The following is a 230,686-nucleotide window of genomic DNA, read 5'->3' on the forward strand; positions in this document are numbered from 1 at the left end:
GAAGCGCTGTCCGCTGCCATCGCCCAGCTGGCCGGTGGCAGGCGCAAGCTCGGCATCGACAACGTGCTTGGCGGCCCTCCGAAGTTCGTTTCGGCACAAGGGCTGCAACTGATCGACACCCACACGACCGCGGCATTTTTCCGCGACGCCCGCGCGGTCAAGAACCCGCTTGAGATAAGCCTTCTACGCAGCGCCTCGGCACTGACCGAAGTCGCTCTCGGCCACGCACTGCGCGACGCCAAGGCGGGCATGACGGAATGCGAGCTTGCCGCCAGAATATCCTCCGAGATGATCGCGCAAAGCGGCTTGCCAGGCTTCGTGGTCGTGACGTCGGGAGAACGCAGCGCGCTTGCCGATTCCTATCCGACCCGGCGGCGGATCGCCGCCGGCGACATCGTCCGCATCGATGTCGGCGCCACTTTCGGCGGCTACTGGTCCGACACCGCGCGAACCGCCTTTGTCGGCGAGCCGGGCAAGGATGTGCTTTCGGCTTTTGCGGCGACCTCGATGGGCCACCGCAAGGCCTCTGCCATGGTCGCGCCAGGGGTGACCACCGATGCGCTGTTTGATGAGGCCGTGACAGCCGTCCGCCAGGCCGGGCTGCCACAATACCAGCGTCACCATGTCGGGCATGGTCTCGGCATCGAGAGCCATGAATACCCGACAATCGCAGCCTCAAATCCCGTCGCGCTGCGGGAAGGCATGGTGGTCAATATCGAGGCACCCTACTACCGCCCCGGCTGGGGCGGCATGATGAGCGAGGACACCTTCCTGGTGACCGCCACCGGCGCGGAGGCGCTCACCAGTCTCGAACGCGAATTGCTGGTCATCCCTGCGTAGGATTCGACCCTAGCCTGCCAAGAACGAGGTGGGTCGCTTCGACGAAGCGATCGATCTCTTCAAGGCTGTTCGACAGGCCAGGCGAGACATGGATGCCCTTCAGCGAAGGGTCTTCATCCATTGCAAACGACAGCACGTTGATCTTGAATTCGTCGAGCAGCGCCTTGGCGAACTGCGCGTGATCGATGCCGTCGAGTACGAATGCGCCAAAGCCGGTGCCCGGTTCGGCCTCGATGTCGGTCAGCATCGTGACCTTCTCATGCCTGCTCAGCGGAATCATCCAGCGATTGCGCATATAGCGCAGCCGCGCGGCCTTTTCTTGCTGACCGATCTGAAGGTTGAATGCCAACGCATCGGGAATTGATGCTGGCAACGCCTTGAACACCGACCCGACCTCCTCGAACTTCTCGATGGAGTTTGCCGGTTTGTTCGACCAGCTTGCCCACATCGGCCAAACGTCGGCTATCTTGTCGCGCCGGACATAAAGGAAGCCAGTGCCGCGCGGGCCGTACATCCATTTGTGAAGGCAGGTCGCGAACGCATCGCAGCCAAGTTCATCAAGGCGAAAGCAGATATGCCCGGCCGAATGGGCGCCATCGACGAAGCTGAATATTCCCTTGGCGCGCGCCAGTTCGGCCAGCGGCCTTACAGGCAGAACCTGGCCGGTGCGTACGACGACATGGGGAAATGTGATTAGCCGCGTCCGTTCGGTGATGGCGTTCGAAAAGGCTTCGACGAACTCATCATCACTGCCGCGACCGAAGGGCAGATCGACGAGCTTGAGCACGATGCCGTCGCGTTCGACACGCTGGCGCAAGATCGCAAGATTTGAATCGTAGCAGAATTTCGTCGCAATGACTTCGTCGCCGGCTTTCAGCGTCACACCGTTCAAGACTGTGGCGATACCTTCCATGGCGTTGCGCGTCAGGGCGATTTCGTCGGCGCCGCCGCCGAAATAGTCGGCCAGCATCTGCCTGATCGTCAGCGAGGAGCCGCTTTCCTTGAGGTCGCGAAACGGCTCGTATTCATCGAGCTCGTAAGACAGCGACAGGTCGACGAGCGACTTGACCCGGTCACGCACTTCGAGCGGCGACGAGCCGCGCCGGGTGTTGACCAACTGGGTGTGGGTGTACATCGGCTCCATGGTCTTGCGCACCGCGCCCCAGAACTCTTCGTTGTCGGGCGCATTCTTCAGCGAGCTCGCATGAGCTGTGCCACTGTTCAAAAACATCCTAGATGCCTCCGTCGTTCGGACTGAATCTGTGTCGGTGTTGTTGCCAGCACTTAGGCTGACAATTGCTGTGGCAGGCGTTGCGGCTCGGGCCGACGCACGACCTCGGTCGTCCTGATCTGATCGGCGATGATGCATGCCGCACCATGGCCAGGACCAACCCACACCGTCGGTGGCTCGGCTGCAGCGCATGCCTCCATCGCGCTTGGGCAGCGAGTTCGAAACCGGCAGCCGGATGGCGGATTGGTCGGGCTCGGAATGTCCCCCAGCAGTGCCGGAACCTCGCGCGTTGCCTCGATGCGCGGATCGGCACTGGGGATCGAGGCAAGCAGCGCACGGGTATAGGGATGGGTCGGTCTTTCGTAGACATCGAGCGAGGTCCCCTGCTCGACGATCTTTCCGAGATACATCACATAGACCCGCGACGCGGCCTGGCGGACGAGCGCCAGGTCATGAGCGATGAAAAGGCAGGCGACGCCAAGATCCTTCTGCAGGCTCAGGAACAGGTTCATAACCTGCGAGCGGATCGACAGGTCGAGCGCGCTGACCGGTTCGTCGCAGATCAGCACGCGTGGCTCCACTGCAAGCGAGCGGGCGATTGCAACGCGCTGGCGTTGACCGCCGGACAGTTCGCGTGGATAGCGTTCCGCCACCGTGTCGGGCAGTCCGACCTGATCGAGCAACTCGTGAACCCGCCGGCGCTGCCGGGCCCTGTCGTGAACCCCGATGATCACCAGCGCTTCGGTTATCGCCTCGCCGATCGTTTGCCGATCGTTGAGCGATGCATAAGGATCCTGAAACACATACTGGACCGCTCGTCGGGTCTCGCGCAGCTGGCGCCCGCCAAGGCCGCTCAGATCGACATCGTCGAGCAGGATGCGGCCGCTTTGCGGACGTTCGAGCCCGACGATCGAGCGCCCCAGCGTCGACTTTCCGCAACCGGATTCGCCGACAAGACCAACGATTTCGCCAGGACGGAGTTCGATGCTGACGCCATCGACCGCCTTGATCCATTTGCCGCGTTCGACGCTCTTGAACCGCGTCACCAGGTTTTCGACGCGCAGGACTGATTTAGTGCTGGACATACGCGCCCTCGTTGATCTGTTTGTTGATGATCGGGCAAGCTGCTGCGACCAGCGGTTGGACCGTCGACACCAGCGCCGGGCGCCTGACGTGACAGCTTTCGATTGCCGCATGGCAACGGGGCGCAAAGGCGCATCCCCGGATCGGCGCGCCCAGGATCGGCGGCGCGCCAGGCAGTCCGCGAAACAACGAGCCGGGCGCATCGTCGGCTCGCGGAATGGCATCGATCAGGCCCATCGTGTAGGGATGGCGCGGTTCGACCAGAACATCGCCAACGGGCCCGTATTCGGCGACCCGGCCGGCATACATGACGGCGACACGCGAAGCGATGCCGGCGACCACGCCCATATCATGGGTGATCAGCACGATGGCCATGTTCAGCCGCTTCTGCAGGTCCTTCAGCAAGGCGATGATCTGCGCCTGCACGGTGACGTCGAGGGCGGTGGTCGGCTCGTCGGCGATCAACAGCTTCGGCTCGGCGGCAACGGCAATGGCGATCATCACGCGCTGGCGAAGGCCACCGGAAAGCTCGTGGGGGTATTGCTTCAGCCGCGCATCAGGGTCCGACATCCGCACCAGCTTGAGCAGGTCGAGTGCCCTGCTTTCAGCCTGGCTCGAACTCAAGCCCATATGCAGTTCGGTCACCTCGGCGATCTGTCTGCCGATGGTGCGAGCGGGGTTCAATGCGCTCATCGGATCCTGGAAGATCGTGCCGATCGAACCGCCGCGCAGCTTTCGCAAGGCAGGTTCGGCGATGCCGACCAGCTCGATGTCGTTGAACAGGATCGAACCACTCATGTCGACGTTGACGCCCGTCGGCATCAGGCCGAGCGGAGCAAAGTTCAACACCGTCTTGCCGCTGCCGCTCTCGCCGACGATGGCGAGTGTTTCGCCAGCGGCGACAGAGTAGCTGACGCCGTCGACCGGCCGGATGACCGAGCGCTGGGTGAACAGATCAACGGAGAGATCCGAAACCCTCAGAATATCCATCGAAGCCATCCGGTTATGCCTTCTTCCATGCAGCTGCCGTGATCCGCCTCTGGCGAAGGGTCTTGCGTGAAAGCGGGGTGGGTACCCGGTTCAGCGCAATGGACTCGCCGAGCAGATTGAAGCCGATCACGGCCAAGGTGAGCGCCAGTCCTGGGAGGATGACCTGACGCGGCGAAGACTCGAGATAGGGGAGTGCATCGACGAGCATCTGGCCCCATTCCGGCGTTGGCGGCTGGATGCCCAGCCCAAGGAAGCTCAGTGTTGCGATCGCCAGGGCGACAGCTCCCGCATCCGCTGTCGCATAGACCAGCACGGCACCCAGCGTTGCGGGCAGCAAGTGATGGAAATAGATCCGGGCAGGACTCGCGCCGAGCACCCGCAGGGACTCGATATGCGGCCTGTTCATGACGTTGACCGCAACCGCCCGGCTGATGCGCGCGCTGCCCGGCCACCAGGCGAGTGCCAAAGCAAGGATCATGTTCCAGTAGCCAGTGCCGAAGATGCCGATGACGGCGAGCGCCACGATAAGGCTGGGCATCGCCAGCCCGACATCGACGATGCGCATCAGGCCTTCTTCGACCCAGCCGCGACGATAGCCCGCGACAGTGCCGATGGTGACGCCAACCGAAAGTGCCAGCACCAGAACCAGGGTCATGCCGACAACGGAAGTTCGCGCCGACAGGATCAGGCGGCTGAGTGTGTCGCGGCCGACATGGTCGGTACCCAGCCAGTGAGCCAAGGATGGGCCCATATGAGCCTGGAGCAGGTTCTGGGCATTCGGATCATGTGGCGTCAGCCAGGGCGCAAAGACGCCGAGAAAGAGAAAGGTGCCGACCGCCCAGAGTGCCAGCCTGGGTAGGCTTGAGGTGTAGGACAGGAATTCGCGAAGAAATTTCATGGTCAGCTTCCCTGACGCCGAAGTTTGGGATCGGTGAACATCATCCCGATGTCGACGAGGAGGTTGAGGAGGATGAAGAACGATATGAAGACCAGCAGGCACGCCTGAACGACCATGAAGTCGCGAAACAGAACGCCCGACAAGAACAGGTCAGCCACGCCCTTGAGAGCGAACAGCGGCTCCACCACAACCGCGCCGACCACCATCGCTCCAGTCTGGGCGCCAAGCGCGTTGATGTAGGTCGGCGCGATGTTGGGCAGGGCATGGCGGACAAGGATCGTCCGCCGCGTCAGGCCCTTGGCCACCGCCGTCAGTGCAAAGGGCCGCGACATAGCTTCTTCGAGGCCGACACGCACAACCCGGCTGAGCACGGCGGCAGGCAACAGTCCGATCGTCATCCAGGGCAGGATCCAGCTCGAAAGTCCCTCCGAGCCGAAGGTCGGCAACAGCCGAAGCTGTACCGCCAATCCGTAGATCAGAAGCGCGCCGACGAAGAACGATGGCATCGAGGCGCCAAGCAGGGCGACGGTGCGCGTGGCGACATCGGCGAACCGTCCCGGCCAAAGCGCACCAGCAAAACCGAGTACGAAGCTGAACAGCATCGCAAAGGTCGCGCCGCCGGCCACAAGCGTTGCGGTGATCGGCAGGCGGCTGGACAAAGCCGGTCCGATGTCCTCGCCCGTCTTGTAGGAAATGCCGAGATTTCCCTGCAAGGCACCGGTGAGCCAGTGCGAGTAGCGGGTTACGATCGGTTCGTTGAGCCCCAGTTCCAGCTCGATCTTGTGGATGTCGGCAAAGGTGGCCTTGGGCGTACGAAGTTCCGCGATCAGGACCGCAATGTTACCGGGCGCCGATACCACCAAGGTGAAGCAGAGCAGCGTCGCCAGCACCAAAAGGACAAGCGAGTTGCGAAGGCGGCGCGAGACGAGTGTCAGCATCGGATCCGCCCTTACGCGCCCAAGGTGATGTTCTTGTAGGGAAGATCGTATTCCGTCGACGGCGGCGTGAAGCCCTGGACCCGCGGAGCATGTGCCCAGATGATCGGCGCGTAGAACAGCGGAGAAATCGCGACCTCGTTGTAGAGCCAGTCATAGATGGCCTGCGTCGCGCCCTCCACGTCGGCTTCCGAAGCCGATGCGGCGGCCAGGACCAGCGGGTCGAGGTTTGCCGGATCGAGGAACAGCTTGCCGTCGACGCCATTGTTGAACGTCGACAAGAACAGGCCGACCAGCGTTCCGAACGGCTCGTAGGGCGCGCCCAAAGTGTAGAACAGCGCCATGTCGTATTTTCGTGCCGGGATGTCACTGTGGCGCGAGGCATGGTCGACCGAGCGTATCGTCAGTTCGATGCCGATCTCGCCGAGCTGCGACTGCAGGATCTCACCGAGCGAACGCGAGCCTGCCATCTGTTCCTCGGAGACCACCAGCTCGAGCGACAGCTTTTTGCCGTCCTTTTCGCGGATCCCCTCACCGCTCCAGCCTGCCGCCTCGAGCTGCGCCTTGGCCGCCTCTACGTCGCGCTTGGCAACATCGAAGCGCTTGCCGGAATGCGGAACATTGGCGGGAAACAGGCTGCCCGCCGGCTCGGCCAGGCTTTGGTAAAGCACCTGCCCGATTGCCGCCCTGTCGAAGCCGATGTTGATCGCCTTGCGTACACGCACATCTTTCAGTGCTTCGTTCCGGTCGGGATTGTAGGCCAGCACGATCGTTGTCGTTCCGGTCTCGACGGTGACCGGGATGCCGGCACTTTCCAGCGCCTTGGCCTCGGTGGCCTTGATGGGAGCCAGGTAGTCGCCGCCGGCCAGATCGATCTCACCTGCCCTAAGCGCTGCCATGCGGCTGCGCGAATCTGGCAGGACCTTCAGCTCGACATGCTCGAATGTCGGCAGATCGCCCCAATAGCCATCAAACCGCTTGAAGGTGCTTTCGCTATTCGACGCCGTTTCCTGGATCCATGGCCCGGTTCCGACAGGCGCCTGATAATTGCCATCCTTGTCGACCGATTTCGGGCTGAGGAAGCGCGATGGCCGGACATAGGAGAATTCGTAGAGCAAACCGAGCACCGGCTCCTTGAACTGCAGCTCGACGGTGTGCGAATCCACGATCTTGTGGCCGGAGTAGAGCCGCGATGAATTCATCCAGTTGTTGGCAGGCTTGCCGATCCAACGATCCAGATTCCACATCATGGCATCGGCATTCCAGGGCGTGCCGTCCTGGAAGGTGACATTTTGCCGAAGCTTGACGCGGAGCAGCTTGCCGTTGTCCTCGACCGCCCACTCGGTCGCGAGGGCCGGTTCGATCTGGCCATTCTTGCCGTAGCGCATGAGCGGCTCGAACATCAGGTCCTGCACGGCCCACAGGCCGATATACTTGTGCGGGTCGAGATTTCCGGCCGGCTTGGCGATCGCAACGATCAGATCGCCATGCGCCTTGGCCTCCTGGGCGTAGGCTGCAATGCTCGACGAGAGACCGCCGAATATGGCCGGCGCAACCGCCAGGCCCTTGAGAAAAGTGCGTCTTGATGCGGTCATCCAAGTTCCCCTTGTGACATTTGTGGTGGTGTCGCTGCCCGGCTTGCGATGGCGCGCAAGGAGGAGACACTCTTTTGTCTAGACAATAAAAACGTAACCCGTTTCTTTTGTCTATGCAATAAGATTCTTAAGCCCGCAGACGCCAGCTATGCCGGCGCGCGGCTGCCCCGGCGCAGGTGTTTTTCGGCATGGGATAAGGATGTCGGTGCTACGCGGCATAGACCCGCGCTTGGCGGAAACGGCGCATTTGGCTGTCGCACCATCGCCACGGCTCAAGGCCGGGGCAATGGCCGGGTCGGGTTCAGCGCCTGCGAATGCTTGGCTTCACCGACAGCGGCACCCCAGTTTGACGCTGTCGGTGCTGGATCTGAACCTATCCAGTCGGTCATTGGCCGATTGACGGCGACAGCCGCTCACAGCGATGCGGGCATTCTGCGCGCCGCGTCAAAAATACCCCATCTGCCGTATTTTTCCGAGCCGGCTACACACAACCCCTGCCGCTTGGCGAGGCCGTCGCGGAGTGCGGCGGCCTGCGCCGTTGTCCCGCCGCGAGGCGCGGTGACGGCTGCTACCGGGCACCTTGCCACGCACATCCTCAGCCGCAGATTGGCCGGCTTCCGAACGGCATAGACCTGACGAACAGCGAATGAGTATCGGTGCCTGAAGCCGCTCGCTCAAACACCCGGGGTGTTGGACGGGTCAGAGCGGATTTGCCCTCACCATCTGAGCTTTTCCACGATCGGCGGAATCTGAACCGTTTTCACCTCAGTTGCGCCGGAATCGATGATCTCGAAGACTGCATCAAGCATTGTCGGAACATCCTGGCGAACCATTTCGATGTGATCGCCAAGCATTGCCACGAAGGGATCCCAGTCGAAGCAACCGAGCAGCGGCATGCGGTCGGCGTATTGGCCTGACTCACGAAGCCAGCGCATGACCCCTTCGAGCGAAATCGTCGAGTTCACGAACATGCAACGTGGCAAGGTACCGACGATTTCGGCCAGGCGTTTCATGGCTTGCTCGGACTTCTCTGGCGCGTAACCGCAGGTCAGGATGAGCCTTTCATCGACCTCGATACCTGCTTCGGCATGGGCCGTGCGGAAGCCTCGCACGCGCTCGGACGTGTTGTGATCGGTTCCGCGCCCTCCGACAAACAGCAGCGGGGTCTTTTCGCCGAATTTCCTTTCGCTGTTGCCAAGCACCCGCCGCGTCAGCTCGAGCGCGCCGCCGTAATTGTCCGAGATCACCGAAGGCGCCCGTGAACCCGGCAGGTCGAGGTTCACGGTACGGACACCAGCAGCCGAGCACAGATCGACGATCCTGTCTGGATCAGTCGCACCGGTGGCGATCAGGCAGTCGACCTGATAGGACAACATCGCACGTGCCGCCTCGATTTCCAGCGCCGGATCGCGGCGGGTACAGGTGACGATCGGAAACAATCCCCGGTCGCGCGCCATCGCCTCGAACCGCTCGACGATCGAGCCGAAGTAGCGGTTGTCGTATTTCGGCACGATCATGCCGATAATCTTCGAGCGCTCTCGGCGCAGCACGCTTGCCTGCATGTTCAGCGCGTAGCCCTGCTCCTCGGCAAGCGTCGTGATCTTCTGTGCAAGCTGACTGCTGATGCGCCGCTTCTTCCAGTTCCCGTTCAAAACAGCACTCACAGCACTAGCCGACGTGCCGGCCAGCTCCGCGAGATCGTAGATCGTCGTTCTTTTTGTCTGGGTGCTGCGCTTCACGAATAAGTCTCCACTTCCGAGCCACCTTGACATCAACGGCGATAAGGGGCAATTCTGCTTCATCGATTGAGCAATCTTGCACAATCGATGAAGTTGCCAGCAAAGCTAAGCTGACTCGGGGAGGAGTCGGATCAGAAACCAGGACAAGCGACGCGACAGCGCAAGCTGCAGCGCTCGATTTCGTGCGCCACCACGGCAAATGGCGCAGCGCGGCCTGAACTCTGACAACCCGTCCGGAAGCCTCGGCTCGCGGGCCCAAATCATTGGTGGAGGAAACTTATGAAGACGCTTACTTACTTGCTTGCCACGACCGGCCTGGCCGTGACGCTCGGCAGCGCTGCGATGGCGCAGGAAGCTGCCACCGTTGCGTTTCTGATGCCGGACCAGGCCTCGACCCGCTACGAACAACATGACTACCCCGGCTTCAAGGCCGAGATGGCAAAGCTTTGTCCGGGCTGCACGGTCATCTACCAGAACGCCAATGCTGATGTTGCGCTGCAACAGCAGCAATTCAATTCGGTGATCGCCCAGGGCGCCAAGGTCGTCGTCCTTGATCCGGTCGATTCCGCGGCGGCCGCGGCATTGGTCGAGATCGCCCACTCCCAGGACGTCAAGGTCATCGCTTATGACCGCCCGATCCCCAGCAAGCCGGCGGACTACTACGTCTCCTTCGACAATGAAGGTATTGGCCGCGCCATCGCGCAGTCGCTTGTCGACCACCTGAAGGCATCCGGCGTTCCGGATGGCGCTGGCGTGCTCCAGATCAACGGTTCGCCGACAGACGCTGCCGCCGGCCTCATTCGCGACGGCATCGATTCCGCCCTCGACGCGTCGCCCTACAAGACACTTGCCGAATTCGACACGCCGGACTGGGCGCCGCCGAAGGCTCAGGAATGGGCTGCCGGCCAGATCACCCGCTTCGGCGACCAGATCAAGGGCATCGTTGCCGCCAACGATGGCACGGGCGGCGGTGCGATCGCGGCGTTGAAGGCAGCCGGCGTCAAGCCGGTCCCGCCGGTCACCGGCAACGACGCGACGATCGCTGCCCTGCAGCTGATCATTTCGGGCGACCAGTACAACACGATCTCGAAGCCTTCTGAAATCGTGGCGGCCGCCGCCGCCAATGTCGCCGTGAAACTACTCAAGGGCGAAACGCCGGAAGCGCCCAACAAGCTCTACGATACGCCCTCGCAGCTCTTCGTCCCGGCCGTCGTCACGGCCGAAAATATCAAGGCGGAGATTTTCGACAAGGGCATCAACAAGCCCGAAGAAGTCTGCACCGGCGAGTATGTTGAAGGTTGCCGCAAACTCGGCATCATCAACTGACGCTGCAAACTCGTGCCCGGCCGCGCTTGTCGTGGCCGGGTGCCTTTCGGTCGAGAGGTCAAGGCCATGACAGCTGACATCAAGAACATGCCCGCCAAGGGCGAACCCGTGCTGCGACTGCGCGGCATCTCCAAGAATTTTGGCGCCGTATCCGCGCTCACAGACATCGACCTCGACATCAACGCCGGCGAAGTCGTGGCTCTGGTGGGCGACAACGGCGCGGGCAAGTCGACGCTCGTCAAGATCCTCGCCGGCGTGCACCAGCCGACGTCAGGCACCATAGAATTCTGCGGACAAGGGGTTTCGCTCGACAGTCCCGGCACGGCACTTGGCCTCGGCATTGCGACAGTGTTCCAGGACCTGGCCTTGTGCGAAAACCTTGATGTCGTGGCCAATTTGTTTCTCGGCCACGAGATGTCGCCCTGGGCGCTTGACGAGGTCACCATGGAAGTGCGCGCCTGGAGGCTCCTGCGCGAACTCGCCGCGCGCATTCCCTCCGTTCGCGAGCCCATCGCGTCCCTGTCGGGTGGCCAGCGCCAGACGGTGGCTATCGCGCGCTCGCTTCTGCTCAATCCCAAGGTCATCATGCTCGACGAGCCGACGGCAGCGCTTGGCGTCGCACAGACGGCCGAAGTGCTCAACCTGATCGAACGCGTCCGCGAGCGCGGCCTCGGTGTCATCATCATCAGCCACAACATGGAAGATGTGCGCGCCGTAGCGGACCGCATCGTCGTGCTGCGGCTTGGACGGAACAACGGGGTGTTCTTGCCGGACGCTTCCAGCCAGGAACTCGTCGCCGCAATTACCGGCGCAACGGAAAATTCCGTCTCCAGACGTCTCGACCGCAAGGCCGGCCTGGTCAACGAAGCAAGCGAGGGGGCCGCATGAGCCAGAACATTTCAGACAAGCTCGCCCAAAGCGGGCAGAAACTCGACCGCAGCGATGAACGCGTGCGCCGCGACGAGGGTATCTCCGGCATGCTGCGCGGCTTCGCCGACCGCGTGCGTTCTGGCGACCTCGGCATGCTACCGGTCGCGGTCGGCCTGATTGTTATTTCGGTCGTCTTTTCGGCTCTCAACCCGATTTTCCTTGCGCCCAACAATTTGGTGAACCTGCTGTTTGATTGCGCCACCGTCGGCGTCATTTCGCTTGGCATCATCTGCGTGCTGGTGCTCGGCGAAATCGACCTCTCGGTCGGCTCGATGAGCGGCCTGGCCTCCGCAATGGTGGGCGTGCTGTGGGTCAATATGGGCTGGCCCGTCGCCGGAGCGATCATCGCAGCCCTTGTCGTGGGTGCTTGCGTCGGCATGCTCTACGCCACCCTCTACAACCGCCTCGGGATGCCAAGCTTCATCGCGACGCTCGCCGGACTTTTGGCGCTGCTCGGCCTGCAGCTCTACATCCTCGGCCCGACCGGCTCGATCAACCTTCCCTATGCCTCGTCGCTCGTTCGCTTCGGCCAGATCCTGATCATGCCGGACTGGCTTTCGCACGGGCTGGCGCTGCTGCCGGGGCTGGTGATGATCGCCAAGGGCATACGCACGATGCGCCAGCGCCAGGCCGCCAACCTGTCGGCCCAGCCGCTCGGCACGCTGATCCTGAAGGCCGTCGTGCTGACCGTCGCGCTCGAACTGGCGGTCTTCTACCTCAACCTCGGCCGCGGCGTGCCGTGGATGTTCGCGCTCTTCGTTGGTCTCGCCGTCATCCTCAACTACGCGCTGACGCGCACCCAGTGGGGTCGCTCGATGTTTGCCGTCGGCGGCAACAAGGAAGCGGCCCGTCGCTCGGGCATCAATGTGCGCCGGATCTACATGAGCGCCTTCGTGCTCTGCTCCACGCTGGCAGCGTTGGGCGGCGTGCTTTCGGCTGCACGGCTTGCCTCGTCAAGCCAGCAGGCCGGCACGGGCGACGTCAACCTCAACGCGATCGCGGCAGCCGTCATCGGCGGCACCAGCCTCTTCGGTGGACGTGGCAGCGCCTATTCGGCCCTGCTCGGGATCATCGTCATCCAGGCGATTTCGAATGGCCTGACACTTTTGAACCTCAGCTCGTCGCTTCGCTACATGATCACCGGCGGCGTCCTGGCAATCGCGGTCATCGTCGACTCTCTGGCACGGCGCTCTCGCGTCAGCCACGGCCGCGCCTGAACCACATATCGGAACGGAGTATTCAAAAATGGCAGATCTCATGAAGGGCAAAGTCGCCGCCATCACTGGCGCTGCCTCCGGCATCGGGCTTGCATGCGCACAAACGCTTCTGGCCGAAGGCGCCAGGGTCGTTCTCGTCGACCGCGCACAGGACAGGCTGGAGCAGCTCTGCAAGCAATTGGGCCCGAACGCCCTGCCGCTTGTCGTCGACCTGCTCAAGCCGGCCGAAGTGTCCGGCATGCTGCCGCGGATCCTCGAGCTTGCCGGCAGACTGGATATCTTCCACGCCAATGCCGGCGCCTATATTGGCGGCCCGGTTGCCGAGGGCGACCCGGATGCCTGGGACCGGATGCTCAACCTCAACATCAACGCCGCCTTCCGCTCCGTCCATGCGGTGCTGCCCTACATGATCGAGCAGAAATCCGGCGACATCCTGTTCACCAGTTCGATCGCCGGTGTCGTTCCGGTCGTCTGGGAGCCGATCTACACCGCCTCGAAATTCGCCGTTCAGGCCTTCGTCCACAGCACCCGGCGCCAGGTGGCCCAGCATGGGGTTCGTGTCGGCGCGGTGCTACCCGGCCCGGTGGTGACAGCGCTCCTCGACGACTGGCCGAAGGAAAAGATGCAAGAGGCTCTGGCCAATGGCAGCCTGATGCAGCCGAAGGAAGTGGCCGATGCTGTGCTCTTCATGCTGACGCGCCCGCGCAACGTCACGATCCGTGACCTGGTGATCCTGCCAAACAGTGTCGATCTTTGAGCATGGCCGACGGCTTTTCGTTCGCTTCGCCGACCCAGTTCTGATTGCAGGCGGTAGACCATGACCAACACTTCCTCCGCACGCCCCATCGGCGGCGAACGCTACCTTATTGGCGTCGATGTCGGGACCGGCAGCGCAAGAGCTGGCCTGTTCGACCTCACAGGCAACATGCTTGCTTCGGCCAAGCGCAATATCACCCTCCATCGCGAGGCCGGTTCGATCGTCGAACAGTCGAGCACGGAAATCTGGGCGGCCGTCTGCGCCTCGGTTCGCGAGGCGGTCTCCAGGGCCGGTATCGATCCCCATGCTGTCGCCAGCGTGGGATTCGACGCGACCTGCTCGCTCGTTGTCCTCGGCAAGGATGGCATCTCGCTGCCGGTGGGACCGTCGGAGGATCCGCAGCGCGACATCATCGTGTGGATGGACCACCGCGCCGTCGACCAGGCGGAACGGATCAATGCGCAGGGCCACGATGTCTTGCGCTATGTCGGCGGTCGCATCTCCCCGGAAATGGAGACGCCGAAGCTGCTCTGGTTGCGGGAAAACCGCCCCGATGTCTTCGACGCGGCGTGGCAATTCTTCGATCTTGCCGACTTCCTCACCTGGCGCGCAACGGGGGACCTTGCGCGCTCGACCTGCACGGTTACGTGCAAGTGGACCTACCTGGCGCATGAGAAGCGCTGGGACCCGAGCTACTTCCGCCAGATCGGCCTCGGCATGCTTGCGGACGAAGACTTCTCCCGCATTGGCCAGAACGTCGTCGACCCGGGCTCGTCAGTCGGAAACGGTCTGAGCGAGCGTGCGGCCAACGAGCTTGGCTTGCCTTTGGGCACACCTGTGGGCGCAGGCATGATCGATGCGCATGCAGGCGGCATTGGAACAGTGGGCGTGGACGGCCCCCTGGAGTGCAATCTCGGATACGTCTTCGGCACCTCGTCCTGCACGATGACCTCGACTGTGGAACCGGTGTTCGTACCCGGTGTCTGGGGACCCTATTATTCGGCGATGGTCTCAGGCATGTGGCTGAACGAAGGTGGCCAGTCTGCTGCCGGAGCTGCGATCGAACAACTCCTGTCTTTCCATCCTGCCGCCGGCGAAGCACAGGAACTGGCAAAGACCCGGGGCCTCTCGCTTCCCGCTCTGCTTGCCGAGCTTGCTGCGCACAAGGTTGGAAATCTCTCCCAGGCGGTAGAACTGGCCGGTGGCCTTCATGTTGTCCCGGAATTCCTCGGCAACCGTGCGCCCTTTGCCGATCCGCATGCCCGCGCTGTCGTCGCCGGGCTTGGCATGGAGGGTGACATCGACAATCTCGTCTCGCTCTACATCGCGGGACTATGTGGCATCGGTTATGGACTGCGTCAGATCATTGACGTGCAGGCGTCATCCGGCGCGCCGATCGAAAAGATCGTCATCAGCGGAGGTGCTGGTCAACTCGACCTTGTCCGCCAACTCCTTGCCGACACGACTGGAAAGCCGGTTCTGGCAACGCGCTCAGAAGAGCCGGTACTTTTGGGAGCCGCCATTCTCGGGAGCGTGGCTGCCGGGGTCTTCGCTGACATCCGTGCTGCGATGGCCAGTCTTTCGCGTACTGACAGCACCTATGCCCCTTCCGATGGGAAGATGGCGGAGCAGCATGGCCAAAGATACGCCGCCTTCCAGAAACTGCAGGCAATTGCGCGGGAGATCCGTTAGCGCCTGGTCGCTGCCACGAGTTTGTCAGTCCCCGAACTGGCGGCAATCATCCACAGATGCCCGTCAGGATCGGCAAATGTGGCTTGGTATCCCCATCGGCTCGCTAACATGGATGCGCCGGCATCGACGCCGCGTTGAACAACCGCGGCATTCTATTTTGACCGTTTTGTCGAGACATTGGCATATCCCGCCACTTCCTCGTGATGGAGCTCAGTGGGGCGCTTGAGCACGAACTGGTTGTCGGCGACGATGTAGTTGTCGGCATGCAGCCGCGCGATCAGCTGATAGATCTCGGGCCGGACGTAACGGCCACGCTCGTCGAGGCATTCGTCGCGGACATACATCTGCACGACCTCGCCGATGACGATGGTGCGGCGTCCATAGTCGAGGATCTGCGACACCTTGCACTCCATGGCACAGGGCGATTCCTCAATGCGGGGTGCCGCGACCTTGACCGACGGCGTGCTGGTCAAGCCGGCAAACTCGATCTCGTCGACGTCGCTGGGGAAATTGATACCGGTAACGATCATCTCGTTGGCGATCGCCATGTCGACCATGTGGACGACGAACTCGCCTGAGCGCCTGATGTTGGCGACGGTGTCCTTGGCGGTGCCGTCGGGCCGCGTCTGCATGCCCAAAATGAGCAGCGGCTGCTCGTGCGAGAAGACGTTGAAGAAACTCATCGGCGCGGCATTGTTGCAGCCATGCTCGTCGATGGTGGTGACGAGTGCGATCGGCCGCGGCCCGACAAAGTTGGTGAGCAGCCGGTAGCGGTCGGTTTCGGGCAGCTCGGCGAAATCGAAATCCACGGTCAGCTCCGCTGGGCCAAACAGGCAGTGCGCTCACGCGCATTGGCTGGAAACAGTTTGGCCGGCGCATAGCCAGAGAGCTTGCCCAGGTAAGGTTTGGGCAGCGGATATGCCAGATCGCCAACCTTGGACGTGCGCAGTCGCATGCCCACGATTGCCTCGGCAAACTTGATTGCCGCGGCCACGCCATCGATGACAGGCACGTGCAGCCGCTCTTCGAGGTACTTCGCCAAATCCGCCATGCCAGCACAGCCAAGCACGATCGCTTCCGCGCGATCGTCGCGAAGCGCTTCCTCGCACTCACCCAGGACGATGGCGCGGGCGCTCGACCCCGGCTTTTCAAGCTCCAGCACCGGCACGTCGGTGGCCCTGACCCGACGGCAGTGATTTTGCATGCCGTAGTTGCGGACCAGCTGTTCCGATATCACGCGCGTGCGCTCAAGCGTCGTCACGATCGAGAAACTGGAGGCGACAAATGTCGCCGCATGCATGGCGGCCTCGGCAATCCCCAGCACGGGAGCACCCGTAATCTCGCGCGCGGCGAGAAGTCCCGGATCGCCGAAGCAGCCGATCACATAGGCATCGGCAGCACTACCTTCGAGTATCTCATCGATGGTGCCCAGGACACTCAAAGCTTCATCATAGTGCCCTTCGATCGATGCCGCGCCCGAGCGAGACGTGGCAAGAACAATGTCAGTACCAGGGGCTGCGACCGCACGAGCCGCTTCGCCCATAAGCTCGGTCATCGATGCAGTGGTATTGGGATTTATCAGCTTAATTCGCATTTATTTCCTCCACTAAAGTATACAAAACTGTGCACGATATGGATTCATCTCTACCTGAGAGCGTTCGCTTCCGAATTCACTTTTGGGCCCGAGTCCCGCTCTATTCGGGCACGGCAACACGCATGAATTCAACCGGGTTCAGGCCAATTATTGCCACCAGCCTGGAGGCCGCCGCCCTCCAGGCTCCATTCGGCTCACTTCAGTGACGAGATCGCGCCGCCCCTCCATCAAACCTGTGATGCGACCTTCATACCCGCGAAACTTCCTTACAAAAAATACGATATTGACGAAACATTGTATACATGTCTAGAATGATATGTCTATACAAGTGAGCGTTTATTTCCGCATGGGAAGATCGAAAGCGCCGCCACGATGCGGCCCGCGTGTTTGCCAAGGATCTCCACCGCGGCAAGCGATCAGCTCTCTGGAGGCGGAGGCTGCGGCAACACGCGTTGATGCCTTGGCCTCCTGATCCAGTCGCAAAGAAACGCCTGGTTTTCCGCGGCGCGCTACCACTCCCGGCGCGCCGCGTGTTCCCAACTCCAGGCGTCTGCCGGCAGTGCGTTCGAGGTTCCCCATCTCGGTAAACGCACTGCCGGCTCGCATGTCAGTCGAGGTCTCCGCATCCGCAATAATGGCGTGCTCCACGTTGGTGCAACAAGGATAGGCAGCAAGGCCAAACGCCACGGGTGGGAGCTCCCGTGGCGCTTTTCTTGTCGGAGGCTTTGGCCTCCTAATACGACTTCAGCACGGCAGTCACACGATCTCCTTCGTCGTTCAAAATGATCGACACCTTCTCGCCGGCCTGGAGCGGGGGCAAGGCAACGTCGCGCGGCACCGTGTAGCTTCTGCCGTTCTCGAGCGTGATGACACGTACGTCGTGGTTGTATTTGGCAACAACGCCGTCAAAGGAGGATGCGAATGCTGCGCCGGCAACGAAAACGAGAGGTGCAACAATGAGGAGGATGTTCTTCATTCTAGGTGTGCCTTCTATTTTTGAACAATGGAGGGCCCTACCCGGCATCTCTGGATGCCGGGACTGTCCCCACCAGTGCTTTTCGTAAAGATCTGACTTCGGTCTGATGACCGGTTAGGTGGGCCTGCAGACTGGCCGCAAGCCATGTTCGATGATCAGTAGAGCATTTCCGTCTCCTGCCTGGTTGGCGGCTTTTCGAGCCGTTTTTGCAGGCTGCGCTTTCCCGCTACTGGAAAGTCAAGCGTGGCAATGGACAGCTGTGGCCGTTGGCTCTGCCGGCAGCGACCTCGTCATTTCTAGTGGTGCGACGCGTACCGGTGGCGGGGTGCACGTTTGGCAGAAACTCCCTGCAAATCAGCAAGTAAGCAGCCTCAGCGCTCGGGCAATTGATCGTCCGTCGTGAGGATGCAAACGCAGTTGATTCCTTGCCGATCAGAGGTTTGCTGCGGCGACCTATGCAAATTGGCCGCAGCACCAGAAGTCGGTTGACCTTCCAGTCACTGCAATCACTACCGTCGCCAAAATCATCAAGCGGTGTCGTCGGAGACGTCACGCATTCTGACGACGAGGTAGAACAAATGACGCGTAGATCCAGGATATTTCTCTTCACTTTGGCGGCTGCAGGCGGCGGTGCATTGTTGCTCTATCTCAATGGTGTGCCTGTCGTTGTCAGCCAGGCGCTGAGCTCGGGCGAAACGAGCAAGACCGCTCCCATGACCCCGCCACTGCCGCAGGTTCCGGTCGCCGAAGTCATCACGCGGGTGATCGCGCGATCTTCCGAGTTTACTGGCGTCGTAGCAGCCGCCAAGACGGTAGAGCTGCGGCCGCGTGTCGGCGGCATGCTTGAATCCGTCAGCGTGCCGGAAGGCGGCCTCGTTGAACGAGGCCAGCTGCTCTTCCAGATCGACCCTCGCCCATATGAGGTCGCGCTCCAGAATGCTGAAGCGCGGCTTCAACGGGCCAGGGTTCTGCTCTCGCAGGCCGAGACCGATCTCGATCGATCACAGCGGCTGCTCCCGACCGGAGCTATCCCCGGCAAGACCTATGACGACGACGCGGCCGGGAAGCAGGAGCGGCAAGCGCAGGTGCTGGAGGCAAAGGCCGCAAGTGCTGCAGCCAGGCTCGACCTTTCTTATTCTCGCGTGACCGCCCCGATCGCCGGACGCGTCGACAGGGTGCTTGTGACGGAAGGAAACCTGGTCACCGGAGCGTCCGGAGCCACAGCGACATTGCTCACCACGATCGTGTCGGTCGATCCTGTACATGTCTATTTCGACATCGATGAAGCGGCCTATCTGAGCTTTCTGAAACAGACACGTCCCGAGGCCATCGGCGGCAAAGGCGCCTCGTTGCCGGTGAATGTGGGGCTCGCCACCGAGAGCGGCTACCCGCATTCAGGCACCCTGGACTTCCTGGGAAATCGTATCGATCGAAGCACCGGGACGATCCGCGCCCGAGCTGTGCTGGCCAACCCCGACGGCCGGCTGACGCCAGGCCTGTTCGCGCGGGTGAAACTTGCAACGAGCGCACCGGCAGAGACGGTTCTTATCGATGATCAGGCGGTCGGGACCGATCAGGGACGCCGCTACGTTCTGGTGCTGGGTGCCGGCGACATGGTCCAATACCGGCCGGTCGAACTGGGCGCGATGAACGATGGACTGCGCGTCGTTGCAAGCGGTCTCAACGCTGGTGACACGATCATCATCAAGGGGCTCGTCCGACCCGGCATGCAGGTTAGCCCGAACCGGATCGCAATGGCACCCGACCAGCGCTCCGTCGACGGCGTTGCCAATGGCAACACGCAGGAAGCACGTCGATGAACCTGCCCCGCTTTTTCATCAATCGCCCGATCTTTGCGATCGTCCTCTCCGCCCTGATGCTGATTGCCGGCGCAATAGCGCTGTTTCGACTCTCGTTGAGCGAATATCCGTCGGTCACCCCGCCGACGGTGCAGGTGGCCGCTAGTTATCCCGGTGCCAACCCGCAGGTGATCGCCGAGACGGTGGCCTCCCCGCTCGAACAATCGATCAATGGCGTCGAGGGCATGCTCTACATGAGCTCACAGGCTGCGACTGACGGCAGGATGACACTCACCGTCACCTTTGCCCAGGGCACGGATCCTGACATGGCCCAGATCCAGGTGCAGAACCGCGTGTCGCGCGCCCTGCCACGCCTGCCGGAAGAAGTTCAACGCATCGGCGTTGTCACCCAAAAAACGTCCCCCGACATCCTGATGGTGGTGCACCTTGTATCGCCCGACAAACGCTACGACCCACTCTACATTTCCAACTTTGCCAGTCTCCAAATTCGCGACACGCTCGCCCGCCTGCCAGGGGTCGGCGACGTCATCGTATGGGGTGCAGGCGAATACGCCATGCGCGTCTGGCTGGATCCCGCCAAAGTTGCAGCACGCGGACTGACCGCCGCGGATGTCGTCGCCGCCATCCGCGAACAAAACCTCCAGGTCGCCGCCGGATCGGTGGGGCAACAGCCATCGCAGGCAGCGAGCTATGAAGTCACGGTCAGTACACTGGGTCGACTGTCCAGTGAGGAACAATTCGGCGAAATCGTCATCAAGACAGGCGATGACGGGCAGATCGTGCGCCTGCGCGATGTTGCGCGGATTGGTCTTGGCGCTGATGGCTATGCGTTGCGCAGCCTGCTCGACGGCGAGCCTGCCGTCGCGATGCAGATCATTCAACGCCCCGGTGCAAATGCGCTTGACGTCTCGAACGCCGTGCGCGCTGAGATGGAGCAGTTGCAGCAAGGTTTTCCGGAGGGTCTGGAATACCGGATTGCCTACGATCCAACCGTCTTCGTGCGAGCGTCCCTGGCCGCCGTCGTGGCAACGTTGCTCGAGGCGATCGTTCTCGTCGTCATCGTCGTCGTCCTGTTCCTGCAGACGTGGCGTGCGTCCATCATTCCGCTGGTTGCCGTGCCCATATCGCTCGTCGGCACGCTTGCGGTGATGTATCTGCTGGGTTTCTCGCTCAATACCTTGTCGTTGTTCGGCCTGGTTCTTTCGATCGGCATTGTGGTCGACGACGCCATCGTTGTCGTCGAAAACGTCGAACGGCACATCGGTCTTGGCGAAACGCCGAAGGAAGCGGCCCGCAAGGCGATGGATGAGGTGACAGCACCGATCATCGCGATCACGTCCGTGCTTGCCGCCGTGTTCATTCCGTCCGCCTTCCTGTCGGGCCTTCAGGGCGAATTCTACCGTCAGTTCGCAGTCACCATTGCAATCTCGACGGTTCTTTCAGCGGTCAACTCCCTGACGCTTTCGCCAGCGCTGGCGGGCGTTCTGTTGAAGCCACACCACGCCGGGTCAAACCGCGACTGGCTCACCCGAGGCATCGATTTTGCGTTCGGCCGGTTCTTCCGTCTGTTCAATCGCTTCTTCGACAGGGCATCGAACGCCTATGTCGGCGCGACACGTCGCGCTATCCGCATAAGCGGCGTGATCCTGGTGCTCTACGCAGGACTTGTTGCTATGACCTGGATGGGCCTGCAGAGCATCCCGACCGGTTTCGTGCCCGCGCAGGACAAGTACTATCTCGTCGGCATTGCCCAGTTGCCATCGGGAGCGTCGCTCGACCGGACAGAGGCCGTCGTCAAGGAGATGTCCAGGATAGCGCTGGCGGAACCGGGCGTGGAAAGCGTCGTGGCCTTTCCGGGACTGTCCGTGAACGGCTTCGTCAATCTGCCAAATGCAGCCGTCGTCTTCGCCATGCTCGATCCATTCGATCAGCGCAAGGATCCCTCGCTTGCGGCCAATGCGATCGCGGGGCGGCTGATGGCCAAGTACAGCCAGATCCCAGACGGCTTCGTCGGCATTTTCCCGCCGCCGCCGGTGCCGGGCCTCGGCACCATGGGTGGCTTCAAGCTCCAGATCGAGGATCGCTCCGGCGCGGGGCTAGAGGCCCTTGCCAAGGCGCAGGCCGAGGTCATGGCAAAGGCCTCGCAAGCGCCGGAACTTGCCGGCATGATGGCGAGCTTCCAGGTCAACGCACCGCAGGTTCAGCTCGATCTCGATCGGGTCAAGGCCAAGGCACAAGGCGTTCCGTTGACGGCGATCTTCGAGACCTTGCAGGTCAATCTGGGCTCCTTGTATGCAAACGACTTCAACCGCTTTGGCCGTACCTATCGCGTGATCGTCCAGGCGGATGCGCCATTCCGCGCGCAAGTGGACGACATCGCTCGCCTGAAGGTTCGCAATGCCGCAGGCGAGATGGTTCCCCTCGCCGCCCTTGCAACCGTCACTACCAGTTCAGGGCCAGACCGGGTGATGCACTACAATGGCTACCCCTCGGTCGACCTCACAGGAGGTCCAGCACCTGGCTATTCGTCCGGTCAGGCGACAGCGGCAATCGAGCGGATCGTGCGTGAGACGCTGCCAGCCGGCATGACGTTCGAGTGGACCGATCTGACCTTCCAGGAAAAGCAGGCCGGGAACACGGCCGTGATCGTGTTCCCGCTCGCGGTATTGCTGGCATTCCTGATCCTGGCGGCGCAGTACAACAGCTGGTCTCTGCCCTTCACGGTCCTGCTCATCGCGCCATTGGCATTGCTGTCGGCGATCGTCGGCGTCTGGCTCTCAAACGGGGACAACAACATCTTCATCCAGATCGCGTTTGTGGTGCTGGTCGGTCTTGCCGCCAAGAACGCCATCCTGATCGTCGAGTTTGCTCATGAAGAGGAGAAGAAGGGCCAGGATCCGCTTGCCGCGGTGCTCGAAGCCGCACGCTTGCGTCTGAGGCCGATCCTGATGACATCACTGGCATTCATTGCCGGTGTCGTGCCACTGGTCTTTGCGACCGGAGCCGGTGCAGAGATGCGCCATGTCATGGGCATCGCCGTGTTCTCCGGCATGCTTGGCGTGACATTCTTCGGGCTGATCCTGACGCCAGTCTTCTACGTCGTCATCCGGCGGCTGGTACTGCGACGTGAGCGCAACATCGCGGCAAGGATGGCCGTCTCCGAAAATGATCTTGTTCACTAGACGTTTCGCCACGGCATTGGCGTACCTCTCACCGGGCAAGTGGTCTTGACGTCAAGTGATCGGGTCTGGCCCACGCATGTGCGTGGGCCAGACCCATCCCAACGGTCATCACCCCGCAGGCTGGGCTAGTCTCTCGCTGACCAGTGTTGTCCAGTAGCGAAGGCCATGGACGATGGCGGCGTCGTTGAAATCATAGGCGGGATTGTGAAGCCCGGCGGAGTTGCCATTGCCCAGCCAGATGATCGCGCCTGGCCGCTTTTCGAGCATGTAGGAGAAATCCTCAGCGCCCATCGTGCACTGGCAATTGCCATTGACCTTTTCCGCTCCGGCGACATCGGAGGCGACTGCTATCGCAGCCTTCGTCATCTCGGGATCATTGACGGTGACCGGGTAGCCGGGGCGCCAGTCGATCTCTGCCTGGGCTTCGAAAAGACGCGCGGTGTTGGCGACGATGTCCCTGAAACGCTGCTCGACGGCCTTCCGCGTTTTGGATCGATCGTCCTGATCGTGCCGCCGACGACTGCCGTTTCCGGAATGACGTTCAGCGCAGCGGCGCTACCGCCGGCGAGATAGGTGACCGACACGACGACAGGGTCGAAGGGATCGACGTTGCGCGAGGCGATCGACTGGAGCGCCGTCACCAGATGTGCGCTGATCAGAATGGGGTCGCGCGATTCATGCGGCGAAGCAGCATGGGAGCCCTTGCCATTCAGTGTGACCACGAAGCGGTCGGCAGCTGCCAGCATCGGACCCGGCCGAATGGCAAAGGAGCCGACAGGCAGGCCCGGCTCGTTGTGCATGCCGAAGACCTCCTCGATGCCGAAGCGCTCGAGCAGCCCCTCCTCGAGCATGACGCGCCCGCCAGCGCCACCTTCTTCGGCCGGTTGGAAGATGAGCACGGCCGTGCCGGCAAAATCCCGGGTCGAGGCAAGGTGACGTGCAGCACCGAGCAACATCGCCGTGTGGCCGTCATGACCGCAGGCATGCATCTTGCCCGGGTTCCTTGAAGCATGGGCCAGGTTGGTCTGTTCGGCGATCGGCAGCGCATCCATGTCGGCGCGCAGGCCGATGGTGCGGCCCGCGCCCAGTTTTCCCTTCACCACCGCGACGACGCCCGACTTGGCAATGCCGGTGACGACCTCGTCGCAGCCGAACGACTTCAGCTTGTCGGCGACGAAGGCCGACGTCGCCGGCAGATCGAACAGGAGCTCGGGATTCTGGTGGAGGTGGCGGCGCCACTGCCCGGCTTCTTCGGCAATCGTCTCGATCGTCTGTACTGACATCATTTCCTCTTTCAGGCGGCTCAATCTGGAGTGTCGACGCCTATGGGCCACTCGACCCGCGCCTCCGTTCACATCTTCGAGGCCTAGGACGAAACGCTTGCCTTCACAAGACGCCAGTGCCACTGACGGGCCAAAGCCACGAAAGACGGTTCGCCATGCCTGTAATTGAACAGATTGCCCAGTTCGCCGACGATCTCACCGCGATACGCCAGGATTTTCACCAGCATCCCGAACTCGGCTTCGAGGAGCATCGCACCTCGCAGCGCGTGGCGGATTTGCTTGCGAGTTGGGGCGTCGCCGTCGAGCGCGGCATCGGCGGCACCGGCCTTGTGGGCGTCATCGACGGTGCACGGCCGGGGCGCAGCATCGGCTTGCGCGCCGACATGGATGCCCTGCCGATGGATGAACTGACCAACCTGCCCTACGCCTCGAAGAATCCCGGCGTGTTCCATGGCTGCGGCCATGACGGGCACACCACCATGCTGCTCGGTGCTGCGCGCTACCTCGCCGGCAATCGCGATTTCTCCGGTCGTGCCGTGCTGATCTTCCAGCCGGCGGAGGAAGGTCTCGGCGGCGCGAGAGCCATGCTGCGCGACGGCCTGTTCGACCGTTTCCCCTGCGACGAACTCTATGGAATGCACAATTCGCCCTACCAGGGGCATTCCCAGCTGACGATCCGGCCTGGCAAGGCACAGGCCGGGGCGAGCTTCTTCGACATCACGCTGCATGGCCGCGGCAGCCACGGGGCGATGCCCCAGGCCAGCCGCGATCCGATCACCATCGGCTCCGGCCTGGTCAAGGAGATGCAGGAGATCGTCTCGCGCAACATGGACCCGACGCATCCCGCCGTCGTTTCGGTCACCCAGTTCCATGCCGGATCCGCCTACAACGTCATTCCGGAAACGGCGGTCCTTCGCGGCACCTTCCGCTACTTCGACGAAGCCGACGGCGTGATGATCGAAGACCGCATCCGCAAGCTCTGCGCCGGCTTTGCGCTTGCCCATGAAATCGAGATCGTGGCCGATATCCGCAACATCTTCGACGTGCTTTCGAACGATCCAGGACGGGTCGACAACCTCATCGAGGTGGCGCAGGAGATCGTCGGCGACAAGGCGCAGCCGAACGCAGAACTGACCATGGGATCGGAGGACATGGCCGATCTCCTGCGCGTGGTTCCGGGGCGCTTTCTTCAATCTGGGGCATGGCGGAACCGTTCCGCTGCACAATTCCGGATTCATTTTCGACGACACGATCCTGCCCGTCGGCGCCAGCCTGCTGGCCCGGCTCGTCGAGGTGCGCGGCGCCGCCTGAGCGCGGCCGCGCCAACAAAATCAAATTCTTGATCTGAGGACTTCGCTCGATCCCGGCGTCACTGCCGGGACGGGCGAAGCATTGCCTCTTGCCATCCCGATGCTGCCTGCCCGGCGGCATCGGGAAGTCGGCTCATTTTTTAGCTTGACCGAATGAACAGACGAGAGCATTAGTTGCATAAAGTGGAACTGAAGTTCCATTTAATGGAACGACTCGGAGGAGCAATGTCGGTCCTGAACAATGCCGCGGATGTGCTGAGGTGCTTCGGCAACGACTGTCCCGACCTCACGGTTTCGGACGTCGTGAGACTGCTCGGCATGCCCAAAGCCAATGCGTCGCGCCTGTTGAAGGCGATGCGCGAGGCGAACATGCTGGAGACGATCGGCGACAGCCACCGGCATCGCCCGGGCCGGCTGATGCTCGACCTTGCCGCGGCCTACCGTCGTTCCTCGCTGCTGATCGGCCGCGCCAGTGAAGTGGTCGCCGAAGCCAGCGCCACCTTTGGCCATACCGGCTACATCTCCGTGCGCGACGGCAAGGAAGTGACCGCTGTGGCCGACTTCCAGGGCACCAACGCATTGCGCGTCGTCAGCAACATCGGCCGGCGGCTGCCCGCCCATCTCAGCGCGACCGGCCGGTCGCTGCTGGCGCGGCTAGGCGAGGAAGCAGTCCATGCGCTCTACACCGGACACAGCGCCCTGGCCGATCTGACCGAGCAGCTGTCGAAAGTACGGCACCAGGGCTTCGCCTATTCGAGCCAGGAGGCGACACCTGGCGTGGACGCCATCGCGATATCGGTCGCCGACCCTCGCACCGACGAAGCCGTCAGCCTCTGCATCGTTTACCCCCACGCACTCGTGGACACCAAAGGCCGCGACGAGATGATCGCTGCCCTCGCCAAAGGGGCGGCCCGCATTGCCGAGGACCTGGGCGACAGCGCCTTCGTCGCCCCCCGGATTTGAAGAAAAGGACATCATGTAATGAGTGATCTGCCCAACCGCTGGCGCGTCGGGTTCGACATTGGTGGAACCTTCACCGACTTCGTGCTCTATGACAGCCAGAACCATTCCGTCACGCTGCACAAGCGACTGACCACGCCGCACGATCCGTCCCAGGCAGCGCTGCTTGGCCTGCAGGAACTGCTGGATCTGCAGAGCATCAAGCATAGCGACGTCGGCGAGATCGTCCACGGCACGACGCTGGTCACCAATGCGGTCATCGAGCGCAAGGGCGCGCCTGTCGGCCTGATCACGACGCGCGGCTTCCGCGACCTGCTCGAAATGGGCACCGAGCAACGCTACGACATCTATGACCTGTTCGTATCGTTCCCCGACCCGATGGTCAGCCGCGACCTGCGTCTCGAGGTCGACGAGCGCATGACGGCCGCAGGCAATGTGGAAACCGCTCTTGACGAGGCACAGGTCCTGCTGGCGGCAAAGGCGCTGGTCGCGCAGGGCTGCGAGGCGATGGCCATCGCCTTCATCCATTCCTATGCCAATTCAGCGCATGAGCGCCGCGCCGCCGACATCATCCGCGCCGCGTTCCCTGAGCTGTCGATCTCGATTTCAAGCGAGGTCGTGGCCGAAATGGGCGAATACCAGCGCACGGTCACCACCTGCGCCAACGCCTTCGTGCAGCCCTTGATGCACCGCTACCTGACCAAGCTTGAGACGTCGCTGCGCGGTGCGGGTTTCGCCGGCGCGCTTCGGCTCATGCATTCGGCCGGTGGCCTGATGTCGCTGGAGACCGCACGCGACTTCCCGATCCGGCTGCTGGAAAGCGGCCCGGCGGGCGGCGGTCTCGCCACCGCGCTGTTCGGCAAGGCGGCCGGATTGTCCGACGTCATTTCCTTCGACATGGGCGGCACCACCGCCAAGGCCTGCATGATCGAGGACGGCCGCGCCGAGATCTCGCCTATGATGGAGGCCGCGCGCGTCCACCGCTTCGTCAAGGGCTCCGGCCTGCCGATCAAGGCCCCTGTCATCGAGATGATCGAGATCGGCGCCGGCGGCGGTTCGATTGCCGCCATCGACGACGTCGGCCTGCTGAAGGTCGGCCCTCATTCCGCGAGCTCCGATCCGGGCCCGGCCTGCTACGGCATGGGCGGCAAGCAGCCGACGGTCACCGACGCCAACCTCACGCTTGGCTACTACGATCCCAACTTCTTCCTCGGCGGCCGCATGAAGCTCGACCTCGAGGCCGCCCGTGCAGCCATTGCACGCGTGGCGGAACCGCTGGATCTGACGATCGAGCAAGCGGCACTCGGCATCCACAAGGTGGTTGTCGAAAGCATGGCCTCGGCCGCGCGCGTGCATCTGGTCGAGCGCGGCAAGGATCCGCGCGAATACTCCATGGTCGGTTTCGGCGGCGCCGGTCCCGCCCATGCCGTCGACGTGGCGCGCGCCATGGGCATCAGCTCCGTCTTGATCCCGCCTGCATCGGGCGCGGCATCGGCGCTCGGTTTCCTTGCAGCGCCGCTGTCCTTCGAAGGCGTGCGGTCGCTGCGTGTCGAGCTGAAATCAGGCTTTGACGCTCAAGCCGTCAATGGCGTGCTGACGGACCTCGAAAACGAGGGCCGTCACCAGCTGTCGCGCTCGGACATCGCTGCAGCGGATACTGTGGTCGAGCGCAGCGCCGACATGCGCCTTGTCGGCCAGATGCATGACATCAGCGTGCCGCTTCCCGCCACCACACTCAGCGAGGCCGACCTGCCGGCCATTCGCGAGGCCTTCGTCCGCGCCTATTCAGCCCGTTATGCCGAGCCCTTCGAGGGCGCGCGCTTCGAATCCGTCAACTTCCGCGTTCGCGTCGCCGGTCCGACGCCGCAGCTTTCACTCACCGGTGCCACCGGTGGCGGCGATACGGCAGCCCGGATCAAGGGACACCGCGTCTGCTGGTTTGACGAAGGCAAGTTCGAGACGGCGGTCTACGACCGCTACGCGCTGCGCAGCGGCGACACCATTCCCGGTCCTGCGATCATCGAGGAGCGCGAGTCCACCACCGTCGTCGGCCCATCCGACAGCGTGACGATCGACGCCGGCCAGAACCTCTGCGTGCAGGTCGGCGCGCTCAAGGCCGCCGATGCGTTCGTCACTGACGACATGACGCGGGCCGAGGCCGTGGCGCGGATCAAGGGCGACCCGATCGGCCTTGAGATCATGTGGTCGCGCCTCGTCAATGTCGTCGAGGAGATGTGGCTTACCGTCTGCCGGACCGCCTTCTCGCTCGTCATCGCCGAGGCGCAGGACTTTGCCTGCGAACTGCTCGACAAGGACGGCGAGACGCTGGCCCACAGCCCACGCGCCATGCCGGTCTTCAACCTGACGCTTCCCCGCGCGGTCAAGGCGCTGCTGGCGCGTTACCCGGCCGAGACGCTCAAGCCCGGCGACGTTCTGATCACCAACGATCCGTGGCTCTGCGCCGGCCATCTGTTCGACATCGCCATCGTCACGCCGGCCTTCCGCAATGGCAAGCTGGTGGGCCTGATGGGCACTGTCGGTCATGTCTCCGATATCGGCGGCACCAAGGATTCGCTCCATGCCCGCGAGATCTACGAGGAGGGCCTGCAGATCCCGCCGATGAAGATCTTCGAGGAGGGCAAGCCGAACGAAACGCTGATCCAGCTCATCCGCCAGAACGTCCGCAACGGCGAGCAGGTCCTGGGCGACATCTTCTCCTTCGTCGCAGCCAACAAGCTCGGCGCGGAGCGGCTCGATGCCTTCATGCATGACTATGGCATGCATGACCTGGGCGCGCTGGCCGAAGTCGTGCAGGGCTTGTCCGAAAAGGCGATGCGCGACGCGATCCGGGCGCTGCCCGATGGCGAGTACCGCTCGGTCATCACCAACAACCCGCTGGGCGAAACGATCAGCTACCCGGTCCTGGTCAAGGTGGAAGGCGACAGCATATCAGTCGATTTTGCCGGTGCCCCGCCGCAGCTGCCGCAGGGCGGCCTCAACTCGACGCTGAACTACACGGCAGCGCATGCGACCTACCCGCTGAAGTGCATGCTGACGCCAGCGGTTCGCGGCAATGCCGGCTGCTATCGCCCGTTCACGGTGACCGCGCCCGAGGGCTCGATCCTGAACCCGACCTATCCGGCCGCGGTGAACCTGCGTACCCGCACCGGCTGGTATCTTGCGCCGAACATCTTCGCAGCACTCGCATCGGCCTCGCCCGACATGGTCCAGTCCTTCACCGGACTTGCCGTCGCAGCGAATGTCTATGGCCAGACCAAGGATGGGCAGTTCTATTCCGACATGCTCTTCTGCGGCGGCGGCCAGGGTGGCTCCGAGCGCGGCGACGGCCACTCCTCGCTGCTCTGGCCAACGTCTGCGGCCAACACCTCCATCGAATTGATGGAAAGCAGGGTGCCCGTGCTGGTGCTGGAGAAGGCGTTCCGGGCTGACAGCGGCGGTGCCGGCAAGACGCGTGGCGGGCTTGGCCAGGTCATTCGCTTCCGCAAGCGCGACGAGGACGGGCTGGAGATGCTCGTCTCCGTCTACCCCGAGGGCGTCGACAACCCGATCGACGGTCTGTTCGGCGGCAAGGCCGGCGGCGGGGCTCGTGGACGCGTGTTGTCCACCGACGGTCGCGTGCTGCGCGATTGTGGAACGGGCGAGCTCGTTTCGCTGCACCGCACCGACCAGGTGGTGGAACTCGTCCTGGCCGGCGGCTCCGGTTACGGCAATTCCGCCGAGCGTGACCACGCTGCGATTTCCCGCGATCTCGCACTCGGCTTCGTGACGCCGGACCACGTGGCGCTCAACTACCGCAAGGAACCGGGAACACCTGGAACCGTGGCGCCGCAAGAGAACGTGGCCTGGGCGTGAGCCCCTCCGAGACCCGGCGGCGCCGGCCAACTGGCGCCGCCCCATTTGCAATGACGACCAGACATCCGACAGGAGCAATGCAATGACCTCTGACCAGTTCAACATCTCGCGGCGCGGCCTGCTGGCCCTGGCCGGCGTGGGCCTCGCCACATCAGTTTTCCCGCGTCAGCTCTTCGCCCAGTCGGGCGGCGTCCTGATCATCGCCGCCGGCCAGGACATCCCCAATTTCGACCCGCATACCGCGACGGGCTATTCGGCCTCGTTCTTCATGCGCAACGTCTATGACCCGCTCGTGCGGATTTCGGGCAACCCGCCTGTGCCCGCACCTGGTATCGCCGAGAGCTGGACCGTCAGCGCCGACGGCACGGAGTACACATTCGTCCTGAACAAGGCCGCCAAGTTCCACTCCGGCAATGCCGTCACCGCCGACGACGTCGTCTACTCCTTCGCCCGCGCGCTGAAGCTCGCCAAGGGCAACTCCTGGATGATCCGCGACATCGTCACCGCCGAAGGCGTGACGGCGGTCGACGCCGGCACGGTCAAGTTCAAACTCGCGACGCCCTTCGCGCCGTTCCTGCAGGTGCTGCCGTGGATCTTCGTCGTCGAGAAGGCGGTGGTCGAGGCCAATCTCGGTAGCGACTCCGGCGAAACCTATCTCATGACCAATGCGGCAGGCTCGGGTCCGTTCGCCGTCGCCCGTTTCGAGGTCGGCACGCTCTACCAGCTGGCCCGCGCGCCCGAAGCGTGGCAGGCCGGCGGCGGCAACCTCGAAGGCGTGATCTGGCAGATCGTGCGTGAAACCGCCACGCAGCGGCTGATGATCCAGCGCGGCGAGGCGCATATCGCCACCGACCTCACCAGCGAGGACATGGACGCCCTGAAGGATGCCCCCGGCGTCGTCAGCGTCATCGAGCCGGAATACCGCACCTTCTCGATAAAGATGAACACGCAGCACGGCCCTTGCGCCGACATCAACCTGCGCAAGGCGATCTCTTATGCCACGAACTACAAGGCGATCCTCGACGCTGCAGGTTATGCCGATCCGATGAATGGCCCGCTGCCCAAGGGCATCCTTGGCTTCAACCCCGATCTCGTCGCCTATGGCACCGACCTCGCCAAGGCGAAGGAATACATGGCGAAGTCGGCAAAGCCGGAAGGCGGCTTCAAGCTCAAGATGTACCACGTCTCAGGTCTTGAGCAGCAGCGCCGCTGGGCGCTCATCATGCTCGACAGCCTCAAGCAGCTCAATATCGAGCTCGAGATCGTGCCGATGAACTGGCCCGACATGGTGAGCGCCTGCAAGTCGCCCGAAACCTTCCCGGACCTGTTCCCCGTCTACCAGACGGCGAACTACGGCGACCCTGACAACATCGCCTATGCGGCCTACCATTCGTCGCGCAATGGCGCCTGGCAGAACGCCGTCTACAAGAACCCGGAAGTCGACGCCCTGATCGAAGCCGGCCGCAAGGAGATCGATCCGGCCAAGCGCATCGCGATCTATGGCGACTTCCAGAAGAAGGTTGTCGAGGACGCACCTGACATCTTCGGTGTGCTTGAGCGCCGCAAGCTTGCAATGCGTGACAACGTGAAGGACTACCACTTCACGCCAGTCGCCTCCAACGCGATCGAGGCCTGGGGCCTGTCGCTCGGCTAAGTCGAACATTTGGCGGGTCTTCGGGCCCGCCAAAGCTCCAACAGAGGACATCGGCAATGCTGCATTTCATCCTGCGGCGGCTCCTGCTGCTCATACCGGTTATCGTCGGACTGACGATCATCATGTTCGCCATCGCTCGCCTTCTGCCGGGCGATCCGGTGGCGCTCGCCGCAGGTCCGAACGCAACGCAAGCCGAAATCGCAGCGCTGGCCGTGGAATACGGGTTGGATCAGCCTATCTGGGTGCAGTACGGCACCTATGTCTCCGGCCTGGTCCATGGCGATCTCGGCACGTCGCTGCTGACCCGCCGCCCCGTCGCTGCCGATATCAAGGCCTATCTGCCCGCGACCCTCGAACTCGTCTTCGCGGCGATGTTCATCGCGGTCGCCGTCGGCATCCCCCTTGGCCTCATCACCGCCGTGTGGCGCAACCGCTGGCCTGACTATCTCGCCCAGGTCGGCGCCATCGGCGCGATTTCCATGCCGCGCTTCTTTCTCGGCCTGCTTCTGCAGCTCTGCTTTGCCATGTGGCTGATGTGGCTGCCGCTCGGCGGCCGCCTGCCAATCGTCGTTATCCCGCCGCGCTTCGTCACCGGCTTCCTGACCATCGATTCTCTGATCGCCGGCAACTGGAATGCCTTCTTCATGTCGCTCCGCCATCTGGCATTGCCTGCCATCGCCATGTCGCTGTCCCCGCTCGCCACGATCATGCGCATGATGCGTGCCTCGACGATCGAGGTGATGCAGCAGGACTATGTGATGACCGCGCGTGCGCTCGGCCTGCCCTCTCGCAAGATCATCACCAAATATGTTGCCCGCAACGCCATCTCGGCGACGCTGACAGTGATCGGCCTCTACTTCGGCTGGCTGCTCGGCGGCACGGTGCTGGTCGAAACCGTGTTCGACTGGCCGGGTCTCGGTCTCTATGCCACCAAGGCCATCGTATCGCAGGACATGATGCCGGTGATCGGCGTCGCACTGGTCATTGGCCTGCTCTTCGTCTTCGCCAACCTCGTCATCGACCTGCTCTACGGCGTCATCAACCCCAAGGTCCGCTATTCATGACCACGACCGAGCACAACACTGCGGACGATTTTGTCACGCCGCGCCGCGACAGGCTGCGCCGCGCCTTCTTCCGCTTTTCGCAGAGCAAGCTGTCGATGCTCGGGGCGGTCATTGTCGCGGTGGTGATCTTCTTCACTGTCTTTGGCACTGCGCTCGCCCCCTACCCCAATCACGTTGCCGGCGGCGTCGACACCGCCGCGCGCTTCATCCCCCCGTCGGCGGCCCATCCATTCGGCACCAACGAGCTCGGCCAGGACGTGCTTTCACTCGTCATGGCCGGCACCACCGTTTCGGTACTCGCCGGCTTCGGCGTCGTGCTCATCGGATCTGTCATCGGCACGCTGGTCGGCGCCATTGCCGGCTTCGCCCGCGGCTGGGTTGACGAGGTGCTGATGCGGTTGACCGATCTCACGCTGACCATTCCCGGTTTGATCCTTGCCATGGCGATTGCCGCAGCCCTAGGCTCGGGCTTCGGCAACATGGTCATCGCCATTGCCCTGTCATGGTGGCCCGGCTATGCACGGCTCGTGCGCGGCGAGGTGCTGGCGGCGCGCGAGGAGGTCTATGTGACCGCCGCGCGTGCGCTCGGCGCTACGCCGAAACGTATCCTCTTCCGCCATATCCTGCCCAACGTCGTCTCGCCGATCATCGTCAAGATGTCGCTCGACATGGGCTTTGCCATTCTCACCGTGGCGGGCCTCGGCTTCATCGGCATCGGCGTCCGTCCGCCAACGCCGGAATGGGGCACGCTGCTTTCGGTGTCGCGTTCCTACATGCCCGACTATTGGTGGACGGCAATGGCGCCTGGCATGGCGATGTTCCTTGCGGTGTTCGGCTTCAACCTTCTGGGTGACGGCCTGCGTGACATCCTCGATCCGAAAGCGAGGCGCTGAGATGACTGCCCCTCTCCTTTCAATCCGCGACCTGCACCTGAGGATGTCGAGCTTCGACGGCCGGGCGCATGTCCTCAACGGCATCAATCTCACCGTGAACCGGGGTGAGATCTGGGGCCTTGTCGGCGAAAGCGGCTGCGGCAAGTCGCTGACTGGCCTGTCGGTCTCGCGCCTGCAGCCAACGCCGCCGGCGCACTACACGGCGGGCGAGATCCTGCTCGAAGGCCAGGACCTTCTCAAGCTCAGCCCGGCTCAGATGCAGCGCCTGCGCGGCAAGCGTATCGGCATGATCTTCCAGGACCCGACGACCAACCTCAATCCGGCCTTCCGCATCGGCGAACAACTCGTCGACGTGGCGCTGGCTGCCGCTGACCGCGATCCTGATGTGATCGGCTGTTCGCCCAATGCCGGCCGGCGCGAACGTCGAAAAGCCGCGCGCAAGCTGGCCGGCGAGATGCTGGCCCGTGTCGGCATCCCCAACGCACTGGCGCGGCTCGACGACTACCCGCATCAGTTCTCCGGCGGCATGCGCCAGCGCGTGCTGATCGCCATGGCGCTGATCGGCCGCCCCGACCTTCTCATCGCCGACGAGCCGACGACAGCGCTCGACGTGTCGGTCCAGGCCCAGATCCTCGAGCTCATCAAAAACAGCGTCAAGGACTTCGACATGGGTGTCGTGCTGATCACCCACAATCTGGGTGTCGTCGCCCAGACATGCAGCCATGTCGCGGTCATGTATGCGGGAAACATCGTCGAAAGCGGCCCGGTCGCAGCCGTGATCGGCAAACCCGTCCATCCTTACACGCGCGCGTTGATGTCGGCGATCCCGACCCGGGAAACCAGGCGCGGTGAGTTGCGCGGCCTGGCCGGTTCCGTGCCCAACCTCATCACGCCGCCGCCAGGCTGCCGCTTCGCCCCGCGTTGCCAGTTTGCCCTGCCGGCCTGCACCGCTGCCATGCCGGCAGCAGTGCCGGTTGGCGACAGCCATGCCGCCGCCTGCATTCGCGTGAATGAAATGGAAGCACTCGTCCATGACTGAGATCATGCTAGAGATCGACAATGTCTCGAAAATCTACCCGGGGCGTCGCGGCATCTTCGGGACATCGCCAGAAGTCCAGGCGCTGAAAAACGTGTCGCTCAGCGTGCGCAAGGGCGAGAGCTTCGGCCTCGTCGGCGAAAGCGGCTCGGGCAAGACCACCCTCACCCGCTCCATCCTGCATCTGGAAACCCCGACCTCGGGCAACATCCGTGTGCAGGGCCAGGATCTGGGCAAGCTTTCCGACGCCGAGCTGCGGCGGCTGCGCGCCCGTGTCCAGATCGTCTTCCAGGATCCTTACGCGTCTCTCAACCCGCGCATGTCGGTCTACGACATCGTCACCGAGCCCCTGGTGATCCATCACGAAACCTTGGGCCTGACAAATAGACAACGCAGCGACCGCGCCGCCGAGCTGCTTTCGCTGGTCGGCATGGGCCCGCAGCACCTCCACCGCTATCCGCACGAATTCTCCGGCGGCCAGCGCCAGCGCATCTGCATCGCGCGCGCCCTTGCCTCGGGCCCGGAACTGCTGCTTCTGGACGAGCCGACCTCGGCGCTCGACGTCTCGGTGCAGGCGCAGGTTCTCAACCTGCTGTGCGAGCTGCAGGATCGCCTCGGCCTGACCTATTTCTTCATCAGCCACGATCTGGCGGTGGTGCGTTATCTCTGCGACCGGGTGGCCCTGATCAACCGCGGCGAGATCGTCGAACAGGGCGATTGCGCTGAGATTTTCGACGCTCCGAAAAGCGATTATGCCCGCATGCTGATCGGCGCGATGCCCGAGGTGAAAGTACCGGCAGATAGCTCTCGCAGCGGCTAGATCAAGCCACTTCGGCGGCCTTGAAACGTTCTCGAACAGCCGCGGCCAACGCTTCCGCCGTGGTCGGCGTGATCGGGCGGACGGTGCGGGGCTGGCCGCATTAAGACTATGTACGATGACATCTGGCAGAACTTGTGTGGCTTCAGGCCCAGCTCCATTCCGCCAAACACCCTGTGGGACTGTCAGCTTCCGGCCCTCTTGATTGCAGACACTGGGTCGGCGTGGCCTGTTCGCGTCAGGTATGAGACAACCATCTATGTGCTGGTCGTTTGCTATTTGGAATCCACGACGCCTGCCAGCGGCGGCGCCATCGAAAGATGGTCCCGTAGTAGTTTCCACCCCGCACAGCGGTTGACAGATGACCTATATGACAACGCCAGTCAGTCGCTTCGGCTTGAAAAGCCGGTCTCACAGAAGCTGATGATGTCATCTATGAGAGCGCTGTTGCTGACGTGATTCTGGATTTCCTCGAGGCCGGGCATGCGACGGGCATTCGGATCGAGGTCCGCAACGATGTGCAGGATGGCGCCGCGGATATATTCGTAGCGTAGCGCGATCTGCACCTCGCTTAGGCGGGGCGTCACCCGCTGCAGCATTTGTCGAGATAGGCGATGGAGTTCGTCGAACTGCTCGGCGAAGATTTCATTGGTCAGGCTTCGAGGCAATGCCTTGGTTTGCAGCATCAGCCGGATCGCCGCGCGCCCGCCGCGCTCGTCGAGGCTGAGTTCGACAAGCGGCCCCACGATCGCGCGCAGCACAGTACGCAAGGTTGGCTGCGGGTCTTCCTCACACGCCCTCATTGCCCCCAGCCGCGCCGCGTTCAGCGGGCCGAGGCATTGTTCGAGCGTCAGGCGCAGCAATTCGTCTTTGGAGCGGAAGTGATAGTTGACTGCAGCGATGTTTGCCCCGGCCACCCGGGTGACCTCCCGCAGCGTGGCCGCATCGAACCCACGATCGGCGAACACGTAGGTAGCCGCACGCAGCAATGCGCGGCGCGTGTCGCGGTCGTCGTGCCGGTCGGTTCTTTCGTCTGCCGTCTCCATCCAACCCTCATAGCTGAAAGCCGGTTCGCGCGCTTCTCCCGCCGGCATCAAATCTGAGGATATGTTCCAGCGGAGCGTCGGCCGCCGCGAAGCCCGGTGCCGAGTGCGGAGCTGTAGCCACCAATCAGCGCGCCAGCCGGTAGCCGTAGGTCCTGTCGAGTTCGAGTTCGCGGACGATACGGATGCCATCTTCAAGCAACTTGGGATCAGCTGCCCGGAGTGGCTTGCGCAGCGGTCCTGCCGGCAAGCCGACCGCCGCCATGAGCGACTTCATCGAAACGGGATTAACGGCCGCATAGGCGAAGTGCAGCATCGGCAAGTTGCGCAGCCAGGCTGACCGGCAGGCGAATGCGTCTTCGCCTGATACCCATGGCTTGGAGATGACTGCCATCTCGCGCGGGATAATGTTGCCCGTCATGTTTGCGGTACCATGGCCGCCCAGCGCCATGGTGGGGATCACCAGGCCGAGATTCGGCGAGCAGCAGCACATGACGGAGATGTCGAGTTCGGCCCGGCAGACCTGCGCCACCTGGCCGACGCGCGTGGTCGATTCCTTGAGCACGACCATGTTGCGGTGAGCTGCGATGCGCTGGATATCGGTCCAGTGCAGGTCCGTCTTCACGCGCGGGGGATTGTTGTAGAACCCGATCGGGAAGTCGACCGCATCGCAGACTTCCAGAACATACTCGACGATGGATTCATTGTCGGCGCAGATATAGGAAGGCGCCGCAATGATGGCGCCGTCGCCGCCTTCGTTCTTGGCATAGCGCACCAAGTCGATTGTGCCCTGGGTGTTGGAGCCCGTGCAGCCGAAATAGAGGAGCATGTCGCCGCGCGGCATCTTTGCCGTTTCGGTGATGATCGTGCGCCGCTCTTCCGGAGTCAGCATCGAGACTTCCCCGGTCGAACCCATGATCAGTATCGCCTTTGTATGGTTTTGCCGGTGAAAATCGAGCAGGCTGCTAAACCCAGCTAGATCAACAGAGCCGTCGGAGTTCATCGGCGTGATCAGCGCCACGAACGACCCATTTGGTTTGTTATGCACGACACCCTCCAGCGTTCAGGACAGCCAGCCAAGCCATGGCGAATATCTATTTGAATTGTAGGTTTCAAACATATGTTTGAAACCTTGGGGGCGCGTTGTCAATGGCGCGGGCGTTTCGCGCGTTCGCGCATCACCTGCCATCTCGGCTCTGACGCAAAGCTGCATATTGCCTGGGGCAATAGCGGCATCCGCTTTTGGAGATGAACGACACCGAGGGAAAGACTGGGATAGGGCGCGTGGCCACGCTCGGGTTTGGGGCTGGTCTTTAGGTGGCCTGTCGATGGCCGATGCTGGGTGCAGATCCAGCTGCCCTTGATTGCACAGGTCAGAGCTTGACGGAACAGGATAGCCACACGCGGTGCCTGCATTCAGGGACCGCTATCTTGATCTGAACGGCAGAAGAGCGGCAGCTGCCGTTGCACGCCAGCGGCAAGAGGATCCGACAGCTGTTGCTAGCAATGCCTCGCAACGGGCTGATCGAATCCCCTGCTGCGGCTCAGCCTTTTGCCGTCCGTTTCTTCTTTTCCGGATCGTCGAAGGTCAGCGTGTGGGCGATGGCATTGGCCTTCAAGGTCTTGCCGCGTACCTCAAGTTTCACACCTTGCTTGGCGTAAGGCACATCAAGACGGGCAATCGCCATCGAACGTTTGGTCAGCTTCGAATAAGACGGGCAGGTGATGACACCGACCTTCTTGCCGTCGGCCCAGACCTCATCGCCGAGATCAGCCATCTGATCGCCTTCGATCAGCATGCCGAAGATCTTGAAGCGCTCGTTGCCCTTCTGGCGGTAATGCTCCTCGGCACCCCTAAAGCCGGTCTTGCCAGGCGAAACCGTGAAGTCGAGGCCGAGTTCCCACAAGCTGTCCCCGGCCGGCTGACCGGGAAGCGGGTACATCTGCGAGTTGTCATACGGGAAAAACAGCAAATAGCTTTCGACCCGCAGAAGATCGAGCGTGCTGAAGCAGCAAGGAATGATCCCCATGTCCTTGCCCTCGGACAGGATGCTGTCCCAGACAAGGCGTGCATCCTGGCCGCGCACGAAGATCTCGTAGCCGCGTTCGCCGGTGTAGCCCGTGCGCGAGATCGTCACTGGAGCGCCAAACAGCGTGGTGTGGACGTGGTGGAAATAGTTGAGGTCGCGAATGCCCGGCACGTGCTTGGCCAGGAAATCGACTGCCACCGGCCCCTGCAGCGAAAGGTCGTGCAGGTCGTCGTCGAACAGCACAGCACAATTGCGACCCGCCGCCTGCTTGACGATCTCCTCATGCGCGGTGCCGGTGCCAGAGACCAGCATCCACGCATTGGGCCCGTTGCGGTAGATCACGCAATCGTCGATCAGATGGCCGCGCTCGTTGAGCATGGCGGCATAAACCGAACGGCCCGGTTGGATTTTTGCGACACTACGGGTCGTGACGTACTCAATAACCGCGATCGCGTGCGGTCCAATCAAGTGCATCTTGCGCAAGCCCGATACGTCCATCAGGCCGGCCTTGGTGCGGATCGCCACATGCTGATCGAACGGGTCGGCGTCGTAGGTCCAGGCGGTGCCCATGCCGCTCCAATCCTCGAGATTGGAACCCAGTGCGCGGTGGCGGTCGCCGAGGGCGGTAAAGCGCCAGCTTAAGGTCATTGTATCCTCCGGTAATTTTGGCAAACAGGTTCGTGCCGGCGCGGCAGAAGCCCACCAGGAACATTTTCGTCGCTCCCCATAAGCAGGGTCAGCGACGGATTTTCAGGGATATTTGCGGAAGCGATGGGCCTGAGCGCCCTCCAACGCTCAGGCCAGGCGGAGTACGGCTGCGCCGTTTTCCGCCGATCACCTTGTTTGGCAGATCAGCCAGCCAGGCCAGCAGCCAGCGCAATGCCCGCTGCGGCAATGCCTCCACCGCCCACCTTGAGCGCTGTGCGCCAAGACAGGCGCGCAACGAAGGTTGCGAGCGAAAAGCCCATCGCGTGCAGGACCACGGTCGAAGCGACAAAGCCCAGCCCATAGAGGAATGCATTGCTGGCGATGGGCAGTTCCTGACCATGGGCAAAACCATGCAGGCCGCCAAAGAAAATGGTCATCGCAAAAGCCGCGCCGAAAGGCACCCGGCTGCCCAGGGCGACGATCGCGCCCAGCAGCACCACCGACCCGGCAATACCCAGTTCGACGAAGGGAAGCGACAGCCCGGTCATTCCAAACACCGCACCAGCGATCATTCCGATGACGAAGCCGAGCGGCAGCCAACGGAACACCGGCTCGTTGTCGGCATTCTGCCCGGCCCAGATGCCGACCCCGGCCATAGCAAGGATATGGTCGAGCCCGGAAAGCGGGTGAGATAGACCCGCTCCGAGGCCGCCGGCCTCGGGCAGAAAATGCGCGTAGCTCGGCATCGTCGACGCGACATAAGCAACAGCAACTGCTGCAGCGAACCGCGTCATCTTTGTTGTGTTCGTTGTCGTGTTCACCATCAACTCCTGTGGCTGGCCGCAGCCGGCCTTATCCAAGTGGTTGTCTGTTACTCTGCGGCGACCAGGTCGGTGCGGCGCAGGTTGGCGTCGATCACGTCGCCATTTTGTGCCGCCAACGACGCCATCAACCGCATGATGACGCAGGCCGCGAGCCGTGCCGCCGTACCGCTGATATCGAAGATCGGGCAAAGCTCGGTGAGGTCGATGACGCTGACACTGCCTCGCTTGGCGATCATGTCGGCGATGCGCATCATCTCCCGGGACTCGATGCCGCCTGGTTCCGTCGAGGTGACGCCAGGTGCTGCGGACGAATCCATGACGTTGAAATTGAAGCTGAGATACTGCGCGTCGGTATCGCCCCAGACCCGCTCGATCGAGCGCTCGACCAACGGGTAGATGCCCCCGTCGAACAGGTCAAACATCGAGTCGAACTGAAGCCCCTTCTCCTTCGAAAGGTCGATATGGTCCTTGGGGTTCATGGCGTTGCGGGCGCCCAAATGCGCGACATTCTTGATATCGAGATTGGGCAGCTCGGTGATGCGAGCCATCGCGCAAGGGGCGAGATTGCGCTCCCCGGCCCAGCTGTCGGCCATGTCGAGCTGGGCACTGAAATGCATGTAGCCCATCTTCTTTTGCGCCCCGATATGGTCGGAAAGCGCGCGCGCCGCGGCGATCGAAATCGAGCGGTCGCCACCGCAGATGATTGGCGTGAGGCCAGATTTCAGCACTTCGCGGACTGCACGATAGATGCGTTCGTGCGCCACTTCGGGGCTGACCTTGGGCATGGAAACGTCGCCGCAATCGACAGCTGTGCCGTGCAAGTCGACATTGTATTCGAACCAGTAGGAGAAGTACTCCTGCGAAACGAGGCGGAATTCGCGCGGGCCGTCCTCCGAGCCGGGCTTGCCGACATTGCCCTCGTCGAACGGCACGCCGACAAAGGCATATTTGGCGCCGCAGGCCCTCAGGGCGTCGGCGTTCAGCGGCACATGAGCCGAACGCAGGAACGTGATCAGGCCGGGTGCCCGGTAGTTGTCTCCGGCGTCACCGCCAAGTGGTGAGAATAGATGGGCATAGGATTTTGCTGGGTTCATGACTGGATCTCCTCCCTGAGAATTCTTACGGTTGCTTGCCCTGCTGGCGCAGGGTCTGGGCACGCGAGCCGAGATAGTGGTAGATCATGTTGACCGTCATCTTGGCGCTGATCTGGCTTGAGTCGAAGTACGGGCAGAGCTCGACGACATCGAGAATGTCGCAGCCGTGCCGACCGGCAATGCGCGCGAACTGGATCGCCTCCCGCCCCTTCAGGCCGTAGCATTCAGGCGAGGTCGAGCCGGGCATGCAGCTCATGTCGATCGAGTCCGTATCCCAGGTGAAGTAGAGCGTATCGGCGTCCTTCTTCACCCGTTCGAAGATCTCGTTGGCGCACACTTCCAGTCCGCGCTCGATCATCTCGGGCATGGTGACGACACGAATCTCGTTGTCGACGTAGAAGTCCCACCAGTCTTTGGGATTAAGTCCGTTGCGCGAGCCCATATGCGCCATGTTCCTGGCGTTGCAGTTGGGCAGGTCGAGTGCCCGCGGCGCGCCGGAGCAGTTGGTGATCAGGTTGCCTGCCCAGTCGGGTCCGGCATCGAGGTGGCTATCGACGTGCAGATAACCCATCTTGCCGCTGCCGGTGAACCGCGACAGTGCCTTGGCTCCAGGGATCGGCAGGGAATGGTCGCCGCCGAACAGGATTACCTTGGCGCCACCTTCGAGGCATTCGGTGACGTAGTCGGTGGTGTATTCCTGCGACTTGATGTTGTTGCCCGGCACTGTCGGCACATCGCCACAGTCGACGACACGGAAGAAGCTCAACAGGTCGACGTCGTATTCGAACATATAGGGGAAATATTGCGTCGTCGCTTCACGCAGCCCCGAGGCACCTTGCGAGGCACCGGCGCGCACGATCTGGCCCTGGTCCCACGGTACTGCCAGAAAGCAGATCTTTGCGCCCATTTCGCGGATCTTGTGACGATCCGGCGGGCAATAGGGCGCACCCATGAAGGTGGCGAGCCCCCTGGATTTGAACGAGCCGTTATGCAGCTTCGGAGAGTAGATGTGATCATGCTCGCCGAACTGCTCGGCGGGGCCACGATGTTGATGTGGCGTGAATTGCCACTTGGCTATGTCTGCTTTTCGATCAAGCATGCTGTTCCTCCCAACAGGTGTAACTACTCAAGTGTTTTGCCCAACCGGGGCCAACGCCGGATGTGGAGCTTCTTCCTCAAGCTCGATGTGGGTCAGTTCCATCTCGCGCCCGCTCAGCACCTTCCGCGAAGGCCTCCCGCAGTCGGGGCAACGAAGATTGGAGAGAGAGAGCGGCGACCGCGCCTCGGCGCAGTGCTCGCAGAATATGGTCAGCGGCACTTCCTCGATGTGCAGCTTGGCGCCTTCACAGAGCGTGCCGCGGGTTGCCGGGCCGAAGCAGAAATAGAGCGAGCGGGCGATGCCGCACATGACGCCGAGACGCACATGCATTCCGGTAACCCGGGCGTGGCCGTTCCGTGACGCGTGATCGCTGGCGAGATCGATCAGGCTCGAGGCGATCGTGAGTTCGTGCATGGCGCCACCTCACACGTGGAGCGTGTTGCGGATGGATTCCACCCGTGCCTGCAAATCTCGCGCCAGGTCCTGCAGCTGCTGCTGGCGGGCGCGGACGATCCAGTCGAGCCATTCCGTCATGCCCGTGCCATTGCGCGCCGAGACGACGATGCTTTCGATTGCCGGGTTGATTTCACGAGCGCGGACAATACAGGCCTCGATGTCGAAATCGCAGTAAGGCGCCAGGTCCGACTTCGAGATGACCAGAAGGTCGGCCGCAGCGAACGCCTCCGGATACTTGACCGGCTTGTCATCGCCTTCGGTCACCGACAAGATGACCACCTTGTGCGCTTCGCCAAGATCGAAGCCGGCTGGGCACGCCAGATTGCCGACATTTTCGATGAACAGAACACCGCCCTGCTCCAGTGAAAGCGATGCAAGCGCACGCTGGATCATGTCGGCGTCAAGATGGCAGCCCTTGCCAGTGTTGATCTGCACGGCCTGCGTATCTGTGGCGCGAATGCGATCGGCGTCGTTCGACGTCTCCTGATCGCCCTCGATTACCCAGGTTGGGAAGTTGCCCTTCAAGCGTTGCAGCGTTTCGACCAGCAAGGTGGTCTTGCCCGCACCGGGGCTGGCAATCAGGTTGAGCGCAAGCACACCATGCGCGCAGAGTTCGTCGCGGACGTCGTCGGCAAACATGCCGTTCTTGGCCAGGATCTCCTGCTCGATTTGTACCAGCCGCTTCTGGCTCATTCCCGGCACATGGGTCTTGGCGACATCCTTGCCGAAATGCAGATCGCCAGCGCCGGCAATGTAATGCTGGTGCTCATGGTCGTCGCGATGAAGGCCATGGCTGTGATCGTCGCCGTGGTGATGGTGCCCGGCGTCGTGGTCGTGATGATGCCCGTCACCGTGATGGTGATGGTCGCCATCGTGATGGTGAGGGGCATGCAGGTGCATGTGGTTGCCGCCCCCCGCTTCACCATCGCCTTTGCCATCAATGCGAATGTTCTCAGGCCCGCAGCCGCATACCTGGCACATGGCTATCTCCCGATCTTGGTTGTGGAAGGGCTTTTGGCCGAAGGATCGCCGGCGTAGTGCAGCAGTCCCCAGACCACCTCCTTGAGGTACCGCATCGCCGCAGGGATCGGCGCGCCATGCGGCATGAAACTGCCGAAATAGATGCCGTCGATGTTGCGCGAGATGAAAGCCGCCATCTCATCAGGGTCCGGGCAGGCAAACATGCCGACCTCAACGCCCTTGCGGATGCAATCGGCGAGAACCCTCTTCTCGGACTCGTAGAAGTCCTCGACGAAGCTATCGATGAACTTGGGACCTGCGTCCTTGGCGCCTCCGGCATTGACGAACATGATGCGCACGAGGCTGCGCAGCGTCTCCGACATCTCGACATTGAGGTCGAGATAGGCGCTCAGCAGTTCGGCCGGGCTCTCATGTCGCGCGACGACCTCGCCATAGTTGGTCATCAGTCGATCAAGCGCGTGAAGCACGGAGGACTGGTAGAGCGAGTCCTTGTTCTTGAAGTAATAATAGATAAGCGAATGAGCCACACCAAGCTTCTTGGCGATAAGCGGAATTGTTACACTCTCATAATCTTCTTCGGCAAAGCATTCGAGCGCTGCCTCCAGCAAGGACTCTGCCCGGATGCCAGGATTGCGGTAAAGGCGACTTTTGGCCCGTTTGACCGATTTCACGCGATCTTCAAGATGAATGAGAGCGGCGGATTCCATCGATGACTTCCTGACTTTGAGCATTGCCGGAAAAGCTCGACGCGACTGCGTCGGTTCAGCACCTGAAGCAAGTCCAGGCTGCCGCTTCAGATGTCGAGGGCACTGGGTATTGACTGCACTTCCGAGCTTGACGCTACGTAGCTTTGACATTGCTGTCAATACGCATTTGCACCCATTCATCGGCTCCGCACGAAAACGACTCCTGCCGCACGCGGTCGTCAGTCACCTCGTCTGGAGCGGCGGAAAAGCCTAAACATGTCAACTAACTACCAGTAATTGCACATTTTTTCTGCTGATCTCAGTACTTCATCGAACCGCCTGACTGTGATCGATGGCACATCGCTTTCCTTCGATTACATGCAAATTCGCTAATGTTTTTACATGCCTGTCAGGAAAATGTTTGACACTGCAATCAAACTGCCGCAACGTAAACGGCGTGATGGGTGGTGGCTCAAACAAGACAGGAGGCGCGCCACCCATCCGACGGAACTTGGGGTCGATCAGACAGGAGAACCCCGCTTGCGAGCCGCCCAGCCCCAAACGAATGGATCGACTGGGCGCGCCCACTCGCCCTGCATGGGTGCTGCGGCGATTCCGGACTGCCAGGAAAACAAGACGATGCCGAACCGGGACTTTGGAGGACAATCAACGCCCGGATAGGTGTTCATTTAATCTTTGGAGGAGGATGAAATGACTATCGCTTCAGAAAATCCAGACAATGAAATGCGTCGGGAACTAAACCGGCGACTGAATATCGTTGCGGATCCGAGCTATGGGGATCCGGCGCGTGCGGATATTTCGGGTCGGGATCTCGGAATCTGGTTTGCGACGACGGCAGCCATCTTGATTGTGGCGATCGCGATGTGGGGCGGAGGCAACTGATGGCCGCCGCACCGAAATTCACCGGCGCGAGTGCTGCCTTCGGCACGCTCCCCGTGCTCAAGGAAGAACGGGAACTCGGCTTCCTCGATCATTCCTGGATCAATATCGGCCTTGCCATCGCCACATGGGCGTTCCTGCTCGGTGGCAGCACGGCCCTTGTCGTCGGAGCCCGCGACGGGATCTACGCCATCATCATCGGCAACGTCATCGGCGTTTCGATCATGGCCGTCAGCGTCTGCATCTCGACCGGGAAGTTCGGCATCGAGCAATTCACGCTGATGCGAAGCGTCTTCGGGCCTGTCGGCATCTTGATCCTGGTCGGATTTTTCCTTGCCATCTACGGCGTCGGCTGGTCGGCAATCCTGTCGATCATGTTCGGACGGGCCATCAGCGGTGTCATGAACCAAGTCGGCGGCACGCACATAGGCGAAAACGATCTCGGCGTGACGTTCCTTGCCATCCTGGCAATCACGATCTCATGGCTGCTGCTTTGGAAGGGCCCAACTGCCGTCAAGTGGCTCAACCGCTTTGTCGGCCCGGGCAAGCTCATCCTCTGCTTCGGTATCCTGTTTCTCATCTTCAGCCACAAGAGCTGGAGCGACATTGCCAACGCCGCGCCTCTTGCGCCGTTTGATGACAAGCGGATCAACTTCATGATCGCTGTCGAGTTCAATCTCGCGGCTGGTTTTGGCTGGTGGCCAGTGTTGGGCAACATTTCACGCTTCACGCGTACGCCCCGTGCAGCACTTTGGCCCAATCTGATTGGCATCTTTGCTGCTGCCGTTCTCGGTGAACTGGTCGGGTTGTTTGCCGCACTCAGCCTCGGATCGCATGACCCGACCGCGTGGATGATCCCGCTCGGCGGAGCCTTTGTCGGCGTGACCGCGCTGCTGTTCGTGGGACTGGCAAACATCACTGCCATCGTCAGCATCTTCTATGGCATGTGTCTGGCGATGAGGCAGGCCGGCGGACGCTACTTCGAAGCCCTGCCCTGGGGCGTCCTGACCGGCGCATTGTTTGTTCCAGTGATCGTGATCGCCTTCTTTCCGGGCCAGATCTACGACAACTTCTTCAAGTTCCTCGCCTGGACCGCACTCGGATTTGCACCGCTCTCCGGCGTGACGGCGATGGACTATCTGGTTCTGCGGCGAGGTCGCATCAAGCAGTGCGACGTCTTCAACGACGGCGCCGATTCCGACTACGCCTTCTGGCGCGGCATCAATCCGGCTTCGTTCCTGGCCTTGGCAGGCGGCGGCCTCGTCTACTACGCGTTGTTCGATCCTCAGTCGCTTGCCGCACATGGTCCATTCGTCTGGATCAGTGCGTCCGTTCCTGCCTGTCTTGTGGCAGCAATCCTTCACTACGTCCTGACCAAGACGATGGTGATGCCGGCAAGGCGCGGTGGATATTGATCTCGGGCCTCGGGTGGTCCGTTCACGCAGCGGATCACCCACCTCAGGCACCCCCGAGCACCAATCGATGCAGATGCCAAAGTGAAGAGAGCCAGGGAACCATTGCTGCATACCGCAATCGGTCGGGAGGTTCGCGCCTTTCGAACCAGGCACGGTATGAAGGTGAGCGACCTAGCCGCAGCCACGAACCTGTCGGTTGGAATGCTCTCCAAGATTGAGAACGGGGACATTTCGCCCTCTCTGACCACACTGCAGGCGATTTCGCGCGGCTTGGCTGTGCCAATTACCTGGCTGGTCAGCCGCTTCGAATCCGAACGCACTGCCGTCTTCGTCAAAGCCGGCAGCGACGTTGCCCCCAACAGCAGCGTCGCCAGGCAGCAATGCAAGTCCCTTGGCCACAAAGACGTCAACGCCAATGGACTTGTTGTCGAGCCCCATATGATCTCCCTCACCTGCAAGACAGACGTCTTTCCAGCAGTCAGCCATCAAGGCACGATTTTCCTTTACCTGCTGCAAGGCGAAATCGCGTACCGTCACGGGGCTAGTGTCTATCGAATGACGCCTGGGGATAGCCTGTTCTTCGACGCCGCGATCCAACATGGTGCGGACGAACTGGCCCAACTGCCCGTCCGCTGCTTGTCCATCTTGACCCGTCGTCAAGACAGATAATGCGAATAGCCGATCGCATCAGGCCGATGTTCTTGCAATCGCCGAACAGCTTTCAATCCAGCTCCGTGTTGCATCAGGCTGCACATAAGCGGATCGCGAGAGTGCCTTGAACGCCATTTCGCGCGTGAGGATTCCAACGGGTACCCCGCTGTCCATGACGACGATGGCCTCCTGGTCTGCCAAAAGGGGAAAGCTCTGGCCAAGGGTGACCGTCGCATCGATGGATGCGGCACATTTCGCCCGATCCGGTTCGCAGGAGGTGAGCACGCGCAACTCGGCGCCATGCGCGACGATCACAGCAGGATGCTGGCGCAACAATGTTACCGCCCGGTCACCAGCGGCTTCTGCGTGTGTCAGTACCGGAACCTTGGCAAAGGCATCGTGCGTGTAGAGGGCGCGCGACAGATCGACCTTGCGGGCGAAACGCTCGACATAGTCGTCAGCCGGGCGGAACAGTATCTCTTCTCCGGTGCCGACCTGGCGCAGTTCTCCGTCTTTCAGTATGGCGATGCGGTCGCCGAGATGAAGCGCTTCGTCGAGATCGTGGGTGATGAAGATGATGGTCTTCTTCAGCCGCGCCTGAATATCCTTCAGCTGTTCCTGCATGTCGCTCTTGATCAGGGGATCCAGCGCGCTGAACGCCTCATCCATCAAAAGCACGTCCGCTTCCGTCGAGAGTGCGCGAGCCAGGCCGACGCGCTGCTGCATGCCGCCTGAGAGCTGCCTGGGAAAGCGGTTCTCGAAGCCCTTGAGCCCGACGAGTTCGAGTTGCTCCATGCCGCGCGCACGGGCCTCACGACGCTCCACGCCTTGCAGCGTCAGGCCGCAAATCGCGTTCTCCAAAACGGTCAGGTGCGGCAACAGGCCGACACGCTGGAACACCATCGAAACGCTGTTGCGACGGAATGCCAAAAGCTCCCTTGCGCTCATCTCCAGGATGTTGCGGCCGTCGACGACGATGCGTCCGGCGGTCGGCTCGATCAGCCGGTTGAAATGGCGGATCAACGTCGATTTTCCCGAGCCCGAAAGCCCCATGATGACAAAGGTCTCGCCGCGGTGGATCGAAAAATCGATACCCTTAAGGCCGACGATGCAGCCGGTATTGCGCAGAACCTCCGCCTTTCCAGCGCCGGCCTGAAGTGCGGCCATCGCATCATCCGCTCGGTTCCCGAAGATCTTGTAGACCTTGTCGACCTGAATTTTCACATCCAAAGCGGTCACCGCCCTACTCTCCATTGTCGAGATGTTTCTGAGCACGGCGTCCGTAGGCCTGAGCGATGCGGTCGAAGATCACGGCCAGAAAGACGATGGCGATGCCGGCAACCAGGCCTCGGCTCACTTCCAGCCGCTGAATCCCCTGCAGTACCTGGTAGCCGAGTCCGCCCGCGCCGATCATCGAGGCAATGACCACCATCGACAGCGCCATCATCGTCGTCTGGTTGATGCCGGCCATGATCGTCGGCAGCGCCAAGGGGATCTGGACCCTCATCAGCTTCTGGCCAGGGGTCGCGCCGAAGGCGACAATCGCCTCAACCACCTCACCGTCGACCTGACGGATGCCGAGATCGGTCAGCCGGATCACTGGCGGTATGGCAAAGAACACGGTTGCGAGGATGGCGGGGATCTTGCCGGGTCCGAACAGCATGACGAAGGGAATGAGATAAACGAAGATCGGCAGCGTCTGCATGATGTTGAGCAGCGGCAAAGCAATCGATCGCAACCAGTCGGAGCGCGCCATCAGGATGCCAAGCGGTATGCCTGCTACAACGGCGACAACGGTGGCGGCGAGCATTAGCGCGACCGTCGCCATGGCATCGTTCCACAGGCCTACAGCACCGATGAAGAACAGCATGACGATCGCGCTGCCGGTCATCCTCAGATTGCGTGAGGCCGAGTAGGTCAACAGGGCGATGCCGGCGATCGTGACATACCAGGGCAGCCATTGCAGGAACGCCTCCATGGCGCCCAAAAGCTTGAGCAGTGGCCCGAGCAACCGCTCGAGCGTGTCGCCGTAGTTGGCAACGACCCAGCTGAAGCCGTCATCGATCGCAAAGCGAAGCCCGCGTGTGTCGATGAGTTCGGGAAAATTGTCTGCCACGGCGTGACCCTTTCAAAGGTTGGCGACCCGCTACCTACCGCTCTCGCGGTGGCGGCCGGTTGCCGACGTTCCGCGCAAAAGCGCGTCAGGCATTCGTATGCGAAGGGTGGCGGCCGCGTCTGGGGAAGATACGCGACCGCCAGGCTGCGATCAGAGCGCAGCTTTCACCTTTTCGGCGACATCGGCCGGGACCCATTTGGTCCAGATCGCCTCGTAGTTCTTGAAGAAATACGTGGCGACCTCCTCGGGCGACGCCTTGTTGTCGTCGCCCCAGGCCAGCACGTCGCTGATCTCGACGTTCGGCACCTGCATCTTCGACAAGAACTCCGCAACAGCCGGCGCCCTGTCCTTGAGGCTGGTCGTGGCCGCGACCGCAACTTCGCCGACGGCCCAGCCGGTCAGTTCCGGCTTCTCGCACTTGGCATCGGTGAGGCAGGTGAACTTGGCCGGATCATAGGCCGGCATGCCGAGAACCTTGAGCTTGTATTTGCCGATCACCTCGGTCGGGCCCCAGTACCAGCCAATGAAGGGCTTCTTGCGCGACACCTGCCTGGCGATCATCGCCTTGAGGTTCGCGCCCGAACCGGTCGGATACACCTCGTAGGTCGCTTCCAGGTCGAGCGCCTTGACCAGATTGTTGGTGATGATCTCGCAGCCCCAACCGGGCGGGCATGCATAGAAGCGGCCCTTGCCGGGGTTCGACGGGTCCTCGAATACCTGCCAGTTGTCCTTGAGATCGCTGACGGAACGGATTTCCGGATGCGCCTCGGCGATGTAGTCAGGGATCCACCAGCCTTCCTGGCCGCCGCTGGCAAAGATGTCGCCCGCCTTGTAGACGGTACCCTTCGCCAGCATCTGGTCCCAGGTCGACTTGACGGTGGAGACCCAGAGCTCTGGTGCGATGTCAGGCTCTCCCTTGGCCAGCATGGACGATGCGGTCGGAACCGTGTCACCAGGCACGATCTGGACATTGCAGCCATAGCCTTCGGCAAGGATTGCCTTGGTGACGTAGGCGAGCGTTCCGGCGGACAGCCAGGTCATTTCGGCGACCGTGATCGGATCCTTCGTCCCGCATTCCGTAGCCTCGGCGGCATTGCCGCCGAGAACCATGCAGGCAAGGCAAACTCCCGCAAGAATGGATGTCTTGAGCTTCATCGCAGTTCCCTTTGTTGTCGTTGTGGTGGCCTCGTGGGGTACGATGTAGAAAGCGGTCACTTTTATCAAACCGAAATAACTGATCCGGATTTCAGAAAAACTTTAGCGGCAGAGAGCGTCGATCCGGTTCACCAGATCGGCATCGACCAGCACGCCCTCTCCCTCCGTGCGCTGCCTCGCAGCCTGCCGGCCAGCGCCGGGAAGGCGGGCATTGGCTTGCGCCGCGATGGCGTCGAGGAGACTTGCAACCTGGTGAGAGAAGGCCGTCGAGAAAGCCGACGTGTCGAAGGCGATGAAACACTGGCCGGTTCTCGGGGCCCCGCCCGCCGTGCCGGAAAACGGGCTCGCATCCTTGCTCAGAACCGCCCCCGAAAGACAGGAGGCGAGAATTTCCACCAAAAGCCCGACGCCGAAGCCCTTGTGGCCGCCTGCCGGCAGCATCGAGCCCTTGAGCGCTGCAGCCGGATCGAGCGTCGCAGCGCCATGCTCGTCGATTGCCCAGCCTGGTTCGATCGGTCGGCCCTCGCGCGAGCGCAACAGGATTTCCGATTTGGCTACCTTGCTCGCCGACTGATCGAGCACGAGTGCCACCCCACCCACTTCGGGAACACCGAGCGCGAACGGATTGGTGCCGATGACTGGAACGCGCCCACCGGGTGGGGCTATGGAAGCCGGCGCATGGGTGGTGCAGAGGCCGAGCAGACCCGCCTCGGCGATGCGCTCGGCGTGATGACCGAGCACGCCGCAGTTGTAGGAATTGAATACCGTCATCGCTGCGATGCCGTTCTGCCTCGCAGCGGCGATAAATCGATCCCATCCGGCATCGATCGCCGGATGGGCGAAGCCGGTTCCCGCATCGACGACGACGGCGCCGGAACGCGGCTGCGACACGACGGGCAGCGCCTTGCCATCGACCTTCCCGCAGCGGACATGTTCCGCATAGATCGGCACGTAGAGCAGGCCGTGGCTACGGATGCCGTCGCGCTCTGCCAACATCGTCGAGCGCGCGACAGCGGCGGCATTGTCTTCGCCGGCGCCCGCCGATGTAAGGGCGCGCAGGCACAGCTGCTCGACCGCAGCGAGCGTCATCATCCGTTCCGTCACCGAGACATCCTCAATCGTTGTCGCTTGCGCTCGCTCCGGCGCCCTGGGCGCGCGACAATTCGGAAGCGGGCACATGGGTCTTCGCCGCCAGGCCGAGCGCTGCCGCATAGGCCCCTGCATCGGTCGCCGCCGGTCGCGGTGCCCCGAAGCGGGCGGGCGCGTCATCGACATCATCGGACATCAGGCGCAGGGCCGCCGCTGACGGCACCCGGCCGGCGACATCGCTTACCCGCACGAGCGGCACCACATCGCCATTTCCAAGCCGCACAGCGAAGCTCAACCCCGCGTTCATCGCCGCCACACCCGCCAGACCGATCAGCAGGCCGCAATCCCGATCCTTGAGGACGACCTCTTCGGTCTCGCCGCAGCACAGCGCATCGATGGCCGCCTGGCCGGCGAGAATCGTCTGCCGGTCGTCAGCAAGGGCTGCAACAACGACCCGGACGGCATCGACGCCACGCGCCGAAAGCCAGACGGCAGCCTGACCTATGTCTTCCGCGACACCATAAGGCAGTCCCGCTCCACTGGCGGCCTTGCGGGCGACCGTCTGCACTTCGTTGTAAGAAAGCAGGATCGTCGTCATCGCAGCACCGGAAGCCAGCAATCGTCGGTTTCGCCGGCTGCGATTTCGCCCGCCGTCGGTGCGCCCTGAAAAAGCGTGATGCGCGTCCAGCGATCCGAGCGCGGGTCGAACTTCGATGCACCGAAGAAGGCAAGCTTGCAGCGCAGCATGTTGATCGGCCGGCAGCGTTCCGAAAGCAGGTTGTCGCGGATTTCAGAATAGGGCGCGTTGGCCGCCGCTTGTATGCGGCGGACCGCATGGCGATGCTGCGGGAAGCGGGCCAGGAACGCGGCGACAGTCTGCGTTCCCGGCTCGTTTGCAAGGTCGGCGGCAAGGCGCTGTATCTGTCGGGCGATGTCGAGCGGAAGTTCGAGATCCGCGCCGGGCTCGGAAGCGCGACGGCCAAGCCGAGGCTCCAGCTTCTCCTCCGAGACATACCAGAATTGGGCAGTTTCGGCCGGCTTGTCGAACGCGATGGCCAAGGCCCAGCCATAGTGGTCGCGCAGCAGCCCGCGAAGTACGCCAAGCCTCATGCCCAGCTGGAGCGTCGCCTCCCGCACCGCCGCCATGCTGTCCACAAGATCGTCGTTTTCAGCTCCCGCCATTTCGATGACAAGCGCTGCAAGCAACTCCTGAAAGTCCACGGACATGAATTGCGAGCGATCGAGGAGCGACGCGACAGGACACGACATGGCCCGCAGCCTTGCAGGGTCGATCCAAGCTTGGGCTTCAGCCCATTCCCCGCGCAAGCCGAGGATGCGCGCCATCAAGGCATCGTCCTCGACCGACCATTGATCGAGATGCATGCCCGCCTGTCGCCAGAGCTCGGCCAGCCGGTCCAATGCCGCGGCATTAAGGTATGGTTTGGACCGCACCCGCGCCAGCGCGGTCTCGCGGGCGAGAACCCAGTTGTTCAACAGCAGCGGATGATTTGCCAGGAACGGCGCCATGCCGAGACCGGTGGAATTGCCAACCCCAATGTGGCGACGCAGCTGCGACGCGAGCGGCACGAAGGTTTTTGGCGCGCGGCACCGCGCGACGTGCTCGACAAGATCGTGGGAGAACTCGCGGATCAGCCATACCGTCAGCATTTCCGCCTGGAAGGGCCCGTCCAGCCCCTCGCGCGCCGCCAGCACGAAGCGATCGGCGATGCCGAACTTGCCGTTGCCATAGACGGCGGTGGTACGCAGGAGGTAGCCGACCTCACTGAGACGCTCCCTTTCCGGCTGCCGCCCGTGCGCCAGGCTGCTGGCGACATGTTCGAAGAAGCGCATAGATTTGTTGGCGCGGCTCAGCACCAGGTCGCGCGGCCCGAACCGGCCTGCCTCCTGCAGCGGCGCATTCGCCCGCAGCCGGTCGATCTCGGCGTCGTCGGGAATGCCATCATAGAGCACATAACTCGTGTCCCAGGCCTCGGCGATCACCCGGTCGGAGCGCTGCTCGTCAGGCAGCGGGCTGGAGAAGGCGACGAGGCTGTAGTCATGCCCGCCCAGCTTGAGCGCATAGACCGCGTCGCCGAAACCCCGGTCGTCCATGCGCCAGAGCGGGCGGCGCACCGTCGCACCGCTGGAGGCCAGACGCCGGATCAGGCTGCGCAGGAAGCTGAGGCGTGTCGGGAAAGACGCGCCCATCCGTCGCAGGCGCATGACGACATCAGGCGAACGAAGCGCCAACGCCAGCCCTGTGTTGAGGTCGAGCGCCATGTCGGTCATGACATCGGCCCGAAGGACGCGTTGTAGAATCGCAGCCAGTTGCCGCCCATGATGGCGCTCACCTCCTCTTCGGAGAAGCCGGCCATCAGTAGGCCGCCGCGCAGGTTGCCGAGGTCCGCGTTGCTGGCGAACCAGGCCGGTTGCCGGGGAAAGCCCGCGGCCGCCGCCGAGCCTTCGCCGTAGTCCAGCACCTTCGACCAGCGGCCGTTGCGCATCCACGTCACCACCGAATCCGGCTGGTCCTGGCAGAGATCGCTACCGATGCCGACATGTTCGACGCCGTAGCGCGAGGCGGTCTCCGCGACCATGGCGCAGAAACTCTCCAGCGTACAGTTCGATCCGTCCTTCATATGGTGAGGATACAGCGACAGGCCGAACATACCGCCCGACCGCGTCAGCGCCTTCAGCACAGTGTCGGATTTGTTGCGGAGGACAGGATGCCACCAATGCGGATTGGCGTGGGTGATGGCGATCGGCCGCTGGGAGAGCTCTATCGCCTCCAAGGTAGAGCGTTCGGCGGAATGGCTCATGTCGATGACCATGCCGACCCGGTTCATCTCGGCGATGGCCTGGCGCCCAAAGCGGGTGATGCCGGGATCTTCCCCTTCGTAGCAGCCGGTGGCCAGCAATGACTGATTGTTGTAGCTCAGCTGCATGAAACGCACGCCGAGCGTGTGGCAGACCTCGATCAGGCCGATATCGTCCTCGATCGGCGACGGGTTCTGCAAGCCAAAGAAGATGGCGGTGCGCCCTTCCCGCATTGCGCGTTCGATGTCGCTGCCGGAACGGCCGGGGAAGATGAGATCGGAATGGCGCTCGAAATGGCGGTTCCAGGCGATGATGTTCGCCACCGTTTCGCGGAAATTCTCGTGATAGGCGATGGTGGCATGGACGGCGTGCACCCCGCCGGCTTGCATCTGGGCGAAGACGCTCGGACTCCAGTTGGCATATTGCAGGCAGTCGACGAGAGGGCTGGCGATCATCGTGTCCATGGCCTTACTCCGGCTCCCCCGCCCTGATATAGGCGGTCTTGACCTGGGTGTAGAACTCGGCCGCCGATCGCCCCTGCTCGCGCGAGCCAAAACTCGAATCCTTCCGCCCGCCGAAGGGCACATGATAATCGGTACCCGCTGTCGGCAGGTTGACGGTGACGCAGCCTGTTTCGACATGTCGCCGGAAATGGGTGGCTCTCGCGAGCGAGCGGGTGAAGATGCCCGCGACGAGGCCGAAGCGGGTGTCGTTGACGACGGAAAGCCCCTCTTCGTAGGAACCGACCTTCTGTACGGCGGCGATGGGCGCGAACATTTCCTCGCGGTTGAAGTCCATCGCATTGGTCGTGCCGGTCAAAAGCGACGGCGTCATATAGAAGCCATCATAGGCAAGCTGCAGCCGTTCGCCGCCGACCGCCACCTCGGCGCCAGACGCGCGCGCGCGGTCCATCCAGGCGAGGTTCGCGGCAAGCTGGCGTTCGCTGACGACCGGGCCAAGCTGGGTGTTCGCTGCCAGTGCATGGCCAACCTTCAATCCGCCAACCGCTGCGGCCAGGTTCTCGACGAAAGCGTCGTGGATCTTCTCATGCACGACAAGGCGCGAAGAAGCGGTGCATTTCTGACCCGTGCCGGAATAACCGCCGCCGATCGACGCCGCCACTGCGAGGTCGAGGTCCGCGTCTTCCATGATAAGCAGGGCGTTCTTGGAGCCGAGCTCGAGCTGAAACTTCGTCAGGTTCGCGGCGGCGGCGACGGCGACCTGGCAGCCGACCTCGTAGGAGCCGGTGAAGGTGATGGCGTCGACGCCGCGGTGCCCGGCGAGCCCATTGCCGACGACCGCACCCGGTCCCATCAGCAGCTGGAACGCGCCGTCCGGCAGGCCGGCGCGATGGATGATGTCGGCAAGCGCCCAGGCCGAGGCCGGCGTCTCGTTGGCCGGCTTCCAGATCACGGCGTTGCCATAGGCGAGTGCCGGGGCAATCTTCCAGCTGGCCGTCGCGGTCGGGAAGTTCCAGGGCGAGACGACGGCCACCAGCCCCATCGGCTCGCGGCGGACGTCGATCTCAATGCCGGGCCGCACCGAGTCAGCATTCTCGCCGAGCTGGCGCATCACCTCGGCCGCATAATAGGTAAAGAACTGCCCGGCGCGAAAAACCTCGCCGCGACCCTCGGCGAGCGGCTTGCCCTCTTCGCGCGACAGCAGTTCGCCGAGCTCGGCCGAGCGTTCCATCAGTTCCATGCCGATCCGGTTGAGCATCGCCTGGCGCTGTTCGAGCCCGGTCGCCCGCCAGGCTGACATCGCCGCGCGGCCAACTGCAACCGCCTCGTCCACATCGCCCGCACCGGCCTGCGCATAAAGACCGATCAGGTCGGTGACATCGGACGGGTTGCGGTTTTCGTGAAAGCGTTCGCCCTGCCGCCACCGGCCGCCGATCAGATTGGCGTAGCGTTCTGCCATGTTCGTCTCCATTGCTCCGATGAAAAATCGGTCACCGCCCCGCTTCAATCAAGCAGATATTTCTGTTATCAATTTCAGAAGAATTGAAGTTGGTGACATGATCAAACTGGAAGCATTGCGAGTCTTTGTCACGGTCGCCGAGAGCGGGAACATCAAGGATGCCGCCGATGCGGTCGGCCGCACGGCTTCCGCCGTTTCGATGACGCTGAAGCAGCTGGAAGACGAAATCGGAGGGCCGCTGTTTCAGACTGACCGCAAGAACAGCCTGACCGCACTTGGCAGCCTGATGCTCGATCTCGGCCGCGAGCAGATCCGCAGTTTCGACAAGTCGGTCAGCATCATGCGCGCCTTCGCGCACAGCCGCATCGGCAGCCTGTCGATCGCCTCGGTGCCTTCGGTCGCAACGAACGTGTTGCCGCCGATCCTGCAGCGGTTCCTCGCAACCCGGCCGCAGGTGCAGGTCGAGCTGTTCGACATCGACAGCGCGCAGGTGCGGCGCATGGTGGAAAGCGGCGTAGCCGACATCGGCATTGCCGGCGACAGCCGCGCCGGCGGCGGCGTGGAGTTCACTCCGCTCTTCAGCGACCGCTTCAAGCTGCTTTGCAAGGACGACCACGATCTCTGCTGCTTGCGCCGGCCCGTGGAATGGGGCGACCTCAATGGAGCGACGCTGATACGCAACGGGGCTTCTGACCGGATAGAGGCGGAGGCCTACAGACAGATTTCAGCGCAATCGTTGATCACTGTCTACAACGTCACGTCGCTGGTGGCGCTGGTGAAGGCGGGACTGGGCCTCACCATCCTGCCGTCGCTGACCACGCATGGGGCGCATGACGGAGTGGCAGTTCTGGAACTGGCCGACGCCGCGGCAAGCCGACAGGTCGGACTGGTCGAACGGCGCGACGTTCCGCCCTCGCCTGTCGCAGCTGCCTTCCGCGCTTTCGCCTTAAGGGAAATCCCGGCGCTAGTTGCAGAGCGTCTCAGGCCTTAGCGCGTGCCAACGATAACCGTTGCAGTCGAAAGCAAGTGGACTTTGCCGTCACGCATGAACTGACTTGCCAGTTCGAGAACTTCGGCCCGGATCTGCGCCGCTGTATCCGCATCGGCTTTGGCGAGCCCGGCAACGACTGGCGCGGCAATATCATTCATGAATTCCCAGTATTGCTCTGGCGTCTCATGAACCATGGCGGTCGACACCTCCTCTTCGGTTATGTTGCGCAATCCCGCTGCGGCAAATGCGGAACGCATCAGGCCTTCTGGCGCGCAGCGGAATAAGCCTGGCGAACCTGGCTGTGGCGGCGGCATCTCCACATGGCGCGCAATTGTACCCATGATGGTTGTTGCCCAAGAATTCTTGGCCGGCGCGCTCCACACGGCGGCACAAATTCGAGCGTTCGGCTTTGCCACGCGTGCGAACTCGCGCGCGGCTGAATCGACTTCGGGGAAGAACATGAAGCCAAAGCGACACAGGACGGCGTCGAAGCTTGCATCGACGAAAGGCAGTGCACAGGCGTCACAAGGTCTGGTGTCGAAATTCAGCAGACCGCGACGAACAGCGTTCTGTGCGGCCACCTCCAGCATTATCTCTGAGAGGTCCGTGACGATCACGCGACCGCGCGGCACAAGCGACGCCGCAGTGAGCCCTGGCTCACCGGTGCCGGCTGCAACATCGAGGACATGGGAATCTTCATGGAGGCTGGCGTGTCTGATCATCACCTCGCCAAAAGGTGCAAGCCAGCCCAAGACTAGGCTATCCCATTTCTTCCAGCCGGCGGAAAAGCGATCCCAGGTAGCACGCTGCTGGTCGCGGATCTGATCAAGGTTCGTGGACATGCACGTTTTTCCTTCCGTGACGCGCTCCTCGTCCTAAAACTGGGATCACCATGGACCTGCTGCGGCAAGTTACAACCAAATTCGCTCTGCAACGGCTCTCTCTGCGGGGATCTCCGATCTAACCTTCAATCACGAGCGCCCGGCATCGATGCGTGCGGCACACTTCGTCCGATCGGCTCGCTTGTCGGAGGTAAACACGCACATTTCGGCGCCATGGGCGACGATCACAGCAGGATGCTGGCGCCACCAAAGTGAAACCGAAGTAGCAAGGACCCTCGCTTCAGTCTTCGACCCGCTTGCCAAGAGAAAGCGCGCTCTCGCTGCTGGATTGAATGCCCATTGGCCTGGGCTTCGGCACATTTTCCCTAGGCCCATCTCCATTCGGGCGCCCCCCCTGGCGCGATTGTCGACAGCCATCGTCCTGACACGGGTCGCGCCCGCGTCAGTTGTCTCAATAAAAGGCAATATCATCGTCCGTGCCACGACCGGCAATAAAGCTGTTTGACTTGTCGTCGAACAGCAGCACATCGAGATCAAGATGGGGCGCAACGTTGTTCTGAACTCCAACCCTCAGAACAATGTTGCCAGACCGGATGCTGCTTATGATGTCGTTTGGCGATCTCGTGTCGAACGCAAGCGCTCGCAACGGCGTTAAGCCGGTTGGCGCCACGGGCTGGCTTTCACTGTGCGTTATCGCCGAAGCGTCGGCTGCCTTCTTGAACTGCACGTCCACACTCGGTTTCCACACAGCAGGCTGAGTGATCGGACTGATGTTCCGCGTTGTCGTGGATACTCCCGCTGCGGGGGCGGCGGCAGCTCCAACACGAACGACATTGGTTTGCGCTGGATTGAGCGTGCCGACAGCATTGTTGACGTGAGAGCCGATGCCCATCGTCAGCGGGCTGATCCACGACCGTCCGAGCACCAGGCTGCTGGACGACGCGTCCAACGTCTGGCGCACGATATCCTGCCCGCCGCCGGCAACGGCCTTGTCGCGCAAGCGGTCAAAGCCATGGATGTTGGTGCCGGTGCCGCCATTGACAGTGTCATAACCTACACCGCCAGAAAGCTGATCGTTGCCTGCACCTGCCACGATGAAGTCGTCGCCGAGCAAGCCGTAGAGGACATCATCGCCGTCATCGCCGTACATTGTATCGGCATCGACCTTGAACAGCGAAACGCGTGTGACATCGGTCGCGGCCGTCCCATGCAGATAGCCATGGATGCCGAAGTTGTAGACGTAGCGCAGTGTCGAGGTCAGCGTTGCCCCGGTCTCAGCAACTGGCAGGACACGCATTTTCTCGATCATGCCTACCTGGCCGGTCGCATCGACGATCGGCATGATCGCGGCAATGTCGCCAAACACCAGATCATTGCCAATGCCGCCGGAGATGACATCGCTGTTGAGTACGATGAAATCGAACGCCGGACGTTGCGACTGGCGCTTGTCTGCCGTGTCGAGCAACCAGGAATTGACCGAACCATTGCTCGACCAGTCTCTGGTTCCAGCTGCGGCCAGCTTCGACTGAACTCCCCATGCTTCGGCATTTGCCGTCGGGCTGTTGATGTTGCCGAAATACAGCCGATCAATCGTCTTGAAGAAGGCATCCTGCAGGCCGCTCGCCACCGCGGACTGGGTTGCTGACGTATGGCTGATCCCCATCATCGGTTGTTCGATCAGGCCTATATCTCCGATGAGAACATCGGCGCCTTCATTTCCAGAGATCGTGTCATTGCCAACACTCAGTCCATAGCCCCTGCCGTTTCCGAAGAGCCAGTCGCCGGACTTGTTGGTTGTGGCATCGATGGCGTGGTCGCGTGCGATATGGGCAGTCAAGGCCGCGGTGCGGCTTTGATCCTGCGCTGCCAGGGCTGCATTGATGGCGTTCAGTTCGACCGTCGTCAGCCCATCGGGTCGTGGGCTCGTCGCCAATGTGACGAGGGGCACGTTGACCAGCCCATGATCGCCAACGATCAGATCGTCCCCGGTGCCGCCGGTGATCGCATCGTTGCCGATCAGCAGTCGATGGGTCGCGCTACGCAGCACTGTCTGGCCGGCGACGAACACCGCACCGCCCGGATTGGTCTTGGTCCCGAAGTCCTGCACCACCTTTTCGCCTGCGGCGTGGGCCGTGTAGGACGCGTCCGCCACAACGGTCTGGAAATCCATGAGCCAGTTGTGCAGCTTGAGCGCAGCCGCAGTTGAATTGGCGGCAGTGACGACAAGCTGGCTCGACGGCACCAGCACGGTGCCACTGTCGCCGAAGATCGTATCGTCGTCGCCTTCGCCGTCGATCGTGTCCTTGCCGATTTCGATATTGACGATCGCGGCATTCGGCAGCGCGCTAAGTGCATTTTGTGCGAAACCTAGCGACGAGAAATCGACCATCATGTCGCGCAACGACACCGAAAGTCCTGAGATTTCCTTGTCGATGACCGCCAGGCCCGTTTCGACGATTGCGCCGATGCGGCCATCGTCGCCAAAGATCGTATCCTTGCCCGCACCGCCCTTGATCGTGTCGTTGCCATAGGCATTGTCGCCCATGCGCGTGACGTCACCAATGAGCGAGGCAAACGCAACGAAGCGCTGGCTCGCTGACAAGGACATGGTGTTTTTCGCCGAGAACTCTCCCAGGAAACCCGAAGCTGTCGGGTAAAGCTCGATCTGTGGCATCGCCGCCGCAAGCTCGGACGGCAGCAGGTTTGCCGCCGGCACGATCAGTTCGCCTCCGAACGGCAGGTTCACGTTGATGCCCTGCGCCGCTCCGATGACTCGGAACGCGTTGACGATCTTTGGCAGGTCGGTGTTGAAGCCGCTGGTGTTCGAGGCGCGGTCGCCGAAGATCGTATCGTCCCCTGCCCCGCCGCTCAGCGTGTCATTGCCCCGCTGGCCGAACAGCACGTCATTGCCATCACCGCCCTCTATCGTATCGTTGTAGGCGACTTCCAGGTCGAGGCCGATGGCCTGCGTGTTCCAGGTGCCGGAGGCGGACATGACGTTGGGCCCGTCATTGTTGCCGGCCAGACCGCCAATCAGCAACACATCTGGCGACAGCAGTTTCATCGACAGGCCATTGCGATCAATGGTCTTGTTGGCGCTCAGCGCCACCATGCCGGTGATTGTCGCCACCTCTTCGAGTACGACGTCGCGGTGCCAGCTATTGTCGCTATTGAGCACGGCAGTGCCGTTGGCATTGAACGCCCTGAGAATCTGACCGGCATCGCCAAGGATGATGTCGTTACCGGCGCCGCCGTCGATCGTGTCAGCGCCAAGGCCGCCGACGATCTCGTCAATGCCGGCATCGCCATACAGTCTGTCATTGCCCCGCTGGCCGAAAATCCTGTCGTCGTCATCGCCGCCATAGATGGTATCGGCACCGCCGATCCCGTCTACGAGATCAAACAGAACGACTTCGCGCAGAAGCGAAGGCAACTTGCCCGGAACCTGGGGATTGAGCTGCCAAACGGTGTTTTTCCAACTCGTACCCCCGACGACACCGCGCGCGATGATGCCATTGTCGCCGACAAGCACGTCTTCGCCGGCACCGCCGGTGATGGTGTCATCGCCATCGACACCGCCGAGCACATTGTGACCGCCGATGATATCGTCGTCGCCAGTACCGCCATTGAGCGTGTCGTTGCCCTGCTGGCCAGCAATGATGTCGTCGCCGGCATCGCCATAGATGATGTCGTTACCCGCTCCCATGGCCGCACCGACATGCACCGAAATGACGCGCTGACTTTCCGGATTTGTGACATCGAAAAGGGCGTGATCGCCAAACAGTCGATCGTTGCCGGCGCCGCCGTAGATGGTGTCTGCGCCTGTGCCGCCGATAACGATGTCATTGGCACCGCCAGCATTGATAGTGTCGCCGCCGCCATCGAGCGGGCTGATGGAGAAGCCCTTGCTGAGATTGGCAACTGCGCCGGCGATGGTGAATTCGAGACGCGCATTGTCGCCGAAGATGATATCGGCCCCGCCGGCCGTGGTGATCGTATCGCCAAAGGCACCGCCGACGACGATTTGGTCGTCGCCTCCGGTGACAATCGTGTCGACCCCACCCTTGCTGGTGTCTATCGAATAGGCAAGCGAAGGCAACGTACCGTTGAACTCGGCATAGCCACTGTCCCCGAACACCACGCTGCTGCCAGTGCCGATCTTGATGCTGTCGCCGGCACCGCCGCCAAACACCACATGCTTGCCATTGCCCGCTTCGATGTTATCGACACCGTCATTCTGGTCCCAGGCACTGCGAACGGCAGCAAGCGCTCCAGCAAGATAGATCGCCTTGCCATTGTCGCCGAGAATGATGTGGTTGCCGCCGCCGGCCGTGATCTTGTCGCCGAACGATCCGCCCATCAGCACATGGTTGCCGCTTTGCACGAAGATGGTGTCGATACCGCCATTGGCGAGATCCATCGTTTCGATGCGCAAACGCGAGCCATCGACATCAAACAGCGCCATGCCGTTGTCGCCAAGAATGACGCTGTCGCCATTACCGGCAGTCAGGCCGTCGTCTCCCATGCCGCCGAAGATGATGTTCTTGCCCGAGCCGGCATTGATCGTGTCGTTGCCGCCCTTGGTCGGATTGCTCGTCGCAACCAACAAGACAGGACGATCGTGCATCATGTCGAGCGCTCCGACCGACAGCACGAGGTTGGAACCGTCCACCGTCGCCTTTTGCGCGATGATGCCATGATCGCCAATGATCACGTCGTCGCTCGCGCCGCTGGTGATGGTGTCAGCGCCGGCAAGCTCCGTGACGCCCTGGGCGTTGATGCCATCGTCGTCGATGATGACGGTCCGGGTCAGGTAGCCCACGTCGAAGGCCGAGTCACCGATGATCCAGTTTTTGCCCGTACCGCCTGAGATGATGTCGTTGCCAGCGCCGCCGGCAATGAAGCTGGTGCCCTTGCCTCCGGTCAGTGTGTCGTTGCCAGCGCCACCGTCGATAACCACGACGCCCGTTGCACCCGAAGCATTGATCGTGTCGTTGCCAGTATTCAGGAACGCATAGGCGGTGCCATTTGGCGTACCTGGGGTCGAGCCGTAGCGCTTGCCGTCGGCGGACGTATCGCCAAACAGGACAACCGGCCCCGTGCTGCCAGTGACCGTCAACGTGTCGGCGCCACCGCCGCCATGGACAACCGTCAGCGTGTTCTGGTTGGTGCTTTCGATGACGAAATTGTCGTTTGCGGTGCCGAGCAGCACTTCCACCACACCAACATTGGTGTAGGTGATGCCACGTGCCACGGGCACCGGAGGCTGGCCGTCATTGTAATCGACCATCAGCGGGTCGGAAGGCATTCCCAGACCGGTGATGGTGTTGTGCGTCAGCACGCCACTCAGCGGCGCCTGCGCCGTGTCGCTGAACAATACGAGTTGATCGACATCGCCGACGCCGTTCTGGCCGGTGCTCACCACCACAGGATGATTGGCTTCAGTGGGCAACGCCACAGCCTTGGTGAGCGACCTGTCGGTTTCGCCGACTCCGCCAATGATGTGCAGCGGGCCCGTGATACGGTTGAGTTCGTGCGGCTGCTGCGAGAACACCCTGATACCGTCGGGCGTGGTTTCGCCGTTTTCATCGAAGACCAGATCGACCGTGACTGGTGAACCCCAGTTGCTGTCGTTGAATTCGACATAGAACCGGTTACCGTCGGCGATGACCCTGGCGTTGGTGAGCGCGCGCGCTTGGCCGTCGATGTTGATGTAGACCCGGACTGGCGCTGTCGGCTGCGCCGTCAGCACGATCTGGTAGCTGTCGGTTTCGCCCGCCTTGGAGACGGTGGTGCTGCCGTCAGTCTCGATGATTTCGACGCCTGGGGTCTCGGCATCGACGAGGTCGACACTGACTTCCTGGCTCTCCACACCTGCATAGACGCCACCAGCCGGCTGGCTCGTCTCCACCGAATGCGCGATCCGCTGAACCATCCGGTTTTCCGGCGTGCCATCGGCCGCAGCCGTGACCGTGACGGTCTGGGCATCGTTCCAGGCAAAGATCCCGTTGGCCAGATCGGCGACCAGCCCAAACTTGATCTCCCCCACCGAGAGGGTCAACTGGCTGCTCGTCGCAAGCTTGACGGTCACGATCTCGCCCGCTGCCGGCGGCTTGGTCAGCTCGACCGTGTAGCTGTCGCCAACCGCGTCGCCTTCGCGCACGCCGGTCGAGCCGCTGCTTTCGGTGATCAATACATCCGGCTTGTCGTCGTCGATGACGGTGACCAGCACGTTGGGGATCTGATAGCCGTCGAACTGGCCATCGGCGGTCGGGGACAGCGGGTTGCCGTTGCTGTCGAGATGGATGACCGAATGGCTGATGGCGACGACAGCCGGCCCTTCATGGGCAGCGTCATCGGCGGCCTTCACAAAGATGGTTGCGCCCGCCTGCCAGTTGCTGCCGTCGAAGGCGATCGTCAGCGATTCCGAATAGGTGATACCATCGAGCGATACCAGGATGGTCTTGCCGCTCTTGCCGCGCAGGGCAGCAGACGCCTGGGCGGCCGAAACGGTGACATAGGCGATCGTGCCGGCAAGCGGCGCTGCCGGCAAGGTGAAGTGATAGGTGTCAAAGCTGCTGTCGCCCTCGCGCACTTTCACCCCGTCGCCAATATCGACGGCGGCAGTGCCATCGCCCTTGGCGGTCAGGTCGAGACCACGCACGAACAGGCCGTTGTAGCGCGGGTCGGTGCTCGAAACGGTGTGGCTGACAATGCCGCTACCGCCATTGCCGTCATCCGATACGACAGTCTTGGTGACATCGCCGGCGACATTGAACGTATCGCTGCCGAGGCCGCCGATCAGCGTGGTGACGACGTCGCTGGCCGTAGACAGGACATAGAAGGTATCGTCGCCCTCAAGACCATCAACATCGATAGCCTCGGCATTGGCGACGCGGACCGTCAGGCCAGCGCCATAGACGCCGTCCTTGGTGATCACGAATACATCGGCAAGCTCGGTGCCAAGCACCACGACCTTGTCGAAGCCAGCACCACCATCAATGCTGACCGGCGCGTTGACATTGTATTGGATGATGTCGTCACCGGCACCACCATTGAGCTTGACGTTGACGCCTTCGGCCAGTGCGAAGGCGCGGATAACGAATTCGTCGTTGCCGTCTTCGCCTTCGAGCCGCAGGTCGGCATGGTTCGAATAGACATTGAACTTGTCGTTGCCGTCGCCGCCATACAGCACCGCCGGCAAGGTGATGCCCTTCGACAGGTACCCAAGCGTTGTCTTGATCGTGTCGAAACGATCCTCGAGCGGCGTGATGGCGTAGTTTCCGTTCGGGTCGAGCTTGCCATCGGCATCGACCTTTTCATTGCGCGAGCTGCCGAACACCTGGCCGACCTGGAAGAGGTCGTCGCCGGCACCACCATCGACAGTCAGGATTGCCGCGTTGTCGTCGAAATAGAAGCTGTCGTTGCCGGCATTGCCGTTGACCAGCACGCGGCCGTTGATGCTTGCATTGTAGTTGATGCGCTCGATGGCAGACGCATAGCCGCCGGCGATCGGCCGCAGATTGGCGATGAAGTTCTTGCGGAACAGGAAGGTATCGCCAAGCGCGGTACCTTCGATGGTCAGCGTGTCTTCGCCATTCGCAGCGCCGCCGCTGTCGCGAACATTCATCACATAGTCGGAGGCGCCGTCGATGCTGACGATCACCGCATCGGAACCCTCCTGCCCGTCGATTGTCAGTTCGTCGCGCAGGTCGCGTCCATTCGCATCCTTGGCGAACACCGCCTTCACCACACCTTGATAGGTGTTCATCGTCGGCAGCTTGTCGACAACGATCTCATCATTGCCGTCACCGCCGCGAACGAAGCTGTTGCCGCGCAGCGCGACCACGTCGAGCAGGATGTGGTCGTTGTCGCGGCCACCATTGATCTCGATGGTCGGCGCCTGGAAGGTGCCGAACAGCTGGATCGTCGCGCCCGTGCCGGCATCGGGGTCGGCCTCGCCCACCGGCTGGTAGTCGCCGGAAATGACGATTCTGGTCTTGGCGATGATCGTTGCAGTCGTATTGACCAGCACGTCGTCGCCAGCCAACAGGCGCACTTCGCCTTCGGTTGCCGTCAACGTCACGCCTGCTCCAACGATGATGTCATCGTCGCCGCCGGCCTTGTCGGTTGCCCAGAACTCGAGTTCGCTGTCCATGACAGCACTGTTTTCGGCGATCGTGATCGGGCTCGACGCCTTGATGAAGGCACTGCCGCCGGCATTGACGCCGGAGATATCGCTGCGCACACCGCCAACGACAAGCGCGCCGAGATTGTGAATCCAGGTGTTGTTGTCGCGCGACCAGGATTCGAGATTGCCGACCTGGGTGACGATCCGCTTGTTGCCCTGGCCGATGTCGACGCTGGCAAACAGATAGGCACGGCGCGACACCACATTGGCCAATGCGTCCGAGCGCCCATTGATCATGCTGCCATTGAGCACGGTCAGGAAGGCCACCGCGTCCTCGAACGAGGCATTGTCGAACAGGCCTGTCTTGACCTCCCGCAGGATCATGTCGCCGGCCGCTTCGACCAGATACACGCTGCCCGTATCGGTATAGGCGCTGACCGAACCGGCTGAGGCATAAGAGCTGTCGATTTCGAGATTGTCCCCGAGCGCTCCGATATCCATGTAGGCGCGCAAGGTGACGTGCCTGCCGATCACATCGGCCTTGATGCGGATCGGTGTTCCATCGGGTTCGAAACCATCAGGCAGTTCAGCGTCGAGAATGGACCCGGCTGCTGCGGTCAGGCTGACATCGCCGAGGGCCGACTTGATGCCGCGAACATTCATGTCGCCATGGTTCTCGGTCAGGAAGATCGAGCCATCGGCATTGGCAATGATCGTGCCGTCGTTGAGATGGCCGGTCGAGGTGTTGTTGACCGTTCCGGTGACATCGATTTCGAGCGCGTTGGTGTCCGAGCCAATGGTCCCGGCAGCACTCAGCATGATGTGGCGCGCTTCGACCTTGGTTGCGTCGGAACCGTTGATGGCGTCGAGGATCGAGCCGGATGTCGCCGTCAAGATGGCGTCGCCGCTGCGTGAGTAGACGGATTCCAGGCGCAGATTCGTCGACGGCGCAGTGACGCGCACGTCGTCCTGGGCACGGGCGATCAGGCCGCCTTCGCCCCGCATGGCGACGGTCACGGCATTGCCGAGCTCACCGATATGGCCTTTGCCGGCCTCGAGCAGGATATCGTGGCCATCGAGATTGACCCCACCACCTGCGGACAGGCCATTGATGATGTTGCCATCGACCTTGATGCGAATGGTATCGCCCGTGGCGGTGCCATCGCCGGCAACGATGTTGCCAAGCTTGATGCTACCGGCCGAGCCGAGATAAACGGCTTCGCCCGCCTTGACCGTCACGAGGTCGGTCGCTGAGATGTCGACATCTTCCCGACGGTTGACGATCACCTTGGTGATGCGTCCCTGGGTGTCCATCGGATCGTCGAGCACCGCACCGATATTGACCGAACTGCCGAGCTCAACGGTCAGCATTTCGCCATCGGCGAGCGTGATGGTGTTGCCGCTCACCGACTTGACGGTGAAGTAGGCACTGTCTTCGGTGGAGTTCTGCGTCTTGCCGCCGATGTAGATGAGGTCGCCGGCCTTGAACATGCCGACCGGCCAGTTGCCGGTAGCCAGCTTGATCGTGCCATTGTTGCCGGTGTTGCCGAAATTGACCTTGGCCTGTTCGACAAAGGCGCTGGCGAACTGGGCGACGCCGATCTTGAGACCGGTGGCGGTTTCCGTGCTGACCGAGTGGCCTTCGATGAGGGTGATCTTGTTGCCGACGACCTTGTCGACCTTGAGATAGCCTCCGCCGGTGCCGTTGGCGGCACTGCCCTCGACATAGATCAGGTCGCCTGCCTTGAACACGGACGGCCAGTTGCCGCTCGCCAGCGTGATCGTTCCGCGCCCAGCCTCGGTCGCGAAGCTGACATTTGCCCCTGCCAGGAACTTGGTCGCATCGCTGCGGCCGGTTTCGTAGCCGGAAATGAAAACGACGTCCTGGCGTTCGGCGGCGGCAAGGGCCACCCGCTCGTCGTCGCTCAGGGTTACCTGCTGGCTGCCATTGCCGAGGTCGATGACGGTGTCGCCCTGGACGCTGCCCACCGACTTGAACGTTTCGATGGTGATCTTCTTGGCAGTGATGTTGCTTTGTTCGTCGACGATTTCGGTGTCGCTCACCGACTTGGTGAGGCCGGCACCGAATGCATGCAACAGTTCGTCTTCTGTCCAGACCTTGACGGTCGCCTTCAGCGCATCCGCCTTCGCCCCCACGGCAAACAGCATCTTCTGGCCGGTCCAGGCGGTGTCTTGTGCGCTCTCGCCGAGGCGTCCGAACATCTTGTGCAGGTCGTGATAGTCGGCCGTCTTGCTGGCCGAAAGGGCATCGACCGCTGCATCCAGCCTGCTGTCGATATAGTCGTCCAGACCGTCGAGGATATAGTCGCCGATGTGTTCGCCGACATAGGGATCGATCCTGTCGTCCACATAGGCGGTCAGATAGTCCTCGAGCGCCTGCCCCGTCAGTGGGGTTTCCGATGCCAGGTTGAGCGCTTCGGCCTCGGCGCGCAGATCGACAAGTCCCTGCGTCCGAAGCGCAGTCAGACCTTCCGCCCGCAAGGCGTTGATGCCCTGGACACGCAGCTGCTCGCGCAGCACGTCGGTTTCGGCGGTCGAAACGCCGACAACGAAGTTCGGATTGTAGACGGCCGGGTTGGCCTGGCCGTTGCGATAGCTCCAGTACAGCTCATAGGCGGCATCGATGTCGGTGCGCCTGATGTCGCCATAGCTTTGGTAGGTCTGCTTCAGCAGCAGATACTGAGCGGTGCGGCTCGCTTCCAGCGTGTCGATCGCAGCCTGAAGATCGGCCGGCGCATATTGCAGCGCCAGTTGGTCCTTCTCGGCCTGGCTCAGACGCACCGAAGTGCCGTCATAGGCTTGGCTGAAGCGCCAGTAAGCCTGGTATTCGGCGCGCTTGCTCGTCTCGTAGCCAAGCAGCAGGCTGTCGATCTTGGCCTGTGCGCCGGTGCCGTTGGTCAGCTGCAGGTCGGTCCACACGCCATTCTTCAGCTCTTCGTAGGCGCGCTCGTCCTTGACCGTCACATTGTCGGCGTCGAGCAGCGAACCTGCCGCCACCTTGATGTAGACATTGCCGGCGGTCGCGACACGCTCGATCCGCATGTCGCCAGATTTTTCCGTAACGAAAACATTGCCTTGGGCAATAATGTTGACCCGGTCGCCATCGCTGTTTCCGGAATCGAGCATCAGCGTGCGTGCGGTGCTGTTGCCAATACCGCCAAGGGCGCCTGATGGCAGCGTGCCGGCGGCACCGACATAGTGGTCGGCGACCAGCTTGATGCTGCCGCCCTTCACCAGGCCAGGCAAATAGGTACCGCCCGGTCCGTCGGCAACGACGATGCCGGCATGGGCCGACAGATAGACGTCGCCCTGCGTCGCCTCCACCGTGTGGATCGACATGTCGCCCGACTTTTCGTTGATGCGGATGTCGCCGCGGCTCGACGTCGCCTTGAGATAGGCATAGGCGGTCGTCGGCTGGCTCGCGCCCTTGAAGCCGTCCGGATACTGGTCGACGAGATCGATCTGCATGGCGAACACGCCGGCACCGATACCGTCATCCGCATCGAGATCGATGCGCACGCCTTGCACAACAGAGTTCTCGTTGGTCGCCTCGATGACCGTCTGCGAAATGATCTGGGTCAGGCCGGTGTCATTGAGAATGCCGCCCTCGATAAGCACCTTGCCGGCGCCGGTCGAGTTGATCTTGATCGTGGCTTCCTCGTAACCCAGGAACTGGATCGAAACTGGACGATCGGCCTCGATCGTGTGGGTCGCGACGGTGCGCGAACTGGTCTCGGTGATGTACTCCTGGTAATAGGTTTTCTTTCCATACCAGGTACTTGTCGTCCATTTGTTGCCTGTCACCGTCGTCGAGTTCAGCACCGACGTTTTCGACCCGAAGTCGTAAGCCGCACTGACATTGCTCTCGAAGAAATAGTCGCTGCCTGGAACCAGGGTCGGCTCCTGGAGCACCTCGCGGACACTGCTGCGCAGCGCATCGGGATCCTTCGCAAGGGCATCGATGCCGATCCACGAGGAGGTACCGTAAGTGTTGGTGACGCGATCTTTCTGAACACTGGCGACCGACCAGCCATAACGCCAGCCTTCCTTGATCGCGTAGTTCTGCGAGAAGTCGAAGGCGCCGTCATAGTTGGTCGCCGCGCCGAGCACACCTGCGCCCAGCACCGACACCATCTTCTTGTTAGGCTGCGCGTTGCCGCTCGTCGGCGAGCCCGTCGGGGCGACCGTCTGCGGCACGAACTGCGTCACGCGCATATCGACGCTGCCGTCGGCCCGGGTCTGGTACCAGGTCTGGGTGTAGCTGCCCTCGACGGCCGATCCGCTTTGCGTAACTGGCTTGGCCTTGTCGTTGAGGATGATCGTGCCGGCACCGCGCTGCGTGACGTCGATGCGCTGGATCACCACGTCGTAATCGGTCGAGTTGTTGACCGTCACGTTGACATAGCCACCCAGCGCCTTGATCGCTCCGTTACCGGTGTTCATCATCTTGCCGGTGATGGTGATCGAACCGCCGGGAGTACGGAACTCCTGCAGGAACACGCGATTGTTGGCTGAATCCCAGAACGCCTTGAATTCGTTGAACGAAGCCGTCTTGAGCGCGATCAGCCCCGGCTGCAACTTGCCACTGGCGATATCCTTCTTGATCTGCTCGATCTCGGCCTGCGTCGTTGCATTGATGTTGAGGACGTAGTCTTCGTAGCCGCTCTGGATCAGGCCATTGAGGTTGATGTATTCGGCATTGATCGAAATGCGGCTGGCATAGATACCCTTGACCGGGAGCTTCGCGATCTCGTTCGCCGCATCGGTCGAGCTCGCCTGCCCCATGCCGCCGCCGGTGATCTGCTTCCACGACGCATAGGGGTCGCCGTCGCTATGCAGCACGCTGCCCGGCGGCAGGTCGATCACCACCATGCCGAAGGTAATGATATCAAGCGAGGCGCTACGAATATTGCCATTGATGGTGATGTCGCCGGAACCGACGGAATTATCGATCTTGACGTTGGCAGTGATCGCATCGATGTCGCCCGAGATGACGATCGCCGGCCACGGGCTGGGGTCATTGCCCTTTTCCCAGCTGTTCTTGATCAAGACATTGGCGGCAACCGCGGTGCCCTCGGTCTTGGTGATTGTCAGGTTGGTGCCGACCGACGAATAGACAAAGAACGGATCGTTGCCCCGATTTGCCGCGTTGTCGACCGCGACATTGGCAAGGTTGCGCGCGATCACCGTGGCGTTGGGACCGGTCGCCGCATCGTAGTCCGAAATCTTGTCCTGGAAGCCGTTGAGGAAAACACCACCGTTGTTTTCAGGAATGTAGATCCCGGCGATGTTGAGGAAGGCCTTGGTCTTGTTTTCGATTGTCACCTTGACGTCGCCGGGCGCGTCGAGCTTGCCATTGCCCTGGAGCACGTCGGCGCGGATATCGATATAGCCGGCGGCAGCGTAGATCGGCGCGACGGTGATGGTCAAAACGTTCTTCTTGATCGGCACCAGCACTTGCGGCGGGGTGCCCGAGCCAGTGTAGTTGGGATCGTCCTTCCATTCGGCCAGGCCGAGGAACAACAACTCCCGCTCAAGCCGCCTGATCTCGCCATTGTAGAATGCCACCAGATCGGCGTTGCCGCCGTACTCGGCCATCTTCTCGCGCGCTTTTTCGATCTCGCTGAAATAATTGGACTGCAGCGGCTCCTGGCCAACTCCCAGCGAGACATTTGCAGCACCTGAGCCGTCGGCCTCGCCACCATGATAGTTGACGGTAGGATTGGCTGTCGTGCCGCCGATGCTGTCGATGACGATGTTGACGGTGCGGTTGATGCCGGTCTGAACCGTGCCGTCCACGGTGACCACGGCGTGCGCCTCGGTATGGGCGGTGCCATCGAACTGTTCGTGCGCCTTGCCGCCGAGGGCACTGTCGATCGCCCCCGTCAGCGATGACGCCCAGTTCACCGCCTTGCCCTGCGCGGTCATCTGCGCCAGGCCGAAACGATCGGCAAACAGCCTGACATTGCCGCCGGAGCGCACCAGCGCCTGCGCGCCGATGCTGATGTTGTTGGACTGGAACAGGAAGACATCGGCGGTCACGTTGTCGATCGGAATGACGCTGCCGGCGAAGGTATCGGCATAGACGCCGAGCTTGTATTGGTCATGGTTGAAATTGGCGTCCATGCCAACGAGCATGTTGACGTCGCGCAGCGCCTCGATCGTGGTGCCGCGGCCGACCACGATGTTGTTGTCGGGGCTGAGCTTGATCGTTGCATTGGCAACCGAAACGGTGACGCCGCCGTAATTGTCGACGCTGGCGTCGACGCGCGCATCAGCATGTGTGTTGGCGGCGAGATCGATCTGGCCGGCCGTCTTGAGCATCACACCGTTCGAAGACGCCGATGCAGGATTGGTCCCCAGCTGCACGGTGGCGTAGAGGTTTTCGGCATCGAAAATGCTCTCTGCACCGATGCCGGAGCCGAGACCGCCGCCCTTGTAGGCCACGCCTTCGCGATAGAAGATCTTGTTCATCGCCTTCAGCGAGAACTCGCCGGCTTCGAGCGAGCTGCCTGTGACGGTGAGCTTGGCGTTGTCGTTGACGGTGATCTTGGTGTTCAGCGTCAGATGTGTTTCGCTTGTCACCCCGGCGCCGGTGAACAGGCCTCCGGTGCTGCCGTCGACATTGCCACCAATGCTTGGCTTGTCGAACCGGTTGACCGCGCCTATGGCGATGGCCCCCGCGTTAACGACGGCGCCAGTGCCGATTACGGCGTCGACATCCGAACGGATCCAGTTGTCTGCCTCCGCTCCCGACCCGGCGAGCAATCCGTAGGCGCTCGTCTTGATCGAGATGTTCGCCCGCGTCAGGTGATCGGCATTGACCGTCAGGCGCCCGGCCTTGGTCTTGTAGAGTTCGAACGCGAGATCGCTCTCGCCCACGCGCTGCGTTGCCGCCTTGGTCAGATTGACCGTAGCCGACGCGCCCAGCACGGCCTGGGTGTAGGCGCGCGTCTCGGTCGTCGCCGCCGCAGATGCTCCGGCTACGAGGCCACCGGACCCTGGATTGGCGCTGGCGAAATTGTCATCCGACCCAAGCGCCGAGATGGTGAGGCTTCCGGCATTGATGATGCTCGAAGCACCAACCTGGGCAAGGGTGTTGGCGATATCGACGCCGCCCTGTTGCCTGGGCAGCGACTTTGCCGTCGCCTTGGTGGCGCCTGCGGCAACGAGGCCATAGGCGGCGCTGTCGGATTCCGCCTTCTGGCGGCTGTCGTTCTGGGCCGCGATGCTGACGGCGCGCGCTGCGGTGATCGCAACGCTTGCGCCAATGAGCGCCTGGACAGTGCTGGTGTTGAGTGCCTCGGTGATTGTTGAATCGACACCGATCAAGCCGCCAGCCAGACCCTGGGCTTTGGCTGCCGCGGTGTCGCCGCTCGACGGCAGCGTCTGCGCCGCTGCAATGCGGAGATTGTCGACGGTGTAGGTCGACGTCGAAGTGGTCGCGCTGACCCGCGTGCCGACGGTCGACTTGGCTTCGGAAACGCCAACCGCCAGCGTACCGGCATTGACGCCCTTGGCTTCGGAATAGGCTTTCGGCGTTGCCACCGCTTCAACCACGACATCGCGCGCCTTGACCGTAGAGCCGTCGACGCTGGCGGAGACCTGATTGTCGATCTGGGAAACGGCCGAAGCGCCGGATGCGGCAACGCTGATCAGGCCGATGGCCAGCGCAATCGCGTCGACCATCGTGCTGACGGTTGTGGTGTCTCGTGCCGAAACCGTGACGTCGCCATTGACCTGGAGGATGCTCGACGCGATCCACGCCGTTGTGGTCGATGTCACCGTGTTCTTGGTGACCGCGCCGCCGCCGGAAACAGCGCCGCCGATGCCGGCTGCGGCCGACACCGCCGCCATGACCGCATTGGAGGTCAGCGTGGCATTGGACAGCGCCGCAATCTGCAGCGATCCGGTTCCGACCGCATAAGCGGGCATGACGCGGTCGTAAACGGCCGGAACGTACACGCCGTTGAACACATTGCCCGTGCCGGGCCGCGGTGTGCTCGCAAAGCCGCGGTAGATGAAGCCGTTCGACTGGACCGGAATGTTTCCCGTCACCACGACATTGGCCGCGCTTGTCAGATAGGCGACAACATCGTTATCGATCAGGTTGACCGCTTCGGCAACGCCGATGGAGACTGCGCCCGCACCGAGGCCGATGGCCAGCGAGACAGCGGCTGCACCGGCAAATGCGTTGATCGTCGATTGATCCTGGGCGCCGATGTCGAGCGTTGCGACCTTGATCAGGTTGCTGGCGCCGTCGCCGTCGACATAGGCCTTCACCTCTGCCGCAACCATGTTTTTGGTCGACGCGCCCGCACCGGCAAGGCCAAAGGCGAACTTGCCGGCGGAAACCGCAACCGCGCCGGCCGCAACCGTGGCGTTGATGGTCTGGTTGGAGTTCGCCTTGACCGCGACATCGCCCCAGCTGTCGACGCTGGTTTCCTTGAGATAGGCAAGCACCTCGACAGGCATGCGCGTGCCCGCATGGTTGAAGCCGATATTGTTGTAGGCAATGCCGGCACCGACCGACGCCTGGACCGCAACGCCACCGACCGCGACGCCGGCTGCGACCGCGCCCACCAAGGCGGTGATCGACGAGGTGTTCGACGCGTCGAAGGCGATGTCGCCGCCAGATTTCAGCAGGCTGTTTTCGGCAAAAGCGCGGGTGCCGCCCAAGATGACGTTGGACGCCCCTGCACCACCGCCGGAAACCGCAACACCAACCCCGCCACCAGCGACCGACACGGCCGCTGCAACGGAATCGGCCTTGATGGTCGCTTCCTGAATGGCACGGACGGTAATCGAACCTGGGGTGGCAGCCGTGCCGGGATCGTTCTGCAGCACGAACTGCGCGTTGTAGACCGGATCGTGTACCGGGATGTCGGTGACGGCGACGTCGGCATAGCGGAGATAGGCATTGACGTCGTTGGCGATGGTGTTCTTGGCGATCGATATGCCGACCGCGACACCGACACCGACCGAGCCAACCGCGCCTGCAACGGCTGCAGCACCGGCGATGGCGTCGATCTTGGCCTTGTTCTTGGCCTCGACAAGCAGGTTGCCGGCGCGGATCACGGCAAGGTCGTTCGACTTGCCGGTGATCATCGCATCGGTGGCGACCGCAATCATGTTTTCGGTGTAGACGCCGGATCCGCCGACGCCCACGCCAACGCTGCCGCCGGCCAGCGCCACGGCGCCAGCCAGGACCGTGGCCTTGATTTCCTGTTCCGAGCTGGCCTTGACCGACAGCGTGCCGCCAGCCGTGACATCGCTTTCGCCGATATAGGCGCGGACGCCGCTGGCGCCATTTGCCCGCAACACCGGCGAGACAAAGACATCGGCTTCGTTGCTGTTGGGAATGACCGGGACGTCCCAATCGCCGATCCGGTTGATGGCGACTGATATGCCGATCGCCGCACCGATACCGGTGGATCCGGCACCCACCGCTGCCGCAAGGGCTGCGATGATCGCCTCGACCTTGGCCGTCGACAGCGCTTCGACTGTCACTGCGCCCGACCGTTCACCTGGCTGTTGAAAATGACGGCATTGGTGTCGGTGTCGATGGTGTTCTTGGCGACCGCGCCGGCGCCCGAAATGGCGATGCCGGTCGAGCCGATGCCGGCTGCGAACGACGCCGCAACCGACTCGGTCTTGATCTTCGACGAATCCTTGGCCCGGATCACCAGGCTCGACGAGGTTGCCTTGACCTCGTCATTGGCGTTGCGGATGCCCGCATAGATGTCGTTGCTGATCGTATTTTCGGCGTAAGACAGGCCGATCGAGACGCTGACGCCGGTGCTGCCGACCGCAAAGCCAATCGAGGCGGCGCCAACAAATGCCGAGATGTCGGACTTGTCTTCGGCGGTGATCAGCATCGAGGCGGCGTTCACGCCGGCCGTCACGCCTTGCCCGACATCGGTCGTGCCATCGCCGTCGATATAGGCCTGGGTTGCCACCGAAATGACGTTGCTCGCCCCAGCCCCTGCGCCGCTTGCCGCGACGCCCGTCGAGCCGCCGGCAATCGCCACCGAACCGGCGGCAACGATGGCGTCGATGTCCTGGCTGGACAAGGCTGTGACGCTAAGCGCACCCGACGACTTGACGGCGCTGTCCTTGATGAAGGCAAGGACCTTGCTGCGGTCGCCCGCGCCATTGCCGATCTTGTTGATGGCAACTGCAACCCCGATGGACGCGCCGATACCGGTCGAACCTATGCCGACGCCAGCCGATGCGGCAAGCACGGTGGCCGTGATCTTCTGCTCGGCCGACGCCTCGACGGTGATGGCGCCGCTCTTGGTGATGACGCTGTTGCTGATCGATGCTTCGGTGTCGACGTCGATCTCGTTCTTGGCCGTCGCACCTGCGCCGCTGAAGCTGATCGAGCGCCCACCCGAAATCGTAACCGACGCAGACGCGGCAACGGCGATTGCCTGGACTTCAGCCTTGTTTTCCGCATCGACGACAATGGCGCCATCGGAGCTGAGGGTGGCGTCGTTGACCTTGGCTGCAACGCTGCCCTTGATGTCGTTAAAGGCGATGTCGAGACCGATCGACACGGCGACTGCATTCTTCGAGGAGAACGAGGCGGCAATCGTAGCCGCCGCCGAGAGCGACTTGATCTTGCTCAGATTTTTGGCGTCGACGACAATGCCACCGGAACGCGCGGTGATGCTGGAGTGGCCGCCGGTGCCGCCATCGATGGCGGCGATCGTGTCGGCGGCGATGCTGTTTTGAACAAACACGCCACCGGCGCTGAATGCGGTAGCGCCACCGGAGCCCGCCAGACCGATGGCGACCGATGCGGCCACCGTGGTTGCGTCGATAGTCTGGCTCGACGTCGCCAGCACCGAGACCTTGTTGCCGGTGACGGTCGCATTGCTGATGCGCGCATCGGTCTTGAGCGGCTTGGCGACACCCGCCTGCGTGATGCTGCCGGTGTAGCCGATATAGTTGAAGGCCAGCACGATGCCGACTGCCACGGCGGTGCCCGAGCCGGAGAAGCCGCCGGCGATTGAGGCCGCGGCAGCCGCAATGGTGGCATCGATGTCGGCGCTGTTGGTCGCCGAAACGGTGACGCCATCGCCGGCCGCATTGCCGGAGGCGTTGACGTCGCTGGCCGAAATCAGCGCTTCGACCCCGCCCACGATCGTGTTGAAGGCAATGGTCCCGGCGACGCCGACAGCGAGACCCTTGCCGGTGCCGACAGCGACCGACACCGCGGCCGCCGCAGCGGTCGCGTCGATCTTGCCTGCCTGGGTCGCTTCCACCCTGACGCTTGCCGCATCGAGGTCGGTGACGCCGTCGATCGACGCCTTGACCCTTGCATCGATGGCATTGCGCGACACCACCGGCGCAATCGACACGGACTTCCCATCCGGGTTCTGCCCATAGGTGTAGTTGATGGCGATGACCGGAGCCACGACCTTCGAGGTGATGCTGCTGGTGTTGGTGGCGCTGACGGTGAAGCTTCCGTCAGCATCGATGTCGGCGGAACTTGTCACCGACGCTTCGACGACCGCATAGACGCGGTTCAGCGCAAACACACCGCCAACACTGACGGCGGTCGGCGCACCGCCGCGCAGGGTCTTGACGTAATTGGAGATTTCCGAGGTGATGACCTGGCTCGCCTTGGCCGAGACCAAGACGTCCCCGGTCATGTCGATCTTCGAACTGGTGACCAGGGCCTGGATCTGCGCATTCGGGTCGAGGCCCGAAATGGCTCCAACCAGATCGGTGCCAAGCAGCGTGTCGACTGTGTTGAAGAGGAAGTTCTGGCCGGCAAGGCCCACGGTGTTGAAGGCCAGCGTGATGCCGGCGGCAACCTGCTTGGCGATGGTGTCCGCGTCGATGGTCGCCTTGATCGTGGCGCCACCTTCGGCGAGCACGTCGAGATCGGCGCCGCTGACCTCGCTGCCGGTGACTGTCGCCTTGGCGTAGTTCAGCACATTGTTGGTGGCAATCACGCCATTGATGGCGATCGACTTGCCCTTGGCGCTGCCGGTCACTTCGACCCGTGCCTTGACGTCGGCGATGATCTCGCTCGTCTGCTTGGCCGAAACGAGCACATTGCCGGTGGCGTTGACGTCGGCATTCAACAGCTTGGCGGTGGCGCCGCTGTCGATGTCGTTGCGGATGACCAGCGCGCCCACGCCGATGGCGCTGCCGCCGGCAAGGCTCGGCACAAGGTTGTCGTTGATGAAGTCGATGACGTCATTGACGATGTATTTCGACCAGCCAGCGCCGGTGAAGTTGTCGAAGTTGATCGTCGATCCGTCCGCGCCATCGAACTCCCACAGCTCGCCTGCCTGCGGGCCACCGGGAATGCTGGTGTCGATATAGATCAGGTCGCCATTGTTGACCGTCTGGGAGCCGGACCGGGTGGTGAACTGGTAATTGCCGAACGCCGACTTGGCGAGATTGGCAACGACGCTGATGCCGTAGTCGTTCTTGATCAGGGTGAGCGCCTTGATCTCCCCTTTCGAGGTGATCGTGGCATCGTCGGTCGCCTTGACCGTCACGCCGACGGCATCGATGTCTGCGGTCGCATTGCCGGAGTTGTCGATATAGGCCTTGGCCTCGCTCGCCACCTTGTTGGAGGCAATGACAAAGCCGATCGCCTTGCCGTCGGTGCCGCTGATCGACGTCGATTCCGACGTCACCTCATTGCCGACCTCGGCATCGATGCTGGCACGATTGTCGGCCGTCACCGACAGGTTTCCACCTGCCGAAATGCCCGAATCGACGATCGCGGCTTCGGTAAAGGACGGATTGCGCCCACCGAATGCGTCGGCGATCAGGTCGTCGCCCAACAGCGCGTCGACGCCGTTGAACAGAACATTGGTCGGATTCCAGCCGATGGTGTTGAAGGCAAGGGTGACGCCAACGGAATCCCCGCCCGTCGTATAGGCCGAGCTCTTGGTATCGGCATCGATGCGCGAGACGTTTTCCGCCGAAATGCTGACATCGCCGCCGGCGGTGACGATCGAACCGGAAATCTTGGCGACAGCGCTGCTCTGCACCAGATTGGTGGCGATGGTGCCATTGATCGACAGCACCTTGTCGGTGTTGTTTTCCTGGCCTGCCGGTGTGGTGTCGGCTGCCGGGTCGGCCGGCGATCCGGGCTTGTGCTTGGTGCCTGGATTGGTGTCGGCAGCGCCCGTCTTCTTGTCGCCGTCCCAGTCGACCGAGCTACCGCCCGATGCCGAGATTGCGCTGTCGACCTTGGCGGTCATCACCGCGCTCTCCAGCGCAACGACGCTGACGTCGCCGGCAGTCGCCGTCACATTGGCGTTGGCGATGGTTGCCGACGATCCGCCGCGCACGTCGTTCATGACGACCAGCCCACCGACCGCCTTCGACGGCGACGCCGACAGGTTCAGTTCCTGCAAAAGGACAGTCGCTTCGGGCGCTTCCTTCCACAGGCCGAGATCGGTGAAATCGGTCTGCGTGAGGTCGATATCCTGCCCGAGCGCGTTCGAGCCCATGAAGATATAGATGCTGCCGGCGTTGCCGCCGACCTTGGTCCAGTCGGCGCCAAGATTGGCCTCGCCGCCCGCCACCAGCGCTTCGAGATCGATGATCGCATCGTCGCCATTGTACTGATAGATCGCCCCGGCATCGTCGCCGACGCCTTCGAAGCGGATGGCATCGCCATTGCTGATCGGGAATTTCGACGGCGGCAGCACGTTGTTGAGATCGATCGCGATGCTGCCGAGATAGTCGTCGGCAATGCGGATGCGGTCGCCAAACTTGATGTCGCGGATCTTGGTGCCCCCGGCGTCGGGGCGGGTGTCGTAGTCAGCCGGAAACAGGTCGTTGAGCGTTTCCTGGATGATGCCGGCGCCACCGTCATTGGTCACCGTCGTCGACGCCACCAGCTTGGCATTGGAATAGATACCGACCGCATCGTCGGCGATCACCGACACGCCGTTGGCGGCCTTGATCGTCTTGCCCGTGGTGCCCGAATTGTCGATGGTCGCCTTGGCCGCACCCGAGACCTTGTTGGGTGCGATGATGGCGCCGTAGGAGGCACCAGAAGCGCCTTTCAGCGCTGATGTGTCGGTTACCGCCGCATTGCTGACGGTGGCGTTGATCTGGGCATCCGACTCCGCCGAAACACGGATCTTGCCACCTGCGTCCACCGTGCTCTTGAGGATGGAGGCCGTAGCATCGGCGCCGATGTTGCCGTCAAAGGCATTGTCGGCGAGATAAGGAGCGCCAACCAGCGTGTCGAGGGTGTTGAAGAGCAGGTTCTGCGCTTCCCAACCGACAGAGTTGTAGGCGAGCGAGATACCGACCGAGGTCGCCGCCGAATTGCCCGACGAATAAAGCCGCGCGTCGATACGCGCCTCGTTTTCAGCCGTAACCGTGACGTTGCCGCCAGCCTTGACGTTGCTGCTGTCGATGCTGGCAATGGTCTTGCCAAGCACGACGTTGGTAACGATTTGGCCGTTGAAGCCCAGCACCTTGCCGGTGCCGTTGATGCTGCTGCCGCCCGAGGCGGTGACGGTGCTGGTGGTATAGGCGGTGATTGTCGACGCGCCCGTCGCCGCGACATTGACCGCGCCGCCGGCCTCGACCTTTGCGCCCTGGATATAGGCATGCGCGTTGCCGCGTGTATCGTTGTAGGCAATCGCCAGGCCTATCGCCTTGGCGTTGGTGGTAACGATGTTGCCGAGTTCGGGGAAGAAGATGTCCTTGAAATCGGACGTCCTGAGCTGCTTCCATTGCAGGATGTTGCCGTAGTCGACATCAGTCAGGTCGACATTCGCCAGTGGCGTTTCACCGATGTATTCGTAGACCTCACCGGAATTGACGTCCATTTCCTGCCAGAGCGCGGCGTTGGCAACATTGATGCCGCCGCGCGTGGTGATCGTGGTGTCGCCAAGATAGCGGTAGACCTTGCCACCGGTCTCGACCCGGTCGCCCTTGATGATGTCTACCGCAGCGCTTGCATCGGTGACCACATCGAGATCGATTTCGGCATCGAGATAGTCGAGCGCGACACGAACCTTGTCGCCTTGCTCGAGCGAGCGCACGCCCGACTTGGTCGTGAAGTCATAATCGCCTGCGCCGAGCCGCTCGGCGGCATTGCCGATCAGGTCGGTCAAGGCGTTCAGCGTGCTTGCCGGCAGCGCTGTCGCCACCACCTTGATGTCAGCCGAAATCGTCGCCGCGTTGTCGGCCTTTATGTCAACCTTGCCACCAGCCTTGACGGTCTTGGTTGCGTTGCCCGAGCCATCGACAGCCGCACTGTTGTCGATATAGGCCGATGCGCCGGCGGAAACCTTGTTGCTGGCAAGGATTGCCCCAGCCGCTGTGCCGCTCACGCCATATTTGGCGCCGGCGGCAAAGTCGTTTTCCCATTCCATCAGCGATTCAGCGCCGAGAACCGACTTGATGCCGGCCACATTGACCGCCACGAGCGCAATGTCGCCGCCGACATCAATGCTGGAATTCTTGATGTAGGCAGTGGTCAGAACCGGGCTCTCGGCCTTCAGGGCCTTGCCGATTTCAGGCGAGCCGATCAGCGTGTCGACGGCATCGAACAACAGGTTGCCCGGCTCGTAGCCTACGGCATTGAAGGCAATGACGAAGCCGATCGTCTTGCCCGAACTGGTCAACTTGCTGAGCGCGGTCGCATCGATGGTCGCGTCGGTGCGCGCCGAGACATTGAGATCGCCGCTTACGCCGGCGATGACGGAACTGTTTTCAACACCGGCCTTGGCGCCGCCCTGCACCGTGTTGGAGACGGAAATGCCGGCCGTGCTGTCCCAGCCGTCGATGACGCTGTTGTCGACGGCCTTGATCTTGGCCGACTCCTTGGCGTCGACCGTGACGTCGCCGACAGTCGTGACCGACGTGTCGATGAGCGATGCCTCGACATTCGACTTGACCTGGTTGCGGGCGAAGATGCCGCCCTTGCTGGTGGCGTTGCCGACCACCGACTTTTCGTCCATGCCAAGTGCGAGAAGGCCGGTCTTGACCATCGATGCCGGGATCAGGCTTTCGGTGTTGAGCTTCTTCCACAGGCCGAAATCGTTGAAATTGGCGGTGGCGAGGTTAACCGACGTGCCGTCGGCGCCCATGTACTGGTAGATCGCGCCCTTGTCGCCGGTGCCGGCGTAATCGTCGGCCGAGCTGATGCGCACCTTGTCGCCGAGATTGAGCGACGGTGTACCGGATTTGGTCGTGTAGTCGTAGTCGTCAAGGATGTTGCTGGCGATCGAGTTGACGATGTCAGCGCCATTGGTGTTGTCGAGCTCGGCAGTAACGCCAAGGCTGGTGCTCACGTCGATCTCGGCGCGGTCCTGCGCCTTGACGCTGACGGTGTCCGCCTTGACCGTGCCGCCACTGATCTTGGCAATCGCGGCACTGCTGACCTTGTTGCCGGAGATGACGGCACCGGTGCTTGTCACCTTGCCGTCGAACAGGGCTTCGTAGGATGCGGTTGCCCGGTTGTCGATGGAGGCAGAGATCACCGCCTCGGAAACCGCTTCCACCGACACATCGCCATTGGACGTGATGTCGGTATTGCTGATCGAGGCCTCGACGTTGAACGGATTTTCCGTGCGCAGCCGGATGTCCGACGCGCCCGCCGGTTCGGCAATATTGTGGACCACGTCGCCGAGCAGCGTCTCCACCGTATTGAACAGCAGGTTGCCGCGTTCCCAGCCGATCGTATTGTTGGAGATCTGGAACGCCGACGCCTTGTTGCCGTTCGCGGCGGTGGCAACGGTCGAATTTTCGGAAACGATGTGCGAGCTGTTTTCGGCGACAACCGTGACGTCGCCAATCTTGTTGGCATCGGTGCCGAGCTTGGCGTCTTCGATCTTGGCCGAGGTCTGGCCCTGGATGAGGTTGGTGGCCACGACCGCGCTCTGCGCCTTGGTCGTGCCGCCGCCAGAAAGAAACTTCTTGAACAGGAAGCCCTTGGCGCCTTTCGGCGCGACCTTTTCGATCAGCTTGTCCTGGTTGAACGGCGAACCGCCCTTGGCCTCGCTCAATATGTCGGCATTGGCCTCGATCCTGCCGATCGATTCAGCCGTGACGCTCAGACTGGCGGCCTCGAGGTCGACCTTGCGCACAAGGGCAGTCGCACCGCCGCGCACGTCGTTGAACACAAGTGCCGCACCGGTCGCAGCGCCGCCGGATGCGCGCAGATTGTACTTGTCGGTGACGATCGAATAGTCGGTGTTGGGCTTCCACAGGTCGCGGTCGGTGAAATCGACGTTCAGCAGGTTGAGCGTCGGATTGTCGGCGCCGAGATAGGTATAGACCTGCCCCGGCTCGCCCTTGATCAGCTGCCAGTAGGCTGGGTCGTCGAAATTGCGCGCCGGATTGTTGAGCTTGAAATTGATCGTCTGGTCGGTGCCAATATATTTGTAGAGCTTGCCAGCCTCGCCGAGCTTGGCCACGGCAACGACGTCGCCGGTCTTGACGTTGATGGCGCCTTTGAAGCCGTCGGTGATGGTGTCGTAGTTGAGGCCGACCGTCGTGCCATAGGCGACAGGCACGACAAGCCCGTCCACGAGCTTGCGGTCGCCGCCAACCTGGCTGCCCAGCACGCCATCGATCGTCCGCTCGAGCGAATGCAACCCGCCGTCACTGGAAGCGATGCCAGACGAGACGATCTTGACGTTCGAATTGACCGTCGTGTCATCAGACGCCGTCACGGTGATCGCGCCAGCAGCCTTGACCGACTTGTTGGTCGTGCCACCATCGATGAAAGCAGAAGCCAATCGGCTGACCTGGTTGGTCGCCAGAACCACGCCCATGGCCTTGGCGCTGATCTTGAGCAGGCCGGTCGCCTCGGCGCGCGAGGTGTTCGACACCGTCGAATTCACCACGCCCCTGGAGGCTGCTGCGACCAACAAGGCACCAGCCGCGCTGACGATTGAATCGGTGATCGACGCCTTGACCTGAACCTGTTCCTCGGTCGTCCAGAAGGAGGTTCCCAAAATGGCGTCAAGCGTTGCCTGGGCGATGCCCGGCACCTTGAAGCCGACAATGTTCATCGCCTCGAGCCCGGTAACCGCCTTGGCGCCACCCTTGAGCAGGCGGCCGACGCCGCCGCGCCCGTCGATATTGATGTAGATCGTCGCGTCGAGGAACGTGTCGTCGACGGCCTCGACCTTGATGTCGCCGCCATTGCTGGTCGAAATGTTGCTTGCCGACACAGTCGCCAGTGTCGAGCCGTTGACGATGTTGGCCACCAGGACGCCGGCATTGACCTTCTTGGCGTTGACCTGGTTGGTCGGATCGTCGCCACTGTCTTCGAGCGCCTCTTCCATCGGCAGCGATAGGCCAAATGCCGACAGCTTGGTCTCGTTGATCGCCGAAACGACGATCGCGCCGGCGCTGGTGACCACGGACTCCGACAGCACCGCTGCTGTCGTCTTGGTGACCTCGTTGATCGAGCTGACCCGTGCGATGTGCTTCTTGGCCTTGGCGTCGGTCTCCGTCATGCGCGGCTGGAACGGCAGCGCCGTGGCTTCGAATTCAGAGCGGTCGGCGGCGACCACTGTCACCCCGCCCGCCCCTGCCGTGACCGCGCTTTCGTCGATGCCAGCGGTGGTGCCGCCGGTGACGCGATTTTCCGCATCGAGGCTCGATGCCCGGTAGATGGTGTCGCTTTCGGCGGTAACGTTCAGCCCGCCAGCGACGACAGTGACGCCACGCACCAACGCCGTCGCCGTTTCGGTCGCATCGTTGGTCACCGAACCGATGCTGTTCGAGGCGATGTCGTTGCGAACCTCACCAGCATTGCGCGCCGCAATGGCGACATCGCCGGCAGCGTTGATGACAGTTGGCTTTGTGACAACCGCCGCCGTGGCCGGCCCGACCACAACTTCGGTCGTACGCGACACGTCGACGTCGGAATCGATTGCCGAAAACACGACGATCGTCGCCAGCGCCGGGATAAGCGCATCCTTCTCGGTCTGGATCTTAACCCGGACGAGGCTTTCGTCGCTGGCTGAGATCGCCACTTCGCTCGAACCACCGACCGCACCGCCGGCCTGGGTGATCTGGGCTGCGGCATCGACGGTCACTGCTGTCTTGTTGGTGACGGTGACGTCGGATTCGACCTGCGCGTTGCTGAAATCGGCAATGTTTGCGGCGACCTCGCGCAGCTTGTCCATCGACAGTTGGCCGACAGCGATCAGGTTGGTGAAGGCCTCGCTGCCGGTGTTGATGATACCGTCGGGGAATACCTCGTTGATCAGGCTGGCCGGCAGGATGCCATTCAGCGCGTCTGTCGGCAGGGTGATTTCGCCGAGGCCGAGGAAATTGGGCAGCGGCACCTCGGTCAGCAGGATGTCGACGTCAACATCGGTCTTGGCGCTGACGGCAGTGCTGCTGCCGTTGAGGCGCGCTGTCGAGGCAAGTGCGATGGTGGCGGTATTGTCCAGCGTGGCGACGATGTTGCGCAGCGCCGGATCAGCCTTGCCGTGCATCTTGAGCACATTGGCTGCGCGAGCGGCAACCTTGACCGCTCCATTGGTCGCCGTCAGCGAACCTGCGATGGTGATGGTGGCGGAGGTCGTGCTGCTTGCGCTCAGCGTCGCTCCGGAGCCGGCTGCTCCAAGCGAGGTGCGCAGGTGATCGATCGCCTTGAGGTCGATCGACTTGGCGCTGATGACAGCGCTTGCGCCGATGTTGATGTCTTCGGCGCTGAGCCCGAGCGTTCCAGCCGCGGTGAGCGTAGCGTTGACGACAATCTCCTCGCCGGCATCGAGCATCAGCGAAAAATTGGCCCATGCCGGCAGCGAGCTGATCGTCGTGACGTTGGCATTGTCGCCGAGATAGAGCCACAGCGACGTCTGCGCGGCAATGTTGGTCGCCGCGCCGTCGATGGTGACGACCAGGTTGCCGCCGGATGCCGAGATCGCCACGTTCTTGTTTGTCGCAGCGTTTACCAGAGCCGACAGGTCCTGGGTCAGGTGGCCGGCAACGCCTGGGTTGAACGGCTCCATATTCTCGAAGAAGAGGCCCTGCCCGCCGACGGTCAGCTTGCCCGAGCCTGCCGAACCCAGTTCGATCGCGGTGGCCGTGGCACCGGCAAAAACGATCGTGTCCTTGCCGCCATAGCCGCCATCGATTGCGCCCGACAGCCGGCCGGCCGCACCGATCGTGAAAGTGTCGTTGTTGTTATGCGCGCCACTGAGGTTTTCAACCCCATCGAACTTCGCCTTGACCTTGTCGCCGACAAGGTTGCCAGTGTTGTTTCCAGTGAGATTCCAGGCGGTATTGTCCGAGGAATCGAACACGATACGGTCGTTGCCGGCTCCACCGCTGAACGAGATTTCAGGCGCGAGCGTCAGCCCCCCGAATGAATCCTCGTCGATGGTCAGCGTGTCATTGCCGGCACCGCCTGAAATGGTGATGCCGGTGATCGTGCTGAGGTCGCCAAAGGCCAGTACCTTGCCGCCGCGCGCCTGGTCGACGATTTCGACACGCTGGATCGTGGTCGCGACATTGTTGACGTTCTCGACCTCCTCGATCAGGCGGACGAGGATCTGGTGGTCGATGTCGACGCCATCGGTGGCAAGGTTGACATTGAGGTCGGCGTTGAGCAGCAGGCGCGGTTCGAGCGGATCGAAGATCAGGCGGACGCGATCGGCGAGTTCGCGCTGCACGCGCGAACCACGCGCCAGACGCGCCAGCTTGGCCGACAGGACCTCCGACAGCTTCGCGCGGCGGTGCGATATCGGACGTCCCGATACCCCTTCCGACTTGAACGGAAACGCCATGCCCCTTCTCCCCTTCGCCCACCACGCACAAAGGGCCGGGGCCTATCGGTCCCAGCCTGCCGCCTCCCGGAACGGAAACGGGAGCGCCAAGCGCTCCCGTACAACCTATGCCGCCGTTGGTTCCGGAGCCGTCTGCTCTTTAGCGTTGACTTGCTCGCCCCCCACAGCTCCCGCTCCAATGCGCTCTGCCGTCGAGGTCAGGTGGCGCATGGAAAAGAGATGCAGGTAAATCAATTCCAGATCGTCATATGCCTGCAGTTCCGCTAACTGTTCGCCGCTAAGCGCCTTGAGACGCTCGCGGTTGACCGCAAGAAAGCCCGACAGCGTCAGCACCTGCCGGTTGCGTAGAGTGAAGCGCGCCTGCATCGACTCGAACAGGCCGAGTTCGTTGAGGCGCTTGGTCAGGCCGCGGGTGCGATGGAACTGCACCTGATAGGCCTGGAGAAATCCGAGCACGCTTTCGAGATACTGGGTGCGCTCGCCGTCATTGTCGAACAGCCGCTCGCCGCGGCCGGTTCGATTGCAGCCTTCGAACTCCTCGTCGACGCAGAGCGTAAAATTCGCGCCATCGTCGTCGCTTGAAAACACAAACGGATAACGGCGCAGGAACGCCGGCACATACTTGCCGCCCCAGCTGCCCTTGTCGTCGACGAACAGGTTTTCATTGTCGCGCACGCCCAGCAGAACGACCGGGATGATGTCTTCGCCCTGTCCGGCAAAGACCACCGTGTACTCATCCGCGGCATGCGCGAACTCGGCCGCCATCAGTGGCACCGAGTTCACATGGCGCGCGTAAGAAAAATCGCTGCCAACCTTGACCGAGAGGTCTCCGTGGGCCTGGCGCGTCACCGGGACGGCGCGCTCATAAATCAGAAGTTGTTTTGCCATCCCCGCCCGCACGCAATTTTAATGAGATTCTGTTCAACGTAACGCACGGTAACATTGCATATTAGCAATTGGAAAGAGGCTGTGATGCGGCTAGGCTAGAATTCTGCAGCTGGACCAAGAAAAGGCCGCAGTAAATCCTTATGATCGCCGAACCGCTTGATGTAAGCGGTGTTGAGACCAAGGCATTGCTTGGAAACACAATTGTCCCGGTGCGGACATTGGTAGAAGCCGTTTCGGGCGAACTCGTCCCAGAAGGCAGGGTCGATGAACAGCTGCGGCTGGTCGTTAACCAAAAGTATAGAATCTGCACCCAGCAAGCATTCCGGATAGTTCTTGATCTCGACCTCTCGACCCAGCGCCTGCGCCATACGGGTGGCCTCACGCAAATAGGGCAATGCATCAAGGTGATTGGCAACGAGCCCTTTCTCGTCCGTTTCCTTCATCGGGAAATAAAACCAGAATTCCATCTGGGTCAGCTTGCGAAGGTGGCCGAGCGCACCAACGATGCCCGGCAACAGGCGATAGCTGTCCTCGGTCACCACAGTGTTGGTGATGGTCGCCACCCCGTCATAGCTATCGAGGATTTCCAGCCCCCTCAGCGTCTTGTCAAACGATCCGGCAACGGTCGTAATGCCATCGTGGCTTGCCGCACCCGATCCTGCGACACTGACAAAGAATTCATCGACGCCGGCCTCGACAAGCATCTGGCTGTAGGCAGCCCGCCCCAGATGCATGCCATGTGTCTGGATCCTGACGTGCTTGAAGCCAGCCGCCCGCGCCCGGCGCGCCAGCTCGGGCAGATCTCGCCGGAGCGTGATTTCCGATCCGGTCAGGATCAGCCCCGTCCAGTCCCCGGTGCGGGCGTTGTGCTCGAGCAGCCTCGCGAAGACTTCGTCGCTTTGCGGCGCAAGCCTGTCCATCGTGCCCTCGATCATGCAATGCTTGCAGGCGAGGTTGCAGCGGAACTCCATCGTTAGCGAGACGTATTTGGAGTGGTCGTAGATGGCCATCAGGCGTCCCGCGGCTCAGACAACGCCATAATAGGCGCTCTTGAGTATCTCGATGCGTCCCTCGATCATACGGTAGTCGATGCCGACATCATAGAGCATGTGATCGAGACGGCTTTTGTTGTCGCGGAGAAACTGCTGAAGGCTGGAAGGATAATCGAGCTTTTCGACGAACCAGATCAGTTGATCGATGCGGATGCGTGAGAAATACACACCGTCATTATGCTTCTTGTTGGCAACCACCACGATGCCGCAGTCGCACAGTTGCGGCCACAGGATTGCCGCTGGATCGAGGCCGGCAAGGTCGAGATGCGCCGAGGTGCACACCTTGCCCACGATGTCCTCCCAGTACTTCTCGCGGTCGAAGAAGTAATACAAATTGTCGAAGCGAAGTCCCGACCGGCTGAGCTGGTAACACAGCCCCGACGAGACCATCGCGCTCGGGTTGCCCATATAGACGCTGAGCTCGTCGATGCTGCGACGCCCCTCGCCCAGATCCTGGTCCAGATCGATCGAAAACATGAAATACGGACGCTTGGACGACAAGGCGAGATTGGAGCCCGCAAACGGTGCCATCGCCGCCAGTACGCGCTCGATCGAAACCGTTCGCTCCAGCCGGCCATAATCATAGAAATAGAGCTCCCAACTGTATCGGTCGCCCAGTTTCTTGACCCCCCAGACCGTTCGGAATGCGCCTATTTCTGCCTGCACCGCCCGCACGATTTCGGCGAGCTGTGGCGGAGCGCCCAATGTCTCGAACGAATGCCACAGAAGCGTCGACGAGCGCAGCTTGCCCGCTGTCGGCGCCAGCGGCCGATAGTCCCACAGGCAGTAGTCGAAGTAGGGATCTGACGGCTGCGCCCACTCAAGAATGTTCACGGCCAGTTCCCTTTCGTCCACTCACGCCAAAATACAGCGTGGTGAAATCCTGACCGTTGCGCCCGAGCCCGCCTGAGATATGGCCAAGGGTCACGGGTCCAAGCCGGGCCAGCAGGCCGTCCAACTCCTGATTGTCGAGACCGTAGGCGCGGGCGAGACTACGCAGAACGGGTACAACCTCGCGCACCGCAAGCCCTGCAGCATAAGCGTTGACGTCGAAGGAGCGACGCGGAGATCCCTCCTCCGATACCTCAAGAAAGAAGATCTGATCGTCCTCGCAGCGCCGCCGCGCACGCTCGACAATTGCCTGTGCGGCCACAGCAGACGGCAATCCGCCAAAACCCGGTGTGGCCAGACGCGCATTGATCGCCGCGATGCCCCTGGCTTCCGCCGGCCAGACATAACGCGTGGTCGCCGCGTCATATGGGAGCTGAGCCTGCCACTTGACGGCTAGGTGCACGAGGACATCGCCGGGAGCGTTAACCGCGCCAGCCAGCCGGGCAGCGCTGACATCGGCGGGAAACTCCAGGTAGACCTTGTAGACACCGGCCGCGCCGCCTTCGTAGCCGAACTGCACGATGTCGGCGTCGGCAAGGCGCGCCACAAGGATTGCCAGCATGTCGTCGGGCATGCCCAGCTTGCCGGCAAACCAGGCCAGTCGGGCCTCAGGGTTCGGGCCCAGCGAGCTCTTGTGCAGAATCGCAAGGAAGCGATCCTGGTTGATGGAGCTCTGGCCAAGCTTGATCGAACGCTCAAGGCCGAAGGGAACGTCGAGCAGCTCGATCATCGACAGCAGGCGACGGCCTGCCGGGCCGATCGTCAGGCCAACCAGCTCATCGCTTTCAGCTGCAACCATGCCGTTCCCTCAAAGCCGTGCCAAGATTGCGGAGAGCGCCTGTTCGGTCAGCTCGCGCTGCCCCAACCGGCCATCGAGTATAATGTCGGCGCCCGGCCGCACGCGCTTTCGTTGCACATCGTATGTGCCTGATATGAAACCTTGGTAATGGTCGAGATAGGCGCGCAACCATCCGAGGAATTCCGCCGACTCGTTCGGCGCGGCGCGGGCAGCAGCTTCGCCAATCTTGCGCGCCAGAGCGACATCCGCCGGCGTATCGATCCAGATCAGGACGTCGATCAGCTCGCCGGTCTGGCGATGCGCGCGTCCGAGCAACGTGTCGAACAGCACCAATTTCGGCCGTTCGCCCGCCCCCGCAAGCCGCACAAGTTCGCCAGCCAGACGGTCGAGCTCGATCTCGTCGTAGTCCGAGCCCCTCTCGATCCAGCTGCGCACGTCCGCCGGCGGGCGGCTCGTCATCGTCTCGAAGTCGTCATAGTGCAAAGCTGGCACGCCAAGGCGCATGGCCAGAGCCTTGGTCAGCGTGGTCTTGCCTCCTCCCGGGTGGCCGGAGATCGCGATGACCGGAGCCTTCATTGCGCGGGCTTCCGCGCCGTGACCAGAAAGAACGGCATATCCAGCTCCATCCATTCGACGGCGATGTCAGTCATGCCCAGGCCTGCCAACGTGTCCAGATACAGGCCGGGGTCACGGAAGAACGGCAGGAATACCAGATTGGGAACCATGGCATAAGTCAGCGGCGCCTCGTCGAGCCTGATCGTTCCACGCTCGAAAATTACCAGCCTGCCACCCGGCTCGAGCGCTGCCACCGCCTTGCCCAGGAATGCAGCCGCATAATCTTCAGGCCAATCATGGAGTACTGACTTGAAGCTGATGATGTCATGTCCGCTCGGCAGCTCTTGCCCACGCAGATCTCCGACCTGGAATTTAATTCGCGAACCTTCGGCAAAATTGGCCACATGTTCGCGGCCCAACTCACAAACGGCGGGCAGATCGTACACGGTCGCGATAAGGTCGGGTTGGCCCGCGCAGGCCTGCCTTGCGAACTCGCCGCTGTTGCCTCCGACATCCAGCATACTGTGGTGGCCATTAAGATCGAGACGAGCAAGCGCAGCGGGTGCCTCGTACCGGGTCAGGGTCGTAGTGTAGGACACCCAGCGCCGTGTCAGCTCCATGTGTTCGGGCGTCACCTCGAAACACCGATCGTAACGAAACAGCTCGAAGACCTTGGCATGGGCCATGAAGCGGGGCACATCCGTGAGCAAAGCCTCGAAGTGTTCATGAACGTCGGGCGCGACGAGGTTGGCAAACCACAATTTTGCTTCGAGCAGATCGCGCATCTCAAGCGCCTGCCTGAATTCCGGGACCAGACCATAGCCGCCAGATTTCTCAACCACCCTGCTGGCCGACAGCAGGTCAAGAACGGCCTGCGCACCGCCTTGCGGCATTTGCGCGAGTTCGCTCAATGCCTGGGCATGCAGCCTGTCGCCTGCCGCCAGCCGGTCGATCCAGCCGCACGCAAACGCAAGCGCCAGCGCCCGCGCCGATAGCTCCGTGGCGAGGTAACGGTCGACCATCTCAAACACATTCGATGGCATCGTATTCCAAATCCATGTTCTGCATGCCGCGCCAGTGTCACTTATCGCCTTGAAACGACTTCAAAACCGTTGCTGAAATCACACGCCCCGTTACATCGGAGCAGCGACGACTATCATGAAGGGCATCTTTATTTTGACATATTCAAAAAACGCATGTTAGTCGGTTTGAGTATAAGCGAGGGGACACGCATAAATGCTTAGATTCTTGTCGATTGCGCTGGCAGCCGGAACCGCGATCCTGAGCACTGCTGGCCCTTCCCTCGCTGCCGACATGGCTGCCCCTGTCGAGACAACATATCAGGCGCCCAACTGGACCGGCTTCTATGTCGGCGTGCATGGCGGCATCGCGTCGGGCAGTCTCGGATACGTCCTGCCAAGCTTTCCCACCGACCTCGATTACAGCTTCTCGGATGAGGATGCCGTCTACGGGGTCCATGGCGGCTTTGACTATCAGTTCGCCAGTCGTTGGGTGGCCGGTCTCGAACTGGACTACACCAAGATGAGTTTGCCCTTTTCGCCCTTCAACGGCGGATTGAACAACCCTATTGCCAAGGTCAAATCGACCTATTCGATTACCGGCCGGGTCGGCTATCTCGTCACACCGGAGACCCTGTTTTATGGCCGGCTGGGATATGCCTCCATCAGCATGGAAGCCGAAGAGGGTTTCACTGGCACGGCAAGTGGATCGGTCGGCGCGACGAAAGCCGGCATCGGTGCCGAGACGTTCCTGTTTGACAACGTAACGGCCCGTATTGAAGCCAACTACGTTGATGCCTCGAAAGAATTTGTTACTGCCGACTCTCAAGCCTTCGATCCCAAGTATCTGGTTGTAAACGCGGGACTTTCCTACCGCTTCGGCGCCAAGAACGGTTCTGCTCACGCCGCCGAACCAGCACCAACGATGCAGTTTTCCGGCTTCTACGCCGGTGGCTTTGGAGCCTTCAGCTTCGGTCAGTCGACGCTTGAGGTGATTGACAACCCAGTTGCCACAACCGGACCATTTGCCAGCGACGCGCTCGGTTTCGGTGGTTTTGTCGGTTACGACTTCCTCATCAACGACATCTTCGTCGTCGGCGCGGAAGCTGAGGCCGCCTACGTGAATGCCAAGTTCGAAGATCCGTCCATGAACTCGTTTGCAACCGGCGCGACCACTTTGTTTGGCACTCTTAAGGCGACCTACGCCATTTCAGCACGGGTCGGCTTTGTCGCGACCCCATCCACGCTGGTTTATGCCAAAGGCGGCTTTGCAGGCATGGTTATGAACGCCAACGAGGACTTCTTTGCGCTTGAGAACGGCGGCACCAAGACGCTTTCCGCATATCAGGTCGGCGCGGGCATTGAATCTGCTCTGAGTGAGAAACTGACCCTGCGCATCGAAGGTGTGTACACTAAGGCCACTGACGAAATGATCTTGGGCAACTCGCAGACAGAGCAGGTTTCCATCAAGCCCTCGCTGCTGTCGGGTCGCATCGGACTGGCATACCGCTTCTGAACGGTCGCGCCGATCGGCGAGCATTCGGCAAGACCTCGCTAACGCAATCGGCGGATGTGACTATCCGCTGATGCAAGCTTCATCTATGTTTCGTGGGGCGGCGCGCCTCAGTGCGCATTACGGGGAAACACATGGCAGGTAAAAGCAAGCAGCCAGCCTCCGGAGACGAAGGCACGGCGCGCGGCGTGCAGTGGATCGAAGACCGCATGGCCACCCATTTCGCCAATGTCGTCAATGTCCAGGGCACGCGCGAACAGGTCGACATGTTTTTCGGCACCAACCGAACCTGGAATGTCGAAGATGGCGGGTCTGTCACTGTTGAGCTGTCCAACCGCATCATCCTGACGCCGCTGGCGGCCAAGCGGCTCTGGACCGTTCTCGGCGGCGTCTTGCGCGAGCACGAAAGCCGCTACGGCCCCCTCGACGTGGAGTAGCGGGCGCAGCCAATGACCATCCCCAGGCACAGTGAGGAATTGGCGGATGCGCAAGCAACCGCGCGCCCGCTCACAGTGCTTGAACCAGCCCTTTGGCAGCGCCTCAACGAAGCCCGTACCGCCAGCGAACTGGCGACAGTCTGGCTGGCCCTCCAATGCAGCATGATTCCAGGTGCTACAGCCGGCATCGTGCGCGATGCGACAGCCAACGGCTTTCGCCTGCTCGCCGCCTGGCCTGACTCAAATGGCGAACCAGCCGACCTCAAGGCCACTGCGGATCTCGCCGTCGATGAAGCGCGCCCTGTTGCGCGCGGGGCCAATGGCACCGCCGACACAGCCCCTTCGGTAGCATATCCTATCGTGATCGACGGCAAGACGGTCGCCACGATCGCGATAGCAGTGGCGATCTCGCAGCCGGCCCACGCCAAGGACGAATTGCGCGGCGCCATCCGCCAGTTGCAATGGGGGTCGGCCTGGTTGCGGGACCACATGCGTCGGCTGCGCATGGAGGCAAGCAGCGGCAAACGTGACCAGTCCGCCGCGACGCTCGATTTCATTGCCACCGTACTGGAGCATGAGCGCTTCAAACCCGCAGCGATGGCTGCTGCCACCGAACTCGCGATCCGCTTCGATTGCGCCCGCGTCAGCATTGGTTTCCACCGCCGTGGAACGACGCGTTTGGCAGCCATTTCTCACACGGCCCAGTTTGGCCGACAAATGAGCCTGGTTCGCGCCGTAGGCTCGGCGATGGATGAGGCAATCGATCAGCGCGCTTCGATCCTGTACCCGATCGGGGCGGATGAGGCACTTGCCACCACCGCGCATCGCGATCTCGCTCAAATGCAGCATGACGGGCAGATTTTCACCGTGCCACTGTTTGTGGTCGACACTTTTGTCGGTGCCATCACCTTCGAGCGCGGCAAGGATCATGCCGTCGATCCCGAGACCGTGCGCCTGCTCGACGTCATCGCAACCGCGATCGGTCCCATCCTTGAGGAGAAGCGGCGCAACGACCGCTGGCTTGTCGTCAAGGCGGTCGAAGCGTTTGGCCTGCAGCTCAAGCGTCTGCTTGGGCCGGGCTACATCGGGCGCAAGCTTGCGGTCGCCGGCATCGTTGCCGCGTGCGCCTTCTTTGCCTTTGCAACCGACACCTATCGCGTCAACGCCGACGCCCAGATCGAAGGCCTGGAGCGCCGCGCCGTCGTCTCGGCCTATGACGGCTATATCCAGCAAGCCAACGTGCGCGCTGGTGAGATGGTCAAGGCGGGCGATACACTCGCAACGCTGGAGGACCGCGAACTATCGCTCGAGCGCTTGCGCTGGGCGACAGAGCGCCAGCAACGCGTGTTCGAACATGATCGCGCACTGGCAAGCCGCCAGCCGGCGACCATCAACGTGGTCAAGAGCCAGATTGACCAGGCCGACGCACAGTTGCGGCTCATCGATGAGCAGATCGCGCGCACGAAACTGATCGCGCCTTTCGACGGGATGGTGGTCTCGGGCGATCTGAGCCAGCGTATCGGGGGCTCGGTCAGCCGCGGCGAAACACTGTTCGAGATCGCGCCGCTTACTGATTACCGCGTCGTCATGCAGGTGGACGAACGCCAGATCGCATCCATCGAAGTCGGACAAATGGGTGAGGTTGTGTTCACCTCCCTGCCCGAGCAAGGCTTTGGGGTGACTGTCACCAAGGTGACCCCGGTATCGCAGTCGCATGAAGGCAAGAACCTGTTTCAGGTCGAAGGTGCGCTGACACGCAACTCGGACAGCCTTCGCCCCGGAATGATCGGCATTGCCAAGATCGACATCGCAACCGAACCACTCATAACGATCTGGACGCGACCGATGCTCGACTGGCTGCGGCTCGCCACGTGGCGCTGGATGCCGTGAGGTAGCCTCATGGCAAGGTCGTTGTTCAGCCCATCCTGGTACCGCGTCGCCGATCTCAAGCTCAGGCTGCGCAGCCACGCCCAGATTCACCGCCAGCAATTCCGCGGTGAGGTCTGGTACGTGTTGCAGGATCACCAGACAGGCCGCTTCCACCGGCTGTCGCCGTCGTCCAACCTGTTCGTGTCGCTGATGGACGGCAAGCGTACGCTTGCCGAAATCTGGGACATGGTCGGCCGCCGTGCCGGCGACGATCCCCCGACCCAGGACGAAGCGATCCAACTGCTTGCCCAGTTGCACGGCTCCGACCTGTTGCAGGGAGCCATGCCGCCCGATTTCCAGGAACTTGGCGAGCGCTCGGCCAAGCAGGCGCGAAGCGAGGTGATGAACAAGCTGCGCAACCCGATGTCGCTCAGGTTGCCGCTTTTCGATCCCAATGCCTTCCTCGATGCAACAATGCCGCTGGTCCGGCCGCTGTTCACCATCTACGGCTTTATGACCTGGCTGGCGCTGGTCATCACCGGCATCGTTCTCGCGGTGATGCACTGGCCGGAGCTTACTTCCGACGGCACCGACCGGCTGCTCAGCGCATCCAACATCGCCATGATCGTCTTGATCTACCCGTTGGTGAAGACCATCCATGAGGCTGGCCACGCTTATGCGACCAAGGCTTTCGGCGGCGTCGTGCATGAGGTCGGCATCATGTTGCTGGTGCTGATGCCGGCACCTTATGTCGATGCGACGGCCTCGACTGGCTTTCGCGAAAAATGGCGCCGGATGCTGGTCAGCGGCGCCGGCATCATGGTCGAATTTGCCCTGGCGGCGATTGCCATGATCTTCTGGGCGAACGCCGAGCCAGGCCTTGCCCGCGCCGTAGCCTTCAACGTCATGCTGATCGGCGGCGTGTCGACGATCTTCTTCAACGGCAACCCATTGCTGCGCTTCGACGCCTACTACATCCTTGCCGACCTGATCGAGATCCCCAACCTCGGCAACCGCGCCAACAAATATTTCTGGTATCTGGTTCAACGCTACCTGCTCGGCGTCGACAACGTCGAGAACCCCGCCTCGGCTCGTGGCGAACGCAAATGGCTGTTCGGCTACGCCGTACTTGCGTTCCTCTATCGTGTCGTCCTGAGCCTGACGATAGCGTTGCTGGTGGCGTCGAAGCTGTTTTTCATCGGCGTGCTGCTTGCGCTGCTGACCTTGTTCAACACCTTCGTCCAGCCATTGTTCAAGGGCGCGAAATACCTGCTGACGTCACCGAAGCTTGACAGCAATCGCGGCCGCGCCTGGGCAGTGACCGGCGCTTTGACGGCGGCATTTCTGGGGCTTCTTCTCCTGGCGCCCTTGCCTTACGGCACCATCGCCCAAGGCGTGGTCTGGATTCCCGATCGCGCCCAGGTCAGGGCGGACACCGGCGGCATCGTCACCGAAATCCTTGCCAAACCTGACGCCGTCGTCGCTGCCGGCACCCCGTTGATCCGCCTTGCCGATGCCTCGCTTGACGGGCGTGTGAAGTTGCTCGAAGCGCAGGCAGCCGAACTGCGGCTGCGTTACGACGCGGTACAGTTTGCCGACCGAACCGCGGGCGACATGCTCCTGGAGCAGTTGCGCAACATTGAAGGCATCATCGAATCCGGTCGCCAGCGGCGGGAAGCTCTGGTCATCCGCGCCAAGGATGGTGGCCGCTTTATCCTGCCAAATGCCGCCAATCTGCCGGGGCTGTATGTCAACCAGGGCGACCTTGTCGGCTATGTCGTATCATCTGCCACGCCTGCCTTGCGGGTCATTGTTCCACAAAGCGAGGTCGATCTGGTGCGCGCCCGCACCAGGCGCGTCGATGTTCGCTATGCCAGTGATCCGGCCAATGTCGTGCCTGCTCACATCAGCCGCGAAGTGCCGGCAGCCCAGCTCGACCTGCCAAGCCTGGCGCTTTCCACCGAAGGCGGCGGCATGGTCGCGGTGCAGAATGGCAGTGGCCCCAACAGCCGTCCGCGCGCGCTCGAAGGTCTGTTCGTGTTCGACCTCGAACCCGAACAGGCCCAACGCCAGCTGCTGCTGGGCAGCAGGGTTCACGTCCGCTTCGACCATGGCAGCGAACCTGTCGCGTGGCGCTGGCTGCGCAGCCTGCGCCAGACATTCCTGAGCCATTTCGATGTCTGATGCACCGACCCTGAGGCCGCCGCGGCCGATCCTCTATGCCGAGCGCCCGGACAAGAAAAAATCACCGCTCGATGACTACGCCGCCAAATCAATCGCCTATTTGAAAGTGGCGGCCTCCAGCCACCGCGCCCGTCGACTTGGTGGTATCGAGCGCAAGGTGGCAGCTCTCGATGAAGAAATGCGCGCGCTTTCCGACGAGGAATTGCGCGCTCGCGGCCACCTGATATCGGTGGCCCTCAAGCGCCAGTCGGGCTTTCCCGAACAGGTCGTCGCCGAAAGCTTTGCCGTCATACGCGAAATCTCGGGGCGCCTGAGTGGCCGTCGTCACTACGGCGTCCAGATGGTTGGCGCCTACGCCTTGTTGCGCGGCTACCTCGCCGAAATGGCAACGGGCGAAGGCAAGACGCTGACGGCTGCTCTTGGCGCTGCTACCGCAGCCCTTGCCGGGCTGCCGGTGCATGTCGTTACCGTCAACGACTACCTCGCCGCACGCGACGCCGAACTTACCAAGCCAATCTACGACTGGCTCGGCTTGAGCGTCGGCGTGGTCGTCGCCGGTCAATCCGTCGAACAGCGCCGTGCGGCCTACGCCTGCGACATCACCTATTGTACCAACAAGGAACTTGCCTTCGACTATTTGCGCGACCGCATCATCCTTGGCCAGAACGGCGGCAATCTGCGGCTCAAGATGGAGGCGATACAAGGCAAGAGGCCGCGCGCTGACCAGCTGCGCCTGCGCGGGCTGCATTTCGCCATCGTCGATGAGGCCGACAGCGTGCTGGTCGACGAAGCGCGAACCCCCTTGGTCATTTCCGGCGAAGCCAAGGGCGAGATTTCGACTACGACAGCCGAAGAAGCACTCGACCTCGCCCGCTTGCTCGAAACTGGCAACCATTACGTGCTCGTCGCCGCTCAGAAGCGCATTGTCCTGACACCTGAGGGACGCGAGCGCATCGCTGCCTTCGCCGACGAGCGCGGCAAGGAATGGCGCGGCGTCGTGGTGCGCGAGGAGTTGGCGCGGCAGGCACTGTCTGCGCTGCATCTGTTCCATCGCGGCGAGCAATATCTGGTGCGCGAAGGCAAGGTGCAGATCATCGACGAGCATACTGGCCGCGTCATGCCTGATCGCGCCTGGAGCGATGGTCAGCATCAGATCATCGAGGTCAAGGAGGGCTGCGCGCCTTCGGCGCGGCGCACGACGATCGCGCGCATGACCTACCAGCGCTTCTTTCGCCGCTACGCCCATCTTTCCGGCATGACCGGAACGGGCCGGCAGGTAGCGCGCGAATTCTGGCAGGTCTATCGCTTGCCGGTCGTCACCATACCAACCCATCGGCCGCGCCAGCGCATAGACATCAAGGACCGCGTGCTTGCAAATGACGCGGAGAAATGGCGCCTGGTCACCGAGCGCGTCAAGCAGCTGAACGCCCAGGGCATTCCGATATTGCTCGGCACGCGGTCGGTTGCATCCTCCGTCACCGCAAGCGAGCGACTGTCGGAAGCCGGCTTGCAGCATCTGGTGCTGAATGCCGCGCAAGATGGCGCCGAGGCCGGCATCGTCGCGCTCGCCGGCGAACGTGGCCGTATCACCGTTGCCACCAACATGGCGGGCCGTGGCACCGACATTCACATTGCCGACGACATCGAAGCGATGGGGGGCCTGCATGTCATCATGGTCGAGCGCCACGAGGCACGCCGCATCGACGACCAGCTGGCGGGCCGTAGCGGACGTCAGGGCCAGAAGGGTTGCTTCCAGGCAATCCTGTCGCTCGACGACCCCCTGATGGAATTCGCCGCGAGCGGATTCTTCAAGGATTTTTGCCGTGTCGCACAACCGGTTCTGGGCGAAACGGTTGCACGATGGCTATTGCGCCATGCCCAGCGCCGGGCCGAACGTATCCATGCCGGCATGCGCCGCGACCTTTTGAAGTCAGACGAAAACCAGACCCGCACCCTGGCCTTTACCGGCCGACCGGAGTGACCATGAAGCCCGCTCTCGCTGCCGCCCTGTTCGCCGTACTCTTGGTGTCTCCTGCCAGCGCCGAACCTCAGGTTTTCGATTGCGTCGCCGAGCCGGCACAGCGTGTGGCGATAGGCAGCCCGGTGACCGGCCTGCTTGCATCGGTCAGGGTCGGCCGTGGCGACGAGGTCAAGCGCGGCGACGAGTTGGCTCGGCTCGAATCCACTGTCGAGGAGGCCAACGTCGCGCTTGCAACCGCACAAGCCAATGCGCGCGAGAGTCTCGAGTCGCAGCGCACGCGCCTCGAGCTGGCCGAGGCCAATCTTGACCGCTCGCTGAAGCTTATGAACTCCGGCTCCGTGACGCAATCCAAGATCGACGAGTTGCAGGCGATCGTGGCCATCTCCAGACGCGACCTGGTCACCGAGGAGCTACGTCTCAGGCTCGCCGCCATCGAACTCGACCGGCAAAAATCGCTGCTCGCCCGCCAGAGTATAAAGAGCCCGGTCGACGGTGTCGTGGTTGAACAGAACCTGCGCGCCGGCGAATTCGTGCGCCAGGACAGCGCGATCATGACCATCGCGCAGACCGACCCGCTGCATGTCGAGGCTTATGTGCCGACCACCTTGTGGGGCAAGATCGCCAAAGGCTCTCGCGGTACGGTATCGCTTGACCATCCCGCCGACACCCGCATCGAGGCGGAGGTAACCGTAGTCGACCGGATCTTCGACGCCGCCAGCGGCACATTCAGCATTCGCTTGGCCTTGCCCAATACGGACGGCAGCATTCCCGCCGGCCAGCGTTGCAAGGTGAGCTTTGATACGACCGTGGCCGGACAATAGCCGGGGCGAATTCTGCCTTGAAGTGCGACTTTGCAGCGTACCAAATGGCTATCGCACGCAAGGAACTGTAGTTGATACGCCGCCACTATGTTCCAATCGAAGAAGGCAACCGACTCTTGGCCTTTTGTCAGATGGCATTTCCACTTGTTGGCGGAACAGCTACCGAGATTTCATCCGGTGGCATGTACACAAGGTGCCCTGTTTACTGCCAAGGGCGGGCGCCGTTGATGATTTCCATGGCACGGATGGCGAAACGCCTGCTGAGAGGTGCAACATCTGCAGCATCGCTCGCAGCGGCATTCCCGGCCCGGGCCCGATCGGCGATACCGACAAAGATTACGGCAAAACGAAATAGCGAAAAAACCAGGTGAAAACGCTCGAGTGATGCGGTCGGCACGGCATGGGCGAAATAGTGGTCGAGGAACTCGCGCTGGCTCGGAATACCTAGCGCCATAGTATCGAGGCCAAGGATCCCGCCATACTCGCCCGGCGAGGTGTGCCAAGTCATCGAACAGAAGCCGAGATCCGCGAGTGGGTGGCCAAGCGTTGACAACTCCCAGTCGAGGATTCCGATCACTTCGGGCTTTTCGGGATGAAACAGCAGATTGCCCAAGCGAAAATCGCCATGAGCGATAGCCAGGCGACCATCGTCCGCCGGCATGTTCTGTGGCAGCCAATCGGCCACGACCTCCAGTGCCGGGATGCGCTCGCTCGGCGATTGCCTGAGTTGTCTTGTCCAGCGGCCAATCTGTCGCTCGAAGTAATTACCCGGCTTGCCGTAGTCGCCGAGGCCAACCTCGTCTGGGCGCACCGCATGCAGCTTTGCCATCGCCTCGGCCATGCCGAGATAGATACCGCTCCGTTCGTCGGGCGAAAGGCCCGGCAATGAGCAGTCGTGGAAAACCCGGCCCTCGAGGCGCTCCATGAGATAGAACGGCGTGCCAAGCGGCGCGTCGCCGTCATGATAGAGCACCGGCTTCGGCGCCGGCACGTCGGTCGACGCCAGCGCCTGGAGGACGCGGAATTCGCGGTCAATCGCATGAGCTCCGTGCAGAATTTGCCCTGCAGGTTTCTTGCGCAGCACCATGCGGAGCCTGCCGAAATCGAGGAAATAGGTCGGGTTGGACTGGCCGCCGCCAATGCGCTGAAGTCTCATTTCGGCGGCGCCGAAGCGCGCCGCAAGAAACCCCTTCAGCGCCGCTGGATCGAAATCCGCGTTGGCACGTCCCGTCGCGTCTCCAGCCATCAGCTCGCCGCCTCGCCTTCCACATTCCAGCGCCAGAAGCCCGGGCCTTCTTCATTGAGGAAGCGGTTCAACACCATCTTGTGCACTTCATCGGCGCCATCGACCAGCCGCGCCTGGCGGGCATAGCGGTAGATCCATTCGAGCACGGTGTCCTTGGAATAGCCGCGAGCGCCGTTGATTTGGATCGCCACATCGGCGGCGTCGTGAAGCACATTGGCAACCTGCACCTTGGCCATCGACACCTCTTTTCGTGCGAAGCCGCCACGATCAAGCTCCCACGCCGCCTTCATCACAAGCATCCGGCCGATCTCGATGCGCATGGCGAGATCGCCGAGCTTGAGCTGGATGCTCTCGCGGTCGGCAAGCCTGATGCCGAAACCGTAGCGTTCGGCGGCATAGGCGCGCGCGATCTCGACGCAGCGCTTGGAGAGGCCTAGCCATCGCATGCAATGGGTCAGACGTGCGGGCCCGAGCCGCACCTGGGTGACCTTCATGCCTTTGCCCTCGCCGGCAAGCAGGTTTTCCACGGGGATTTCGAGCCCGTCAAACTCCAGCTCGCAATGGCCGCCATGTTCTTCCGGGCCCATGATCTCGATGCGGCGTTTGATGCTCCATCCCGGCTGGTCTTTATGGAACATCAGCGCAGACAAGCCATTGCGCGGATCGTCCGAGGTTCGAGCAATCAGGATGAAATGGCTCGCATCTTCTGCCCCTGTTATGAACCATTTGCGGCCGGTGACCACGTATCTGTCTCCCGCGCCGCTCGGCGCGGGTGGCAATCATTGACGGGTCCGAGCCACCGCCAGGGTGCGGTTCAGTCATGGCGAAGGCCGACCGCACCTTGCCCTCGACGATCGGCTTCAGCCATTTTTCCTTTTGCTCGGGCGTGCCAAGCGCTTCCAGCAGCATCATGTTGCCGTCGTCGGGTGCGGCAGAATTGAAGACAAGCGGGCCGAAGATCGAACGATTCATCTCCTCGTAGCAGACCGCCATGCCCTTCTTGTCCAGGCCAGCACCCCCGCTCTCCGGTCTAAGCTGCAGGCACCACAATCCGGCAGCACGTGCCTTGACTCGAAGTGTTTCGAGCAGTGGCAGCGCGATGTTGCCGTGATCATCGTAGGAAGACTTGCTTGCTTCCAGCGGCAGGACCTCGAGTGAGACGAAGTCGGCGATGCGGGCACGATAATCTTCGGTACTGGCAGGGATGTCGAAATTCATGGCGGTACTCACAAGGAAACGAGATGGTCGGCCTCGAGCGACAAGCCAACAATCGCACCAACGTTCATCCAACCCACTGGGTGGCAACCATGCCGTTGCAGCGGTGAGCCGAACCGATACCGTCTAAACATCCGCCTCCACCTTCTGCCTCTGTGAACCAAGCCCCTCGATGCCGAGCTCGATCACGTTTCCTTCCCTGAGATAATGCGGCGGCTTCTGGCCCATGCCAACACCGGGCGGCGTACCGGTGGAGATGACGTCGCCGGGCTGCAGTGACATGAAATGGCTGACATAGCTGACCAGCTTGGCCACACCGAAGATCATCGTCCTGGTCGATCCGTCCTGGTAGCGCCTGCCATCGACTTCGAGCCACATGCCCAGATCCTGCGGGTCGGGAACCTCGTCGGCCGTCACCAGCCACGGCCCGATAGGTCCAAATGTGTCGCAACCCTTGCCCTTGTCCCACGTGCCGCCGCGCTCGGTCTGGAATTCGCGTTCCGACACGTCGTTGATGACACAATAACCGGCGACATGTGAAAGCGCTTCGGCCTCGGAGACATATTTGGCGGTCTTGCCGATGACCACGCCAAGTTCGACCTCCCAGTCGGTCTTGAGCGAGCCGCGCGGAATGCGGACTGTATCATTGGGGCCGCAGATCGCACTATTGACCTTGATGAAGATGATCGGCTCGGCCGGGATCGGCAGGCCAGATTCCGCTGCATGGTCCGCGTAGTTGAGCCCGATGCAGATGAACTTGCCGATCTCGCCGACACAAGGCCCGATCCGCGGCGACCCTACGACGAGCGGCAGCGTGTCGGCATCAATGGCCCGGAGCTTCTCCAGCACGGCATGGGACAGTGCGTCGCCGTCGATGTCCGAGATAAGGGCGCTGAGGTCGCGCATGCGTCCGGCACTGTCCAGAATGCCCGGCCTTTCCTTGCCGACCGGCCCGTAACGCAACAGTTTCATCCAGAACTCTCCTTGTTGTGTTTGCGCGCCGAATTCAGCCGGCGATCAGCGAAAACAGATAGTCGCCCGAGCCGATGTCGAAACAGATGGCGCCTTCGGCACTCCGCGATCTGGGAATGCCTGCAGCCTGCAGCGTCGCGCCGTCGAGATGTACATCCGTGAAATTCTTCGGCAGTTCGATACGCGCGGTGCAGTTCGCTGGCACCGCGATTTTCCAGTCGACGCCACCTGGGGTGCAGCGCCATTCGCTGGCGATCTGCCCCGCATGCGAACGGTAGGTGGCGCTGCACCATCCGAGTTCTGCGTTAGGCAGCGGGCGCATGCGAATATGACGCCCACCTGACCCGTCGGCCTGAACGTCTATGCCGGCCACACGCGCAAACATGAATTCACCAATTGCCCCGAGCGCATAGTGATTGAGCGAGTTCATGTTGACGCTCTGGAACCCACGCTCCGGCGTCCATCCATCCCAGCGCTCCCAGATCGTGGTGGCGCCGTTGCGGATCGAAAAGCCCCAGGAAGGATAGGTGTCCTTGAGCAGCAGATCATATGCCAATTCGGCCTGACCCAGATCGCTCAAAACGGGACAGATGTGGCGGATGCCATGGATGCCGGTCTGGATATGACCTCCGGCGTCGGAAATGCAACGCAAGAGGTGTCCGACCGCCTTTTCGCGGTCGGCCGCCTCGACGAGATCGAAGTCGAGCGCAAACAGGTAGGCTGACTGCGTATCGCCGGCAATCCTGCCATCCTTGTCGATGAAGGCACGCTGGAAAGCGCTGCGGATGTCGCGCCGAAGTGCATTGAAACGGGCTTCGTCCTGCCGCTTGCCGAGCAGGCGAGCTGCCTTGCCCATCAGCTCGGCCATATGTGCCCAATAGGCCGTGGCGACGACATTCTTCGGCGTGAAGTTGCCGAGGCAGAGCCAGTCGCCCCAGTTGCTGTAGACAGCATTGTCGCGGATGAAGCTGGGATTGTTGCGCTCGATCAGGTCGAGCCAGCGGATCATGCCGGCATAATATTGCTGCAGCACCTCCAGGTCACCGTAACGTTCGTACATCCGCCATGGAATGATGACGCCGGCATCGCCCCAACCTGGTGCGCCGCGCGGTGGATTGGGCGCGAAGCGCGTATAGACCGCCGAAGGGGCCACATCCGTGAACGCCCCCTCTTCCGTCTGGGCATCGGCGATATCGACGAGCCACTTGGTGAAGAAGGCAGACGTGTCCATGTTATAGGTTGCGGTGTTGAAGAACACCTGCGCGTCACCCAGCCAGCCCATTCGCTCGTCGCGCTGTGGGCAGTCGGTTGGAACAGACAGGAAGTTGCCGCGCTGCGTCCACACGATGTTGGATTGCAGCTGGTTGAGCATCTCGCTTCCTGACTCAAAGGAACCAGCCAGTGGCATGTCGGAATGAACCGCAATGCCGGTCAACCGCAGCTGTTCGGGGCCAAGCCCTTCTGGTGCAGAGACCTCGACAAAGCGGAAGCCGTGCACGGTGAAACGTGGCTCGAACACCTGGCGTCCGCCTTTGGAGATGTAGGTGTCGGTAGCAAGCGCCCAACGCAGATTGGCCGTGTAGAGCTCCCCGTCCGGCTGCATCGCCTCGCCATGGCGCAGTACGAAGGTCGCGCCGCGCGGTGCCTCGGTTTCGAGGCGCATATGGCCCGCAATATTCTGCCCGAGATCGAAGATCAGCTTGCCGGAAGACGTCCGGTGCACGAACTTTGGCTCGAACTCGACGGTCTTGCGGGTCGGCACGCCACGGGTCGCCTCGACCTTCGGGGCGCGCGGCAAAGGCTGGATCACTTCCGACGCCCACCAGGCGGAGTCATCGAAGCCGACAAGGTCCCAGCCCGGCTTTTCCAATCGGGCGTCGTACTTTTCGCCGAGCAGCAGGTCGGAATAGACGATGGCCTCGTTGCCGCTGCGCCAGGACCCGTCGGTGGCGACGATTTCGGTCGAGCCGTCATCGTATTCGATATGGATCTGGCACAGCAATGCGGGGCGAACGCCATAGTGGCTGCCCGCCCGCTTCTGGTCGTAAGACACCCGGCCGCTGTACCAGCCTTCGCCGACGATGGCGCCGATCGCGTTGGCGCCGCCATTCAGCAACGCAGTGGCATCGTAGCTCTGATATTCGACACGGCTGTGATAGTCGGTCCAGCCAGGCGCCAGCACCTGGTCACCAACAGGCTTCCCATTAAGGTGAAGTGCATAGAGACCAAGCGCGGTGGCATAGATCGTTGCCCGTCTGACGGCCCGTCTCAGCTCGAATTCGCGGCGATAGTAGTCGGCCGGCCGCGCCCAATAGGGATTGTCGTAGACCGTATCCTGCGGCGGGAAGCGACCGCCAGGCGGCACCAGCGCGCGCGTGATCCATTGCGCGCTCCAGTCGCCTTGCTCGAGCAGACCGGTGTAGATCGTCGCCGGCTCGCTGGCCGATGAGACGAGGTCGTTCTCGTCCCAGACCTGTACGGACCAGTGGACGATTTCGTCCGACCGCAAGGCCCGACCGGCATAGGGGACCAACAGCGTTTCGGAGGAGACGACCTTGCCAGTGTCCCACAAGCTGCCCTCGCCGGACGCGACCTTGTGACGATCAGTCCCGACGACGATCCGATACGCCGTCTGCCGCCGGTCGCGGCCGGTTGCTTCCAGCGCCCAGGTCAGGCGGGGCTGGCGCGTATTGAGACCTTGCGGGGCGAAGAGATGTTCGCAGCGCAGATCGACCGCCCTCAACTCGGACATGCTCGTTTCCTCTCCATAAGAAATATCAAAATGTGCAGCGCGCTCGGGATGTGGTCCCGTGCTGCGTCAAGCCTTCAGCCCGCCTGCGAAGCCTTCCATCATGCGGCGCTGGAGCACCGCAAACAGCATCATGACCGGCGCGACGCCGACAAGTAGCGCGGCAAAGACGATGCCCCAGTCGGTAATCTCCTGGTCGACAAAGGCCGCGACCGCGACCGGAACCGTTGCCCAGGACGAGCCTTGGAGATACAGCAGCGGCGTCATGAAATCGTTCCAGATGAAGACGCAGTTGAGGATCAGGACGGTTCCGGTGACCGGCCGGATCATCGGAAAGATGATATGGCGAAAGGTCTGGAAATCGGACGCACCATCGATCTTGGCTGCCTCGTCATAGGCGCGCGGCAGGGCTCTGATGTAGCCGGTATAGAGAAAGATCGTGAAGGGCAGCTGGTAGCCCGCGTGAAACAGGATCAGGCTAACCGGTGATCCAAGCAGGCCGAGATCACGCATCATCTGATACAGCGGCAACAGCCCAAGCTGAAACGGCAGGATCATCGCCAGCAGGAAGAAGACATAGAGCGTCGTGCCCATCTTCGGCCGGCAGCGTGCCAGGAAATAAGCCGCGAATGAGCCGACAGTGGTCAGGATGAGCAGGCTTCCGGTCACCACGACAATGCTCGAGATCAGAGCGTCGCCGAGATAGGCATCGTTCCAGGCCCGCTCGAAATTGCCGAGATAGGGTTCGAGCGGCAGGCTCATCGCATTCCTGCTCCACGTCGAGCGTTCCTTGAAGGAGATCGCTACGAGCAGGTAGATGGGGAAGATGAAGGCGATCGCGGCGATCACCATGAACAGTTCGAGCACGAACGTACGCGTGGTGTAGCGTCCCTTACCCATGGACGAACTCCCTCTTGCGCAGGAAATGCATGGCCGGCAGCACGATCACGGCAACAATCAGCGAGAAGACCAGCGCGACGGCAGCGCCGTAGCTGAATTCGCCGAACTGGAACGAGATGCGATAGATCATCGTCGAAAGCGTCTCGGTGGCGTAGCCCGGCCCGCCGCGCGTCAGCGCGTAGATCTGGTCGAAAAAGCGCAATCCCTGGATCAGCGCGATGACGACGCAGACCGTTATGGCGGGCGCCAGCATCGGGATCGTTACATAGCGAATGCGCTGCCAGGGGCTGGCCCCGTCGAGCATTGCAGCCTCGTTGAGTTCCGGCGGGACGGCCTGCAATCCTGCAAGGAAGATCACCATCGACAGGCCGACTGACTGCCACGAGGTGACGACGATGACGCTGATCAGCGCCAATGTCGGGTCACCGAGCCAGCGCAGGCTTTCAAACCCCGCCAGGTTGAGCAGCGTGTTCAGCGGTCCCTGGTTGGAGAAGATGTACTTCCACATGTAGGAGACGATGATCGGCGTCAGCACCACTGGCATGAAGAAGATGACGCGCAAATAGGTTCGCGACTTGAGGTTACCGTCGACGATCAGGGCCAGGAAAAGACCGAGGGATACCTTGATGACGACAAGGGCCGCGGCGATGATCAGCGTCGTTCCGATTGCCGAACGCACCTGGATGTCGCCGAACATGCGCTGGAAGTTGGCGAAACCGACATAGTTGACCGAGCGGCTGAGACCGTCCCAGTCGGTGAAGGCATAGTCGACGCCACGCAGGATCGGCAAGAAGATGACGCCGATGTAAATGGCCAGGGCCGGCAGGATGAACAGGTAGTTCACCCCGCCCCAGTCCAGGACCCGCCGCCAGAACGGCGGTTGGGCAGTTGCAATCCCAGTGTTCATGTCCATCTCGTCTTCGTCGTCAATCCGCTTGATCCTCCGAAGAGGATGGTCGTCACTGGTCAGGCCGATTTGTAGGCTTCATCCATGCGGCCAAGGACGTCCTTGATCGACGCCTTGCCGGAGAACAGATCCTGGATGCCGACGAAATGGGCTTCCTGGACACGTGGATTGGGCCACTTGTTGTCCATGTAGAGCGCGCCGCGACCGTCATTCACGTACTGCATGATGCCGGTGTAGATCGGGTCGGTCTTCTCAGCCGGCATGCCCAACACCGGCACGAGCGTGATCTCGGCCCAGTCGGCCTGGACTTCCGGCTCGTTCATGAAGTTGAGGAAGGCCTTGGCGGCATCCTTGTTTTTGGAACCCTCGCTGACACCGTAGCCATTGGTGATGCCCACCGGAACACGGGTTTTCTGGGGATCGTCACGTCCAGGTAGTGGCCACATGACGAAGTCGCGGTGACCGGCGGCCTTGATCATGCCGGCCATTGTACCTGCGGTATGCACCGCCATTGCCGCCTGCTCGGAGGCAACGAGCTGCTGCGATTCTTCGAACGACGTGCCGGTCGGGTTCGGATTGAAGAAGCCGCGCTTTTCCAGATCCAGATACTTGGTCAGCGCCTCTTCCCAGCCTGAGCCAACGAAGGTGGCCTTGCCTTCCTTCATGTCCTCCGCGAAGCGCGGGTTGTCGGCAAAGACGGTCGTTGCCACCAGCGCATAACTGATCAGCTGAGTGATCCACTGCGTGCCGATACCGAGCGCAATCGGCACCACGCCTGTGTCCTTGAGCTTCTGGCAACCGTCGAGAAATTCGCTCCAGGTCTTGGGCTCGGCAAGGCCGGTCTTTTCCCAGACGCGTAGATTGACGATTGGTCCGATCACCGAGGGCTGGTTGGAGAACCAGTAAAGTTTGCTGTCTACCTCGATGACATCCTTGGCGAAGGCTGGTGTGTTGGCAGCAAAGGGCTGGTCGCTGAGATCAGTGAGGAAGCCGCCGGGGGCGACCTGATGCACCGACAATGGTACACCGCTGCCGGGCCATACCGGAACAATATCCGGCGCCGTACCAGACGAAAGCTGCATGCGCACGGTGGCCATCAGCTGGTCGACGCTTGCACCGTTGAGGCGTATCTTGAGGTCGGGATTCAGCTTGGCGAACTTGTCGACTGCGGATTGCAATGCGGCGCGTTTGGCCGAGTCGCAGAGAACGCGCAGCTCGCCGCTGAACGATTGGGCGTAGACTTTGGAAATTCGGCCGAGAGACCCGGCCGACAAACCTGCAACCGCCATTCCTCCCAGGAATCCGCGGCGGGAAATCCCAAGTGATAAACTGGCTTTCAGAAATGCATTCTCTCTAAACTTCTGCATTATCGTCTCTCCCTAAAATTGTTTGCCCCGCTCCCTCCCGAGCGGATTGGCAAGGACGACAGAATGCTGCTTCGTCGTCCTTGCCTGGTCCGGTTGACTGGGTGTTACTGGTCTCCGTTGTCGCCGTCGCGTGACAGCTCGTAGCCCAGTCTGTGCGCGGCTTTGGTGATGTGGGCGGCTACCGCGCGCCGGGCGGCTTCCGGATCACGGCCGATGATGGCGGCGCAAATGGCAGCATGCTCATCGATCGTCAGTCGCTTGACCTCGCCGATAACCTCGCCGGAGCGCTCGCGTGTTGCGACGATGGTCTCGCGCATCTTGCCGGTGAGGAAGTTGATGGCATCGGCGATCAGCGGATTGCCGGACGCAGTGGCCACGGCGAGGTGGAACTCGATGTCAAGATCGACGCCCTCGGCCTCCCATTTTTCTGCTTCCTGCATGCGGTCGAGCGTGCGGGCGATGGCGGCGAACTGAGTTGCATCACCGCGCTGGGCGGCAAGTGCAGCGGCTTGCATTTCGATGCCCATGCGCAGTTCGTAGACATGCTGGAACTGTTGCGGGTCGCCGTTGGCATCGATGTCGAGGTGAAACGGCCTGTCGACATCGCCGTGCGAAACGACGGTACCCACGCCCTGACGCGACTGCACAATGCCCGATGAGCGCAGCTGTGCGATCGCTTCGCGAACGACGTTGCGGCTCACTCCAAAATTCTCGGCCAGATACTGTTCGGTCGGCAAGCGGTCGCCGGGCTGCAGACGGCCCTCGCCAATCTCCTGCTTCAAGGCTTCGGCGATGCGCGCGGGAAGGCGGACGGGGCGGTCGAGCGTGTTGATTTTCATCGAACGGTTTCCTCCAGCATACGACCGGGGTTCATGATGCCCTTGGGATCGAAAGCTCCCTTGATAGCCTTGAGCATGTCGACGTGGACGGGAGAGATCCGCGCCAGGAAGGCCTCGCGCTTGATCCGCCCGACGCCGTGTTCGGCACTGATCGAACCGTTCAATCCGTCGACGATTGCAAAGATCACCTCTTCGCAACGATGCAGGAAATCCATCTTGCCCGCTTGGTCCAAGTGCTGCGGCGGCACGACGTTGAAGTGCAAGTTGCCGTCACCGATATGGCCATAGGCAAGCACGATCGCCTCCGCCGAGAGCGCCTTGATCGCCACCTCCGCCTTGCCGATGAAAACCTCGATCGCCGAGATCGGCATGGAAACGTCGGTGCGCAAATGCCGACCGCGGCGGAGCTGTGCCTCGATGATCTCCTCACGGATCTGCCAGAACGACGAAGCGTGGGCAGCGCTGGCGGCTAACGCACCGTCGGTGATCAGGCCCAGCTCCAGCGCCCGTTCGAGAAATTGCTGCAGCAATGCGCGGGCGTCCACCAGTCCGCTGGCCGAAACCTCGATCAGCACATAGACCGGCGACACGGTGGCGAGCGGACTGGCTCTGCCGGAAATCTCAATCCCATCCTGGGTCAGCAGTTCAAAGGCGGACAGCAGATCGCTGAGTTCGCGACGCGCGCTACCAAACAGATCGATGACTGCGGCAACCGAGCTTAAGGCAACGAACGCCGTCTCGATCTGCGTCGGCGCCGGGAACAGCTTGAGGGTCGCTGCCGTCACGACACCGATGGTACCTTCGGAGCCGAGAATGAGCTGCTTGAGGTCGTAGCCGGTATTGTCCTTGCGTAGTGCCTTGAGGCCGTTCCACACACGCCCGTCGGGCAACACCGCCTCGACGCCGAGCACCAACTCGCGCATCATGCCGTAACGCAGCACATTGAGGCCGCCGGCATTGGTGGCGATGGCGCCGCCGATCTGGCAACTGCCTTGCGAGCCGAGCGCCAGCGGGAAGACGAAACCGCGTTGCGCCGCATGTTCCCGCACCGTCTCCAGCACGCAGCCGGCCTGCACCACCATGCTGAAATTGCGCTCGTCCAGCTCGCCGATCTGGTTCATCAATTCGAGACTGAGCACGATTTCGGTTCCGGCCTGGGAAGGCACCGCGCCACCGACGAGGCCGGTATGTCCGCCCTGAGGAACCACGGCGAGGCCCAGGCGTGCGCAGACCGCAACGACTTGCGAGACCTGCTCGGTGGTGCGCGGCCGGACCACGGCGAGCGGCGTGCCAATGTTGTCGCCCGACCAGTCCTGACCATAGCGCGCGCCCACTTCGGCGCCGCGGAGAACGCCGCCGGCGCCGACGATCAAAGCGATCTCGGCGATGCATTTCTCCTGTAGCTCGGCGGTCACCTGCATAAACTCTCTCGGCCTATCGCTCAACAATACGGTTGTCCTACAACCTGATATGTGACATATCTCCCTCGCCGGCACAAGTGGGCTGATGGAATGATCGTGCTCAAAAGATGCGGCAGCTCGCGACGCGACAGAGAACGAGTCCTCCGGTGCGAGGCATCCCGATCCCTGCCAACGCGTCCCAGCCGGACAAAGCGCGTACGAGAAAATGCATATGCCAAGCATTCCGATCATCGATACCCATCTGCATCTCTGGGACCCGGCCCGGATTTCCTATCCATGGCTGGAGGGCAACAAGCTGCTCAACAGGCCCTACTTGCTCGACGACTACCGGGCGGCGTTCGCATCCGTGGACGTAGAGGCGATGGTCTTCGTCCAGTGCGAAGCTGACTTTGCCGCCTACGAACAGGAAGCGGACTGGGTGGTGCAGCAGGCCAGGATCGACCCGCGCATCAAGGCTATGGTTGCCTGGGCGCCATTGGAGAAGGGGCGTGCGGTCGAAGACGACCTCGTTCGGCTCGGCCGCCATGCGATTCTGCGCGGTATCCGCCGTATCATCCAGTTCGAGGACGACATCGATTTCTGCTTGCGGCCGGACTTTATCGAAGGGGTGCGCACGCTGGCCGATCACGGCCTCTCGTTCGATATCTGTGTCGACTACCGCCACATGGCCAATGTCCTGAAATTCGTCGAGGCGCTACCGGAGGTGCCAATGATCCTCGATCATATCGGCAAGCCGGCTATTCGGGATTCCCAGTTGCAGCCGTGGTCCGCACAGATGCGGGAGCTGGCCGGGTTTCCGAACGTCGTGTGCAAGGTTTCCGGCGTGGCGACCGAGGCCGCGCAGAACTGGCACCCGGCCACGCTCAAACCCTTCATGGACGTGGCCTTCGCCGAGTTCGGTCTTGAGCGGACCATGTTCGGCGGCGACTGGCCGGTGACGCTCCAGGCGGTGCCACCGACGCGCTGGATCGAAATTCTGGACGAATATCTCAAGGGCGTCAGCGCCAACGAACAACGCGGCTTCTGGCACGACAATGCCGTCCGCACTTACCGTCTCGCACTCTGAGCGAACCATCCTCAATCCTCCGAGAAGGAACATCCATGTCTGACAGGTTCAAACAACGCGTCGCGCTGATCACCGGCGGTGCCGGCGGCATCGCTCTTGAGATCGCAACCCGAATGGTCGCCGAGGGCGCTTCGGTGTGCCTGGTCGACGTCAACGGCGAGCGCACAGAAAAGGCGGCGGCTTCGCTTGGCACCGGTGCTTTCGGCCTTGCCGCCGATGTCAGTGATGAAGCGTCTATTGCCGTAGCAGCGCGCATGACCCACGACCGCTTCGGCCGGCTGGATATTCTGATCAACAGCGCCGGCATCACCGGTCCGAACACACTGCTTGAAACCTATCCTGCCGACGCCTGGCGGCAGGTGATGGAGGTCAACCTCACCGGCGCGTTCCTTGCCTGCAAGGCAGTCATTCCGATGATGCGCGAGCGCAACTACGGCCGCATCGTCAATATAGCCTCCGTTGCGGGCAAGGAAGGCAATCCGACCGCGTCAGCCTATTCGGCGTCCAAGGCCGGTATGATCGGAATGACCAAGTCGCTTGGCAAGGAGCTCGCCGCAACCGAAATCCGCGTAAACGCGGTGACGCCTGCTGCCGTAAAAACCGAAATCTTCGATCAAATGACCGAGCAGCACATTGCCTTCATGCTTTCAAAGATACCGATCGGCCGCTTCGGTCAGGTTTCGGAGGTCTCGAGCCTCGTTTGCTGGCTGGCCTCCGAGGAATGTTCATTCTCGACCGGTGCGGTGTTCGACGTGTCCGGTGGTCGCGCAACCTATTGATTCAGTGATCCGCCCCGTCCTTGGCAGGCAAGCGAAGCAAAATAGAGGAAACTCAGATGGAACCATTCCAGACACGCAGGCTGGGCGGCACCGACGTCATGTTGCCGCAGATCGGTTTCGGCGCGGCTCCCCTTGGCGAACTCTTCACCAAGGTCACCGAACATGATGCCGAGGCGACGCTCGCCGGAGCCTGGGATGCGGGCATCCGCTACTACGATACGGCTCCATGGTATGGCCGGGGCCAAAGCGAGCACCGTGTCGGCCGGTTCCTCTACCGTCAGCCGCGCAACGAGCTGATTTTGTCGACGAAGGTCGGCCGGATTCTGCGCGCCCCTGCTCGGCCGGAACGTTTCGACACCGGGTTCTGGGCCGGCGGCCTGCATTTCGAGCACCACTTTGACTACACCTATGACGGCGTCATGCGCGCCTACGAGGACAGCCTGCAACGCCTCGGCATGAATCGGGTCGATCTGCTCGTTATCCACGACCTCGACGTGTGGCACCAGGGATCGCAGACCATGGTGGCGGCCAAGCTGGCTCAACTTGCCAATGGCGGTTACCGGGCCCTGGCCGATCTCAAGGCCGCCGGCATGATCCGGGCCATCGGCGCAGGAATCAACGAGCTGGGCATGATTCCGCGCCTGCTCGAACTGTTCGACATGGATTTCCTCCTGCTTGCCCTGAAATACACGCTTGGCGAACAAGAGACGCTGGATGCCGAGATCCCGCTCTGCGTCGAACGCAATGTCGGCCTCATCATCGGTGGCGTCTTCAATTCCGGACTCTATGCCACCGGGCCGGTGCCGAACGCCAAGTACAACTATGCCGACCCGACCCCCGCGCAACTCGTGAAAGCGGAGAAGATCGCCGCGGTCTGCGCCCGCCATGGGGTGCCGCTGATTGCGGCGGCACTGCAGTTTCCCCTGCTCCATCCGCAAGTCACCTGCGTCATCCCGGGCGCCTTTGCTCGCGATCAGGTCACCGCCAACCTTGCCCATGTCAGGCGCGACATACCAGCCGACCTGTGGGCCGAACTGAAGCATGAAGGACTGATCCATGCCGATGCGCCGATCTCTCTTTGAGAGGCGGCGCCCGTTACTCGATTATTTTTGGGAGGAAGTTTTGTCCGACGTTACGATCAAGGGTGCGAGGAAATCCTACGCCTCGATGGAGGTGCTCCATGGCATCGACCTGCACATCAAGTCCGGTGAATTCGTGGTTTTCGTCGGCCCGTCCGGCTGCGGCAAGTCCACGCTGCTCAGGATGATCGCCGGCCTCGAGGAGATCAGCGACGGCACCATCGCCATCGGCGACACGGTGGTCAACAACGTAGCGCCGGCCAAGCGCGGCATCGCCATGGTGTTTCAGAACTACGCGCTCTACCCGCATATGACTGTCTCCGACAATATGGGTTTCGGGCTGAAGATCGCCGGCCTGTCCAAATCGGAACGCGACATACGCGTTCGCAAGGCCGCGGCGATGCTGCAGCTGACGGACTATCTCGAGCGGCTGCCGCGCCAGCTTTCCGGCGGACAGCGCCAGCGCGTGGCCATCGGCCGTGCCATCGTGCGCGACCCAAAGGTTTTCCTGTTCGACGAACCCCTCTCCAACCTTGATGCCGCACTTCGCGTCGCCACGCGCATCGAGATCGCCCGGCTTAAGGAGAGCTTGCCTGGAACCACGATGGTCTATGTCACCCACGACCAGGTCGAGGCGATGACCCTTGCCGATCGCATCGTGGTTCTTAATGGCGGCAGGATCGAGCAGGTCGGCTCGCCGCTCGAACTCTATGATCGGCCGGCCAATCTCTTCGTCGCCCGTTTCATAGGCTCGCCGGCAATGAACATTGTCGACGCCGAGATCCTGTCACAGCAGCCGGCGCGGCTTGGCGTTCGTGGCACGACCATCGACTTGCCGCCCGACGCCGAGGTCAGGGCGCAGGGCACGGCGGTCAAGCTCGGTGTCCGGCCGGAGGACCTGCGTCTGGCAGGTTCAGACGTGCCGTTGCTCTCAGGCACGGTTTCGCTGGTCGAGCATCTCGGCGAGGTGACAATTGCCTATGTCGACATCGGCGCTGGCGAACCACTGGTCGCCAAGCTGGACGGTGCGAGCAAGATCGTGCGCGGCGAGACCATTCACCTGACTGCCGATCGCTACAAGCTGCATGTTTTCGACGCGGCAAACGGTTCGGCCTGCCTTACCGCCAGACTTGCCTCCGCAGCCTGAACTTCACTCGTACGCAACAGATACTGCCCATGCGCAACGACATTCATCTTGCTCCCCGGCCGGCTAACCACCGGCCACTGACGCCCCTCGATTTCCTTCTGCGCTCGGCCGAGGCTCATGCCGAGCGTCCGGCAGTCGCATGGCGCGGCAGATCATGGAGCTACCGGCAATTCGCCGGTTTGGTCGTGCGGCTCGCCGCACGTCTTGCAGCTCAGGGGGTGCAAGCGGGCCACATCGTATCAGTGATGGCTGGCAACCGGCCGGAAATGCTGGCGGCGCATTTTGCCGTGCCGATGCTGGGGGCCGTTCTGAACACCGTCAACACCCGACTCGATGCCGATACCGTCGGCTACATCCTTGGTCACTCCGAGAGCAGTCTCGTGCTTTCCGACCCCGACTGCCTTGCCGTCGCCAAGACAGCGGCCGAAACGACTGGAATTCCGTGCCTCACATTCATGGATGGCGACACCGCTCCGGGCTCCGGCAAAGACATCGACATTCTTGTCGACGACGGGATCACGCGGCCGCTCGATCTGGCTGCCGTCACCGATGAATGGCAGCCGATCTGCCTGAACTACACCTCGGGCACCACGGGCCGTCCCAAAGGTGTCGTCTATCACCATCGCGGCGCCTATCTCAACGCACTGGGCAACGCCGTGTCGCTTGGGCTCACGCCACGCTCGGTCTATCTCTGGACTTTGCCGATGTTCCACTGCAACGGCTGGTGCCACACATGGGCGGTCACGGCGGCAGGCGGGCTGCATGTCTGTCTCGACCGCATTGATCCCGCGCTGATTTTCCGTGAAATCGAAGAGCACCGCGTCACGCACATGTCCTGTGCGCCTGTAGTCCTCTACATGCTGCTCGACCACCCTGCCCGAGCAAAGCGTCAGATTGCTCGCCGCGTTACCATCGCCACGGGTGGTGCGGCACCAACGAGCACGCTGATCGAGCAACTGGACCAACTGGGCTTCGACCTCATTCATCTCTATGGACTGACCGAATCCTACGGGCCGGCCACGATACACGATCTGTCCGAGGAAGAGCGGGCGCTGCCACCTGCCGAAAAGGCAGTTAAACTCGCCAGGCAAGGAATACGGCATCTGACCGCGGGACGGGTGCACATCGTCGACGAAGCGGGGCGGGAGTTGCCGGCGGACGGCCGGTCGATGGGCGAGATCGTGCTGGTCGGCAACACGCTGATGGCCGGCTATTATCGCGACCCCGAGGCAACAGCGGCCGCGTTCCACGGCGGCGCGTTCCACACCGGCGACCTCGCTGTCCGCCACCCCGATGGGAACATCGAAATCCGCGACCGATCCAAGGACATCATCATCTCAGGCGGCGAGAACATCTCCAGCCTCGAAGTGGAGAACGTACTTCACCAACACCCTGCCGTATTGCTGGCCGCCGTCGTTGCGGCTCCTGACCCCAAATGGGGCGAGGTCCCATGCGCCTATCTGGAGACCAGGCAGGACGCGACTGTGACCACTGATGATCTGCGTGCATTCTGTCGAGCTCATCTTGCTGGATATAAGATCCCGCGTCGATTTGTGATCGGCGAACTGCCCAAGACGGCGACCGGGAAGATCAAGAAATTTGTGCTTCGGCAGTACGCGGCAGGATAGTGGGGCACGAGACACCAGCCGTGCCGGCCTCGATCATCGAACTGCCAACGACCCGGGCGATGCTTGGCAAGCAACATCCCGGCGTGACCAAAGCGCGCCCGTCGCGTGAGCGACCGCGCGCCGCGGCGAGGCTTTCCTACATCACCCCCCAGGCGCGATATCGTCCCCGGCCGGTGACCTCACGCAGATCAAGTTCGCCGATGAGATTGAGCGCACCGGCAGTGGTGACGCCGAGTTGCTTTTCGATCATGCCGCTGCTGACCAGCGGCCGCGACAACACCAGCTCGATCAGCTGCGGCAGTTTTGACGTCGACCGCCGGCCCTTGAGCCGCCGCTCCATCTGCGCCTTGGCCAGGATCAGCCGGTCGTGTTCCTTGATCCCGGCGACAGCGCTTTCATGGACGGCGTCGACAAAGGCCAGCAGCCTCGTCGTTCGGTCGCGCGACTGCCGACGCTCGCGACCAACGGCCCGGGCGCCGAGATAAAGCGCTGCCAGATGCACCGTCGTTGTCCCCGTCTGGCGCAACAGTGCTGAGACAAGCAGACGGCCGAGCCACGGTGCATGCTGCAGCGGCGTGGCCACGGTCCAGGCATCGAAGGCGACCGCAGCACGCAACAGTGGCGGCAATGACGCGTTTTGCTGGAGCCCTCCCTGCCATTCGCCTAGCCGCGCCGGCTCGTCCCAATCGCTGTCATAAAGCCATGGACTTCGCTCGCCGGAACTTTTGCCGGCCAATGCAGCCGAAGCAGCGGCTGGGCGATCGTTGCGACCCATCTCGCCGGCAAGCGATTCTGATGCCACTGGTTCGCGCGCCCTGTCGAGCGACGCATTGGCCCGGCTGAGCGCCGCATCCAGCGCCGCCAGTTCGGCGCTAAGACTCGTAGAGCCAGGGCTCGTAGATCCAGGACTCGCGGCGCCAAGACTGTCGCCATCCGGGTCACCATCCGCATCATCGACCCTCGCACTGCCCTCCCCTGAAACCGGCGCCTGCACATCCGGCAGCGGTGGCTGTGTGGCCGGCACGGTGCCGCGCCCGCACAGCGTGGCAAAACCCTCGCGGCCAAGCGCCCAGTCCGGCTTGTTGGCCAGGACCTGGCGCCTGAGCCGCAGGACTTCGTGGGCCCGGGTCAGTTCATGGGTCGGCGCGCGCAGATCCATATGGGCGTCGTGCAGCACCAGGTCTTCGAGGTGCACAAGTTCGCCATCGAGCCACAGTGCGGCGACCGCATCGGCAAAATGACAACGCGCGACAAAGCCCTCCCCAACCGGCGAGCGGGCGATGCGCTCGTCGAGCCGCACCAGGGCCGCAGTCGCCCGCATGGCGGGGCCGACCAGCTCTGTCAGGGGCAATGCGGTAACATCGTAAGGCATTGATTAACCTTAACACAACGATCGATGATAAAGCTATCTGTCTACTACCTTTAGTCATGCAGGATTGCCGATTTCCCTATTCTAACTATCGATAATCAACTCTTATCGATATTGATTGAAATCAGGCCCGAAAACGCTAGAATCCGGCCTCAACCCGGCCGTTTGCGGCACGGAATCCCGCTGAAAAAGGCGCGCCTGATGGCCAAACGTCCCAAACCCGTCAGCGACGGCGATCAGGCGCACAGCATCGCCCACCGGGCCGAGGCGCTCGATGCCCTCGACGGCATCTTGCCGTTCGACCGGCGCGAGCAGTTGGCGGGCATGCTCAGCGACGATGATGTCGCCACCTTGCGCCACCTGGCCCAGCAGGGTCTGGGTGAAAACTCGCTGCGCGCGCTCGCCTCCGATCTGTTTTACCTCGAGGCCTGGTGTCTGGCTGCCACCGGCGCAGCCCTGCCGTGGCCAGCACCCGAGCCGCTGCTGCTGAAGTTCGTCGCCCATCATTTGTGGGATTTTTCCCGCCGCGAAACCGATGTGTCGCATGGCATGCCCGCAGGCGTGGCGGCGTCGCTGGGCGACCAGGGCCTGTTGCGGATGACCAAAAGACCGCATGCGCCGGCGACCGTCCGGCGCAAGCTGTCGAGCTGGTCGACTTTGACCAGATGGCGCGGCCTGGTCGGCGCGTTCAAGGCGCCCGGCCTCAAAAGTGCGGTCAAACTCGCCGTCCGCGCCACCGAACGGCCACGCCAGCGCAAGAGCCCAAAGGCGGTGACGGCAGATGTCCTGGCCGCTGTGCTGCAGGCCTGCGCTGGCGACAGCCTGGCCGACTGCCGCGATCGCGCCTTGCTGCTTTTGACCTTTGCCTCGGGCGGGCGCCGCCGCAGCGAGGTGGCCGCGCTACGGCTCGAGCAACTGGTCGAAGAGGAGCCGGTGCCGGCCGATCCCGACGATCCCGATGGCGGCGTGCTGGCATGCTGGAAGATCCGTCTCGGCCGCACCAAGACTGGCGACGCCGATGGTGCCGCCGAGGTGTTCCTGATCGGCCGCCCGGTCCTTGCACTGCAGGACTGGATGACCCGGGCCAAGCTCGGCGACGGTGCGGTGTTCCGCGCCATCAACCGCTGGGGCCATGTCCAGCGCCGCGCCTTGACCCCGCAAGCCGTCAATCTGATCCTCAAGCGCCGCATCGCTGCCGCCGGGCTCGATCCCAGCGAATTCTCGGCGCATGGCCTGCGTTCGGGTTATCTCACCGAAGCGGCACGCCGCGGCATTCCGCTGCTCGACGCCATGCAACAGTCGCAGCACCGATCGATCAACCAGGCCGCGCGCTATTACAACGATGCCGAACGCCGGCTCGGCCGCGCCGCAAGGTTGCTGGTCTGATTGTCTAAAGCCAGGAAGCGGGTGTCTTCGGCAAGCGCTGATCGGGGTCGACAACCTTCAGCCCGGGCTTACCCGGGCTATTCCAGTGCCACAGGGCGACGCAGCTGCCGCCAGGCGACATGAAGGAAGGGTAGACGACGCCGTCGAAACCTTCGCCAAGCAGCCGTTGCCGAAGCAGATGGGTTTCTGGCGTCCTGCCCTCGTCGAGATCGGCGCGCCACTCGCATCGATGAATGGCCGGGTCAACGCCGAATTCCTGCAGCACCGTCGGATCGGTCAGCTCAGCCAGGGCCGCATCGGCAAGCTTCAACTGGGCGATCAGCGCCGGATGCTGGACAAAACCCTGGTTATATTCGGCCCAGGCGGTCGAGAGCTCACAGGCGGCGTAGAGCGTCGGCGCGCCGACCGGGTTCCAGCGTCCGCCAAACCGTGCCGCCCCCTCTCCTGAGAGCGGCATGTGCGCCCAGCGCGGCACGAAGGCCCGCCACAACGTGCGATGCTGCTGCGAGGCCGCCTCAGGCATAAACGCCGGAGCGCACCGCCTCCAGATAGGCCAGAACCTTGTCGGCCTTGCCCTCGCCGACCAGGTCATAGGCCGTCTTGCCGGCCCAGCCTGGAATAGGCTGATGCTTAAACCAGATCACCGCACGGTTTTCGTCGCCTGCCATCTCGGCCGCCATAGCCAGAATACGCACGACCGGACTCAACGCCTGATCGACCTTGCGCGCACCAGAACGTGCGGTCAGTGTGTTGCGGGCAACGCCAACGAGCCGGGCCAAATCGGCCTGGGTCACGCCCAGCAACTCCGATACGCGCCGGGCCGACAGGAATTGCGACCGTGCCTCACCGAAATGGGCCGCCGACATTCCCAAGCTCTGAGCTGCCATGACACGCTCCTGTCGCAGTTTGATATCCATGCTGTCAATATGTGCTCATTGTACGCCCAATTCAAGCTAATCCGGCTTCGCCGCGCAGCTTGATTTTCACCCTGCCTTAGCCTGGGCCCCTCCCCTACCGCGCAACAACGCCATCAGCACCGGCCCGATCGAGAATTCGCCGGCGCTCGCCTTCGCCGTCAGGCTGCGCAGATAGCCGCCGGGGCTTGATATCGCCTCGCCCCGCTGCAGCATCGCCGCCACCATGATCGCCGCATCCACCGCCCCCATTGCCTCACAGGCCTGGTTCCACGCATCCGGACTGACGCCGAGCGCGCCGCGCACCAGATTTGCCGTCTCCACCAGATCGGCCCAGCCCGAAATGCCGTGTCGTGCGTAATCGGCAATGTCGGGGCAGGCACGCAGCACCATGCCAAGCGGATATCCCGTTGGCGGCTGGCTCTTGGTTTCAGGTTTCACCGCACCGGTCGTCCCGTGGCCTTTTTCGAGGCCGGGTTCAAATTCATGAGGTTGTGTATTTGAATTCTGTATGTGGCGCTCAAAATGAGACTCATTGGCGCTTGTTTCTTCAGATTTAACGTGACTTTCCAGCGTCTTGCGCACCTCCTGGGCAAGCAGGGCAAGCTCTGCGGCAATCGGCTCGAGCTCAAGCCGGCTCGCCGTACGCGGAATGGCGGCCGCGATCTCACGATATTCGCGATGCAGGCGCTGCCAGTCGGCCGCAATCCCCTCCTCGAGGCCAAAGGCGATCATCTTGGCAATGTCGCGGCGCAAGATGGTAATGCGCTCGCGCACCAGCAACAGCGCCCGCCGCTCGGCCCTGACAGCTTCGGCCAACCGTTCGAACTCTTCGGCACGGGCGAGAAGCGGTGATAGGTCGAAACCGAAAGCCTGTTCGATCGCGCCATCAAAGCCTTTGCGGGCGTAGCGTTTGCCATTGGGGCTGTCGCGGCGCACCACAAGGCCGCAGTCAACAAGCACCGACAGGTGCCGCCTGAGCGTCGCCGGCGCCATGCCATGTGCCCTGAGCGCCAGCTGCGTGTTGGATGGAAACACCACCAGCCCCTCCCCTTCCACCAGATCGGTGTCCGGATGGAAAGTTAGCAGCGCATTCAGCACGGCCAGTGCGCGATCGCTCGCCCCCAGCAGTCCCTTGGCCTCGCAAACGGCGCGAAACACCTGCCATTTGTTGGCGCTGGCGCCAGGCGTACAGCTGTCGGCCGCCATCTGCCCTGCCACCATGGCAAGCGAAAGCGACCGCCGCCCAAAGGGCGTCGTCGAAATATGCTCGATCATCCTCGTTCACCTCACTTGGAGGCAAGCCAAAGGCGTTCCAGAACGCGTCCAGTGGTTGACAAGTCAGCCCGGAAATGATTCTCTCACAATTGCTACATTGATGAGGGCTTCCGGAATGGCGACGTTTCGGGGGCCTTTTTCTTGCCGGTTATCTTTCTGATTCCGATCCTCTACGCATTGGTACGGACACTTCACGCTCCTCGTCCACGGGTAGCGCTGCGGTGAAGCATGCGCCTGTTTCGTGGGCCGTGGACAAATCTAGTCTCGCCCGGCTGCTCTGCCGCGCTTCTGTTCGAAGCTTTCCAACAGCCTCGGCAACTCCTCGCCCAGAAAATCCTCGAACCCGTCGGCAACCTTTTCCACGAAATCGAGCCTGGCCTTGCCCTTGGTAACAGTCAGATGCGCCAGTGCCCTGCCCTTGCCGTCACGGATTTCGCGCGCGCCACCGACAACCGGCTGGCCCCTGCGCTGCAGCCGCGTGAACAGCAGGTTGAACCGCTCATCGCTCGCCGCCGCCCGAAACCGCTCGCTGGTGGTCTCGTCATCGGCCTTGACGCGCGCCGCCTCGCCCTTCAGCAGCTCGGCCAGCGCCATCCAGCGCGGCCGTCCAACCTTGGGTGCGGCACCAATGGCGCGCACGATGTGCTCGGGCACCGCATCTGCCACCTGCAGGAAGCGTGTCATCTCGGCTTTGTGCAGCGACAGTGCGTCCTGGACGAGGCCGCGTTCGAAGCCAAGGCCGATCAGCTCATGGGCAAACAGCGCGCGTTCGATGAAGGACAGATCGCGCCGTTCGGAGTTTTCCTTGCCCTGGGCCAGCACCAGCTCGACGTCGGAGAGCGGCCGCACGATCGCCAGCGCGGGAATGCCGAGCCTGTTTGCCGCGCGCACGCGGCGATGGCCATAGGCAGTCTGATAACGGCCGGGCTTGTCAGGATGCGGCCTGAGCAACACCGGCACCTGCTGCCCGGAAGCTTCGATGCTGGCGACCAGCGCTTCAAAATCGTCGTCCTGTGCGCCATGATCGAGCCGGTCGGCAACAAACGACGCCTCGATCAGCGCCGCGTCGATCTGGATCACACGCTCGGCGGTGTCGAGACTTTCCTTGAGCCGGCGCGCCTCTTCGATCTCCCTGGAGAGACCGCCGAGCGACAACCCCATCGCCTTGACGGCACCTGAGGCGCTGCGCGGCCGCGCCACAGCCTCGGATTCCACAGGCTTGGCCGGTGCATTCGCCTCCGGGGCGACAGGCGTCGGTGCTGCATCTGCCGTACCAAAAAGCGCCTTGAGCTGATCCTTGCGGTTTTGTGCCATCTCAGCCTCCCTCAGCCCGCCCGGTTCCAGGCTTTAAGCATCAGGGCCTCGATCTCGTCGTTGACAGCTGTCAACGATTCCATCGCGCGGTCGTAGGTGACGCGGCTGAAGTTTTCACGCGCCACTTCGTAAAGCGTCTGCTTGGTCAGGCCGGCGTCCGAGAAGGCCGTCGACTTGACCAGAGGCGCAGTCAGCACGCGATCGCCAAACAGCGAGCGCAAGAAACCAACAATCTGCGTCTGCGGCCCGTCATTGGGCTCGTAACGGGTGATCAGGTAGCGCATGAAATCGAAATTCAACTCGCCGCCTGCCTCGCGCACCACCGACAGCAGATCAGCGGTCATGAACAGGAATTGGCTCATCGAGGCGACATCGAGCATCTGCGGGTGAATGGTCACCAGCACGGAGGTCGCGGCACACAACGCCGACAGGGTCAGGAAACCGAGCTGCGGCGGGCAGTCCATGACAACGACGTCGTAGTCGTCGGCAACGGTCTGCAGCGCCTCTTGTACGCGGGCAAAGAACATCGCCTTGCTGTCGCCGGCCTGGCGCGCCGCCAGCATCTGCGGCGTGGTGTGCTCGAACTCCTGCAGCTCGAGATTTCCCGGCACGAAATCGAGCCCGTCGAAATAGGTGCGACGGATGATCTCGGAGAGCGGACGACGCTCCTCGTCATAGCGGATCGCGCCATACAGCGTGTCGTTGCCGTTCAGGTCGAGCTCGGGTTGGTAGCCGAACAACGCCGACATCGAGGCCTGCGGATCGAGATCGATGGCGAGCACACGATAGCCGGCGAGCGCCAAATGCTGAGCGAGATGTGTGCTGGTCGTGGTCTTGCCCGAGCCACCCTTGAAGTTGGTGACGGCGATCACCTGCAAATGCTCGTCGCGCGCAGCATCGCGGCGCGGCAGATAATGGCGCGCTTTGGTCGGGTTCTGCTCGGCGAGATGCCGGCGCAACCCGTTGATGTCGTCGAGGGCGTAATAGCGGCGCCCCCCTGCCCCGGTCTCGGGCTGCGGCCCCTCACCGGCAATGGAGAGCTGGCGCAGATAACCGTCGGTGACACCGATCAAGCGAGCTGCCTCGCCGCTCGAGAACTTGCGCAATGCCTTCTTCGAGGTCGGCGAAAACAGCCGGTCACGCATCGCCTGCAATTGCGCCGACAACATCTCGGCGTCGCGTGCAATAGCGCGATCAGTCGCCATGACCTCGGTCTCTTCGCTCGCGTTTTCCGCCCGTGCTTGAACTGCCCCAACCAAGTCTTTAGTCCCCTCACGCCATCCGGCAGCCGCGCTCGCGACGCACCGTCAGGCTTCGTTAAGATTTATGCGCCGATTCGCTGCAGAATCCGAATCCGGGTTACGCCTTCGCACATTTTAACGTGGCGGAGCGTGGATAACGGTTTGCTGAAGTGGTTACGCCGGACGCACCGAATTACGACGATCTACCGTAACAAGGGTGCTGGAGCGGCCGAGTCGAGTCAACTTGTTTATAGTTAACAGGAATTAACCATTGTGACGGAAGCGAAACGGCCGACTACGGCGATCGTTTCGGACCTGTCACCAGGTCGTTGACAGCTGTCAACCGACAGTACTGTAGCCGCGCCGGAACTTGGAGGCCGCCAGGCTGCGCAAAGCCTCCTGCGCCTGGGCTGCATCGGCGTAGAGATCGAGACGTCTTCTGCCCAACGTGCCGATGCGGCCCCATTCCCGGACCAGCGCTACATCGCCAAACAGCGACTGCTCAACCGAGAGGCAATAGAACCGCGCCATGTTTCGACTCGGGTCGCGGCGCTGGAGATGCAGGATGGGGCTCGGCTGTTGCATGGCCGGCAGAATCACCTGCGGCGATTCCACGGTCCAATGAAACTCCTGAATCGATCAGCCGTCTTCGATTCAGCGCATTGATGGGACTATGCCATTCAGGCCACGTGCCTCACAGACGCGACCTGCGCAAAAGCGGCGAGCAGTTCGGACTTGCGCTTTTCATACCGCTCGACAGCCGCCAGCTTCACATGGCCATAGCCGCGGACAGTCTCGGCCAAGCCGGCAAGTTCTGTAGCCATAGCCAGGTTCGAAGCTGACAGGCGGACGGCAAGCTCCCCAACGAGCGTGAAATAGTCTGCCACCAGCCTCCGTTCCATCTTGCGTTCAGCGGTGCGGCCGAACGGATCGAAGCGCGTGCCACGCAGGCCCTTGAGCCGGGCAAGCACGGCGAAGGCCGGCTCGATCCAGCGGCTGCCGATAGCGACCTTGGCGGGATGGCCAGTGCGCGGGTCGGTGCGGGTCAGCATCGGCGGTGCCAAATTGTACTGGAGCTTGAAATCGCCTTCGAACTGATCGGCCAGCTTTTGCCGGAACGCCGGATCGCGATGCAGTCGCGCCACTTCGTACTCGTCCTTGTAAGCCATCAGTTGGAATGCAGCCTTGGCAATGGCAGTGGCGAATGCTTCCTGACCCGGTGCCACCCTCGCCTCGGCCTGCCGTGCCTTCTCGACCAGCGCACGATAGCGCTCGGCATATCTAGCGTTCTGGTAACCGGCGAGGAATGCTACCCGATGCGCGACAATCTCATTAAGCGACTTGGTTTCCGACGCAGACGCCGGAGCCGTCCCAGCCTGCCGGCTGACGAAATCCATGTCCTCGGCCGAGCGCCGGCCCCAGGCAAAGGCGGCACGGTTCATGGCGACGCCAGCGCCATTGAGGTCGATGGCCTTTTCGATCGCTTCGCGGCTGATCGGCACAAGTCCCTTCTGCCAGGCGTGACCAAGCAGGAACATGTTGGCGGCAATCGCGTCGCCGAAGAGTGCCGTCGCAAGTTTCATCGCGGGCAAGGTGGTGAGTGCATCCTCGGCGCCGGCATTGCGCAACCGGCGCAACGTGGCGCCTTCGCGGAAGTCGATGGTGGTGTCCTTGACGAAGGAGGCGGTCGGGGCAAAATGGTCGTCGACCACGGCCCGGGTCCGCCCCTTGCCAAAGGTGGCGATGGCGTTCTGCGAGGCGGCGACGACAAGGTCGAAGCCGAGCACCAGATCGGCCTCGCCGGGGCCGATGCGCGCCGCGTTGAGCAATTCGGGCAACCGCGCAAGCCTGATATGCGAGACCACTGCACCGTTCTTCTGTGCAAGGCCGGTCTGGTCGAGTGTGACCAGCGACAGCCCGTCGAGATGGGCTGCCTGGGACAGGATAGCACTTACCGTGATCACGCCGGTGCCGCCAATGCCGGTGAGCAACACGCTGTAAGGCTCGTTGCCCAGGGCCGGGCGAGTTGGCTCGGCAAGGCCGGCATCGACGCCGCCGGCAGCCCTGGCCTGTGGCTTGCGCAGCCTCCCGCCTTCGATCGTAACAAAGCTCGGACAAAAGCCCTTGGTACAGCTGAGATCCGTGTTGCAGCTCGACTGGTTGATGGCGCGCTTGCGGCCAAACTCGGTCTCACGCGGTTCGATAGAGATGCAGTTCGAGACTGCCGAGCAATCGCCGCAGCCTTCGCAGACCAGCTCGTTGATGAAGGCGCGCTTGGGCGAGACAGGGTAGGTGCCGCGCTTGCGGCGGCGGCGCTTTTCGGCGGCGCAGACCTGATCATAGACCAACACCGTGACGCCTTCGATCTCGCGCAGCTCGCGCTGCACCTCATCGAGTTCATCGCGGTGGCGTACATTGACCGAGCGGGGCAAGAGGCCGGCCAGCAGTTGCGGCCGTTCCGAAACGACAACGACCCGCCTGGCACCCTCGGCCAGCACCTGGCTGACGATCGAGGGCACCGACAGCTCGCCATCGTGGCGCTGGCCGCCGGTCATGGCGACAGCGTCATTGTAGAGGATCTTGTAGGTGGCATTGACCTTGGCGGCGATGCCGGCGCGGATGGCCAGCAGGCCGGAATGGAAGTAGGTGCCGTCGCCCATATTGACAAAGATGTGCTTCTCGTCGGTGAAGGGCGACAGGCCGATCCACGATCCGCCTTCGCCGCCCATCTGGGTAAAGGTCGCGGTATCGCGTTCCATGCCGATCACCATCATGTGGCAGCCGATGCCGGTCGAAGCGCGACTGCCCTTGGGCACGACGGTCGAGGTGGAGTGCGGGCAGCCCGAGCAGAAATAGGGCTCGCGGTTGAGCAGGCCTGACACGGCAGGGGAGGGGGCCCCGACAGTTGACAGCTGCACGGCGCGATCGGCGAGGCCGGCGTCTTTCGTGCCGAGCCATTGCAGGATGGCGCGCGCCACCGACAGCGCGCCAATCTCGCCGATCGAGGGCAGGAGAGCGGCCCCGTCCGGGCCGGTCTTGCCGAACACCTGCGGCCGGCGGTCGCCCGGCAGGTTGAACAGAAGCGACTTGATCTGTTCTTCGATGACAGGGCGCTTTTCCTCGACGACGAGGACCTGCTCGAGCCCGTCAGCGAATTCGCGCAGGCCTTCCGGCTCCAATGGCCAGACCATGCCGACCTTGTAAAGGCGGATGCCGAGTTCGGCCGCGCGGGCCTCGTCAATGCCGAGCAGCGAAAGTGCGCCCTTGAGATCAAGCCAGGATTTGCCGGTCGAGACGATGCCGAGCCTGGCCTTGGCGGAGGGCCAGACCTGCCGGTCGAGGCGGTTGACCCGGGCAAAAGCAAGGACAGCGGCAAGCTTGGTCTCGAGCCTGCGCTCCATCGCCTGCTGGCCGTCAGGCCAGCGCATCGACAGACCATCCGCCGGAAGCGGCAGGGCAGGGGTGACGATCTCGAGCCGCGACGGATCAAGATCGACTGATGCCGAGCATTCGACGATTTCGGTCTGGCACTTGAAGCCGACCCAGGCGCCTGAATAGCGGCTCATCGCCCAGCCCAGCAGGCCGTAGTCGATATATTCGCCGACACCCGCCGGCGACAGCAACGGCACCATGGCCGAGATCAGATTGTGCTCGCTCTGGTGTGGCAGGGTGGAGGAGACGGCGCCATGATCGTCGCCGACGAGCAGCAGCACGCCGCCATGCTTGCTGGTGCCGACGGCATTGGCATGGCGAATGACGTCCATGGTGCGGTCGACGCCTGGGCCCTTGCCGTACCACATCGAAAACACGCCATCGTAGCGCGCGCCGGGGAACATGCCCGCCTGCTGCGTGCCCCACACGGCGGTCGCCGCCATGTCCTCGTTGAGACCGGGCTGGAAGACGATGTGGCTGGCCTTGAGATAGTTTTTGGCGCTGCCCATTTCGCGATCGAAGCCGGCTAAGGGAGAGCCGCGATAGCCAGAGACGTATCCGGCAGTATTGAGGCCTGCGGCCAGATCACGCTGGCGCTGCACCATCGGCAGGCGCACCAAAGCCTGTGTGCCCGACACCAGGATGCGGCCGCGCTCGAGCGTGTAACGCTCGTCGAGCACTGAGGGCATGTCGACCTTTTGGGCGCCATTTTCGGAAGACTTGACTGCGGTCATGACGAATTCTCAAACGTTGAGCGGGGCAGGGAGCATGTCGAAGATGCGGCCGGGATTGAGGATATTGCCGGGGTCGAGCGCTGCCTTGAGCCGCCGCATCGCTGCCAGTTCGGCCGCGTCCCGCGTCAGGTGCAGATAGGCCTTCTTGTCGAGGCCGATGCCGTGTTCCGCAGAGATCGATCCACCAGTTCGGGCAACGCAGTCGAACACCGCTTTGGCGACGTCGTTGGGCCTGTCGGTGCGGACAACGTAGTGCAGATTGCCGTCGCCGAGATGGCCGAAGATGTAGGCTTGTGCCGCCGGATCGGCGTGGCTTTGGGCCACCCCGGCCAGATCGAGGAATTCGCCCATGCGCGGCAGCGGCAGGCTGACATCGAGGCTGAGCATCACGCCCTCGGCGAACAAGAAACGGTTGCAGTCGTCGCGCAACGTCCACAGCGCCTGGAACTCGCGCTCGGACTGCGAAACCACGACATCCTCGACCAGCCCGTCCTCGATCGCCTGCGACAGGGCGTCGGTGAAGGCTTCCTCGTCAGCGCCTGGCGTCATGCCCTGGATGTCGGTCAGCACATAGACCGGCGATGAAAGCGCAACAGGAGCGGTCAGCCTCAGCGCCGCGACCATGTCGCCCATCAGCGGCGCCAGGATGACCTCGAAACCGGCCAACAAATTGCCAAGGCGACCGCGCAGGAATTTGAGCAGGCCAAAGGCGGCATCAAGCGAAGGCAGCGAACAGAAGGCGGCCGACTGGGTGACCGGCCTGGGATGAAGCTTCAGGCAGGCTCGAGTGACAACACCGAGCGTGCCTTCACTGCCGATGAAAAGCTGGCTGAGATCGTAGCCGGAATTGTCCTTGGCGAGGCCCTTGAGCGAGGACACCACGCAGCCGTCGGCAAGCACGGCTTCCAGCCCCAGAACCTGGGCGCGAAAATTGCCGTAGCGCAAAACGCGGATGCCACCGGCATTGGTAGCGATGTTGCCGCCGATGGTGGCGGTGCCGCGCGCGCCGATGTCGACGCCAAAGACCAGCCCCGCCGCATCGGCCTTTTCCTGCACGACCTGCAGCGGCACGCCGGCCTCGGCGATGACAGTGCCCGCGGTCGGCTCGACCTCCTGCAGGGCGGTCATGCGCTCGAGCGAAAGCACGGCCTCCCCAGCCAGCACCCTCGCCCCGCCGGAGAGCCCTGTGCGCCCACCCTGGACGACAAGCGGCAAGCGGGCGGCGTTACAGGCCTTCAGGATCTCGGCCACCTCGTCCGTGCTGCGGGGACGCAGCACAAGTTCGGGCCGCGCGCCCGGCTCACCGGAAAGGTCGTCGCTGTAGCGTGGGTCGATGTCATCGCCTGCCAGGATCGCGGCCTTGTCGAGCCGCGTCTGAAGGGTGGAAAGAACCTGATCGGTCGGTCGCGCCATGATGCCTGGATGGCCCGGAGGAAGCCATTTCCGGGCGCTGTCTCGGTCAAGCTTATTTCGCTTGCAATATTTGTCAAACCTATATTGTTTATCTCCATGTCGAGACGAGTGCCGGCCTTTTCAGGTCGCGCCGACGGAGGTCGAATGCCGATCGAATATCAGGACGTGGTGCGCACCGGCGTTGCCCGGCAGGTCGCCGACAAGATTCGCGCCGCCATCCTCGACGGCCGCCTGCAGATCGACGAACGCCTGCCGACCGAAGAAGACCTGGCCAAGAGTTTCGGCATCTCGCGCCCGACCGTGCGCGAGGCGTTGAAGCGGCTCGCGGCACAAAACCTGATCCGCTCGCAGCGCGGCCCAACCGGCGGCACCTTTGTCAGCCGCCCCGATCCCGGAAGGGCTGTCGTCAGCGATCACGGGCGCAGCGACCCTGCTGGTCGGCGTCGGCGCCTTCGACATCGACGAGATCATCGGCGCGCGGCTGGAAACGGAAGCAATCTGCTGCCGCCTGGCCTGCGAACGCCGCAGCGAAGCCGATCTGGCGGCGATGCGTGCCGAGATCGCGCTGCAGCGTGCCAAGCTACTCAGCGACGAGGACTTTTGCGCCTCGGACGTGCGTTTCCACCGCGCCGTGGTGCAAGCGGCGGGCAACGGCCCGCTCAGCCTGATGATGTACACGGTAGTCGAGGCCTTCATGCCGATCACCAACATGATCGTATCGCATGTGCGCGAACGCAGCACGGTCGCCGATTTCCACGAAAGACTGGCTGCGGCACTCGAAGCACGCAACCCGACGAGCGCCGTCGCCGTGCTGTCAGAGCTCCTGAGCTATGTCCGCGACAGCTATGCGCTCAGCTTGACACGGCGCGCCGAACGCGAGGCAAAGCGCGGCTGACGCGCGAGATTTACCCATGACTTCCTGGAGACTTTCATGAGCGAGACTTTTACGGCGATGATGCTGGAAGATGTCGACGGCAAGCCGCGTGCCGGTTTCCGCGACATCACCAAGGCCGACCTGCCAGACAACGACGTGCTGGTCGAGGTCGCCTATTCGAGCCTGAACTACAAGGATGGCCTCGCCATCTCGGGCAAGGGCCGCATAGCGCGCCGCCTGCCGATGGTCGCCGGCATCGATATCGCTGGCACAGTCGTCGAGTCCCGCTCGCCGGCGTGGAAGGTGGGCGACAAGGTGGTCGCCAATGGCTGGGGCATGTCGGAGACGGAGTGGGGCGCCTATACGCGCTTCCAAAGGCTGAAGCCGGAATGGCTGATCCGACTGCCTGACGCCTTTACCATGCAACAGGCGATGGCGATCGGCACCGCAGGCTACACTGCAGCGCTGTGCGTCGACGCGCTCGAAGACTGGGGCGTGATCCAGCCGGGCAAGGGCGAGGTGTTGGTGACGGGTGCCGCCGGTGGCGTCGGCTCCACCGCCGTCAGCCTGCTGTCTTCCAAGGGCTATGCCGTCGTTGCTTCGACCGGCCGCGCCGAGACCCATGATTATCTCCGCTCTTTGGGCGCAACGTCCTTCCTCGATCGCGCCGAGCTCGCCGCCGAGGTCAGGCCGCTGCAGAAGGAGCGCTGGAGCGGGGCTGTCGACTCCGTCGGCTCGACGACGCTCGCCAATGCGCTGGCGCAGACTGTCTATGGTGGCGCGGTTGCGGCTTGCGGGCTGGCCGGCGGCCACAACCTGCCTGGCACGGTCATGCCACACATCTTGCGCAGCGTGACACTGATCGGCGTCGATTCCGTTTACGCGCCGCAGGCGAAGCGGGAACGGGCCTGGCGCACACTCGCCGACAATCTCGACCGCGCCAAGCTTTCAGCAATGACCGAAACCCACAAGATGGCGGAGCTGCCTGAACTCGCCAATCGCATCGTGGCCGGTCAGATACGCGGCCGCGTCGTCATCGAAATCGCGTAGCGCATCGGCCCGAAAATCGAAATCGATTTTCGGAAACACACGATGCGCAGATTCAACACCACGAGCGTCCTTTGTGCGCGTCCGCACAGACGCACGGCGCTCTTAGAGGGAGGAGATCATGACCAGCGAAGTCGTACTGTGGGAAAAGGACGCTGAAGACGCGTTCGTCACGCTGACGCTCAACCGCCCGGACAAGATGAACGCCATGAACCAGGAGCTCGGCGACGCGCTCGAGGCGGCGATCGTCCGCGCGGTCAAGGATCCTGAAATCCGGGCGATCATCATCACCGGCGCCGGTCGCGCCTTCACCGCAGGCTTCGATCTTGGCGGCGAAGATTTCGAGATGGACACCGAGGCCTGGCGCGAGGACATCGGTGCCAATATGCGGCGCATGAAGTTCATCCGCGAAACACCGATCCCGATCATCGCCGCCGTCAATGGCTATGCCCTGGCCGGCGGGCTGGAGCTGATGATGTGCTGCGACATGACCATCGCCGCCGAAGACGCCATGCTCGGCGAGCCGGAAGTGCGCCACGTCTCGGCGCCGCCGACACTGATGCTGCCCTGGACGGTGCCGATGATCCACGCGCGCCACCTGATGTACACCGGCGATCTGATCGACGGCCGCGAGGCCGCGCGTATCCATCTCGTCAACAAGGCGGTGCCGCGCGACCAGCTGAAGGCCGAGGCCGAGAAGCTGGCGCGCAAATGCGCCCGCATGCCAGGCGCCGCAATCAAGTTCGCCAAGGCAGCACTCAACCACCAGCAGCAGACGGCCGGCCTTGAAAGCTCGTGGACCTATAACCGCGAGACGACGGCAATCCTGCACGGTTCGGAAGAGGGGCGCTACTGGATGCGACTGCTCAAGGAGCATTCACTGAAGGAATTCCTCGACATCCGCGAGAAGCCGTTCCGCGATCTGGACTAGGCTCGAAAGTGCTCAGGCGCCCTCGGGCGCCTGACCACCGCCCGCCTGCAACGCCTCGAACAGTTCGGCATGGTTGCGCAAGTAACGCGACTGCACGATCTGCCCCTTGTCCGACAGCTCGCCCTTGGCGCGGTCGGCCGGCCCTGTCGCAACATCGAAACGGGCAATCACCGTCGAACCGGAGGGATTGGCGGCGTTCCAGCCGGCGATGCGTGCGCCGATCTCATCGACCCGCGCTTTGCCCGCCACTGAAACGAAAATCAGCGCCACCAGCCGGTCGCGGTTCTCGCCCGAAATGACGATGTCGTCGGCCAGCGGCGCGCATTGCGCCAAAAGGCCGGCGCGCAACGGCCCGGTGCGCACCTTGACCCCGCTCGACAGCTTGAAGTCCTCGGCAAGCCGGCCATCGAAACCGAACACCGCAACGCCGTCCGGGCGCTGGCGCAGCACGGCGGCATCGCCGGTACGATAAAAACCATGCTCGTCCATGGGCAATGGGACGGTGCGGCCCTCGATGAGATAGCAGGGTGCGACGTTGGGGCCCGTGACGCGCAGCTCGCTGCGACCATCGATGTCGACCAGGGCCACACGATGGCCGGGCAGGGGATGGCCAAGCTCGCCCGGTCGCTCCAGCGGCGCCGGCGACAGCGTGATCGTCGAGGCGGCCTCGGTCGCGCCATAACCCGACAGGATCTGGAAATCGCCATGGCTGTCGCGGAAGGTAACGAGCCTGCGCCAGAGCTCGGCATCGATACCCGCGCCGGCAAAGAAAATGGCGCGCAGCTTTCGAGTCAGCGCGCGGGCGGCTGTATCATCCTTTTCCAATCGGTCGAGCAGCAGCTTCAGTCCGAGCGGGACAGCGATATGCATGGTGGGGGCAACCTCCGCCATGAGCCGCGCGGTTGCCTCGATTGTCGACGGGCTGGGGGCGGCGTCGACATGCATCGTGCCGCCGTTCCAGATCACTTTGAAGATGTTGTCGAGCCCGCCGAAAACATGGTGCCAGGGCAGCCAGTCGACCAGCACCGGCGGAGTCTCGGCCACGAACGGCCACATCGCGGCGATGGCACCCTGGTTGGACGAGATCATGCCACGGGTGATCGGCACGCCCTTGGGCGACCCGGTGCTGCCCGAGGTGAAGAAGATCGCCGCCCGGTCGTCGGGTGCGGCGGGCTCGTCCGTCTCAGGCGCGGCTCGGTCCATGCTAAAGCGTGCCAGGTCGCCAAGCGAAACAGCATTCATGCCTTCGATGGCCGGATGGCCCGAGGGCGCCACAATCAGCTTGGGTTTGGCAGTTTCGAGAAACGGTCTTGTCGCTTCGCTTTCGACCCCGTCGCGAAAGGGGAAGGGCGGCAAGGCAGCATGAACGAAGCCGCCGGACAGGCAGGCGAGCTTGAGCACCAGGGCATCGACGCCAGCCGGAGCCAAAGTCGCCACGCTATCGCCCTTGCGCAGGCCATAGCGGCCCGCCAGCAGCCGCCGCATGGCACGAGCGCGGGAAAGTGCTTCGCTGTAGCTGATGGCGCCCCTGGCGCCTTCTCTGGGCTCGGACAGCAGCACCTTGTCCGGCTGCTCGGCCGCCCATTTGACAAGCCGTGTAAAGATGTCGGGCAGATCGCTGGGCAGGCGGATCGCGCTGCGATAGACGCGCCGCCCGTCCGGCAGCTGCTCTTCGATCAGCTTCTGCCCAGGCGCCACGAGTTGACTCATCAGGCTTCCTGCCTCTGGGCGGCGGCATCCTGGCGCGCCGAAAGGGCCTTTTCGTAGACGCTCGACTGATAGGCGATGAGTTCCTCGAAGGCCGCGGTGGCCGCCGCGGCGTCGCGGGCACGCAGCGCTTCCAGTATGTCGGCGTGCAACGACACCACGCGGCCGCGCTCGCGGAAGCGGAAGGAGATCATGTTGGTCGCCGGGATCAGCGAGTCGTTGACGACAAGCATGATGAAGCGCAGTTCATTGTTGCCCGTCGCTTGGGCGATGGCGTGGTGAAAGGCGACATCGAGCCGGCAAAACTCCTCATCGGAGATGTCGTCGCGTTCGAAGGCCTCCAGTGTCGCCTCGATCGATTCGAGGTCTTCGGCCGTCGCACGTTCGGCGGCGAGCTGCACGCAGGTGCGGCCGAGCAGCAGGCGTGCTTCGACGATCTCGTTCAAGCCGAACACGCCGAGGCCGACGAACCAGGTCGTCATCTCCTGCAGCATCTGGCTGGCCGCGGTGAGCGAGGGCGCATTGACGAAGACGCCGCCATTGGGACCGCGCTTGGAGCGCACCAGCTTCTTCGCCGCCAATATCTTGAGCGCCTCGCGCACCGTCGGCTGCGAGACGCCGAAGCGCTGCGCGATCTCGGCTTCGGATGGCAACCGCGCCTCGACGCTGAGCGTGCCTTGCACGATCTCCTGCTGGAGTGCCGTCGCGATTTGATGTGCCAGGCTCTTGGTCGCCTGGACTGCCTGCTTGGCGTCCTCCATGCCCGTATTCTCTCCCTCGTTGCCGCTTCTTATTATTTCAATATTACAATATCTAAATTGTTGACCGCCTGATCCAAAAATGCAAGCCTTCGATCCAACAGGGCTGCGCTTTCGACCCGCGACGCAAGCCACAATAAGAACTTCAGCGGGAACATGGGAGATAATTTCCGATGAAGCTGACAAGGCGTGAATTCGCCGTCGGTATGACGACGGCTATTGCCTCGATGACCTTGCCGCGACTTGCTTCGGCGCAGTCGCCACTGGTCGTTCCGACCTATGGCGGGCTGTGGGCCAAGTTCTGGGAAGAGAAGCTCTTGCCAGGCCTCACCTCGGCAACCGGCATCCAGCCGCAGCTCGATGTCGGCCTCGGCAAGGATTTCGTCGCCAAGATCCGCGCCGGCGGCGGCCGTTCGCCCTACAGCATCTTCATGGGCAACGAAAACATTGCCGCCGTGCTGCGCGCCGAAGGCTTCTTCGAGCCCTTCGATCTCGCCAAGGTGCCTAACGCGGCGAAGATATCCCCCCAATTCGTCAACAAGGACGCCAAGGGCATCCGCGCCATCGTTTCACCGATCGGCCTGGCCTACCGCACCGACCTGGTGAAGACCGCGCCGACCTCCTGGCATGACCTGTGGGAAAACCCGGAATTCAAGGGCAAGACCGGCCTTTACCAGATCGGCAACACCGGCGCCGTGCTGTTCCTGCGCCTGGTGGCCGAACTGTTCGGCAGCGGGCCAGACGATTTCGACACCGCATTTGCCAAGATCAAGGAACTGCTGCCGTTCACCCAGGCGTCATGGAGCGGTGAAGTGGCAACCGCCCTGATCCGTGGCGACGCGATCATCGCGCCGGTCGACTGGACCGAGATCATGACGCTGCAGGACAAGGGCGCGCCGGTTGCGATCGTTGCACCCAAGGAAGGCGTGCTTGCCTTCGAGCAGTCGTTCAACCTGGTCGCCACCGGCGCCGAGAAGGACGCTGCGCACGCCTATCTGAACTACATCCTCGACGCCAAGGTCCAGCAGGACATGGCCAAGGCCTTCTACACCTCGCCCAGCAACAGCGAGTCCGTCGTCGACGATGCAATGAAGGCGCGTACCCCGATCGTCGGCCCGCGCATGGCCGAGATCAAGAGCTACGACTGGGACAGCTACGTCGACAAGGCGGCTGATGTCGCCGACCGCTGGAACCGGGAGATGGCGTAACGCCACGCCGCGACCGGCAACGACGTAATGGCCGGGAGGGGCCCCCACCTCCCGGCCGCGAACCGCGCGAGGACATCGGATGACCGCACTGACCATCGACCGTATCAACAAGCGGTATGGCAACCTGCACATCCTCAAGGACATTTCGATCCCCATCGGCCAGGGCGAATTCGTATCGCTGCTGGGCCCGAGTGGCTGCGGCAAGACCACGACCCTGCGCTGCATCGCCGGCTTCGAACGGCCCGACACCGGCCGCATCCTGTTTGGCGAGCGCGACGTGACGCACGCTCTGCCCGAGCAGCGCGACATCGGCATGGTGTTCCAGTCCTACGCGCTGTTTCCGCACATGACGGTGGCCGAGAACCTGAGCTTCGGCCTTGAGGTCCGCAAGGTTTCGGTGCCGGACCGCCAGCGGCGCATCGCCGACGTGCTCGCCATGGTGCGCCTCGAAGGCTACGACAAGCGCTATCCACGCGAGCTTTCAGGCGGCCAGCAGCAGCGTGTGGCGCTGGCCCGTGCCCTTGTCATCGAGCCGTCCGTGCTGCTGCTCGACGAGCCGCTGGCCAATCTCGACGCCACCTTGCGCGACGAAATGCGCTTCTTCATCCGCGACCTGCAGCAACGTGTCGGCATCACCAGCATCTACGTCACCCACGACCAGGCCGAGGCGATGGTCATGTCGGACAAGATCGTGGTGATGAGCGCCGGCACGATCTCGCAGTTCGGCTCACCGCGCGAGATCTACGAACGGCCGGCTTCACAATCCGTCGCTGCCTTCATCGGACGTTCGAACACCATTTCCGGCAAGATCGCCGAAGCGCTTGGCCAGGACAGCTACAAGGTCGACACGCCTTGCGGCAACATCGGCACGACAGGCCCGGCGGGCCTTGCCAAGGGCGCCGATGTCAAGATCATGATCCGGCCGGAGAACATCCGCACGCTCAGGCGGGATGCCGGGGCAGGGGAGGTCGGCCACAGCGAGAACTTGCTCGCTGGCGCCGTCGTCAACTCGGTCTATCAGGGCAGCGCCAACCAACTCGCGATCAGGCTCGCCAGCGGCGACCGCGTGATCGTCGATGTCAGCGGCCGCAACCCGCTCGACATCGGCGAGCAGGTCGCCTTGCGCTTTGCCGCGCGCGATACCTGGTTGCTCGCATCATGAGCGCAGTCGACGCAGCCCCACGCGTTGCAAGCCGCAGCAATTGCGGCAGCACCGCCTGGATGGTGGTTCCGGCACTTGTGCTGCTGATCGGCTTCTTCGCGCTGCCGTATCTCACCATCATCACCATGAGCCTGCGCGAGGCCTCCACCCGCGCCGTCTATGGCGAAGGCTTTACGCTGGCGCATTATGCGACGGCACTTGGCGACTATTACATCTGGGGCATTCTCGGCCGCACCTTGCTGATCGGCGCCACCGTCACGGTCATTTCGCTGCTGCTCGGCTATCCTGTAGCCTATCACCTGGCCAAGTCGCGTTCGCGCTGGACAAGCCTGCTCTACATCTTCGTCTTGTCGCCGCTGCTCGTCGGCCTGGTCGTCAGGACATTCGCCTGGATGATCATCCTGTCCAATAACGGCGTCGCCAACCAGGCGCTTCAGGCCACCGGCCTGATCGACTTCCCGCTTCAGCTGATGAACAACTCGCTCGGCGTGACCATCGCGCTGACGCATGTGTTCCTGCCCTTCATCATCCTGCCGCTGCTCGGCAATCTGCAGGCGATCAGTCCGGACCTCGCCATGGCGTCGCGCTCGCTTGGCGCATCGCGAATGCGGACTTTCTGGAAGGTGACCCTGCCGCTCAGCATGCCCGGCATCCAGGCCGGCACCATCCTGGTGTTCGTGCTGTCGATCAGCGCCTATGTCACGCCGGCCATGCTCGGCGGCACCGGCGGCCGCACCATGTCGGTGCTGGTGGTGCAATATCTGGTCGACAACTTCCGCTGGCCGGCAGGCGCAGCGCTCGCCATCATCATGGCGGCGGTGGCGGTCATCTTCGTCGGGCTTTACCTCAGGCTGACGGCACGCGCGATGCGGAGACTGCCATGACCGGTGCATCGAGCGGCGTCGAAAAAACCATCTGGGACCGCCTGTTCACGGTGCTTGTCGCCGCGATCTACATCTTCCTGATGTTCCCGATCGTTCTGGTGGTGCTTTTGTCGTTCAACTCGGGCGAATTCCTCGCCTTTCCGCTCGAAGGCTTTTCGCTGCGCTGGTTCGAGGCGCTGTTTTCAAACAAGCGCTTCCTCGATGCCACGCTCTATTCGATTCAGATCGCCGCGGTCTCGACAATCGTCAATGGCGTGATCGGCACGCTGGCGGCGATCTATGTCGCCCGCCATGCGACAGTCGCCCGCGACTACATCCGCCTGATCATGACAGCCCCGCTTCTCGCGCCCGAGATCCTGACGGCGATCGCGCTGCTGTTTTATTTCTACGAGATCCGGATCGGCACCGACTATTCGATCGGCATCCAGATCGGCCACATCGTCGTCACCTTCCCATATGTCTTCCTCAACGTGTCTTCCGCGCTGTTCAATTTCGACCGCTCGCAGGAAGAGGCAGCGCGCAGCCTTGGGGCCGGCGGCTGGATGACCTTCCGGCGTGTGACGCTGCCGGCGATCAAGCCAGGTATCATCACCGGCTGCCTGTTTGCCTTCGTCATCTCCTTCGACATTTTCAACATCTCGCTGCTGCTGAAATCGATCGGCAAGAACACGCTGCCGCTGGAACTGTTCGATTATCTGCGCTTCAATTTCGACCCGACAGCCGCTGCCATCGCCTCGCTCAGCATCTTCATGACCTTCGCCGCGATCCTGATCATCGACCGGACCGTCGGGCTGCGATCGCTGCGGTTCTGACGGGCGTGCGAAGCAACGGGAAAACCTCCGGATTGCGGCGCGAAATATGATGCCGGACAAGGCTGCTCGCTTGACAATTCATCGACTGTAAAAATACATTTCAATATCAGAATTTGGTTCTGACGTGACGGCCGCCATCAAGAAGCGCGCTCCATCGAGGGGAGGGCGGTCACGGGGACGAAGCCAGGGGCAGCCGCCGCCGGCCATCTCAGCATCATGAGGAGGATCAAAGTGCATCATCATTCGCTTCTGCGCGGCGCAACATTTGCCGCGATGGCTGCCACGGCCCTGGTCGTCGGCGCCGGCACGCTTGTCGCCGCCGAATTGCCAAAGTCGGCCGAGGTCAAGGACACCGGCAAGCTGATCATCGCCAATACGCTTGAATACGCACCGTTCGAATTCATCGATGAAAACGGCAAGCAGGTCGGCATCAACATCGAGCTGGCGCAGGAAGCTGCCAAGCTACTCGGCGCAGAGCTCGAAGTCACCCGCATTCCCTTCCCTTCGATGGTGCCGGGTCTGGCAGCCGGCCGTTTCAAGGTCGCCTGGGAAACTTTTGCGGCGACCGACGACCGCCTGAAGCAGGTCGATTTCGTGATGTTCATCAAGTCGGGCATCGTCGCCTCCACCACTGCCGACAAGGCAACGCAGTTCCAGGGCGAGAACAATTTGTGCGGCAAGCGCGTCGGCGTGATCGGCGGCGCGGTGTCGGACTTCATCGCCGACCGGCTGAGCGGCGAATGCAAGGAAAAGGGCCTGCCCGAGATCGCCAAGAGCATCTTTCCTGAAGGCAAGGACATCATCCAGGCAGCGCTCTCCGACCGCATCGACGCCCGCCTCGACGACGCCACGGCATCGGGCTATTTCGAAGTGACCAGCAAGGGCCAGATGGTGGTCGTGCCTGGTCTCTACGACGTCGCACCGCTTGGCATTGCCATTCCCAAGGGCGACAAGGACACGGCCGACATGCTGGCCGCCAGTGTCAACGAGTTGATCAAGAACGGCACTTACAAGACGATCATGGCCAAGTACGGCATGACCAGTGCGATGATCGAGGAAGCCTACGTCGTCGACAGCGCCGACAAGATCCGCAAATAATCGACAAGGCCGGCGAGGGGCAGAGCCCCCGCGCCGGCCACCAGCACTTGTTTGAGAGGGCGGCTGAGATGAACCGGGCCGAAACGCAAGCACCGCCACCGGAGGCGTTGACAGTCGTTCCGCTGCGCCACTATGGCCTGTGGGCAGGCACGGCTGTCACTCTTGTCATCCTTGGGCTGATCCTCAGGGCGCTCGCCACCAACCCGGCCTTCGACTGGCCGACCGTTGGCAAATACCTGTTTCATCCTTCGATCATCCGCGGCCTCGGCCAGACGCTGGTGCTGACGGTCACCATCATGGTGCTGGCCATCATCATCGGCACCATCGTTGCCATCATGCGGCTGTCGCCGAGCCGCATCCTCAACGCCTTTGCCAGCGCCTACATCTGGTTCTTCCGTGGCGCGCCGGCGTTGATCCAGCTGATTTTCTGGTTCAATCTGGCGCTGATCGTGCGCGAGTTCTCGCTGACGCTGCCGTTCGTCGGCACGCTGTTCACCGTCAAGACCAACGACTTCATGACGCCCTTCGTCGCGGCCGTTGTCGCGCTGTCGCTGCATGAAGCCGGCTACATGGCCGAGATTGTGCGCGCCGGCATCAACTCGGTGGCATCAGGCCAGACCGAAGCCGCCGGCAGCCTTGGCATGAACCACCGGCTGATCCTGCGCCGCATCACGCTGCCCCAGGCGATGCGCTTCATCGTGCCTCCGACTGGCAACGAAACGATCAATCTGCTGAAGACCACTTCGCTGGTCACCATCATCGCCGTCAACGACCTGCTTTATGCCGCGCAGAGCATCTATGCCCGCACCTTCGAGACCATCCCGCTGCTGATCGTTGTGGCCTTCTGGTACCTGTTCGTCGTCACCATCCTGTCGATCGGACAGCATTACATCGAGCAGTATTACGGCAGGAGCGACCAGCAGCAGGGCGTCTCATGGGGCGGCATGCTGAAGCGTGCCTTCAGGTTCGGACGGGTGGCACAGCCGGCATGACATCGAAAGCAGAAAACCAGACCCTCTTCGGCGTCCCCGACAACTCGATGGTGTTCGCGCGTGGCGTGCGCAAATCCTTCGGCGCGGTCGAGGTGCTGAAAGGCATCGACCTCAACGTGCCGACAGGCTCGGTCGCCTGCGTCATCGGCCCGTCGGGCTCGGGCAAGAGCACCTTCCTGCGCTGCATCAACCACCTAGAGGAAGTCAGCGGCGGCGTGCTTCTGGTCGACGGCGAGTTCGTCGGCTACGACCTGCGCCACGGCAAGCTCTACGAGGTCAACAACAAGCTGCTGTGCCAGCGCCGCGCCGACATCGGCATGGTGTTCCAGTCGTTCAACCTGTTTTCGCATATGACGGCGCTCGAAAACCTGATCGAGGCGCCGATGATGGTGAAGGGCCTGTCCAAGGCCGAAGCCAAGGACAAGGCCTATGCGCTGCTCGAACGTGTCGGGCTGTCGGCCAAGGCCGACGCCTATCCACGCCAGCTCTCCGGCGGCCAGCAGCAGCGCGTGGCGATCGCCCGCGCGCTGGCGATGAACCCCAAGGTGCTGTTGTTTGACGAGCCGACCTCGGCACTCGATCCAGAGCTTGTCGGCGAGGTGCTGGTGGTCATGCGCGACCTTGCACAAAGCGGCATGACGATGGTCGTCGTCACCCACGAGATCGGCTTTGCCCGCGAGGTCGGCGACCAGTTGATCTTCATGGATCGCGGTGTCGTCGAAGAGCGTGGCGAGCCGAGGGAGATGATCGCCAACCCGCAATCGCCGCGCACCAGGGAGTTCTTGTCTCACGTGCTGTAAAGAGGGGACGCGCTGGCCAGATGCGTGGCGCCCATAACTGGCCAGCGGCGCATAACGGTGCCGAGGCTGACAAAAAAGCGGCTCAAAAGCCGCTTTTTGTTGTCGTGGCACAGCCGGTTAAAAGACTGCCAAGTATTTGAGCAGCGAAATAATGCCGATGATAATCACGATTATCTGCGCAATCTGCCGCATCTTGGCGTCGATTGGCAATCGCTGAACCAGATAAAGCACAAGGACAATCACCAGGAATGTGATCAGGATACTGATGAGCGCAGATGAGGCCATGTGGTTCTCCTAGGGACGTTGTACTGGCGCCCGGTCTGGGCGCAGTGCGATCAATACCAACCGTTACGCTGCTCGCTTGAGCCTTTTGCAATGGCAAAGCCGATCATCAATCCGACCAAACCCGCCAAGCCAACCACGACACCGGTTGTGCCCGGGTTCTCACGGGCAGCCTCGGAAACCGATTGGGCCTGTGTACGAAGCTGCTGAGCCGCTCGCAACGTCCGGCTCGACGCCTCCTCGATGGCGCCGGTCGCCGTGTCGCGCGCGTCGGAGACAAGCTCTGCGCTCCGTTCGGCAAGGGATTTGTTGATTTTGGCGATCTCTTTGCGCAGCTCGGAGATCTGCTTTTCGACTGACTTTTGAACGCTTTCGACGCTCGAGACATCAGTCTTGGGTGTGTCAGCCATGATTTTTCCTTCTGCAACCAGATGGGGAACGGTGCAGACGGCAATTCGTTCCGTTCAATGGCCGGCCGACCGGTCCGAGCGGACCGATCGGAGCAGGCGGTGTCATTCCGCCAGAGACCTTACCGACAGGTTGAAGAACCTACATGCTGTCACCGACAGGCTTCTGACGTACAGGACCGCCAGGGCAGCAGCGCCTCCTACTCGTATCGAGACCGAAATCAGGCAGCGTTGCCCAGGCGACGCAGCGACGCCTGGTAGACGAGCGAAGTCCAGCTGTTGCTCGAAGCCAGGTGGCAATAGACAAGCCCGAGCGCACCTGACGTCCTGAGGTCGAGGAAAGCCTCGTCGGAAAGCTGGTTGAAAGCCGGCTCGTCGATGACCTGGAAATCGGTAACGTTCAGCACTTCGCCACCTTCCAGCGTGACGGTGCTCTGGCGCGGCGCAAACAGACCGTGGGCGTCGATCTTCTCGACCATCGCGCGCGTGGCGTTGAAATCGATCTGGAACTGGTTGCAGAAGGCGAGGGCCTGCTTGCTTGCTTCGCTGGCTTGCGCGCCGTTGAAGAACGGCGCCACCTTGCCGGCACCGGATGCTATGTCGGTGACACGTTCGCTCGCACGGTCGACACACAGGGTCAATCGGCCCGAGCCCACGTCGTCGGCGAGAATGAACGGATAGCGGCGGACATAGGCCGGGATGTAATGCGGCTCGAGCCACTTGCCGCTTGCCTCGACGAAGAGGTTCTCATTCTGACGCAAGCCGGTGATGATCACGGGCGCCTTGTTGGCGCCGATGAAGACGATGGGATAGGAACGCATGGCCGCCGGCATTTCCGACGCCACCACGGGAATCGCATGGGCAAGGCGCGCGAAGGAAAAGTCGTTGCGCGACGTCAGGCCGAGCGAGCCATGACGCACCGGATTGAGCGCCTCGGGCCTGGCGTAGAACAGCGGCAGTCCGCTGGCATCGGCGCCCGCCGCCGGCTTTGCTTCAGTATTTGCGTTAGTCATCATTCGCATCCTTTTGCCGGCTCAAATCGCAGGTGCCGCACGCCCATGCGATCATCTTTGGAACTATAGCAGGGAACGGCGCGACGTAACGTCGGGTACTCGCCAGGCAGCTCTGGACAGCCTCCTGCAGAGCAGCGACATTGGCGTCTGATGCAGGCGATTCAAGGCGGACCAGATGATTTCGGCTTCGGATTTCGAAAGCTCTGTCGGGCAGACGTTCACCGTCGACGTCGGCAACACGCAGCTGGCGCTCGAACTGAACGCGGTCCGGCCGCTCTCTTCGAGTTCGCGCTTGGGTGGCGGCTTCTCGTTGCTCTTCAAGGGGCCTCGCGACACAGCCCTGCAACAGGCGACGTACCGCTTTGTCGGCAATAATTTCGCCGACGACATCTTCATCGTGCCCGTTTCGGCCGACGCGACGGCCGTGTTCTACGAGGCCGTGTTCAACTGACGTTGTCGTCATGACGGCTGCCAGCCGGGCGGGAACGCGGCCATCAGGTCGTAGACGCACTTGTCTTCGACGACTGTGAACCCCAGTCGCAGATAGAGCCGTTTCGCCGGGTTGTTCTTTTCAACATGGATCGAGGCGTACTTGCCCGCCGCGAAAGCTTCGTCGAGCGCATCGCCCAGCACTGCCGTGCCGTAGCCCCGGTTGCAGGCCTCCGGCATGAAGGCGACGTCGACGATACGATCCTCGCCTTGCCAGCGCGCGAGATAGAGCCGGCCGATGGGGCGGCCTGCGCGACGGACGACGAGCCGTTCGGCACCGGTATAATGGGTGAGGTAGTGGTGGTGTTGCGCGGCAAACTGCTGCGACAGGAAGGAACGTTTCTGTTCATCCGACCATCCCGTCGGCTCGAGTTCCTGCCATCGCGTCGAGGCATAAAGCGCCGACAGGAACGGCAGGTCCTCGTCGCCGACGGGCCAAAAGCGCAGCCCGGCTTCACGCGACCGACGCCAGGAAGGAAGACCGCTTGCCGAACCCGCCTCGGCTTTGCGCACTGGGCTCGCCGTCATCAGCTCGGCGGCGTCAGGTCACGCACCACCGAGAAGCGTCGGATACCGCCATCAGCCAGTTGCTCCCAATCGATGTCCCATTCCGTGCTGTCCAGCGCGGTCTGGCGCTTGGCCCACAATCCGCCCCCAGCCGGCGCTGCGGCCGCGTGGCTGAACAGCATCAGTCGCCCGTCGGCATTGTAGTCGAGCTTGAACTCGACACGAGCGTCCGATCTGGAGAAATCGCGCCAGCCGGTCCAGTTCTCGGGTGCGTGCGCTGTTTTGCGCGTTGAACTGGTGGATGAGGCTGTGGTCACTGGCGACAAGCACGATATCGTTGTCACCCTGTATGCCGCTGGCGAGCGTGTTGATGCCCGTGCGCGAGAAACCCGGCGTCGCCCATGGTGTCCACGTCTCCGAGCCCGCAGGCTGCTGCCTTGTGTGCACCACCTGGCCGTTGTTGGTCAGGCCGAAGAAATTGAGGGCCCCGCTCGGTCCGAGCACGGGCGCCATACCGATGAAGGTGCCGGTCGTCGGCGTGTTCATCATCACCCAAGGCGTCCACTGGCCGACAGCGGTCGTGCGCGCAACCGATTGCTGGCAGCGATAGAGATTGAGCGTCGAATTGATGCCGAACAGCACAATGCGACCGTCGCCCTGGCGCCGGGCGACAATGGCGACAAGGCTGCCCGGAATCTGCTGCCAGTCGCTCCAGGGTTTGTCGGGCGGTGCCTGCTCCTGGACGGTCACGGTGATCGGCTTGTCGGTGCCGGGCGGCGTGATGGTGACCCGTTTGTCGACAATCTTCGGCGGGTTCTCGCGTATCCACCAGATCTGGCCATTGGCGGTGACGACAAAGACTTCGATCAGGCCATCGGCATCCCGCGCCATCGACATGCTCTGATAGCCCGCAGCGCCCGGCACGGCGCCGATGTTGACCGGCGCATTCCATTTCTCGACAGGACCGACCTGGTTGGCATCTTCGGTGATGAAGACGAGTTGTGGGCCGCCGGAGGGCTGCGCCACCACGGCGACCCGGCCATCGCGCGTCAGGCCCGTTGCCATGATGGCGTAGGTACCCGGTGCGATCGGTGACCAAGCCTTGGCCCACGGCCCGTTGGGTCCGCTCTGCGCCTTTTGCACCAGCTTGCTGCCGCCATCGAGCGCGACGACCATCAGCCGCGACAGCTCGAAGAACTTCGTTCCCGGCGGCAGATGCCGCAGTGCCGGAGCACTCGACCTTTTCGCGCGCACTGCCAGAGTTTTGCCGGGCTTGGGCGCGGGCGCAGATGCTGCCTTCGTTGTTGAGGCGGGTGCCCTTGCCACAGCCAGCTTCTTCGCGGCAGCCTCAGCTGCGGATTTCGCCTTCGATGCGGGTGCCGCCTTGACCGCGGCCGGCTTCTTCGCAGCCGCGGCTGCGGCCTTCTTGCCGGCACCTTCGGGTGCCTTCGACTTTGGAGCTGCTTTCTTGGCCATGATGTTGGTCCTGCGTGGCTCGAAGTTCATTAGCCTCTGGGCGGGAAGACGCCCTGCAGCGCGATGCAGAAATAGCAGGTGAGGTAGGGTTGCAAATTGTTATGCGGCGCATCGCCCCCAGCAGGCGGCAAAGCGTCGCCTGCCATGCCCCCGAGCGCTGTCGGATTGCCGTAGAGAAATCCACCCGTGGACCGTGCCAGGGCCTCCGTCGGACCGGGTATCCGGTCTTCCCCCACATCATTGTAGGTGCGCAAGGCGTGCCGGTGCATAGGCATCTCGGACTCGAGCAATGTCACCGTTTCGCTGCCACCCTGCTCGCCAAGGTCGTGCAAGCTGAGACCGGGCCCTTGTCCGGGGTGCATCGGTGTCCGCCCCTGGAGATCAGGCAAGGCAAAATTGCTCTTGCCGTTGCCGCCATAGGTCGTACCGAGCAGCGAAAACAACGCCGTGTTCTGCGACAACGGAAGCAGTTGCCGATCGCACCAAGCCCAGCCTCTCGGTGCGAAATTGAATGGAAAAATGCGGATTTCGGCGACGAAGGGGTCAGCCATAGCGTCCTCTCAGGTCGGTGACGGGAAAATCCCGAACAGCGAGATGATAAAATTGATGCAAAGATACGGTTGGAAGTTCGTGTGCGGCTGGCTGCCACCCACCGACGTTATGGCATCCGGCGACAAGGCAAGCGTAGGCGTGGCCGCAAAGAACGGCGTCGCGGTCAGCGGCGTGCCAATGACATTGTTCTTGAAATTGAGCGTGTTGGTGGGATCAGTCGACGCAAGCAGCGGGTGGCTGTGAGCAGGGATCTGGTTCTCCGTGAGGTTGATCTCCTCAGCACCGCCGGTCTCTGCCAGGATGAAGCCGTTGCCCTGGTGCAGCGGCACCCGGCCGCGCAGGTCGGGCAGCGCAAACGTGCTCTCCCCATCGCCGCCATAGGTCGTGCCTATCAGTTGGAAAAGCGTCTCATTTTCCGAGATGGGCAGCAGTTGCCCCTCGCAGAACATCCATCCAGCCGGTGCGAAATTGCCGGCAAACATGCGTACTTCGCCAACATAAGGCTGTGCCATGGCCGCGCTCCTTTAAGTCGGCGAAGGAAAGATGCCCTGCAGGGCGATGCAAAAGCTGAGCGTGAGAAACGGCTGCATGTTGAGGTGAGCCTGACTACCGCCGACATTGGCAACCGTAGCCGATTGCAACGATATCAGCGCCGACGCCGGGCGGTAGGCTTCGTAGTTTACGGAAGTCGCCAGCACCGTGCTGTTGGAAGGGACAGCCGAGGTCGCATTGCCGCTGGCCGCCTGCAGGGCATGGGTATGAGTGGGAAGCTCGGCAATCGACAATGTGTGTGCCTGCTCGCCACCGCGCTCGCCAAGTGTGTGGCTGGCGCCAACATGGACCGGAAGGCGCCCACGATAGTCCGGCAAGGCGAAATTGACGCGCCCGTCGCCGCCAAATGTCGTGCCAAGCAGCGAAAACAGGCCCTGGTTCTGGTTGATGGGCAGAAGCTGTCCGTTGCACAACGCCCAGCCCTTGGGTGCAAAGACGAAAGACATCATTCGAATTTCGGATAGAAACGGCTCTGCCATCTGGCATCCCTCATCTTGCCGTTAACAATCAATTACCGCATTTCTTACTAAAAATTCAGATCATGATGCTCCCTGCTTGACTCACATCGCCATTAATCACGGCAATGGCGGTGTGGTTGGCAGTCCTGGCAGCAGGATCGAGCCGTTGGCGACGACCGGCACATCCCCCGAAGTGGGCAGGACCGCGACAGTGGAGCCAGGGTTGTTGGCGGCCAGCACCGTTGCGGCGTCGCTGGATCCTGATGCTCCGCTTGCCAGAACCATGCTACCACCGCTTGCCTCGCGAACGTTGAGACCTACGGCGCCAGACGAAATGGTGACCTGGTTGCCTCTGACATCTGCATGGCCGACCGAGCCGTTGCGTGCCGCGATCGATATGGCTGTCGGGGCTGCGACGGCATCGGTCATTGTCGCGACGTTGTTCGTGACCGTGACATGGAATTCCGGCGTCCTGCCCGCATCCGGGGCATCGACCAGGATCGCGCGCGCAGTCCCCGAGGTCGAATTCTGAGTTACGTTATTGTTGCTGATCAGCAGCCTGGCCTGCGAGACTTGCCCCGTAGTGCTCGAGAGGAAGGCAATGATGGCGTGATTGGTCGCCCCCGTTGGAGCAGTGACCGTGTTACCGCTGATGGTCGCCTGCAACAGCGAGGCGGCAGTCGCGTTGCCCGGCACCTGGCCAACGAAGATCGACGTGCCGCCAAAGCCGGAGATGGTGTTGTTGGTAATCGCCGTCGTCAGGTCGCCGTCGGCGCCGTTGGAGAGCACTATGCCCTCATTGCCTTGCGTACCGCGGGTGATCTGGTTGTTGTTGATCGTGGCATGAACATTCGACTGGCCGAGGGCGCTGATCTGGATCGCCTGCGACTTGTTGTTGGAGAAGGTGTTGTTGTCGATGTTGATGAAGGCCTGCGCCGTTCCAGCAAATTCCATCTGGATGCCGTCGGATCCAAATGACGACGAATTGTCGTGGATGTTGGAATTGCGGATCGTCAGGTTCATCGTACCCGACTGGTTGTAGACCTCGATTTGGTGTTCAATCGAGCCACTGACATTGACGTTGTCGATCAGCGACGTTCCGGTAAGGCCGTTGCCACCGAGCACGTCGCCAAATGCGATGGCGCCTTCGATTGGACCCGAGTCCGACCCGTTCACACCGCTGATCGTACTGTTCGCCAGTGTGAACCCGTTCACCGAGAAGCCGCGAATTGCGCTGTTGTTGAAGTCGTTCAACTGCATCCGATCAAGACGCACATCGGTAGTATTGTTCAGATAGATGCCGTTGCCAGTCGTCGTGGCGCCGTCGGCGCCGGTCTTGTTGGCGATGGTGCCGCCGCTGCCGGCAGCGCCAGTGCCCGTCACATGCAGCCCGCCAAGTGCTCCCGTCGTGTCGACAATGATGCCGGTGGCACTACCGCCACTTGATGTAATCGACTGGAAGGTCACATCAGCCGCGCCGATCGTGGTGTTGACGATATTGAGTGCCGTTCCCGTTCCCGAGTTGATTATGTTGCTTGCGCCAGTCGCGCTCACCGTGCCGCCACCGGTCGCATTGAACGCTGTGGTACCGCTGGCGCTGGTATTGAGCGTCAGCGTGTTGGTGAAATTGATCGTCGCACCGCCATTGTTGACCAGATTGATGCCGTCGCTCGATCCGGTCGAAGTCAATGTACCGTCGAACGAAACCGTACCGCCGGTCTTGTTCTGGATGTCGACGACGCGACCATCGCTGGCTCCGGTTTTCGAAACGGTGCCGTTATAGTCGATGCTTGCGCTGCCGCCGCTAACGAGGAACGCCACGCCTGAGGCGCCGGAAAGTGCACCCGAGCCCAGATTGACGGTGCCAGTCACGTTGGTCAGGGCAACATTGTTGATGCCGCCCGACGAGGTGGTCGAAACCAAGTTGACGTTGGCGGCAACGCCATTGAGCAGCAGCGCCTGCGCCGAGCCGGCATTGATCGTGCCTGTCGTGACGTTGATGGTGCCGCCGTTGCTAGCCGAGAAGCCCGTGGTGGCGCTGGTGACGATATCCAGATTGGCGAAGCTGACCGTCGAGGCCTGGCCGTTGTTGTTGATCGCAACCGCCGTGCCGGTCATCGCAGTGGTCGTACCGAGATCGACAGTTCCGGTGAAGCTGACCGAGCTTGCTGCCGTTGCGCCCGAAACGCTGATGCCGCTCGCAGCACCATTGGCGACGACCGTGCCGGCGAAGGTGAAGCTGCCGCCTGTACGGTTGGCGATACTGACCGCCGTGCCCGAGGTGTTGGCGATGGAACTTGCGGCGTCGAAGCTGATCCCGGCATTGCCGCCGGTGACGGCAAGCGCGTTTGCCCCACCGATATCGACATTGCTGGCGGTGATCGTGCCTGCAGGGCCTGAAGCCCCACCGAACGAGATGCCGCCAGTGCCGGCACCTGTAATCGAGATATTGCTGAGCGTCGTCGTTCCGCTGGCGTTGCGGATGTCGAAGGCGATGCCCGTCGCCCCGGTGCTGGTTACATTGGTGATGGTGGTGTTGGAGGCGTTGAGGATCGCATCCGACCCATTGCCCGAGAACACGACGTTGTTGATCGTCGTACTGGCGGACGGTGTGATCTCGATGCCAGCGGTCAGGAAATTCCTGATCGTCATGTTGGTGACGGCGGTACCGGAGGCGCCGGCACCATTGTCCTTGATGCCGCGCGCCACGCCTGCCGGGCTGCCGTCGAGGATGAAGCCGTCGATGATGTTGCCGCTGGTGCCAAGCGTGATGACGTTGCTGCCGGCGCTGCTGGTCAGCGTTGCCGCACCACTGCCGACGGCAGCGATGGAGATCGCGTTGCTGGCCAGCTGGATCGTGCTCGGCACGGACAGAGCCAGGTTGATCGCGCCATTGCCGAAGCCGCGTACCTGCGTGCCGGCCGCGAGATTGAGCGTGTTGTCCGCATTGGTGCCGGCTGCTGTGATGACAGTGCCATTGTTGATCAGGACGATGATGTCGTTGACACCAGCCACCGCCTCGGCCGCCGCCAGCGTCATCGGGTTGGCGCCGTCGGCGCCAGAACCATTGCCGCCGCCGGTGGCGCCATCGCTGTCGACGAAATAGACCTTGCCGATGCCAAAGCCGAGGCCCGGGCTCGACTGGAAATCGATGTCGCGGAAATTGTACGTGCCGGCGGCCGGCGCGCTGCTGGCGTCAATGGCGACATTGGCAGTGATCGTCGACAGCTTGTCGGTGACCGACTCGCCATCACCGTAGGTGAAGGCAAGGTTGGTCGCGCTGTTGAGGAAGATGCCGGTGTTGACGCCGGCAATGCTCGAACTGTTGCCGCCCGCCACGGCGTCGCCGAGGCGCACGGCCTGGCCACCGCCGGCACCGCGCAGGTCGACGCCGATCGATGTGCCGGCAGCCGCCAGGTTGGTGACGTCGAAGTCGTTGGCCGTGACCGCGGCATTGATCGTCGCGCCATTGAGGTCGAAGGCAATGGCCGAACTGCTGTTCAGGCCAATATCGAGATCGTTGAAGGACAGCGCGGCGCCCAGCGCGCCCGAGACATCGACGCCACGCGAGGTGATGTTCTGCAGGTTGACGGTGCCAAGCGCAATGCCGCCGCCACTGGCTCCAACGTTGTTCAGCGACATGCCGGTCGCCGCGCCGTTGACAGAAACTGTTGCGAAATTCACGCCGGCCGCGCCGATAGTGACGCCGTCGAGGTTCAGCGCCGTGCCGCTCGTGGTCGTGATCGTATTGGCATTGCCGCCAGTGCCGACGCTGACCGTGCCACCGCCGCTGGCATTGAAACCAATGCCGCTGGTGGCGTTGATTGCCAGGCCGCCATTGCTGAAATTGATCGTCGCGCCGGCATTGTTGGTCAGGTTGACCGCATTCGCCGAGCCCGAATTCAGTGTCTTTGTAGCGCCCGAGAAGTCGATGGTGCCGCCGGTGCTTGCGTTCACCACGATGCCGGCTGCGCTCAGATTGCCCGATAGCGTGACCGTACCCGAGGTGATGCCCAGAACATTGGCGGCGAGGCCGCTCGTCGAAGCGACCGTGGCATTTATGGCGACAGTCGTTGCACCGATGCCCCCGATGATTTCCACACCCGTTCCGGAGCCGGAGTTGATCGTGTTGCCGCTGCCCGAGACGGTCACGTTCGCTGTTTCGCCAGTACCGTTGACGACGATACCCGTGCCCGTCGTCGTGTCGATGTCGAGGCCGCCATTGATGAAGCTGACCGCCGTCGGCGAGAAGACGCGTACGGCGTTGAACGTGCCGGTGTTGAGGGTCTTCTGCGTGCCTGAGAAGACGACGCTGCCGCCGGTGCCGCCATTGACCTCGACGCCGCGGAGTGCCTGGGTGATGTTGCCCGACAGGGTGACGGTGCCGCCCGTGCGGTTGCCGATCGACGCACCGAGACCGACACTGGAGATGGAGGCGGCACTGCTGATCGTTCCGTTGCCACCGACCGCCAAAAACGCGCTGCCGGTCGAGGTCGTGGTGGTCAGGCTGCTCGACGCATGCTGGATCGAAAACGCCAGGTTGCCGGTCGTGTCGTTGAGATCGACAGCATTCATGCCGGTGGTGACATTCAGCGGGCCGGCAAAGTCGATGGTCAGGCCTGTGCCTGAGTTCCTGATATAGACGCCGTTGTCGTCGTTGCCGCCGGTGATGGTGGTGGTGCCGGCAAAGGTGTAGGTGCCCGTACTGCCGCCGCCGATGCTGATGCCGAAGGCGGTTCCGACCGTAGCTGCATCCGGCGACAGGCTGACAGTTCCGGCAAAGCGGACGGCGCCCGAGCCGGCATTGATGTCGATGCCACCGCCGCTGAGATAGCCGCTGGCGCTGACATTGTTGAACTCAGCCGCGCCGGCAGCGCCGTTGCTGAAATTGGCGCCGTTGATGACCAGCCCACGCCCGTTCGTCGTGGCGATGTTCCTGATCGCAGCACCCGACAATACGACATTGCCGTAGGCGGCATTGAAGCCGACCCCGCCATTGTTCTGGATGTCGAGCCCGCTGGCGAAGGTCAGCGTGTCGGTGCTGCCGGCACTGCGCTGCCACTTGATGCCGCCCTGACCAGCATTGGTGATGCCGACAGAGCCCGCGAAGGTCACCGAAACGCCGTTGGCGACGTTGTCGAGCTGGATTGCGTTGACGGTGGTGTTGGCGATGGTGACCGGGCCGTTGAACTGAATCGTCGGCGAGGCAATCAGGTTGAGCAGCTTGATGCCGTTCTGGCCACCGGTCACATTGATGGTGCCGAATTGCGCCGAGCCGCCAGTGCCATTGGTCAGCGCGACATTCGAAATATCGAGCGCTGGACCATTGACGTTGAACGAGTTGCTGGCACTGGCGAAGAACAGCTCGCCGCCAGTGGCTGCCGCCCTGTTGGCGGAGATGCCGCCGACGCCGTTCGTGCCGGTGAAGCTGGTCGCGCCGGAGAAGCCGATCTTGTTGGTGTTGTTGACCAGGAGATACGCGCCGTTGAAGAAGCTGCCGGCCGTTCCGCCACCCGCGACGTCGATCGTGGCTGTGCCGAAATCCAATGTGCTTCCAGAGCCGTCGACGGCGTTGGCGTAGATGCCGAGCGCGACATTGCCGCCGAAGATGGCGTTCGATGCCTGTTGGACGGCAATGTTCGTCGTGTCGAACTTCAGGTTACCGGAGATGGTGTCGTCCAGGAGGAGACCGTAGCCGCCGACGCGGTTGGCCGCAGTACCGGCGATGAACGCGCCGCCATCGACCTGGTCAATGCCGGCGGTCGCCGCGTTGGCGTCGAAGACCACGCCCCCAAGAATGAAGCCGCCGACTTCGCCATTGTTGCCCAGCAGCGTGATGTCGGAGAAGGCGCTGACCTTCAGGACTCCCGCACCCACCGCACCATCGACCACGCCGATGTTGCCGCCGGTCGCCGACAGGATCAGGTCCGACAGCGCGATCTCGCCATTGGCAACACCGTCGGTCAGCGACAGCGCGCCGCCACCGCCACCAGCGATCATAGCGCGGCTGAGCATCAACTTGGTGATGTCACTGCCCTGGATGCCGATGCCGGCACCGGTATTGGCGATGATGACGTTGTCGATGCTGGCCGTGCCGGCGAAGCTGATGGTGTTGCCATTGGCAGTGGTCAGCGTCGGCAGCACGGTGTCGATGCCGCTGGGCGCGTCGATGATCGTCGACGAACTGATGCCGCTGAAGCTGAAGGCATTGCCAAGGCCGCCGCCGACCGCACCGAGCGGCGCCGTGTCGATGGATTCGCCCGCTTTGAGCCCGATGAGCACCTGGCCATTGACCAGATTGAAGGTGTTGTTGCCCAACCCGACCTGCTGCGCCAGCATCATGTCGATGAAGTCGCTGGTGCCGTTCACCGATGTGTCGATGAAGACGATGACGTCGGCGCCGGATGCTTCTGCGCCCTCGATCGAACCCGGATTTGCCGCGGTGCCGTTGCCGGTACCGTTCTGGTCGACGTAATAGACCGTCGGCCCTTGCGCCTCCGAGATATCGCCGACAAAGCCGCCATTGGCCCCATCGACGTCCTTGAAATTGTAGGTCCCGGCCACAGGGAAGACGCCGGTCGAGGCCATGATGTCGACGGCCTTGACGGTCGACGGCTTGTCGACGGTTCCCTCGCCATCGCCATAGATGAAGTTGATGGCCGTCGTGTTGGTGAACTGGAAGCCGACGGCCGGGCCGTTTCCGCTGCCGCCGATGGTGGCAGCCGTGGTGTTGCCGGGCGCGCCCGCGTCGCCGAGCTGGATCGAGCCGGTACCGGTGGTGCTGGACAGATCCACTGCGGTCGTGCCGAGGGAACTGTCGCTGGTCAGGTCGAAGTCGGTCGCGGTGAAGGTGCCATTCATCACCGCATTGGCGAAGCTGATGCCGGTCGCGCCATTGCCGGTCATCGCGATGCCGAGGCTGGCGAAAGACACCGTACCGGCATTGGTCCCAGAAACGATGACGCCGGTCTGGCCAAGCCCGACATTGGTCACGCTGGTGGCGCCGAAGGCAACGGTGCCGGTGTTGTTTGAAAGTTCGATGCCGGTCGCGGTCTCACTGACGGTGACAGCGCCGAAAGTGGCGCTGCCGGCGACATTGAACACCGACAGACCGGTTCCGGTCGTGTTGGTGATCGACACGGGAGCGGTGGCGTTGAAGGTCGCGCCGGCGCCGAGCCCGGCAACTATCACGGTTCCGCCACCGCTCGCAGTCAGCTCCGAACCACTGAAGCTGATCGTGCCGCCGGTCGGCGCCGTCGTCGTGCCGACAGCCAGAAGATTGCCGAAGCTGGTCGAGGTGACAGCGCCGGTGAAAGCAACCGAACCGCCTGTGATGCCGTCGATCTTGACCGCCGTGCCGCCCAGCGCTGCGGCGCTTGTGACGGTAGCGCCAATGGTGATTGTCGCGCTGCCGCCGGAAACAACCACGCCATCGCCCATGCCGCCATTGGTGATCGTGCCGCCGATCGAGATCGCGCCGGTGTTGTTGGTCAGGCTGACATCGGCTCCGGCGACGTTCGTTGTGACCAGGTTGTTGACGTTGATGGTGGCAGCACTGCCCTGGACGGCGAAGCCCGGGCCGGTGCCGCCGACCGTCGCCAGGGTTGTCGTGCCACCGAAGGTGTAGGTCCCGCTCTGGACATTTGTCAGCCGGATGGCGTCGCCATCGGCGCGGCTGATGTTGACGGCACCAAAGGTGACGTTGCCGCCGCTGGTGTTCTCGATGAGGATGCCCGTCGGGACAAAGCCACCGGAGCCGTCGACTGTGACGCTGGCGAAATTGATGCCGGCGGCGCCAATCGTCAGGCCCGTGCCGCCAAGGTGGATGCCACGCTCGGTCGCACCAGCGCCAGTACCGATCGTGTTGCCGGCCGCTGTGACCGTTACCGTGCCGCCATCGATGGCCCTGAAGCCGAAACCGCCGTCTGTGGTCAGGCTGAGAGCGCCGGCGAAGTTGATCGTGCCGCCGGCATTGTTGGTGAGGTCGATGGCATTGGCTATGCCGGTGTTGGCGGTGATCGCACCGAGGGTGGCGCTGCCCCCGGTCATCGCATTGATGCGGACGGCGCTTGCCGCGCTGGTCTGGTCGATGGTGCCGTTGTAGGTCAGGGTGGGCGTAGCGGTGTCGATGTTGAACGCTATGCCCGACGTGTTGGCAATCGAACTCGCCGCATCGAAGTTCAACGTACCGGTGGAGCCGCCGGCGATGTTGATGCCCGTGGCCGCGCCGGTGATGTTGAAATCGGCGAATGTGGCCGTGCCACTGTAGTTGCTGAACGACAGGGCCGTTCCCGTGACACTGCCGACCGTGCTGGTGCCGGTGAAGCTTACCGTTGCAGCGCTATTCGCCAGCAGGATGCCGGTCTGTGCGGACTGGATGACGAGGTTGTTGACGCCAATCGCACCGGCCGCGCTGCTCAGGTCGATACCCGTGACAGCGCTGGCAATCGTGACGCCGGCAACGTTCAGGCCGGAGATGCTCGTCCCGTCGATGGCCGCTCCCGAGCCGCCATTGCTGACCGTCAGGTTCTGGATGAGGTTGCCATTGGCGAGGTTGATGGCGCTGCCGCCAGCATTGTTGAGTGTCGCCCCGCCATGGGAGAACGGATCCGCCTGCGTCGCGCCGGCAACGACATTGGCGCCGGTGACATTTGCCGGCGGCGCTCCCAGATCGACCGTTGCGCCATTGGCGAAGGACACCACCGACTGGCCGTTGGAAAGCGTGAAGCCGTCCGCGTCGGTGTCGATGACATCTACGGCCGACGACTTGACGAGGACGAATATCGTGTTGGCGTCGGTGGTCAGGTCATCGGCCGCAGCCGCATTGATCAGGTTGCCGACGCTCGAGCCGTCACCGGAACCCGTGTTGCCGGATCCAACGAAGATGAGATTGGCCGTGTCGAACAGCTGCGGCCCGACCAATGCGGTGGTGTTGAAGGCATAGGTACCGCTGCCGGCCAGAAGACCGCGCATGTCGAGCGAGGCGACAGAACCGGTGATCGAGCCGCCACCAAACGAGAAGGTGGTGTTCGCGCTCGCCGCGCCCGCACCATTGTCGCCCATCTGGACGCCAGTACCGACACCCGCAATGACGCCGCTGCCGATTGTCACCGTCCCGCCGGTGGTCCCAGAAAGGTCGATACCTGTCGAGGTGCCGCCAGTTCCGGTGATGTCCAGCGTCGTCGCCGTGAAGGTCGAGCTGCTGCCCGAAAGGTCGAGCCCCCTGCCCGTGAGGGACAGGTTGGTGATGTCGATGTTCTGGAAGCTGATCGTGCCGTTGACGCCTTGAACGTCGATGCCGTTACCGCCGGGCTGGCTGATCGCCACATTGCCGAAGCTGATCGTGCCCGAATTGCCATCAAGCAATATGCCGGTGCCGGCGTTGCTGATCGTAACTGCGCCGGCAAAGCCGACCGTTGCCGAGCTGCCACTGATTACGATGCCGTTGAAGGCGGTGTTGGATATGGTCGTCGCACCGGAAACGGTAAAGTCGCCGGAAACCCCGGCGAGGCTAATTCCGGTCGAGCCACCGGTCTGGCTCAGGCTGGCCAGCGTGACGTCAAGCCCGATGCCGCTCGCCAAAAAGCCCGTCAAGCCATTGCCGGAAATCGTTCCGTTGGCGATCGAAAGTTCGCCGACCGATGTTCCCGCAGCACTAACGCCATTGCCGTCGTTGCCGGTCACATTGAGCGTGTCGAAGCTGTAGGAACCGGTGCCGATGCTGATCGCCAGGCCACTGCCACCGTTGTCGGTGAGTGTGGTCGTCCCGGTAAAAGCGTAGGTACCGCCGCCCGCGATGGCAAGGCCCGTGCCGCCATTGTTGGACGACGTCAGGTTACTGCCGGAAACGCTGTTGGTTCCAGCAAAGAGCACGCCGTTGAGATCGGCACCCGAAACAGTCAGACCCGTCAGCGTGACATTGCTGACGCCACTGCCGAAGACGCCGTTGCCGCCGCCCGCATTGGACAGGTTGAAGTCGAGCAGCGAGGTGTTGTTGGCAAGGATGACTGTGTCGCCGCTGCCGGTGTTGGTGAGCGTCGCGGCGCCGCCGGCGTCCGATATGGTGGTGCTGTGCTGGACATTCGTGCCGGTGACATTGATCGGCACGCCGCCGAGCGAGAACTGCCGTCCATTGCCGAAGGACGCCAGCGTCTGGCCGGCACTCAGCGAGAAGCCGTCGGTGTCGTCGATGTCAGTGCCACGGTTGACGAGCACGAAGATGGCGGTGCCGTCGGTGTTGGCATCGGCGGTGGCGATTGAAGCCAGATCGAGAAGCGACGAGCCGGTGCCCGATCCGGTGGCCGACGCGCCGACGAAGATCAGGTTCTGGGCGTCGAATAGCTGCGGGCCGACAAAGGTCGTCGATCCGAAGCCGTAGGTGCCGAGCGTCTGGTTCAGCCCGCGTGCATCGAGCGACGCGGCGACACCCGAGATGGAGCCGCCACCAAAGGTGAACTGAGCGTTTGCCGAATTGAGCAGGGAGCCGGAAATGCCGAAGCGCACGCCGGTGCCGACATTGGCGATCACCCCGCCATTGGTGATGATGATCGACGAGCCGCCGATCGTCTGGACGAGGTCGATGCCGATCGAACCGGCACCCGTTCCGGAAATGTCGACCGACTGCGCCGTGAAGTTCGTCTGGCTGCTCGAGAAGTCGAGGCCGGTGTCCCCAGCGCCCAGCCCGGAAATGACGATGCCGCCTGCAATCACCGCGGCATTGACGCCGGCAAACGAGATGCCGTCGCCGCCGGGATTTGTAATGTCGATGCCGCCGAAGCGGATGGTCGCCGGCGAACTGGATATGGCGATCGCCGAAGCTGAGGTGTTCGAGATCGAGGTCTGGCCGGCAACGGTGAAGCTGCCGGACACATTGTCGAGCACCACGCCCGACGTGCCACCATTGTGGCTGATCGAGGTCAGCGTGACATGGGCGGTGATCGGATCGATGAAGACGGCAACGCCACCATTGCCGGAAACGGTGCCGCTGGTGGTGGTGAAGCTGCCGGTCGGCGCTGTGCCGGTGACATGGATGCCGGCATCGCCGTTGTTTGTGGCGTTCAGCGTGGCGAACGAATAGTTGCCCTTGCCGATGACATCGAGGCCGTCGTCGGTGTTGCCCGACAGGAGCGTCGTGCCGGTGAAGCTGAAGGTGCCATCGCTCTGGATGTTGAGGCCGTCGACACCGTTGCCCGTCGAGGCAAAGTTCGAACCATTGATAGCAGTCGAGGTACCGGTGAAGTGGGCGCCGCTGCCGCCCACGCCGGTGACGGTGACATTGGCGAGTGTTGCGCCATTGACGTTGTTGCCGAAGATGCCGTCGGCACCGCCGGTGACCGTTATTCCCTTGAGCGTATTGCCGTTGCCAAGCGTAATGACATTGTTGGCCGCGTTGGTGCCGCCAATCGTGCCGTTGCTGCCGCCCAGATTATAGGTGCCGGTGCCGCCACCAAAGAGTTGGGCGGTCACACTTTCGCCACCGCCGATGACCGTCTGGCCGTTGGCAAGCGCAACACCAGCGGTCAAAAGGTTGCCGCTGCCGCCAAGGGCGACCACGAAACCATTCGCGCCGGCATCGGTGACCGCATCGTCCAGTGTGGTCGGGTCGCCGAACGTGCCGAGGCCGAGCGTGTTGCCGCCATCGGCGAAGAAGAACTTGCCGAACGCCGTGCCCGTGGCGGCGTTGATCGCGACGCGCGTCGTCGAACTGGCGAGCTTTTCATTACCCTCTATCCTGACGCCGATATCGCCGCGCACCCGCTCGTTGACGCGTTTGCGCAAGGCGTCGCTGACGGCGTAGACCGGCTCGCTGCTGTCGCCTTCTTCGACGCCGCCGCCTGCATTGAACGGGATCGTCAGCCGGACGCTGCCGGCGAACTGGGTATCGTCGCGATTGTCGTTGCGCACCTCGCCGGTGAAGGCGATGGACGCGCCGCTGCCGAAGACATCACCGATCGAATATTCGAAACCGGCCTTGCCGCCGGTGATGCTGTCGTCGTCGCCATCGGGGTCGCCGAAGTGGTAAGCGCCGACATCCAGCCGCAGCGCGTGATGCTCAGGCAGATTGACCGGCACCTGCACGCCGATCTCGCCCTCGATGCCCCAGGCGGCATAGTTGCGCCGGTCGATGACGGATATCTGCTCGAGCAACTGGTTGCCGACCAGCGACAGGCTCGAATTGGTCGATTGTTCGGCTCTGTCGCCGCTAATCGGCAAGTAGACATTCACATGGGCGTCGAAATTCGCCGTGATCGCCTCGACGCCCAGCGTCGCCCCGGTAAACTGATGCCCGTCCTGTCTCTGGGTATTGATGTAGGCGTAGCCGCCGAGCATCAGGTCGGGATTGACGATGCGGCGAATGCCGAGGCCAAAATCCTGGCCAAAGGCGTCCTCGAAGTCGTGCTTGGCCCTGACATCGAGGAACAGGACGGATTCGGCTGTCTGCTTGAGCGGAACAAAACCCTCAAGGGCAGCGGTGGCGCCGTCATTGTTGGCGCCGACGATGGCGCGGACCTGCGGCTGCCACAACCCGTCTTGCCCGGCATAAGCTGCCATGCCCGACAAGGCCAAGGCGATCGTCGACAAGGCCGACGTCCGCAAAAGATTTCTGGCGCGCTGCGCCAGGCTATACTCAGCCGAAACTTGCGGCTCGCTCGTCAGGGCGATAGCCGCATCGGTATGCCTTGCGTTGTTGGGCAGCAACCGCGAGTGCATTAAAGATCCATCCCAAGGGGGGCGTTCTTGGTTTTCCTGATAGGTCTACCAATACACGCGCCTTGCAAGAGGATTTTCTGCCACCATTGCGTGCATTCACATAAAAAGAAGTCATGTTGCAGTAGAGCAACAGAACCCGCGCTTTTTTCAGCCTAAGTTCAGCCAAGTCGAACCAGTCGATCCCCAGCGAAGGCAAGAAAAATGCGCCCAATCCCAATGCAAACAACAACGTCATGTCGAGCTGTCAACATCGGCGCTGCTGCGCTCACCTTGTTGTTTGCCGGCGGCGCTTTTGCCCAGGAAGCGAAACCCGCCGATCCGAAACCGGCTGAGTCCAACCCGTGGGCAGTCAACTGCGCCAGCGGCTCGACAATCAACGAACTACAATGCCAGGTGTCGCAAAATCTGACCGAGTCGAAGACTGGCCAACGCGTGTTGACCGTGACTATTCGCAAGGAAAACGCCGATGGCGGGCTCGCCATGCTACTTGCGTTGCCGCATGGCCTGTTTTTGCCTTCCGGTGCGTCCTATCAGATCGATCAGGGCGAAAAGGTCGTTATCGCGATCCAGACAAGTGATCAAAACGGCGCCTATGCCGCCTCGCCGCTGACACCGCAACTGATCACCGCGATGAAGGCGGGGACCAATTTGAACATCGGCATGGAATCGGTCACGCGCAAGCCGGTGGCCATTCCGGTATCGCTGGCCGGCTTCACTGCCGCGATCGACAAGCTGCAGGCCATCAAATAGGCAGCGACGAGGGACGGGGCGGGCCCTTGCCCGCTCCGTCCAGATCGGCTCCGGTCAGCCCTGATCGTCGCCCATCGGCGCGTTGTCGCGGCGGCCAGCCATGATCTCACGCTTGCCGACATGGTTGGGAGCGCCAACGAGGCCTTCCTTTTCCATGCGCTCGACCAGCGAAGCGGCACGGTTGTAGCCGATGCCAAGGCGGCGCTGGATGTAGGAGGTCGAGCACTTCTTGTCGCGCTGCACCACCTTCACCGCTTCGTCATAGATCGAGTCGCCGTCTTCGGCAGCGACGGCGCCCTTGTCGAAAACGGGGCTGTCGTCGGCTTCCGGTGCCTCATCGTCCTCGTCGGCGGTAACGGTCTCGAGATATTCGGGACGTCCCTGCGCCTTGAGATGGGTGACGACGTGCTCCACTTCGGCGTCCGAGACGAACGGGCCGTGAACGCGCGAGATGCGGCCGCCGCCGGCCATGTGCAGCATGTCGCCCTGGCCGAGCAGCTGTTCGGCACCCTGTTCACCAAGGATCGTGCGGCTGTCGATCTTCGACGTCACCTGGAACGAGATGCGGGTCGGGAAGTTGGCCTTGATCGTGCCGGTGATGACGTCGACCGACGGGCGCTGCGTCGCCATGATCAGGTGAATGCCGGCCGCACGCGCCATCTGGGCGAGACGCTGGATGGCACCTTCGATCTCCTTGCCGGCGACCATCATCAGATCGGCCATCTCGTCGACGATGACGACGATGTAGGGCATCGGTGCGAGGTCGATCTCCTGCTCCTCGAACAGTGGCACGCCGGTGCCCTTCTCGAAGCCCGTCTGCACCTGCATCACCACCGTCTCGCCCTTGTCGCGGGCGACGGCGGCGCGCTCATTGTAGCCGTCGATGTTGCGCACGCCGAGCCGCGCCATCTTGCGGTAGCGGTCTTCCATCTCGCGCACCGCCCATTTCAGCGCGGTGACCGCCTTCTTGGGATCGGTGACGACGGGCGTCAGAAGATGCGGGATGCCGTCATAGATCGAGAGTTCGAGCATCTTGGGATCGACCATGATCAGCCGGCACTCTTCCGGCTTGAGCCGGTAGAGCAGCGACAGGATCATAGTGTTGATGGCGACCGACTTGCCCGAGCCGGTGGTGCCGGCGACGAGCAGATGCGGCATCTTGGCGAGTTCGGCGATGACAGGCTCGCCGCCGATCGTCTTGCCCAGGCACAGCGCCAGCTTGCAGCTGGTGTTGCGGAAGCCATCCGACTCGATCAGCTCGCGGAAATAGACCGTCTCGCGCGTTTCATTCGGCAACTCGATGCCGATGACGTTGCGGCCGGGCACGACCGCGACACGCGCCGAGATCGCCGACATCGAACGGGCAATGTCGTCGGCAAGGCCGATGACGCGCGAGGATTTGACGCCCGGCGCCGGTTCGAATTCGTAGAGCGTAACGACAGGGCCGGGGCGGACATGGATGATTTCGCCGCGCACACCGAAATCCTCGAGCACGCTTTCCAGCAGGTCAGCGTTCTGCTCCAGCCGCTCCTGCGACATGTAGAAGCCCTGGCCTTCCGGCGGCAGCTGCAAAAGTTCCTCGGGCGGCAGCTGATAGGCGTCACCCGTGGTCGCCGGCACGATCCTGCCGATCGGCGGCAAGGGCGGACGGGCGACCGGCGCTGCGATCTCGACGCTTTGAGGCGCGGGCTCGACGCTTACAGCCGGTGCAACGTTGGCTATGACGGAAGCTTCCGGCTTGGCCTCATTCGAATTGGCCGGTGCCACGACCGATGTGACACTCTCGACAGCCGGGATGCACTCGATGACACGGTACAGCGCGGTGATTTCCGCAGCCGGAACTTCGGTGCGCCTGACGATGGCAGGAACTGGGACAACCGGCACCGGCGCGGGCGCTGGACGCGCGGCCAGGACTGCCGGCGAGGGACCTTCCGATGTGCTCGGCGCCATCAGTTCGAAGAAGGCGTGATCGGAAAGATAGGACCAGCGCGCCTTCTTGGGCTGGCCGGCAGGCACGGCCCCGCTGCTGGCGGAGGGTCGTGGGTCCGATAGCGTTGCCGTCGGACGCGCCACCGGGACAACCGGCTGCGGCGCGACTCTGGCCTGTTGCGTCGGCGTTGGGGCAGCCGGCGTTGCAGCAATCCTGCTGGCGATTTGCGCCTGCAAGGCTTCCACGACCTGCGGCCGGCGGATCACCGTTGCCGAAGGCGCGCCTGCAACGGCCGGCGTCGCTGCGACCTGGGCTTCCGCTAGTGGCGGCTGGGCAACCGCTGTCGGTGTTTCGCTCCGACCGCCGTCGGCATCGCCGTCCGAATGCCGCTTGGCGGCATCGTAATTGGGCGTGCGGGTGAAGCGCACATTGGGTGCCAGGAAGAAATAATCCTGCCAGCCGGGGCCATCAGCCGCCGAAGGCAGCTGCGGTCCATCCCCCTTGTTTCCAGGGCGATCTGGCCGGTCATCATGCGAGGCTGGGTTCGAAAAATTCACTCGAGGCAAACGCGTGCTTCCCATACTCAAGAACTCGCTGATGAAACGTCCTGCGAGCAATAGGAAGCGAGTGGTTAACAGTTCCTTCCAGCGCCCTGCTTTGTGATCTGGACGCGTCAATTCGCGAACGCAACAAATGGCCCGGCCTCTAATTTTGTTAGCAGAATGTAATATGACCACGGACATCAAAGCGGACATCAAAGGATGCCTGTGGAGCTTCGGCTTCGAATGTTTGCAACCCCTTGTTCCGTTATGCTAACTTTACGTCATGCGGTAAGGAGATGCGGCTTGTACCGCTTTTGGAATTGGTTTGCGTATCCGAAGGCTGGGGGCAAAAGAGGCGGGGGGCCCGGACCCTCGAATCTTGCTATGGTCCGTGATGGACGCCTAGCTGGCTTCCTGGCAAACACCACCGATCTTGTGTCGTTCTATGACCTCGATTTTCGCCTGACCGATTGCTCGGCCAGGCTGAAAAGCATCCGTGGCAACGCCATGGCCCCTGGCGCGACGGCCTGGGAAATTTACCCTAACTTTGGCGAGAACGAGCTTCGCGCGGCGATGCAGCTTGCCGTGCGCGATGGCTCATCGACGAGAATCAAGCTCAAGGCTTTGTCGGGCCAGCCGGCGGGGACCATATTTTGCTTCGGAATGGCAGAGGGCGTCGGCATCATCGAGTCCGCGGAAGTAGGGCATGACGGTCGCGCCGCCGCTGAAGAAGCGGATCGCGTGAAGTTGTTGCAACATCAGGCGACGCATGACGCGCTGACAGGACTGCAGAACCGCCGCCGTTTCAGCGAGCGCCTGGACGAGGTCCTGGCGGAAAGCGGTGATTCCAGGGACAGGTCGGCCCTGCTGCAGATCGATCTCGACGATTTCAAATCGGTCAACGACACGCTTGGCCATGGCACCGGCGACACCTTGCTGCAGCTGGCGGCAAACAGGATCCGGGGCGCACTGCAGGACGGTGACGCTGCCTACCGGTACGCCGGCGACGAGTTCGCGGTCATCCAGGCCGGCAAGCAACAGCCCGGGGCGGCAGAACGGCTGGCGCAGGCGATTGTCGATGCCTTCAAGGCACCCTTCATCATCAACGACATCCCACTTTTTGTCGGCGCCAGCGTCGGTATCGCCTTCGGACCCGAGCATGGGGTCGAAAGCGAAGAGCTGATGAAGGCCGCCGACATCGCCCTTTACGCCGCCAAACGCGATGGCCGCGGCTGTGCACGGACGTTCAATCGCTCGATGATGCTGTTGCTGGAGCAGCGGGAGAATCTGAGGCGAAGCCTCCGAATGGCCCTGGAGCGGCAGGAGCTCTATCTCGAATATCAGCCGCTCATTCGCCCGCCATCGACGGTCATCGGGTTTGAGGCGCTGCTGCGATGGCACCATCCCGAGGTTGGCCTCATTCCGCCAAACGTGTTCATCCCGATCGCCGAAGCCGACGGCCTGATGGACGACATCGGACGCTGGGTGCTTGAGGAAGCCTGTCGTCAGGCGATGACCTGGCCTTCGTCCCTGAGCATCGCGGTGAACCTGTCGCCGGCACAGTTCCTCAGCGGTTCGCTCACCGATACCGTGGCGCAGATAATAGACAAGGTCGGCATCAGGGCTGACCGTGTCGAACTTGAAATAACGGAAACCGTTCTTCTGGAACAGACAGTCGACAACCTCGACACGCTCAACACTCTCAACGTCCTGGGAATACGCATTTCATTGGACGACTTCGGTACGCACTACTCTTCTTTGAGCTACCTCAAGAATTTTCCATTCGATACATTGAAGATAGACCAGTACTTCATAAAGGACCTCGTGGCTGACCGGAAAAGCCAGGCCATCGTCCGTTCGGTCATGAGCCTGGCACATGGCTTGGGTATCAGTGTCACCGCCGAGGGGGTCGAGACAGCCGGCCAGGCAAATTGGCTGGTCGACGAAGGTTGCGATTGCCTGCAGGGCAACTACCTCGGGCGGCCGATGGGGGCAGACGCGACAGGCGAATTTGCCGGCCGGTCACCAGCGGAGCAGAAAGCACCGCAAGGACAAGACCGAACATGATAACAGGCAACACCCCGTAAGCTTGCCTCGACGGGGCAGGCGACGAAGACTGCATATGCGCATAGTGTCACGGCGAACCAATATCAGGTCGGGCACCATAAAATTTACCAAGCGATGCCATTGCCGCGCCTGGCCAGAACAATAAGAGGGTGACATGCCGACGAAAGATGCGAATGCGGAACCGAGTTTTCGCACAATGATCCAGGTGGACATGGAGATCGCATCGTTTCTTTCCAATTGGGCGCATTGTGACTACATCTCGAGCTATCTGGCACGAACGATCAGCCACAACAGGCCCGACTCGGTCCTTTTCTCAAATCTGTTTTCATCGGCGCTCAATGAACTGCTTGAGGTCACCTTCCGGACACGCCACTCCGGGGGCGCGCTCGAATGCAGGCTGTCCCGCCATGGCGAAACGGACAGGATCGAGCTGACATTTGCCTGCAGCACGGACGAGCGCACGTTCCTGGAAGACGCGGTGGCCCGTGTCCAGGGCAACGACCGGCAGGCGCGCTATCTGAGCTCCCTTTCAGGCGATGTCGCGCCGAGCCGCGACATGATGCTTCTCGAACTGACCGTTAACTACAATGCGACTCTTCGGCTTGAAGAGGTTGATGCCGATACGGTTACGATCGTGGTCGATCTTCCGCTCGGGGGCTTGGCAAATTGACTGCGCATCTTTCTCCCACTGGCGGGCGCTTCAAGGCGCATTTTGACCTGAACAACCAGGAGTTCTCGATTGCTGGCTCGGTGCGTCCGCAAACAATTGACGAGCTTGCGCCCAGCCTGGCGCTGCTGAAAGAGTCCATCGATAACGTACGTGGCGTGCTTTATGTAAACGTCAGACGGCTTGCGCAGATGAACAACACTGCGTTCCACGCATTTTCGCGCGTCATCATCGATGCGTGTCGCGTCAGGCCTGACCTTAGATTTGTGATCGTCACATCCAGCGTTGTCGGCTGGACGACGCGCAAGTTCGGTCGTCTCAGCAAGATCGAGCCGAGCATCGCTGTCGAGGAATACGACAGCGAATTCTATCCTGGGCAGAGCTTCCTCGAAGAGGGTGGGTTTATTCCGATCCTGCGGACCCAGACCAAGATGACCTGGCGCCACGAGCGCTCGATCCTGCCGCGCCACGGCATGCGACCGGGCATCATCATGGCCGATATCTGCTGCGGCATCGGCGATTTCGCCGTTCTGGCGCAGAAGGAATTCGAGCCGTCGCGGATCGTCGCGCTCGATCATTCCAAGTCGAGCCTTGCCTATGCCAGGAAGGTCGCCAGCGAATTCGACATCACAGGCATCGAGTACACCTACGGCGACGCCTCCGAGATGCTGCTCGACGATGACCAGTTCGATCTCGTCACTTGCCGGCACTCGCTTCAGATCTTCAATCGCCCGGCGCAGATGCTTAAAGAGCTTTATAGGATATGTAAGCCAGGAGGTCGGGTCTACATTACCAACGAGAAGAACTCGCATTGCTTGGGAGAACCGCGCGCCGAAAGCATCAGCTGGACGTACAACGAAGTGGCAAAGCTGTTCGAATACTTCGACATGGACGTCGAACTGGGCCCCAAGAGCCGGCGCTATCTGGCTGATGCGGGCTTCGACGACATCCGCGTCGAGTCATTCATGGTGACAAACCTCGATGGCGATCCGCAGGATTTTGCCGACATGATCAGTGCGTGGGAAGACGTCTATGCCGGAGACATGGCGGTGAAGCGCGGTGATTCCGAGGAATTCATCAAACAATTCCGGCAAGGATTCCAGGACCATATCTCCGCAGCCCTGCACTCCAAGGGTTATGCTGGCTGGCCAATCTGGGCTGCCTCGGGGCAGAAGCCGCTATGAGCACCGACACGCGGGATACGCCTCGTTTCGACCTGCATTCCTTCCGGGCGAAGTTCGTGCTCGTCGTGGGCGGCGCAGTGCTGTTCGACCTGCTGATGAGCGGCGGCCTGGCGCTGTGGAACGTCCAGCGGCTGTCGCAGGACGCAACGTCGGAGGTCGGCGCCGGCCTGACCACGGCAAACCAGGAGTACATCCGCTCCTATGCCGACTCCACGGCAGCGCGTGTCGACCTTCTGCTCGATCGCGTCCATGCAGACGTCAACACGCTGGCCGGCGTCATTCAGGGGCAGATCGACGATCCTGACAGGCAAAAGCAGGTTGGCACCACCCTGGCGAGCCAGTCGGCGGCTTCTGTGAAGGTCGTCTACGACACCAAGGGGCAATGGGCGCAGAACCTGCCGGGCGCCCCCTCCGTGGTCAGCGTCTGGGGCTATCTGCTTGGTCCCGACCACCAGCCACTGCCGGCGGTCAGGGAAGAGATCGACAATAGCGCAGTGCTGGACCTCGTCGCGCCGAGCCTGCTGACCAGCGGTTCGTCGAAGCTGCAGATGTATTACATCGGCCCGAAGGAGCGGCCGATCTTCAGGACGGCGCCTTATACCGACCAGGCCCAGACCTTCGATCGCCTCTACCCCGGTCACAACACATCCGAGTTCTGGGAGTTCTTCTTTCCCGGTATCTATGGCTCGTGGCAGAAATGGGCGCTCGATCCGGCATCGCGCTTCATCCCCGACAACGACATCACCCAGACCGCGCCTTACACTGACGCGATCACCGGCAAATTGATCGTCAGCTTTTTCCATCCGCTGTGGACGCGCGACCGCACCGGCGTCGCTGGTGCTGCCGGGGCCGACATCACGCTCGACCAACTCGCCGAGATCGTAGAGAACGTCAAGATCGCCGAAACCGGCTTTGGCTTCCTGACCATGCCGAACGGCAACGTGGTTGCCATCAATCCCAAGAGCGAGGCGACGATCGGACTTGTGTCGTCGAGCGACAAGGGTACCGATGGGGTCACTGGCGTGGAGCGTTCGCTGCGCGCCAGCACCCAGCCAGCGATCGCAACCCTCGATCTCAAAAGCGGCAATGATGGCGTGATCCAGCATGTCATGCTGCAAGAAAAAGGCGAAAACGTTCCCTACATCGTGGTTTTGAAAGGGCTCAAACCAACGAACCTTTGGAGTGCCGGGCCTATTGAAAAGCAGGCGATGTCGGTGGGCATCGTCGTGCCCGAGCGCGAGATCTACGCCGCGTTGTTTGCGGCGCAAGACAGCATATCGAAGGCGACGAACCGGATCCTGCTCTATCAGCTCCTGGCGATCATCGTTTCGCTGATGATCGTGTTTGCCGCGGTGTTTGGCCTGTCCAAGCGTATCACGGCAGGTCTGAGCGCACTTGCCGCCGCGGCCCGGCGGCTACAAGCAAAAGACTATTCCGTCCGCGTCAACATCCCGTCCAAGGACGAGGTCGGCGAGGTCGGCGTGGCCTTCAACCGCATGGCCGAGCAGATCAGCTTCCATACCGAGAACCTTGAACAGCTCGTCGACGAACGCACGAGGGATCTCGAAAGCGCCAACGTCGAAATCTCGACGCTCAACGACAAGCTGCGCAGCGAAAACGTGCGCCTGGGCGCCGAACTCGACGTCGCGCGGCAGATACAGATGATGGTGCTGCCCAAGGCGCGCGAACTGGCGCTGATCCCGGGCATCGAGATCGCGGCCTACATGCGGCCGGCCGACGAAGTCGGCGGCGACTATTACGACGTCCTGCAGGACGGGCATCGCCTGAAGATCGGCATTGGCGACGTCACCGGGCACGGTCTCGAGAGTGGCGTTCTGATGTTGATGGTACAGTCGGTTGCACGCGCACTACAGGAGACCGGCGAGGACAATCCGCGACAGTTCCTCGATCGGCTGAACCGCGCAATCTTCAAGAACCTGGAGCGCACCAACTCCGACAAGCACTTGTCGCTGGCCTTCCTCGACTATGAAGACGAGCGGCTGGTGCTTTCAGGCCAGCACGAGGAAGTCCTGGTCGTCCGTGCCGGGGGCACCGTCGAGCGGATCGATACGCTCGACCTCGGCCTGCCGGTCGGCCTCGAACGCGACATCTCGCCTTTTGTCGCGACGCGCGACATCCCGTTCAGCAGTGGCGACGTCATCGTGCTCCACACCGACGGCGTTACCGAAGCGGAAGGGTCGGGCGGCAAGCTGTTCGGCCTCGATCGACTTAGCGAAAGTGCGCGGTCGCGCTATGGCGGCAGTGCCGAAGAGATCAAGACAGGAATTGTCGACGATCTGATGGCCTACATCGGCACACGGAAGATACACGACGACATTACCCTCGTCGTCATGAGGCACAGGTGAGCACATGACAACTTTGTATGGCCCGGCCGACATTGCGATCGGCATGCGAGACAATATAAGCCGCGTCAGGTTGTTTGACGGACCGCTGGAGCTGAAGTGGCATCACTGCGCCACCACCTCGGACTTCATCGCCGATCTCTTCGCGCTGCCTTTTCACGGATCGCGCAACGACTACAAGGAAGTCCGCCACAGCATCGGCTATCTGGTCAACGAACTGATCGAAAACGCGGTCAAGTTTCGCGAACCGGGCGAGATCATTGTCGAAGCATCGATGGATGCCGACAACTTCAAGGTGAAGGTATCGAACGTCGTCGCCGGCAACACAGCGGCAACATTTCAGAAGCTTCTCTCCGAGATCACCATCGGCGACCCCGGCGATCTGCTGATCCAGCAGATCGAGGCAAATGCCGCCGATCCCGACGCTACCGGCTCGGGGCTTGGATTGCTCACCTTGATGAGCGATTATGGCGCACGTCTGGCATGGATCTTCAGCCCGGTTGAATCCAGCAACCGGGTTCACGTGGAGACCTACGCCACGATCCCGATCTCGCAGTCTCACTAAAGAAAGAATGAAGGCGTCCATGGAAGTAAGAACCGATGACTATCGCGTCTGGACAGAAAACAGCGATGTCTATTTCGAAGGCTCCATGCGGCTTGCCGGCTCGGAGGCCTACGCACCGATCCTGGCGTTGATGACGGCCATTCTTGCTGAGGCACCACAAACCATCACGCTCAACCTGACGGATCTCGAGTTCCTCAATTCGTCCGGCATCAACCTCTTGGCGAAATTCACCATCGAGGTGCGCAAGCACGCCGCCGTCCAGCTCACAGTCCGCGGCAGTTCGGAGATCCCATGGCAGTCCAAGTCGCTGCCGAACCTCAAGAAGCTGCACCCGGCCCTGATCCTGCAGATCGACTGATCCGGCGTTGCGCCGCTGATGACACAAGGCCGCGGCTCAAGTGCCGCGGCCTTCTGCTTTTCAGCTCAGCCAACCGCTCAGTTGATGGCTGCGATGTTGCCCAGGCGGATGAACAGCGTTTCGCCCGAGGAATCGTCGACGCCATCATTGTCGGTGACGACAAAGGCTTCGCCTGACGCATCGATGGCAAAGCCCTCGACCTTGTCGACGACGTAGCCGTTGGTCGTTGCCTTGAGATCTGGCACGAGGTCACGCACCAAGGTCTTGGCCACCACCGGCAATTCGCCACCGAGCTTGGCTGGCTTGAAGGCATCGAGCACCACCGCGTAGACGCGCTTGTTCTTCGCTTCCTCGCCGATCAGATTGTCACGCTCGACGACAAACAGCTTGCCATCATGGGCGGTGATCTCCGACAGGCCGACCCAGCCCTTCTCGGTCGCTTCGAGCGGATAGCGTACCGCCGACCATTCTTTGTCCTTGGGCTTGTAGGCCAAAAGCTTGACCTGCCCCTTGGGATCGTCGGCCCATTCGCGCTGGATCGCCATGACCAGCATCAGGTCGTCGCCTTCGCCAAGCGTGGTGATGCCTTCGAGGCCAAAACGGGTCTCGTGCGCCAGAAGCTCGACCGGGAAAGCGATCTCTTCCTTGATCTCGCCCTTGGCGTTGACGTTGAAGACGGCGTGCGGGGTCAGCTTGTCGCTGCGGCCTTCGGAAGCAAGCCAGAACCCGCCCTTGCCGTCGGGTGCCAGACCTTCGAGGTCGAGCTTCTGGGCGGGCTTGCCGTCGCGGGTGACGACGGTCTTTTCCGTGATCAGGGCAGGGGTCTTGCTGGTATCGATGGTGAAGATCGCCGGCGCCGAGCGGTAGACCGAATCCGATACCGCATAGAGCTTGCCGGCTTCCTTCGGGTCGGCGGCGAGGCCCGACAGCGCGCCCCAGCCGAGCGGCGTGCCGTCTTCATTGGAAGCGGCTGTGATCTGCGGATAGGCGGCTGCGCCTTCACCAAGTTCATAGACCATGACATGCGAACGAGCGAGGCCGTCCTTGACAAGGTCGGTCTCGTTGGCGGTGACCAGCAGGTTGCGCTGCGGGATGGCAACCAGGCCTTCCGGACCGATACCCGAGGGCAGAAGCTGGGCGAATTCCGGCGCCTTGCCGGTATCCTTGTAGACACCGATCAGCGAAGCCCGCTCGGCAGCAACGAAAATATATTTCTGATCGCCGAAGGATGCGAACTCCAGCCCTTCCGGCTCGATGCCCTTCTTGTTGCGGGCCTCGGGATAGTGACCAGCGGCAGCCGCCCGGTATTCGAAGGATGGGCCCGAACTCGTGGAGCACTTCGCCTGTCTTGGAGAAGATGGTGAAGCCGCGTGCGCCACCCTTGTAGTCGCCTTCATTGGCAACGACGAGGCGATCATTGTCGAGCCATTTCACCGCATCTGGCTCGCGCGGGGTGTTTTCGATCTTCCCGGTGAACGACAGAGCCCCGTCCTTTTTGGTATCGACGTTTTCGAGCGTCACTTCGCCGGCAGAAAAATGCGAGACGATCTTGCCGGCAGCCGCATCGACGATGGCGATGTGGTTGTTTTCCTGCAGTGTGACGGCGATCTCACCGGCCTCGTTGAAGGCGACGAATTCGGGCTCCGGATCTTCCGGCGCGACAGTGGCGATACCGGTGAGATCAACCGTCCTGATTGAAGCACAATCCGGTGCCCCGTCCTTCAAGGCGACGATCTTGAGGTTGCCAGCTGGCAACTGTGGCAGCGCGCCTTCATTCAGTTCTTCGTCGCGCTCGTTTTCGATCGCAATGGCGAGGAACTTGCCGTCCTTGCTCAGCGCCACCGAGTCGGGCTGGCCGCCGAGATCGCAGGTGGCCTCGATCGCCTTGGAGGCGAGGTCGATGATGGTCAGGTTGCCCGCAGGCTCCTGCTTGGTCTTCGAGGTGTTGACGCCGGCGAAGACCTTGCCGCCCAGCACGGTGACGGAGGTCGGCTCGCCTTCGATCTTGACGATGCCTGAGGCCTTCGGCGCCTTGGCGTCAGTGATATCGATGAAGCCGACGGCACCGAGCGGGCTGTCGGAATAGACCAGCGTCATGCCGTCCTCGGTCGCTGCGATGATCTCCGACGAGGTCGGGGTCGCCGCATCGACGCCGACCGGCAAATTGGTTGCGACCGGGAAGGTGGCGATACGGTCGAATGCCTGGTCGGCATAAGCAGGGAAGGCCGCGGACGCCGCGAGCGCGGACGTCAAAAGCAGGAGCTTGCGTGACATGGGAAACCTCTTTGCCTGAACGGAATTGCGGTCTTCGTTTGGGGCAACGAGATTTCAGCGCGATGACAGTCGGATGATGGTTTCGTGACAGGTGCGAGATGACTGCTCGGCAACCGGGCGCACGGATGTGAAACCGGGACCATCCGCGCAACTACCTCGCGCGAGGCAGCGTTCGGCGACCTCGGCCACCGGCACCATGGTTCCTGCGTCGCCCGACGCCGAAGCAGGAAGGCCCGAAGGTCAACTGCCAACAGCCCGGATATAGGCACCGGATGCCGGCAACAACAAAAGTTCCATAATTCCTATTACGCGGCAAGCTCCTGTGGCGCCATTTTGGAGATGCGACACATGAGCCGGCTAGAGATGCGACAGTCGTCGCCTCTCGTGATGCTGGTCAACGTCAGCACTTGAAGGAAGTATGAGCGGCGCAAGGTCGCCCATCGGCGTCAAGTCGACGTCGGAGTTTCGTAAAAATCACCAACCAGTGAACGCCTGGTTTGAAGTCTGAACTCTACGAACAGCCAATCCTCACTTGGCCCCACCGCGCAGCCAAGTGAGGAGATTGCGGACAGACAGCGTTAGAGCGCTGAACAGTTCCCGCCAGCAAGGCGTTCCCTACCAGAGTGAATTCTCCAGTTTGGAACAGGCGATGGAGTTGGCCTTTTCTGGCGGCAGGTGTTTGAAGAAATTCAAGTTGGTGACGCAGATTTCGCCGTTGGCGAGGGCAATGCTCGCGGGGGCACCGAGCGGCGCCTCCAGCGGATTGCCAAGTTGCTGGCGCTTCTTGCCGTCGGCACTGACCTTCCAGATCTCGCTGCGCGTCGTCTCGGTCAGGTAGAAGTTGCCGTCAGTGTCGAGTTCCAACCCGTCCATGTTGTCGTAACCGAAGGCCAGCATTTCGGCCGGTCCGGCGCTGCCGTCGTCCTTGACGGGGACCTTGACGAGCATAGGGATGCCGCCGGTGACGCCGTAGAGGGTCTTGGCGTCGGCCGACAGAGTGATGCCATTGACCCCGACCGGATAGCCGCTCAGCGACTTGTCACCCGGACTGAACAGTGGATCCTTCGACCAGATCTCGGCGGACTTCGCTTCAGGGTCGATCTTCCAGATCGCCTGGAGGCTAAGGTCCGAGAGGTAGATCTTGCCATCTGGCGCAATCACCGGATCGTCCGGAAAACAAAACGGGTAACCATCGGCGCGTGTCACCACCGGCTCTACTTTGCCTGTTGAAATGGTAACCTTGTACAGGCCGACTTGGTGACTGTGGAATCGCCACAAGCTTCGACGGAAAGATTGGCCTTGGCCGGCCACGGAAAGCCCTTGGAATATTCCGAGAAGGCGACGTAAAGCGTATCTTTGCGATCCCATTCGAGACCGACCGTGCTGCCCTTGGCGTCACCGATGACGCTTCGCAGATCGGCAATTTCGCTAGCCTTGCCGTCCCTTGCCACCCGCATGATAAGGCCGGAGTGGAAAAGGCTGACATAGAGGCCGCCATCCGTATCGGCAACCAGCCCTTCGGGCGCGTCATCAAATTGCGCAAGAATTCGCCATTCAGCAGCCATGGCTGAGTTAACAACTGGCAATAAAGAAATCGCTAGTAACGCACCAAACCTGAGCATTTGCTTCTCCCATCGACAGGTTTTCTGTATGCCTATTCAGGGTTGGCAACTGCGACTTCGGAAACATCGTCTGATCGGACTATGCTGTAAAAACCCGCCGCAGACGCATGGTCAGGCGTTGCTACCGACCAGGCTGGCAAACCTCCAGACCGGATCGACAGCACGGCCGACAGCGAATTGGTGCAGCTTCTCGGCCACCTGCGTGACTGCTGCCGAATGCATTCGGTAGCGATTGACGGCAAGCGCCCACGTCACGTCGAAGCCCTGGATCATCGCCATCGTCACCTTGTCGTCACGCCGGTGTTCGTAGATCGACGAGTAGGGAAGCATCGTGAAGCCGACGCCTGCGCGCGCCAGTTCGTAGCAGAGCGACACGGATTCAACGTCAACAACGGTATTGATACTGAGATTGCCTGAGCCCAGTTTTTGCTCGAGATAGCGGCGAATGGGATTGCCGGCCTCGGGCAAGACCAGCCTGTGCTGGACGGCGAACTCGGCGGTGACAGGTTCATCGACCGACAGGCCCTCGTCCGCTGATCCAACCAGCATCATCGGCTCTCGGATCAGCGGCGTGAGCTTGAAACGCTGTGTCCGGGGCTGCAAGGCAGTGATGGCGACATCGAGCGTTCGCCGCTGCATCCAGATCTCCAGCGCGTTTGAAACGATCTCGGATACGTGCAGCGAGTAGTGAGGATGCTCCCGCACCGTCGCCTCGATGAAGGGTATCGCAAGCAGCCTGTTCAATGAGGATGGCAAGGCCAGGGCGACCGAATTCGAGCTTTCCTGGACGATCTCCTTCTTGATCAATTCGGCTTCGCGCAGCAATTGCGGCGCCCTGCCGGCCAGCACCATCCCTGCCTCGGTGAGACGGGTCCCGGTCGTATCTCGGCGAAAGAGCGCCGAGCCGATCTCGCCTTCAAGAAGGGCTATTTTACGAGACAGCGACGGTTGAGAAAGATTCAGGTCGGCCGCCGCCCTGTTCATACTGCCGAACTCAGCGACGCGCAGGAAACACTCGACAAGTCTCAGGTCCATCTTGGCACCGTTATGCAGGAATCGTTGAAGCGGTATAGACATTCTAGCGATAGTGGAGGACCGGCCAGTGCGATAGCCTCAAATCATCTGAGGAACCACGCATGCCACAAGCTTACATCGTCGATGCCATTCGCACGCCCGTGGGGCGCAAGAACGGAGCACTCGCCCATCTGCATTCGGCCGATCTGGGCGCGGCGCCGATCAAGGCCTTGATGCAGCGAACAGGCGTGGACCCGGCTGCAGTCGACGACGTCATCTATGGCTGCACCGAGACCATTGGCCCACAGGCGGGCGACATCGCCCGCACGTGCTGGCTCGTCGCTGGCATGCCGGACCACGTCCCCGGAGTGACGATTGACCGGCAATGCGGCTCGGGGCAACAGGCCATCCATTTCGCCGCACAAGCAGTGATGAGCGGCACTCAGGACCTGGTCGTTGCTGGCGGTGTGCAGAACCTCAACCTGATCCCGATGGGCGCGGCCATGCGGGTTGGTGCCCAATTCGGCTTCCCCGACCCGTTCTCGACATCTCGCGGGTGGCTCGCCCGCTACGGTAACCAGGAGGTCAGCCAGTTTCGGTCGGCGGAAATGATCGCCAAAAATTGGAACTGCAGCCGCGCAGAGATGGAACGCTTCGCGTTGGAAAGCCACCGGCGCGCCATCGCTGCCATTGATGGCGGGCTTTTCGCCGGCGAGATCGTTCCGGTCGACAACTTCGCCGTCGATGAGCCGCCGCGCCGCGACACTTCACTGGAAAAGATGGCCAGCCTGAAGACGCTTGTCGATGGGGGCCGCATCCATGCAGGCATAGCCAGCCAGAACACCGACGCTGCCGCAGCTCTTTTGATCGCATCCGAGACGGCCCTGCGCGATCACAGGCTGAAACCCCGCGCCCGTATCCACCATATTTCGGTGCGTGGCGCTGACCCGATCTGGATGCTGACCGCGCCGATCCCCGCAACCCGCCAGGCGCTGCAAAAAGCCGGCATGAAGCTCGACGACATCGACCTGTTCGAATGCAACGAGGCATTCGCCTCGATCCCGATGGCGTGGATGCGCGAACTGGGTATCCCCCATGAAAAGGTCAACGTAAACGGCGGCGCCATTGCGCTTGGTCATCCGTTGGGGGCCACGGGCGCCCGCCTCATGACATCCATGCTCAACGAACTTGAGCGCCGCCATGGACGCTACGCCCTGCAAACGATGTGCGAGGGCGGCGGCCAGGCCAACGTCATCATTATCGAGAGGCTCTGACACAGCAGAGACGATGTATGCGGCGCAATATTATAAATATAAATAAGCGTAATCGAATGTAATTCCGATATCAAAATGCAACATTATAAAACAACCATTAAATACAAACAGTTAAATCATAAATATTCCGTTTAATTTGAAGCCGTATGAACTACCATAAAAACAGAAATTATATTCATATATTTCAATTTATCGTCCAAATGGACGATTATTGATGTCACAAGCCATGAAATTACCATCTTGGGCATCGTGACAACATGTGAGCCCCGATTGGAATTTCCCAAACCTTGACTGCCCAAATCCACATTGGCCTCACGGATCGGATCGGAAACCAAGATGATACCAGCTGCAACGGATGTACTTGTGATCGGCGGGGGTCCTGCCGGATCCACTGTCGCGACGATTCTGGCCACCCACGGCATCACGACCACGGTACTTGAGAGGGATGTCTTTCCCAGGTACCACATCGGCGAGTCCCTGCTTGCCTCGCTGATGCCTATGCTGGATGCGATCGGTGCCGGCGAAAAGGTCAAGCGGCATGGGTTTGTCGAAAAGCCAGGCGGCTACTTCAACTGGGGCAACGAAAAGTGGTCCTTCCGCTTCGACGAAATCGAAGGCGCGCCATCACACTCCTATCAGGTCAAGCGCTCGGAATTTGACAAGCTGCTGCTCGACCATGCCGCCGAGACCGGTGCTGGCGTCCACCAGAACGTGAAGGTCAGCAAGATCAACTTCGATAACGGCAGGGCTGTGGGCGCGGAATATCTCGACCGCAGCTCAAACACGACCGGCACCATTCGCTTCAAGTATCTGGTGGATTGCTCGGGCCGCAGCGGCATCATCGCAAACGAACATACCAAGGACCGTCATTTCCACGACGTGTTCAAGAACGTTGCGATCTGGTCGTATTGGAAGGACACCAACCTCAACTATGACGACCTTCCTGCCGGCTCCACCCGGATCATATCGATCGAGTCCGGCTGGATCTGGTTCATTCCCCTCAGCGACGGCACGGTCTCTGTCGGTACGGTTTTGACCCGCGACCAGCTGCGCAAGGAGCGGGACAAAAAACGTAGCGCTGAAGACGTCTATGACCAGTTGTTACGCGATGATCCGGAGGCCGCCATCATCCTGAAAAATGCCCAGCGCAACGAAATCCGGATGGAGACCGACTATTCCTATACCTCCGAGAAGTTCTCCGGGCCCGGCTATTTCATGTGCGGCGATGCCGCCTGCTTCCTCGACCCCCTGCTGTCGAGCGGCGTTCACCTTGCGATGGTTTCCAGCCTGATTGCTGGTGCATCGATCGCCAGTATCCTCAAAGGCAAACTGCCTGAGGACAGGGCGGTCAATTTCTTCGAGACGAGCTATCGCCAGTCCTATCTGCGATTCCTGATGATGGTTTCGTCCTTCTACGACCTCAACAGGGGGCAGGCCGGCTATTTCTGGGAAGCGCAGCGACTGACGTCGAAGGACTATTCCGAAAAGGATATGAAGAAGGCCTTCGTCAGTATCGTCTCGGGCGGCGCGGACTACACCGAAGTGCGCGACGGCCAGTATGGCGAAATCGTCGCCAAGAAAGTTGCAGAGAAGCTGCGCCAGGGCGTCGACATGCGCCGCAACGCGGGCCAGTTCGGCGACGAAACAAAGCGCGAGAACATGCAGTTCATGGATGCGCTCAACGGACTGCATTTCCTGCAGGCCAATGCCGCCATCGACGGGCTCTATGTGGTGACCCAGCCCGCGATCATCCTGGCGGAAGCCGCCTAGTCCTTGCAGCTCAGCCGCCGGGCGGCCTCGCCCGGCGGCTGCAGTGACAAGGAGCTCCAACACCATCGCTTGCAGGACCGGGGCTCATCCTCCGGGCCAGCACACGCCCGACAACGATCTGCTGAAGCAGCGGCAAAGGTGCCGCAGCGACGTCAGGTGCTTTGACCAGGTGAAACTCTGCTATGGAAAACTGGCTTGCATTTTCTGCCGCGACCGTCGCGCTGCTTTTTGTGCCTGGTCCGACCAACACCCTCATTGCCACGAATGGTGCGATCCTGGGCCTGCGCCGTACGTTTGGCCTGTTGCCGGCGGAATTGTGCGGATACCTTATGGCGATTGGCGCATGGGCATTGGGCATCGGCGTCGCATCGCAACATATTGCATCGGCCTCCATCATTGCAGCCCTGGCCGCCAGCCTCGTGCTGTTGATATCGGCAATCAAACTTGCACTGTCGGATGGCCAAAAACAGGGTCGTTCGGCCTCGCGCCGAACCGACATCTTTTTTGTCACCTTGTGCAATCCCAAGGCGTTGATATTCGCCCTGACCATCGTTCCATTTCTGCGCGACGGCGACGTTCCGTCGGCCCTGCCCTATCTGGTCTGGCTCAGCGTCCTCATTGTGGCGATTGGCGTAGTATGGAGCATGATAGGTGCAGGCATTGCGCGCCAATTCCGACTGGCCATTTCGCCTCGCTTCTTTGCCCGGGCTGGCGCGGGGATCCTCCTGTTTTTCTCGATATTCCTGTTTGTGACCACCGTCGTCAGGGCGTTGCACGGACAATAACCTCATCCGTCAACCCGGAGCTCGTCAGGCAGCTGCAGACGCGGCGCCTTGAGCACGACCGCGCCAATCTGCACCCCGTCATAACGCCCCGCACAACAGGTACTGAGATGATTACAGAAGACGCTGACTGGAAATTCACCACCATCCCGGATCTTTGCGCGCGCGCCGCCCAAGTCTATGGCACGCGAACGGCAATCGAAGACGGCATTGCCCTCACCTTCGTCGAACTCGACGCCGCCCGTCGCCGCATCGCCAAGGCGATGATTGCAGCGGGGGTGAACAAGGGCGACCGGATCATGATCTGGGCGCCCAATAGCTGGAGATGGTTCGCCACAGCCCTTGGCCTCGTCAGCGCGGGCGCCGTACTCATTCCAGCGAGCACCCGCTTCAAAGGCAGCGAGATCGCCGAGCTCGTCAAGCGTAGCGGAACCTCGATGTTGTTTTCGGCCGGAGACTTCCTAGGCACCTACTATCCTGACCAACTCAAAGCGGAAACGACAGCCGTGCTGCGCCAGGTTGTCGTCATCGGTGAAGCACGCGGAACGGAAAAGGATTGGGACAGCTTCGTTGCCGCAGGCGACGTTATCAGTGATGCCGAACTCGCCGAGCGCGAGGCGACAATCGCGCCAGACGATCTCTGCGACATGCTCTTCACCTCAGGTACGACAGGCTATCCCAAAGGTGTGATGTACGGCCACCAGCAGTGCCTCAAGGGGGTCGATGCATGGGCGACAAGGGTCGGCATTCGCGAGCATGATCGGATCCTTGTCATCCCGCCTCTGTTCCACGTCTTCGGCTACCGCGCGGGTGCATTGGTGGCACTGATGCGCGGAGCAGTGTTCATGCCGCATCTGACATTTCATGCCGGCGAGATACTCGAGCGCGTGTCGTCGGAAAAGGTGAGCGTCATCCCGGGACCGCCTGCCATCTTCCATGGCATGCTGCAGCACCCAGAATTGGACACATTCGATACCAGCAGCCTGAGGCTTGGCATCACCGGCAGCACAGTGGTGCCGCCGATCCTGGTGCGGCGCATGCGCGAGGAGCTTGGTTTCGAAGGTGTCGTCACTGGCTACGGACTGACGGAATCCGGCGGCTATGGAACGATGTGCTTGGCCGACGATTCCGACGAGGTTATTGCGAACACGGCTGGCAAGGCCGCCCCGGGGGTCGAGGTTGGCATCATGTGCAAAGGCAAGCTGCTCCCTCAAGGCCAGCCGGGCGAGATCGTCATTCGCGGCTACATTGTCATGAAAGGCTACTTCAACGACCCCGAAGCTACTGCCGAGACAATCGACGCCGAGGGCTGGCTGCACACTGGTGATGTTGGCCATATCGACACGGATGGCAATCTGCATATCGAGGACCGCCTCAAGGACATGTACATTGCCGGTGGCTTCAACTGCTATCCAGCCGAGATCGAACGCATCCTGAGCACGCACCCGGCGATCGGAATCGTCGCGGTCATCGGCGTTCCAGACGCTCGCCTCGGCGAAGTTGGCAAGGCGTTCGTCATCCTTCGTCCGGGCACCAGCGCTACTGAAAAGGACATTATCGACTGGTCGCGGGAAAACATGGCCAATTACAAATGCCCGCGCAGCGTCGATTTCAGGACTTCGCTCCCGACCAGCGCCCAGGGCAAGGTGCTGAAAAATCTACTGCGCGACGAAACTCTGCAACACGTCTGAGCGCCTGCCTGCGGTTGCTGATAGCACCCAGAAATCAGAACAGGGCCACAGAGCGGTTGGCTCTAAGTCCCACGACACCCAAGAAGTATCGTATTCCCGACGAGATGGCTGCCTTGCCTCCTTTACAATACCAAGGGGGCCATGCAGTCATGTGGCATCAGGAGGAAATGGGAGGGCGGCGCGTTGGGAGGCGGGCCGCAATTGCCGATGTTTTCGCATTCCGACCATATTCGCGAGATCGAAAGCGTCAGCCTCGGAGCTTCGACCGGGCGCGACGAGCAGGTGGTCAAGTCGTGGCTGCGCTGCATCGAGCAGCATCGACTCGACCCGACCCAGGCCTGTGAAGCCTATATCCTGCCCGATGGGGAACTGCGCGAGCATCGCCAGCAGTCTGAGGAGTTGATCGCCATCGCCCGTTCCGGGCTTGAGAACCTGTTCCGCCAGGTGGCGGGCCAGAATTATGTGTTGCTGCTTTCCGACCGCAAGGGTGTAACCGTCGAGTTTCTCGGCGACCCGCTGTTCGACAACAATCTGCGCAAGGCCGGCCTCTACCTCGGCTCGGAATGGTCCGAGGCACGCGCTGGCACCTGTGCCGTCGGCGCCTGCCTGGAGGCTGGCGAGGCGCTGACAATCCACCAGACCGACCATTTCGACAACACCCACACACCGCTGTCTTGCACGGCGGCGCCAGTCTACGACACCAGTGGCGACCTTGCCGCGGTGCTCGACATTTCGCTACTGAGTTCGCCGATCCGCAAGACCAGCCAGAATCTCGCGCTGCATTTGGTGGCTGCCACCGTGCGGCGTATCGAGCTCGCCAATTTGATGGCCCAGACCCGGGATGAATGGGTGCTGCGCTTTGCCCGATCGCCGGAGTTCCTCGACGTCGACCCGGAGGCCGCGATTTCCATCGACGGCGCGGGACGCATCATCGGCATGACCCATGGCGGCGCCAAGATCCTGGCGCGTTCGGTCGGGCTCGACTGGCGCCAGCCGGCAGGGCTGATTGGCCAGCCGATCGCGCGCTTCTTCGACATGGAGATCGACGACCTGCCCGACCTGACCCGGCGGCGCCCGACGCAGGACCGCCTGGTCTTCGCTCGCGACGGCAATGCGCTGTTTGCCCATGCCATCGAGCCGCACCACAAGGTCCAGGCACCGGCGATTGCGCGCGACCAGATCCCGGTCTCGCTGCGCAGCCTGAGCGGCGGCGATCCGCAGATGGCTGCACTTCAGGCCAAGGCAGCAAAACTTGCCGGAAGGCCATTACCTCTCCTCCTCCAGGGAGAAACTGGCACCGGCAAGGAATATCTCGCCAAGGCCATCCATGACGGGGCTGGCGCAAAGGGCAAGTTCGTCGCCATCAACTGCGCCGCCATCCCCGAGCAACTGATCGAAAGCGAGCTGTTCGGCCACATGCCAGGCGCCTTCACCGGCGCTTCCGCCAAGGGCCGCAAGGGCCTGATCGAGGAAGCCGACGGCGGCACTTTGTTCCTTGACGAAATCGGCGACATGCCGCTTTCACTGCAAAGCCGTTTCTTGCGGGTACTGGCCGAGCGCGAGGTGCAACCCGTGGGCGCATCGCGGCCGAAACCGGTGGACTTGAGGGTCATCTCGGCCTCTCACCGCGATCTCGGTTCGCTCGTGCAGGAAGGGCGTTTCCGCGAGGACCTCTACTACCGTTTGAACGCCGCAACGCTTTCCCTCCCGCCGCTGCGCGAGCGCCGCGATTTCGACTGGCTGCTCGATACGGTCATCGCCCGCCACCGCGCGGATGGCGAAGCGCTGACGGTGGCACCGGCGGCAATGCTCGCGCTCCGCACCCATGGTTGGCCGGGCAACATCCGAGAACTGGACAACGTGATCGCGGTTGCGGCAGCACTTTGCCAGGACGGCGTGATCGAGCTTTGCGACCTGCCTGAAACATTGGTCGCCGCAAGCGCAATCACCGAGCGCTTGGACGATGCGCGCTCCGGCGCGGCGGCGCTGCAAGCGATGCTAAAGGCGTGCAGCTGGAACATCTCCGAGACCGCCCGCCGGATGGACGTCGACCGTTCCACCATCCACCGCCAGATCAAGCGCTACGGGCTGACCGCTCCCAACTGAGCTGTTGCAGCCTCTGCTGCAACAGCTGTGGCATGCCGCAGCCGCGCTGCAACAGGTCCCGCCTCACCTTCCCCCGGAAAACCCGGCCTTTCCCGCCCTCCGCAACTTGGCACGGCACTTGCTGTGCATGGAGCGACTGGAATCGGAGGAAAGCCAAGTCGAACAGTCGGGCATCGCCGCCCGGCTGAACCATGCGGGATGACCGGGAAGACCCTGATCTCTCCAGCAAATTCCCGCGAGCGGGATCGCGCCAGGACAGGCGCTGGCCCTTAGCGAACAATCATCGGCAATTCGGAGGAAAACATCATGCTCGACGACAGCCCACAGACCAAGATCGACAGCATTCTCGGCAAGCTGGAAAAGGCACTGGCAGGCGGCGACATCGACGCCGCCGTGAACCTGTTTCAGGCGGACTGCTATTGGCGTGACCTCGTGACGTTCACCTGGAATCTCAAGACTATGGAAGGCCACGACCAGGTCCGCGACATGCTGAAGAGCCAGCTGGCTTCGATTAAGCCAAACCGGTTCCGCCAAGACGACAAGGAACTGGCCAGCCAGAATGACGGCATCACCGACGGCTGGTTCGAGTTTGAGACTGCGGTTGCGCGCGGCTATGGCCACATCAGGCTCAAGAACGGCCTGATATGGACGCTGCTGACCACAATGAGCGAGTTGAAGGGCAATGAGGAGCCGAAGGGCTTGTTACGCCCGATGGGCGCCGAGCACGGCAGCGATGCCGGCCGCCGGACATGGAAGGAAAAGCGCGAGGCCGAGGCGGCCGAGCTCGGCTTCACTACCCAGCCCTACACCGTCATCATCGGCGGCGGCCAAGGCGGCATCGCCCTCGGTGCACGGCTGCGGCAGCTGGGTGTGCCGACCATCATCATCGAAAAGAACGAGCGGCCCGGCGACAGCTGGCGCAAGCGCTACAAATCGCTCTGCCTGCACGATCCGGTCTGGTACGACCACCTGCCCTATATCCCCTTTCCCGAGAACTGGCCGGTCTTTGCGCCAAAGGACAAGATCGGCGACTGGCTGGAAATGTACACGAAGGTCATGGAGCTCAACTACTGGGGCTCGACCACCTGCAAGTCCGCCAGATATGACGAGGCTGCCGGGGAATGGACCGTCGTGGTTGAGCGCGACCGCCAGGAGATCGTGCTCAAGCCCAAACAACTGGTGCTGGCCACAGGCATGTCCGGCAAGGCCAACGTCCCGAAATTCAAGGGCCAGGACATCTTCCAGGGTGAGCAGCAGCACTCCTCACAACACCCGGGGCCAGATGCCTACAAGGGCAAGAAGGTCGTGGTTGTCGGCTCCAACAACTCGGCCCATGACATCTGCGCAGCACTTTGGGAGGGCGGTGCGGACGTCACCATGCTGCAGCGATCCTCCACCCACATCGTCAAGTCCGACTCGCTGATGGAGATCGGGCTCGGCGACCTCTATTCGGAGCGCGCCGTCGCTTCGGGCATGACGACGCGCAAGGCCGACCTGATCTTCGCCTCCCTGCCCTATCGCATCATGCACGAGTTCCAGGTGCCGATTTACAACAAGATCCGCGACAAGGACGCAGCCTTCTACCAGCGGCTGGAAGATGCAGGCTTCATGCTCGACTTCGGCGACGATGAGTCAGGCCTGTTCATGAAGTATCTCCGGCGCGGCTCCGGCTACTACATCGACGTCGGCGCCTGTGACCTGGTCGCCGACGGCCGGATCAAGCTGGTCAGCGGCGTCGGCGTCGAGAAACTGACCGAAACCTCGATCGTGCTCGAAGATGGGCGCGAACTGGAGGCTGACCTCATCGTCTATGCGACTGGCTACGGCTCGATGAACGGCTGGGCCGCAGACCTGATCAGCCAGGACGTCGCCGACAAGGTCGGCAAGTGCTGGGGGCTCGGCTCCAGCACGACCAAGGACCCTGGGCCCTGGGAAGGCGAGCAGCGCAACATGTGGAAACCGACCCAGCAGGAAGCACTGTGGTTCCACGGCGGCAACCTGCATCAGTCCAGGCATTACTCACAATATCTCTCCCTGCAGATCAAGGCACGCCAGGCAGGCATCGCCACGCAGGTCTACGGGCTGCAGGACGTCCATCACAAGGCTTGACGTCCAGCCGCATGCAGGCCGGCGAGCGGAAAAGCTCGCCGGCCTGCATGCCTGTCTGGGTCTAAGGGCTAATTGACCAAAGCGCGGAAGCAGGCAACGACTGTGCGGGAACGGCAAGGAAGGGTGCAGACTACCGTCGGAGGAGAGGATGAGAGGCACCGCAATCGTCGAGCATGCCGACAAGGTCCAGGCGGCATTGAAGTCGAGCGACGCTGCGCGTTCGGCGCTTGTCGCTTCCTGGCAACGATCGTCGCAGCACCGTCTCGACCCAACGCACCGAAGCCCGCCAGAGCGGCTGACCGAGGCCGAGCTGTCGCTGGCCAGGCAGCGCATCGAGCCGCTGATATCAGCAGCCCAGGCCAGCCTCGACCGGCTCTATCTCGCCGTCGGCGGGGTCGGCTGCTGCGTGCTCCTGGCCGACCGCAACGGCGTGCCGGTCGAGCGCCGCGGGGCGGCCGCCGATGACGAGACCTTTCATGGCTGGGGTCTGTGGACAGGCACCGTCTGGAGCGAGGAAAGCGAGGGCACCAACGCAATTGGCACCAGCCTGGTCGAGCAGCGGCCGCTGACCATCCATCGCGGCCAACACTTCCTGTCGCGCAACACGGCACTTTCCTGCACCACGGCCCCGATCTACGACCATCAGGGCAATGTCGCGGCAGCCCTTGACGTATCGTCCTGCCGGGCCGACCTGACCGAAGGTTTCATCAACCTGATCGCGCTTGCCGTCGGCGACGCCGCCCGTCGCATCGAGGCCGACAATTTCCGCCTCGCCTTTCCCGATGCCCGCATCATCCTGCCCCTGAAGTCGAGCGCAGCCCGGGCGGCATGATCGCCGTCGATAGCGATGACCTGGTCATCGGCGCAACCAGACAGGCGCGCCTGACCTACGGCATCACAAGGGAAAGGCTCGAGCGGCGGCTTCCCGTGGCCGACATTGTCGGTGGCCGCATGCGTGCGGCAGAAGACCTCGACGAAGCCGAACGCGCGGCCCTTCACCGGGCGCTTGCCCGCGCCGACGGCAATGTCTCCGCCGCGGCCCAGCAGCTCGGCATTTCGCGCGCCACCCTGCACCGCAAGCTCAATCGCCTAGGCATGCGACGCACACATTGACGTCGCCGCCCTGAACTGTCGCAGTTCTGCGACAGTTCAGGGCGGCGACCTCTCCTGCCTTGGCTGACACGGACCGGAAATTCTCCGACGCTCCTCCCGACGCGCTGCATCCCGCAGCGTTGCTTCTCGGGAGGAAGTTCATGAACAAGGTCGAGTTTTCGCGCACCGCCAAAGTGCCTTTCGCCAAACGCTACGACAACTACATCGGCGGCCAGTGGGCAGCGCCGAAGTCCGGCAGATATTTCGAGAACATCTCGCCGGTCACCGGCCGGCCGCTCGGCGAAATCGCCCGCTCCGACGCCGCCGACATCGAAGCGGCACTTGATGCCGCCCACAAGGCCAAGGACGCATGGGGCCGGACCAGCCCGGCCGCCCGCGCGCTGATCCTCACCCGCATCGCCGACCGCATGGAGGAAAATGTCGACCTGCTCGCGCTCGCAGAGACCTGGGACAACGGCAAGCCGATCCGCGAGGCGACTGCCGCCGACGTGCCGCTGGCGATCGACCATTTCCGCTATTTCGCCGGCGTGCTGCGCAGCCAGGAAGGCAGTCTGTCGCAGATCGACGACGACACCGTTGCCTACCATTTCCACGAACCGCTCGGCGTCGTTGGCCAGATCATCCCGTGGAACTTCCCACTGCTGATGGCCTGCTGGAAGCTGGCACCGGCACTTGCGGCCGGCAATTGCGTGGTGCTGAAGCCGGCCGAGCAGACCCCCGCCTCCATCATGCTCTGGGTCGACCTGATCGGTGACCTGTTGCCCGAAGGCGTATTGAACATCGTCAACGGCTTCGGCCTCGAAGCCGGCAAGCCGCTGGCATCGAGCCCGCGCATCGCCAAGATTGCCTTCACCGGTGAGACGACGACCGGCCGGCTGATTATGCAATATGCCAGCCAGAACCTGATCCCGGTGACGCTCGAGCTCGGCGGCAAGTCGCCGAACATCTTCTTCCAGGATGTCACAGCCGAAGACGACGACTTCTTCGACAAGGCGATCGAAGGCTTCGTCATGTTCGCGCTCAACCAGGGCGAGGTTTGCACCTGCCCGAGCCGAGCCCTGGTGCATGAGAAGATCTATGACCGCTTCATGGAGCGGGCGCTGAAGCGTGTCGAGGCGATCGTCCAGGGCGATCCGCTCGACCCGGCGACCATGATCGGGGCGCAGGCGTCGTCCGAGCAGCTGGAAAAGATCCTGTCTTACATGGACATCGGCCGCCAGGAAGGTGCTGAGGTTTTGACCGGCGGCGAGCGCGCGCATCTGCCCGGCGATCTCGCCGGCGGCTATTACGTCAAGCCGACCGTGTTCAAGGGCCACAACAAGATGCGCATCTTCCAGGAGGAGATCTTCGGCCCTGTCGTGTCGGTCACCACCTTCAAGGACGACGACGAGGCGCTGTCGATCGCCAATGACACGCTCTACGGCCTCGGGGCCGGAATCTGGAGCCGCGAAGCCAACCGGCTCTACCGCTTCGGTCGCGCCATCCAGGCCGGTCGCGTCTGGACCAACTGCTACCATGCCTATCCGGCGCACGCGGCCTTCGGCGGCTACAAGCAGTCTGGCATCGGGCGCGAGACGCACAAGATGATGCTCGACCACTACCAGCAGACCAAGAACATGCTGGTCAGCTACAGCCCGAAGAAGCTCGGATTCTTCTGATCGCCTCCCAAGGCTGAACCGGCGGCGCGGCCTCACCAGTCGCGTCGCCCTGTTGTCACCGGGAGGAGCGGCATGTTCGACAAACCATCTTTGGGTAAGGTCTCGGCGACGGCAGACGCGGAAACCCTCTTGGCCGAGATCATCGCCGACCACGGTCCGGTGCTGTTCCACCAGTCCGGCGGTTGCTGCGATGGCTCGTCGCCCATGTGCTACCCGCGCTCCGACTTCATCCTCGGCGACAACGACGTGCTGCTCGGAACGATTGGCGAAACGCCTGTTTACATCGGCGCCTCGCAATTCGAAGCCTGGAAACACACTGACCTCATCATCGACGTGGTTCCCGGCCGCGGCGGCATGTTCTCGCTCGACAATGGTCGGGAGAAGCGCTTCCTGACGCGGTCGACAGTTTGCCCGTCGCCAAACTGAAATCGCCTCCGAGGCGCACTTTTGCCCCGACCTCATCGACTAAGAGGTGGGGCCAAGACCAGTGCCGATCAACGGCTTGAACTGAGCTGTTTCCGCCGAGACGCAGGCTGGCGCCTGACCATACGCTTCGGTGCATTCAGAGGGACTGCCGGGGAGTCAGGCAGGGCTCCAGTCGCCGCACCAACCATGTCATACGCCACAAAGTCTGCGTTCAGCTCCGCAGCAATTTTACGGGCGTCACGGCTCGGCCCCTCGTCAGCCCAAAGCACAATCCCTGTCGAACCCCGCTTAAGGCGACGCACCACTGGCGGTTCGATGGCAACAGCAGAAGCAGATACTGTGGATTGGACGTCCTGACAGACTTGGTTGTAACTATGGGTGGAGAGTGACCATGTTCAGCGTTAGTGCTTCACCGCCCTAGACACAGCCCTAACAGCGAAGGCCTGCCGGGAGGGGTTCGCGGCAGGCCCCACTGATGAAGCGGAGGGTGGTTCTGGACCTTCGCTCCGGCACCTTAACCCCTGGGCCGCCCAACGGTTCCCGCCACCCTTTCAGCATCTGCGCACGCAGGCGATCCGGGCCTCCTCACGCGACAACGCCGCTCGCGGCAATTTGTCCAGCCTACCGAGAAGCGGCTGAAGGCGCTCTTCAAGCGAGCACCGGTCTTCTTTGGGGCCGTATGTCACGGGCGAGAGCTGGGCTTTCTGCTGTCATGAACCCGCTCACCAGTTGTGAAAGCGGGCGCTACTTCACCTAAACTTAACCATGTCCTCAAGGTTTAGTGGACACGGCTTAATCGCGACAAGGCGGGTGCCTACGGACGGAGACATCAAGAACAGACTGATAGGATTTGCCCATGGACGACGAACGGAAAACGACCTCCGACCGATGGGCTCCACTGAAGTGCTTGGCCAATGTGGCACTGCTTTTTGCGCCGATCGCGATCGGACTTGGCATACTGGTTATGGTATCCGCAACCCACGACGATGTGGACCACGTGGTTACAGGCACAATTCAGCAAAACAACTGAACCGGTCCAGCCCCCTGTTGCCGCGGGAGCGGGAACCGGGACAGATCACCTGCGACGAGCGGTCGCGATTTTGGCGCGCCGGCCTGGTTTTCACGCAGGTTCGACAGCAGGATGTCGGCAACGCACCATCACGATGCGAGCTCATGGATTTTCACACCTGGCACGACCTCCCTGGCAATCTCGCAAAGATGCTGGTGGTGGGTGAGGTAGATGACCTGGCCAGTTTTCGCCATTTCACCAAACAGCCTGAACACTTCCTCGGACCGGACATGATCAAAGGTTTCCATGATGTCGTCGGCGATGAATGGCACTGATGGGCGTAGCTGCGCGAACTCGTAATAGCCTGCCAGTCTCAGCGCCAGATAGAGCTGAAAGCGTGCGCCCTTCGACAGTGCATCGGCCACCTTGGACTGACCGTCACGCTGCAACGCGATGAGGACTTCTCCACCCTTGACGGGCTGGGTCGTCAGGCTGCTGTAGTGCCCTCGGGTCATCAAAGCAAAGGCGTCCGAGGCGCGTGCCATCATGGTTGAGCGATGGCGGTCACGGTAAAGGCGCAGTGCATTTGCTGCAGCCATGACGCCGAGTTTCAATTCGATGAACCTGGCCGCCTTTTCCTCGATATCGAGCAGGATGGTCCGACGTTCGGCATCGATGCGAGCAACCGAACTGTCTCCACCGATCGCGTCCAGCCTGTCGGCCGCCCGGGTCAGTCGAACGAGCTGTGCCTCGATGACGTCGTCGAGATCAGAAAGGCGGCGGTCGATTTCGGCCTTTTCAACGCCCAGAAGATCCTGCTCCAGACCGTCCAAGGCCGCCAGTGCCTGGCTTGTGCTTTCAACCGCGAGCTCGATACAGAGCTTCTCCTCGAGTTCGGTCACCGCAAGATGCAAGCGGTCGCGGTCGCGCAGCTGTTCGTCGCGCTCGATCACTTCTGCGAGGGTTTTGACAGCGAAGATTTCAAGCACTTCGCTCTTTTGTCGCTCATGGGCTGCGGCCTCTTGCTCAAGCCTGTCCTTGGTACCTTTCAGCCGCTCCAATTCGGCAACAAGGTTCGCCTTGTTTTCCCTTGCACGGTCGGCGAGCTCGAGGCGCTGTTGAAGCGCCACCACGAGCTGTGCCGGATCATCATCGACGGCCTGGTTCACTTCGACGGCAGCATCTGCGACTTCAACAATGAAGTTCGCCCTGTCTGCCTCCATCTTGTCGATGCGCAGTTGCAACGCCTGTCGATCCTGAAGAGATTTCGACAGGACAGCCAACTGGTCGAGGACGCTTCCAAGGCCCGGTATCGAAACACCACTCTCCAACCATGTACCCTTCAGCGTCTCGGTAACGGCATGAAGCCATTCCTGCTCGTGCCGCTCCGCCAGTTCGACCGCGCGCCGCCTGGTGGCGAGGTCGTCTTCCTTGGCAGCCACTGTCCGGAACGCTTCGGCTCGCTCGGCATCCATCCTGGTTTGCCGCGCCAAAAACTGTTCCGCAACGGCGATAGCCGTGTCCAGACTGTCACCGGCGTTCGTGGCAATGCCGACGCTTTCCAGCGCCCCAGCCAGCGCAAGCAATACGACCGCTCCGTCGTCGCTCGCACGCTCGGCCTTCTTGCGGGCGATGTCGATCCTCGCCCAGGCATCGAGAGCGTCTTTGCGAGCTGCAGCGAGATCCTCGATCAGTTCTATCAGACGCGCGGTGGAGGCTTCCGCCCTGTGCGTGAGCAGATCGCTTGCCGAAGCCAGCATCTCTGTCACCAGGGCTTCATGTTCCAGGCGGTTCACATCAATGGCAGCATGGGCCCGCGTGAGGACGGCTTCGGTTTCCGCGAGGCTCCGCCTTGCTGCACGCGTTTCAGCAAGCCCATGCGCGTTGGCAAGTCTGCCGACCCCGGCAGCATCGTCGCGAGCAAGGGCCACGGCAAACTGATCGGCGGTTTCGCCGACAAGCTCGCCTCTGTGCCTTTGCCAGGCCTCGTCACGATCGCGGCGGATCGCAGCCGCCGTTTCGTCGTCCGGAACGTCCACCGAGGAACGAAAGGCTGCAACCCGGCTCGAGAGCAAAGCCTTGACGTCCTCATGCTCGGCAATGCGTGTCGAAAGTACCGCCTTCGCCTTGGCAAGCTGAGCCGAACGCCCTTTCCACGCGCTGACTTGTGATGCGCTCGGAACTGAAATCCCAGACAGCGACCGGGCATCGCCCGCCCAGGGATGCAGGCGGCGCAGTGCCGCCTCCCACAGAGCCGCGTTTTCATCTTCGCTCTCGCGAGCCGCCCGGATTTCGCGAAGGTGGCCACTTTCCCTCGCCTTCGAAAGTGACGCCATCACCCGCGCCCTGGCTGGTGCTGGCACGGCCGGCTCCTCGCCAACACGCTCACGTGCAGCCTGGAGGGCATCGAATGAGGCCGCGGCCTCATCGCGTGCGACACGCAGGCTGGCCATGACGCCCGATCGCTGCTCAAGCAGGTTGCGCAGAGCTCCCACAATGGCCGCAGGTACAAGCAGCTGTTCAGGAGCTGTTTCCAACGACCGGCCTAAGGCTGACAGGCAGCTCGCCACCGCATTGTCGAGGATTTGCAGTTCGGTCTTTCGCGCAGGCAGGTCGAGGCCAGCCGAAATGTATCGCGCCTTGGCGTCAGCCATGGCGCGTACCCGTTCCGACACCGCAAGGATTTGTTCGTCCAGATCGATCGATCCGACGCCGCCATGCACTCTTTCGAGCTCGTCAGCGATCGCGAACTGCCTCGTCCTGAGGCTTGCGTCGTCGTCGATCATTGCGGCGACGCTGCCCGTCCACTTCAGGCCGGCCGTGACAACGTCCGGCAGTTCTGCCAGCCGGGCTTTCTTCCGCTCGATCTCGTTCAGCATCGGCAATGCGCGCAGATATCTGGAAATGGTCTCCAGCCTTCCGGTCAGGGCTGCCCGTTCCGACACACTGTGATCATATTGTTCCTTTGCATCGCTACGCTCGGATTCCAGGCCCTCATAGGTCGATGCGAGCGTGTCTATCGCATCGCGTGCAGCTTTCAGTTCGGCAAGGCGCTTCTTGAGGAGCGCAATCTCGGTGTTCTGCGCCTGCCTGCGGTGGAGCCCGTCCGCCTCCGCCTCAAGGGCAGTGAGGGTATCGCTGGCACGACCAAGCCCGGCACTGGCCGTAAACAGCAGCTTGCCCAGATCACCACGCGACTCCAGTATTGCCTGCCCGCCGGCCTCCAGCGTCTCGTCATCTAGCGAGAACATGGTGGTGTAGGCATCGCGGGAAAGACCTGCGAGATGGGCAGAAAGCGCAACTTCGCTTACCGGTTGACCGACCTCATTGATCAACGAGTTGTTCCGCTGCTTGGTGCGGGCGAACACCTGTTCTTCACCTGAAAGTTCGAGCACCCCACCAACACGCATGGCGCCATATTCATGCAGGAAATTGTAGCGGCTGCGCTCTTCGATCCCGAACAACAGATCGAGATAGCCTGACAGCGCTGTCGACTTGCCGGCCTCGTTCAGCCCAAAGACGATATGAAGGTCGGGTCCTTGTTCCGGCCGTTGCCCGAAATCGATCGTCTTGTCGGTGAACTTGCCGTAGCGGACCAGATCAAGGCGCCTGAGTCTCATTGCGCGCCACCTGCCTTGAGACGGGCGGTCACCAGCTCGGCGCCGCCGGCGAGCACCAGGTCAAGAAATTCTTCCAATCCTGCTTCATCCTTTCCCGCGAAATCGCGCGCCTCGGGCGGCAGGTCCGTAAGCGTCCTCATCACGAGCGCCCTCGCCTCCTCGCGAAATGCTTGGGAACGTGTATCGGCGCGCATGGTTTCGGCAAGCTCGAATATCGGGTCAGCAGCGCCTTCGGATGACTGAGAACCGTGGTCCAAAAGATCGATCTCGAGCTTTTCCACCCAGGTATCGCCAACGTGTTCGCCCAGCTGTTTGGCTTCGGCCAGCAGCAGATCCCTGTCGCGGAGGACGCTCCACGACAATGGCGATGTACCCACGAGCCTGAGACGGATCACGGCATTGCGCGACCTTACAGTCGCCCTGACTTCTTCCAAGGCAATCCGAATGCGCCCCACGGCTTCCGCCCATTCCACCGTTCCCGTCAAATCGACGTTCACACGCTCGAACTGGGCGATGCTTACCGCCCTTGCCTCGATCTCGATCGAGCGGTCGTCTCGGACGGTTACCAGGGTAACGGACTTCTCTCCGGCCTCGCCGATGTCTCTGCCCTGCGGTATTCCCGGCATCACAACCGCAGCCGCCCCGGAATAGGCCTTGCGGAGATGGACATGGCCGAGCGCCCAGTAGTCGAAACCATGGCGCTGCAGATCGGCTACGCTGCACGGCGCATAGACATCGTGGCCGGGAGATCCGGCAAGGCTGGTGTGCATGATACCGATATTGACCACACTTTCCCGGGCAGCCGCATATTTGGGAAGCAGGCTTTCGGACGCCTTTGGGCTGGCAAAGCTCAAGCCATGGAAGGCGACGTCGAGACCACCAGCGGTCTGGAGCACTGTCTGAGGCCGCCCGCCAAATATGGTCACGGTTTCAGGAAAGGTGAGTTGCTTGGATATCCGCGACAGCGCGTCATGATTGCCGCGGATCTTGTAGACCATGATGCCAGCCTGATGAAGGCGCATCATCTGGCTGGCCAGAAAACGTGCAGTCTTCATCGACGTCTGGTCGCCGTCATAAAGATCACCGGCGATTACGAGTGCATCGACCTGCTCCGAAATGCAGAGGTCAATGATTGCGGTAAAGGCCTGGCGGCTCGCATCGCCAACAAGCTCGGCAAGTTCGGCATTCCGCAGCGCCAGCGAACGCAACGGCGAGTCCAGATGAACATCGGCCGTGTGAACAAATCGAAATGCCATCCTGGTCTCCAGCCACAGAAGGCAAGCATGTCCGCGGCGACGATTGATCTAGCGGCACCGGCAGCAGCACTTCCGCTGCGAGGTGAACGCATCGCAGCTTTATTGCGTTCGAATGGCAGCTTGTCAAAGTTCGGGCAGGACTGGACCCGAAGAATATCGACCGAGCGCCATATGCGCTGGCTCGGCCTACAATTTCGCAGAGTACCATGGTGCCACTGCTCCAGCTACCCAATGGCGGTTTTGCGTTGTTCAACCGTGTACGGCCGTGGCCAATCTGCGATGAGCCGGATGCGGTGGCTGATGGCTGCCATGGTCGACGTCACGAGTTGATCAGGGAAGCTGCCCGGCAACGAAGTGATGACAGCTTGTGCCTGACGCTCGGTGTTCGCCTGAATGTCTTCGAAGATGCATCAAGCGTTCTGCACCAGGTGGAGGTGAAGCGAGACCTGATCGGGCCAGCGAGAGCTTGTTGGAATCTTGCCACGCAAAGTGTGCGCCACGGGGCAACCGTCTCGGCGGCCACGTCGCCGAGGTCGCGGCCGGCAAGGCAGTGGCAGGACGCGCCATCCTGACGCGCCTTTCCTAATGTCGCTTCAAACGGAACGGAAATTCGTCCGGTACCGGCATAGACCGTGGGCGCGAGCGTCTTGTCGCCTCGTCCGCGGAAGCCACTGAAGCGCTCGCCGCGTGGGGCGGGCGGGTCGTCATGAAGCTTGCCTCGCCCGACATCGCCCACAAATTGGATGCAGGATTGGTACAGCTCGACATTGCCGACGCCGCGACTGCCGCCGGTGTCTATGACAGCCTGGTTGCGAAGGCGAAAAGCCATTTTCCGGCGGCTCGGATCGAAGGCGTGCTGATGCAGGAACAGATCGGCGCGGGCGTCGAGATGATCGTGGGGTTGGCGCAGGATCCCGATCTTGGCCCAACCATCACCGTCGGCGCCGGAGGTATCTATGCCGAAATCTTGAAGGATGCCGCCACGCGCCCGCTGCCTGTCGACAGGCAAGACATTCGCGAAATGATCGCCAGCCTCAGGCTATCCGCATTGCTCGATGGCGCCCGCGGCGCGCCGCCTCCTGACAAGGATGCGATAAGAGGAAATCACGCCGCATTCTTTCATACGCCGCGGCCCGCCTATGAAGCATAGGTGGGGAAATTGGTCCTTGATTTTTTGAATCTCTAAGCTTCCGATGCGTCCCGCACGAGGCCGCGTCATGCCCACCGATAGCCAGTACATTCTCGAAAGCATCAAGCAGGGATGCACGGCGCTTAGCGATGACGAGTTCGTCATCGACAGGCTGGTAAAGTATTTCGGTAACGGGAGGATTCGGTGGCACGTCGAATTCCGTGGGCACCGCATCGAACTGACGACGGGCCAGATCAAGAAGCAGCCTACCTTCCGAAGGAAGATACTCGAACAGGCTGGTGTGCTGCCGCCCCAGCGTGCCGGGGCCAACTACCGGCGATGGGCTATAGACCTGAGGAAGAATGCCATCGAACTTCCTTGGCGGGACAGGCCGGTCGATGCCGGTTTCGCCATTGATAGGCTCGCCAGCCATGGGGATGGGCGCTGGACGGTTGAATACCAAGGCAAGGCGATCAAGTTCACGACGACCAAACTTCGCAGGCAAGTCAGTTTCCGCAAACGCATGCTGGCCAAGGCCAAGGTGCTGCCGCCCCAACTGGACCCGGCTGCCTATCGGAAGTGGGTGGACTGGCTCATTCAAAACGCCATAGAGGCTGCACCGCAGACCGGTGATGCCTCGATGGCAGAGAAAAGCTGGCTTGATGACCTACCAGAGCTAGCCGGCTGGTAAAATGACACCCCGCCCCGAGCGACCAGCTAGGGCGGCAGTTTCCAAAGCAGAAGCAATCGAGCCAAAGAGGGCGGCGGACGGTCTGCTCGATGCAAGTAAGATTCGCTCAAGATCGATATGTCCTGGGATTCGCCGTCGCTTAGTTTCATTGTTTCTTCGAAACTTCGCCGGGAATGCGCCGCAGCACATATGGCGCCGTGTCAGTCGATCGTGCGACTGACAACCAGAGCGTCCACCGCCACGGCACGCGTCGGCAAGACAATTACCGGATTCAGATCCAGCTCCACTATGCTTGAACCCGCTGCGAGCCCCAGTTGCGCGGTCCGAAAGACCAACTCGACAAGGGCTTCCTTGTTCGATGGAGCAGCACCTCGGGCACCATCAAGCAGTGGGGAAAGCCTGAGACTTGCGATCATTTCGCGAATGTCGTCCCTGTCTACGGGCAAAGGGCGCGTGGCGGCATCCTTGAGTATCTCGGCATAGATGCCGCCTGCTCCGACGGTGATTGTGGGGCCAAGGTCGGGATCCTGTGTCAGGCCAACGATCATTTCGACACCCGAGCCGATCTGTTCCTGCATCAGCACGCCTTCGATCCGAGCCGCCGGAAAATGGTTTTTCGCCTTGGCAACCAGGCTGTCATAAACGCCGGTGGCAGTCGCGGCGTCGGCAATGTCGAGCTGTACCAATCCCGCATCCGATTTGTGGGCGATGTCGGGCGAGGCAAGCTTCATGACGACCCGCCCGCCCAAATCCGGGAGCCTGTCGGCAGCTTCCGTGGCCGAGGTCACGAGGCATTCTTGCGCACGCTCTATCCCAGCACCTTCAAGCAGGTCGGCGGACTGCCCGCTGTCAAGCAAGCCGTTCTGTCGTAACGCTATCTGCTGCGCGACGGACAAGGGCGTTGCTTGCCACGAGCGGCGCCGGAATGCGCCTTTCGCAGCCTCGTAGTCGGCCCGTGCCCGCATGGCGCGGAAGCATTTGCGGAACGAGCGGAAGATCGGCACGCCGGATTTGACCAGGTCGCGATAGCCGGGGCTATCCGTCAACACCGAGCCCCAGACCGCAACGATGGGCTTTGGTGAGCGGGGTGCAAAAGCCAGCACGTCGGCGGCAAAACTGTCTGACAGCAGGCCAAGGGCCGCGGTCAGCCCGACCACGATGACGTCGACATTGGGGTCGGCGGCAATTGTTTCGAGCACGTCGATTCGCTGTTGCTGCGGAGCAGTGATGACAAAGCCGCCGCCATTGTCGATCGGATTGGAGACGGTGACGTAGGTGGGCAGGTAGGTGTAAAGCTTCTCGATCGTCGCCGGTGAAAGTTCGGGAAAGCTCACGCCGTAGCTGTCGGCCAACTCGGCCATCAGTGTCGTCGAGCCTCCCGAAACCGAGTAGAGCGCACAGTTGGGGCCGGTGCCCGCCGGCAGCTTGGCCAGCAGGTTGGCGGTCTCAAGCAACTCGTCGAGATCGCGGACCCGGATCACCCCATATTGCTTGAACAAGCCGTTGATGACCGCGTCCGCCCCGGCGAGATGGCCGGTGTGCGAGGCGGCCATGCGCGCGCCACGCTCGGTCGACCCCATTTTCAGCATGACCACCGGCTTCTTCATTGCATTGGCCGCCTCAAGCGCCAGCCTGAGCTTGGGGATCGACTTGAAGCCCTCGACATAGGCAGCGATGACCGACGTCTGCGGATCGTGGGCAAAGTAGTTGATGAAGTCGGCGACCTCGAGATCGACCTCGTTGCCTACCGTTACCCAGCGCCGGAAGGCAGCCCCCATGGCGACGCCCTCGACGATGGGCCGGCCGTTGAAGCCGCTTTGGGTGACCAACCCGACCAGGCCGCCGCGATGATGCTCCGGTACGGGAAATTGCTCGAAGGTATTGTCGTTGGTGTTCGGCCCGATGACACGCACGCCATGTTCGCGCGCCGCCTCGGCGACCTTGGCCTCGAGAGCAGCACCCTCGGTACCCACTTCCGAAAAACCGGAGCTGAAGACGATGACATCACGGACGCCGCGGCGACCGCAATCGGCGACCACCTGCGGAACGATCGCCGGCGCCACCTTGACGACGGCGAGGTCGATGTAGTCAGGCACCTCTGCCATCGACGTGAAGACGGGCACGCCGCCGGCCTCGCCACCGCGCGGATTGACGTAGCAGAACCGAACATCCTCGCCGAAGCGCCGAAACCAGTTGTGCGCCTGCGGCGACGCATCGACACGGCCGACATAGGCGATCCCGGTCTTCTTGCGGAACATGCGCTGCAGATCGGCCAGACTGCGGTCGAGTTCGTCGCGGGCGTGCCGGATTGCGTGTGGGATGGTCTGCATGATGTCGGGGTCTTTCGGTAGGGTTTTCAGATTGACGGGCAATTGGCCTAGGCCAAATGGCCGAATTCAAGTTCCTGGTGAGGTGCCAGGCTGGGGCACGAAACGCTCTGCGTCGGCATACCGGCGCCAGGAGAGGAGAGCGCCATGGGAACCGCGGCCAGCACGGCGAGACGGGCGGAGTTCGGATTCGAAGAACCCAATGAACTGCTGCGGGGCGTCACCAACGACCGTTCTGGCGGTGTGGTGAAATCCAGTCTGCGCGTGCTTTCTGTACTCGAATACTTCCAGGCCAATCCGCGGCCGGCGCGTACGACCGAGATCAGCCGGGCGCTCGCCATTCCCAACTCCAGCGCCGACGACATTCTGAAGACGCTGGTGCGCACCGGCTACCTCGCCTTCGACCCGCGCCAGAAGGTCTACCTGCCATCCTACCGGATCGTCACGCTCGCCCGGCGCCTCGAAGGTTCGTTCTTCGGTGGTACGGCGGTTTCCGACCTGATGGACGAGGTTCATCGCCGCACCGGCCTGACGGTATGGCTGTGCATGCAAAACGACCGCTGGGTGCAGTGTTCGGCGATCATTCCCGGCTCCGATTTTCACGCCGGCGTCCATGTCGAAGGCTTCACCGACTACGACTGGTCGACAGCGGCCGGCATGGCGCTTTTGTCGGGCAAGCCGCAGGAGGTGGTGGTGGAGATTGCCAAGCGCATGTTCCGCACCGAACCGCCGGCCAGGCGCACAGCCAGCGTGACCGCACTGCTCGACAAGGTCAGATCGGTTCGCAAACAAGGCTATGCCACCTCCCGCGGCTTCTCGGCGGAAGGCGTGACCGCGGTCGCGGCATCCTTCCAGTCGAAGTTCATGCGTGTTTCGGTCGCCGTGGGGCTTATCAGTGCCGCCCCCGAGGAGAGCTCCGGCACGGCTGCCCTGGGGGCCACCCTCAGGCAGATAGCGACCCGGCACCAACGCCTCGCGGAATTGCACCGGGCCAATGACGACCTGCCTATTTCGCCGGAATGGGAATTCCCGCGGCAGCAATGAAGCCCTGGTCGACGACGCGATCCTCCGGCATCAGCTCGGTGTAAGACAGCACCTCGGGAATGAGCGCGTAGGTCTTCTGCAGGCGCGTGGCGAGATCGGCCGGCATATAGAGGTTGGGATCGAAAGTAAGCGAGACACCCTTCTTCAGCGTCTCCTCGGGCAGCTGCAGCTCCTCAAGCATGATCTTCATGATCTCAGGGTTGTTGTGGTAGTCACCCTGGAGATAGGTGCGCGTCGTGCGTACCAGCGCCCGCATCACCGCCTCACCGATGTCACGGCGTTCCTTGAGCAGGCGCGGACCGAAGCTCCACGACCCTGCCGACATTTCCGGTCCCTGGACGAAGGCCAGCGACACCTTGGATTCATCAGCCTTCTGCCAGATGGAATCGATCAGGTAGCCGAAATTGACGGCACCGTTCTCGAGCGCCACCAGGATGTCAGGCGAAGCCATGGTCTGGAACTTCACGTCCTTGAGCGACAGGCCGACTTTGTCCAGTTCCGTCTGCAGGAAGTAGGAGGCTGTCGAGCCGAGGCCGATGGCGCTGGCGACGGTCTGGTCCTTGAACAGGTCGACGGTGAACTTGCGGCCGTTGAGAAAGGCGTTGTTGGCCCAGATTCCCTGCTTGGAGGCCGGCGACTGGACGAAGAGCGGCGCCACGACGCGGATGTCGGCGCCACTCGCAATGGCGTTGAAGACGGCCGCGCTCGGCTGGCCACCAAGCACGTCCGCGCGCCCCGTAGACAGGAGCACGATGCCGTCGCTCGACTTGGCGAAGGTGTATTCGATGTCGATATTTTCCTTGTCGAACTCACCCATCCGGTCGGCAAGGAGCATCGGTATGTATGCCTCGACCTTGGCGGTCATGGCGACGATCACCTTCTCGCGCTGCGGCAGTGGCTTCGGCGCGTCAGAGCCCTCGGCATGGGCGCCGAAGCTCACCCCGATCACGGCGGCGGCAAGTGCCAGTTTCTTCCATAGCGATTTCATAGCTTCCTCCCTGTTGATCCTCTTGGCCGCCGACCCTCCACCGGTCGGCAAACTCGTCATCAGCCGGCGTCGTAGACCAGCTTCCAGTTCGACCCGGCGAACTGCCTGACGCGCGGTCCACCGAAGTGGAATGCCGGGTCGCCCGGTGGCTCGGCGAACGAGATGACCGCGGTGTCAGGGGCCGGCGGCAGCGCCGCCCAGATCCGCCTGCCGGCTGTGTCGATGTCGACGCGATTGGGAATGTTGCGCTTGAGGCTCGCCACGCGCGGATAAAGCTCGGGATCGACTTCGGAGGCGGCGCGCAAGGCCGGCGTGTCGACGCCGCCCGGCCGCACTGCCACCACCCACGGCCCGGTTCCGCCGCGGCTCTGGCGCTCGCGTGCGACGACTTCGACCCAGTGTTCGATCGCAACCTTGGAAGCACAGTAGGTGGCAAGACCTTCGAGCGCTGCCACCGCCGCGCCGGAAGAAAGCATCACCAGCCCTGCCTCATAGCCGGGGCGGCAAGCATCGAGAAACGCTTCGGCAAGCACGAAGGGTGCAGCGAGATTGGCAAGCACGCCCTTTTCATACGTCTCCGAGAAGACCTTGCCGACCACGCCGATCGCTTCGGAATAATATGCATTGTGGATGAAGATGGCGCGTTTGCCACGAAACGCAGCCAATTCCCGAATGAAATGGCCGCGGATACGATCCCATGTCGAGGGATCGGCCAGGTCGAACACGACGCTCTCGTAATCGGGGTGCTTCCGGCGCGACAGATTGATGATACGGGCGTTGTTGAAAGGAACGTTGCGGGCGAGCCCGAGGCCGACGCCCTGCGTCGCACCGCTGATCCAGACGATGGTGTCGTGCATCGTTAGCCCTCCATCTCAGTTGCGCAGCACGACGGCGCAGGTCGGGCCCAGATCGCTTGAGCTGACGAGACAGCAGTCGGCGTTGTCGATCTGACCGGTCGAAGTGCCGCGCATCTGCTTCACGCCTTCGGTGATCATGTTGAATCCATGCAGATAGACCTCGGAGAGGCTGCCGCCGCCAGTGTTGACCGGCAGGCGCCCACCAAGCGCGATGCCGCCGTCCTCAGTAAAGGCTGCTCCCTCGCCTCGCCCGCAAAAGCCATAGCCTTCAAGGGTGAAGAACACTTCTGGCGTGAAGGCGTCGTAGAACTGCGCCACCTTGATGTCGGCGGCACGGAAGTCGCTCTGGCGCCACAGCGACTTCGCGCAGGTCGCGGCCTGCGAGCGCATCGGATCGGCCGTGAAATAGTTGGCAAGGATGGCACTGCCGCCATCGAAGCCCTGAGCCGCAGCGTGGATGTAGACGGGCCTAGTGCGGCAGTCCCTGGCGCGCTCCGCAGCGGTGACGACGAAGGCGATCGCGCCGTCGGTCTCAAGGCAACAATCGAACAAGCACAAGGGCTCGCTGACCCAGCGCGCGGCGAAATAGTCCTCGCGGCTCATCGGCTTGGCATGCATGAAGGCATTGGGATTGCGATTGGCATGGCTTCGGAACGCCAATGCGACATTGGCGAGATGATCGCGGGTGGCGCCGAACTCGTGCATGTAGCGCATGGCGAGCACACCCACCTCGTCGACCGGTCGGATGATGCCCCAAGGTCTCAACCAGGTGTCGCGGCTACCCTGGATACGCTGCTCCAGCTGGGCCCAGACGCGGCTTGCGCGGCCGCTGCGCTTGCGCGAGCGCCAACCGACCACGACCTTGGCCTGGCCAGTGGCAATTGCCATGGCGGCGTGGCCGACAGTGCCGCAACCGCCATGGCCGCCGGCGGGCATCTGCGCATAATAGGTCACCTCCTTCATTCCGAGGTCGCGCGCGATGTCGTGCTGGAAGACATTTTCCATGTTGAGCGAACAGAGCCCATCGACCTCCGAGGGCGAAATGCCCGCATCATCAAGCGCCGCCTTGATCGCCATACAAGCCAGTTGCTCCTCGCTCTCCGCCATCGCCTTGCCGAAAGCGGTCTCACCGATGCCGACGATCGCTGTGCGGTCCTTGAGGGAGATCGTGTCGTTCATGGCTTCAGACTCTCGGATGCGTGCGGCATCCAGCGCGGCAGAGTGATGTCGTCGGAGACGGCGGTGAAGGTGACATCGACCGGCAGACCTATGCGGATGGCCGAAGCCGGAACGCTGTTGATGGGGGCGTCCGGTGCCACAACAAGACTGCCGACCATGCGGATATGCGGATGATCGTCGAGTTCGACGACGACCATCGGATACGGCACTACATCCTGGAAACCTGGCAGCGTTGGGCCGTGGGCAATGCCGAACGACCACACTTGCCCCCTGCCGGCCGCGTCGACCCATTCTGTTTCGTCACGGGCGCACCGAGCGCAGAACGGATGGGGCGGGAACTGACAATGGCCGCAGGCGTTGCAGCGTTGCACGACCAGGCGCTTCTCGCGGGCCGCGTCCCAAAATCCCTTCGTGTCGGGATCGTCGCCGTAGGGCAAAGGGATGGCTGTCATGGTCTTGCCTCTGATGGTTGATCGGGTAGCAGCACTTCCATCGCCTCGAGCACTGGATCGCCGGCGAGCGCGACCTGAACGTCGACCTGTCGAGCACAGCTGGGACAATAGAAATGGCGGATGCGGAAACGCGCACTGCCGGGATAACGATCGGTGATGGCAGACCGCTCGCCTGCCGCGGCATCGTGGACGACCAGGGACGCGTAGAGACCCGCGCCCACGTTGCAGATGCCATGGCCGCAACTGGCGCATGCGATCTGTTCGCCACCGGACGCTTCGACGGCCCGGAAATGGCTGGAAAGGCGACGTCCGCTGACCTGACCTTCAGCCTTGCGCGGCTCGCGACCGCCGAGCCGCGCCCTGAGACGCGCTTGTCGCTCCGCCTCCGACGCGGCGTAGTCGATCACTACCTGGTCGCCGTCGAGGCGCAGGACCACGCCAAAATCGCGCAACGCACCGCTGACGCTGACAAGGCCATCGAGCACATCGACAGCAATAGCGGTTGGATCACGCTCGAGCGGATCGCCGAAGCCACCGCCACCTTGCGAGGACGTGACCAGTATCTGATCGGGGTGGAGCCTGGTGGCGGCATCCGGCAGCCGAACATCAGTGACATCTGCAAGGTCCGACCAGCCTTTCGAACCAGCTATCGGCACATCGCTGCTCATGATGGCAAAGCCGCTCGGCAATCCGGGTTCGCCACCGGCCGCCCCCATGGTCGCTGGATGCTGTAATCCTTGCGCCATGGACAACAGCGCGATCGAGCGTTCGGTCTGATGCGGGCGATAGGCATGCATCGCGCCGACGCCACCGCGGCGCCTGCCGGGTCCGCCTGAATCGGCAAGTTCGCGGCGCGTCAGATAGAGCACGGGATAATATGCTTCGTTGGTTTCAAGGTTCGAGGGCGTAGCACCCGGCGACGTCGCCGTGCCTGAGGTGTCGCTTCCGTCCGCATTTCGGGTGGCGCCGCCGCCGCCGCTCAGCTCATCCAGAAACAGCGTGGTGAACGGGTTGCCATCGAGCCTGTGTCCCGAAATCGACATGCCACCGGCGCCTGACGACTGCGACGACGCCATGGCCATGTACGCATGCGCCGCCGAAGCGTCGAGCAAGCGCGCCAGGCAACCGCTGACGCAGTTGCGGATCGCCTGGGCCGAGGTGCCCGTGCTCATCGCCACGCCAGCCGGCCACTCGGCGTCGACCACAGATCGCTTGCGGGTGCGGATGTCGATGGTCCGCCAGATGGCGCCCGGCATCCAAGGCAGCCCCTGGCAGATATGGACCAGGACCGCCGCCATGGTGAAGTTGGCCAGTGTCGGATAGGTGGCATTGACCGCGCCTGGCGCTTCATCGTCACTCGCGGTGAAGTCGAAAGTGAGCCTGTCGCCCGTCTTGGCCATGACGAGCCGGACCGCGTAGACCTGGTTCGGCAGATAGTCGGCGCCGCTGCGCTGCTCATGCTGGATGAAGGAGTTTTCGCGCCAGACGCCGTCAGGCAGTTCGGCGAGGCGGCGGCGGAATGCCGCCTCTGTCGAAGCAAGCAGCCTGTCCATCGCGTCGATCAGACCGCTGGTGCCATAGGCGGCGCAAAGCTCGAGAACCTGGCGCTCGGATGCACGGTTCGCCGCCATCTGGCCGAGCAGGTCGAGCGCGTTCAGCTCGGGCGTTCGGGTGCGGGCAAGATAGTCACGCTCGATATCGCGGCGGATCCGACCCGCCTCGACGATCTTGATCGGCGGGATCGGTATGGCTTCGTCGAAAATCGAGCGGGCGGCATAGTTGAAGCCGCCGCTGACCGGCCCACCGACATCCGGCTCGTGCACTGTCGACCCCGCCCAGGCGACCAGCCGCTCGCCATCGAAGATCGGCGCCACCAGCGTCACGTCGGGTTGATGCAGGGTTCCGAGATAAGGGTCATTGGTGAGAAACTGGTCGCCGGGACCGATGCCGGGGTTTTCACCGTAGCGATCGAGAATGTCGCGGACGATCAGGTTGAGCGATGTCGATTGGACGAGAATGAATTTGCTGCACGAGACCACTGTGCCGTCGGCGGTCATGATCGCGGTGTTGAAATCGCTCGCCTCGGACGCGATCTGCGAACCGGAGACACGGACCAGCGTCTCGCCGGCGTCGGCATTGATGGCCTCCAGCCGGTGGCGGATGATTTCGAGTTCGATCGGGCCGATTGTCATGCGAATTCCTCGATCCTGGGCGACGACGAGCGCGTGTGGGCCCCAGGCACGGCGATGGTGAGATTACCGTCCTCGTCGGTTGTCGCCATTTGGCCGGGATGGATCACTGCCGTTGTCTGCTCGGATTCGATGAAGGCAGGCCCTGATATCTCCGCGCCGGCGCCAAGTTCGTCCCACAAAAAGACAGGCGTTTCCCACTCGCGGCCCAAGAACCAGGCACTCCGGTGCCGGGCGGGCCGAGGCACGGCGCGCGTCAGTGCTGGAGCGGCGTCGGGCATGGCAATCGGCATGCGCGCTTCGACAATGATGGCCGCGAGCTCGATGGCGCTTTTGCCATGGGCTGAACCCTGGCCGACGATCTGCTCGTAACGGGCCCGGAATGCCGCCTCGGCAGTGGCGATATCGGCGCTTGCAAGCCGAGACGCCGGTACTTCGATGTCGATGCGGTGCAGCTGGCGAGAGAATTTCAGGCCGATCTTGCGCTTGATCTCGATGGCACCTGACAGGCCCGCCTCCGCCAGCCCTTCGAATTCGCCTCGAGCGCGCTGCTCGAGCCGACCGAATGCTTCGATCTCGCCGTCGCGGAAGTCCTGCAGCGGTCGGGCGGGCAGCTCGATCTCATAGGATGTCCGCAAGTCGCTGGAGGCTGCCCCCCAGGCGGAAAACTCCGGCGCCAGGCGCGGTATGACGATTGCCTTTACACCGATCTCGGCGGCATAGCGCCCGACATGCTGGGGGGCCGCTCCGCCATAGGCGTAAAGCACGAATTTGCGAGGATCGTGGCCGCGCTGCACGCTGGCACGACGGACGAGATCGGCCATCTGTGCATTGGCGACGCGCAATATCCCTTCGGCCGCCGCCTCGACTTCCAAGCCGAGCCTGCCGGCAAGCGGCGCAAGTGCTGACCGCGCCGCTGCGCGATCGAGCGTGAGTGCCCCGCCAAGGCGGTCAAGATGGCCCAGAACAACGGCGGCATCGGTCACTGTGGGTTGCGTGCCGCCGCGGCCGTAGCAGGCCGGGCCGGGCATCGAGCCGGCGCTCTGCGGGCCGACGCGCAACACGCCGAGTTCGGGATCGACGTAAGCTATGCTGCCGCCACCCGTTCCGATCGAAGCGAGGTCAATTGCCGGAACGGCAAGGCTGTGCCGGTCGATGCGTGGCCGCGAAGCGGCAGGCAAAGCGCCCCCCACGACAAGGCCGACATCGAAGCTGGTCCCGCCAACATCGGTGGCGAGCACATCGGCATGCCCGAGCCGCGCGCCGACCTGGCGAGCCGCCATGATGCCCCCCACCGGTCCGGACTGAAGCAGGTGTACCGGTGCATCGCGCAGCGAGCTCGCGCGACGCACGCCACCGCCCATGGTCACGATCAGGAACAGGCCGCCAAATCCCTCCTTGCGCAGCGCTTCGTCGAGCGAGGTCAGATAGTCGCCGACAAGCGGCGCGACATAGGCATTCATGGCGACGGTCGCGGTCCGCTCGTATTCACCGATGCGCGGCGCAAGCTCGCTCGACAGCGTCACATGCAGGCTTGGCGCCTCTTCGGCGACGAGTTCGGCGAGGCGGCGTTCGTGACCGCCATTGACGGGCGACCACATCAGCGCGATGCCGATCGCCTCGGCACCGCGCGCGACCAGTTGGCGGATCGACTGACGGGCCTGCTCTTCGTCCAGCGGCACGATGATGTTGCCATCGACATCGATGCGTTCGCGCACACCGATGATGCGGCGGCGGGGAACGAGCAGGTCCGGCTTACGCCATTTGAGCGCATTGATGCTGTCCTCGTCGGGCAGGCCATGCACCTTGTTGGAGCGCGCCATCGGCAGCGTCGCCTCGAAGCCTGAGGTGACAAGCAGGCCGACCTCGGCGCCGGTGCCTGTCAGAAGCGCATTAAGGCCAACCGTGGTGCCGTGCGACAGGATGTCGGTCGCCTCGAGGATATCGCGCAGGCTCTTGCCCAGCGAGCGTGAGGCGACGCCAAGCGAGGCAATCACACCTTCCATCAGCCGCCCGTGTGTCGTCAGCGCCTTGCCAACGCCGACGCGCCCATCCTTGGTGAGGATGACCGTGTCGGTAAAGGTGCCGCCAGTGTCGATGCCGACGATCTGCATATGCAATCTCGCAAATCATTCTTCAGGATGCAGTCCGCCGTCGGCCGAGCGCCTGGCGCTCACCGTTCGTGGCCTGCTGTGACCGCCGGAAACCCGGCGCGGGATTGAAACAACATTGCGGAGCACAACTTTCGCCGCAGCGCATCCGCCGTCCAAAGCAGCAATGATTTCCACCACTTGAGACACGTCGATTAGGCGTCGAACGGAGCAGGCTGTCAAACGCAACCGGCAATTTTCCGGCTATCCGGAAAATCTGCGGGAAGCGATTGTTTTGACGTTGCTAGCCGGCCTAGCCTTTCGTCCACGAATGCCTGCGGGCGCACACCGAACTGCACTTCCTGACGGAGCGACAGATGAACTCATTGCGCATAACCGACATTGCCACGGCCATGCCGCTGGTCGCCGAAGCAGCAGCCAAGATCGAGGTGCGGGGCGTGCGCAAGCGTTATGACGCCAACGGCAATGTCGAAGCGCTCGCCGGTGTCGACCTCAACGTACGGAGCGGCGAGTTCGTCTGCCTCGTTGGACCGTCGGGTTGCGGCAAGTCGACGGTGCTCAGGATGATCGCCGGCCTGCACAGGCCGAGCGAGGGCGAGATCCTGGTGCACGCCAGCGGCACGCGAGCGGTCCCCACCGCCATGGTGTTCCAGAACTACAATGTGTTTCCGTGGAAGACGATCCAGGCCAATGTCCGCTTCGGCCTGGAGATGACCGGCATGGCCGGCGCCGAGGCCGACAGGCGCGCCACCGCGTGGCTCGGCAAGATGGGTCTTGCCGACTTCGCCAACGCCTATCCGCCGGCGCTCTCCGGCGGCATGCTGCAGCGCGTCGCCATCGCCCGCGCCATGGCGGTCGAGCCCGAAATCCTTTTGATGGACGAACCTTTCGCCGCGCTCGATGCCCAGCACCGCCGCATCTTGCAGGACGAGTTGCTGACGCTTTGGCAAGAGGACAGACGCACCGTCGTCTTCGTCACCCACAGCCTCGAAGAAGCGCTGCTGCTCGGCGACAGGGTCGTTGTGATGTCGGCGCGGCCGGGACGCATCATCGCCGAATTCGAGGTGCCGTTCGCGCGGCCGCGTGCGCCGGAAATCCGCGGTGAGCCCATGTTCGCCAAGCTCGAACAGGAAATCTGGAACCTGCTGCGAGAGCAGGTCGGCAAGCACGCTGCCTGAAATCAAGATCGACGCGGAGGAGGCGACGAGCATGGAAAAGACCATCACTATCAGACCGGGCGAAGCAGAGCGCGACCCGCGCGGTTATGCACGCCGGGCGCAAAGGCAGGAAAAGGTGCTGGCGATGGCCACGCCTGTCGTGTTCTTCATCCTCTGGGAGATCTGTGCCCGCGCCGGCCTTCTCGATTCCCGCTTTTTCCCCGCACCAAGCGCGATCTTCCTGTCGGCGGTCGAGATGACGCGCACCGGCATGCTGCAGCAGGATGTGATGGCAAGCGCGCTTCGCGTGCTTGCAGGTTTCGCCATCGGCGTCATCACCGGGTTGGGAGCCGCGCTGTTGCTCGGCCTGTCGCGCCTGACGCGCGCAGCGCTGGAGCCGTTCCTCACCGCGCTTTACACGGTGCCAAAGCTTGCTCTGCTGCCATTGCTGCTCCTGATCTTCGGTCTCGGCGAACTGCCGAGCGTGCTGCTCGTCGGCATGACCGTGTTCTTCCTGGTCTGGATCCAATGCATGGAGGCGGTGCTGGCCATCCCCGAGAACTATCATGAGGCGGCTCGTTCGTTCGGCGCCAAGGGCTGGAACATGTTCCGCCACGTCACCTGGCCGGCGCTGCTGCCGCAGCTGTTCATTTCCATGCGCATCGCTATCGGCACGGCGGTGCTGGTCATCGTCGGCGTCGAGTTCGTCCAGGCAAGCCAAGGCATAGGCTACCGCATATGGCATTCGTGGTCGCTGTTCCAGGCCAACCGGATGTATGTCGGCATCTGCACTGTGGCCTTGATGGGTTTTCTGTTCAGCTCGCTGGTCCGCTGGCTGGGACGTGTGATGCTGCCCTGGACGGCGTCGTCGACCAAGAGGTCCCGCTAAGTCCCGCGGAACGACCGAAGTATCCCCAGATGCAATTGCTCGCTGCTCCGGGCGGCGTTTGGCAAAATGGCATCTTTCTTCGTCTGCCCTTCTAGCGGTGCCGCCACCAGGCGCGGCACCTACGGTGACCGGTGGGAGGCCACGAATGAGTTCCAAGATCTACATCCACGAATACATCGACATCATTGGTGCCAACCGGGCTAACTACTTCAGGCACATGACGACCGACTGGGGTCGGCACAGTGCCGAACGCCATCAGAAGTGCTTCGGTGTCTGGGGCACGCTCGGCAGTACCGGGCAGTGGCCTCAGGTGGTCAACCTGTGGGAGTACGACGACTGGGATAGCCTTGCCGCCAGTTTCGCGCATGAGACAGGCACCGACACCATGCAGGACAAAGCCCTTGAGACATGGTGGCTCACCGCGCAAAGCTACCGCAGCGGCGGCTTCGACCGCGTGTTGATTGCAGCCCCCTGCTCGCCCCATATCGAACAGCTTTGCGCCGAAGGCACCGTCGTGGGTGCTAAGGTGTTCCTGCATGAGATCGTCAGCATCAAGCCAGGCTTTGCACAGGACTATCTGCAACTGGTGTCGGAGCATTGGCTCGGGCAGGCGCAGGAACTTGGGCTCCAGCTCGTCGGCGCATTTCGCACCGCCATGTGCAATGATTCCGAGGTGGTGCTTATCTGGGCAATGCAGGAATGGAGCGACTGGGCCCGTGTAAGCAAGGGGCAAGGCAGCCAGCCATTCCGCACATGGCGCGCCAAGACCAAAGATATCGCTCTCGACTGGGTCGGGCATCTGATGTGTTCGGCACCAGCCTCTCCGCTCAAGACTGGCGTCCAGCCTTAGTCAGACAGGGAGACATCAACGAGCGATTTATCCGACCCACTACAGCGGCACATCGTTGAACGCGCAGAAATGCACCGACGACCTCCTACCGGTCATGGCGAACCAAGAATGGACGATGCTCGCCCTCGGACGCAGCAACGGTGAACTGGCGCCCAAATTGCTGTCCGTGCTTGGAAACAAGGCTCCGACCAGGGCGACTACCCGGCTCGCTCAGCTCAGGACGGGGTAGCTCGGCACAAAGATCCCGGACACCGGCGGATGCTGCCAGCTCCTGTCGGGATATTTGGCGATCAGACCCTCGAACTGCCGCTGCGCGCGTTCGCGCGCGGCACGAATGTCGAAACCGGAGAGCTTGCCGTCGAGCATCGACAGCCGCCCGTCGACGAACACCGCCTGAGTGACCTTGCCCGAACCACCCAGCACCAGGGTCGTGATTGGATCGACCGTCGGCGTCATGTGAGGATCGTCGAGCCGGAAGATTGATATGTCGGCTTTAGCGCCGACGGCGAGCCGGCCGATGTCGGTGCGACCAAGCGCCTTGGCACCGCCAAGCGTGGCTGCATCGTAAAAGTCCTTGCTCAGGACCGCATCCGACGCCTTCTCGCTGATGCGGCAGGCAACCAGGCCCAGCAACAGGTTCATCAGCATGTCAGGCGGCGAGGTGTCCGTCGCCATGCCGATGTTGATACCGAGCTTCCTGCAGGAGGCGAACGAGTTCAGCACGCTGCCCATGCGGGCCGAAACCAGTGGCGAATGCGCAATGGACACGCCGTTGTCGGCGTAATGCTTCAGGTCTTCAGCCGAGGCATAGGTGGCGTGCGGGGTAATCAGGCGCTCGTTCAGCAGGCCATGATCGGCCATCCACTGCGGCCCCGAAACGCCGTGCAACTGGTGCATTGTATCGAGCTCCAGCTTGCCCTGGGCCATGTGCAGCCGCGCCCGGCAATCGAGGTCGCGCGCCGCCGCCATGGTGCGTTGCAAGACCGCGAGCGTGCAGGTCTCGACCCTGTCGGGCGCCAGCATCCCGTTGACCAGCCCGCCATGCCGACCGTGCTGACGCTCGATGAAGGTGATGGCATTCTCAAGGCCGGCAAGGCCCCTCGCCTCGTCGAAGTCAGGTACGATCTTGCCCGGCGCTTCCAACACCATTCCGCCCGAGCGGTAGGCAGGGCTCAAGAAGACGCGCAGGCCTAGATCACCGGCCGCGTCCGCAGCCGCGTCGAACTCGGCGACCGTCTCGCCCCATTCACGATAGTAGAGCGAAGCGATGGGCGCTGCCGTGGTGACGCCGTTGAGCAGCGACAGGCCGAAGGCGAACTTCTTCTGGAAGGCCAGCTCCTCGGGCGAATACATCTCGTAAGGTCCGCGCTTGACATAGGAGCGCGGCCAGATACGGCCCTTGGCCCAACCGGGCTGGTTGTCTGTGACCAGCACATAGGTGTCGATGTCGGACAGCGCGTCGAGGTCGATGAGACCGGGGCTGATCAGGGCTGCGCCGAAGTCGATGCGCCGGGCGACCTCGCCATCGAAACGGCGACCGGCGAAGATGACCTCGCCCGCTTCGATCACCAGCTCGCCGCGGGGCACCAGGCAGTGCCCTTCGCCGCGATAGGCAAGCAGCCAGTCTGCGGTCATGAGCGTGCGGCCAGCCGGCCGCTGGCCGAGGGTCAGCTCTTCGGGACGTGTCATCGCCAATCCAGTCTGAAGGCGTCGCGCCTGCCGCGGGCGGGCACAGTTAAAGAAAGGGCGCTTCACAGGTTGATGAAGCGCCCAGGTCTTGGGAGTTGACGTCGGCTGGGCTTAGTCGCCGGCCATCTGCGTCAGCCAGTGGCGCGGCTTGTTGTCCGAGCGGAAGTCGACGCTCTTGACCGTGGCCTGCATCGCCCAGGCAATCGGCTGCTGGTGCAGCGGAACCAGGATGGTATCGTCCTTGGCGATCTTGAGAGCTGCTTCCTCAAGCTGCAGGCGCTTGGCGCTGTCAGGCTCCTGCACCGACTGCGCAACCAGCTTGTCGAGCTCCGGATACGACCATCCGCCATAGTTCGACACACCCACCTTGTCTTTCTTGGTGGAGAGCACCTGGGCCAGGATCGAGTAGGCATCGAGCGTCGGCTCGTTCGCCCAGCTCAGGTTGAACATGTCGGCCTTGCCTTGCGTACGCTTGGGTGACTGGATGGCACGCGGCGCAATGTCGATCGAGACGTCGAAGCCGGCGCGCTTCAGCATGTTGGTGATGCCGGCGCAGAAGTCCTCCTCGTTGATGCTCTCGTCGTTGGAGCACATATAGGTGAACTTGAGACCTTCCTGGCCGGCGTCGGCAAGCAGCTTCTTGGCACGTTCCGGATCGGCCTTGTTGTAGGTGTCGAGCGACTTGGCATAGCCCGAGATCTCAGGCGCGATCAGCGAGCCGGACGGACGGGCAAGCCCGCGCATCACCTTGGCATTGATCAGGTCGCGGTCGATCGCCGCTTCCACGGCCTCACGGACACGCACGTCGTTGAACGGATTGGCGCGCCCATCCTCCAGCTTCTCCTTGCGGTTGAAGCCGAGGAAGACCGTGCGAAACTCCTGCTTCTTCAGGACCGATAGGCCCGGCGAACTTTCGAGACGGGGAAGGTCCTGGATCGGGAGCGGAATCGACGAGATCGACTTCGCCCGACAGCAGCGCTGCGACGCGGGTCGCCGGCGAGGCGATCGGCAGGTATTCGATACGGTCGAGATTGTGCTTCTTCTCGTCCCACCAGGCATCGTTGACGAGCAGCACGGTCTTGCTATCGGCCACGCGGCTTTCGAGCTTGAAGGGGCCCGTGCCGTTGGTGTTGTGGGTCGCGAAGCCTTCCGTCTTGGTGTCGACGGCGGTCGGCTTTTCGGTGTTGTTGTCCTTCAGCCATTTCGCGCTGAACATGAAGATGTTCGTCATGTCGTTGAGGAACAGCGAGGTTGGCGCCGAGACTTCGACATCGACCGTGTAGTCGTCGACCTTCTTGCTGCTGACGTAGAGCGGGATGTTGCCGCGCAGCGGCGAGGCCGGATCGGCGACGCGGTTGAGCGAGGCAATCACGTCGTCGGCGGTGAAGTCCGCGCCGTTGTGGAACTTGACGCCCTTGCGCAAGGTGAAGCGCCAGACCTTGTTGTCGATGAGCTTCCACTCGGTTGCCAACGCCGGCTCGATCTTGAAGTTCGCGTCGTAGCGGACCAGGCCCTCGTAGATATGGTTGAGGAACGACAGGTTGAACGTCGACGCAATCGAGTCTGGATCGAGCGAATAGATATCGGCCCGGCCGCCCCAACGCAGGGTTTCCGCACTGGCCGGTGCGGCCAGGGCGACGGCCGCCACCGCGCCAAGAATAATCCGTTTCAAGCGAGACATGTTACCTCCCAATGTACTGTCTTCTCGATCTCCACCATCACGATGGTTGACGACATTGTCAACAATATCGTTGACGTAAAGTACCCAAAACAGTAGCAAAATTGTTGCGCGCGTCCTTATCCGCCGCGGGACGCTCATCGCTTCGAAAGATGCGGCTTGGGCTCAACAACTTGACTGGAATGGACAAAATCGCATGAGCGAACTGCTGTTGCTCCATGGAACCATCGTAACCGTCGATGCCGAGCGGCGGATCATCGAGGACGGAGCAATCGCCATATCGGGCGACAGGATTGTCGACATTGGTTTGGCGAGCGAACTCGAGCCCAGGCATCAAGGCAAGAAGGTTGTCGATTGCCGCGACAAGCTCATCATTCCGGGCCTCATCGACGCCCACGGCCACGCCGGACACGTGCTGATCCGCAGCATCGCGGCGGATACCAATTCCATGTGGATGCAGATCGTCACGCCGACCTACTACCACTACACCACCCGCGACTACTGGTACGCGGACGGTATGGTTTCCGGCCTCGAGCGGCTGCGCGCTGGTGTCACGACGGGTGTCAGCATCATCTCTTCCATGCCGAGAAGCGACGATCCGGTCTTCGCCAGCAACCATGCCAAGGCCTATGGCGAGATCGGCCTGAGGGAGATCATCTGCGTCGGCCCGGCAGGCTTGCCCTGGCCGCATCCGGTGACACGCTGGGAGAGCGGAAAGCCGGAACGGCGCCACATCTCGTTTGAGGAGATGATCGAGGGCGCGGAGGCGACCATCCAGGAACTGAACGGCAGTGCCGAAGGGCGCATCCAGGTGTTCCTCACGCCTTTCACCATCGTGCCGTCACTGGATCCCTCCAACACAACGACGCCGGACCGGGCGGTCAAGCTCACCGACAACGACCGTATGCAGGCCCGCCGCGTGCGCGAGACAGCCCGGAAGTGGGGCGTGCGTATCCATTCCGACGCCTTCGCAGGCCAGATCCGCATGGCCTTCCAGGACAAGGAGAACGCCATCCTCGGCCCTGATGTTCATTTGCAGCACTGCTGGGGCATCTCGCATGAGGAAGTCGATATCCTGGCCGAGACCGGCACCTTCGTCACCCACGCACCGCCCGGTCGGGCGACGCCGATCCTCGACATGATCTCCAAGGGCGTGCCGGTGGCCGTTACCTCCGACGGCGTCTCGCCGAGCCGCCACTTCGACATGTTCCAGATGGCGCGGCTTGCCCAATACACGCAGCATCTGCTTCACAACCACGACCGCTACCTGCTGCCGCCGGGCAAGATGTTCGAGATGATCACCATCGATGCCGCGAGAGCACTTGGCATGGATCACGAGATCGGCTCGCTGGAGATCGGCAAGAAGGCCGACATCGCCATCATCAACATGCGCCAGCCGCATCTGACGCCGAACTGGATGGTCGTTCACCGGCTGGTCCAGCAGGTGCTCGGCAGCGACGTCGACACCGTCATCGTCGACGGCAAGATCCTGATGGAAGGCACCAAGGTGCTGACGACCGACATGGAGCAGGCGCTTGATTTCGGCGAACGCGAGGCGCGGGCCCTTGTCGACCGGGCCGGCCTCCGGGCGCATATGCACGATCCGGCCTGGGGCAAGCTGTACAGGACCTTTGAGGAACCTGTAGTGCCGCCGGCACCGCCTGCCTTGTAGCGTTCGGCATCCTTGGTGGTCTGCCGCAGCAAGCAGCCACCATCCACCAAAAGCAAAGGGGCCCGAAGGCCCCTTTGTCGTTTCCGGCATCAGCTATTCGCGGCTCTCAACTGCGGATCGGCATCAGCAATCTTCGGCCCCTTCTGGCGCGGGAAATCATAGGCGTTGACCTTCGAGGTGACATAGCCCGCGCCGACAAGCGCTTCGGCGATCTTCAGGGCAGCGGTCACCCCGTCGATAACCGGCACGCCAGTTGCCTTGGCCAGTCGGTCGCACAGGCTCGACATGCCGGCGCAGCCGAGGATGATCGCTTCGGCACGATCATAGAGCTTTGCGCGCTCGATCGTCTCGATCAACAGGCGCTCGGCCGTCTCGGGGTCTTCCTCAAGACCGAGCACCGGCAAGTCGATGGCATGCACGGCGCGGCAATGATGCCCCGCGCCATAGGCCTGGACGATGTCTTCGATGATCGGCACCGAGCGCGGCAACGTGGTCACGACCGAAAAGCGCCGGCTGATGGTCATCGCCACCTGCACGGCAGCCTGGCAGATGCCGATCACCGGCCCCTTGGCAACTTCGCGGGCAGCATGCAGGCCCGGATCGTCGAAACAGGCGATCACATAGGCGTCGACGCCCTGTTCCTCGCCCTTGCGGATTTCCGACAGCATATCAGGCACGGCCAGGGCCTCGTCGGCGCTGCCTTCGATGCTGACAGGCGTCCGGGTCGGATTCACTGCGCTTACATGCGTTCCCGCGCTTGCCACACGCAGCGCGCTTTCCAGCGCCTGGTTGGTCATGGAGGCGGTCGAATTTGGATTGATCAGGCGGATATGCACTTTGCTGGATCCTACTCGCCGCTTTCGTTTGCCTTGAGCACATCCGCCATCGCCGGCGCCTTGAGCACGAACTGGCGGTCGGAGGTAATGTAATTGTCCGCATGAAGCCGGGCGATCGGCTGATAGACCTCGGGATTCACATAGCGCCCAGCCTCGTCGAGGCAGTCGCGGCGGACGTGCATGTGCACCACTTCGCCCAGCACGAGCACACGGCGCGGGTACTCGATCAGGCGCTCGACGCGACATTCGAACGCGCACGGCGCACTGGTGACGTAGTCGACATCGATCTGCGCCCCCGGGGCGGTGGGCAGTCCGGCCATCTCGAGTTCGTCGACATCGCTGTCGAAGCCCAGGCCGCAGACGAGCATCTGCTGCGACAGCGCCATGTCGACCATGTTGACCACGAACTCGCCCGTCCGCCGGATATTGACCACCGTGTCCTTGTCCTCGCCGGAAAGGCGCGGCTGGATGCCGAGCACCACGATCGGCGGCTCATGCGAGAACACGTTGAAGAAGCTCATAGGTGCTGCGTTGCTGCGCCCCGTGGCCGAGCGGGTGGTGACGAGCGCGATCGGCCGCGGACCAATGAAATTGGTCAGCAGGCGATAGCGGCTGTCCATCTCCAGCTTGGTGAAATCGAATTCCATATGCCCTCTCAATTCCGAACCGCTTGGTACACAATTTTCTATTTAATTGTCAGCAAAATGGGATTCGGGTAATTTATTGGAATGTTGACATTTGATTGTGCATGACAAATGTCGGCCTTCGTGGGAGGCATCGCTTCATGACCGAGCAAGCAAGCGTTTCGACGCAGCAGATTGTCGAAAAAGTATGGCTTTCGATTGCCGAGCGCCGGCTGCGTCCGGGCGTCCAGCTCAAGGAAGGCCAGCTGGCTGGAATCTTCGACGTCAGCCGCGCGCGCATTCGCCAGGCGCTGACGGCGCTTGAGCGCGAAGGGCTTGTGACGATCATCCCCAATCGCGGCGCTTTCGTGTGCCAGCCGTCCGTCGACGAGGCCCGAGACGTGTTCTTCGTGCGGCGCTCGGTCGAGCGCTGCGTCGTCGAGCGCATCTGCAAGTCGAAGTCGAAGGCCGATGTCTCCAAGCTGCGCAGCCATGTCGCACGCGAGAGGGTGGCAAACGCGAATGACGCGACCACCGACATCATAAAACTGTCCGGCGGCTTCCACCTCTTGCTCGCCGAGCTCTCCGGCTCGGACTTCCTCTTCGGCATGATGCGCGACCTGATCTCGCGCACGTCGTTGATCACCGCCGTGTATCGCAACACGGCGCGCTTCAACTGCGGGCCGGACGAACATGACGAAATCGTTGAGGCAATCTCCGCTGGCGACGTCGAAAAGGCTTTGCGGTTGATGCAACATCATCTCGATCATGTGGAGGCCGAGCTGGACCTCAGGGAGGTCCGCGACATGTCGCACGACCTCAAGGCCGCCCTGGCATAGTCCACATCTGGCATTGTCATCACTCGGCCACCAGGTGACAGGCGACACGCGTTCCGCCCGCGAGCGTGCGTACCGGCGGCAGCTCGGCCGAACAGCGCGCTGTGGCAATCGGGCATCTTGGATGAAACGGACAGCCTGACGGAGGCTTGAGCGGGCTCGGCACCTCTCCGCCGGCAACGACGCGATCCCGGTGCGGATGCTTGACGTTCGGGATCGTCTCGAGCAGCAGTTGCGTATAGGGATGGCGCGGCTTGGCAAACAGTGCCTCGGTCTCGCCTTCCTCGACGATGCGGCCGAGATACATGACCGCAATGCGATCGGACATGTGCCTGACCACGCTCATGTCATGGCTGATGAACAGATAGGTCAGGCCGAATTCATCCTGCAGCCGCCGCATCAGATTGAGCACCTGGGCCTGCACTGACACGTCCAGCGCCGAGGTTGGCTCGTCGCATACCAGGAAACGCGGCTCGCTTGCCAAGGCACGCGCGATCGAGATTCGCTGCCGCTGCCCGCCGGAGAACTCATGCGGGAACTTGTCGCCATCTGACGCCGACAGGCCGACGGTCTTGAGAAGCTCCACCACACGCTCGTTGATCTCGGCCGTGGAGTTTCGCAGCTTCAACTCGCGCAGCGGCTCGGCGATGATGTTCCTGACGCGCCAGCGCGGATTGAGCGAGGCATAAGGATCCTGGAAGATCATCTGGGCCGACAGAGGCTTGCCATCCGCACCCAGCGCAAAGCGCATCTCGCCGCTATTCGCCCTGTAGAGCCCGGTTACCAGGCGCGCGACGGTCGACTTGCCGCAGCCGCTTTCGCCGACAAGGCTGAGGCAGCCGCCCAGCGGAACCTCGAAACTGATGTCGCTGACGGCCTGCAGATACTGGCGCGGCTTGCGCTCGACCACCCGGTTGAGCCATGGCGCCGATACGTCGAAGGTCTTGACGAGCCGGTCGACACTGAGCGCCGGCGTCTGCTGTGCTGTCATGACGGTCATGCTGTTCCTCCTGCATTCAGCCAGCAGGCGCTGGCGCCGGCGCCCGCCGGCACCAGGCCTGGCCGCTCTCGCAGGCAACGCGGCCCGGCCTCCTTGCAGCGCGGATTGAATGCGCAGCCCGCCGGAACGGCATCGAGCCGCGGCATCGAACCATCGATCTGGTTGAGGTGCTGGACGCGTGCGCCAAGCTCTGGAATGGAAGCCATGAGCCCGCGTGTGTAAGGATGCGTCGGTGCGCTCAGCACCTGGTCCACTGGCCCGATCTCGACAAGACGGCCGGCATACAACACGGCAATCCGGTCGGCCGTCTCGGCAATGACGCCCATGTCGTGCGTCACCAGCATGACCGCGGTCCGCTTCTCCTTGCACAGGCGACGCAGCAATGAAGTGATCTGGGCCTGGATCGAGACATCGAGAGCGGTGGTGGGTTCGTCGGCGATGATCAGTTTGGGTCCGGCCGCGAGCGCCAGGGCAATGACCACGCGTTGGCGCATGCCGCCGGAGAACTGATGCGGATACTGGTCGAAGCGTTCCTCGGGCGACGGAATGCCGACATCCTTCAGCAGGGAAATGGCGCGTGCCCTCGCCTCGCCCTTCTTCAGAGTGAGATGCTGCCGTATCGTTTCGGTCAGCTGCGCGCCAACCGTGAAGAGCGGGTTGAGCGAAGTCAGCGGGTCCTGGAAGATCGCGCCGATCTCGCGGCCACGGATTTTCTCCATCGCGCGGTCGTCGAGATTGTCGATGCGACGATCGGCGAGCCAGATCTCGCCTTCGGCGATACGGCCGGGCTGTTCGAGCAGGCCCTGGATCGCCAGGCCGGTCATCGACTTGCCGGCGCCGGACTCGCCGACGACCCCGAGGATCTCGCCCGGCTGTATCGACAGGCTTACATTGGAAAGCGCGGTGGCCACGCCCCGGCGACCCGGGAACTCAACCCTGAGGTTGCGAACCTCGAGCACGGGTTTTTCGACTTCAGCCATTGGCTTTGACCTCGATCGGATAGCTTGGCGGGAAGATCTCCGAAACCGGCGGATTGCCCCAGCTGCGTTCCGGGTATTTTGCCATGAGGTCGTCGAACTGGCGCTGGGCGCGTTGCCGTGCGGCCTTCATATCGATGCCGGCGACCTCGCCGAAGCGCATCGACAGGCGACCGTCGACGAACACCGCCTGCGTAACCTTGCCCGAACCGCCTGTCACCAGCGTGGTGATCGGGTCGATGGACGGCGCCATGACAGCATCGTCCAGTCCGAATACCGCAATGTCGGCGCGAGCGCCCGGCACAAGCCGGCCGAGGTCGGCGCGACCGAGCGCCTTGGCGCCACCGAGCGTCGCCGCATCAAACAGGTCGGCGCTGCGAACGCGATCGGGTGCACGATCGTTGATGCGGCAGGCGATCAGTCCGACGAGCAGGTTCATCAGCATGTCGGCGGGCGTCGTATCCGTGCCCATCGCGATGTTGATGCCGCGCTCCTTGCACTTGGAGAACGAGTTAAGCGTGCTGCCGCCGCGAGCCGAAACCAGCGGGCAGTGCACGATCGAGACGCCATTCTCGGCATAGAGCCCGAGGTCTTCCTCGGTGGCGTTGGTGGCGTGCGGCGCGATCAGCCGGTCATTCAGCAGACCGGCGCGCGCCAGCCAGACCGGGGCGGTCGTGCCATGCAGCTTGCGCACGGTCTCGACTTCCATGGCGCCCTGCGCCATGTGCAGACGGATCTTGCAGCCCAGTTCGGCAGCCGCGGCTTGCGTCTGGCGCAGAAGCTCTTCCGTGCAGGTCTCGACACGATCCGGCACCAGCAGGCCGCGCACCAGGTCACCATGGCGGCCGTTCTGGCGGCCGATGTAGTCGACCGCGTCGCGCAGGCCGGCCAGGCCGCGCTTCTCGTCGAACACCGCTTCCATCCGGCCCGGCTCTTCCAGAACCATACCGCCGGCGCGATAGGCGGGGCTGAGATAGACGCGTAGTCCAAGGTCCCCGGCGGCATCAGCAGCCGCATCGAACTCAGCGACGGTCTCGCCCCACTCGCGATAGAACAGCGAAGCGATGGGAGCCGCGGTGGTGATGCCGTTCAGCAGCAGTTGGCCGAAGGCAAAGCGCTTCTGGAACGCCAGTTCTTCCTGCGAGTACATCTCGTAGGGGCCGGCCTCGACATAATGGCGCGGCCACACCCGCCCCTTGGCCCAGCCGGGATGATGGTCGATGCCAAGGATGGTGGTGTCGAGATCCGACAGCGCGTCGAGGTCGATGAAGCCGGGGCTGACCAGCGCATTGCCGAAGTCTATCCGGCGGGCGGCCTCGCCTGGGAAGTCGGTGCCGACATAGACCACCTCGCCGCCCTCAACGACGACCTGGCCGTTGGCAATCAGTCTGTGGCAGCCATCGCGATGGCCAAGCACCCAGGCTGCGGTGATGAGCGTGCGCCCATCGGGACGCTTGCCGAGTTCGAGTGTGTCGAGAACCTGTCTGGTCATGGCATTTCCACCGTGGCTTGGCCGTTGCGCGCGGTGACGCTGCCACCCTTGATGACAAGCGGACGCGGCGCGACATCGACGACCGCATGGGCCAGCGTTTCGCCGGTCAGCAAGGTCAGGTCGGCATTGCAACCTTCGGCGAGGCCGTAACCCTCGATGCGCATCACATCCGCCCCGCCCTGCGAAACGATGTGCAGTACGTGGGCCAGCTCGATATCCGAGCGCAGGCCGTTCTTCATGCCGACCACCTTGGCGCGGTCGAGCATGTCGGGCTGGCCCCATGGTCCCCAGGTATCGCGGATGCCGTCGCAGCCGGCACCGACGCGCACGCCTGCCTGCTTGAGGCGCATGATCGACGGCACGGTTGCCGACGGCGCGCCGGTCGTCAGGATCGCCACGTCGAGCTCGGCGATCTGTTCGATCAGCTGGCCCACGCGCAGGTAGTCGTTCATGCCGAGCGCAAACGCGTGGCTGATCGCGACCTTGCCTTGCATGCCGTTGGCGCGGATGCGCTCGAACATCAGCTCCATGGTGAAGGCGCCGAGATCACCCGCCTCGTGCAGGTGGATGTCGATCGGCTTCTGGTGCTTCAGCGCCAGCGCAAAGATGGCATCGAGCTGGCCTTTGGGGTCCCGGTCGATGCCGCAGGGATCGATGCCGCCAAGGACTTCGCAGCCCTGGCTCAGCGCCTCGTCGAGCAGTTCCAGCGTGCCGGGCATGACCATCAAGCCCGACTGCGGGAAAGCGACGATCTCAATGTCGATGACACCCTTCAGCTTCTCGCGCGTCTCCATGATGCCGTCGACGAGCGCCAGCTTGTGGACAGGATCGATGTCGACATGGCTGCGGATATGCGTCGCGCCATGCGCGGCAAGGCCGATCGCGTGGCGCATCGACTGGCGGTGCGGGTCGATGCCGATCTCGATGCGGTTCTCGCGCTCGAAATCGATGCGCTCGCGCAGCACGGCGCGGCGGTTGTTTTCGTGCCAGGGCATGCCCCAGGTGGTCTTGTCGAGATGGGTATGCGCGTCGATCAGGCCCGGAATGGCGATGGCGCCCTTGCCGTCCTCGACCGGCATGCCGGGGTCCGCCTCGAAATGGCCGATGCCGGCAATGCGCCCATCGCGGATCAGCAGATCGGAATTCGCACCGCCATAGGGGCGAACGTTGCGGAGCAACAGACTAGTCATGCACGCTTACCTCAGTTTCGGATTGAGCACGTCGCGCAGCCAGTCACCCAGGATGTTGACGACGACGACGAGCAGGCAGAGCTGGATCACCGGAAAGAGCACGATCCACCACGAGCCGGAGAACAGGAACTGGTTGCCGATGCGGATCAGCGTTCCCAGCGAAGGCTGGCCGGGCGGCATGCCGATACCCAGGAACGAAAGGGTCGCCTCCGTCAGGATCGCCATGCCGAAATTCAGCGTGGCGGCAACCAGCACCGGCGTCAGCGTATTGGGCAGGATGTGGTACGCCAGGATGCGACGGGCCGGCACTTTCAACAGGCGAGCCGCCTGAACATATTCCTTGTTGCGCTCGACAATGGTTTGCGCACGCACCGTGCGCGCATATTGCACCCACGCCGATAACGAAATGGCGAGGATGAGCACCGCCGAAGCCCCGATTTCGCGCAGATCGCTTGGCAGCAGCTGTCGCACCACGGTCGAAACGAGAATGGCAATCAGGATTGTCGGCATCGACAGCGTGATGTCGCCGATGCGCATCAGGACGTTCTCGATCATGCCACCGAAGAAGCCGGCGATCAGGCCCGCGGTCATGCCGATCAGCAGCGACAGCGCAACGGAGGCGAGGCCGATCACGATCGATATGCGGGTGCCGTAGAGGATCGCCGACAGCATGTCACGGCCTTGCGTGTCAGTGCCGAGCAGATAAGGCCACTCGCCGCCCTCCTGCCAGACCGGCGGCAACTCCGCCTTCCACATGTCGAGCTGTGCTGCGTCATAGGGATTTTGCGGCGCAATGAGCGGCGCGAAACAGCCGTAAGGATCACGATGGCCAGGACAGCCGCCGCGATCATCGCCGACTTGCTGTGCGTAAACGACCACCAGACATCGCTGCCGCGCATGCGCTGCAGCATGGTGGGGCGCTGTGCTGCGCCCGGCTTTGAAATATCGCTCGTCATCGAGACGCCCTTGTCTGGTTCAGCGCGCGTTGCGCAGACGCGGATCGATCACCGCGTAGGTGATGTCGACCAGCGTGTTCAGCGCAACGAAAATAAAGGAGATGATGCAGAGGTAGGCCGCCATCACCGGGATATCGAGGAAGGTGACCGCCTGGATGAACAGCATGCCCATGCCCGGCCACTGGAAGACCGTCTCGGTGATGAGGGCGAAGGCGATCAGCGAACCGACATTCATGGCCGTCATCGTCACCACCGGCATCAGGCAGTTCCTCAGCGCGTGGCGGAAATAGATGCGCCAGCGCGGAATGCCTCTGGCGCGCGCAAATTTCACAAAGTCGGAGCGCAGCACTTCCAGCATCTCGGCGCGGACAAGGCGCATGATGAGCGTGATCTGATAGAGCGAAAGTGCCACGGCGGGCAGGATCAGCGCCGCGCGGCCCGAGGGCGTGAGCAAGCCCGTCGACCACCAGCCGATCTGGATGACTTCACCCCGACCGAACGATGGGGCAATCCCCAGTACAACCGAAAAGACCAGAATGAGCAGGATGCCGACGACGAAGCTGGGCAGCGAGACGCCGATTATCGACAGGAATTGCAGAGACTCGGTGTACCATCGCCCTCGTTTGATGGCTGTGAGCACCCCGAGCGGCAAGCCGACCACGAGCGAAATCAGCGTGGCCACCAGAACCAACTCGAGCGTCGCAGGAAAGCGTTCGCCGATCAGCGTCAGAACGTCCTGGCCATTGCGGTAGGAGATGCCGAAGTCACCCCGTGCGGCATTGGTGACGAAACGCACGAACTGCGTCGCGGTGTCGTCATTGAGCCCGAGCCGCTCGCGTATGTTGTCGCGGTCCTCCTGGGTCATCTGCTCGTTGACCATCAACTCGACCGGATCACCCGCAAGGCGGAAGATCACGAATGCGAGCATGGCCACGGCGAGCATGACCATGATGGCGTTGGCGATGCGGCTTATAGTGAAGACCAGCATATGGAGCCTCGCAGGGTGGACGGAGCCGGAGCGCCTGTCGCGCCGGCTCCACGTGGGTAATTACTGCGCGAAATGAGTCAGCCAGTGGCGCGGCTTGTTGTCGGCAAGCTGCGTGATCCCATCGATCTTGTTGCTCATGACCCAGGCCATCGGCTGCTGATGCAGCGGCAGCATGATGATGTCGTCTTTCGCCATCTGCAGCGCCTTGGTCTGCAGCTCAAGACGCTTCGTCCTGTCCATCTCCGTCGACGCCTGCTCGATGAGCTTGTCGATCTCCGGGTAGCTCCAGCCACCCCAGTTGAAGACGCCGGCCTTGTCGGTCTTCGTCTTTATCATCTGCAGCAGGATGGAATAGCTGTCGAGCATCGGCTCGTTCGCCCAGCCGATCAGATAGACGTCGGCCAGACCGCCGGCGCGCTTGGGTGTCTGCGCCGCGGCCGGTGCGATATCGAGCTGCGGCTTGAAGCCGGCGCGGGTCAGCATGTTGACCAGGCCCTGGCACAGCTCTTCTTCGTTCACATAGGCGTCGTTGGTGCAGACGAGCGTGAACGGAAGATCGCTGGCGCCGGCCTCGGCCAGCAGCTTCTTGGACAGCTCCGGATCGAAGGGAAGCACCGAATCCAATGCCTCGACATAACCGGGGATCTCAGGTGCGATGATCGCGCCTGCGGTCCTCGACTTGCCGCGCATGATGCGCTTCTGGACCAGTTCACTGTCCAGGGCATGCGCGAAGGCCTGGCGCACGCGCAGGTCGTTGAACTTGTTGTCGGCGCCATTCGCCAGCTTTGGCTTGCGGTTGAAACCGACCATGACAGTGCGCAGGTCGGTACGCTCCATCACCTTCAGGTCCGGCTGCGCGACAAGGCGCGGCAAGTCCTGGGACGGCGCGTTTTCTGTGAAGTTGATCTCGCCGGACAGGAGGGCTGCGACGCGGGTCGCCGCCGAAGTGATCGGCGTGAACTCGATGCGGTCGATATTGGATTTCGATGCGTCCCACCAACCGGGATTCTTTACCAGCACCGTCTTGCTGTCGGGGACCCGGCTTTCTACCTGGAAGGCTCCGGTTCCGTTGGCGTGGTAGGTTGCATAGCCTTCGATCTTGGCGCCCACATCGGTCGGCTTCAGCGACTTGTTGTCGGTCAGCCAGGTCAGGTCGAAGATGTGAATGTTCGTCAGGTCGTTGAGCAGCAGTGGATAGGGACCGACCAACTCGATGTCGACAGTGTGATCGTCGATCTTTTTCGCGCCCTTGTAGGCTGGGAGGTTGCCCCGCAGCGGCGAAACCGGATCGCTGACGCGGGCAAGCGAGGCGATCACGTCATCCGCAGTGAAGTCCGCGCCGTTGTGGAACTTTACGCCTTCGCGCAGATGGAACCGCCAGACCGTGTCGGACACAGTCTCCCAGGACGTCGCCAGCGCCGGCTCGATCTTCAGATTGGCGTCGTAGCGGACAAGGCCTTCATAGACGTGGTTGAGGAAGGACAGCGTGTAGCTGTCACCATAGGAATAGGGATCGAGCGAATAGATGTCGCGTGAGGAACCCCATTTGAGGGTTTCCGCAAGGCCGGGCGTCGATAGGCCTGCGGCCACGACGACCGCAAGGGTCAGTTTCCTGAGCATGTCAGTTCTCCCATTTTTTATGCCCCAGCCCCCTTGGCGGGGATCTTTTTCATGAAGCGATAGCGCTCGAAGGCTGCATCAACTAGCGGCGCTGTCTGCGCCGGCATGGTTCCACAGTTTTGTCGATTGGCGCCCGCTTCTTAAAAAAGCTACGAAGTCGCCATAGGCATGTCAACTTAATTGTCGACAATATTACAAATTTTTGCCGACAAATCGATGTGGATGGGCCCCTACCCTTGCGTTAGCGCTGGCGCCACACGTCCGCGAGAACCCGGCTTCCAGCCTTGATCCGGCGAGCTGAAATCGACGAAAACCCAATTCGTAGGAAATTGGTTGGCGACGGCTTGGATGAAAAGAAGACATCGCCAGGTTCCACCAACACGCCACGGCTTCGATCAGTCGGCTCCTTTGCCGGAAATCCGCGCGGCCATTTTGGCGACGGCCAGCGGCTGGTCACAACGTTTGGCATGAAGCTGGAGGCCGTCCTGCGACCATCCGCGAGTTCATAACGAAGCGATCGATGAAATGCATGTCGTCCGAAGTGAAACCGGTTTTGCCGCTCGCGGCACTTGCACTGTCGGCAACTCCACAAAATGAGAGCAACTCCAATCGCTTTCGGGCACCTGGCAAGGAACAGGGCAAGTAGGACTGAGGCCGGACGCCTACGCGATTTCGGTCCGCTGCTCGCTCAGGTTCCCGCACCATCGGCAGTACCCTTAGCCCGGACGGTAACTGCTAAGCCAAAATCATCCTATCCCGGCGCATCGGCAGGCTAGGCCGATTTGTAGCTGAAAGAGACGCGGTTTCGGCCCTGCTGTTTTGCCTCGTATAGGCATCGAGAGGCTTGACGCAGGCTCTCTGCTGCATCCGCCGAGCCTCGCATTTCCGCGCCGCCTACGCTGACCGTTGCCCTGATGCTTCCGCGGCCACTTTTCAACCAGGGAATCGTCTCGACTTGCCGCCTGATCGTCTCTGCTCGCAACATCGCGACACCCTTGTCGACATCGCTCAGGATGACGCCGAACTCTGTGCCGCCGGTTCGGCCTACAACGTCGCTGGGTCGAGTTGCATATAGAAGTGCCTTGGCTATCCGGGTTAAGGCCTCGTCGCCTTTGGCATGGCCGTGCTGGTCATTGATCTTTGTGAAATCATCAGCATCGATCAGCAGAAGCGTGTCGCACTCTTCCTCACGGCGCACACGAGCCAGATGGCCAATGAAAGCCTCTCGATTCAAGAGTCCTGTCGCTGGGTCGTGGCTGGTCGAATAGTTGAGCTTCTCGTGGGTCTCGCTTAGTGCCGCAAGCGATTTGGCGAGCGCCTCGCTGGCCTCCTTGTACTTCTCAGACTGAAGGAAAATATACGAGGCGACGGGCATCGCGATGAAAATAGGAATCAAGGTGCACTCCACCCAGCTAAGCCAGTCGATTGGCATTCCAAGAGCTAGTCTGGTGGAGAATGAAAGTGCAAAGGTCGCAACAACCGCTATGGCGGTCACGATAACTGCTTTTCCGAGAATGATTTTACGCCGGGTCATCTCAGTACATTAGCGCAATCTAAGTAAATCGTCCCTTACTGATATGTGTCGCTCGTCCGCCTGAAATCTGATCATAACGTAGTCTGCCAGCGCCGGACTATTGCGGTGGCGAACAAATGGCGAGACTGTCACGTGTGGCGATGCAATCGGTCAGCGGGAGATTCGCTGAAGAAGCCATTGAGGCCGCATCTGCATCCTGCTTGCCGGCAATGTCGCAGACCGAGCAGTGTCTCGCAAGGCGGTCGCAGTGACGGTCAAGCAGCTCGGAATCAGGCATCACCAGTGCATCAACGCATCACACTTGCGCAGGTTACTATCGAATTTGTTGAGTTCTGGCCTGATAAAATATTTCTTATGATCACCGGAGTTTTGACATCATGGCTTTCATTCGACTGACCCGACTTCCCGACCATGTCGATGTGCATCTCCACTACAGACATGTAGTTGCTGTCAGCACAGTCGATGGCAATACCTTCATTCGCACAACGGCGACGAACTCGGAGGGGAACGGTCACTCGGTATCAGTTCAGGAAACCGTCGAAAATGTGCTCGCTCTGCTGGAGGAGAAAGAACGGCAGCGTTTGTAGTCGCCTGCCTGGACCCAGATTGCCTGAGCCATTCGACCTATGCGCCTCCGTTCAAGATCGCTCAGGCGGCAGGATTGCTGCTTCAGCCGACTGGTTATCCCGTGGTGTGAACTGCCCGCTCGACAGCCTCGGGTTCATTCTCGATGACCGAGAGCCAAATGTGCGCAGTGTGGTCTGGGCTACGCCGGTTATGCTCCCAATCGCGCAATGTTGCGACAGGAATACCGAACCGGTAGGAAAATCTCACTTGCGACAGTCCACAATCTATCGAAAGCTTCCGCTCAGGCGCCGACCTTATGTAGGACGCGACCGCTGTACACGGCGCCCTCGGCTTGCCCTTGTGGTCCCCGGCAGACCGCAACACGATCGAGTTGCGGGAACTGGAGTTCCAACCTGTCCCAGATCCAGCGCGCTACGTTCTCGAGCGAAGGCACCGCAAGTCCCTCAATCTGATTGAGATAGGTGTGATCGAGGATTTTGCGGACGATTTCTATCTGCTGTTCCAATTCG

At 62.2% G+C, this 230,686-nt stretch carries 154 protein-coding genes and 7 pseudogenes (2 of these 161 cut by a window edge); 67 read left to right on the forward strand and 94 right to left on the reverse strand.

What is annotated here, in order from left to right:
- A protein-coding gene (locus tag ACHMW7_RS01860) for a M24 family metallopeptidase (protein ID WP_395446191.1) crosses the window boundary here: on the forward strand, nt 1-840 show its 3' portion. It extends 93 nt beyond the left edge of the window; 840 of the gene's 933 nt are visible here — the last part of the coding sequence; its start codon lies off the left edge, out of view; the stop codon is at nt 838-840.
- Here the strand turns inward: ACHMW7_RS01860 and ACHMW7_RS01865 are convergent.
- The 7 genes from ACHMW7_RS01865 to ACHMW7_RS01895 all read right to left on the reverse strand — a co-directional run bounded on the left by ACHMW7_RS01865 (nt 827) and on the right by ACHMW7_RS01895 (nt 9,311).
- Entirely contained in the window at nt 827-2,071 is a 1,245-nt protein-coding gene (locus tag ACHMW7_RS01865; RefSeq protein WP_395446192.1) for an aminotransferase class V-fold PLP-dependent enzyme, read from the reverse strand. The two genes, ACHMW7_RS01860 and ACHMW7_RS01865, sit on opposite strands and share 14 nt — an antisense overlap.
- A gap of 53 nt (nt 2,072-2,124) precedes the next feature.
- Entirely contained in the window at nt 2,125-3,156 is a 1,032-nt protein-coding gene (locus ACHMW7_RS01870) for an ABC transporter ATP-binding protein (RefSeq protein WP_395446193.1), read from the reverse strand.
- Nucleotides 3,143-4,153: an ABC transporter ATP-binding protein gene (locus tag ACHMW7_RS01875; protein WP_395446194.1), complete on the reverse strand. Its 1,011-nt coding sequence runs from the start codon at nt 4,151-4,153 to the stop codon at nt 3,143-3,145. The genes ACHMW7_RS01870 and ACHMW7_RS01875 overlap by 14 nt, the downstream gene beginning before the upstream one ends.
- A 4-nt stretch (nt 4,154-4,157) precedes the next feature.
- Nucleotides 4,158-5,042: an ABC transporter permease gene (locus ACHMW7_RS01880; protein WP_395446195.1), complete on the reverse strand. Its 885-nt coding sequence runs from the start codon at nt 5,040-5,042 to the stop codon at nt 4,158-4,160.
- A gap of 2 nt (nt 5,043-5,044) precedes the next feature.
- Nucleotides 5,045-5,980, reverse strand: coding sequence for an ABC transporter permease (locus ACHMW7_RS01885; RefSeq protein WP_395446196.1), 936 nt, complete (start codon nt 5,978-5,980; stop codon nt 5,045-5,047).
- 11 nt (nt 5,981-5,991) lie between these two features.
- Nucleotides 5,992-7,572 carry an ABC transporter substrate-binding protein gene (locus ACHMW7_RS01890; protein ID WP_395446197.1) on the reverse strand — a complete coding sequence of 527 codons (1,581 nt, stop codon included), beginning with the start codon at nt 7,570-7,572 and terminating at the stop codon, nt 5,992-5,994.
- Nucleotides 7,573-8,288: 716 nt separating this feature from the next.
- On the reverse strand, nt 8,289-9,311 hold the full coding sequence (locus ACHMW7_RS01895; RefSeq protein WP_395446699.1) for a LacI family DNA-binding transcriptional regulator: 1,023 nt from the start codon (nt 9,309-9,311) through the stop codon (nt 8,289-8,291).
- 279 nt (nt 9,312-9,590) lie between these two features.
- Between ACHMW7_RS01895 and ACHMW7_RS01900 the strand changes: the two genes are divergently transcribed.
- From ACHMW7_RS01900 to ACHMW7_RS01920, 5 genes are all read left to right on the forward strand, one after another.
- Nucleotides 9,591-10,637, forward strand: a complete 1,047-nt coding sequence (locus ACHMW7_RS01900; protein WP_395446198.1) for a sugar ABC transporter substrate-binding protein — start codon at nt 9,591-9,593, stop codon at nt 10,635-10,637.
- Between the two features lie 66 nt (nt 10,638-10,703).
- Nucleotides 10,704-11,525: an ATP-binding cassette domain-containing protein gene (locus ACHMW7_RS01905; protein WP_395446199.1), complete on the forward strand. Its 822-nt coding sequence runs from the start codon at nt 10,704-10,706 to the stop codon at nt 11,523-11,525.
- On the forward strand, nt 11,522-12,784 hold the full coding sequence (locus ACHMW7_RS01910) for a sugar ABC transporter permease (protein ID WP_395446200.1): 1,263 nt from the start codon (nt 11,522-11,524) through the stop codon (nt 12,782-12,784). Before ACHMW7_RS01905 ends, ACHMW7_RS01910 begins: the two co-directional genes overlap by 4 nt.
- Nucleotides 12,785-12,812: 28 nt before the next feature.
- On the forward strand, nt 12,813-13,541 hold the full coding sequence (locus ACHMW7_RS01915) for an SDR family oxidoreductase (protein ID WP_395446201.1): 729 nt from the start codon (nt 12,813-12,815) through the stop codon (nt 13,539-13,541).
- 60 nt (nt 13,542-13,601) lie between these two features.
- Complete coding sequence (locus tag ACHMW7_RS01920; RefSeq protein WP_395446202.1) at nt 13,602-15,233, forward strand: FGGY-family carbohydrate kinase; 1,632 nt, start codon at nt 13,602-13,604, stop codon at nt 15,231-15,233.
- A gap of 152 nt (nt 15,234-15,385) precedes the next feature.
- On the opposite strand, the gene ACHMW7_RS01925 is transcribed toward ACHMW7_RS01920, so the two are convergent.
- From ACHMW7_RS01925 to ACHMW7_RS01935, 3 genes are all read right to left on the reverse strand, one after another.
- Complete coding sequence (locus tag ACHMW7_RS01925; RefSeq protein WP_395446203.1) at nt 15,386-16,042, reverse strand: flavin reductase family protein; 657 nt, start codon at nt 16,040-16,042, stop codon at nt 15,386-15,388.
- Nucleotides 16,043-16,044: 2 nt separating this feature from the next.
- Nucleotides 16,045-16,827 (reverse strand): aspartate/glutamate racemase family protein, encoded by a 783-nt coding sequence (locus tag ACHMW7_RS01930; RefSeq protein WP_395446204.1) that lies wholly within the window; start codon nt 16,825-16,827, stop codon nt 16,045-16,047.
- 733 nt (nt 16,828-17,560) lie between these two features.
- The gene (locus ACHMW7_RS01935; protein WP_395446205.1) at nt 17,561-17,803 is read right to left on the reverse strand and encodes a DUF1344 domain-containing protein; all 243 of its coding nucleotides are present in this window, start codon (nt 17,801-17,803) and stop codon (nt 17,561-17,563) included.
- 578 nt (nt 17,804-18,381) lie between these two features.
- Between ACHMW7_RS01935 and ACHMW7_RS01940 the strand changes: the two genes are divergently transcribed.
- Nucleotides 18,382-19,623: an efflux RND transporter periplasmic adaptor subunit gene (locus ACHMW7_RS01940; protein WP_395446700.1), complete on the forward strand. Its 1,242-nt coding sequence runs from the start codon at nt 18,382-18,384 to the stop codon at nt 19,621-19,623.
- Nucleotides 19,620-22,805 (forward strand): efflux RND transporter permease subunit, encoded by a 3,186-nt coding sequence (locus ACHMW7_RS01945; protein WP_395446206.1) that lies wholly within the window; start codon nt 19,620-19,622, stop codon nt 22,803-22,805. The genes ACHMW7_RS01940 and ACHMW7_RS01945 overlap by 4 nt, the downstream gene beginning before the upstream one ends.
- A gap of 108 nt (nt 22,806-22,913) precedes the next feature.
- Here ACHMW7_RS01945 and ACHMW7_RS01950 read toward each other — a convergent pair.
- Nucleotides 22,914-24,091, reverse strand: a pseudogene (locus ACHMW7_RS01950) (M20 aminoacylase family protein).
- Nucleotides 24,092-24,243: 152 nt separating this feature from the next.
- Between ACHMW7_RS01950 and ACHMW7_RS01955 the strand changes: the two are divergent.
- The 8 genes from ACHMW7_RS01955 to ACHMW7_RS01990 all read left to right on the forward strand — a co-directional run bounded on the left by ACHMW7_RS01955 (nt 24,244) and on the right by ACHMW7_RS01990 (nt 35,698).
- The gene (locus ACHMW7_RS01955) at nt 24,244-25,431 is read left to right on the forward strand and encodes an amidohydrolase (protein ID WP_395446207.1); all 1,188 of its coding nucleotides are present in this window, start codon (nt 24,244-24,246) and stop codon (nt 25,429-25,431) included.
- Between the two features lie 150 nt (nt 25,432-25,581).
- On the forward strand, nt 25,582-26,361 hold the full coding sequence (locus ACHMW7_RS01960) for an IclR family transcriptional regulator (protein ID WP_395446208.1): 780 nt from the start codon (nt 25,582-25,584) through the stop codon (nt 26,359-26,361).
- 18 nt (nt 26,362-26,379) lie between these two features.
- A complete protein-coding gene (locus ACHMW7_RS01965) occupies nt 26,380-30,231 on the forward strand; it encodes a hydantoinase B/oxoprolinase family protein (RefSeq protein WP_395446209.1) in 3,852 nt (1,283 codons plus the stop codon).
- Nucleotides 30,232-30,313: 82 nt separating this feature from the next.
- On the forward strand, nt 30,314-31,885 hold the full coding sequence (locus ACHMW7_RS01970; RefSeq protein ID WP_395446210.1) for an ABC transporter substrate-binding protein: 1,572 nt from the start codon (nt 30,314-30,316) through the stop codon (nt 31,883-31,885).
- A 56-nt stretch (nt 31,886-31,941) separates the two neighbouring features.
- Nucleotides 31,942-32,949, forward strand: coding sequence for an ABC transporter permease (locus ACHMW7_RS01975; protein ID WP_395446211.1), 1,008 nt, complete (start codon nt 31,942-31,944; stop codon nt 32,947-32,949).
- Entirely contained in the window at nt 32,946-33,842 is an 897-nt protein-coding gene (locus tag ACHMW7_RS01980; RefSeq protein ID WP_395446212.1) for an ABC transporter permease, read from the forward strand. The genes ACHMW7_RS01975 and ACHMW7_RS01980 overlap by 4 nt, the downstream gene beginning before the upstream one ends.
- A gap of 1 nt (nt 33,843) precedes the next feature.
- A complete protein-coding gene (locus tag ACHMW7_RS01985) occupies nt 33,844-34,881 on the forward strand; it encodes an ABC transporter ATP-binding protein (RefSeq protein ID WP_395446213.1) in 1,038 nt (345 codons plus the stop codon).
- The gene (locus ACHMW7_RS01990) at nt 34,874-35,698 is read left to right on the forward strand and encodes an ATP-binding cassette domain-containing protein (RefSeq protein WP_395446214.1); all 825 of its coding nucleotides are present in this window, start codon (nt 34,874-34,876) and stop codon (nt 35,696-35,698) included. The genes ACHMW7_RS01985 and ACHMW7_RS01990 overlap by 8 nt, the downstream gene beginning before the upstream one ends.
- A gap of 380 nt (nt 35,699-36,078) precedes the next feature.
- Here ACHMW7_RS01990 and ACHMW7_RS01995 read toward each other — a convergent pair whose 3' ends face one another.
- The 9 genes from ACHMW7_RS01995 to ACHMW7_RS02035 form a co-directional block, all read right to left on the reverse strand.
- Nucleotides 36,079-36,741 (reverse strand): TetR/AcrR family transcriptional regulator, encoded by a 663-nt coding sequence (locus ACHMW7_RS01995; RefSeq protein ID WP_395446215.1) that lies wholly within the window; start codon nt 36,739-36,741, stop codon nt 36,079-36,081.
- Nucleotides 36,742-36,865: 124 nt separating this feature from the next.
- Nucleotides 36,866-37,786: a dihydrodipicolinate synthase family protein gene (locus ACHMW7_RS02000; protein WP_395446216.1), complete on the reverse strand. Its 921-nt coding sequence runs from the start codon at nt 37,784-37,786 to the stop codon at nt 36,866-36,868.
- A gap of 496 nt (nt 37,787-38,282) precedes the next feature.
- Entirely contained in the window at nt 38,283-39,416 is a 1,134-nt protein-coding gene (locus ACHMW7_RS02005) for an aminomethyltransferase family protein (protein WP_395446217.1), read from the reverse strand.
- 203 nt (nt 39,417-39,619) lie between these two features.
- Nucleotides 39,620-40,210 (reverse strand): HupE/UreJ family protein, encoded by a 591-nt coding sequence (locus ACHMW7_RS02010; protein ID WP_395446218.1) that lies wholly within the window; start codon nt 40,208-40,210, stop codon nt 39,620-39,622.
- Nucleotides 40,211-40,287: 77 nt separating this feature from the next.
- On the reverse strand, nt 40,288-41,334 hold the full coding sequence (locus ACHMW7_RS02015) for an arginase family protein (RefSeq protein WP_395446219.1): 1,047 nt from the start codon (nt 41,332-41,334) through the stop codon (nt 40,288-40,290).
- A gap of 25 nt (nt 41,335-41,359) precedes the next feature.
- On the reverse strand, nt 41,360-42,433 hold the full coding sequence (locus ACHMW7_RS02020) for an arginase family protein (protein ID WP_395446220.1): 1,074 nt from the start codon (nt 42,431-42,433) through the stop codon (nt 41,360-41,362).
- Nucleotides 42,434-42,460: 27 nt separating this feature from the next.
- The gene (hypA, locus tag ACHMW7_RS02025; RefSeq protein WP_395446221.1) at nt 42,461-42,847 is read right to left on the reverse strand and encodes a hydrogenase maturation nickel metallochaperone HypA; all 387 of its coding nucleotides are present in this window, start codon (nt 42,845-42,847) and stop codon (nt 42,461-42,463) included.
- Nucleotides 42,848-42,856: 9 nt separating this feature from the next.
- Nucleotides 42,857-43,870, reverse strand: a complete 1,014-nt coding sequence (gene hypB, locus ACHMW7_RS02030; RefSeq protein WP_395446222.1) for a hydrogenase nickel incorporation protein HypB — start codon at nt 43,868-43,870, stop codon at nt 42,857-42,859.
- A 2-nt stretch (nt 43,871-43,872) separates the two neighbouring features.
- Nucleotides 43,873-44,577 carry a TetR/AcrR family transcriptional regulator gene (locus tag ACHMW7_RS02035; RefSeq protein ID WP_395446223.1) on the reverse strand — a complete coding sequence of 235 codons (705 nt, stop codon included), beginning with the start codon at nt 44,575-44,577 and terminating at the stop codon, nt 43,873-43,875.
- 690 nt (nt 44,578-45,267) lie between these two features.
- Between ACHMW7_RS02035 and ACHMW7_RS02040 the strand changes: the two genes are divergently transcribed.
- The 3 genes from ACHMW7_RS02040 to ACHMW7_RS02050 all read left to right on the forward strand — a co-directional run bounded on the left by ACHMW7_RS02040 (nt 45,268) and on the right by ACHMW7_RS02050 (nt 47,540).
- Nucleotides 45,268-45,459, forward strand: coding sequence for a hypothetical protein (locus ACHMW7_RS02040; RefSeq protein WP_395446224.1), 192 nt, complete (start codon nt 45,268-45,270; stop codon nt 45,457-45,459).
- Nucleotides 45,459-46,871: a purine-cytosine permease family protein gene (locus tag ACHMW7_RS02045; protein ID WP_395446225.1), complete on the forward strand. Its 1,413-nt coding sequence runs from the start codon at nt 45,459-45,461 to the stop codon at nt 46,869-46,871. The genes ACHMW7_RS02040 and ACHMW7_RS02045 overlap by 1 nt, the downstream gene beginning before the upstream one ends.
- Nucleotides 46,872-46,952: 81 nt before the next feature.
- Nucleotides 46,953-47,540 carry a helix-turn-helix domain-containing protein gene (locus ACHMW7_RS02050; RefSeq protein WP_395446226.1) on the forward strand — a complete coding sequence of 196 codons (588 nt, stop codon included), beginning with the start codon at nt 46,953-46,955 and terminating at the stop codon, nt 47,538-47,540.
- Between the two features lie 18 nt (nt 47,541-47,558).
- Here the strand turns inward: ACHMW7_RS02050 and ACHMW7_RS02055 are convergent, their stop codons facing one another.
- From ACHMW7_RS02055 to ACHMW7_RS02090, 8 genes are all read right to left on the reverse strand, one after another.
- Nucleotides 47,559-48,761 (reverse strand): glycine betaine/L-proline ABC transporter ATP-binding protein, encoded by a 1,203-nt coding sequence (locus tag ACHMW7_RS02055; protein ID WP_395446227.1) that lies wholly within the window; start codon nt 48,759-48,761, stop codon nt 47,559-47,561.
- A 4-nt stretch (nt 48,762-48,765) separates the two neighbouring features.
- Nucleotides 48,766-49,638 (reverse strand): ABC transporter permease, encoded by an 873-nt coding sequence (locus ACHMW7_RS02060; RefSeq protein WP_395446228.1) that lies wholly within the window; start codon nt 49,636-49,638, stop codon nt 48,766-48,768.
- Nucleotides 49,639-49,788: 150 nt separating this feature from the next.
- Entirely contained in the window at nt 49,789-50,793 is a 1,005-nt protein-coding gene (locus tag ACHMW7_RS02065; protein ID WP_395446229.1) for a glycine betaine ABC transporter substrate-binding protein, read from the reverse strand.
- Between the two features lie 102 nt (nt 50,794-50,895).
- Nucleotides 50,896-51,897 carry an Ldh family oxidoreductase gene (locus ACHMW7_RS02070; protein ID WP_395446230.1) on the reverse strand — a complete coding sequence of 334 codons (1,002 nt, stop codon included), beginning with the start codon at nt 51,895-51,897 and terminating at the stop codon, nt 50,896-50,898.
- A 10-nt stretch (nt 51,898-51,907) separates the two neighbouring features.
- Nucleotides 51,908-52,480, reverse strand: coding sequence for a DUF3726 domain-containing protein (locus ACHMW7_RS02075; RefSeq protein WP_395446231.1), 573 nt, complete (start codon nt 52,478-52,480; stop codon nt 51,908-51,910).
- Nucleotides 52,477-54,162 (reverse strand): hypothetical protein, encoded by a 1,686-nt coding sequence (locus tag ACHMW7_RS02080; protein ID WP_395446232.1) that lies wholly within the window; start codon nt 54,160-54,162, stop codon nt 52,477-52,479. Before ACHMW7_RS02080 ends, ACHMW7_RS02075 begins: the two co-directional genes overlap by 4 nt.
- Nucleotides 54,163-54,167: 5 nt before the next feature.
- On the reverse strand, nt 54,168-55,163 hold the full coding sequence (locus ACHMW7_RS02085; protein ID WP_395446233.1) for a membrane dipeptidase: 996 nt from the start codon (nt 55,161-55,163) through the stop codon (nt 54,168-54,170).
- 4 nt (nt 55,164-55,167) lie between these two features.
- Nucleotides 55,168-56,619 (reverse strand): aldehyde dehydrogenase family protein, encoded by a 1,452-nt coding sequence (locus ACHMW7_RS02090; protein WP_395446234.1) that lies wholly within the window; start codon nt 56,617-56,619, stop codon nt 55,168-55,170.
- On the opposite strand from ACHMW7_RS02090, the gene ACHMW7_RS02095 reads away from it, so the two are divergent.
- Nucleotides 56,618-57,610, forward strand: coding sequence for a LysR family transcriptional regulator (locus ACHMW7_RS02095; protein ID WP_395446235.1), 993 nt, complete (start codon nt 56,618-56,620; stop codon nt 57,608-57,610). The two genes, ACHMW7_RS02090 and ACHMW7_RS02095, sit on opposite strands and share 2 nt — an antisense overlap.
- Here the strand turns inward: ACHMW7_RS02095 and ACHMW7_RS02100 are convergent.
- From ACHMW7_RS02100 to ACHMW7_RS02140, 9 genes are all read right to left on the reverse strand, one after another.
- Nucleotides 57,607-58,452 (reverse strand): class I SAM-dependent methyltransferase, encoded by an 846-nt coding sequence (locus ACHMW7_RS02100; protein WP_395446236.1) that lies wholly within the window; start codon nt 58,450-58,452, stop codon nt 57,607-57,609. The two genes, ACHMW7_RS02095 and ACHMW7_RS02100, sit on opposite strands and share 4 nt — an antisense overlap.
- A 451-nt stretch (nt 58,453-58,903) precedes the next feature.
- Nucleotides 58,904-76,114: a hypothetical protein gene (locus ACHMW7_RS02105; protein ID WP_395446237.1), complete on the reverse strand. Its 17,211-nt coding sequence runs from the start codon at nt 76,112-76,114 to the stop codon at nt 58,904-58,906.
- The gene (locus ACHMW7_RS02110) at nt 76,111-87,360 is read right to left on the reverse strand and encodes an LEPR-XLL domain-containing protein (RefSeq protein WP_395446238.1); all 11,250 of its coding nucleotides are present in this window, start codon (nt 87,358-87,360) and stop codon (nt 76,111-76,113) included. The genes ACHMW7_RS02105 and ACHMW7_RS02110 overlap by 4 nt, the downstream gene beginning before the upstream one ends.
- Nucleotides 87,361-87,465: 105 nt before the next feature.
- The gene (locus ACHMW7_RS02115) at nt 87,466-88,248 is read right to left on the reverse strand and encodes a SapC family protein (RefSeq protein WP_395446239.1); all 783 of its coding nucleotides are present in this window, start codon (nt 88,246-88,248) and stop codon (nt 87,466-87,468) included.
- 95 nt (nt 88,249-88,343) lie between these two features.
- On the reverse strand, nt 88,344-89,258 hold the full coding sequence (locus ACHMW7_RS02120; RefSeq protein ID WP_395446240.1) for a radical SAM protein: 915 nt from the start codon (nt 89,256-89,258) through the stop codon (nt 88,344-88,346).
- Nucleotides 89,259-89,273: 15 nt separating this feature from the next.
- On the reverse strand, nt 89,274-90,134 hold the full coding sequence (locus ACHMW7_RS02125) for a hypothetical protein (protein ID WP_395446241.1): 861 nt from the start codon (nt 90,132-90,134) through the stop codon (nt 89,274-89,276).
- A complete protein-coding gene (locus tag ACHMW7_RS02130; RefSeq protein WP_395446242.1) occupies nt 90,121-90,921 on the reverse strand; it encodes a hypothetical protein in 801 nt (266 codons plus the stop codon). The genes ACHMW7_RS02125 and ACHMW7_RS02130 overlap by 14 nt, the downstream gene beginning before the upstream one ends.
- Before the next feature lie 78 nt (nt 90,922-90,999).
- A complete protein-coding gene (locus ACHMW7_RS02135; protein ID WP_395446243.1) occupies nt 91,000-91,566 on the reverse strand; it encodes an AAA family ATPase in 567 nt (188 codons plus the stop codon).
- Nucleotides 91,563-92,588 (reverse strand): methyltransferase, encoded by a 1,026-nt coding sequence (locus ACHMW7_RS02140; RefSeq protein WP_395446244.1) that lies wholly within the window; start codon nt 92,586-92,588, stop codon nt 91,563-91,565. The genes ACHMW7_RS02135 and ACHMW7_RS02140 overlap by 4 nt, the downstream gene beginning before the upstream one ends.
- Before the next feature lie 193 nt (nt 92,589-92,781).
- Here ACHMW7_RS02140 and ACHMW7_RS02145 point away from each other — a divergent pair, with 193 nt between their 5' ends.
- From ACHMW7_RS02145 to ACHMW7_RS02170, 6 genes are all read left to right on the forward strand, one after another.
- Nucleotides 92,782-94,080: an outer membrane protein gene (locus ACHMW7_RS02145; protein ID WP_395446245.1), complete on the forward strand. Its 1,299-nt coding sequence runs from the start codon at nt 92,782-92,784 to the stop codon at nt 94,078-94,080.
- Between the two features lie 131 nt (nt 94,081-94,211).
- Nucleotides 94,212-94,514 carry a DUF3467 domain-containing protein gene (locus tag ACHMW7_RS02150; RefSeq protein ID WP_395446246.1) on the forward strand — a complete coding sequence of 101 codons (303 nt, stop codon included), beginning with the start codon at nt 94,212-94,214 and terminating at the stop codon, nt 94,512-94,514.
- 12 nt (nt 94,515-94,526) lie between these two features.
- Entirely contained in the window at nt 94,527-96,404 is a 1,878-nt protein-coding gene (locus tag ACHMW7_RS02155) for an efflux RND transporter periplasmic adaptor subunit (RefSeq protein WP_395446247.1), read from the forward strand.
- 9 nt (nt 96,405-96,413) lie between these two features.
- The gene (locus tag ACHMW7_RS02160; protein WP_395446248.1) at nt 96,414-98,567 is read left to right on the forward strand and encodes a PqqD family peptide modification chaperone; all 2,154 of its coding nucleotides are present in this window, start codon (nt 96,414-96,416) and stop codon (nt 98,565-98,567) included.
- A complete protein-coding gene (locus ACHMW7_RS02165; RefSeq protein ID WP_395446249.1) occupies nt 98,560-100,548 on the forward strand; it encodes a preprotein translocase subunit SecA in 1,989 nt (662 codons plus the stop codon). Before ACHMW7_RS02160 ends, ACHMW7_RS02165 begins: the two co-directional genes overlap by 8 nt.
- 2 nt (nt 100,549-100,550) lie before the next feature.
- Entirely contained in the window at nt 100,551-101,369 is an 819-nt protein-coding gene (locus ACHMW7_RS02170) for an efflux RND transporter periplasmic adaptor subunit (RefSeq protein ID WP_395446250.1), read from the forward strand.
- A gap of 202 nt (nt 101,370-101,571) precedes the next feature.
- Here ACHMW7_RS02170 and ACHMW7_RS02175 read toward each other — a convergent pair whose 3' ends face one another.
- The 9 genes and pseudogenes from ACHMW7_RS02175 to ACHMW7_RS02215 form a co-directional block, all read right to left on the reverse strand.
- Nucleotides 101,572-102,615 (reverse strand): phosphotransferase family protein, encoded by a 1,044-nt coding sequence (locus tag ACHMW7_RS02175; protein WP_395446251.1) that lies wholly within the window; start codon nt 102,613-102,615, stop codon nt 101,572-101,574.
- Nucleotides 102,615-103,833, reverse strand: a pseudogene (locus ACHMW7_RS02180) (acyl-CoA dehydrogenase family protein). The gene ACHMW7_RS02175 and the pseudogene ACHMW7_RS02180 overlap by 1 nt, the downstream one beginning before the upstream one ends.
- A 123-nt stretch (nt 103,834-103,956) precedes the next feature.
- The gene (locus tag ACHMW7_RS02185) at nt 103,957-104,802 is read right to left on the reverse strand and encodes an ureidoglycolate lyase (RefSeq protein ID WP_395446252.1); all 846 of its coding nucleotides are present in this window, start codon (nt 104,800-104,802) and stop codon (nt 103,957-103,959) included.
- A gap of 34 nt (nt 104,803-104,836) precedes the next feature.
- Nucleotides 104,837-107,554 carry a family 78 glycoside hydrolase catalytic domain gene (locus ACHMW7_RS02190; RefSeq protein WP_395446253.1) on the reverse strand — a complete coding sequence of 906 codons (2,718 nt, stop codon included), beginning with the start codon at nt 107,552-107,554 and terminating at the stop codon, nt 104,837-104,839.
- 66 nt (nt 107,555-107,620) lie between these two features.
- Nucleotides 107,621-108,451, reverse strand: a complete 831-nt coding sequence (locus tag ACHMW7_RS02195) for a carbohydrate ABC transporter permease (RefSeq protein ID WP_395446254.1) — start codon at nt 108,449-108,451, stop codon at nt 107,621-107,623.
- Entirely contained in the window at nt 108,444-109,358 is a 915-nt protein-coding gene (locus tag ACHMW7_RS02200) for a carbohydrate ABC transporter permease (RefSeq protein ID WP_395446255.1), read from the reverse strand. The genes ACHMW7_RS02195 and ACHMW7_RS02200 overlap by 8 nt, the downstream gene beginning before the upstream one ends.
- Nucleotides 109,359-109,417: 59 nt before the next feature.
- Nucleotides 109,418-110,725, reverse strand: a complete 1,308-nt coding sequence (locus tag ACHMW7_RS02205; RefSeq protein WP_395446256.1) for an ABC transporter substrate-binding protein — start codon at nt 110,723-110,725, stop codon at nt 109,418-109,420.
- Between the two features lie 104 nt (nt 110,726-110,829).
- Nucleotides 110,830-111,564 carry a FadR/GntR family transcriptional regulator gene (locus ACHMW7_RS02210; protein ID WP_395446257.1) on the reverse strand — a complete coding sequence of 245 codons (735 nt, stop codon included), beginning with the start codon at nt 111,562-111,564 and terminating at the stop codon, nt 110,830-110,832.
- On the reverse strand, nt 111,561-113,216 hold the full coding sequence (locus ACHMW7_RS02215) for an FAD-binding oxidoreductase (protein WP_395446258.1): 1,656 nt from the start codon (nt 113,214-113,216) through the stop codon (nt 111,561-111,563). The genes ACHMW7_RS02210 and ACHMW7_RS02215 overlap by 4 nt, the downstream gene beginning before the upstream one ends.
- On the opposite strand from ACHMW7_RS02215, the gene ACHMW7_RS02220 reads away from it, so the two are divergent.
- The 5 genes from ACHMW7_RS02220 to ACHMW7_RS02240 are packed head-to-tail and all read left to right on the forward strand — an operon-like array spanning nt 113,197 to nt 118,684.
- Nucleotides 113,197-114,051, forward strand: coding sequence for an amidohydrolase family protein (locus ACHMW7_RS02220; protein ID WP_395446259.1), 855 nt, complete (start codon nt 113,197-113,199; stop codon nt 114,049-114,051). The genes ACHMW7_RS02215 and ACHMW7_RS02220 overlap by 20 nt on opposite strands.
- A 35-nt stretch (nt 114,052-114,086) precedes the next feature.
- Nucleotides 114,087-114,830 (forward strand): SDR family NAD(P)-dependent oxidoreductase, encoded by a 744-nt coding sequence (locus tag ACHMW7_RS02225; protein WP_395446260.1) that lies wholly within the window; start codon nt 114,087-114,089, stop codon nt 114,828-114,830.
- A 56-nt stretch (nt 114,831-114,886) separates the two neighbouring features.
- A complete protein-coding gene (locus tag ACHMW7_RS02230) occupies nt 114,887-115,912 on the forward strand; it encodes an aldo/keto reductase (RefSeq protein ID WP_395446261.1) in 1,026 nt (341 codons plus the stop codon).
- A 40-nt stretch (nt 115,913-115,952) separates the two neighbouring features.
- Nucleotides 115,953-117,056, forward strand: coding sequence for an ABC transporter ATP-binding protein (locus tag ACHMW7_RS02235; protein ID WP_395446262.1), 1,104 nt, complete (start codon nt 115,953-115,955; stop codon nt 117,054-117,056).
- Between the two features lie 29 nt (nt 117,057-117,085).
- A complete protein-coding gene (locus tag ACHMW7_RS02240) occupies nt 117,086-118,684 on the forward strand; it encodes an AMP-binding protein (protein WP_395446263.1) in 1,599 nt (532 codons plus the stop codon).
- A 136-nt stretch (nt 118,685-118,820) separates the two neighbouring features.
- On the opposite strand, the gene ACHMW7_RS02245 is transcribed toward ACHMW7_RS02240, so the two are convergent.
- Nucleotides 118,821-120,056, reverse strand: a complete 1,236-nt coding sequence (locus ACHMW7_RS02245; RefSeq protein WP_395446264.1) for an RHE_PE00001 family protein — start codon at nt 120,054-120,056, stop codon at nt 118,821-118,823.
- Between the two features lie 198 nt (nt 120,057-120,254).
- Here ACHMW7_RS02245 and ACHMW7_RS02250 point away from each other — a divergent pair, with 198 nt between their 5' ends.
- A complete protein-coding gene (locus ACHMW7_RS02250) occupies nt 120,255-121,439 on the forward strand; it encodes a site-specific integrase (RefSeq protein ID WP_395446265.1) in 1,185 nt (394 codons plus the stop codon).
- A gap of 4 nt (nt 121,440-121,443) precedes the next feature.
- On the opposite strand, the gene ACHMW7_RS02255 is transcribed toward ACHMW7_RS02250, so the two are convergent.
- From ACHMW7_RS02255 to ACHMW7_RS02290, 8 genes are all read right to left on the reverse strand, one after another.
- On the reverse strand, nt 121,444-121,962 hold the full coding sequence (locus ACHMW7_RS02255) for an RES family NAD+ phosphorylase (protein ID WP_395446266.1): 519 nt from the start codon (nt 121,960-121,962) through the stop codon (nt 121,444-121,446).
- A complete protein-coding gene (locus ACHMW7_RS02260; protein ID WP_395446267.1) occupies nt 121,955-122,326 on the reverse strand; it encodes an antitoxin Xre/MbcA/ParS toxin-binding domain-containing protein in 372 nt (123 codons plus the stop codon). Before ACHMW7_RS02260 ends, ACHMW7_RS02255 begins: the two co-directional genes overlap by 8 nt.
- A gap of 96 nt (nt 122,327-122,422) precedes the next feature.
- Entirely contained in the window at nt 122,423-123,631 is a 1,209-nt protein-coding gene (gene repC / locus ACHMW7_RS02265; protein WP_395446268.1) for a plasmid replication protein RepC, read from the reverse strand.
- Nucleotides 123,632-123,889: 258 nt separating this feature from the next.
- On the reverse strand, nt 123,890-124,945 hold the full coding sequence (gene repB / locus ACHMW7_RS02270; RefSeq protein ID WP_395446269.1) for a plasmid partitioning protein RepB: 1,056 nt from the start codon (nt 124,943-124,945) through the stop codon (nt 123,890-123,892).
- Nucleotides 124,946-124,956: 11 nt separating this feature from the next.
- On the reverse strand, nt 124,957-126,150 hold the full coding sequence (repA, locus tag ACHMW7_RS02275) for a plasmid partitioning protein RepA (protein ID WP_395446270.1): 1,194 nt from the start codon (nt 126,148-126,150) through the stop codon (nt 124,957-124,959).
- 375 nt (nt 126,151-126,525) lie between these two features.
- Nucleotides 126,526-126,771, reverse strand: a complete 246-nt coding sequence (locus tag ACHMW7_RS02280; RefSeq protein WP_395446701.1) for a WGR domain-containing protein — start codon at nt 126,769-126,771, stop codon at nt 126,526-126,528.
- 95 nt (nt 126,772-126,866) lie between these two features.
- Nucleotides 126,867-130,352, reverse strand: coding sequence for an indolepyruvate ferredoxin oxidoreductase family protein (locus tag ACHMW7_RS02285; RefSeq protein ID WP_395446271.1), 3,486 nt, complete (start codon nt 130,350-130,352; stop codon nt 126,867-126,869).
- Between the two features lie 9 nt (nt 130,353-130,361).
- Nucleotides 130,362-131,765 carry an FAD-binding oxidoreductase gene (locus ACHMW7_RS02290; RefSeq protein WP_395446272.1) on the reverse strand — a complete coding sequence of 468 codons (1,404 nt, stop codon included), beginning with the start codon at nt 131,763-131,765 and terminating at the stop codon, nt 130,362-130,364.
- A gap of 144 nt (nt 131,766-131,909) precedes the next feature.
- Between ACHMW7_RS02290 and ACHMW7_RS02295 the strand changes: the two are divergent.
- The 3 genes and pseudogenes from ACHMW7_RS02295 to ACHMW7_RS02305 all read left to right on the forward strand — a co-directional run bounded on the left by ACHMW7_RS02295 (nt 131,910) and on the right by ACHMW7_RS02305 (nt 134,617).
- Nucleotides 131,910-132,660: pseudogene (locus ACHMW7_RS02295) on the forward strand (FadR/GntR family transcriptional regulator).
- Nucleotides 132,661-132,696: 36 nt separating this feature from the next.
- On the forward strand, nt 132,697-133,689 hold the full coding sequence (locus tag ACHMW7_RS02300; protein ID WP_395446273.1) for an MDR family oxidoreductase: 993 nt from the start codon (nt 132,697-132,699) through the stop codon (nt 133,687-133,689).
- 118 nt (nt 133,690-133,807) lie between these two features.
- Nucleotides 133,808-134,617, forward strand: coding sequence for an enoyl-CoA hydratase/isomerase family protein (locus ACHMW7_RS02305; RefSeq protein WP_395446274.1), 810 nt, complete (start codon nt 133,808-133,810; stop codon nt 134,615-134,617).
- Between the two features lie 12 nt (nt 134,618-134,629).
- Here the strand turns inward: ACHMW7_RS02305 and ACHMW7_RS02310 are convergent, their stop codons facing one another.
- Both ACHMW7_RS02310 and ACHMW7_RS02315 read right to left on the reverse strand, forming a co-directional pair.
- The gene (locus ACHMW7_RS02310; protein ID WP_395446275.1) at nt 134,630-136,327 is read right to left on the reverse strand and encodes an AMP-binding protein; all 1,698 of its coding nucleotides are present in this window, start codon (nt 136,325-136,327) and stop codon (nt 134,630-134,632) included.
- The gene (locus tag ACHMW7_RS02315; protein ID WP_395446276.1) at nt 136,327-137,085 is read right to left on the reverse strand and encodes a FadR/GntR family transcriptional regulator; all 759 of its coding nucleotides are present in this window, start codon (nt 137,083-137,085) and stop codon (nt 136,327-136,329) included. Before ACHMW7_RS02315 ends, ACHMW7_RS02310 begins: the two co-directional genes overlap by 1 nt.
- 170 nt (nt 137,086-137,255) lie before the next feature.
- On the opposite strand from ACHMW7_RS02315, the gene ACHMW7_RS02320 reads away from it, so the two are divergent.
- The 7 genes from ACHMW7_RS02320 to ACHMW7_RS02350 all read left to right on the forward strand — a co-directional run bounded on the left by ACHMW7_RS02320 (nt 137,256) and on the right by ACHMW7_RS02350 (nt 144,038).
- Nucleotides 137,256-138,290: an ABC transporter substrate-binding protein gene (locus ACHMW7_RS02320; RefSeq protein WP_395446277.1), complete on the forward strand. Its 1,035-nt coding sequence runs from the start codon at nt 137,256-137,258 to the stop codon at nt 138,288-138,290.
- Nucleotides 138,291-138,369: 79 nt separating this feature from the next.
- Nucleotides 138,370-139,452, forward strand: a complete 1,083-nt coding sequence (locus tag ACHMW7_RS02325; protein ID WP_395446278.1) for an ABC transporter ATP-binding protein — start codon at nt 138,370-138,372, stop codon at nt 139,450-139,452.
- Nucleotides 139,449-140,336: an ABC transporter permease gene (locus ACHMW7_RS02330; RefSeq protein ID WP_395446279.1), complete on the forward strand. Its 888-nt coding sequence runs from the start codon at nt 139,449-139,451 to the stop codon at nt 140,334-140,336. Before ACHMW7_RS02325 ends, ACHMW7_RS02330 begins: the two co-directional genes overlap by 4 nt.
- Nucleotides 140,333-141,148, forward strand: a complete 816-nt coding sequence (locus ACHMW7_RS02335) for an ABC transporter permease (RefSeq protein ID WP_395446280.1) — start codon at nt 140,333-140,335, stop codon at nt 141,146-141,148. Before ACHMW7_RS02330 ends, ACHMW7_RS02335 begins: the two co-directional genes overlap by 4 nt.
- A 273-nt stretch (nt 141,149-141,421) precedes the next feature.
- A complete protein-coding gene (locus ACHMW7_RS02340; RefSeq protein ID WP_395446702.1) occupies nt 141,422-142,246 on the forward strand; it encodes an ABC transporter substrate-binding protein in 825 nt (274 codons plus the stop codon).
- Nucleotides 142,247-142,314: 68 nt separating this feature from the next.
- Entirely contained in the window at nt 142,315-143,238 is a 924-nt protein-coding gene (locus tag ACHMW7_RS02345; protein WP_395446281.1) for an amino acid ABC transporter permease, read from the forward strand.
- On the forward strand, nt 143,235-144,038 hold the full coding sequence (locus tag ACHMW7_RS02350; protein ID WP_395446282.1) for an amino acid ABC transporter ATP-binding protein: 804 nt from the start codon (nt 143,235-143,237) through the stop codon (nt 144,036-144,038). Before ACHMW7_RS02345 ends, ACHMW7_RS02350 begins: the two co-directional genes overlap by 4 nt.
- 117 nt (nt 144,039-144,155) lie before the next feature.
- On the opposite strand, the gene ACHMW7_RS02355 is transcribed toward ACHMW7_RS02350, so the two are convergent.
- The 3 genes from ACHMW7_RS02355 to ACHMW7_RS02365 form a co-directional block, all read right to left on the reverse strand.
- Entirely contained in the window at nt 144,156-144,323 is a 168-nt protein-coding gene (locus ACHMW7_RS02355; protein ID WP_395446283.1) for a Thivi_2564 family membrane protein, read from the reverse strand.
- A gap of 50 nt (nt 144,324-144,373) precedes the next feature.
- Complete coding sequence (locus ACHMW7_RS02360; protein WP_395446284.1) at nt 144,374-144,730, reverse strand: YqjD family protein; 357 nt, start codon at nt 144,728-144,730, stop codon at nt 144,374-144,376.
- Between the two features lie 218 nt (nt 144,731-144,948).
- Nucleotides 144,949-145,740, reverse strand: a complete 792-nt coding sequence (locus ACHMW7_RS02365) for a SapC family protein (RefSeq protein ID WP_395446285.1) — start codon at nt 145,738-145,740, stop codon at nt 144,949-144,951.
- Nucleotides 145,741-145,915: 175 nt separating this feature from the next.
- Here ACHMW7_RS02365 and ACHMW7_RS02370 point away from each other — a divergent pair, with 175 nt between their 5' ends.
- A complete protein-coding gene (locus ACHMW7_RS02370; RefSeq protein WP_395446286.1) occupies nt 145,916-146,191 on the forward strand; it encodes a DUF6916 family protein in 276 nt (91 codons plus the stop codon).
- Nucleotides 146,192-146,199: 8 nt separating this feature from the next.
- Here the strand turns inward: ACHMW7_RS02370 and ACHMW7_RS02375 are convergent, their stop codons facing one another.
- The 7 genes from ACHMW7_RS02375 to ACHMW7_RS02405 form a co-directional block, all read right to left on the reverse strand.
- Entirely contained in the window at nt 146,200-146,742 is a 543-nt protein-coding gene (locus ACHMW7_RS02375; RefSeq protein WP_395446287.1) for a GNAT family N-acetyltransferase, read from the reverse strand.
- 66 nt (nt 146,743-146,808) lie between these two features.
- Complete coding sequence (locus ACHMW7_RS02380; protein ID WP_395446288.1) at nt 146,809-148,212, reverse strand: hypothetical protein; 1,404 nt, start codon at nt 148,210-148,212, stop codon at nt 146,809-146,811.
- Nucleotides 148,213-148,241: 29 nt separating this feature from the next.
- A complete protein-coding gene (locus ACHMW7_RS02385) occupies nt 148,242-148,763 on the reverse strand; it encodes a phage tail protein (protein ID WP_395446289.1) in 522 nt (173 codons plus the stop codon).
- Nucleotides 148,764-148,772: 9 nt separating this feature from the next.
- Nucleotides 148,773-149,276, reverse strand: a complete 504-nt coding sequence (locus tag ACHMW7_RS02390) for a phage tail protein (RefSeq protein ID WP_395446290.1) — start codon at nt 149,274-149,276, stop codon at nt 148,773-148,775.
- Nucleotides 149,277-149,288: 12 nt separating this feature from the next.
- Nucleotides 149,289-149,795: a phage tail protein gene (locus tag ACHMW7_RS02395; RefSeq protein ID WP_395446291.1), complete on the reverse strand. Its 507-nt coding sequence runs from the start codon at nt 149,793-149,795 to the stop codon at nt 149,289-149,291.
- Nucleotides 149,796-149,891: 96 nt separating this feature from the next.
- Nucleotides 149,892-162,356, reverse strand: coding sequence for an inverse autotransporter beta domain-containing protein (locus tag ACHMW7_RS02400; RefSeq protein ID WP_395446292.1), 12,465 nt, complete (start codon nt 162,354-162,356; stop codon nt 149,892-149,894).
- 46 nt (nt 162,357-162,402) lie between these two features.
- Nucleotides 162,403-162,720 carry a hypothetical protein gene (locus ACHMW7_RS02405; RefSeq protein WP_395446293.1) on the reverse strand — a complete coding sequence of 106 codons (318 nt, stop codon included), beginning with the start codon at nt 162,718-162,720 and terminating at the stop codon, nt 162,403-162,405.
- Nucleotides 162,721-162,755: 35 nt separating this feature from the next.
- Between ACHMW7_RS02405 and ACHMW7_RS02410 the strand changes: the two genes are divergently transcribed.
- The gene (locus ACHMW7_RS02410) at nt 162,756-163,235 is read left to right on the forward strand and encodes an invasion associated locus B family protein (protein ID WP_395446294.1); all 480 of its coding nucleotides are present in this window, start codon (nt 162,756-162,758) and stop codon (nt 163,233-163,235) included.
- Between the two features lie 54 nt (nt 163,236-163,289).
- On the opposite strand, the gene ACHMW7_RS02415 is transcribed toward ACHMW7_RS02410, so the two are convergent.
- Nucleotides 163,290-165,746, reverse strand: coding sequence for a DNA translocase FtsK (locus tag ACHMW7_RS02415; protein WP_395446295.1), 2,457 nt, complete (start codon nt 165,744-165,746; stop codon nt 163,290-163,292).
- A 345-nt stretch (nt 165,747-166,091) separates the two neighbouring features.
- On the opposite strand from ACHMW7_RS02415, the gene ACHMW7_RS02420 reads away from it, so the two are divergent.
- The 6 genes from ACHMW7_RS02420 (at nt 166,092) to ACHMW7_RS02445 (ending at nt 172,911) form a co-directional block, all read left to right on the forward strand.
- Complete coding sequence (locus ACHMW7_RS02420) at nt 166,092-167,774, forward strand: putative bifunctional diguanylate cyclase/phosphodiesterase (protein ID WP_395446296.1); 1,683 nt, start codon at nt 166,092-166,094, stop codon at nt 167,772-167,774.
- Between the two features lie 154 nt (nt 167,775-167,928).
- Nucleotides 167,929-168,444, forward strand: coding sequence for a ubiquinone biosynthesis methyltransferase UbiE (locus ACHMW7_RS02425; protein WP_395446297.1), 516 nt, complete (start codon nt 167,929-167,931; stop codon nt 168,442-168,444).
- On the forward strand, nt 168,441-169,625 hold the full coding sequence (locus ACHMW7_RS02430) for a methyltransferase domain-containing protein (protein ID WP_395446298.1): 1,185 nt from the start codon (nt 168,441-168,443) through the stop codon (nt 169,623-169,625). Before ACHMW7_RS02425 ends, ACHMW7_RS02430 begins: the two co-directional genes overlap by 4 nt.
- Nucleotides 169,622-171,991: a SpoIIE family protein phosphatase gene (locus tag ACHMW7_RS02435; RefSeq protein WP_395446299.1), complete on the forward strand. Its 2,370-nt coding sequence runs from the start codon at nt 169,622-169,624 to the stop codon at nt 171,989-171,991. Before ACHMW7_RS02430 ends, ACHMW7_RS02435 begins: the two co-directional genes overlap by 4 nt.
- Nucleotides 171,992-171,995: 4 nt before the next feature.
- Nucleotides 171,996-172,553 (forward strand): ATP-binding protein, encoded by a 558-nt coding sequence (locus ACHMW7_RS02440; RefSeq protein ID WP_395446300.1) that lies wholly within the window; start codon nt 171,996-171,998, stop codon nt 172,551-172,553.
- A gap of 19 nt (nt 172,554-172,572) precedes the next feature.
- The gene (locus ACHMW7_RS02445) at nt 172,573-172,911 is read left to right on the forward strand and encodes a hypothetical protein (protein ID WP_395446301.1); all 339 of its coding nucleotides are present in this window, start codon (nt 172,573-172,575) and stop codon (nt 172,909-172,911) included.
- A 77-nt stretch (nt 172,912-172,988) separates the two neighbouring features.
- Here ACHMW7_RS02445 and ACHMW7_RS02450 read toward each other — a convergent pair.
- The 4 genes and pseudogenes from ACHMW7_RS02450 to ACHMW7_RS02465 all read right to left on the reverse strand — a co-directional run bounded on the left by ACHMW7_RS02450 (nt 172,989) and on the right by ACHMW7_RS02465 (nt 177,842).
- Nucleotides 172,989-175,185 (reverse strand): annotated as a pseudogene (locus tag ACHMW7_RS02450) (esterase-like activity of phytase family protein).
- 615 nt (nt 175,186-175,800) lie between these two features.
- A complete protein-coding gene (locus tag ACHMW7_RS02455) occupies nt 175,801-176,391 on the reverse strand; it encodes an SMP-30/gluconolactonase/LRE family protein (RefSeq protein WP_395446302.1) in 591 nt (196 codons plus the stop codon).
- 8 nt (nt 176,392-176,399) lie between these two features.
- Nucleotides 176,400-176,807, reverse strand: coding sequence for a hypothetical protein (locus ACHMW7_RS02460; RefSeq protein WP_395446303.1), 408 nt, complete (start codon nt 176,805-176,807; stop codon nt 176,400-176,402).
- Nucleotides 176,808-176,918: 111 nt separating this feature from the next.
- The gene (locus tag ACHMW7_RS02465; protein ID WP_395446304.1) at nt 176,919-177,842 is read right to left on the reverse strand and encodes a LysR family transcriptional regulator; all 924 of its coding nucleotides are present in this window, start codon (nt 177,840-177,842) and stop codon (nt 176,919-176,921) included.
- Nucleotides 177,843-177,943: 101 nt separating this feature from the next.
- Between ACHMW7_RS02465 and ACHMW7_RS02470 the strand changes: the two genes are divergently transcribed.
- The 9 genes and pseudogenes from ACHMW7_RS02470 (at nt 177,944) to ACHMW7_RS02510 (ending at nt 190,750) form a co-directional block, all read left to right on the forward strand.
- Complete coding sequence (locus ACHMW7_RS02470; RefSeq protein ID WP_395446305.1) at nt 177,944-179,095, forward strand: acetyl-CoA C-acetyltransferase; 1,152 nt, start codon at nt 177,944-177,946, stop codon at nt 179,093-179,095.
- Nucleotides 179,096-179,431: 336 nt separating this feature from the next.
- A complete protein-coding gene (locus ACHMW7_RS02475; protein WP_395446306.1) occupies nt 179,432-180,865 on the forward strand; it encodes an NAD(P)/FAD-dependent oxidoreductase in 1,434 nt (477 codons plus the stop codon).
- Nucleotides 180,866-181,047: 182 nt separating this feature from the next.
- Entirely contained in the window at nt 181,048-181,650 is a 603-nt protein-coding gene (locus ACHMW7_RS02480; protein ID WP_395446307.1) for a LysE family translocator, read from the forward strand.
- A 107-nt stretch (nt 181,651-181,757) separates the two neighbouring features.
- Nucleotides 181,758-183,338, forward strand: coding sequence for a FadD3 family acyl-CoA ligase (locus ACHMW7_RS02485; RefSeq protein WP_395446308.1), 1,581 nt, complete (start codon nt 181,758-181,760; stop codon nt 183,336-183,338).
- Between the two features lie 207 nt (nt 183,339-183,545).
- On the forward strand, nt 183,546-185,444 hold the full coding sequence (locus ACHMW7_RS02490) for a sigma-54-dependent Fis family transcriptional regulator (protein WP_395446309.1): 1,899 nt from the start codon (nt 183,546-183,548) through the stop codon (nt 185,442-185,444).
- Nucleotides 185,445-185,750: 306 nt separating this feature from the next.
- Nucleotides 185,751-187,553: an NAD(P)/FAD-dependent oxidoreductase gene (locus ACHMW7_RS02495; RefSeq protein ID WP_395446310.1), complete on the forward strand. Its 1,803-nt coding sequence runs from the start codon at nt 185,751-185,753 to the stop codon at nt 187,551-187,553.
- 148 nt (nt 187,554-187,701) lie between these two features.
- A pseudogene (locus tag ACHMW7_RS02500) lies at nt 187,702-188,666 on the forward strand (helix-turn-helix domain-containing protein).
- A 140-nt stretch (nt 188,667-188,806) separates the two neighbouring features.
- The gene (adh, locus tag ACHMW7_RS02505; RefSeq protein ID WP_395446311.1) at nt 188,807-190,324 is read left to right on the forward strand and encodes an aldehyde dehydrogenase; all 1,518 of its coding nucleotides are present in this window, start codon (nt 188,807-188,809) and stop codon (nt 190,322-190,324) included.
- A 72-nt stretch (nt 190,325-190,396) separates the two neighbouring features.
- Nucleotides 190,397-190,750 carry a DUF779 domain-containing protein gene (locus ACHMW7_RS02510; protein ID WP_395446312.1) on the forward strand — a complete coding sequence of 118 codons (354 nt, stop codon included), beginning with the start codon at nt 190,397-190,399 and terminating at the stop codon, nt 190,748-190,750.
- Between the two features lie 1,158 nt (nt 190,751-191,908).
- Here ACHMW7_RS02510 and ACHMW7_RS02515 read toward each other — a convergent pair.
- Complete coding sequence (locus tag ACHMW7_RS02515; protein ID WP_395446313.1) at nt 191,909-195,379, reverse strand: AAA family ATPase; 3,471 nt, start codon at nt 195,377-195,379, stop codon at nt 191,909-191,911.
- Nucleotides 195,376-196,635 (reverse strand): exonuclease SbcCD subunit D, encoded by a 1,260-nt coding sequence (locus tag ACHMW7_RS02520; protein WP_395446314.1) that lies wholly within the window; start codon nt 196,633-196,635, stop codon nt 195,376-195,378. The genes ACHMW7_RS02515 and ACHMW7_RS02520 overlap by 4 nt, the downstream gene beginning before the upstream one ends.
- A 625-nt stretch (nt 196,636-197,260) precedes the next feature.
- Between ACHMW7_RS02520 and ACHMW7_RS02525 the strand changes: the two genes are divergently transcribed.
- Together ACHMW7_RS02525 and ACHMW7_RS02530 are read left to right on the forward strand one after the other, a co-directional pair.
- Nucleotides 197,261-197,785 (forward strand): acetate--CoA ligase family protein, encoded by a 525-nt coding sequence (locus ACHMW7_RS02525; protein ID WP_395446703.1) that lies wholly within the window; start codon nt 197,261-197,263, stop codon nt 197,783-197,785.
- A gap of 67 nt (nt 197,786-197,852) precedes the next feature.
- Nucleotides 197,853-198,455, forward strand: a complete 603-nt coding sequence (locus ACHMW7_RS02530) for a hypothetical protein (RefSeq protein WP_395446315.1) — start codon at nt 197,853-197,855, stop codon at nt 198,453-198,455.
- 200 nt (nt 198,456-198,655) lie between these two features.
- Here ACHMW7_RS02530 and ACHMW7_RS02535 read toward each other — a convergent pair whose 3' ends face one another.
- Nucleotides 198,656-200,785 (reverse strand): acetate--CoA ligase family protein, encoded by a 2,130-nt coding sequence (locus tag ACHMW7_RS02535; protein ID WP_395446316.1) that lies wholly within the window; start codon nt 200,783-200,785, stop codon nt 198,656-198,658.
- A 144-nt stretch (nt 200,786-200,929) separates the two neighbouring features.
- Here ACHMW7_RS02535 and ACHMW7_RS02540 point away from each other — a divergent pair, with 144 nt between their 5' ends.
- On the forward strand, nt 200,930-201,826 hold the full coding sequence (locus ACHMW7_RS02540; RefSeq protein WP_395446317.1) for an IclR family transcriptional regulator: 897 nt from the start codon (nt 200,930-200,932) through the stop codon (nt 201,824-201,826).
- Here ACHMW7_RS02540 and ACHMW7_RS02545 read toward each other — a convergent pair.
- Genes ACHMW7_RS02545 through ACHMW7_RS02570 form a run of 6 tightly spaced genes read right to left on the reverse strand, consistent with a single transcriptional unit; the run spans nt 201,789 to nt 209,605 of the window.
- Nucleotides 201,789-202,814, reverse strand: a complete 1,026-nt coding sequence (locus ACHMW7_RS02545) for an ABC transporter substrate-binding protein (RefSeq protein WP_395446318.1) — start codon at nt 202,812-202,814, stop codon at nt 201,789-201,791. The genes ACHMW7_RS02540 and ACHMW7_RS02545 overlap by 38 nt on opposite strands.
- A 59-nt stretch (nt 202,815-202,873) precedes the next feature.
- Complete coding sequence (locus ACHMW7_RS02550; protein WP_395446319.1) at nt 202,874-203,671, reverse strand: SDR family NAD(P)-dependent oxidoreductase; 798 nt, start codon at nt 203,669-203,671, stop codon at nt 202,874-202,876.
- A gap of 15 nt (nt 203,672-203,686) precedes the next feature.
- Nucleotides 203,687-204,850, reverse strand: a complete 1,164-nt coding sequence (locus ACHMW7_RS02555) for a thiolase C-terminal domain-containing protein (RefSeq protein ID WP_395446320.1) — start codon at nt 204,848-204,850, stop codon at nt 203,687-203,689.
- On the reverse strand, nt 204,847-205,302 hold the full coding sequence (locus ACHMW7_RS02560; RefSeq protein WP_395446321.1) for a Zn-ribbon domain-containing OB-fold protein: 456 nt from the start codon (nt 205,300-205,302) through the stop codon (nt 204,847-204,849). The genes ACHMW7_RS02555 and ACHMW7_RS02560 overlap by 4 nt, the downstream gene beginning before the upstream one ends.
- Entirely contained in the window at nt 205,299-207,494 is a 2,196-nt protein-coding gene (locus tag ACHMW7_RS02565; protein WP_395446322.1) for a hydantoinase B/oxoprolinase family protein, read from the reverse strand. The genes ACHMW7_RS02560 and ACHMW7_RS02565 overlap by 4 nt, the downstream gene beginning before the upstream one ends.
- On the reverse strand, nt 207,491-209,605 hold the full coding sequence (locus tag ACHMW7_RS02570) for a hydantoinase/oxoprolinase family protein (protein WP_395446323.1): 2,115 nt from the start codon (nt 209,603-209,605) through the stop codon (nt 207,491-207,493). Before ACHMW7_RS02570 ends, ACHMW7_RS02565 begins: the two co-directional genes overlap by 4 nt.
- 353 nt (nt 209,606-209,958) lie before the next feature.
- Here ACHMW7_RS02570 and ACHMW7_RS02575 point away from each other — a divergent pair, with 353 nt between their 5' ends.
- From ACHMW7_RS02575 to ACHMW7_RS02585, 3 genes are all read left to right on the forward strand, one after another.
- Complete coding sequence (locus tag ACHMW7_RS02575) at nt 209,959-210,780, forward strand: ABC transporter ATP-binding protein (protein WP_395446324.1); 822 nt, start codon at nt 209,959-209,961, stop codon at nt 210,778-210,780.
- Between the two features lie 31 nt (nt 210,781-210,811).
- Nucleotides 210,812-211,648, forward strand: a complete 837-nt coding sequence (locus ACHMW7_RS02580; RefSeq protein WP_395446325.1) for an ABC transporter permease — start codon at nt 210,812-210,814, stop codon at nt 211,646-211,648.
- Nucleotides 211,649-211,793: 145 nt separating this feature from the next.
- Nucleotides 211,794-212,498, forward strand: coding sequence for a hypothetical protein (locus ACHMW7_RS02585; protein WP_395446326.1), 705 nt, complete (start codon nt 211,794-211,796; stop codon nt 212,496-212,498).
- A gap of 210 nt (nt 212,499-212,708) precedes the next feature.
- On the opposite strand, the gene ACHMW7_RS02590 is transcribed toward ACHMW7_RS02585, so the two are convergent.
- Complete coding sequence (locus ACHMW7_RS02590) at nt 212,709-214,187, reverse strand: amidohydrolase family protein (RefSeq protein WP_395446327.1); 1,479 nt, start codon at nt 214,185-214,187, stop codon at nt 212,709-212,711.
- Between the two features lie 111 nt (nt 214,188-214,298).
- Nucleotides 214,299-215,868: pseudogene (locus tag ACHMW7_RS02595) on the reverse strand (ABC transporter substrate-binding protein).
- 193 nt (nt 215,869-216,061) lie between these two features.
- Between ACHMW7_RS02595 and ACHMW7_RS02600 the strand changes: the two are divergent.
- Nucleotides 216,062-217,537: an amidohydrolase family protein gene (locus ACHMW7_RS02600; RefSeq protein WP_395446328.1), complete on the forward strand. Its 1,476-nt coding sequence runs from the start codon at nt 216,062-216,064 to the stop codon at nt 217,535-217,537.
- Nucleotides 217,538-217,626: 89 nt separating this feature from the next.
- On the opposite strand, the gene ACHMW7_RS02605 is transcribed toward ACHMW7_RS02600, so the two are convergent.
- The gene (locus ACHMW7_RS02605) at nt 217,627-218,373 is read right to left on the reverse strand and encodes an aspartate/glutamate racemase family protein (RefSeq protein ID WP_395446329.1); all 747 of its coding nucleotides are present in this window, start codon (nt 218,371-218,373) and stop codon (nt 217,627-217,629) included.
- Nucleotides 218,374-218,384: 11 nt separating this feature from the next.
- The gene (locus tag ACHMW7_RS02610) at nt 218,385-219,020 is read right to left on the reverse strand and encodes a flavin reductase family protein (protein ID WP_395446330.1); all 636 of its coding nucleotides are present in this window, start codon (nt 219,018-219,020) and stop codon (nt 218,385-218,387) included.
- Nucleotides 219,021-219,157: 137 nt separating this feature from the next.
- Here ACHMW7_RS02610 and ACHMW7_RS02615 point away from each other — a divergent pair, with 137 nt between their 5' ends.
- Nucleotides 219,158-219,835 carry a GntR family transcriptional regulator gene (locus ACHMW7_RS02615; RefSeq protein WP_395446331.1) on the forward strand — a complete coding sequence of 226 codons (678 nt, stop codon included), beginning with the start codon at nt 219,158-219,160 and terminating at the stop codon, nt 219,833-219,835.
- 19 nt (nt 219,836-219,854) lie between these two features.
- Here the strand turns inward: ACHMW7_RS02615 and ACHMW7_RS02620 are convergent, their stop codons facing one another.
- From ACHMW7_RS02620 to ACHMW7_RS02660, 9 genes and pseudogenes are all read right to left on the reverse strand, one after another.
- Entirely contained in the window at nt 219,855-220,832 is a 978-nt protein-coding gene (locus ACHMW7_RS02620) for an ABC transporter ATP-binding protein (protein ID WP_395446332.1), read from the reverse strand.
- Complete coding sequence (locus ACHMW7_RS02625) at nt 220,829-221,812, reverse strand: ABC transporter ATP-binding protein (RefSeq protein ID WP_395446333.1); 984 nt, start codon at nt 221,810-221,812, stop codon at nt 220,829-220,831. Before ACHMW7_RS02625 ends, ACHMW7_RS02620 begins: the two co-directional genes overlap by 4 nt.
- On the reverse strand, nt 221,805-223,301 hold the full coding sequence (locus ACHMW7_RS02630) for an amidohydrolase family protein (RefSeq protein WP_395446334.1): 1,497 nt from the start codon (nt 223,299-223,301) through the stop codon (nt 221,805-221,807). Before ACHMW7_RS02630 ends, ACHMW7_RS02625 begins: the two co-directional genes overlap by 8 nt.
- Complete coding sequence (locus ACHMW7_RS02635; protein ID WP_395446335.1) at nt 223,298-224,491, reverse strand: amidohydrolase family protein; 1,194 nt, start codon at nt 224,489-224,491, stop codon at nt 223,298-223,300. Before ACHMW7_RS02635 ends, ACHMW7_RS02630 begins: the two co-directional genes overlap by 4 nt.
- 6 nt (nt 224,492-224,497) lie before the next feature.
- Nucleotides 224,498-225,447: pseudogene (locus ACHMW7_RS02640) on the reverse strand (ABC transporter permease).
- A gap of 19 nt (nt 225,448-225,466) precedes the next feature.
- A complete protein-coding gene (locus ACHMW7_RS02645; protein ID WP_395446336.1) occupies nt 225,467-226,435 on the reverse strand; it encodes an ABC transporter permease in 969 nt (322 codons plus the stop codon).
- Between the two features lie 60 nt (nt 226,436-226,495).
- Nucleotides 226,496-228,055 (reverse strand): ABC transporter substrate-binding protein, encoded by a 1,560-nt coding sequence (locus tag ACHMW7_RS02650; protein ID WP_395446337.1) that lies wholly within the window; start codon nt 228,053-228,055, stop codon nt 226,496-226,498.
- Nucleotides 228,056-228,827: 772 nt separating this feature from the next.
- Entirely contained in the window at nt 228,828-229,589 is a 762-nt protein-coding gene (locus ACHMW7_RS02655) for a GGDEF domain-containing protein (protein WP_395446338.1), read from the reverse strand.
- A gap of 868 nt (nt 229,590-230,457) precedes the next feature.
- A protein-coding gene (locus tag ACHMW7_RS02660) for a 6-pyruvoyl trahydropterin synthase family protein (RefSeq protein WP_395446339.1) crosses the window boundary here: on the reverse strand, nt 230,458-230,686 show its 3' portion. 143 nt of this gene lie beyond the right edge of the window; the window shows 229 of its 372 coding nt (coding positions 144-372); its start codon lies off the right edge, out of view; the stop codon is at nt 230,458-230,460.

This window comes from Aminobacter sp. UC22_36, assembly GCF_044056035.1.
GTDB lineage: Bacteria > Pseudomonadota > Alphaproteobacteria > Rhizobiales > Rhizobiaceae > Aminobacter.

Bases quoted from the DNA above. Each gene is read 5' to 3' on its own strand.
- ACHMW7_RS01970 (WP_395446210.1), top strand. From the start codon at position 30,314: ATGACCTCTGACCAGTTCAACATCTCGCGGCGCGGCCTGCTGGCCCTG.
- ACHMW7_RS02370 (WP_395446286.1), top strand. From the start codon at position 145,916: ATGATTTCGGCTTCGGATTTCGAAAGCTCTGTCGGGCAGACGTTCACC.
- ACHMW7_RS02360 (WP_395446284.1), bottom strand. From the start codon at position 144,730: ATGGCTGACACACCCAAGACTGATGTCTCGAGCGTCGAAAGCGTTCAA.
- ACHMW7_RS02185 (WP_395446252.1), bottom strand. From the start codon at position 104,802: ATGAAACTGTTGCGTTACGGGCCGGTCGGCAAGGAAAGGCCGGGCATT.
- ACHMW7_RS02250 (WP_395446265.1), top strand. From the start codon at position 120,255: ATGGCCAAACGTCCCAAACCCGTCAGCGACGGCGATCAGGCGCACAGC.
- ACHMW7_RS02365 (WP_395446285.1), bottom strand. From the start codon at position 145,740: ATGACTAACGCAAATACTGAAGCAAAGCCGGCGGCGGGCGCCGATGCC.
- ACHMW7_RS02130 (WP_395446242.1), bottom strand. From the start codon at position 90,921: ATGATCGAGCTGCTCGACGTTCCCTTCGGCCTTGAGCGTTCGATCAAG.
- ACHMW7_RS02470 (WP_395446305.1), top strand. From the start codon at position 177,944: ATGCCACAAGCTTACATCGTCGATGCCATTCGCACGCCCGTGGGGCGC.
- ACHMW7_RS02310 (WP_395446275.1), bottom strand. From the start codon at position 136,327: ATGAGTCAACTCGTGGCGCCTGGGCAGAAGCTGATCGAAGAGCAGCTG.
- ACHMW7_RS02650 (WP_395446337.1), bottom strand. From the start codon at position 228,055: ATGCTCAGGAAACTGACCCTTGCGGTCGTCGTGGCCGCAGGCCTATCG.
- ACHMW7_RS02440 (WP_395446300.1), top strand. From the start codon at position 171,996: ATGACAACTTTGTATGGCCCGGCCGACATTGCGATCGGCATGCGAGAC.
- ACHMW7_RS02190 (WP_395446253.1), bottom strand. From the start codon at position 107,554: ATGTCCGAGTTGAGGGCGGTCGATCTGCGCTGCGAACATCTCTTCGCC.
- ACHMW7_RS02345 (WP_395446281.1), top strand. From the start codon at position 142,315: ATGAACCGGGCCGAAACGCAAGCACCGCCACCGGAGGCGTTGACAGTC.
- ACHMW7_RS02495 (WP_395446310.1), top strand. From the start codon at position 185,751: ATGCTCGACGACAGCCCACAGACCAAGATCGACAGCATTCTCGGCAAG.
- ACHMW7_RS02195 (WP_395446254.1), bottom strand. From the start codon at position 108,451: ATGGGTAAGGGACGCTACACCACGCGTACGTTCGTGCTCGAACTGTTC.
- ACHMW7_RS02560 (WP_395446321.1), bottom strand. From the start codon at position 205,302: ATGACAGCCATCCCTTTGCCCTACGGCGACGATCCCGACACGAAGGGA.
- ACHMW7_RS01995 (WP_395446215.1), bottom strand. From the start codon at position 36,741: ATGGAGACGGCAGACGAAAGAACCGACCGGCACGACGACCGCGACACG.
- ACHMW7_RS02445 (WP_395446301.1), top strand. From the start codon at position 172,573: ATGGAAGTAAGAACCGATGACTATCGCGTCTGGACAGAAAACAGCGAT.
- ACHMW7_RS02535 (WP_395446316.1), bottom strand. From the start codon at position 200,785: ATGCAGACCATCCCACACGCAATCCGGCACGCCCGCGACGAACTCGAC.
- ACHMW7_RS02540 (WP_395446317.1), top strand. From the start codon at position 200,930: ATGGGAACCGCGGCCAGCACGGCGAGACGGGCGGAGTTCGGATTCGAA.
- ACHMW7_RS02005 (WP_395446217.1), bottom strand. From the start codon at position 39,416: ATGACCTTAAGCTGGCGCTTTACCGCCCTCGGCGACCGCCACCGCGCA.
- ACHMW7_RS01940 (WP_395446700.1), top strand. From the start codon at position 18,382: ATGACGCGTAGATCCAGGATATTTCTCTTCACTTTGGCGGCTGCAGGC.
- repC (WP_395446268.1), bottom strand. From the start codon at position 123,631: ATGATCGAGCATATTTCGACGACGCCCTTTGGGCGGCGGTCGCTTTCG.
- ACHMW7_RS02200 (WP_395446255.1), bottom strand. From the start codon at position 109,358: ATGAACACTGGGATTGCAACTGCCCAACCGCCGTTCTGGCGGCGGGTC.
- ACHMW7_RS01870 (WP_395446193.1), bottom strand. From the start codon at position 3,156: ATGTCCAGCACTAAATCAGTCCTGCGCGTCGAAAACCTGGTGACGCGG.
- ACHMW7_RS02405 (WP_395446293.1), bottom strand. From the start codon at position 162,720: ATGACGTTGTTGTTTGCATTGGGATTGGGCGCATTTTTCTTGCCTTCG.
- ACHMW7_RS02210 (WP_395446257.1), bottom strand. From the start codon at position 111,564: ATGAAAATCAACACGCTCGACCGCCCCGTCCGCCTTCCCGCGCGCATC.
- ACHMW7_RS02245 (WP_395446264.1), bottom strand. From the start codon at position 120,056: ATGCCTTACGATGTTACCGCATTGCCCCTGACAGAGCTGGTCGGCCCC.
- ACHMW7_RS02285 (WP_395446271.1), bottom strand. From the start codon at position 130,352: ATGACCGCAGTCAAGTCTTCCGAAAATGGCGCCCAAAAGGTCGACATG.
- ACHMW7_RS02115 (WP_395446239.1), bottom strand. From the start codon at position 88,248: ATGGCAAAACAACTTCTGATTTATGAGCGCGCCGTCCCGGTGACGCGC.
- ACHMW7_RS02220 (WP_395446259.1), top strand. From the start codon at position 113,197: ATGCCAAGCATTCCGATCATCGATACCCATCTGCATCTCTGGGACCCG.
- ACHMW7_RS02415 (WP_395446295.1), bottom strand. From the start codon at position 165,746: ATGGGAAGCACGCGTTTGCCTCGAGTGAATTTTTCGAACCCAGCCTCG.
- ACHMW7_RS02645 (WP_395446336.1), bottom strand. From the start codon at position 226,435: ATGCTGGTCTTCACTATAAGCCGCATCGCCAACGCCATCATGGTCATG.
- ACHMW7_RS02380 (WP_395446288.1), bottom strand. From the start codon at position 148,212: ATGGCCAAGAAAGCAGCTCCAAAGTCGAAGGCACCCGAAGGTGCCGGC.
- ACHMW7_RS02240 (WP_395446263.1), top strand. From the start codon at position 117,086: ATGCGCAACGACATTCATCTTGCTCCCCGGCCGGCTAACCACCGGCCA.
- ACHMW7_RS02065 (WP_395446229.1), bottom strand. From the start codon at position 50,793: ATGAAGCTCAAGACATCCATTCTTGCGGGAGTTTGCCTTGCCTGCATG.
- ACHMW7_RS02165 (WP_395446249.1), top strand. From the start codon at position 98,560: ATGTCTGATGCACCGACCCTGAGGCCGCCGCGGCCGATCCTCTATGCC.
- ACHMW7_RS02565 (WP_395446322.1), bottom strand. From the start codon at position 207,494: ATGACAATCGGCCCGATCGAACTCGAAATCATCCGCCACCGGCTGGAG.
- ACHMW7_RS02630 (WP_395446334.1), bottom strand. From the start codon at position 223,301: ATGACCAGACAGGTTCTCGACACACTCGAACTCGGCAAGCGTCCCGAT.
- ACHMW7_RS02170 (WP_395446250.1), top strand. From the start codon at position 100,551: ATGAAGCCCGCTCTCGCTGCCGCCCTGTTCGCCGTACTCTTGGTGTCT.
- adh (WP_395446311.1), top strand. From the start codon at position 188,807: ATGAACAAGGTCGAGTTTTCGCGCACCGCCAAAGTGCCTTTCGCCAAA.
- ACHMW7_RS02140 (WP_395446244.1), bottom strand. From the start codon at position 92,588: ATGCCATCGAATGTGTTTGAGATGGTCGACCGTTACCTCGCCACGGAG.
- ACHMW7_RS02155 (WP_395446247.1), top strand. From the start codon at position 94,527: ATGACCATCCCCAGGCACAGTGAGGAATTGGCGGATGCGCAAGCAACC.
- ACHMW7_RS02555 (WP_395446320.1), bottom strand. From the start codon at position 204,850: ATGAACGACACGATCTCCCTCAAGGACCGCACAGCGATCGTCGGCATC.
- ACHMW7_RS02575 (WP_395446324.1), top strand. From the start codon at position 209,959: ATGAACTCATTGCGCATAACCGACATTGCCACGGCCATGCCGCTGGTC.
- ACHMW7_RS02355 (WP_395446283.1), bottom strand. From the start codon at position 144,323: ATGGCCTCATCTGCGCTCATCAGTATCCTGATCACATTCCTGGTGATT.
- ACHMW7_RS01910 (WP_395446200.1), top strand. From the start codon at position 11,522: ATGAGCCAGAACATTTCAGACAAGCTCGCCCAAAGCGGGCAGAAACTC.
- ACHMW7_RS02480 (WP_395446307.1), top strand. From the start codon at position 181,048: ATGGAAAACTGGCTTGCATTTTCTGCCGCGACCGTCGCGCTGCTTTTT.
- ACHMW7_RS02570 (WP_395446323.1), bottom strand. From the start codon at position 209,605: ATGCAGATCGTCGGCATCGACACTGGCGGCACCTTTACCGACACGGTC.
- ACHMW7_RS02330 (WP_395446279.1), top strand. From the start codon at position 139,449: ATGAGCGCAGTCGACGCAGCCCCACGCGTTGCAAGCCGCAGCAATTGC.
- ACHMW7_RS02020 (WP_395446220.1), bottom strand. From the start codon at position 42,433: ATGCTTGATCGAAAAGCAGACATAGCCAAGTGGCAATTCACGCCACAT.
- ACHMW7_RS02320 (WP_395446277.1), top strand. From the start codon at position 137,256: ATGAAGCTGACAAGGCGTGAATTCGCCGTCGGTATGACGACGGCTATT.
- ACHMW7_RS02015 (WP_395446219.1), bottom strand. From the start codon at position 41,334: ATGAACCCAGCAAAATCCTATGCCCATCTATTCTCACCACTTGGCGGT.
- ACHMW7_RS02035 (WP_395446223.1), bottom strand. From the start codon at position 44,577: ATGGAATCCGCCGCTCTCATTCATCTTGAAGATCGCGTGAAATCGGTC.
- ACHMW7_RS01900 (WP_395446198.1), top strand. From the start codon at position 9,591: ATGAAGACGCTTACTTACTTGCTTGCCACGACCGGCCTGGCCGTGACG.
- ACHMW7_RS02325 (WP_395446278.1), top strand. From the start codon at position 138,370: ATGACCGCACTGACCATCGACCGTATCAACAAGCGGTATGGCAACCTG.
- ACHMW7_RS02420 (WP_395446296.1), top strand. From the start codon at position 166,092: ATGGTCCGTGATGGACGCCTAGCTGGCTTCCTGGCAAACACCACCGAT.
- ACHMW7_RS02095 (WP_395446235.1), top strand. From the start codon at position 56,618: ATGTTCGTCTCCATTGCTCCGATGAAAAATCGGTCACCGCCCCGCTTC.
- ACHMW7_RS02510 (WP_395446312.1), top strand. From the start codon at position 190,397: ATGTTCGACAAACCATCTTTGGGTAAGGTCTCGGCGACGGCAGACGCG.
- ACHMW7_RS02395 (WP_395446291.1), bottom strand. From the start codon at position 149,795: ATGGCAGAGCCGTTTCTATCCGAAATTCGAATGATGTCTTTCGTCTTT.
- ACHMW7_RS02100 (WP_395446236.1), bottom strand. From the start codon at position 58,452: ATGTCCACGAACCTTGATCAGATCCGCGACCAGCAGCGTGCTACCTGG.
- ACHMW7_RS02280 (WP_395446701.1), bottom strand. From the start codon at position 126,771: ATGCAACAGCCGAGCCCCATCCTGCATCTCCAGCGCCGCGACCCGAGT.
- repA (WP_395446270.1), bottom strand. From the start codon at position 126,150: ATGGCGACTGATCGCGCTATTGCACGCGACGCCGAGATGTTGTCGGCG.
- ACHMW7_RS02635 (WP_395446335.1), bottom strand. From the start codon at position 224,491: ATGACTAGTCTGTTGCTCCGCAACGTTCGCCCCTATGGCGGTGCGAAT.
- ACHMW7_RS02120 (WP_395446240.1), bottom strand. From the start codon at position 89,258: ATGGCCATCTACGACCACTCCAAATACGTCTCGCTAACGATGGAGTTC.
- hypB (WP_395446222.1), bottom strand. From the start codon at position 43,870: ATGTGCCAGGTATGCGGCTGCGGGCCTGAGAACATTCGCATTGATGGC.
- ACHMW7_RS02255 (WP_395446266.1), bottom strand. From the start codon at position 121,962: ATGCCTGAGGCGGCCTCGCAGCAGCATCGCACGTTGTGGCGGGCCTTC.
- ACHMW7_RS02075 (WP_395446231.1), bottom strand. From the start codon at position 52,480: ATGACGACGATCCTGCTTTCTTACAACGAAGTGCAGACGGTCGCCCGC.
- ACHMW7_RS02145 (WP_395446245.1), top strand. From the start codon at position 92,782: ATGCTTAGATTCTTGTCGATTGCGCTGGCAGCCGGAACCGCGATCCTG.
- ACHMW7_RS02460 (WP_395446303.1), bottom strand. From the start codon at position 176,807: ATGCTCAGGTTTGGTGCGTTACTAGCGATTTCTTTATTGCCAGTTGTT.
- ACHMW7_RS02010 (WP_395446218.1), bottom strand. From the start codon at position 40,210: ATGACGCGGTTCGCTGCAGCAGTTGCTGTTGCTTATGTCGCGTCGACG.
- ACHMW7_RS01875 (WP_395446194.1), bottom strand. From the start codon at position 4,153: ATGGCTTCGATGGATATTCTGAGGGTTTCGGATCTCTCCGTTGATCTG.
- ACHMW7_RS02435 (WP_395446299.1), top strand. From the start codon at position 169,622: ATGAGCACCGACACGCGGGATACGCCTCGTTTCGACCTGCATTCCTTC.
- ACHMW7_RS01935 (WP_395446205.1), bottom strand. From the start codon at position 17,803: ATGAAGAACATCCTCCTCATTGTTGCACCTCTCGTTTTCGTTGCCGGC.
- ACHMW7_RS02290 (WP_395446272.1), bottom strand. From the start codon at position 131,765: ATGGCGCGACCGACCGATCAGGTTCTTTCCACCCTTCAGACGCGGCTC.
- ACHMW7_RS02475 (WP_395446306.1), top strand. From the start codon at position 179,432: ATGATACCAGCTGCAACGGATGTACTTGTGATCGGCGGGGGTCCTGCC.
- ACHMW7_RS01975 (WP_395446211.1), top strand. From the start codon at position 31,942: ATGCTGCATTTCATCCTGCGGCGGCTCCTGCTGCTCATACCGGTTATC.
- ACHMW7_RS02550 (WP_395446319.1), bottom strand. From the start codon at position 203,671: ATGCACGACACCATCGTCTGGATCAGCGGTGCGACGCAGGGCGTCGGC.
- ACHMW7_RS02520 (WP_395446314.1), bottom strand. From the start codon at position 196,635: ATGGCATTTCGATTTGTTCACACGGCCGATGTTCATCTGGACTCGCCG.
- ACHMW7_RS02615 (WP_395446331.1), top strand. From the start codon at position 219,158: ATGACCGAGCAAGCAAGCGTTTCGACGCAGCAGATTGTCGAAAAAGTA.
- ACHMW7_RS01890 (WP_395446197.1), bottom strand. From the start codon at position 7,572: ATGACCGCATCAAGACGCACTTTTCTCAAGGGCCTGGCGGTTGCGCCG.
- ACHMW7_RS02390 (WP_395446290.1), bottom strand. From the start codon at position 149,276: ATGGCACAGCCTTATGTTGGCGAAGTACGCATGTTTGCCGGCAATTTC.
- ACHMW7_RS01955 (WP_395446207.1), top strand. From the start codon at position 24,244: ATGCCTGTAATTGAACAGATTGCCCAGTTCGCCGACGATCTCACCGCG.
- ACHMW7_RS02600 (WP_395446328.1), top strand. From the start codon at position 216,062: ATGAGCGAACTGCTGTTGCTCCATGGAACCATCGTAACCGTCGATGCC.
- ACHMW7_RS02305 (WP_395446274.1), top strand. From the start codon at position 133,808: ATGACCAGCGAAGTCGTACTGTGGGAAAAGGACGCTGAAGACGCGTTC.
- ACHMW7_RS01920 (WP_395446202.1), top strand. From the start codon at position 13,602: ATGACCAACACTTCCTCCGCACGCCCCATCGGCGGCGAACGCTACCTT.
- ACHMW7_RS02610 (WP_395446330.1), bottom strand. From the start codon at position 219,020: ATGGAATTCGATTTCACCAAGCTGGAGATGGACAGCCGCTATCGCCTG.
- ACHMW7_RS02315 (WP_395446276.1), bottom strand. From the start codon at position 137,085: ATGGAGGACGCCAAGCAGGCAGTCCAGGCGACCAAGAGCCTGGCACAT.
- ACHMW7_RS02350 (WP_395446282.1), top strand. From the start codon at position 143,235: ATGACATCGAAAGCAGAAAACCAGACCCTCTTCGGCGTCCCCGACAAC.
- ACHMW7_RS01915 (WP_395446201.1), top strand. From the start codon at position 12,813: ATGGCAGATCTCATGAAGGGCAAAGTCGCCGCCATCACTGGCGCTGCC.
- ACHMW7_RS02045 (WP_395446225.1), top strand. From the start codon at position 45,459: ATGGCCGCCGCACCGAAATTCACCGGCGCGAGTGCTGCCTTCGGCACG.
- ACHMW7_RS02655 (WP_395446338.1), bottom strand. From the start codon at position 229,589: ATGACCCGGCGTAAAATCATTCTCGGAAAAGCAGTTATCGTGACCGCC.
- ACHMW7_RS02425 (WP_395446297.1), top strand. From the start codon at position 167,929: ATGCCGACGAAAGATGCGAATGCGGAACCGAGTTTTCGCACAATGATC.
- ACHMW7_RS01880 (WP_395446195.1), bottom strand. From the start codon at position 5,042: ATGAAATTTCTTCGCGAATTCCTGTCCTACACCTCAAGCCTACCCAGG.
- repB (WP_395446269.1), bottom strand. From the start codon at position 124,945: ATGGCACAAAACCGCAAGGATCAGCTCAAGGCGCTTTTTGGTACGGCA.
- ACHMW7_RS02205 (WP_395446256.1), bottom strand. From the start codon at position 110,725: ATGCAGAAGTTTAGAGAGAATGCATTTCTGAAAGCCAGTTTATCACTT.
- ACHMW7_RS02080 (WP_395446232.1), bottom strand. From the start codon at position 54,162: ATGGCGCTCGACCTCAACACAGGGCTGGCGTTGGCGCTTCGTTCGCCT.
- ACHMW7_RS02225 (WP_395446260.1), top strand. From the start codon at position 114,087: ATGTCTGACAGGTTCAAACAACGCGTCGCGCTGATCACCGGCGGTGCC.
- ACHMW7_RS02215 (WP_395446258.1), bottom strand. From the start codon at position 113,216: ATGATCGGAATGCTTGGCATATGCATTTTCTCGTACGCGCTTTGTCCG.
- hypA (WP_395446221.1), bottom strand. From the start codon at position 42,847: ATGCACGAACTCACGATCGCCTCGAGCCTGATCGATCTCGCCAGCGAT.
- ACHMW7_RS01945 (WP_395446206.1), top strand. From the start codon at position 19,620: ATGAACCTGCCCCGCTTTTTCATCAATCGCCCGATCTTTGCGATCGTC.
- ACHMW7_RS02175 (WP_395446251.1), bottom strand. From the start codon at position 102,615: ATGGCTGGAGACGCGACGGGACGTGCCAACGCGGATTTCGATCCAGCG.
- ACHMW7_RS02585 (WP_395446326.1), top strand. From the start codon at position 211,794: ATGAGTTCCAAGATCTACATCCACGAATACATCGACATCATTGGTGCC.
- ACHMW7_RS01885 (WP_395446196.1), bottom strand. From the start codon at position 5,980: ATGCTGACACTCGTCTCGCGCCGCCTTCGCAACTCGCTTGTCCTTTTG.
- ACHMW7_RS02160 (WP_395446248.1), top strand. From the start codon at position 96,414: ATGGCAAGGTCGTTGTTCAGCCCATCCTGGTACCGCGTCGCCGATCTC.
- ACHMW7_RS02135 (WP_395446243.1), bottom strand. From the start codon at position 91,566: ATGAAGGCTCCGGTCATCGCGATCTCCGGCCACCCGGGAGGAGGCAAG.
- ACHMW7_RS01905 (WP_395446199.1), top strand. From the start codon at position 10,704: ATGACAGCTGACATCAAGAACATGCCCGCCAAGGGCGAACCCGTGCTG.
- ACHMW7_RS02620 (WP_395446332.1), bottom strand. From the start codon at position 220,832: ATGACCGTCATGACAGCACAGCAGACGCCGGCGCTCAGTGTCGACCGG.
- ACHMW7_RS02465 (WP_395446304.1), bottom strand. From the start codon at position 177,842: ATGGACCTGAGACTTGTCGAGTGTTTCCTGCGCGTCGCTGAGTTCGGC.
- ACHMW7_RS01990 (WP_395446214.1), top strand. From the start codon at position 34,874: ATGACTGAGATCATGCTAGAGATCGACAATGTCTCGAAAATCTACCCG.
- ACHMW7_RS02580 (WP_395446325.1), top strand. From the start codon at position 210,812: ATGGAAAAGACCATCACTATCAGACCGGGCGAAGCAGAGCGCGACCCG.
- ACHMW7_RS01965 (WP_395446209.1), top strand. From the start codon at position 26,380: ATGAGTGATCTGCCCAACCGCTGGCGCGTCGGGTTCGACATTGGTGGA.
- ACHMW7_RS02085 (WP_395446233.1), bottom strand. From the start codon at position 55,163: ATGGACACGATGATCGCCAGCCCTCTCGTCGACTGCCTGCAATATGCC.
- ACHMW7_RS02590 (WP_395446327.1), bottom strand. From the start codon at position 214,187: ATGACACGTCCCGAAGAGCTGACCCTCGGCCAGCGGCCGGCTGGCCGC.
- ACHMW7_RS01980 (WP_395446212.1), top strand. From the start codon at position 32,946: ATGACCACGACCGAGCACAACACTGCGGACGATTTTGTCACGCCGCGC.
- ACHMW7_RS02230 (WP_395446261.1), top strand. From the start codon at position 114,887: ATGGAACCATTCCAGACACGCAGGCTGGGCGGCACCGACGTCATGTTG.
- ACHMW7_RS02530 (WP_395446315.1), top strand. From the start codon at position 197,853: ATGCCCACCGATAGCCAGTACATTCTCGAAAGCATCAAGCAGGGATGC.
- ACHMW7_RS02260 (WP_395446267.1), bottom strand. From the start codon at position 122,326: ATGGCAGCTCAGAGCTTGGGAATGTCGGCGGCCCATTTCGGTGAGGCA.
- ACHMW7_RS02110 (WP_395446238.1), bottom strand. From the start codon at position 87,360: ATGGCGTTTCCGTTCAAGTCGGAAGGGGTATCGGGACGTCCGATATCG.
- ACHMW7_RS02625 (WP_395446333.1), bottom strand. From the start codon at position 221,812: ATGGCTGAAGTCGAAAAACCCGTGCTCGAGGTTCGCAACCTCAGGGTT.
- ACHMW7_RS02490 (WP_395446309.1), top strand. From the start codon at position 183,546: ATGTTTTCGCATTCCGACCATATTCGCGAGATCGAAAGCGTCAGCCTC.
- ACHMW7_RS02485 (WP_395446308.1), top strand. From the start codon at position 181,758: ATGATTACAGAAGACGCTGACTGGAAATTCACCACCATCCCGGATCTT.
- ACHMW7_RS02040 (WP_395446224.1), top strand. From the start codon at position 45,268: ATGACTATCGCTTCAGAAAATCCAGACAATGAAATGCGTCGGGAACTA.
- ACHMW7_RS01930 (WP_395446204.1), bottom strand. From the start codon at position 16,827: ATGCGAATTAAGCTGATAAATCCCAATACCACTGCATCGATGACCGAG.
- ACHMW7_RS02150 (WP_395446246.1), top strand. From the start codon at position 94,212: ATGGCAGGTAAAAGCAAGCAGCCAGCCTCCGGAGACGAAGGCACGGCG.
- ACHMW7_RS02545 (WP_395446318.1), bottom strand. From the start codon at position 202,814: ATGAAATCGCTATGGAAGAAACTGGCACTTGCCGCCGCCGTGATCGGG.
- ACHMW7_RS01865 (WP_395446192.1), bottom strand. From the start codon at position 2,071: ATGTTTTTGAACAGTGGCACAGCTCATGCGAGCTCGCTGAAGAATGCG.
- ACHMW7_RS02300 (WP_395446273.1), top strand. From the start codon at position 132,697: ATGAGCGAGACTTTTACGGCGATGATGCTGGAAGATGTCGACGGCAAG.
- ACHMW7_RS02515 (WP_395446313.1), bottom strand. From the start codon at position 195,379: ATGAGACTCAGGCGCCTTGATCTGGTCCGCTACGGCAAGTTCACCGAC.
- ACHMW7_RS02335 (WP_395446280.1), top strand. From the start codon at position 140,333: ATGACCGGTGCATCGAGCGGCGTCGAAAAAACCATCTGGGACCGCCTG.
- ACHMW7_RS01985 (WP_395446213.1), top strand. From the start codon at position 33,844: ATGACTGCCCCTCTCCTTTCAATCCGCGACCTGCACCTGAGGATGTCG.
- ACHMW7_RS02090 (WP_395446234.1), bottom strand. From the start codon at position 56,619: ATGGCAGAACGCTACGCCAATCTGATCGGCGGCCGGTGGCGGCAGGGC.
- ACHMW7_RS02385 (WP_395446289.1), bottom strand. From the start codon at position 148,763: ATGGCTGACCCCTTCGTCGCCGAAATCCGCATTTTTCCATTCAATTTC.
- ACHMW7_RS02340 (WP_395446702.1), top strand. From the start codon at position 141,422: ATGGCTGCCACGGCCCTGGTCGTCGGCGCCGGCACGCTTGTCGCCGCC.